Genomic DNA, 227,052 nt, shown 5'->3' on the forward strand with positions numbered 1-227,052 from the left:
TGACCCGGACCGCTGGACCGCCGATCTCGACACCGCGCGCGAACTGCTCGCCGTCACCCCCGCCGCGATCGGCCCGACCAAGGTCGGCGAACTGGTCCTCGATGCCCTGAGCCGACGCTACGGAGCCGGCGCACCGCCCGGCCGGCCCCCGCAGCCCATGCCCATGGCGGTCACCCCCACGCCGTCGGGCCCCATGCCCCGCACCGCACCCGGGACCATCTTCCCGGCGATCGCGGGCGGTGGGGACCCCGCCTTCACCCTGCTGACCGGCACGCTCGCCACCTCCCTGATCCGGGCCGGTGACGGTCGCATCGCAGGCGCCCGGCTGCGCCGCGTCCCGGACGGCACCGAGTCCGAACTCCGCGCCGACGCCGTGGTGGTGTGCGCCGACGCCCTGCGCACCCCGCAACTCCTGTTCGCCTCCGGAATCCGGCCGGGCGCCCTCGGCCGCCACCTCAACGAGCACGCCTTCGTCACCGCCCGGGCCCTCCTCGACCTCGACCGGTTCGGCCTCGCCCTCGACGACCTGCCCCTGCCGCGCCCCGGCGAGTTCAGCACCGACTCCCTCTGGCTGCCGCAGAACGGCCCCGCGCAGCCCTTCCACGGTCAGATCATGAACCGTACGTACCTCGACGAGGGCGGCCGCCCGCTCGCGCACTCCGTGGGACTGTCGCTGTACGTCCCCGTGGAGTCCCGTGCGGAGAACCGGCTCGTGTTCTCGACGGACGAGACCGACCTCGCCCACATGCCCCGCATCCGGGTCGAGTTCGCCTACTCCGACGCCGACCGCGCGCTGATCCGCCGGGCACAGGACGAAGTCCGGTCCCTCGCCGAGGAGTTCGGCCCCTTCGACCCGGCGACCGAGTCCGCGGTGCTGCCGCCCGGCTCGTCGCTGCATCTCACCGGCACCGTCAGGGCAGGCGTCACCGACGACGGCACCAGCGTGTGCGACCCGGACGGCAGGGTGTGGGGCTTCGACAACCTGTATCTGGCGGGCAACGGAGTCGTTCCCACAGCGATGGCCGCCAACGTCACCCTGACCGGCGCGGTCACCGCGGTACGGGCTGCCCGTGCCGTCGCCGCGCGTCACCAGAACCACCCGAGAGGAACAGAACAGTGATCGACATCGCGAAGGAATACCGCGTGGCCCTGCCCGCGTGGATCGACGACGAACTCGCCGACGCGCCCGCCGTGGTGCCCTCCCGCGAGGACCGGATGCGTCTTGTGCACCGCCTCGCCGACCGCAACTGGCGGGAGGGCAACGGCGGTCCGTTCGCCGCGCTCGTCGCCGAGCGCGACAGCGGCCGGATCGTCTCCGTCGGCGTCAACGTCGTCCTGTCCACCGGCGTCTCCAGCGCCCACGCCGAGGTCGTCGCGCTCGGCCTCGCCCAGACGGCGACCGGCAGCTGGGACCTCGGCGGCGAAGGCCTGCCGTCCCATGAACTGGTCGTCAACTGGCGTCCCTGCGTGCAGTGTTACGGCGCCACGATGTGGTCCGGGGTGCGCACCCTGGTGGTTGCGGGCCAGGGCCCGGAACTGGAGGAGATCACCACGTTCGACGAGGGCCCGCTCGGCGCCGACTGGGCCGAGCAGTTCGAGGCGCGCGGCATCGAGGTCGTAGGGGACGTCCTGCGGGACGAGGCGCTCGCGGTGTTCCGCGGGTACCGCAAGGCAGTCGACGAGTCGGACGGGGTCGTCGTCTACAACGCGCGCGGGGGAGCCGAGTGAATCCCCGCTTCGCGACGGACGTGATCACGTTCTTCCACCCGGGGTTCTGGGGCCTGGAGTCCGCCGACGCGGTGCGGGTGTGGGCAAAGGCGCACCCGGACCGGTTCTGGCAGCGGGTGATGGACACCCTGGCCGAGACCGAAGTCACCGGTATCGAGCTGACGTTCGCGCCGGGTGACATCGACTCGGCCGTGCGGGGCTTCGGCAGCGCGGCCTCCTTCCGGCGCGAACTGGCCGACCGCGGTCTCACCGTCGTCAGTGCCTTCGTCGCCGACAGCGACGCCCCCGACTGGCGCCACGGCGACAACCTCCCCGCGATCGTCGCCGACGCCGAGCGCCGCGCCGCCTTCCTCTCCGAGGCGGGCGCGGAACTCCTCGTCGCGGGACTGCCGATGCGCACGACGTACGGCACCCGCCCGCCGTTCTTCGTCGACGCCGCCTACATGGCCCGCATGGCCGACATCGCCCACGTGGTCGGTGAGGCGGTCTCCCGTCACGGGGTGAAGCTCGTCTTCCACACCGAATCGAACAGCACCCTGTGGTACGAGCGGGACATCGACCTGTTCATGGCCCTCACCGACCCCCGCTACGTCTGGCTGTGCCCCGACTCCTGCCACATCGCGCTCGGGGGCGGCGACCCGGTGGCGGTGGCGGGCCGCCACGCCCCGCGGATCGCCCTGGCCCACTGGAAGGACGCGGTCGAGCCGATCGCCACCCACCTCACCATCGACGACACGGTGTACGCCCGACAGCAGCCCTACATGGCGGAGTTGGGCGCCGGCATCGTCGACTGGGACGGCTGGGCCGAGGCGATGTCCCGCACCCCCGGCGCCCGCACGGTCCTCATCGAACTGGACGAGGCGGCGGACCCGGTCGCGGCCCTGCGGTCGGGAACGGCGGTGGCGAAGCGGGCCCTCGGGGGCGCGGACCGGCATCGTGGCGCCGTACCCGTCATCACATGATCGCGACCGCCTCCCGGCCCAGGGCCGGAACATCTCCCGTACTCATGACTTTCACATCAGCGCCACCGGACCCTTCCCTGAGGTTCGTTGCCCTTGGAAAACTCGCTGCGCGCACCTTCCGTCACGTTCCGGCCATCGATGCGCAGGATGAGAGGTCCCTCACACATGACCGATGTCAACCGGCGCAGATTCCTCCAGGTCGCGGGCGCCACCACGGCCTTCACGGCCCTGTCCGGCAGCATTCAGCGGGCCGCCGCGCTCCCGGCCAACCACCGCACGGGGACGATCGAGGACGTCGAGCACGTCGTCGTCCTGATGCAGGAGAACCGGTCCTTCGACCACTACTTCGGCTCGCTCAGAGGTGTCCGCGGCTTCGGTGACCCGCGCCCGGTGACGCTGGAGAACGGCAAGTCCGTCTGGCACCAGGCGGACGCGAACGGCAAGGAGATCCTGCCCTTCCGCCCCGACGCCGACGACCTGGGACTGCAGTTCATCCAGGACCTCCCGCACGGCTGGAACGACGGACATGCCGCCTTCAACAAGGGCAAGTACGACAGATGGGTTCCGAACAAGAGCTCCACGACCATGGCGTACCTGAACCGTGAGGACATCCCGTTCCACTACGCCCTGGCCGACTCCTTCACCATCTGCGACGCCTACCACTGCTCGTTCATCGGCTCGACCGACCCGAACCGCTACTACATGTGGACCGGGTACACGGGCAACGACGGCAAGGGCGGCGGCCCGGTCCTCGGCAATGACGAGGTCGGCTACAGCTGGACGACCTACCCCGAGCGCCTGGAGAAGGCCGGCGTCTCCTGGAAGATCTACCAGGACGTCGGCGACGGCCTCGACGCGAACGGCTCCTGGGGCTGGATCCAGGACGCCTACCGCGGCAACTACGGCGACAACTCGCTGCTCTACTTCAACCAGTACCGCAACGCCGAGCCCGGCGACCCGCTGTACGACAAGGCCCGCACCGGCACCGACTACACCAAGGGCGAGGGCTATTTCGACCAGCTCAAGGCCGACGTGAAGGCCGGGAAGCTGCCGCAGGTCTCCTGGATCGTCGCCCCCGAGGCCTTCACCGAGCACCCCAACTGGCCCGCGAACTACGGCGCCTGGTACATCGCCCAGGTCCTGGACGCGCTCACCTCCGACCCGAAGGTGTGGGCGAAGACAGCGCTGTTCATCACGTACGACGAGAACGACGGCTTCTTCGACCACGTGGTCCCGGCGTTCCCCGCGGGCTCCGCGGACCAGGGCAAGTCCACGGTCGACGCCTCGCTCGACCTGTTCAAGGGCGACGCCGGCCACCCGGCGGGCCCCTACGGCCTCGGCCAGCGCGTGCCCATGCTCGTCGTCTCGCCCTGGAGCAAGGGCGGTTACGTCTGCTCCGAGACGCTCGACCACACCTCGATCATCCGCTTCCTGGAGAGGCGCTTCGGCGTCCACGAGCCCAACATCTCGCCCTGGCGGCGCACCGTCTGCGGCGACCTGACCTCCGCCTTCGACTTCTCCCGCAAGGACACCAAGCCGGTCGCCCTGCCGGACACCGACGGCTACGAGCCGCCGGACCGCGAGCGTCACCCCGACTACGTGCCGGTCCCGCCCGCGGTCGGTGCCCTGCCGAAGCAGGAGCGCGGACTGCGCCCCGCCCGGCCCCTCAAGTACGCGCCGCACGTGGACGGTTCGGCCGACACCCGGGCCGGGAAGTTCACGCTCACCTTCGCCTCCGGCGCCAAGGCCGGCGCCGCCTTCCTGGTGACCTCCGGCAACCGCACCGACGGGCCCTGGAGTTACACCACCGAGGCCGGCAAGTCCGTCTCGGACACCTGGAACTCGGCGTACTCGAAGGGGTCGTACGACCTGACGGTCCACGGCCCGGGCGGCTTCCTGCGGTCCTTCAAGGGGTCGAACAGGACCGCAGGACCCGAGGTCACCGCCCGCCACCGCGGCGACGACGTCGAGCTGACCTTCACCAACAAGGGCTCCGGCACGGTCCGTCTGCACGTCGCGAACGGCTACGGTGGCCGGGCGAAGACCTTCACCGTGCGGGCCGGCACCACCGTCAAGCACACCTTCGGCCTCGCCGGGAGCCGTCGCTGGTACGACCTCACGGTCACGTCGGAAGCCGACGGGGCGTTTCTGCGACGGTTCGCCGGACATGTCGAGAACGGGCGTCCCGGGGTGAGCGACCCGGCCGTAATCACCAGGTAAAGCCGCTGGGGAGCCGCCGTCGAGGTGGCCGGAACGCGCGGGTCCCGGGGTAGTGTGCCCCGGTGACCACGCATTCGAACACACCTGCTGGCTGGTATCCCGATCCGCACGGCGCCCAGACGCTCCGTTACTGGGACGGGACGCAGTGGACCCAGCACACGGACAACCAGCAGCAGGCGGCGGCTCAGGCGCCCCAGATGCCGCAGCAGGCGGCCGGCCCCGACGCGCAGGTGCAGCGGCAGGTGCAGCAGCAGGCCGGTGTCACCGCGGGCGGTGCGGGCGGCGGCACCCTGTTCAGCGAGCCGGTCCTGGTGGTGAACCAGAAGGCCAAGCTGATCGAGGTGACCAACGAGTACAAGGTCATGGACCAGAACGGCAACCCGCTCGGCTCCGTCACCCAGGTCGGGCAGAGCACGCTGAAGAAGATCCTGCGTGTGGTCTCCAGCCTCGACCAGTACATGACCCACAAGCTGGAGATCCGCGACGCCCACGGGCAGCCGGTGCTGCTGCTGACCCGGCCGGCCAAGATCTTCAAGTCCCGGGTGATCGTGGAGCGTCCGGACGGCTCGCCGGTCGGCGAGATCGTCCAGCAGAACATGATCGGGAAGATCAACTTCGCGATGAACGTGAACGGCCAGCAGGTCGGGGCGATCAAGGCGGAGAACTGGCGGGCCTGGAACTTCGCGATCGTCGACCACACGGAGAAAGAGGTCGCCCGGATCACGAAGACGTGGGAGGGGCTCGCCAAGACGATGTTCACGACCGCGGACAACTACGTCCTGCAGATCCACTACCAGCTGCCCGAGCCGCTGTTGAGCCTGGTGGTCGCCACCGCGCTGACCGTGGACACGGCCCTCAAGCAGGATGCCCGCGGGTTCGGCTGAGCATCGGGCCGCGTTGCCGCGGACCGACGCGGCCCCGCGTCCCTAAAGAGGCGCTGTCAGGTGCCCCGGCTCCGAAGGACTCTGCTGAGAACTCCTCCGCAGGGTCTCGGCAGGCCGGGGCACCGTCACGTTCCGCAAGGACGGCTCCAGGGCCAGTACGGCCGCCACCGGGTGCTCCTCCACCACCACGGGTTCGGGCTTGGGGGCCCGGCTCAGCAGGACCACCCCCCAGGACGCCAGCCCCGCGCCCGCCAGGGCCAGCAGGACGCCCGCCGCGCCGCCCCGCAGGCCCTCGTGGAGAAGCGAGAGGCCGATCACCGCGGCGGCCAGCGGGTTGGCCAGGGTCACCACGGCGAGCGGGGCGCCCAGGCCGTCGCGGTACGCCGTCTGGGACAGCAGGAGGCCGCCCGCGGCGAAGGCCGCGACCAGCAGCGCGACCCCGATCACCTGGATGCTCAGAAGCGAGTCGGAGCGGTCCGTCGCCGCCACCGTCACCGTCTGGGTCAGCGCGGAGGCCACACCCGAGGCGAAGCCGGACGCCGTCGCGTGCCGCAGACCGGGGCGCGCTCCACGGCGGGCCAGCAGACCGATGAGGGTGGCCGTCGCGCCCGCCACCATCAGTGCCTCGGGCACGGTCAGGACCTGGTCGGGCGAGGACCCCGACGCCACGACGAGGATCGCCGCGAGACCGGCCAGCGTGTAGGTGGTGCCCCGCCACTCCGTCGCGCTGACCCGGCGCCCGGCGATCCGCGCGCCCAGCGGCACCGCGGCGACCAGGGTGAGGGCGCCGAGCGGCTGGACCAGGGTCAGGGGACCGTACTTGAGGGCCACGACGTGCAGCAGTGCGGCCGAGGCGTTGAGGCCGACGGACCCCCACCAGGCACCCGAGGTCAGCATCCCCAGCGCACCCGACCGGGGGTTGCGGGAGGCGAGGCGCTCCTGGGCGACGGCCGCGGCCGCGTAGGCGACGGACGAGAACAGGGACAGGGCGACGGCGAGCAGGGTGGCGTTCATCGGCCGGCTCCGACCAGGACGTTCTCCTTGGGCTCGGCCGGCGCGAGCTGCTCCTGCGCCCGGCCCGCCGTGGTCGCCGTCCGGTGCGGCAGGTGGATGACGGCGAGCGCGATGCCGAGCAGGGCCGACGCCACGATCGCGTCCATCCAGTAGTGGTTCGCCGTACCCACGATGACGACCAGGGTCACCAGCGGGTGCAGCAGCCACAGCCAGCGCCAGCGGGAGCGGGTGGCGACGATCAGGCCGATCGCCACCATCAGGGCCCAGCCGAAGTGCAGGGAGGGCATCGCGGCGAACTGGTTGGAGAGGGTGTCGGTCTGCGGCGGGCCGTAGACGGAGGGGCCGTAGACCTTGGCGGTGTCGACCAGGCCGGCCGCCGCGAGCATCCGCGGCGGGGCCAGCGGGAAGACGAGGTGCAGCACCAGGGCGGCGCCGGTCAGGGAGGCGAGGACGCGGCGGGCCCAGACGTAGTGCGCCGGGCGCTTCAGATAGAGCCAGACCAGGAAGGCGACCGTGGCCGGGAAGTGCACGGTCGCGTAGTAGGTGTTCGCGAGGTGCGCGAGGGTGTCGCCGTGCAGCAGCAGTGCCTGCACCGAGCCCTCACCGGGCAGGTGCAGGGTCCGTTCCCAGTTCCACACGTGGTCGGCGTTGCGAAAGGCCTCGGCGGTGTGGCCGCCGGCCAGTTGTCGGCCGAACTTGTAGACGAGGAAGAGTCCTACGACGAGGAGGAGCTCACGGACGAGCGGCGGCCGCGCTGTCGCGCCCGGCTCCGCTTCTGAAGGCTCGGTGCGGGCATTCATCCCCCGGCCCTTTCGCTGGTGGTGCAGGTGCTGAGACTGGACATGGGTATGACTCGCCCAGCTCCCGAAATTCATCGATACGGGATAGTACCGATACGGCAGTGTACCGAAACGAACCGGTACCGGTACACTGGCGTATCGATAGACATAGGACACACTGGAATCCGGGAATGAAACGCGCGGGCCCCCGCAACGGGCCGGCCGCCCAGGCAAGTGAGGAGAAGGGCAGATGACGTCGCAGGCCGCAGACGGACCGGAGACGGTCGCCGCCTCGCGCCGCTCCAAGATCACGCCCGAGCGTGAGCAGGAGTTCTTCGACGCCGTGCTCGAGCAGGTCCGCGAGTGCGGATACGACGCCGTCACCATGGAGGGCGTCGCCGCCAGCACACGGTGCAGCAAGTCCACCCTCTACCGGCAGTGGAAGACCAAGCCCCAGTTCGTGGTGGCCGCCCTGCGCTCCCGCCGCACGTCGAAGTTCGACGGGATCGACACCGGGTCGCTGGCCGAGGATCTGCGCGAGGTCGCACGGGCCGCGGGCCGGTGGTCGATGCACGACACCAAGCTCCTCCAGGCGCTCGGCCACGCCGTCACCCAGGACGAGGAACTCGCGCAGGCCCTGCGTGAGGCGCTGGTCGACCCGGAGATCGCCGAGCTGAGACACATTCTCCAGCGTGGCGCCGACCGGGGTGAGATCGCCACCGGACACCCGGCGCTGGAGTACGTACCGACCCAGTTGTTCGGCGTCATCCGCGCCCGCCCCGTCGTGGAGGGGCAGTACGCCGACCCGGACTACCTGGTCCGCTTCATGGAGGCCGCTGTCCTGCCGGCGCTCGGCCTGACCTGAGACCCGGGCCGCCGGCCACGGGACGACCGGACGGCGGCCTGGCCGCGCCGCACCGTGGGGACGGGGGCGGCGCGCATCCCGGCCGGGCGGGGCTCCTCTCTGGCGGAGGGGCGCCCCACCCGGCCGATCCATGTCCGGGATGCGGCCGTCAGACGCCCTGGCCGCTGCCGCCGCCCGTCGACACCTTGATCCCCTTGGTGATGTCGTCGATGACGGACTGGCCCTCATCGACGTCGACACCGAACCGCACCACGACGATCTGCCGAGGGTTCGCCGGGGAGGGGAAGGCCAGCGACTCCACATAGCCGTCGGAGCCCTTGCTGGTGACCGCCTTCCAGCGGACCAGATAGCCCTTCTGTCCGGCGACGGTCACCGCCTTGGAGGCGAGCACGTCGTGCGAGGTGATCGAGCCGTAGGTCTTGCCGCCGTAGGACTGCTCGGCGTTCGCCGAGATGTCCGCCTTGGCGATCTGCTCGGCCGTGCTGCCGGCGGTGCCCAGCGCCAGGGCGGGCGCCGAGTAGGCACCGCCCTTCGTGCACTTGTCGGAGGTGTCGCCGGGGCAGGCGTAGGAGTCGTTCGACGTGACGGACGCGCCGGCCGAGATCTCCTGGCCGTACCAGTCGTCCGGGATGGGCAGGCTGATCCCGGAGATCGAGTCGGGCACCGAACCGCTCTCGATCTTCGGCGCCTCGGAGCCCTCGGGGGAGGGCGACGCGCCTCCGGAGCCGCCTGATCCGCCTGATCCGCCGGAACCTCCGTTGCCGCCGAAGGGGCCGCCCTGGCCGTTCTGCCCGCCGGTCCCGCCGGGTCCGCCCTGGCCGCCAGGGCCCTGGGAGTCGGTGGTGCCGTTCCCGTTGCCGCTGTCGGCCAGCGCGTACACGCCCACGCCTATGCTCGTCAGGACCACGAGGGCCACCGCCACGGCTATGACCACGCGGCCGCGCCGCGATGTGGCCGGCGGCTGCGCGGGATACGGCGGGTAGGCCAGGTGGTGCTCCCCGGGGCTCACGACCTGTTCCGGGGGACCCCATGCGGCGGCCGATCCGGCGGGCCGGGTCTGTTCCGTCCACGCTCTGCCGTCCCACCAGCGCTCGGTGGCGGGACCGTCACTTGTCTGCCCGGGATCGCTGTACCACCCGGGGGGAGTCTCCTGCGTCATGCCCCCACCGTAAGAGGCCTCGGTGAAAGAGGGATGAGAGGGGCGTCGGCCGATTCCCGCGACTTCGACACACTCGGCGGCGAGGAGAGCCCGCAGGCCCGTGCGACGGCCCCGGGGGTGCGAGCCGCACCCGCTGTTTCCGCGCGGGCGCCGCTGGTTCCGGCCCGGCGTGATGGAGCCCGGTACGCGCGTGTGCTCGTCGCCTCGGTGCCCGCAGCCCAAGCGTGTCCACGGTGCGCGGTACGGCGCCCGGCGACGGCTCGCCGCCCGGCGTCCGCATCCGCACCGGATTGCGGCCCCGGCCGCGCCCTGGTGACGATGCCCGGCGCGGACCTCTCGCGGCCGAGAACTGACTGTCAGTCAAGTTTGTCCAAGGCTGGTCAGGGGCAGGGCGCGTCGACTGCCGTACCCGAGGTCACTCGTCAAGGCAGCAGCTGCCCCGACCGGCCTCCGCTTCCGCACCCGGACGGCTACGCTCGAGATCTGTACGTCGTTCAGGCGACTTGGGGAGGTAGCGGGATGACGGAGGTCCGGCCCATGGAGGCCGCCCCGGCCTCGCTGTGGGAGCGCGAGGAGGAAGTCGCCGCCGTCGAGGGGGCGATCGACTCCCTGTGCGCGGGCCGCTCGTCCTCGGGCAGTGTGCTGGTGATCCGCGGCGAGGCGGGCTTCGGCAAGACCGCCCTGCTGGCCGAGACCCGCCGCATCGCCGAGGCCCGCGGCTGCACGGTCTGGTCGGCCCGTGGCGGCGAGACCCTCAGGTCCGTCCCCTTCAACGTCGTACGGCAACTGCTCCAGCCCGCCCTCCTGTCGCTGATGCCCGAGGAGGCCCGCGAGTACCTCGGCGACTGGTACGACATCGCCGGCCCCGCCCTCGGCATCGCGGACCCCGGCGAGCGGCAGGCCGATCCGCAGGGTGTGTGCGACGGACTCGTCGCCGCGGTGCGCCGGCTGGCCCGCCGTGACTGGCCCCTCGTGCTGATGGTCGACGACGCCCACTGGGCCGACCAGGAGACCCTGCGCTGGCTCGTCGCCTTCGCCGAGCGCCTGGACGACCTGTCCGTCCTGGTCGTGGTGGCCCGCCGCCCCGGTGAGGCCACCGGCGAGCGCGCCCACCTCCTGGAGACGGTCGCCGCCGCCGCGGGCCGCCCCGCCACCCACCTGAGCGCCCTCACCCCGGAGGCCACGGCCGGCCTCACCCGCGCCACCCTGGGCGAGCACGCCGACGCCCCGTTCTGCCGCGAGGTGTGGGCCGTCACCGGCGGCAACCCCTACGAGACCGTCGAACTCCTCGCCAAGGTGCAGGACAGCGAGATGGAGCCGAGCGAGGGCTCGGCGTGCGAACTGCGCGAGCTGAACCGCTCGGCCCGAGGCGGCGGCCTCGTCGCCCGGCTGGAGGAACTCGGCATCGACGCCACCCGGTTCGCCTGGGCGGCCGCGATCCTCGGCAGCGACATCTCCGTCAGGCTGGTGGCCAAGCTCGCCACCCTCAAGCCCGAGGAGGCGGTGGTCTGCGCCAGCTTGCTGCGCAACGCCCGCATCCTCACCGACTCCGACCCGGCCGGCCCCCGGGCTCAGGAGGTGGAGCTGGAGTTCGTCCACCCGCTGATCGCCTCCGCCGTCTACAACTCCATCCCGGACGCGCTGCGCACCGCCATGCACGGCATCGCCGCCCAGGTCGTCACCGATTCCGGGCGCGGCGCCGCGGCCGCCTCCCGGCACCTCCTCCTGGTTCACCCGGACGGCGACGAGGAACTCGTCGAGCAGCTGCGCGAGGCCGCCCGTGACCATGTCGCGGTCGGCGCCCCCGACGCGGCCCGCCGCTGCCTGGAGCGCGCCCTGCTGGAGCCCCCGGCGCCCGAGGTCCACGCGCGCGTGCTCTTCGAACTCGGCTGCGCCACCCTCCTGACCGCCCCCGCCAAGACCATCGGCCACCTCCAGGCCGCGCTCGCCATGCCCGGCCTCGAAGGACCCGAGCGCGTCGACGCCGTCTTCCGCCTCTCCCAGGCCCTCCTGCACAACAACCAGCTGGAGGACGCCGTCCGCACCGTCGAGGAGGAGGCCGCCCGGCACGAGGAGGGCCCCGCCAGGCTCCGCCTCCAGGCCGTGCAGTACATGTGGGAGGGCCTGTACGCGAGCGAGGCCGGCGCACCGGGACGCTCCGAGCGCCTCGCCCGGCTCGCCCGCACCTGCACCGGCCGGGACAACTCCGAGCGGGCCCTGCTCATGCTGCGCGGCTTCGACGCGATGGCGCGGGGCGAGAGCGCCGAAGAGGTCGTCGAACTGTGCGACCGCTCGCTGGTGAACGGCCGACTGGCCCCCGGGCTCGGCTGGACCGACACCGAGTGGGGCCTCGAACTGCCCCTGATGCTGGCCAGCGCGTACGCCTACACCGACCGGCTCGACCGCGCCGAAGCCCTGTTCAGCGAGGCGCTGCGCACCTACGAGTCGGCCGGCTGGAGCGGCGGGCACCTCGCCCTGGCCCACGCCTATGTCGGCATCGGTCACCGTCGGCGCGGACGCCTCCGGGAGGCCGAGACCTCCCTGCGCGAGTCCCTGCGGATCGCCGAGCGGGTGGGGCGCGGGCTGCCGCTGCACTGGTCGGCGACCTGCAACCTCGTCGACACGCTGCTCGCGCGCGGGCATGTCGAGGAGGCGTGGGCGATCGCCGAGCAGTACGGGTTCGCGCCGCCGTACCCGTCCACGATCGTGCTGCCCGATCCCCGGTCCGTGCGGGGGCGGTTGCTGCTGGCGGTGGGCCGGACCAAGGACGGCATCAACGAACTGGACGCCGCGGAGAAGGCGGCGGCGGTCCGCGGGCACCACAATCCGGTTCTGGTGCCGTGGGCCTTCGACCTTGCCCGAGCGCTCGCCGTCGAGGATCCGGTCCGGGCGGCGCAGCTGGTCGGCGACGTCCGCCGGCATGCCGAGCGGCTCGGGACCGACACGGCCATCGGTGAGGCGTTGCGGTGCGCTGCCGCGTTGGAGACCGGGCAGCGGGCGGTTCGGCTCGCCGCGCAGGCGGTCGCCTATCTGGAGGCGTCGCCCTGCCAGTACGAGCATGCCGCGGCCCGGGTCGAGTACGGGATCGCGGCGCGGTCCGTGGCCGAGCTTAACCGGGGCTTGTCGCTCGCGAAGTCGTGCGGGGCGGACGGGCTGGTGGCCCAGGCCAGGGAGGTCCTGGAGACGGGGCGGGGGCTCCGGTGACACAGCGAGTGCGGCCGCTGCGCAGGCGTGTCGCGCGGTTCCGGTTCCCCTTCAGAGCGCGATCAGCTGGTCCGTGACGGTCAGCAGACGCTTCTGCACCACCTCGTCGTACGCCGCCTCGTGTGCCCGTGCCGGACTCGTCCCGTCGAAATAGCCGCCCGTGCCCAGATCCCGGGTGGCCAGAGCGAGTACGCCCGGGGCGCCGTCCGCGACCGTCGACCAGGGAGCCACTCCGCCCTCCCGGACCATCGCCGTGTCCATGAAGGTCGCCGGGTGCAGGACGTTGACCGAGACCCCCGTGCCGGCCAACTCCTCGGCCAGGGCGAAGGTGTGGGCCGCCAGGGCGAACTTGGCCCGGCAGTACGCGGCGAAGCCGGCGTAGCCGCGGGTGAACTCCGGGTCGTCGAAGGGGAGGGGCTCCTGGCCGACCGAACCCACGTTGACGATCCTGGACGGCGTGTTCGCCCGCAGGGTCGGCAGCAGTGCACGGGTCAGGACCACGGGTGCCAAGTAGTTGACCGCCAGGCGGAGTTCGTGGCCGTCGGTGCTCAGTTCGCGGCCCGCACCCGGTGAACCGGCGCCCACACCCGCGTTGTTGATCAGGACGTCGAGGTCGGGGCGGGCCTCGGCCACCCGCGCGCCCAGCTCGCGCACCTCGGCCAGGGAGGCCAGGTCGGCCACGAATCCCGCCGCCTCGCCCTCGGCACGCAGTTCCTCGACGAGTGCCTCGGTGCGGCCCCGGTCGCGGCCGTGCGCGAGGACGACGTGGCCGGAGCGGACCAGTTCGAAGGCGACATGGCGGCCGAGACCGGAGGTGGCGCCGGTGATCAGAATCGTGGACATGCCTCCACCGTAGGCGGACGGTGGAGGCATGTGCGTGGTGCTCTTGGAGGTACTACCGGCAGGGTCACCCTTCTCCGGCCGCGGGGTCCTCCTCCGCCAGCACCCGCTGGGCCGTCGCGAAGGCCGAGTTCGCCGCCGGGACCCCGCAGTACACGGCCGTCTGCAGCAGTACGGCACCGATCTCCTCCGGCGTGAGCCCGTTGCGCCGGGCCGCCCGCACATGCATGGCCAGCTCGTCGTAGTGGCCGTGCGCGACGAGCGCCGTCAGTGTGATCATGCTGCGCTCGCGGCGGCTGAGGGTCGGGTCGGTCCAGACCTCGCCCCATGCGTAGCGCGAGATGAAGTCCTGGAAGCGTGCGGTGAAGGGCGTCTGCCGGGCCTGAGCGCGGTCCACGTGCGTGTCACCGAGTACCTCGCGCCGCACCGCCATGCCCCGCCCGGCGCCGCCGTCGAGGTGGGCCCGCAGCGCGGTCAGGACAGCCTCCGGGCACTGCGCGGGCGCCAGATGCGAGGCCCCGGGGAGTTCGACGAGCGTGGCGCCCGGCACCGCGTCGGCGATCTCCCTCAGGTGTGCGGGCGGGGTCGCCGGGTCCTGTCGGCCCGCGACGAGCAGAGTGCGCGCGCCGATCTCGCCGAGGAGCTCGCGCAGGTCGAAGGCGGCCAGGGCGTCACAGCAGGCGGCGTACGCCTCCGGGTCGGCCTCGGCGTGGTCACGCAGGAGTTCCGGCGCGGTGAAGTCACCGGCGAACCAACGGGAGTTCGCGCTGTCCAGCAGCCACTCCAGCCCCTCTCGCCGGACCCGCTCGGCCCGTTCCTCCCATGGACCCCGACCGTTGAAGTGGGCGGAGGAACAGATCACGCCGAGCGACTCGACGCGCTCCGGGTGATGCACGGCCAGATGCAGACCGACTGCACCGCCCAGCGACACCCCGGCATACGCGAACCGCTCGATGCCGAGCGAGTCGGCCAGCGCCAGCACCAGGTCGGCGAGATGACCCACCGTGGCGCCGGGGCCGATCAGATCGGCCGCCGTACCGCCGTGCCCGGGCAGGTCCCAGCGGATCACCCGGTGGCTGATGGACAGCTCGGGCGCCACCTTGTCCCACAGGGCGTACGACGTCCCGAGCGACGGCCCGAGCAGCAGCGGGGGAGCGGTGGCGGAGCCCTCGGTACGGTGGTTGAGGAGTTTCTCGGTCAACGTCGCTCCAGAGCACGGTCGGTGAGGACTCCGGCGGAGCCCGTGTAGCGGGCGGGGTCGGTGAGCTCGTCGAGGTCGACATCCTTCAACTCGGGCTCCCGGGCGAGAAGTTCGGCCAGCGAAAGCCCCTCGCTGTACGTCCGCTTGGCGAGGTCCGTGAGCAGTGCCTTGGCGGGGGCCCGCCCCAGCAGGGATGCCAGCTCGGCGGACAGCCGCTCGGAGACGACCAACCCGTGGGTGAGATCGAGGTGTTCACGCATGGCCTCCGGGTGAACCCGTAGCCCCTCGGCCAGTTCGGCGGCATCCCGGGCGGCTCCGCCGGTCAGCCGCAGCAGGTCCCTGAGCGGTTCCCACTCCGCGTGCCAGGCACCGGCGGGCCGCTCGTCCTCGGCGGCCAGCGAGCCGTACAGCGTGGCCGCGAGCTGCGGCGCCCGCCGGGCGGCCGCCGCGATCAGCGTGGACCGCACGGGGTTCGCCTTGTGCGGCATGGCGGACGAGCCCCCGCCGCTGCTCTCCGACACCTCGGCGATCTCGGTGCGGCCGAGGACGAGCACGTCGGCGGCGATCTTTCCGAGCGCCCCGGCCGTGAAGGCCAGACATCCGGCGAGGTCGGCGATCGGCGTGCGCAGGGTGTGCCAGGGCAGGGGCGCGTCCCGCAGCCCGAGCTCAGCGGCGAACGCTGCCGTGAGAGCCACGGTGTCGTCGGCGCCGTACACCGTGAAGGCCGCAAGGGTCCCGGCGGCGCCGCCCAGTTGGACGGGGAGCGAGCCCCGTACGACGGCGACCCGGTCGCGTGCGTCCAGCACCAGCGAACGCCACCCGGCCGCCTTCAGGCCGAACGTCGTCGGTACGGCGTGCTGGGTGAGCGTCCGCCCCGGCATCGCGCTGTCACGGTGCTCGGCGGCGAGCCGGGCCAGGGACCGCTGGACGCGGTCGAGGTCCGACAGGAGCAGGTCGAGGGTGCGCGCGGCCACCAGCATCGTCGCGGTGTCCTGGATGTCCTGGCTGGTGGCACCCCGGTGGACGTAGGGGCCGTACTCCTCGCCGACCGCCTCGGTGAGGTCGGCGACCAGCGGGATGACGGGGTTGCCGCCGCCGCGTGCACGGCCGGCGAGGGACCGTACGTCGAAACGGCCCGCGTCGGCCGCCTCGGTCACCGCGGCGGCCGCCTCCGCCGGGGCCAGGCCCAGCGCGGCCTGCGCCCGGGTCAGTGCGGCCTCCGCGTCCAGCAGCGCCTGGAGGTAGGCGCCGTCCGAGGTCGCGGAGGCGGCGGGGGAGCCTGCCCACCCGGGGGCGAGCAGGCCGGTGTCGGGATCGGGGTCGAGGTCGGGAGAAGTCACTGGAACTCCAGGAAGACCGTTTCGCCTTCGCCCTGAAGGCGGATGTCGAAACGGTAGGTGCCATCGCCCTGCTGACGCGCGATCAGCGTGTCGCGTCGCTCCGCGGGCACCCGCGAGAGCAGCGGGTCGGCGGTGAGGGCCGGCTCGTCGCCCGGCAGGTAGATCCGCGTGTACAGATGCACCAGCAGACCGCGCGCGAAGACGCACACGCTGATGTACGGGGCGCTCTGCCCACGCGCGCCCGGGCGCAGGGTGCGTGCCGTCCAGTGACCGTTGGCGTCGGTCTGGATACGGCCCCAGCCGGTGAACTCCACGCCGTTGCGGCCCAGGTAGCCGCCGCTGGCGGGGTCGCGCCGGATCGAACCGTCGGCCTGCGGGACGTTGCCGTCCGCATCGGGGCCCCACAGCTCCACGAACGCGTCGGGAAGCGGGTTGCCCTCGCCGTCGGTGATGTACCCCTGGAGGACGATCGTGTCCGGGTGCCCGACAGGGGCGATGTCACCGCCGCCGGGGAACGGCAGGGCGTGACCGTAGAAGGGGCCCACCGTGTGCGACGGGGTCGGCAGCACGGTCTCGGGGCGGTTCGTGTCGATCTTCGTCATGGCTGGTCAGCGCCCCTCTTCGATCCAGGTGGCCTGCGGTCCGTCGAGCACGATGTCCCAGTGGTACCCCATCGAGAACTCCGGTACGGACAGACCGTGGTCGTACGTGGCGACGAGCCGTTGCCGGGCCGCGTCGTCCGTCACCGACTGGATGATCGGGTCGTACGGGAACAGCGGGTCGCTCGGGAAGTACATCTGCGTGACCAGTCGCTGGGTGAACGCCGTGCCGAACAGCGAGAAGTGGATGTGTGCCGGCCGCCAGGCGTTGACGTGCTGGCGCCAGGGGTAGGGACCCGGCTGGACGGTCGTGAAGCGGTAGAAGCCGGTGTCGTCGGTCAGTGTGCGGCCGACCCCCGTGAAGTTCGGGTCCAGCGGCGCGTCGTGCTGCTCGCGCTGGTGGGCGTAGCGCCCGGCCGAGTTCGCCTGCCAGATCTCGATCAGCTGTCCGCGGATCGGACGGCCTGCACGGTCGAGGAGACGGCCCTCGACGGTGATCCGCTCGCCGACCGGCTCCCCGGTGTGCTGCCGGGTGAGGTCGTTGTCGATCTCGGTGATGTCCCGCTCGCCGAAGGCGGGGGAGTGCAGCTCGACCAGCTCCGGGTCCTGGGACACGTCGATGGTGATCGGCGGCTGTTTCGGATGCCGCAGCACCGAGGAACGGTAGGGCGCGTAGTTGCGGCGGGGCTGGTGCTCCACGGGGGCACCAGCGGCGAGCCGCTTCTCGTAGGCGGCGTGCTCGGCGGCGATTTCCTGGTCGATGTCGTGCTGGCTAAGAGGCATAGGGACTTCCTGGGGGATTCTGACGTTCTCATCGAAGGCGAGGGGACGTATCGCGCCCTGTAGGGGCGCGGGGCTGTATCAATATGCGGCTCCGCCGCGTGGGCGCGACCAGCCACAATGGACCCGCAGCCGACAACGGAGCTCTATCGCTCAAGCACAAGGGCCAGCCCTTGACCAACACCGATGCACAGCGTCGCGACACCAACCCCGCTGCCCGCACGGGCCAGTTGATGAGCCACCGTCCCTGCGAGCCGCGCTCCCGACGCACCCAGCGGATGCCCGAGCGCGATCGCCCCGCCCTGCGGATTGAGGACCGCCGGATCGAACTCGGGCCACTCGGCAACACATCCCAGCACCTGCGCGGCGAACGCCTCGTTCAGCTCAAGCACTGACAGATCGTCAAACCCCTTGCCCGCCTTGGCGAGTGCGCGGTTGACGGCTTCCACGGGGGCGAGCCCGAAGTAGTGCGGGTCCAGCGCGTTGACGCCGGTCGCGGAGATCCGGGCCAGCGGCTCCCGGCCGGTCGCGGCGAGACCCTCGTCGTCCACCAGCAGCAGGGCGGCGGCACCGTCGTTCAGCGGCGACGCGTTGCCCGCGGTGACCGTGCCGCCGTCCTTACGGAACGACGGTTTGAGCTTCGCCATCGCCTCCAGGGACGCATCCGGGCGTACGCACTCGTCGGCACCGAACACGACCGGGTCGCCCTTGCGCTGCGGGAGGGAGACGGGGGCGAGCTCGGCGTCGAAGAGGCCGTCGGCCTGCGCCTTCGCCGCCTTGCGGTGGCTGTGCAGCGCGAACTCGTCCTGCTGCTCACGCGTGATCTTGTGCTTGTCCGCGATCAGTTCCGCGGACTCGCCCAGCGGGATCGTCCACTGCGGTTCCATCCTCGGGTTGACCATGCGCCAGCCCAGCGTGGTCGAGTACAGCTCGGTGTGGGCGGCGGGGAAGGGCTTGTCGGACTTGGGCAGCACGTACGGCGCCCGGGTCATCGACTCGACCCCGCCCGCCACGGCGACGGAGGCGTCCCCGACGGCGATGGCGCGGGCCGCCTGGATCACCGCCTCAAGACCCGACGCGCACAGCCGGTTGACGGTCACACCCGGCACGCTGGTGGGCAGTCCGGCCAGCAGCGCCGCCATGCGGCCGACGTTGCGGTTCTCCTCACCGGCGCCGTTGGCGTTGCCGAAGTAGACGTCCTCGATCCGGGAGGGGTCCAAGTCGGGGGTACGGGCGAGGAGTTCACGGATCGCGTGGGCGCCCAGGTCGTCCGGTCGCACCGACGCGAGAGTGCCGTTGTAGCGGCCGACCGGGGTGCGGACCGCGTCGACGATGTAGACGTTCTTCACTTCAGGCCCTCCGTGACGGTCAGCTTGGCGTCGGTCCTGGCGGTGATCTCCTCGACGGTGACACCGGGTGCCGTCTCGACGAGTTCCAGGCCGTCCTCCGTGACGTCCAGGACGCCGAGGTCGGTGATGATCCGGTTCACGCACGCCTTGCCGGTCAGCGGCAGCGCGCACTCGGTGCGGATCTTCGGTGAGCCGTCCTTGGCGGTGTGGGTCATCACCACGATGACCGTGCGGGCGCCGTGGACCAGGTCCATCGCCCCGCCGATCCCGGTGATCATCTTGCCGGGGACGGCCCAGTTGGCCAGGTCGCCGGTCTCGGACACCTGCATGGCGCCCAGCACGGCCACGTCGATGTGCCCGCCCCGGATCATCCCGAAGGACAGCGCCGAGTCGAAGAAGGACGCCCCCGGCAGCACGGTGACGGTCTCCTTGCCCGCGTTGATCAGATCCGCGTCGACCTGGTCCTCGGTGGGGTAGGGGCCGGTGCCGAGGATGCCGTTCTCGGACTCGAGGATCACCTCGACGTCCTCGGGGAGGTAGTTCGGGATCAGCGTCGGCAGGCCGATGCCGAGGTTGACGTACTGACCGTCCCGGAGCTCGCGCGCGGCCCGCGCGGCCATCTCTTCCCGCGTCCATGCCATCAGCTGTTCACCGTGCCCCGTGCCGGGGCCGCGGAGACCGTCCGCTGCTCGATCCGCTTGTCAGCGGCCTGTTCCGGAGTCAGTGCGATGACCCGCTGCACGAAGATCCCCGGCAGATGCACCGCGTCCGGATCGATCTCGCCGGGCTCCACCAGCTCCTCCACCTCGGCGATCGTGACCTTGCCGGCCATCGCCGCGAGCGGGTTGAAGTTCCGGCTGGACTTGTTGAACACCAGGTTGCCGTGCCGGTCGCCCCGCCAGGCCCGCACCAGCGCGAAGTCGGTGCGGATTCCGTGCTCCAGCACGTACTCCGTGCCGTCGAACTCCCGCACCTCCTTCGGCGGCGAGGCGAGCGTGACCCCGCCCTGGCCGTCGTAGCGCCAGGGCAGCCCGCCGTCGGCGACCTGGGTGCCCACCCCGGCCGGAGTGAAGAACGCGGGGATTCCGGCGCCGCCCGCCCGCAGCCGCTCGGCGAGCGTGCCCTGCGGGATCATCTCGACCTCCAGCTCACCGGCCAGGTACTGGCGGGCGAACTCCTTGTTGGCGCCGATGTAGGAGCCGGTCACGCGGGCGATCCGCCCGGCCGCGAGCAGGACCGCCAGACCGGAGTCCATCGCCCCGCAGTTGTTGGAGACCACCGACAGCGAGCCGGTGCCCTGCTCGTAGAGGGCCTGGATGAGCACGTTCGGCACACCGCTCAGCCCGAAACCGCCCACCGCGAGCGAAGCGCCCTCCGGCACATCGGCCACCGCCTCCCGGGCTGTGGCGACCACCTTGTCCATCCGTAAGCCCCATCTCTCCAACTACTCAGGGCACTGAGTATTTCAGCGAGGTCTCCCTCACGCTGTCACCGGAGCCGTCGGGCGTCAAGACCTCTGCGTACGGCCAGGCAGGCGAGGAGCTCGCGCTGCAGACAGAGCTCGGGTGGCCCCGGTATTGTTCAGTGCACCGACTAATTCGACCTCGGGAGCGCACATGGCGGCGGTGGACCTCACCACCCACCCCGGGCACCTCGCCCGGCGGTTCCAGCAGGCCCACTACCTGCTGTGGAACACGATGGTCTCCGAGGAGATCACCTCGCCGCAGTTCGCGGTCCTCAACGCGCTCGTCGCCGAGCCGGGACTCGACCAGCGCACGGTGGGCGAGCGGGTGGGGCTCGACCGGTCGACCATCGCCGAGGTCATCAGCCGGCTCGGCAGGCGCGGGCTGCTCGACAAGGTCCGCGACCCGCAGGACGGCCGCCGGTCCCTGCTGCGCCTGACCGGCGAGGGGGAGCGCACCCACCGCAAGCTGACCGTGCGCACGGCCCGGATGAACCAGGTCTTCCTGGCCCCGCTCTCCGCCGAGGAACAGAACCTGTTCTTCGAACTGATCCGCCGGGTCTCGGACGCGGCGGAGGGGCTCCGGAACCCGGCGGAGCCGGTCGCCGCACAGTCGTAGGGTCGGCCGCACAGTCGCAGGGTCTACGGCGCCTTCACGAACACGACCCAGACCTGGCCCTTCGCGAAGTTCACCGGGGAGCCGTCCTTCGTCGTGAACTCGGTGCCGTCCGCGGCCTTCGCCCGCTTCCACTTCACGTCGAAGGCTCGTCCATCCCGGAGCACCTTCGCCCTGCCCGACCCCACCGTCTCCGTGTACGGAGTGTTGTTGCCGAGGAAGTCGTGGAAGGCGGACCGGCGCACCTTCACGTACTGCACGACGACCGTCGCCGGTGCCAGCCGCTTCCCGTCGGTCGTCACGTCCGGTGAGCCGTCCATCGAGACCAGCCAGCGTTTCCGGCTCGCGGACCAGTCGAAGGTGAAGCGGGCGGCGGGGAAGCGGACCGTCTCCGCGGTGTCCTTCGTACCGCCGGCGGGCGCGGGGCCGTAGCGGAAGCCGGTGGTCAGCGCGTCCGCGCCCGGCGTGGCGGGCAGCAGGCGCTTCGGGCGCGCGTAGAGGTTGTGCGGGATGGGCTTGGCGGTGCCGCGGAAGTAGGCTCCGGATGCCTTCTCGGGGGTGCGGGCGTCCAGCGGCGCCTTGTTGATCAGCGGCATGAGCTTGCCCTGGGCGCCGGAGAAGGCGAGCGTCGGCTTCTGGAACTGACGCAGCAGCTCCAAGTCCGACTCGCGGGCGCTGCGCACCGGGCCGACGGCCTTCGGCAGCCGGGTCGCGAACACCGCCATGAGCCGGCTGAGCCCGCCCTCGACCTGCTCGGCGTAGACGATGTCCGCGGAGTCGAGGCCGGTCTGCGGGCGCGCCGCCCGCACGTTGTCGATCTTCACGGCGAGTGGGGAGGGATGCTGAGCCTCCTGGCTCGTTCCCGGCGTGCTCGCTTCCGGCGTGCTCGGTTCCGCCGTGTGCAACTGCCCGCGCCCGTCGTCGGCCGGCACGCGGGGCGTGTCCTGACCGGTACAGCCCGCCGCGAAGAGGCCCGTGGCCGCCAGTACCGCCGCCGCCGTACGGGCATGTCGTGCACGTGCCCCGTGTCTCATACCCACCATGTCCGCCAGCCGCCTGTCTCGTGCCTTCGATTGTGCGCTTATAAGTTCATTGCTGGCCATACCCGTCTGTTTCTGATTGGTCTCGTTGCCTGGCCCGAACGGCCCCGGATCGCGGTTCGGCGCTCGCCGCCCGGGTACTCGGGGCGCCGACCCCAGGACCGACACGGCGATGTGACGGAGGGAGTGCCGGGCGATGAAGGCAGTGACCTGGCAGGGCAAGCGGGACGTGCGCGTGGAGGAGGTGCCCGATCCACGGATCGAGGAACCGACGGACGCCGTCATCCGGATCACCTCCTCCGGACTGTGCGGCTCCGATCTGCATCTCTACGAGGTGCTCACACCGTTCATGACACCGGGCGACATCCTCGGCCACGAACCCATGGGCATCGTCGAGGAGGTCGGCGCCGCGGTGCCCGACCTCTCGGTGGGCGACCGGGTCGTCGTGCCGTTCCAGATCGCCTGCGGGAACTGCTGGATGTGCATCACCGGACTGCCGACCCAGTGCGAGACCACCCAGGTCACCAGTGAGGGCATGGGAGCCGCCCTGTTCGGCTACACCCGTCTCTACGGCGCCGTACCGGGTGCGCAGGCCGAGTATCTGCGTGTCCCGCAGGCGCAGTTCGGCCCCGTCAAGGTCCCGGAGGGGCCGCCCGACGACCGCTTCGTCTACCTCTCCGACGTCCTGCCCACCGCCTGGCAGGCCGTCTCCTACGCGGACGTGCCCGAGGGCGGCAGCGTGGCGGTACTCGGCCTCGGGCCCATCGGCGACATGGCCTGCCGGGTCGCCCAGGTGCGCGGCGCAGGCCGCGTCTTCGGCGTGGACCTGGTGACCGACCGCCTGCGCCGGGCCCGGGGCGTGGAGACGTTCGACATCAGGAGCTTCGACTCCGAGAAGGAACTGGTCCAGGCGATCCGCGACGAGACCGACGGGCGCGGCCCGGACGCCGTGATCGACGCCGTCGGCACCGAGGCCCACGGCAGCGCGGCCGCCCGCATGGTCCAGAACGCCTCCGCCCTGCTGCCCCGGAAGCTGAGCGGCCCGCTCGCGGAACGCTTCAGCGTCGACCGGCTCGCCGCCCTGCACACCGCCATCGAACTGGTCCGGCGCGGCGGCACCATCTCGCTCTCCGGCGTCTACGGCGGCATGGCCGACCCGCTGCCGATGCTCACCATGTTCGACAAGCAGATCCAGCTACGGATGGGCCAGGCCAACGTGCGCCGCTGGGTCGACGAGATCCTGCCGTACCTGACGGACGAGGACCCGCTCGGCGTCGACGGCTTCGCGACCCACCACGTGCCGCTGTCGGACGCCCCGCGCGCGTACGAGACGTTCCAGAAGAAGCAGGACGGCACGGTGAAGGTGCTGATGCGGCCGTAGGGCCCCTGCCCCGCCCCGGCCCCGACTCAGCCCAGGATCTCGTCGAGGTCGTAGCGCACCGGCTCCTCGAGCTGTGCGTACGTGCAGCTCTCCGGCGTCCGGTCGGGGCGCCAGCGGCGGAAGCGGGCGGTGTGGCGGAACCGGGCGCCGTTCTCCATGTGGTCGTACGCCACCTCCGCCACCCGCTCCGGTCTGAGCGGCACCCAGGACAGGTCCTTCTTGCCCGACCAGCGGCTCGGCGCCCCGGGCAGCCGGGCGCTCTCGTGCGCGGCCTCCTCCGTCCAGGCCGCCCAGGGATGCCCCGACGCGTCCTGCATCCGCAACGGCTCCAGCTCCTCGATCAGCTCGGCGCGCCGCTTCATCGGGAAGGCCGCGGACACCCCGACGTGCTGGAGCGTGCCCCGGTCGTCGTGGAGGCCGAGCAGCAGGGAGCCGACGACCGGGCCGCTCTTGTGGAGCCGGTAGCCGGCGACCACGACGTCCGCCGTGCGCTCGTGCTTGATCTTGAACATGGCGCGCTCGTCCTGGAGATAGGGCAGGGTGGGCGGCTTGGCGATGACACCGTCCAGGCCCGCGCCCTCGTATTGCTCGAACCACTGCCGGGCCACGTCGATGTCGGTCGTCGCCGGTGCCAGGTGCACCGGGGCCGTGACCCCGGACAGTGCCGTCGTGAGCAGCTGTCTGCGGTCGGTGAGGGGGACGTCCAGCAGCGACTCGTCCCGCAGGGCCAGCAGGTCAAAGGCGACGAAGGAGGAAGGCGTCCGTTCGGCCAGCGTCCGCACCCGTGAGGCCGCCGGGTGGATCCGCTCGGTCAGCGCGTCGAAGTCCAGCCGCCCGTTCCGTGCGATCACTATCTCCCCGTCCAGCACGCACCGCTCGGGCAACCGCGCCGCGAGTGCCTCCGCCAGTTCGGGAAAGTACCTGGTCAGCGTCTTGCCGGTACGGCTGCCCAGCTCGACTTCGGCTCCGTCCCTGAAGACGATGGCACGGAACCCGTCCCACTTCGCCTCGTAGTGCATGTCCGGCGGGATCTTCGCCACCGACTTGGCGAGCATGGGCTTCACGGGGGGCATCACCGGCAGATCCATGGTCCGATTCTGCATGCGCCCGCCCCGAAATGCCTGATATGTCAGCCTCGCCTACCGTGGCTCGCATGGGTGACGCGGTGGAACTGGAGGCAGGCGGCCGGACCGTACGGCTGTCCAGCCCGGACAAGATCTTCTTCCCTGAGCGCGGCTTCACCAAGCTGGACCTCGCCCGCTACTACCAGGCCGTCGCCCCCGGCATCCTGCGCGCCCTGCGCGAGCGCCCCACCACCCTGGAGCGCTACCCGGACGGCGTGACCGGCGAGAACTTCTTCCAGAAGCGGGCGCCCAAGAACATGCCCGACTGGATCCCGACCGCCCACATCACCTTCCCCAGCGGTCGTAGCGCCGACGAGATGTGCCCCACCGAGGAGGCCGCCGTCCTGTGGGCCGCCCAGTTCGGCACCCTCACCTTCCACCCGTGGCCGGTCCGCCGCGACGACGTCGACCGCCCCGACGAACTCCGCATCGACCTCGACCCGCAGCCCGGCACGGACTACGACGACGCCGTGCGGGCGGCCTTCGAACTCCGGGACGTGCTGCAGGAGTTCGGCGGCCTGCGCGGCTGGCCCAAGACGTCCGGCGGACGCGGCCTGCACGTCTTCGTCCCCATCGAACCGCGCTGGACCTTCACCCAGGTGCGACGGGCCGCGATCGCGGTCGGGCGCGAGATGGAACGCCGGATGCCGGACCGGGTGACCATCAAGTGGTGGAAGGAGGAACGGGGCGAGCGCATCTTCATCGACTACAACCAGACGGCCCGCGACCGGACCATCGCCTCCGCCTACTCGGTACGGCCCCGCCCGCACGCCCCGGTCTCCGCGCCCCTGCGCTGGGAGGAGGTCGGCGAGGCTCATCCCCAGGACTTCGACCTCGCGACCATGCCCGCGCGCTTCGCCGAACTCGGCGACGTGCACGCGGACATGGACGATCACGCGTTCTCCCTGGACGCCCTGCTGGAACTGGCCCGCCGTGACGAGCACGACCACGGGCTCGGTGATCTGCCGTACCCGCCCGAGTATCCGAAGATGCCGGGAGAACCCAAGCGGGTACAGCCGAGCAAGGCCAAGAAGCCCGGTCCTACAGCTCCTTGATCCTGATGTCCCGGTAGGAGACCACGTCCGTCGTGCTGTGCACCTGGAGCCCGACGTAGCCGGAGGCGAACCGCCTTCCGTCCGTGCCCGGGTCGTCCGAGCGGGGCGGGGTGAAGTCCTGGCCGCCGATGTTGTCGAACTCGTTGATCAGCACGCCGTTGCGGTAGACCGAGTAGTGCTGGTCGACCACACGGATCTCGTAGTCGTTCCACGTGCCCTTCTGGGTGACGCCGGCACCGGCGAGTCCCACCCGGTCGAAGCCGTAGACCGACCCGGTCTTGTACATGTCGCCGTCGGGCCGGTCGAGCACCTGCACCTCGTGGCCGTACTTGATGGCGACCCACTCCGGCCGGGACTCCTCCGGGTGGTCGTGGACCCACGGGAACCGCACGAACACACCGGAGTTGGCGTTCCCGGTGCCCGGGGCGTCGTCCCGCCACTGGAGCTTGAGCGAGAAGTCGCCGTACGTGCGCTCCGGGAACCAGAGCATGCCGAGGCCGTCCTTCGTGGTACCGGACGTGATGGACCCGTCGCCGTTCGGCGCGAACGAACCACCGCCCACCTGCTGCCACTTGGCGAGGGACGCGGCACTGCCGTCCAGGATCGTGCGGTAGCCCGCTGTCTGGCCGGGCCTGCCGATCCCGGACTCACGGGCCGCCGCGTCGATCGCGTCGTACTCGCGCTCGTCGACGACCCCTTCCTTGAAGAGCCTGTCCAGGACGGTCTTCACATGCTTGAGGAACAGGGCCTGGGACGTCCACTCCTTCTCGTCCTCGATCAACTCGTTGATCCGGCACCGGCTGTTGGTGATCCGGTTCGGTACCCCGGAGTCGACCGTGCCGACGATCACCGTCAACCGCTCGTCGAGCTCGGAGCAGTTGGGCGCCGGGACCTGACTGGAGACGACGGTGAAGGTCACCGTGCGCGCGGCCGAGGTGTTGCCCGCCTTGTCGGTCGCGCGGTACGCGAGGGTGTGCGTGCCCGCCCGGTCGACGACCACCGCGGCGGTGTACGCCAGATACGGTCCGGCGTCGATCGAGTACTCGACGCCCGCGACCCCCGAACCGCCCACGTCCGTGGCGCTGACGGTCACCTTGGCGTTCCCCACGTACGCCCCGTCGGAGTTCCGGGTGCCGTCCACGGTCACGCCGGTCACCGGCGGGGTGGTGTCCTGCGGTGCGGCCACGACGACCGTGAACCGGACGCTCTTCTCGGCGGCCGCGTTGCCCGCCTTGTCGGTCGCCCGGTAACGCACCGTGTGAGCGCCGACCTGATGCACCATCACCGGCATGGTGTACGGCTGCCAACTCCCGTCGTCCACCGCGTACTCGATGGTGTTGACCCCGGATCCGGTGTCGGAGGCCGACACGGTCACCGTCGCCATGTCGATGTACGTGCCGTCGGGGTTCTGCTCGCCGCTCACCGTCGCCGAGGTGTCCGGCGGGGCGGTGTCGTCGGAGGGCCGGGCGACGACCGTGAAGACCGCGCTCTTCTCCGCGGAGACGTTGCCCGCCTTGTCGACGGCCCGGTAACGGACCGTGTGGTCGCCGACCTGGTCGACGACGACCGGGGCGGTGTACGGCTGCCAGGCGCCCGCGTCCCCGATCGCGTACTCGATCCGGTCGACGCCGGAGCCGCCGGCCTCGTCGGTCGCGGTGACGGCCACGCTCGCCGAACCGACGTACTGGCCCTGCGCGTTCTGTGTGCCGGTCACCTGGGCCGCCGCCGAGGGCGCGGAGGTGTCCTGGCCGCTACCCTCGGTCACCACGAGGATGCCCTGCATCTGGCCGTGGCCCGGGATCGTGCAGTGGTAGAAGTAGCGGCCCGGGGCGAGCGTGACCTCGGCGGTGTGACGGCCTCCCATGTCGTCGTTCGGATTGGCGAGGATGTTGAGTTCGACGTCGTCGTTGAACTCGGGATCGCTGGTCACGAACGTCAACGTGTGCGGCATACCGGTCGTGTTGCCGGTGGCCGCGCTGTTCTCGAAGACGATCGTGGCCGTCCCCGCCACGGCTGTCGTGGGCGCCGACGTGTACTTGGTGATGTCGTCGCCGGCCGTCCAGGTGAGTGTCTGGGCGGCGGCTGCCGTTGTCTGCCGCGGCTGGGCCGTGGACGTCGACTGGAGTCCCAGCAGCATCAGCAGGGCTGCCAACAGGACGGTCAGAGGTCTTTGCCGACGCATCACTGTCCTCCTCGCACCAGTTGGCCGACGGCCGGTGTGGGCCCGCCGCCCTTGTAAGTGACCCGCCACAGCGCCGACTTGGAGTCGGCGGTGAAGAAGCCGCGCCCGTAGTCGAGGACGTACAGCGCGCCGTCCGGACCGAACTTCCAGTCCATGAGGTTCTTGATGCCGTCGTTGCCGATCGGCACGATCTTCTTCAACGACTCGGAGTGGACCGGCAGTCCGCCGTCGCCGTGGGTCTTCGGATCGGTGATCACCGCGTTGCGCGGCTGGTCGGCGTCGTAGAAGTCACCGACGAACCACTTGCCGTCCCAGTAGGCGGGCCACTTGGTCGTGCTCGCGCTCGCCGTGTCGTAGCGGTACACCGGCCCGTTCATCGCGGCCTGCCCGCCGCCCTTGAGCCACGGCAGCAGGTACTTGGCCTCCTCCGGCTTGTAGGACGGGATGCCGTTCGCGTCCCGCGGGTAGTCCGGGGCGCCGCCCTGCGGCGAGTACCAGATGTTGTTGCCGGTCACCGGCGGCAGGTTCACCAGACCGTCGTTGTTGGGCGACTCGTTCTTCGGGTGGTCGCAGTCGTACCAGCCGAGCGGCTGGTCGGGGTTGGGCAGATTGCGGTCGCGGTAGGGCTGCTTGTTGCCCATGCAGTACGGCCAGCCCCGGTTGCTCGCCCTGGTGATGACGGCGAACGTGTCGTACTTGGCCGGGCCCCAGGTCGTCGAGGGCTCGCTCGCGTCCGGACCGACCCAGCCGGCGTAGAGCGTGTCGGTCTTCTTGTCGACGAAGATGCGAGCCGGGTTCCGGACCCCCATCACATAGATCTCGCCGCGCGTCTTGCCGCCGCCCTCGTCGGTCTCCGTGCCGGTGAAGAGGTTCCCCGCGGGAAGCGTGTACGTCCCGTCGGCCTCCGGGTGGATGCGCAGGATCTTCCCGTTGAGGTTGTTGGTGTTGCCGGCGGTGCGGCGCGCGTCCGCGAAGGAGACGCCCTTGAAGTTGGGCTGCGGGTTGTTGCCGGAGTAACCCCCGCTGAAGCCACTGGAGTTGTTGTCACCGGTGGCGATATACAGGTTGCCTTTGGAGTCCCAGGACATCCCGCCGCCCGAGTGGCAGCAACTGTGCACCTGGACCGGCCATTTGAGCAGCACCCTCTCGCTGCTCAGGTCCAGCCTGTTCGTCGCGAGGTCGAGGGTGAAGCGGGACACCCGCCGTTCGGCGATCCGTGTGTCGCGGTTGAGCTGCGCGTGCGGGGTGTAGTGCATATACACCCAGCCGTTCTGCTCGAAGCGGGGATCGAGTTCGATGCCGAGCAGCCCCTCCTCGACCTTGACCAGCTCGTCGCCGCCGCCCTTGTTGCCGAAGACGGTCAACTCGCCCGCCAGGGTGACCTTCTTGGTCGCGGGGTCGTAGACGTGGATCTGACCCCTGCCCTTGCCGACGTCCGGGTTGTTCCAGTCGGTGACGACGGGCTGGGAGGAGTCGGCGCCGCCCCGGCCGATGTAGAGCACACGCCCGTCCGGTGCGGTGACCAGGCCGTGCGGCTCACCGATCTGGTCGTTCTGCCCTGCCTGGTTGGGCTGGGTGAGGCGTTCCGCCTTGTAGTTGCCGTTGATCGTCGCCTTGCAGTCGGCCTGCACGAGCCGTGAGGTCCACAGCAGCGCACCCCGCAGATGGGCCCGGAAGTCGGTTTCGTCGTACGACGACACCGTGCCGCCCATCCCGGTGTAGAAGGACCGCCCGCCGTCGTAGTCACGGCACCAACTCACCGGGTGGTCCCAGCCGTTGGCGCTCGCCCCCGGCTGGTAGGTCGACTCGCGCACCCGGGCGACGGTGTGCACGTCGCCGGAGGGGTTCTTCGTCCAGTTGAACCACTGGTCGGGACGCTTCCACTGCACCGGCAGATCCTTCGTCGCCGGATGCTGCCGGTCGCCCACCTCAACGGTGGCTCGCTGTACCGCCGTTGGGCTGGAGGCGGCCGGACGGGCGCCGACGAGTCCCGTGAACCAGTCGGAGTACGGCTCGGCGCGGGCCGCGTCATGGACGCCGACGAAACCGCCACCCGCCTCTATGTAGGCCTCCAGACCGGCCTCCTGGTCGGGGTCGAGGACGTCGCCGCCACCGGTCAGGAAGACGATCGCGTTGTAACCGCCCAGCGCCTGTTCGTCGGTGAAGACCCTGGCGTCGTCCGTGGCCTCGGTCGCGAACCGCTGGTTCGCCGGACCGGACAGCCCGATCCTCTCCACGGCGGCGATACCGGCGTTGACGACCGGCGACTCGTCCCCGCCCGCCGCGGAACCGTAGAAGACCAGCACCCGTACATCTGCGCCACCCGGTGGCGACTTGACGGACATCGTTGTCGGTGACTGTTCCGATGCGGGCATCGCTCCCGCGGCCGGTCCGGACATCAGTCCGGCGGCGAGGACCCCGGCGGTCACCGTGGCCACCCAGACCCGTCTTCTCGTCGTTCCTCCGCTTCTCGCGCTCAACCCTCGTAAGTGCATGGGCACCTCCTCGGTCACAGCAACAGCGCCAAGCAAGCTAGACGCCTTTGCGTCACTCGCCAATACCTATGACCGGGATCGCGCGAACTTTGTCCTCGGTGTGGATAAACGCTTGCGGGGCCGGTACCGTCTCACAGATTCATCACAGGTGCGTCTCCGCAAATTCCGTATCAGGGTGGGGAGTTCTGCATGGCCGCAATGGACAGACGCGGGTTCGACCGGCGGCGGGTACTGCTCGGCGGCGCGGCCGTCGCGACATCGTTGTCCATGGCGCCGGAGGCCCGGAGCGACACCGGCCCGGCGCGGGCCGCCCCGGGTGGCGGCGAGGTCAGGCACATCAAGCTGTACGCCGAGAAGCTCGCCGACGGGCAGATGGGCTACGGCTTCGAGAAGGGCAGGGCGACGATCCCCGGTCCGCTCATCGAACTCAACGAGGGCGACACGCTGCACATCGAGTTCGAGAACACCATGGACGTCCGGGCGAGCCTGCACGTCCACGGCCTGGACTACGAAGTCTCCAGCGACGGAACGACGTTGAACAAGAGCGACGTCGAGCCGGGTGGCACCCGCACCTACACCTGGCGCACCCATCTGCCGGGCCGCCGCAGCGACGGCACCTGGCGGGCGGGCAGCGCGGGCTACTGGCACTACCACGACCACGTGGTCGGCACGGAGCACGGGACGGGCGGCATCCGGAAGGGCCTGTACGGCCCGGTGATCGTCCGCCGCAAGGGCGACGTCCTGCCGGACGCGACCCACACGATCGTCTTCAACGACATGCTCATCAACAACCAACCGGCCCACTCGGGACCGAACTTCGAGGCCACGGTGGGCGACCGGGTCGAGTTCGTGATGATCACGCACGGCGAGTACTACCACACCTTCCACATGCACGGTCACCGCTGGGCGGACAACCGCACGGGCATGCTCACCGGGCCCGACGACCCGAGCCAGGTCGTCGACAACAAGATCGTGGGACCGGCGGACTCCTTCGGATTCCAGGTGATCGCGGGGGAGGGGGTCGGGGCGGGCGCGTGGATGTACCACTGCCATGTGCAGAGCCACTCCGACATGGGGATGGTGGGCCTGTTCCTGGTGAAGAAGACGGACGGGACGATCCCCGGCTACGAGCCCCACGAGCACGGAAAGCCGTTGGCCGGGCACGAGCACTGACGGATCATGAGCAGGTGACTCTTCTCCTCACACGCGGTGATCTGGAAGCCCTGCTGGAGCCGCAGCCCTGCATCGACGCACTGCGGGACGGCTTCCGGCACGCGGAGGCGGTACCCATCGCGGGACAACGGGTGCGCACGGACCTCCCGTTCCCCGGGACCGCCACCGCCCTGATCCCGGGCCTGCTGCCCGGAGTCCCGGCCTACACGGTGAAGGTCAACGCCAAGTTCCCCGGCGCCCGGCCCGCCCTGCGCGGGGTGATCTGCCTGCACAGCGGCACCGACGGGGAACTGCTCGCACTGCTGGACTCGGCGACCGTCACGGCATGGCGGACGGGTCTCGCGGCGGCGCTGGGCACCCATCTGCTCGCGCGTGCCGGTGCCGGCGAAGTCGTCGGCGTGATCGGGGCGGGCGCGCAGGCCGAGTTGATGGTGCGGGGGCTTGCCGTGCTACGGCCCCGCGGTGCCCTGGTCGTCCACGACACGTCCGCCGAGCGCGCAGCGGAGTTCGCCGCACGGCACGGCGGGGAAGTGCTGTCCTGCGCGCCGGAGGTCGCCGCCGTCGCCGACCTCGTCCTGTCGGCGACCTGGTCGAGGGAGCCGTTGCTGCACCTGAGGGACACCCGGGAGGGGCAGCACTTCACGAGCCTCGGTGCCGACGAACCGGGGAAGGCCGAACTGGCGGCCGATCTGCTGGAGGCGGCCGTGGTCGTGGTCGACGACCGCTCCCTCGCCCTGAGCATGGGCGCGCCGACCGCCGTGGCCACCCTGGGCGAGGTGGTTCGGGGTGCGCACCCAGGGCGGACGGGGGCGGGGGACCGTACCGTCTACGCGCCCGTCGGCCTGCCCTGGCAGGACCTCGCGCTCGCCTGGTCCGCGTACCGGCTTGCCGAGCGGGAAGGGGTCGGACGGCGGGTGGATCTGCTGGCCTGAGCCCACGGGGTCGCTCCCGCGGCGCAGATCCGGTCGGCCGCACGGGTCGTCACCGCAGCGGCTTGCGCAGGAGCAGCCCACCCACGGGTCGCCCGCCTCATGTGCTCGCAGGTGCTGACGCCGTCTCGCCTCCCATGCAAAGGGCCGCGAAGCACTGCCCAAGCCCGAAGGCACAGTCCGCCGGGACTCCAGGCCAAGAAGTCCGCCGCGCGGGGTCGTTTCTCCGAGGGCGAGAGCGCTCTCATCGCGCTGTGTGCCGGAGCTATCCTGATCCGCACCCCGCCGACGAGGAGCCCCGAAGTGACCGACACAGCGCCGCGTCCCACTCTGGAGGCCGTGGCCGCGCGTGCCGGTGTGTCCCGGGCCACCGTGTCCCGGGTGGTGAACGGCGGGGACGGGGTCAGGGAGCCGCTCGTCGAGCGGGTGCGCAGGGCCGTCGACGAGCTCGGTTACGTCCCCAACCAGGCCGCCCGCAGTCTCGTCACCCGGCGCCACGACGCCGTCGCCGTGGTCGTCGCCGAGCCGGAGACCAGGGTCTTCGCCGACCCCTTCTTCGCCCTGCAACTCCGTGGGATCAGCAAGGAGTTGACGGCTCACGACAACCAACTCGTGCTGCTGCTCACCGAGGGCCGGGACGACCACGCGCGCGTCGGACGCTACCTCGCCGGAGGACACGTCGACGGCGCGCTCGTCTTCTCCCTGCACCTCGACGACCTGCTGCCCGCGTTGATCCAACGGGCGGGTGTGCCCACGGTGTTCGGCGGACGGCCCGGCTGGAGCGACGGGTCGACGGACGTCGTGTACGTCGACAGCGACAACCGCGGCGGTGCCCGCGAGGCCGTACGCCACCTCGTCGGACTCGGGCGCACCCGCGTCGCCCACATCACCGGCGCCCTCGACCAGACCTCCGCGGTGGACCGGCTCGACGGCTACCGGGATGTCATGGGCGACACCGGCCCGGACCTCGTCGCGCAGGGTGACTTCACCCCGGGCGGCGGGGAGCACGCGATGCGGGAACTCCTCGACCGCCGCCCGGACCTGGACGCGGTGTTCGCCGCCAACGACCTCACGGCGTCCGGCGCCCTGCGGGTGCTGCGCGAGCGCGGGCGCCGGGTGCCCGAGGACGTGGCGGTGGTCGGCTTCGACGACATGCTGCCGGTCGCCGAGCAGACCGATCCGCCCCTGACGACAGTCCGGCAGGACATAGAGGAGATGGGCCGGTTGATGGCCCGTCTGCTGCTGCGGGGTCTCGACCCGAAGGACGGAGCGAGGGGCGGGGGAGCCGCGCCGGCCGGTGTCGTGCTGCCGACCACGTTGGTGCGGCGCGCCTCGGCGTGACCCCCGCGTCCCTCGTCCGCTCAGGTCTGCTGCGGTGCGCTCCTGATCACGGCGAAACGGGCGCCGTACGGGTCGGCCAGCTTGGCGACACGGCCGACGCCCGGCACGTCCGTGGCCGGCATCCGGACCACGCCGCCCAACTCCTGTGCCTTGGCGACGGCGGTGTCCGTGTCGGTGACCTCGAAGTACGGCAGCCAGTACGCCCCGGCCTCCGCCTCCAGCGGGTCGTCGGCCAGCGGGACGATACCGCCGAACATGGCGTCCTCGCTCTGCCCGCCCGGCAGCACGGTCGTGTAGGAGCCGCCGGGGAAGTCGACGCCGTAGGTCTCCATGCCCAGGGCCGCGCTGTAGAAGAAGGCGGCCATCGGCAGGTCGGCCGTGTACAACTCGATCCAGCACAGCGAGCCCGGTTCCTGGGTGACGTCGAGCCCCTTGGTGCGCCCGGGCTGCCAGATACCGAAGGACACCCCCGCCTTGTCGGCGAGGATCGCCATGCGGCCCGCGTCCAACACGTCCATGGGCTGCATCAGCACGGAGCCGTGCGCCTGCTCGGCCGCCTTCGCGGTGGCGTCCGCGTCCGTGGTCTGGAAGTACACGGTCCAGGACGGCGGGCCCTGGTCCGGTGTGGTCTGCATGCCGCCCGCGGCGGTCTTGCCGGCGAGCTGGAAGAAGCCGTAACCGCCGGCTTCGGGCGGGCCGGGCTGGAACTCCCAGCCGAACAGACCGCCGTAGAAGGAAGTGGCGCCGTCGATGTCGGGGGTGCCGATGTCGAGCCAGTTCGGAGCGCCGGGGACATAACGGGTGGTGAGCATTACTGCCCTCCTTTGAAGGGTCCCGTAGCCTGCACTGCCGAGTCTCGCACCGCCCACTGACAATCGCCGCCGGAATGCGGTTGCCGGCCGGTGCACGGTCGCGGTGACCGCAGGAGACCGGCTGCTGGTGTGTCAGGCGGCAGCGGGAGTGTCGTGGACGCCGGTCAGAGAGGGGAGCGCGAGCCATGACGGCGCCTGCCGTCCCCGTTGGGCGCGGACATCGCCCGGCAGACCGACTCCGCGCGCCGCCGTGCGTCCGCGCGCCGGGCGGAGGACCATCGAGGTGGCCGGCCGCTGTGAACGGCGGCGTTGATCCCGCGTTGATCGAACGTTTTTCGCTGCCCGGCACGATCTCGGCCATGCACACCGACACCATCACCCCGGCCCACCTGGCCTGGCAGACGCAGGCCCTGTGCGCGCAGACGGGGGCGGACTTCTTCTTTCCTGAGCCGGGCAGCTCGGTGCGGGAGGCGAAGCGTATCTGCGGCATGTGCGAGATGCGCCCGGCCTGCCTCGAGTACGCCCTGGCCAACGACGAACGCTTCGGCGTCTGGGGCGGGCTGTCGGAGAAGGAGCGGCTGGAACTCAGGCGGCCCGGAAACCGGTGAGCCACCGGCCGTCGAGTGCGGTTAGGATCCGGGAGCGCACCCGGGCGTAGCGCAGAGGCAGGCGCACCGCCTTGCTCAGGCGAGACACATCGGTTCGAATCCGGTCCCCGGGCTGCGTTCCGCGGGCCCTGTGGAGCAGAGGCAGACTCGCCGCCTTGTCAGGGCGGATACGCCGGTTCGAATCCGGCCGGGGCCCATGGCACAGGGGTCGGTAGCGCAGAGGCAGGCGCACCTTCGTGGCATGAAGGGAACGTCCGTTCGGATCCGGCCCGGTCTGCGGCAGGGCACGAACGGGGCGGGGACGCATGGGTGACGTGATCGGCGAGGACGAGCTCGCGGCCTTCCACCGTACGGTCGGCAGGCTGCGCGAGCTGCCCGTCGACGACCCCGTGCGACTGCGGGCCGAGCAGGTCGCCGCGTCCTTCGCCCGCGACGGACGGCTGCGACGGCGCAGGACGCGGGGCGCCGAGACCACCGCCGCCGACGCCGGGGTGATGGCGGCCACCGCGACCGGCTCCCACGACCGCCGTGAGGACGCGCCGCTGGTCGGGTCCGGCGACGCGGGCGTCTACCGCAAGCCGCGCAGTTGCTATGTCTGCAAGTCGCCCTATCGACAGGTCGATGCCTTCTACCACCGGCTCTGTCCGCGGTGCGCCGCCGACAACACGGCCCGCCGGGCGCTCTCCACCGACCTCGCGGGACGCCGTGCGCTGCTCACCGGCGGTCGGGTGAAGATCGGCTTCCAGCTGGCCCTCATGATGCTCCGGGACGGCGCGCAGCTACTGGTGACCAGCCGTTTCCCGCACGACACCGTGCGCCGGTTCGAAGCGGAGCCGGGCAGCGCGGAATGGCTCGACCGGCTGACCGTCGTCGCCGTCGACCTGCGCGACCCGCGCCAGGTGCTCGGCCTGTGCGAGGAGCTGCGCCGGGAGGGCGAACCGCTGGACATCCTCGTCAACAACGCGGCGCAGACGGTACGCCGGCCGCCCGAGTCGTACGCCCTGCTCGCCTCCGGTGAGCGGGACGTGCTGCCCGAGGGGGTGCGGGCGGCACCGGGCTTCACCCCGACGCGGATGCTGGAGAGCGGCGCCGCGTCGCTGCCGGTCGCACTGCGCGAGGCCGACGAGGCCGGGCTGCTGCCCGATCCGTCTCCGGAGAACTCCTGGTCGGCGCGGCTCGGCGCGCTCGACCCGGCCGAGGTCCTGGAGACCCAGCTCGTCAACGCGCTCGCCCCGGCGTTGCTCTGCGACCGTCTGCTGCCTCTGCTGCTGGCCTCCCCGCACCCGCGCAGGTACGTCGTCAACGTGACGGCCGTCGAGGGCCGTTTCGCCGTCCGGAACAAGACGGCCGGGCATCCGCACACCAACATGGCCAAGGCCGCCCTCAACATGCTCACCCGCACGAGCGCCGCCGAACTCGCCGAGCAGGGCGTGCACATGTGCGCCGTCGACACCGGCTGGATCACCGACGAGAACCCGGCACCGAAGAAGGAGCGCATGGCCCGCGCCGGGTTCCGCACACCGCTGGACATCGTGGACGGGGCGGCCCGGGTGTACGACCCGATCGTGCGCGGTGAGGCGGGCCACCCCGTGTCCGGGGTCTTCCTGAAGGACTACCGGGAGGCTGAGTGGTGAGCGGGGTCGACGCGGGAGCGGCGGGCGGCTTCGCGGGGATGCCGCATGCCGCATGCCGTGCCGCGGCCGGTCGGCCAACTCGCTCTGCCGCCAGGCTGGTTGTGGTCTGGGCCTTCTTGATCCACGCAGTAGGTTCCGGGTGCCGCGCCGGCCCGGGACCCCTTTTCGGTAGTGGTGGCCGGGGCGGGCGCCTGTGCCGGCCCGCTGTCTCGACGGCGACGGCCATCACTGGGGGCGGGGCCTGTCCGGTCGCCGGCCGGGCGCCCGGCTTCAACCCCTCCGACGGCCCCACCGCCCGCCCGTGGCGGATACGCGGGTGTCACCGGCGCATCGCCATGAACACCTCCGTCCAGAACCGCTGTTGCTGCTCCGAGGCGCCCGCCAGGTACGTGGCCCGCAGTTTCGCCGGCAGCAGGGCCACCAGGCGGGCCACGGCCGCGCGGTGCTTCCGGAGCTGGGACAGCTCCGCGTTGGCGAGGATCTGGTGGACGACGTCGCTGTCGTCACCGCCCTCCGAGGAGTGACCGGCGGCGCGGCGCAGCCGGGCCTCCCAGGCGCCGACGTCGCGCGCGAGCTCGCGCAGACCGGTGACCGGGCGGCCCCGGAAGCGGTCGAGCAGCCCGGTCAGCGGCACGGGCGCGTACTCGCCGTCACCGAGATAGACCGTGCCCATCTCCAGCGGCAGCCCGCGCCGGTGCAGCTTGATCAACCGCTCCAGCGTGCGCTTGGTGATCCAGGCGCGCCCGTCGTCGTCGATGTCGTGCTTCCACCACTCCAGGACCGTCTCGGCGTCCGAGCCGTACCGGGCCAGCAGCCACTCGTTGGCCGGTATGTCCTCGGGCTCCACCTGGAGCGAGGCGGTGAACCGGGTCGCCTGCGCGATGTTGTTCCGCGCCACCAGCATCTTGCGGCCGAGGTGGTACGGCGGGTTCTGCACCGCGATCTGCGCCCGCAGGTTCTCGATCCGGCGGCCGGCCAGCGACCACTCCTGGGTGATCTCCATGAGCTTGGCGAACGCGGCCTTGTCCCTGGGCCGGTTGTACTCGTCCCACACGATCGCCTTGGGCTCGGGCCCGGTGAACTTCTCGGCCAGCAGGTTGTCGAGGGTGCCGTCCGCCGACGGGATCGGCGCGCACAGGTCCTCGACGTTCGTCACCGGCAGCGAGAAGTACAGCGGCTCCCGGCCCAGCCCGTCCCGGACCGTCTCCCGCACCAGCTCCGTCTTGCCGCAGCCCGGCGGGCCCTGGAGCAGCACCGTCCAGCGTCCTCGCAGCGCGGCCCGCACCACCTGCCGTACCGGGTCGGGGATCGTCGCGGGGTTGGGCACGCCGAGCGACTCGGCGACACGGTCCAGGATCTCGGCCGTGCGGTTCTGCCCGGGCCTGCCGTCCGGCCCCGGCTCGGCCAGCCGCAGCCGCTCCCCGTCGACCAACGGCAGGCCCCAGCGCAGCGGGAACCCCTCCCGCGCATTCGCCAGGACGTGGTCCAGGGTGCGCGGGGACAGCAGCTCGCGCAGGGCGGGGGAGAGCGATGCCCACAGCGAGAACACCGGACGCAGGTCCCACGGGCGGTACTTGGCCGCCAGGTGCCGACGCCACGAGGTGTCGTTCGCCGTGATCCGCAGTGTCACCATGCGGTCCAGCAGCGCGAGGTCGCTGCGCCGGGCCGAGGTCTCCGCCAGCGACTCGTTGTCCGTGAGGAAGACGCCGACGCAGCCCAGGGCGCGCAGATCGTGCTCCCCGAGCGTCCAGTTGCAGGCGATCTGCATCAGCTGCGACTGGATCGTCGCGCCCGCCTGCAGGGAGTCGTCGATGAGCAGGACGAACGGCTGCCCCGGCTTCAGCTGGCTCATCACCAGCTGGCGCAGGACCAGTTCACCGGTGCCCGGGTCGCGCACCGGGGCGTTGACGAGCAGGTCGTCCGGCGTGAGGTTCGCCGCGGGGACGTACACCAGCGTCGCGTCCGGGTACGCCCGGCCGACGTGCGAGAAGAACGTCGCCGTCTTGCCGATGCCGTGCTCGCCGAAGATCTGCCCCGTCTGCCCCATGTCGATCATCGCGTCGATGAAGGACTCCAGGCGCGAGGTGGTCGACTGCTCTGTTTCCGTCGTCATTACCGTGATCCTGTGGTGACGCGATGGCAGTCCATCGCCGGGGTGTGCGTGTCCGGCCAGTCGTCGCCGCCCTGCGTGATCAGCCAGATCCATTTGTCCGGCTCGGCGGGTGTGATGGGTGGGGCGTATCCGTCGGTGAGCATCACGACGGCGTCCGGGGTGACGTCGAAGCGGCGCCCGGCGACCTCGGTGCGCCCCTCCACGTAGTCGGCGACCGCCTGGAAGCTCGTGCCGCCTCCGCCGTAGACCCGCTCGCCGGGCTTGAACGGCATCACCTCGGCGTCGAAGGAGAGCCAGTGCGCCTCGACCCCGTCGATTCGCCCCACGAGCCTGGTGAGCCACTCGACGACGTGGTCCGGCATGGAACCCGAGGTGTCGTACGCGACGACGAGCACCTTCTCCCGCACCGGACCGCGCCGCGAGAGCATCGGATCCCGGCCAAGGGCCGCGAGCAGCGCGCCCCGCTTCTTCGGGTACACCAGTCGCTCGCCGTCACTCAGTCGGGAGCCGAGCACGTCGACCAGCCAGCGCTGCCACCAGTCGACCGCACGCGTGCGCGTGGTCTCGCCGCGCAGCACGCCCGCGCCGAGGCTGCCCCAGATCCGTGCGGTCCGGGTGTCGCCGTCCTCGGTGCGGCCCATCAGGTCGAGGAGCTCCCGCTCCGCGCCCGTGTGCCCGCGCCGGGCCGCGAGCAGGGAGTTGAGCAGCGCCGAGGAGGCGACCGCGTCGATCGTCTCCTGGTCGGCCGGAACGCCGCCCTCGCGCAGGTGCACGCACATTCGCCGCTCGGGGCCGGGCGGGTCGTGCATGCGCTTCAGCTCGCCGTACACCCTCAGGTCCGTCTCGGTGAACGTCTCGTACGGCACCGGCTCCAGGCCGTGCTCCGTCAGGTCGCGGACGTAGGCGTCGTGGACCCGTCGAGGGTCGACACCGGTGGGGCGGCCGTCGAGCAGGGGCAGCTCCGGCCGGCCCAGCCGGACCAGCGCCACGTGGTTGATGGACACCTCGCAGGCCAGCGTGAACACCGGATCCGCGCGCTGCTCGGGATCGGCGAACAGGTGCCGCTGCACAAGATGCCGCGCCTCGTGGAACAGCACGAACTTCACCCCGTCCAGGCCGAGAGCGACGAAGAAGCCGGGGTTGTAGAGCAGCAGGCAGGTGCCGTCGCCGGAGGCCACCACCGCCGCCGTGTCGATCGCGGTCGTGGGGATCTGGTGACGGCACTTGGCGTACAGCCAGGACGCCACCGCCGACTCGGTCAGCCCGAAGTCCAGCAGCGCGGCCTCCTTCAACCGCCGCGCCTCCTCGACCACCGCCGAGTCCGCCGGACGGTACCGCTCCAGCGCCCTGCGGTCGGCCAGGTCGACCACCGGGACACGCCGCCCCCGCTCTCCGTACGCCATGCCGAGCCCCCCGTACCGAATCTCCCCCGTGCCTCATTGGTAGCAGCGGCCACTGACAACGGGCCAACGCATTACGCTCGGGGACCAAGGGCGGGGCCGTAGCGCAGAGGCAGGCGCACCGGTCTCCAAAACCAGAACACGCTGGTTCGAATCCAGCCGCCCCGCCCCCCTCCCGGCAGATCAGGCGATCGCGCCGGCCGTCATGATCAGCTCCGGCGCCGTTCCGTGGAACGTGTCGAGGAGCTGCGCCAGCACCGCCCAGGCGTCCTCGCGGCCGCCCAGGTGGTCGCGTACGAGGGGCCGCAGTGCGTTCTCGGCGTCTCGTACGCGCGCGGGGAACATCACATGGCCCAGGGACAGCACCTTCAGCACGTGAGCGGCGGGCCCGTGTCCGGTCGCGTACGCACCGGGGCCGGCCAGGACTCCCGCCTGGCGCAGGCGGTGGGTGAACTTGGGGTGGCTGCCGAACTGGGCGCGCAGTGCGGGCGGGCAGTCCGGGCGCACGGACAGGGCCCAGCGGGCGTAACCGGGCAACGGCCGCTCCCGGTCGGCTTCGGTGACCGTCCGCCAGTCGCGGTGTCCCAGCACCATGGACGCCGCGTCCCTGGCGGGAGCCATGGCGGTCGCGGCCCGCAGCGCCCCGACGAGCCCCTGAGCCACCATGCCCGGCGGCAGGGGCGGCTCGTTCGCGTGCTTGAGCAGGACGCGGTCCACGGGCAGGGTGTCCGTGCGGCCCGGACCGAACGGCACACCGCGCAGCACCGCCCGCCGCAACCCGGGGTCGGCGGAAGGGTGCCCGTACACGGCCGCGTTCAGCTTCGGGTCGTCCTCCTCCAGGATCCACACCAGCACGGAGGACGGGACCGGCGTCAGCTTCAGGACGGCGTGGGCGGTCCGGCGTTCGTCCGGGCCCCGCGACGGCGCTCCGATCCGCCGCCGTACCCGTGCGGCGTCGTCGGGGTCGGTCAGGCCCAGGAGGAAGCCGACCGCTCGCTGCGCCGTGCTGTTGTCATGCATGGCCGCATGATGACGCAGACGAGCGGCGGCTCGCACCGGATATCGGGTGGTCCGCCCGGCCGGCGTCAGGCTCCCGCGCGCGCCGCCATCCGCTCCTTGCGTGCCGCCAGCTTCGCGTCGAACTTCGACGCCTCCGCGTCCAGGCCGCTCATGTACAGGCCGAGTTCCTCCTGGGCCTTGAGACCCTCGGGGCCCAGGCCGGTGATCTCCATGACCTTCAGGAAGCGCAGGACGGGCTGGATGACGTCGTCGTGGTGGATGCGCATGTTGTAGATCTCGCCGATCGCCATCTGCGCGGCGGCCCGCTCGAAGCCGGGCATGCCGTGGCCGGGCATCCGGAAGTTCACGATCACGTCGCGCACCGCCTGCATCGTCAGGTCGGGCGCGAGCTCGAACGCCGCCTTCAGCAGGTTGCGGTAGAAGACCATGTGGAGGTTCTCGTCGGTCGCGATGCGGGCCAGCATGCGGTCGCAGACCGGGTCGCCGGACTGGTGGCCGGTGTTGCGGTGCGAGACGCGGGTCGCGAGCTCCTGGAAGGAGACGTAGGCCACCGAGTGCAGCATCGAGTGCCGGTTGTCCGACTCGAAGCCCTCGCCCATGTGGGCCATCCGGAACTGCTCCAGCTTGTCCGGGTCCACCGCGCGCGAGGCGAGCAGGTAGTCACGCATCACGATGCCGTGGCGGCCCTCCTCGGCCGTCCAGCGGTGCACCCAGGTGCCCCAGGCGCCGTCGCGGCCGAAGAGCGAGGCGATCTCGTGGTGGTAGCTGGGGAGGTTGTCCTCGGTGAGGAGGTTCACGACCAGGGCGATCCGGCCGATCTCGGTGACCTTGGACTGCCCCTTCTCCCAGGCCTCGCCGTCCTCGAAGAGGCCGGGGAAGTTACGGCCGTCGCTCCACGGCACGTACTCGTGCGGCATCCAGTCCTTGGTGACCTTCAGGTGCCGGTTGAGCTCCGTCTCGACCACTTCCTCCAGCGCGTGCAGCAGTCTGGCGTCGGTCCAGGCGGAGGACGGGCTGCTGAGGTGAGGGGAAGTGATCGTCACAGGTACTCCAGGGGGACGCGGCAGACATGTACGGGGCTCGGCGGCGAGCGGCGCCGGTAACTTACGGAATCGTAGGCTACGAAACCGTAGGTTACGCCACCGTAAGTTAAGAGACGTGTAAAGATCGCTGATCAGCGGTGTTCCGAGGGCATGACAAGACTCGCGGGAACCGCAGGTCGGGCTGTTGGGATGATGCACTCACCCGTTCAGGCGTACAGCTCCCGCAGTCGCACTGAGAGGCAAGTCACACACCCCTCGAGCTTCTCGAACTCGCTGATGTCCACCACGGCCGGCTCGAAACCGAGGTCGGTGAGCAGCTCCGCCGTCTTCGGGGCGCTCGCGGCCATGAGCAGCTTGGGTCCGCCGAGGAGGACGACGTGGGCGCCGGCCTCCTCCGGGACGGACAGGAAGCGCGGGAAGAGCGAGGGCCGGTCCACCTTGGGGATGTTCCCGATGACGGTCCCGTCGGGCAGCGCCGTGACCGCCGACTTCAGGTGCAGCACCTTGCTCACCGGTACGGCGACCACCCGGGCCCCGAGCGGCTCGAAGGCGGCCCGCAGCTGCTGGACGCCGGCCGCGTTGGTGCGCCCGCCCCGGCCGACGTAGATCGTGTCGCCGACCTTCAGCACGTCACCGCCGTCCAGGGTGCCGGGCTCCCAGATCCAGTTCACCGAGCAGCCGAGCCGTGCTACGGCCTCCTCGACGCCGACGGTCTCCTCGCGCCGGGACTCGGCGCCGGAGCGGGCGATCAGGGCGACGTTCTTGTACATGACCACGGTGTCCTCGACGAACACCGCGTCCGGGCAGTCGTCCTCCGGGTCCACCTCGACGGTCTCCCAGCCGTGCGTGCGCAGGGCCTCGACGTACGCCTCCCACTGTTCGAGCGCGAGATCGACGTCGACCTTCTCCCGCTCGACGTGCGTCACCAGTCCTTCGGCGAGGCGCGGACCTGGGCGGCGGACGAGGGCCTTCTTGCTGGGCACGAGGGGACTCCGTATCGGCGGGACGGGGGTGGCCCCCGTTGCGGGCGCCGGTCAGCCATCATGCAGCGCCGATCCGTGTCGACAAAACCCCCTGTCGTCATCCTTGCGTGAACGGCTCGACCGGATCGCCGCCCGGAGCGTGGCGCTGCTCCGGGTGGCGATCCGGTCCGGCGGCCGTCGTGGACGCTACGCCGGAGACTCCAGGTCCTCCGGAGTGACCTCCCGCAGCTCGCCGTCCAGCATCAGCCAGCGCGTGATGCCGATCGACTCCAGGAACGGCAGGTCGTGACTGGCCACGACCAGCGCGCCCTCGTACGACTCCAGAGCCGACGTGAGCTGCCGCACGCTCGCCATGTCGAGGTTGTTCGTCGGCTCGTCGAGCATGAGGAGCTGGGGTGCCGGCTCGGCCAGCATCAGCGCGGCCAGCGCCGCCCGGAAGCGTTCGCCGCCGGACAGCGTCGACGCATGCTGGTCGGCCCGGCCGCCCCGGAACAGGAAGCGGGCGAGACGGGCCCGGATCCGGTTGTTGGTGGCGCCCGGCGCGAACCGGGCCACGTTCTGCGCGACCGACAGCCCGTCGTCGAGGACGTCGAGCCGCTGGGGCAGGAAGCGGAGCGGAACGTGGGCGGTCGCCTCGCCCGACACCGGCTCCAGCTCCCCGGCGATCGTCCGCAGCAGCGTCGTCTTGCCCGCGCCGTTGCGCCCGATCAGCGCGACCCGCTCCGGGCCCCGCAGGTCGAGGCCGCCCACCACCCGTGCCCCGTACGCGAGTTCCAGATCCATGAGGGTCAGGACCGTACGGCCCGGCGGTACGGCCGTGTACGGCAGGTCGACGCGGATCTCGTCGTCGTCCCGTACCGCCTCCACCGCCTCGTCGAGCCGGTCCTTCGCCTCGGAGAGCCTCTCCTCGTGCATGATGCGGTGCTTGCCCGCGGACTCCTGCGCCGACCGCTTGCGCGCCCCCATGACGATCTTCGGCTCGCGCTTCTGCTCGAACATCTTCTGGCCGTACCGCTTGCGGCGGGCCAACTTGACCTGGGCATCGGACAGTTCGCGCTTCTGCTTGCGGAAGTCGGACTCGGCGACCCGCACCATCCGCTCCGCCGCGTCCTGTTCGACGGCCAGGGCCTCCTCGTAGGCGGAGAAGTTGCCGCCGTACCAGGTGACCTCGCCGGAGCGCAGGTCGGCGATCTGGTCGACCAGGTCGAGGAGTTCACGGTCGTGGCTGACCACGACCATGACCCCCGGCCAGGAGGCGACGGCCGTGTACAGACGCCGACGGGCGTACAGGTCGAGGTTGTTGGTGGGCTCGTCCAGGAGCAGGACGTCCGGGCGGCGCAGCAGCAGCGCGGCCAGCCGCAGCAGCACCGACTCACCGCCCGAGACCTCGCCGATCGTGCGGTCCAACCCGATGTGGCCGAGGCCGAGTTCGCCGAGGGTGGCGAGGGCCCGCTCCTCCACGTCCCAGTCGTCGCCGACCGTCTCGAAGTGCTCCTCGGCCACGTCACCCGCCTCGATGGCGTGCAGGGCGGCGCGCCGCGCGGCGATGCCGAGCGTCTCGTCGACCTTCAGCGAGGTGTCCAGGGTGACGTTCTGCGGGAGGTAGCCGACCTCGCCCGCGACCCGCACGGTGCCGTCGGCGGCGGTGAGCTCACCGGCGATGAGCTTCAACAGGGTTGATTTCCCAGAGCCGTTGATGCCGACGAGACCGGTCCGGCCGGGGCCGAACGCGATGTCGAGGTCCTCGAAGACGGACGTGCCGTCGGGCCAGGAGAAGGCGAGAGAGGTGCAGGTGACGGAAGCAGACATACGGTTCTCCGCGGTTGCTCGAAGCGAGAAGGGGCAAACGCGTATCGAGACACCTGCGACCGACGGGAGACCGGAGAACGACGGGGGCACGAAAAAGGCCCTGCTCGTCGGGGACGGCTCGAATGCCGAGGTCACACGCGGCGCACACACCTCAGGTGTGTGACACGGTGTCTCAGGACCTCAGACGAGCAACGTCCTTCTCCGATCGACGACAACAGAACCGTTCCACAACGTACGAGGCGGCCGCAGGGCTGTCAACGAGTTAACGCTCCCCAGGAGGTCCCGTGCCCGACGGCCCGCTCTCCCTGCCGGCCCGCCTCTACCTGCTGGCCCTGGACACCTCGAGGTCCGAGGCCACCGGGGCCGCCCAGACGCCCCAGCTGGTCCGGGCGGGTGCCCTCGCCGAGCTGGCCCGGCGCGGTCTGCTGCTCGACGAGGACGGCATCGTCACGCCGGTCGACATGGACGCGCACACCGGGGACGCCGTCCTGGACGGGCTTCTCGAACTGGTCCGCGAATCCCGGCCGCACGGGTGGCGGACCTGGGTGACGCTGCGGTCCCGGATCACCCTGGACGCCGTACGGGAACAGCTCACCGCGGAGGGATGTCTGCGAGCCCGGAAGAAGCGGGCCCTCGGGCTGTTCCCCACGGTGGAGTACGACATCGCTCGGCCGGCCGTGGTGGAGGCGCTGCAGGAGGAGGTGCGGCAGATCCTGCGGGGGCCGGTGCCGGCCGGGCAGCTGTCGGACCGGGACGCGGCCCTCGTCGCGCTCGCGGCCGCCGCCGAACTGCGCACTCTGCTGCCCCGCAAGGAGTATCACCAGGTGCGCATCGAGGAGCTGATCGAACGCGGCGGACAGTCGGCTCCGGCGCTGCGCAAGGTCCTTCACGAGGTCGGCGGGGCCCTGACCCCGACCTCGGTCACAGCGGGAGCCTGAGCGCGGCACACGCGTGTGGCGGATCCCTGTGCGGGACCCTCGCCCCGGTGCCGTCGATCCGGGGGCCGTCACCCCTCGTCGACGACGTCGAAGGACCGGCGGACGTCATGGCAGGACCCCGTGCCGCGGCCGCTGCCGAACTCGGCGGCCCACTGGGGGCCGGAATCGTGCGGAAATGCCTGCGGACGCCTCAGAGGGCGTCGCGCATCAGCTCCGCCAGGTCGTGGTCGAGGTCGAGCTGGAGATGCTCCAGGCCGGTCGGGACGAGGTCGTTCGTCGCCTCCAGGAACCGGCGCAGTTCGCCCGTGCGCACGTGCACGACGGCGGTGCCCTCGGGGGCGTGGAACTCGAGAACGGTGCGGTCGTAGCCGTAGGGCCGCACCCGGACGTCGCCGTGGCCCTCGGGCTCGTGCAGACCTGTGGTGAGGAGTTCGCGGCTGAAGGTCCAGCAGACCTCGACGCCCTCCAGGGTGGCCGGCGCGGGGAAGGTCATGCGGACGGCGAACGGATCGCAGCGGTCGTAGCGCAGGGTGGCGGGAATGTTCGGCATCCGCGGTGCCGCGGCGACGAGACGGGCCTCGACGGGCTGCTCGATGACGGTGGACAACGCCTTGCTCCCTTGTGACGGCGGGTGGGACTTCCCGGTGGGACGTGCACTGGAAGAGACGACGGAATGGGCCAATCCGTGTACACGAAAGTCGAGTGACCTGTGTCACCGTCTTCATGCACTCGTGTGATCCAGCGTTTCTCCCGTGCCCCGAGCGGCACGTGTGGCGACCTGTTCGCCACCCGGCGGGCGGCCGAGGGCATCTGGACGGCGCCGGGAGCGTGGACTAGCTTCGCCCGCCATGAGGCGCTTGGGGAATACGCGAGGCAAGGGAAGAACGGGCCTGATGAGCCGGAGGATCGCCGCGGGGGCCGCCTGTGCGGCGGCGCTGGCCGCCCTGACCGCCGTACCGGCCGCGGCACACGAGCCGGACAGCCGTACACCGCACTGGGAACTCAAGGACAGCGGCGCCCCCGCGGCGCGGTTCAGGGGGCTGTCGGCCGTCAGCCGGAACACCGCCTGGCTGGCCGGCACCCAGGGCACCGTGCTGCGCACCACGGACGGCGGGGCGAGCTGGCGAAACGTCTCGCCACCCGGTGCCGCCGAACTCCAGTTCCGGGACATCGAGGCCTTCGACGCGCGCCGAGCCGTCGTGCTGGCCATCGGGGAGGGCGAGGCGTCCCGGGTCTACCGCACCGAGGACGGCGGCGCGACCTGGACCGAGTCCTTCCGCAACACCGACGCCAAGGCCTTCTACGACTGCCTCACCTTCTTCGACCACCGCCACGGGCTGGCCATGAGCGACCCGGTGGACGGAAAGTTCCGCATCCTGTCGACCTCCGACGGCGGCCGCTCCTGGAAGGTGCTGCCGAACACCGGGATGCCGGCCGCGCTCGACGGCGAGGCGGGCTTCGCGGCGAGCGGGCAGTGCCTGGTCAGTTCCGGGCCCCGGGACGTCTGGCTGGCCACCGGCGGAGCCGCACGCGCGCGTGTACTGCACTCCGACGACCGGGGACTGACCTGGACGGCGTCCGACACGCCGATCCCGGCGGAGGACCCGGCCAAGGGCGTCTTCGCGCTCGCCTTCCGCGACCGCGCGCACGGTCTCGCGGTCGGCGGCGACTACCGCCCCGACCAGAGCTCCCCTCAGGCTGCCGCCCGTACCGGCGACGCAGGCGCGACCTGGCGGCCCGCCGCGACCCCGGTGAACGCCTACCGCTCCGGCGTGGCCTGGCTCCCGCACAGCCGCAGCGCGGCCCTCGCGGTCGGCCCCACCGGCACCGACCTCACCACGGACGGCGGCCGGACCTGGCGGACCGTGGACACCGGCTCCTACGACACCGTGGACTGCACGGTCGACGGCGGCTGCTGGGCCGCGGGGGAGAAGGGGCGGGTGGCCCGTCTGGAGAACTGAGTGGCGCGATCGGGGGTACCCGGCCGCCGACGGCGAAAGGAGTGATCCCCCATGCCAGCCGGTTCGAACTCCAAGCGTGAACGCCAGTACGAGCACATCAAGAAGAGCGCCCAGGACCGCGGCGAGAGCAGCGGACGGGCCGAGGAGATCGCGGCGCGGACCGTCAACAAGGAACGCGCCCGGTCCGGCGAGTCCAAGACCGCCAGCCGCACCTCGACCAAGGATATGTCCTCGGGCAAGAGGGGCGGACAGCGGTCCGGCAAGGGCTCCCAGGGCCCGACCTACGACCAGCTCTACGAGGAGGCCAAGCGCAAGGGCGTGAAGGGCCGTTCGGACATGAACAAGAGCCAGCTCCAGCGCGCCCTGGGCGGCAAGAGCTGACGCTCAGCCCGAGGTCTCCCGGTACGGCTTCAGCGCCGGGGCCGTCTTCGTCGCCTCGAACTCGGTGACGCGGTACGCGCACACCCCGGCCGTGACGAACGGGTCGCCCGCGGCGATCTCCTCGATGCGCGCACGGTCCTCCGCGACGGCGATGATCACCCCGCCGTCGCGGGGGTTCTTGCGCCCGGACGCCAGGAAGACGCCCCGCTCGTACTGCTCGTCCAGCCAGGCGACATGCGCCGGTATCACGGCGTCCACGGCATCGAGCGGGGCGGTGTAGGTCAGCTCCAGTACGAACATGATCGCGAGCCTACGCCGCCCGCCGTACGCTCGTCCCCACCATGACGACCGTAGACATCCCCGCGGGCTGGCCCGTGACCGAGGAGCAGGCCCGCGCGGTCCAGGACGAGTTGAGGGCGAGGACGGTCCTCGACGAGCCGGGTCCGCCGCCCGGCACCGGGCACGTCACCGGGGTCGACGTGGCCTACGACGACGAACGGGACGTCGTCGCGGCGGCGGCCGTCGTGCTGGACGCGTCGTCCCTGGACGTCGTCGCCGAGGCCACGGCTGTCGGGCGGATCTCCTTCCCGTACGTCCCCGGCCTGCTCGCCTTCCGTGAGATCCCCACGGTCCTCGCCGCCCTCGCCGCCCTGCCGTGCCCACCCGGCCTGGTCGTGTGCGACGGCTACGGCCTCGCCCACCCCCGCCGCTTCGGCCTCGCGAGCCACCTCGGCGTGCTCACCGGCCTGCCCACGATCGGCGTCGCCAAGAACCCGTTCACCTTCTCCTACGACGACCCCGGCGCCCGGCGCGGTGAGTGGACGCCGCTGCTCGCGGGCTCGGACGAGGTGGGCCGCGCCCTGCGCACGCGCGAGGCGGTGAAGCCGGTGTTCGTCTCCGTAGGCCACCGCGTGAGCCTCGACAACGCCTGCGCCCACACCCTCGCGCTCACCCCGGCCTACCGGCTGCCGGAGACGACCCGCGCGGCGGACGCCCTGTGCCGACGGGCGCTGCGGGAGGCGACGGCCTGACGGGAGCCGACGAGGTGCACTGAGTACGTCGTCTGAGTATCTGTACGGATGTGCGCGCCCCGGCGTGCTCGGCAGGCTGTCCCGCATGACGACGCACCGCATGACCCACCGTGCCGCCAAGCCCCTCGCCGACCCGAACCGGCCCGTCGAGCGCGCGGTGACCGCCGCGCTGGTCCTCGGCGTGCTCGCGGGGCTCGGCTGGATCGCAGGGATGATCTACACCGTGGCGGGCTGGTCCCTCTGAGCCGGGCTCACCGGCTCGCCGCGACCCGGAAGGTGATCCCCGCCCGCCGCAGCCGCTCGATCAGCGCGTCCCCCATCGCCACCGCCGTCGTGACCTGACCGGAGGTCTCCGGCAGCTGGTCGAAGGCCAGCGACAGAGCCGACTCGGCGAACATCTTCGCCGTCTCGCCGTAGCCCGGGTCGCCGCCCGTGACCTCGGTGAACACCCGTCGGCCGCCGCCCTCGCCGACGAAGCGCACGGAGAACCAGCTCTTGGCCCGCTTCTCGGGATCCGGGCCGTCACCCGGCTTGATCCGGTCGGACAACCAGCGCCGGGCGGGCGGCAGTTGGGCCGCCGCGAACAGCGCACCCACGGCAGCGATGCCGCCCACGGCCATGGGCAGCCGTCGTACGGCCGCGTAGTGGCGGTAGCGGAAGTCGGGGCCGTAGCGGTCCAGAGCCTTCGCGGAGCGCCGGACGATCTGCGCGTCGATGGTCGGCAGCGGCAGCGCCCAGGCGCCGACCTCCTGGGCGAACCGCGGGGTTCCGGTCGGCGCGGTGGCCCGTCGGCCCACCAGGCGCGGCTCGTGCCGTCCGCGGTCCCGGGCGGCGGCGATCATCTGCCGTCCGCGCGCGAACTGGTTCAGTGCCGAGGCGAACGTTCCGCCCGAGAGCGCGCCGTCCGCGGTCACGAACCCGTCGACGGTCAGCGGCACACCCTCCGGCAGCTGCCGGACCGTGAAGTACGCCCCCAGGTCGTGCGGGATCGAGTCGAACCCGCACGCGTGCACCAGCCGTGCACCCGTCTCACGCGCGCGTGCGTCGTGCCGGACGTACATCAGGTCCACGAACTCCGGCTCCCCGGAGAGATCGAGATAGTCCGTCCCGGTGTCCGCGCAGGCGGCGACGAGTTCCTCGCCGTACGTCAGGTAGGGGCCCACGGTGGTGGCCACCACACGCGCGTGCCCGGCGAGAGTCCGCAGTGAGTCCGGGTCCCTCACGTCGGCCGTGAGTACCTCCACGTTCGACCCCTCCGGCAGCCGTTCGCGCAGGGCCCGGAGCTTGGCCTCGCTGCGGCCGGCGATCGCCCAGCGCAGATCGTCCGGTCCGTGCGCGGCGAGGTACTCCGCGGTGAGGGTCCCGGCGAAACTCGTGGCCCCGAAGAGCACGACGTCGTAGAGACGCTCCGACTTTTTCATCCTGCTCATGACACTCCTGGGTCCCACAGCTCGCGCCGTTGTCGGTGGCCGAGGCTAGCGTGAGGAGTGCGGAGCCCGACGAGGAGCCCGGAGGTGGAACAGTGGCTGTGCCCGAAAGCGCACTGACGCAATGGGTGAAAGCATGCGAGTTCGCCCTCGGGTCGGCGGGTGCGGCGGAGTCCGGCGGGCGATGTCGGCCGATAAGCAGGCGATGATCGGCCGATAATTGGCTAAGCGCTTGCTCGTTCTAGGCTTGTGTCGACGGAAACGCGTTCATAGCATCGCCGGTGTTACATCAGTTGTGTCACGCCAATGGGGGCTCGATGACAACGGCAACGACGCCCGGGCACGGTCCGCTCACAGGGGTGCGCGTGGTCGAGCTGGCCGGCATCGGACCCGGCCCGTTCGCCGCCATGCTCCTCGCCGACCTGGGGGCCGACGTCGTCCAGGTGTCCCGCCCCGGCGGCACGGCCCTCGCGATCGACCCCGACCACGACATCACCAACCGCAACAAGCGCTCGGTCGTCGTCGACCTCAAGGCCCCCGACGGCCCCGCGCGCGTGCTCGACCTCGCCGCCCGCGCCGACATCCTGATCGAGGGCAACCGCCCCGGCGTCGCCGAGCGCCTCGGGATCGGCCCCGAGGAGTGCCACGCGCGCAACCCCGCCCTCGTCTACGGCCGGATGACCGGCTGGGGCCAGGACGGACCGCTTGCCGCGCGCGCCGGGCACGACATCGCGTACATCGCCGTCACCGGCGCCCTCGGCCTGATCGGCGAACCCGGCAGGCCCCCCACCGTCCCCGCCAACCTCCTCGGCGACTACGCGGGCGGCTCCCTCTACCTCGTCGTCGGAGTCCTCGCCGCCCTGCATCACGCGCGTGCGACCGGCGCCGGCCAGGTCGTCGACGCCGCCATCGTCGACGGGACCTCCCACCTCACCGCGATGCTCCACGGCATGACCGCCGCCGGCGGCTGGCAGGACCGGCGCGGCGCCAACCTCCTCGACGGCGGCTGCCCGTACTACGGGACCTACGAGACCGCCGACGGGAAGTACATGGCGGTGGGCGCGCTGGAGCCCCGGTTCTACGACCTGTTCCTGGACCTGCTCGGCCTGCCGGACTTCACCGACGCCCGCAAGGACTGGACGCGCTGGGGCGAACTGCGCGAGGCGGTCACGGCTCGTTTCAGGTCCCGTACCCGGGACGAGTGGACGGCCGTCTTCGAGGGCACCGACGCGTGCGTGGCGCCCGTCCTGTCGCTGCGCGAGGCCCCGCACCACCCGCACCTCGCCGCCCGCGGCACGTTCACCGACCACGGCGGCATCACCCAGCCCGCCCCCGCGCCCCGCTTCTCCGCGACCCCCACGGCCGTACGCACAGGGCCCGCCCGGCCCGGCGCCGACACCGCAGGCGTGGCACGCGACTGGGACGTCCCCGACCTCCTGAGAGGCCCCGAATGAAACGGCGGATCTTCGCGCCCGAGCACGACGCGTTCCGCGAGACCGTGCGCGCCTTCCTGGCCAGGGAGGTCCTGCCGTACTACGAGCAGTGGGAGAAGGACGGCATCGTCTCCCGCGAGGCCTGGCGCGCGGCCGGCAAGCAGGGCCTCCTCGGACTCGCCGTGCCCGAGGAGTTCGGGGGCGGCGGCACGACCGACTTCCGCTACGCCACCGTCCTGGCAGAGGAGTTCACGCGCGCGGGCGCTCCCGGACTCGCCCTGGGCCTGCACAACGACGTCATCGGCCCGTACCTCACCGGCCTCGCCACCGAGGAGCAGAAGCGCCGCTGGCTGCCCGGCTTCTGCGACGGCTCGCTCGTCACCGCCATCGCCATGACCGAGCCCGGCGCGGGCTCCGACCTCCAGGGCATCCGCACCCACGCCGAGGACCGGGGCGACCACTGGCTGCTGAACGGCTCCAAGACGTTCATCTCCAACGGGATCATCGCCGACCTGGTGATCGTCGTCGCGAAGACCACACCCGAGGGCGGCGCCCGCGGACTGTCGCTGCTGGTCGTCGAGCGCGGCATGGCGGGCTTCGAGCGCGGCCGCAACCTCGACAAGATCGGCCAGAAAGCCCAGGACACGGCTGAGTTGTTCTTCCACGACGTGCGCGTCCCCAAGGCGAACCTCCTCGGTGAGCGCGACGGCGCCTTCGGGCACCTGATGACCAACCTCGCCCAGGAGCGCCTGAGCATCGCCGTCTCGGCGATCGCCGCCGCCGAGCACCTCCTGGAGATCACCACCCAGTACGTCAAGGAGCGCGAGGCCTTCGGGCGGCCGCTCGCCACCAAGCAGCACATCCGGTTCGAGATCGCCGAGATGGCCACCGAGTGCGCCGTCACGCGGACGTTCATCGACCGCTGCGTCGAGGACCACTCGGACGGGGAACTGGACGCCGTCCACGCCTCCATGGCCAAGTGGTGGGCGACCGAGCTGCAGAAGCGGGTCGCCGACCGCTGCCTCCAACTGCACGGCGGGTACGGCTACATGAGCGAGTACCCGGTCGCGCGGGCCTTCACCGACGGCCGTATCCAGACCATCTACGGCGGCACGACCGAGATCATGAAAGAGATCATCGGCCGTTCCCTCCTGAGCTGACCCTCCCCGAAAGGCCTCCTCGTGAGCACCGAAGCGTACGTGTACGACGCGATCCGCACCCCGCGCGGCCGCGGCAAGGCGAACGGCGCCCTGCACGGCACCAAGCCCATCGACCTGGTCGTGGGACTCATCCACGAGATCCGCGCCCGCTTCCCGGACCTGGACCCGGCAGCGGTCGACGACATCGTGCTCGGTGTCGTCAGCCCCGTCGGCGACCAGGGCTCGGACATCGCCCGGATCGCCGCCGTGGCCGCCGGCCTGCCGGACACGGTCGCGGGTGTACAGGAGAACCGCTTCTGTGCCTCGGGCCTGGAGGCCGTCAACATGGCCGCCGCCAAGGTGCGTTCGGGCTGGGAGGACCTGGTCCTGGCGGGCGGCGTCGAGTCGATGTCCCGGGTGCCGATGGCCTCCGACGGCGGTGCCTGGTTCAACGACCCGATGACCAACCTGGCCGTCAACTTCGTGCCCCAGGGCATCGGCGCCGACCTGATCGCCACGATCGGGGGATTCTCCCGCCGGGACGTCGACGAGTACGCGGCCCTGTCGCAGGAGCGCGCGGCCACGGCCTGGAAGGAGGGCCGCTTCGACCGTTCCGTCGTCCCGGTGAAGGACCGCGCCGGTCTGACCGTCCTCGACCACGACGAGCACCTGCGGCCCGGCACCACCGCCGACTCCCTGGCCAGGCTCAAGCCGTCCTTCGCGGACATCGGGGAGCTCGGCGGCTTCGACGCCGTGGCTCTGCAGAAGTACCACTGGGTCGAGAAGATCGACCACGTCCACCACGCGGGCAACTCCTCCGGCATCGTGGACGGCGCCTCGCTGGTCGCGATCGGTTCGAAGGAGGTGGGCGAGCGCTACGGCCTCACCCCGCGCGCGCGGATCGTCTCCGCGGCCGTCTCCGGTTCCGAGCCGACCATCATGCTCACCGGTCCCGCCCCCGCCACCCGCAAGGCCCTCGCCAAGGCCGGGCTCAGCATCGACGACATCGACCTCGTCGAGATCAACGAGGCCTTCGCGGCGGTCGTCCTGCGCTTCGCGCGCGACATGGGCCTCTCGCTGGACAAGGTCAACGTCAACGGCGGCGCGATCGCGCTGGGCCACCCGCTCGGCGCCACCGGCGCCATGATCCTGGGCAGCCTGATCGACGAACTGGAGCGCCAGGACAAGCGGTACGGCCTCGCGACCCTCTGTGTCGGCGGCGGCATGGGCATCGCCACCATCGTCGAACGCATCTGACCCCTCCCACGGATACGACGGATCACACGGAGCACATCCACATGAGCACTCAGTCCACGACCATCCGCTGGGAACAGGACCGCACCGGCGTCGTCACCCTCGTCATCGACGACCCGAACCAGTCCGCCAACACCATGAACCAGGCGTTCCGCGACTCCCTCGCGGTCATCACCGACCGCCTGGAGGCCGAGAAGGACACCGTCCGCGGTGTCATCATCACCTCCGCCAAGAAGACCTTCTTCGCGGGCGGCGACCTCCGCGACCTCATCCGGGTCACGCCGGAGACAGCGCAGGACCTCTTCGACGGCGGCCTCGCCATCAAGCGCGACCTGCGCCGCATCGAGACCCTGGGCAAGCCGGTCGTCGCCGCGATCAACGGCGCGGCCCTGGGCGGCGGTTACGAGATCGCCCTGGCCTGCCACCACCGCATCGCCCTCGACGCGCCCGGCTCCAAGATCGGCTGCCCCGAGGTCACCCTCGGCCTGCTCCCCGGCGGCGGCGGAGTCGTCCGCACGGTCCGCCTCCTGGGCATCGCCGACGCCCTCCTGAAGGTCCTGCTCCAGGGCACCCAGTACGCCCCGCAGCGCGCCCTGCAGAACGGCCTGGTCGACGACGTGGTCACCACGCAGGACGAACTCCTCGCCAAGGCCCGCGCGTTCATCGACGCCAACCCCGAGTCCCGGCAGCCCTGGGACAAGCCGGGCTACCGCATCCCCGGCGGCACCCCCGCCAACCCGAAGTTCGCGGCGAACCTGCCCGCCTTCCCGGCCAGCCTCCGCAAGCAGACCAACGGCGCCCCCTACCCGGCCCCGCGCAGCATCCTGGCGGCCGCCGTCGAGGGCGCCCAGGTCGACTTCGAGACAGCACAGGTCATCGAGGCGCGCTACTTCGTGGAACTGGCCGCCGGTCAGACGTCCAAGAACATGATCCAGGCGTTCTTCTTCGACCTCCAAGCCGTGAACTCCGGCGCGAACCGCCCCAAGGGCGTCGAGCCCCGCCAGGTCCGCAAGGTGGCCGTACTCGGCGCCGGAATGATGGGCGCGGGCATCGCGTACTCGTGCGCCCGCGCGGGCATCGACGTCGTCCTCAAGGACGTGTCACCCCAGGCGGCGGCCAAGGGCAAGGCCTACTCCGAGAAGCTCTGCGCGAAGGCGGTCTCCCGGGGCCGTACGACCCAGGAGAAGGCCGACGCGCTCCTGGCCCGCATCACACCGACCGCGGACCCCCAGGACCTGACCGGCTGCGACGCGGTCATCGAGGCGGTCTTCGAGGACTCGGCGCTCAAGCACAAGGTCTTCCAGGAGATCCAGCACATCGTGGAGCCGGACGCGCTGCTGTGCTCCAACACCTCGACGCTGCCGATCACCGCGCTGGCCGAGGGCGTGGAGCGCCAGGTCGACTTCGTCGGCCTGCACTTCTTCTCACCGGTCGACAAGATGCCCCTGGTCGAGATCATCAAGGGCGAGCGCACGGGGGAGGAGGCGCTGGCCCGCGCCTTCGACCTGGTCCGGCAGATCAGGAAGACCCCGATCGTCGTCAACGACTCGCGCGGTTTCTTCACCTCCCGCGTCATCGGGCACTTCCTCAACGAGGGCGTCGCGATGGTCGGCGAGGGCATCGAGCCCGCGTCGGTCGAACAGGCGGCGGCGCAGGCGGGCTATCCGGCGAAGGTGCTGTCGTTGATGGACGAGCTGACGCTCACGCTTCCGCGCAAGATCCGCAAGGAGACCCGGCAGGCGGTGGAGGAGTCCGGCGGAACGTGGACGGCGCACCCCGCCGAGACGGTCATCGACCGCATGGTCGAGGAGTTCGGCCGCACCGGCCGCAGCGGGGGCGGCGGCTTCTACGACTACGGCGACGACGGCAGGCGCACATCCCTGTGGCCGGGCCTACGCGAGCACTTCACCCGCGAGGGCTCCGAGATCCCCTTCCAGGACATGCAGGAACGCATGCTGTTCGCCGAGGCCCTGGACACGGTCAAGCTCCTGGAGGAAGGAGTGCTGACCTCGGTCGCCGACGCCAACATCGGCTCCATCTTCGGCATCGGCTTCCCGGGCTGGACGGGCGGCGTCCTGCAGTACATCAACGGCTACGAGGGCGGCCCGCAGGGCTTCGTGACCCGCGCCCGCGAACTCGCCGAGCGGTACGGGGAGCGGTTCACGCCGCCGGCGCTGCTGGTGGAGAAGGCGGAGAAGGGGGAGCGGTTCGCGGACGCGTGACGGTGGGTGCCGGTTTGTTCGGCCTGTCTGGGGGTGCCCCCTCTGGGGGAGTTTGAGGACGAGGCCCTTCGGGCCGAAGGGGGTCTGGGGGCGCGGCCCCCAGGGACGGGACGGGAAGGGGCGGCGGGGGCGAGAAACCCTTCCCCGTCGCCCCATACCGCTGAGCGACACGCCCCTCTTGCCCCGCACCCCCGACTCCCCGACGCTGACCTGGAAGCCGGTCACCAGGTCACCCCACACGAGGAGCCCCCATGGGTCGCCGTCCCGCCCTCGCCGTCCTGGACATCCTCCGCGACGAGGGCGTGGACCGCGTCTTCGGCAACCCGGGCACCACCGAACTCCCCTTCCTCGCAGCCCTGTCGGAGACGACCGACGCCCCTGAGTACGTCCTCGGCGTCCACGAGGGATCCGTCGTGGCGATGGCCGACGGCTACGCCCGAGCCACCCGCCGCCCCGCCTTCGTCAGCCTCCACATCGCCGCGGGCCTCGCCAACGGCCTCATCGGCCTCCTCAACGCCCGCCGCTCCCGCACCCCCCTGGTCGTCACGGCGGGCCAGCAGGACCGCCGCCACCTCCAGCAGGACCCCATGCTCTCCGGCGACCTGATAGGCCTCGCCACCCCGGCCGTGAAGGCGACATACGACGTCCAGCACGCCCGGGACCTCCCCCTGGCCCTCCGCCGGGCCTTCGCGCTCGCCCAACGCCCGCCCGCGGGCCCGGTGTTCCTCTCCATCCCCTCCGACCTGCTCCAGGAGGACACGGAGCTGGAGATCCCGCCCCGCACCCCCGCGCCCCCGCTCGGCCCCGCCCCCGGCATCGAACACGCCGCGGTGCTCCTGGGATCGGCCACCCACCCGGCGATCGTCGCCGGCGACGGCGTGGCCCGCGAGGGCGCGCTGGGCGCGCTCGTCCGCACAGCCGAGACCTGTGGAGCCGTGGTCCACCACCAACCGATGGCGGACGCGCTCGACTTCCCCACCACGCACCCCCTGTACGCGGGCATGCTGCCGCCCCGCCACGACGCGGTCCGCGCCGCCCTCGCACCCCACGACACCGTCCTGATCGCCGGCGCGCACGCCTTCACCCCCCACCACTACACCCCGGGCCCCGCCCTGCCCGCCGGCCTCACCGTCCTCCAACTCGACTCCGACCCGGACGAGATAGGCCGCAACTTCCCCGCCGACACCGGCCTCGTCGGCGCCCTCGCCCCCTCCCTGAACCGCCTGGCGGACCTGCTCCGCGACCGCGTGCCCGAACACATCGCGAAGGCCCGCATCCTCCACGCCGGCGAACGCCACACCACCGAACGCGACCGCGCGGAGTCAGCGGCCCGCGCCACCTACTCCCCGGCACCCCTCGACCCCGGGGCCGCCGCCCACGCCGTGGCGAGCGGCCTCCCACCGGACGCGGTGGTCGTGGAGGAAGCCATCACCGTGGGTCTGCTGCTGCGTCGGCACATCCGGCTCGACCGCCCCGGCAGCTACACCCACACCGTCGGCGGCGGCCTCGGCTGGGGCATCGGCGCCGCCGTGGGCCGGTCCCTCGCCGAACCGGGCCGCCCCGTCGTGGCCGTCCTCGGTGACGGCTGCACGCTCTTCGGCCTCCAGGGACTGTGGAGCGCGGCCCGCCAGAACACCCCCGTGCTCTTCGTGGTGATGAACAACGGCGTCTACCGCACGGTCCAGGACACGTACACGGCGATGGGCGGCGAAGGCACCTGCCCCGGTACCGAACTGGGCTCCCTCGACTTCACCCTGGCCGCCCGCTTCTTCGGCGTCGACGCGGTCCGGGCCGCCGACGCCGACCATGTGCGCGACCTGGTGGCCGGTGCGGGCGAACTGACCGGCCCGCTGCTCGTCGACGTACCGATCAGGGCATAGGGCGTGTTGCGAAAGTCCCGTCTGCCGGGCGGCGTCTGGCCCGCACTCTCGCCGCACCGGACGAAAGCCCACGTACAACCAGTACGAGGGCTTCCGCCCGGCACGCCGAGAGCACGCACCAGACGCCGCCCGGCCCGCCCTCCGGGCGGACGACGGGACTTTCGCAACACGCCCTGGCGGACTCGCAGGGGCCCGCATCTTGTCACCTCGCCCCCCGGGCCCGACCATCGGTCCATGACGGACGCTCCGCCGCCGAAGTCGGTGCTCGCCCGCGGGACCGCGCTGCTGCGTGTCTGCGGCGAGTCCGGTACCGCGCTGTCCCTCGCCGAACTGGCCCTGCGCACCGGCCTGCCGAAACCCACCGCGCACCGCCTCGTCGGCGAGCTGGTCCGGCTCGGGCTGGTCGAGCGCACCGCGGAGGGCGGTTACCGCATCGGGCTGGAGCTGTTCGTGCTGGGCCAGTCGGCACCGTCCGTGCGTGAACTGCGGGACACAGCCCTGCCGTACCTGGGCGACCTGCACGAGGCGACCCACGAGAACGTCCACCTGGCCGTACCGGACGGCACCGACACCCTGTTCCTGGAGAAGATCACCGGCCGCCGCGCCACCCCGATCGTCTCCCGTTCCGGCGGCCGGCTGCCCGCCCACTGCACCGCCACCGGCAAGGTGTTCCTCGCTCTCGACCCCCGCCCGCCCGGCCGCGCGCTGCCCCGCCTGACCCCGCGCACCCTGGTCCTGCCCGGCCAGCTCGCCCGCGACCTCGCCCGCACCCGGGCCCGCGGCTATGGCGTCAACCTGGAGGAGGCCGAGATCGGCGTCTCCGCGGTCGCCGCCCCCGTCTACTCCCGGGGCCCCGGCTCCCGCCCGGTCGCCGCGATCTCCGTGACCGGCTCCACCCGACGGCTCGACATGGACCGTGTCGGGGCCAGGGTGTGCGCGGCGGCACGGGCACTGACCCGCGCCCTGTCGGCCTGAAAGAGTCAGCCCGGCCCGGTGGCACCCTGCTGCATCGCCACCGCCAACGCGTGCTCCGTCAACCGCTCCCCGTGCACCTCACCGGCCACCCGCCCGCGCACGAACACCAGCACCCGGTCGCACACCTCCGTCAGCTCCGCGAGATCCGTGGACGCCAGCAGTACGGCCGCCCCGCCCGCCGCCAACTCGCCGACGATCCGGTGCATTTCGGCTCGCACACCGATGTCGACACCGCGGGTCGGATCGTCCAGCACGACGATTTTCGGCTCCGTCGCCAGCCACTTGGCGAAGACGACCTTCTGCTGGTTGCCGCCGGACAGCCGGGCCGTCACGTCGTAGGGCCCACCGCGCAGTCGCAGACGATCCGTCAGTTCCACGGTCTGCCGCACGAGTTCGGACCGCGCAGGCATGAGCCCGCCCCGGCCGAGCGCCAGCCAGCTCACCGCCGTGGTGTTCTCCCACACCGTGCGGTCCGTCATCAGGCCGTACCGTTTGCGGTCGCTCGGGACGAAGGCCACGCCCGCCCGGACCGCGGCCCGCAGCGAGTGCGGTCGTCCGCGCCCGCAGATGTCCACCCGGCCGGCCGAGACCTCCGCGCGCCCGCACACCACCTCCAACGCCTCGAGATGGCCCGCCCCCTGCAGCCCCGCGACCCCGACCACCTCGCCCGCCCGCACAGTCAAGGTCACGTCGCTGAGCCGCCCCGGCAGGCTCACCCCGGACAGCACCACGGGCGGCGGGAGATCCGCCGGGGTCCGGGTCCGCCGCGCGGGCTGCTCGGGCCGTCCGCCCAGCATCGCCGTCACCAGGTCCGGCACGTCCACCTCCGCCCGCCGCACCCCGGACAGCGCCACCCGCCCGTCCCGCAGCACGGTCACGCGCTGTGCGACGCGCATGACCTCCTCCAGGAAGTGCGTGACGTACAGCACGGCGATGCCCCGGCCGGTCAGGGTACGCAGCACCTGTTCGAGGCGGCCGACGGCGGCGGCCGGGAGCGCCGAGGTCGGCTCGTCCAGGATCAGCAAGCGTGGCCGACGCAGCAGCGCCCGCGCGATCTCCGTCAACTGCTGGTCCGCCAAGGGGAGTTCGCCGAGTTCGGTGCCGAGGTCGACATCCAGGCCCAGCTCGTGGAGGACCGGCCGGGCGGCCCGGTCCATGGCACCCCGGTCGAGCAGACCGAGGCGGCGCGGCGGACGGTACGGGAAGAGGTTCTCCCGCACGGTGAGGTCGGGAAAAAGGCTCAACTCCTGTGACACAGTGGCGATCCGGGTGTCCCTGGCCGGCCGCACGGCCCCCTCGTCCGGGGCGAGCGAACCGGACAGGATCCGCACCAGCGTCGACTTGCCCGCCCCGTTCTCACCGACCAGGGCGTGCACCTCACCGCCGCGCAGCCTGATGTGGGCGCGGTCCAACGCCCGTACACCGCCGTAGGACTTGACCAGGCCCTGTGCCACCAGGGTGTCGCCGTACGTCATCTCAGCGCGCGTCCTTCAGCGGCTTCAGCTGGGCCTCCTGGTCACCGAGGAGCTTGTCGATGGTCGGCTTGTACCAGTCGTAGGCGGCCTTCGCGGACTTCTGCCGGGCGATGATCTCGCCGACATTGTTCGAGTCGACGACCCCGCCGGGGGAGAGGAACCACCCGTCGGGCAGCTTCCCGTCCTTCTCCCGTACCGCCTCGATCAGCATCGCGGTCGACAGATAGCCCTTGAGGAAGTGCTGCGGGTCGATGGTGACGAAGTTCGAGCCGTCCGCCACGGCGTCCAGGGTCTTGGGGTCGACGTCGAACCCGGCCGTCAGCCAGGTGCCCTTCTCCGCCTTCTTGATCTTGGCGAGGTTGTAGCTGTCGGCGTCACCGACGCCGAGGAACGCGAGCGCGTCGGGATGCGCGTTGACCTGTGCCGACCAACTGCTGTAGTTCTGCCCGGGATCGCTGTACGTCTGGAAGGGGCCGACGATCCTCACGTTCGGGGCCTCCTTGCGGAACGTGTCGGAGATGCCCTTCGCCCGGTTGTCCAGCACCGGTGTCCCCGGGTTCGGGACCCCGATGGCGACCTCGCCCTTCGGGTCGGCGCCGAGCCGCTTCAGCGCTTCCTTCGCCATCGACTCGCCCAACGCGTAGTTGTCGTTGCCGACGTAGAAGGTGACCTTGCTGCCGTCGGTGGGGGAGGTGTCCAGGGCGACGACCGGAATGCCCTTGTCGACGGCCTGCGCGGCGGGCCGGGTGAAGATCGGCGGGTCGAGGTTCTCCAGGACGATGCCGTCCTTGGCCCGGGTGGTCAGGTTCTGGAACAACTGCACCTCGGCGGGCCCGTCCGTGTTGGGCGGTCCCACGGCCTTGAAGTCGACGTCCCCGGCACGGCTCGCGGCGCTCTCCGCGCCGAGCACCATCTCGTGGGCGAAGTTGAGGGAGATGTTGGCGACTGCGATGCCCATGTCCAGCTGGTCGCCCTTGCCGGATCCGCCGCCCCCGCAGCCCGTGGCACCGAGCAGGAGCAGCGCGCCGAGCGCCGCGGACACCGTACGGAATCGGGGATGCATCACGGCCTCCAAGGCTCGGCTCACTTGCGGCGGCGTCCGGTCCGGCGCAACGCGCTGTCCGCCGCGACCGCGACGAGGATGACCCCGCCGGTCGCGAACGACGTCCAGTTGATGGGGACTTCGAAGAACACCAGCCCGGCGGCGACGACCGAGAGGATCATCGCCCCGGCCACCGCGCCGACCACCGAGCCCCGGCCGCCGGCCAGCGGGGTGCCGCCGATGATGCAGGCGGCGATGGCCTGGAGCTCGTAGCCCTGGCCCAGGGTCGGGTCGCCGGCGCCGTAGAAGGCGAGGGCGAGCGCGGCGGCGCAGGCCGTGGTCAGCCCTGACAGGGCGAGGGCCTGGATCCGGGTGCGGACCACCGGGATGCCGCTGAACGCGGCCGCGTCCGGGTTGGAGCCGATCGCCCGCACCCGGGCGCCGAAACGGGTGCGGGTGAGCACCACCGCCAGTACGACGACCACCACGAGCAGCACCCACAGGGCGAACGGCACCCCGCCGGAATCCCCGCCCGCGAACGTGAAGAACGAGTCGTCCAGCGGCAGGTCCGTGATCTGCTTCCCGTCGGCGAGCGCGAGCCCGACCCCCCGGAACAGCAGCAGCGTGCCCAGCGTCACGATGAACGAGGGCAGCGCGAGGACCGTCGTGACCAGCGCGTTGAACACACCGGCGGCGATGCCGGTGAGGAGCATCACCGGGACCGCGAGCCAGGGCGGCGTCCCGTCCCGTACCAGCAAGGCCCCGACGACCAGGCACATGGCGTAACTGCCGCCCACCGACAGGTCGACCTCGCGCATGGCGAGGGCGAAGACCATCCCGCACGCCATCAGGGAGATGTAGACCGAGTTGTGGGCCGTGGACAGCAGGTTGTCCGCGTCGAGGAAGTCCGGGTACGGGATGCCGATCCCGGCGACCAACAGGCCGAGCACCAGCAGCACACCGAGCTCGTCCCGCACCAGCCGGTGCGGCAGGGGACGCAACCGGCGCAGTGCGCCGCCCTGTTCGCGGGCGCGCTCGGCGTCGTCCACGGCACGCTCGGTCTCGGTCATCGGGCACGGCTCCCGTAACAGCGGCTGCTTGCTCGCCCCGCAGCGTCGATCTCCTGGCCGCGGGCGGCAACAGCGGCGTTCCAGGGAGTGGAATGCTCCCTTGCCGAGCGGATGACGTTTCATCAGACTCGGCGCATGCAGACGCGTACCGCCCTGGTGACCGGAGCCGCACAGGGCCTCGGGCAGGAGTTCGCCGTCGCGCTCGCCGGGCACGGCTACCGGGTCGCGGGGCTCGATCTGGAGCCGCAGCCGCGGACGGCCGAACAGATCCCGGACTACGTGGAGTTGGTCGGGGACGTCAGCGACCCGGACACCGTGCGGGAGGGGCTGGAGCGGATCATCGACCGATGCGGCGCACTGCACGTGGTGGTGAACAACGCCGGCGTCTACCCGGCAAAGCCCTTCGAGGAGACCACACTCGAGGACTGGCGCCGGGTCATGCGGGTCAACCTGGAGGGCCCCTTCCTGGTGACGCACTCGGCGCTGCCGTATCTGAAGGCCGCCGGGTGGGGCCGTATCGTCAACATCACCTCGGCGGCCGTCCTCACCGCACCGCCCACGATGGTCCCCTACGTCGCCTCGAAGATGGGCCTGATCGGCTTCACCCGCTCGCTCGCCGCGGCCGTCGCCCGCCACGGCATCACGGTCAACGCCATCGCGCCCAGCATGGTCCGCACGGCCACCGCCGAGCGCACGGTCGGCGCGGACGGCGGCTTCGAGTACGTCCGCTCCGGACAGGCCGTCGTAAGGACGCAGGTGCCGGCCGACCTGGTCTCGACCCTGCTGTACGTCGTCGACGAGGGCAGCGGCTTCCTGACCGGGCAGACCCTCAACGTGTCAGGAGGCTCCGCCTACCTCTGACGCCCACCCCCGCAGCTCCTCCTTCAGGGAACGCTGAAAGGCCGTCAACAGGGCCTGCACCACCAGGGGTTGCATGTGCGCGGACAGCGACCTCACGTCCTGGGCGTCGCGCCTGGCCACCTCGCCCCGGAAAAGCTGCGACAACTCGTGCGCGGCGGCCCGGGAGTGCTCGATGAGCACCTTCCGCGAAGCCAGGATCGCCTCCTGCGACAGCGGCACGTCGAGCAGCCCCACACCCAGCCGGAGCAGCCCCAGGTCGACCAGGCAGGCGTCGCCGTCCCGCCGCACCACGTCCATCGCGGCGAGCCGCTCCACGTCGTCGTCGCTCAGCGCCCGCCCCGCCCGCCGCCGCAGTTCCTCCCATGTCACCCGCTCCACGAGGTCAGGGGCCCAGGAGGCCACCACGGCCCGGTGGATCGCCAGGTCGTGGGCGCTCAATCCGGCCGGCAACTGCTGCACGTACCGCTCGATCGCGGCCAGCGTCATGCCCTGCTGCTGGAGTTCCTCGATCAGTGCCAGGCGCGCGAGGTGCTCACGGCCGTAGTGACCGACCCGGCGGGGACCGATCACCGGCGGCGGCAGCAGCCCCCGCGTGCCGTAGAAACGCACGGTGCGGACCGTGACACCCGCCCGCGCGGCCAGTTCGTCGACGGTGAGCGTCGGCCCCCCGGCGTCGCCCTCGACGTCGTCGGCGTCGTGATCGGCATCGCGGCCATCGGGGGAGGCGTCGGTCGTCATGTGCAGCAGTATCGCTGTCTCACCAACGCTGTGAAACCCACCCTCTGTGACGGCCGCCACCGTGTGGGAAGTGGCGTGCGGGGCAGGCGAGCCCTCGGCCCGCGCCCTCCGTCAGGAGGTACGGGCCGACGCACGTCCGGACACCCGAGCGAGACCCCCCGGGGCGCACCAGAGAGTGGATCATCCGTGAGCAAGGACGCCGTGCCATCGGTACAGGCCGCCTCCCGCACCGACGTGGCCCAGATGCCCGCCGACGCGGGCGACGCCGGCTACAGCAAGGACCTCAAGCCCCGCCACGTCAACATGATCGCCATCGGCGGGGCCATCGGCACCGGCCTCTTCCTGGGAGCCGGAGGACGCCTGCACACCGCGGGCCCGGCGCTCGCGCTCGCCTACCTGGTCTGCGGCATCTTCGCCTTCTTCGTCGTGAGGGCGCTGGGCGAACTGGTCCTCTACCGCCCCTCCTCGGGCTCCTTCGTGTCGTACGCGCGCGAGTTCCTCGGCGAGAAGGGCGCCTACGTCGCCGGCTGGATGTACTTCCTGAACTGGTCGACGACCGGCATCGCCGACATCACCGCGATCGCGCTCTACACGCACTACTGGAGCCTGTTCACGGACATCCCCCAGTGGACGCTGGCCCTGATCGCGCTGGCCGTCGTCCTGACCGTGAACCTGATCTCGGTGAAGATGTTCGGCGAGATGGAGTTCTGGTTCGCGATCATCAAGGTCGCCACACTCGTCGGCTTCATGCTGATCGGCATCTTCCTGCTGGCCACACAGCACGACGTGGGCGGCGGCACACCCGGCCCGAGCGTGATCACCGACAACGGCGGCCTCCTGCCGCACGGCGCGATGCCGGTCGTCCTCGTCATGCAGGGCGTGATCTTCGCGTACGCAGCGCTGGAGCTGGTCGGTGTCGCGGCGGGCGAGACCGCGGAACCGGAGAAGGTCGTCCCGCGCGCGGTGAACTCGATCATGTGGCGCGTCGGCCTGTTCTACGTCGGCTCGGTCGTCCTGCTGGCCCTGCTGCTCCCCGGCTCGGTGTACTCGGCCGACGAGAGCCCCTTCGTCACCGTCCTGTCGAAGATCGGCATCCCGGCGGCGGGCGACGTGATGAACCTGGTGGTCCTGACGGCGGCGATGTCGTCCCTGAACTCGGGCCTCTACTCCACGGGCCGCATCCTGCGCTCCATGGCGGCGGCCGGCTCGGCACCGAGGTTCACCGCACGCATGAACCGCAGCCAGGTCCCCTACGGCGGCATCCTGCTGACCTGCGCGGTCTGCGTCCTCGGCGTCGGCCTGAACTACCTCATGCCGAGCCAGGCCTTCGAGATCGTCCTGAACATCGCCTCTCTCGGGGTCATCAGCACCTGGGTGATCATCATGGTCTGCCACCTGGTCTTCGTCCGCCGTGCGCGGGAGGGCCTGGTGGCCCGCCCCTTCTTCCGCCTCCGCTTCAGTCCGGCCACGGAGATCACCACGATCGCCTTCCTCCTGGCCTGCCTCGGCATGATGTGGAACGACCCCGAGGTCGGCCGCAGGACCCTGCTCCTGATCCCGGTGATCGCCGTGCTCCTGGTCGCGGGCTGGTTCGGCGTCCGCCGCCAGGTCGACCGCACGGCGGACCGCGAGCTGACCGGCCTCACGGACTGAGCAGCGGCCGTTGTTGTCAGTGGTGACCTCTACGGTGGCGTCATGGGGGAGATCAAGTACATCCGAGGCGACGCGACCGTCCCGTCCGTGAAGGGCGTCAAGCTGATCGCGCACGTCTGCAACGACATCGGCGGGTGGGGGAAGGGCTTCGTCGTCGCCCTCTCGAGCCGCTGGCCCGAGCCGGAGGCCGCCTACCGTGCCTGGCACCGGGGGCGCGCCGCCGGCGACTTCGGACTGGGAGCGGTCCAGTTCGTGCAGGTCGAGCCCTATGTGTGGGTGGCCAACATGGTCGGGCAGCGGGGCATACGCAGGGGCAGCAAGGGAGTCCCGGTGCGCTACGAGGCGATCGACGTGGCGCTGGGGCGGCTGGCCGACAAGGCCGTGGAGCTCGGCGCCTCCGTGCACATGCCACGAATAGGGTGCGGGCTGGCCGGCGGAAAGTGGTCCCGTGTGGAGCCGCTGATCGTCGAGCGGCTCCTGAAGCGGGGCCTCTCGGTCACGGTCTACGACCACGGGGGCAGCGGGAGCTGACCCAGGACCTCGCCGTCCGGCCCGATTCTTGGATCCGGGGAGATCGGGTACCCGGCCGGTGTGAGAAAGGTGCTCCGCAGCGGCACGCTGGTATTCCTGGCCCTGATCGGACCGGCCCTCGCGGGCTGCGGCAGCGTCGGAGACCGCCGCTCGGACGCCGAATCCACCGCGGCCGTATTCGAGAGGCTGCTCCGTACCGACGATGCGAACGGCCTCTGCGCGGTCCTCGCGCCGGAAACCCGCGGCGAACTGGAGGATTCCGAGAAGGCGAACTGCGCGAAGGCGATCGCCGCACAGGACCTCCCCCTCGGTGGCGCCACCCACCGCGTGGACGTCTACGGCCGACAGGCCCGTGTCGTCCTGGACACGGACACCCTGTTCCTCTCCCTGTTCCCCGACGGCTGGAAGGTCGTCGCCGCGGGGTGCACGCCCCGCCCGGGCCGGCCGTACCAGTGCACGATCAAGGGAGGCTGAGGACATATGCGGACCATGTTCACGCTCTGCCTGGTCGTCGTCCTCAGCGGCCTCGTCTACATCACCGTCCTGGGGCTGATGCACCGATGAGCACACGCACCCGCGGCTTTCTGCGCGACAACGGTCTCGGCCTGGTCTTCGGCATCGGATTCCTGATGGCCCTCGCGGGCCAGGCGATCGCGGGCCAGGCGGACTTCAACAACCAGCTCGCCACCGAAGGACTCACCCAGGTCGGATTCGGCGAATACCTCATGTCGTCCGACTTCGCCGTCGACGTGTCGGAGAACTGGCAGTCGGAGTATCTGCAGTTCTTCCTCTACATCACCGCGACCGTCTGGCTCCTGCAGCGGGGCTCGCCCGAATCGAAGGAGATGCACAAAGCCGGAACCGAGTCCGACAGGGATCAGCGGGCGGGACGGTACGCCCGCCAGGACTCCCCACGATGGGCCGGTGCCGGTGGAGTGCGCCAGGCGCTCTACTCCCGCTCCCTCGGCCTGGTCATGGGCACCCTGTTCGCCTTCTCCTGGCTGGCTCAGTCGATCAGTGGTGTCGCCGCGTACAACGAGGAGCAGCTCCGCCAACTCCAGACCCCCGTGAGCTGGGGAAGCTATATCGGCTCCGCGGACTTCTGGAGCCGGACCCTGCAGAACTGGCAGTCCGAACTCCTCGCGGTTGCCTCCATGGCCATTCTCTCCGTCTACCTCAGACAGCGCGGCTCACCGGAGTCCAAGCCGGTGGGGGCGGCCCACACCTCGACGGGTGTCGAAGGATAGGACCGCCCTCAGCACTAATTGGCGTGCACGTCGTCCGTCGCTGCGATCTTCTTCCACGACTTCGGCTGTACGACAGCCCCCGCGGTCCCCACGGCCTCGGCGATTGACGCGCCCCGGGCCGCCGGCGCCCCCGGCTTCGACGGCTGGAACAACCAGGTGTCGAACAGCGCGGTCAGCGACTGCCCGGACACCTCCTCGGCGTACGCCCGGAAGTCGCCGACGGAGGCGTTGCCGTACGCGTACCTCTGCGGCCAGCCCTTCAGCACCGCGAAGAACGCCTTGTCACCGATCTCGTTCCGCAGTGCCTGGAGAGCCAGCGCACCCCGGTCGTAGACGGCGATGTCGAACTGGTTCTCGGGCCCGGGGTCACCCGGCTTCACGGTCCAGAACGCGTCGTCGGCCGGATGCGAGGCGTACACGTAGTCGGCGAGTTCCTGCGCCGTGCCCTCGCCCTCGTGCTCGGACCACAGCCACTGCGCGTACCGGGCGAAGCCCTCGTTGATCCAGATGTCCTTCCAGCCCCGCACGGACACGAGGTCGCCGTACCACTGGTGGGCCAGCTCGTGCACGACCACGGAGGTGTTCGACCCGTTCGCGAACTGTCGAGGACTGTAGAAGGGCCGCGTCTGCGTCTCCAGCGCGTACCCGGTGTTCGTGTTCGGCACATAGCCGCCGAGCGCGTCGAAGGGATACGGCCCGAACCAGCCGCTCAGCCAGTCGGCGATCTCCCCTGTCCGCTCGACGCTGGCCCGCGCCGCGCCGTAGTTGGCGCCGAGGTCCTTGCTGTATGCGTTGACGACCGGGATGCCGCCGTCGGTCGTCCCGGTCGTGATGTCGAACCGGCCGACGGCCAGTGTCGCCAGATACGTGGCCTGCGGCTTGTCGGAGCGCCAGTTCCAGCGGGTCCAGCCGAGCCGTGAACTCGTCGACTGGAGCGTGCCGTTGGAGATGGCTTGGCTGCCGTCCGGCACCAGGACCGACACGTCGTAGGTGGCCTTGTCGAGCGGATGGTCGTTGCTCGGGAACCACCACCACGCCGACTCGGGCTCGTTCGCCCCGACACCCCCGTCGGGAGTGCGGTGCCAGCTGGTGAAGCCGTACGCCTGCTTCGACGACGGCACCCCGCTGTACCGGACCACCACCGTGACCGGGGTGCCCTTCGCCAGCGGTGTCCTCGGCGTGATCTCCAGCTCATGCTCACCCGAGGTCGTGAACGACGCCTTCGCGTTGTTGACCCGCACCTCGCTCACGTCGAGGAGGAAGTCCAGATCGAAACGGGACAGATCCTGAGTGGTGCGCGCCAGGAGGGTCGCCGTGCCCTCCAGTTCGTCCGTCGCCGGCTGGTACTTCAGCCGCAGGTCGTAGTGGGAGACGTCGTAGCCGCCGTTGCCGTAGGCCGGGTAGTAGGGGTCGCCGATACCCGGAGCGCCCGGGGAGGAGCTCGCCGCCGACGCCGGGATCGCCAGCATGAGGGAAGCCGTCGCGAGTGCGCCCGGTGCGAAGAGTCTGCGGTGCACAAGAACTCCAAGTCGTGGGGGGACGAAGTCTGTTCGCAGCCTATTCACCACCTGTGAGCCGGCCGTGTCCACGGCCGCACCCGTCACACGATCGCCATTCGGCCGTCATGGACCCAAGAGGCCCTCTTTTGTGCGGGAGTTGACCGCAGTACCGTCCGGCGCATGTCGAAACGCACGCGCTTCACGATCTGGAGACCGCTCGCGACAGCCGCGGCGGCCACCGCCGCCCTGCTGGCGACCTTCCTCACGCCCGCGACCGCCCAGGCACAGGCCACTCCGCGCGAGAGCCAACCCGTCTACTCGTACGAGAACGCCGTCCGCGAGGCCGTCTGGGTGGACACCCGGCTCGACGGCGACGGTGACGGAAGGACCGACCGCGTCGCCGTCGACATCGTCCGGCCCCGCGAACCGGCGCAACAGGGCCGCAAGGTCCCGGTCATCATGGACGCCAGCCCGTACTACTCCTGCTGCGGACGCGGCAACGAGAGCCAGCTGAAGACGTACGACGCGAACGGCCACGTCGTCCAGATGCCGCTGTTCTACGACAACTACTTCGTGCCCCGCGGCTACGCCTTCGTCGGCGTCGACCTCGCCGGCACCAACCGCTCCGACGGCTGTGTGGACGTCGGCGGTCGCTCCGACATCCAGTCGGCCAAGGCAGTGGTCGACTGGCTGAATGGCCGGGCCACCGCCTACACGACCCGCACGGGCACCGGGAAGACCAGGGCCACCTGGACCAACGGCAGGACGGGCATGATCGGCAAGAGCTGGGACGGCACCATCGCCAACGGCGTCGCCGCGACCGGCGTCGAGGGCCTGAAGACCATCGTCCCCATCAGCGCCATCTCCGACTGGTACGACTACTACTTCTCCAAGGGCGCCCCGCTCTACGACTCCGGCCCGGACTGGCTCTCCGACTACGTCGACAGCCCAGACGCCCGCGCCAGGTGCGCCGCCGTCCAGCGGAAACTCGTCGACCAGGCGCCCCGCACCGGTGACCGGACCCCGCTGTGGACCGAGCGCGACTACGTCAAGGACGCACGCAAGGTCAGGGCCAGCGTCTTCGCGATCCACGGCATGCAGGACCTCAACGTCCGCCTCCAGCACCTCGGTCCGTGGTGGGACGCCCTCGCGAAGAACGGCGTCGAGCGCAAGATCTGGCTCTCCCAGACCGGGCACGTCGACCCCTTCGACTTCCGCCGCGCGGCCTGGGTCGACACCCTGCACCGCTGGTTCGACCACGAACTCCTCGGCTACGCCAACGGCATCGACCGCGAGCCCATGGCCGACATCGAGCGCCACCCCGACCAGTGGGTCACCTCGAAGTCCTGGCCCCCGCGCGGCACTTCGGCGGCCACTCTGCGTCCCGCGAAGGGCACTCAGCCGGGCGTCGGCACCCTCGGCCTGACCAGGGCCAAGGGCAACGAGACCTTCACCGACAACCCGGCACTGAGCGAGACCGACTGGGCCGCCCAGATCGACACCTCGACCCCCGACAAGGCGGGCTTCACCACCGGCACCCTCACCAGGGACCTCCGTCTGTCCGGTTCCTCCAAGGTCCAGGTGACGGCGACCCCGACCACCTCCACGGCCCACCTGTCCGCCGTCCTCGTGGACCTCGGCCCCGACACCATCCGCGACTACGCGGCGAGCGGGGAAGGGATCAGCACCCTGACCGACCGCACCTGCTGGGGTCTGAGCACCACCGGCGACAGCGCCTGCTTCAAGCAGACCCAGGCGAAGACCACCGCCGTCGACCACACCGTGGTCAGCCGCGGCTGGGCCGACCTCGGCAACTACGCCGACCCCGGCAAGGGCGTCCCGCTCACCCCCGGCAGGGCCTACACCATCACCCTCGACCTCGGCGCCACCGACCACGTCGTCCCGGCGGGCCACCGCCTCGCCCTGATCGTCGCGGGCACCGACAAGGACCTCATCGACCCGCCGTCCACCAGGCCGACGCTGACGATCGATCTGTCCCGTACGTCGGCCCTCGTCCCGCTGGTCGGCGGCGCGGCCGCCTTCGCGCACGCCACGAAGGGCGCCGGGACTGTCGTACCGGACAAGGCCACGGCACTCGACGGCGTCCGGGTACCGAGCACCGTCCACCGGGTCCCGGAGGGCGGATGACGATCCGAACCGTCATCGTGGGCGCGGCGGCCCTGGTCGCATCCCTGGTCGCCGCGCCGGCCCACGCGGCCGAGACCCCGCCCCGCACCGGGTTCGAAAGAACCGAGGGCGCCCGCTGGACGTCCGGGTCCGAGGAGCAGGACTTCCTCACCCAGGTCGACAGGAGCGACAGAGCCTCCCTCAGCCGCATCGGTACGACGAAACAGGGCCGCCCCCTCCATCTCGTCCAGGTGGGCGCCCGCCACGCCCCCACCAAGGTCCTCCTCGTCTGCAGCCAGCACGGCGACGAACCCTCCGGCCGCGAGGCCTGTCTCACCACGGTCCGCGACCTGGCGTACGCGAGGGACGCCCGCACCCGGCGCTTCCTCGACCGCACCACCGTGCTGGTCGTGCCCACCGCCAACCCCGACGGCCGGGCCGCCGACACCCGGGGCAACAGCGACGGCGTCGACGTCAACCGCGACCACCTCGCTCTGGCCACCGCCGAGGCCCGCGCCATGGCGAGGGTGATCCGCGACCGGCAACCGGACGTGATCTACGACCTGCACGAGTACACGGCCACCCCGCGCTACTACGACAAGGACCTCTTCGACCTCTGGCCCCGCAACCCCAACACCGACGCGGCCGTCCACGACGAGGCCGAGACCCTCTCACAGGCGTATGTACGCCCTGCCGCCCAGGAAGCCGGCTACTCGACCGGTACGTACGGCATCTGGACCGACCCGGTCACCGGCGATCCGATCAAGCAGGTCGCCGGCGACGGCCAGGAACGCATCCTGCGCAACATGTCCGGCGTCAAGCACGCGGTCGGCCTGCTGATCGAGAGCCGGGTCGAGCCCCTCGGGGACACGGACGAGGCGGGCAACAACCGGCGCCGGGTGAACTCCCAACTGGCTGCTCTGAAAGGCCTGTTCACCTTCACCGGCGCCCGTCGCGCGCAACTCGAGGAGGCCACCACCGAGGCCCGTCACCAGGCCGACACCGGACCCGTGTACGTCGGCGGTGCCGACAACGACCCGCCCGAACCCGCCGAGGTGATCCAGGACCCGCCCTGCGGCTACCGGCTCACCGACGCCCAGTACACGGAGGTGAAGGACGAACTCGCCCTGCACGGAGTGAGGACGAAGGGGACCTACGTCCCGCTGCGCCAGCCCCTGCGCGCCCTCGTCGCCCTGCTCCTCGACGCACGCGCTCCCTACCACCTCACCGCCGGGGAGCCCGACACCGGTTGTTGAATCGGTCGAGATCTGCGGCACGTGTGGTAGGTCCTGGGGAACTGGTGTGAAAACCGGCGTATCCACCGCCCCAGGGGAAGGTGCCGCAGATGACTGAAGACCTGCAGAAGAGAGGTGGCCGGGAGGATCCCGCGGGCGTTCTCGGCCACCAGACCGACCGGGTGGTGTTCGGAGTCACCGCCGCCATCACCCTGGCTTTCGTGATCTGGGGGTGGGCGGCGACGGACTCGTTGGAGGACGTCTCCACCACCATGCTGAACGGGCTCATCCACAACGGCGGCTGGGCCTTCATGCTGGCCGCCTCGTGTTTCGTGGTGTTCGCCCTGTGGCTCGCGATGAGCCGCTACGGCCGCATCCACCTGGGCGCCGAGGGCGAGGAGCCCGAGTTCAAGACCGTCTCCTGGGTCGCCATGATGTTCAGCGCGGGCATGGGAATCGGCCTGATGTTCTACGGCGTCAGCGAGCCGCTCTCGCACTACACGACCCCGCCTCCGGGCACGAATCCCGCCAACTCCGGTGACCGCATGGAGACGGCGATGGCGACCACCCTCTTCCACTGGACCCTGCACCCCTGGGCGATCTACGCGGTGGTCGGCCTCGGCATCGCCTACAGCACCTTCCGCAAGCGCCGGCGCCAGACCATCAGCGCCGTCTTCACCCCGCTCATCGGGGAGAGGCACGCGAACGGCACCGCGGGCCGGGTGATCGACATCCTCGCGATCATCGCCACCGTCTTCGGCTCCGCGGCCTCCCTGGGTCTCGGTGCCCTCCAGATCGGCTCCGGATTCCGGGAACTGGACTGGATGGACGACGTCAGCACCGGGCTGCTCGTCTCGATCATCGCCGTGCTGACCCTGGCCTTCGTGCTCTCGGCCGTCTCCGGCATCGAGCGGGGCATCCAGTGGCTGTCCAACACCAACATGGTGCTCGCCCTGATCCTCGCGGTCTTCGTGTTCATCGCGGGCCCCACGATCATCGTGCTGGACCTGTTGCCCACCTCGGTCTTCTCCTACCTCGGCGACCTGCCCCAGCTCGCCGGCCGGACCGAGGCCAGCGGCGGCAAGGGCGTCGCGGATTGGCTCGGCAGCTGGACGGTCTTCTACTGGGCCTGGTGGATCTCCTGGACGCCCTTCGTCGGCATGTTCATCGCCCGCATCAGCCGCGGCCGCACGATCCGGCAGTTCGTGGGCGGTGTCATCCTCGTGCCCAGCACGGTCAGCCTCGTCTGGTTCGCGATCTTCGGCGGTACGGCCATGAAGCTGAAGGAGGGCGGCGCGCTCGGCGGCGAGAACACCCCCGAGGGCCAACTCTTCGGCGTCCTCCAGGAGTTCCCCCTCGCCACCGCCAGCAGCCTGCTCGTGATGATCCTGGTCGGTATCTTCTTCGTCTCGGGAGCGGACGCCGCGTCCATCGTGATGGGCACGCTCTCCCAGCGGGGCGCCCTCGAACCAGGCCGTTTCGTCGTCGTGTTCTGGGGTGTGGTGACCGGAGCCGTCGCCGCCATCATGCTGCTCGTCGGCAGCGGCCAGGGCGACGCCCTCACCGGCCTGCAGAACCTCACGATCCTGGCTGCCGCGCCCTTCGTCCTCGTGATGATCGGCATGTGCGTCGCCCTCATGCGCGACCTGCGCAGGGACCCGCTCATCGTGCGCGGTGAGATGGGCTCCGAGGCCGTCGAACTCGCCGTGATCGAGGGCCACAAGAAGTACGACGGGGACTTCGAGATCAAGGTCGGCCCGGGCCCCGGCACGGACACTGAGGGCGACCCCCTGGGCCACGACCACGGCTGACCGGTGCGCACGGCCAGGACGAGGCGAGTCCGTCCGTCTCGTCCAGGGCCGCCGCGTCCCCTACCCATTCGACCGTGCGTACGCCGGTGGGCCAGGGGCGTGGCACCCATTCCTCGTGGAAGCCCGGAGACCGCGGCACCCGGCGCCGACGGAATGCCTCATGCCATGCTCAGACCGCCCCGAGGCGGGAATACTCACAGCATGTCTGGCGCATACGCGACCTTCGGCCTGGCACCGGCGATGCGTGCCGGTGGAGTCCTCGCCAACGGGGACTTCCAGGTACACCGGGACTTCGTGGACTTCATCGTCGACGGCCGCCCGCTCCTCTTCCAGCTCTCCGACCTCGACGCCGTGTCCCCACTCGCCTCCGACGTCCCACCCGCGATCTTCACCGCCCAGGTCCGCAGCCTCCTGGGCGAGACGGACGCCCCGCTTCCGGGCGGCCGTCACATCATCTACGGCTGCCCCGAGTGCGAGGACCTCGCCTGCGGTGCCGTCACCGCCGTCATCGAGCGGGAGGGCGACGACTTCGTCTGGCGGGAGTTCGCCTGGCAGACGGAGGAGGCCGTGGACCTCCAGCTCAACGGCTACCACGGCATCGGCCCCTTCCGCTTCCGGGGCGACGAGTACCGCGCGGCGCTCGACTCCCTGCTCCAGGGCGGCGGCGACCCGGAGGGAGGTCGCCGACGCGTCCTGCTCATCGGCGCCCGCGTCGCCGTCCTCGCCAAGCTGGCCGCCGCCCTGCGCACCATCGGCATCGGCGCCGACATCACCCACGGCGTGGCCGGCGTCCCCGCCGACGAACTGCGCGGCTACGGCGCCGTCGCCTTCGGCCGTGCGGTCACCGAGGAGGAACGTGCCGCCGTACGCCGCTCCTTCGAAGGCGCGGGCGTCGAGGTGACCTATGTCGTCGGCCTCGCCCCGATCATCCCGCTCCTCGTGGCCCAGATAGAGCACGCCCTGGACCGCAGCCCGGTCGAACAGCGCCGGATGACCCGCCTGGTCGCCGCCGACGGCGAGGCCGGCGTCGAGATCACCTCACCGTGCCGGGTCCGGCTGACGGCGTACCGCCTCGACCGGCTCTACCGCACCCACGCCCACGAGGTCTTCGACGGCCTGCTGGAGGCGGGCCGGCACCGGATCGCCCTGGACGCCAAGGCGGTGAAGGGGGAATCGTTCGTGGTGGCACGGACCTCGGGAAGTGTCCTGGTGGAGACGATGGCCCGCTGAAAACCGGAGCGCAGGTCATCCCGTACGGCGACTAGGATCGGCGGTCTGATGACTGCCACCCTTGTCGCCAAGAACCTCGCCGCCGGCCACGGCGACCGCTCCCTGTTCAGCGGGCTCGACCTCGTCGTCGCGCCCGGAGACGTGATCGGCCTGGTCGGGGCCAACGGCGCCGGCAAGTCCACGCTGCTCAGGATGCTCGCCGGGCTGCTCGCACCGGAGGAGGGCGAGCTCAGGCTCTCCCCGCCGACGGCGACCGTCGGCCACCTCCCGCAGGAGCCGGAGCGACGCCCGGGCGAGACCGTCCGCGAGTTCCTGGCCCGCCGCACCGGCGTCGCCGAGGCCCAGCGCACCATGGACGAGGCGACGCAGGGCCTGGTCGACGGGGCACCGGGAGCGGACGACGCGTACGCCACGAGCCTGGAGCGCTGGCTCGACCTCGGCGGCGCCGACCTCGACGAACGGGCCGAGGAGATCGCCGACTCGCTGGGCCTGGCCGTGGACCTCGACCAGCCGATGACCTCCCTCTCGGGCGGCCAGGCGGCCAGGGCGGGCCTCGCCTCCCTCCTCCTCTCCCGCTACGACGTCTTCCTCCTCGACGAGCCGACCAACGACCTGGACCTGGACGGCCTGGAGCGCCTGGAGCGGTTCGTGAAGGGCCTGCGCACCGGCACGGTCGTCGTCAGCCACGACCGCGAGTTCCTCACCCGCACCGTCACCAAGGTCCTCGAACTCGACCTCGCCCAGCGGCAGATCAACCTCTACGGCGGCGGCTACGAGGCCTATCTGGAGGAGCGGGAGGTGGCCCGCCGCCACGCCCGCGACGACTTCGAGGAGTACGCCGACAAACGGTCCGCGCTCCAGGACCGGGCGCAGATGCAGCGTTCGTGGATGGACAAGGGCGTCAAGAACGCCCGGCGCAAGGCGAACAACGACAACGACAAGATCGGCCGCAAGTTCCGCAGCGAGGCCAGCGAGAAGCAGGCCGCCAAGGCCCGCCAGACCCAGCGCATGATCGAACGCCTCGACGTCGTCGAGGAACCCCGCAAGGAGTGGGACCTGCGGATGGAGATCGCCTCGGCCCCGCGCTCCGGCGCGGTCGTCGCGACCCTGAGGGACGCCGAGGTACGTCAGGGCGAGTTCGTGCTCGGCCCGGTCTCCCTCCAGATCGACTGGGCGGACCGGGTGGCGGTCACGGGCGCCAACGGCGCGGGCAAGTCGACGCTGCTGGGCGCCCTGCTGGGCCGGGTGCCGCTGACCGCGGGACAGGCCTCCCTCGGTTCCGGCGTGCTGATCGGCGAGGTCGACCAGGCCCGCAAGCTCTTCCACGGCCCGGAGGCCCTGATGGACGCGTTCGGGGCGGCCGTCCCCGACACCGAGCCCGCCGAAGTCCGCACCCTGCTGGCCAAGTTCGGCCTGAAGGCGGACCACGTCCTGCGCCCGGCGGCGACACTGTCGCCGGGGGAGCGCACGAGGGCGGCCCTCGCTTTGTTGCAGGGCCGAGGAGTGAACCTCCTGGTCCTGGACGAGCCGACCAACCACCTCGATCTGCCTGCCATCGAGCAGCTCGAATCGGCCCTGAACGCCTACGAGGGCACGCTGCTACTGGTGACGCACGACCGCAGAATGCTGGACGCGGTCCACGTGACCCGGCGCCTGGAGCTCTCATCAGGCAAGGTGACAGAAACCCCCTAGGGGCGCGGGGAACTGCGCGACCAGCCACGAACCGGCCCGCAGCTCCCCACAACCGCTACCGCCCCTTCTTCTTGGAGTCGAGCAGCCCGGCCTTCCGCAGCGCGTCGGCCATCGCGTTGTTGGCCGGAGCAGGAGCCTGCCGCGGTTGCTGCTGCCGCTGCTGAGGAGCCCGCTGCTGAGAGGCCCGCCCGCCCCGCTGCTGCGGACGCCGCTCACCGCCGGAGGCCTGCGCCTCGTCATCGAGCCGCAGGGTCAACGAGATCCGCTTGCGCGGAATGTCGACGTCCAGCACCTTCACCTTGACGATGTCGCCGGGCTTCACCACGTCCCGAGGATCCTTGACGAACGTCTTGGACAGGGCGGACACATGCGCCAGCCCGTCCTGGTGGACGCCGATGTCGATGAACGCCCCGAACGCCGCCACGTTCGTCACGACCCCCTCCAGCACCATTCCGGAGGCCAGGTCGGAGATCTTCTCGACGCCCTCCTTGAACGTGGCCGTCCTGAAGGCCGGCCGAGGGTCACGCCCCGGCTTCTCCAGCTCCTTGAGGATGTCGCTCACCGTGGGCAGACCGAACGTCTCGTCCACGAAGTCCTGCGGCCGCAGCGAGCGCAGCACACCCGTGTTGCCGATGAGGGACGCCACTTCCTGCCCCACGGTCTTCACCATCCGCCGCACCACCGGGTACGCCTCGGGGTGCACGCTCGAGGAGTCCAGCGGGTCGGTGCCGCCGCGGATCCGCAGGAAGCCCGCGCACTGCTCGTAGGCCTTGGGACCCAGCCGGGCCACCTTCTTCAGCTCGGTGCGCGAGGTGAAAGGACCGTTGGCGTCGCGGTGCGACACGATGTTCTCGGCGAGCCCCGAGGTGATCCCGGAGACCCGGGAGAGCAGCGGAGCGGACGCGGTGTTCACGTCCACCCCCACGCCGTTGACACAGTCCTCCACCACCGCGTCCAGCGAACGCGACAGCTTCACCTCGGACAGGTCGTGCTGGTACTGGCCGACGCCGATCGACTTCGGGTCGATCTTCACCAGCTCGGCAAGCGGGTCCTGCAGCCGGCGTGCGATGGAGACCGCACCGCGCAGTGTCACGTCCATGTCGGGCAGTTCCTGCGAGGCGAACGCGGAGGCCGAGTACACGGAGGCGCCCGCCTCGGACACCATCACCTTGGTGAGATTCAACTCCGGGTGCTTGGCGATGAGTTCACCGGCGAGCTTGTCGGTCTCGCGGGACGCCGTGCCATTGCCGATCGAGACCAGCTCGACCGCGTGCTCCTTGGCCAGCCGGGCCAGCTTGGCGATCGCCTCGTCCCACCTGTTGGCCGGGACGTGCGGGTGGATGACGTCGGTGGCGACCACCTTGCCGGTCGCGTCGACCACGGCGACCTTCACGCCCGTGCGGAAGCCGGGGTCCAGGCCGAGCGTCGCGCGCGTGCCGGCCGGGGCGGCGAGCAGCAGGTCGCGGAGATTCGCCGCGAACACGTTGACCGCCTCGTCCTCGGCGGCCGTCCGCAGCCGCAGCCGCAGGTCGATGCCGAGGTGGACGAGGATCCGGGTCCGCCAGGCCCAACGAACCGTGTCCGTCAGCCACTTGTCGCCGGGCCGGCCGTGGTTGGCGATCCGGAACCTCCCGGCGACGATCCCCTCGTAGGACGAAGGGCCCTCCGTGGCCTCCTCCGGCTCCAGGACGAGGTCGAGGACGTCCTCCTTCTCGCCGCGCAGCATCGCCAGGATCCGGTGCGAGGGCAGGTCGGTGAAGGACTGGGAGAAGTCGAAGTAGTCGGCGAACTTGGCGCCCGCCTCCTCCTTGCCCTCGCGCACCTTCGCGGCCAGGCGTCCGCGCACCCACATGCGCTCGCGCAGCTCGCCGATCAGGTCGGCGTCCTCCGAGAACCGCTCGGTCAGGATCGCCCGCGCGCCGTCGAGGGCGGCCTGCGGATCGGCGACGCCCTTGTCCGCGTCGACGAACGCGGCGGCCGCGGCGAGGGGATCCACGCCCGGATCGCCCAGCAGGCCCTCGGCGAGCGGTTCGAGACCCGCCTCGCGCGCGATCTGGGCCTTCGTCCGTCGCTTCGGCTTGAACGGCAGGTAGATGTCCTCCAGGCGCGCCTTGGTCTCCGCGCCCCGGATCTGCGCCTCCAGTTCCCCGGTGAGCTTGCCCTGCTCACGCACCGAGTCGAGGATCGCCGACCGGCGCTCCTCCAACTCCCGCAGATAGCGAAGCCGCTCCTCGATCGTGCGCAGCTGCGCGTCGTCGAGCTCCTCGGTCGCTTCCTTGCGGTAGCGGGCGACGAAGGGAACCGTGGAACCGCCGTCGAGCAGTTCCACGGCAGCCTTCACCTGCCGCTCCCGTACGCCGAGTTCCTCGGCGATCCTGCCTTCGATGGACCCTACGTTGGTGGACCCGCTGGACCCGGGTGTCGTCACGATCCCGTACCGCCTTCTCACTGGGGTTGCGCGGCAATTGTGGCAGGCGGCACCGACAGTCGGGGATCAGGGCGCGGTCATCCGGCCGTGGCCGTCAGGCCCGGCGGCTCCTCGTGGAGCTGGACGCACCGCCGAAGAGCCGGGCCACCGCCCGGAACGGGAGCGTCACCACGGTGGCGACGGCGCCACCGATCTGGCGCAGTACGTCTGCGATCGCGCGGAACATGTTCATCCCCTTTCGTCTCCCGGCCACGACGACCGGGAACGGAACGGGTACCTCCATGTCGGCCGGGCAATCTTCGGTACGGGACTTCGGCCGCGTGGCCGCCGCGGGTCAGCCCTTGCCGATCAGGTCCGCGGGGAAGGCCCCCGCGGTCATCGCCGCCCGCGCGAACCCCAGTGCGAGTTCCGTCAGCCGTCGCACACTCGAGGCGCCCAGATGCTCGTACGGGGCCCGGTCCAGCCGGTCCGTCTCCGCCTCGGTCCGCTCCCGCAGGGCGACGCCCCGCTCCGTCAGCTCACCGTCGGCGTCCAGCAGACCGCGCTCCCGGAGCCGTCCGGCTGCCGCGTCCCACTCCTGCCGGGTCCAGCCGCGCGTGGTGAAGACCCACGTCGGTGTCATGCCCCGGCCCGTCGCGGTGTGGGTCACCAGGGCCTCCAGGCCGTCGAGCTCCGCGGACATCAAGGCGGCGAGATGCCCGTCGCCCCGGTGCTCACGCAGCAGCGTCGCGGCATGCCACAGCGCCAGGTGCGGCTCCTCGGGGACCGGCAGGTCGGCGTGCGCGGAGTACAGCGGACGCCCGCCGCGCGTGCAGGCCTCGGTGGCGCGGAGTGCGAGCCGTGCGGCCTCGGCCATGCCGTCGGACGCCACGGCCTCGTCCCCCAGCAGGCGGCGCAGAGTCGTGTCGACGGCCCGCAGACGTGCCGCCAGGACCTGTCCGGGCGCGGCGGTCCGCCACACCGCGGGCACATGCTCGGCCACCAGTTCGTACTTGTAGTTGTAGAACGCCGCCGCCACCGTCCCCGCGCCCACCGGCCCCAGTGCGGCCGACCGCACCGCGAAGTTGACGGCCCTTGGATGGGTGACGCCGATCGCGGCCAGCTCCCCGGCCAGGTCGGTCGAGAAGTAGTGCGCGGCGTGCAGGGAGTTGAGCGGCTGCTGACAGCGCCGGCCGGCGCGCGGTTCGAGGGTTTCAGTGGTCATGCACGGCAGGTTACCGACCGCTTGGTATCCACTCGGTGGGGAGTCACCGATGGCAGAAAAGGTGGGGAGCTCGTCATTGCCGCCATCGCGCCCTGCCTCGAGAATCGGACGTATGGCGCAGCGCACCGTTCTCTTCGTCCTCTTCGACGGCATGCAGAGCCTCGACGTCACCGGCCCGCTGGAGGTGTTCGCGGGCGCCGAGCAGCACACCCCGGGCACCTACCGCATCCGGACCGCCTCGCTGGACGGCGCTCCCGTCCGCACTTCCAGCGGTCTGACCGTCGTACCGGACGAGTCGCTCGCGAGGGCGGACGCCCCGCACACCCTTCTCGTGCCCGGCGGCCGCGGCACCCGGAGCCCGGACCCCCGCCTGACCGCCTGGCTGCGTGAGCACGGGCCGGCGGCCGAGCGCCTGGTCTCGGTGTGCACCGGCGCGATCCGGCTCGCCGAGGCGGGGCTGCTGGACGGCCGCCGCGTCACCACGCACTGGGCGTACAGCGACAAGCTCGCCCGCGACCACCCGGCCGTCGACGTGGACCCCGACCCGATCTACATCCGGGACGGACAGGTGTCGACGTCCGCCGGCGTCACCTCGGGCATCGACCTCGCCCTCGCCCTGGTCGAGGAGGACCTGGGCCGGGACACCGCCCTCTCCGTCGCCCGCCACCTCGTCGTCTTCCTGCGCAGGCCCGGCAACCAGGCCCAGTTCAGCGCCCAGCTCGCCGCCCAGACCGCGCAGCGCGAGCCGTTGCGCGAGGTCCAGCAGTGGATCACCGAGCACCCCGCCGACGACCTGAGCGTCGAGACCCTCGCCGCCCGGGCCCGTCTCTCGCCCCGCCACTTCGCCCGCGCCTTCCAGGCCGAGACCGGCATGACACCGGGCCGGTACGTGGACCGGGTGCGGCTGGAACACGCCCGCCGGCTCCTCGAGGACACCTCCGACGGGATCGAGGAGATCTCCCGCGCCGGCGGCTACGGCACCCCGGAAGCCATGCGCCGCGCCTTCGTCAGAACGCTCGGCGCGGCACCGGCCGAGTACCGGCGCCGGTTCCGCCCGGCGCCCGCCCACTCGGCGCCCGCCCGATGAAAGGACTCCCCGTGCAGATCGCCATCGTCCTCTTCGACGGTTTCACCGCCCTGGACGCGGTCGGGCCCTACGAGACCCTCGGCCGCCTCCCTGACTCCGAGGTCGTCCTCGTCGCCGAGGAGACCGGCCCCGTCCGCGCCGACAGCGGAAGCCTCGCTCTGATCGCTGACCGGACCCTGGCCGAGGTGCCGAACCCCGATGTCCTGGTCGTCCCCGGCGGCCCCGGACAGACCCCGCAGATGGAGAACAAGGCCCTCCTCGACTGGATCCGCGCCGCCGACGCCACCAGCACCTGGACGACGTCCGTGTGCACCGGCTCCCTGCTGCTCGCCGCCGCGGGCCTCCTCGAACGGCGCCGCGCTACCTCGCACTGGCTGGCGCTGGACGAGCTGCGGAAGTTCGGTGCCGAGCCCACGGGGGAGCGGGTGGTGACCGACGGCAAGTACGTCACCGCGGCCGGGGTCTCCTCCGGCATCGACATGGGGCTCGCGCTGATCGGCCGCATCGCCGGCGACTTCGTCGCCCAGGCCGTACAACTCGGCATCGAGTACGACCCGCAGCCGCCCTACGACGCCGGAGCCCCGCACAAGGCACCCGCGGACGTCGTCGACCTGCTCCGGTCGAGGAGCCGGTTCATCCTCGGCCGGGAACCGACCACGTGAACCGCGGCCGGCGGCGCTCCAGGAACGCGGCGACACCCTCCGCGGTGTCCCCGCTGCCCCGCGCCTGCCCGGCCCAGTGGGCGTCCCGGTCGGTGCGCCCGTCCGCGAACTCCTTCGCCGCGGCCTGCGTCAGCTGCGAGCGGGAGACCAGAATCCGGGTGAACTCCCCGACCCGCTCGGCGAGTTCACCGTCGGGCAGTACCTCGTCGACCAGGCCGGTACGCAGCGCCCGCCCCGCGTCGATCAACTCACCCGAGAACAGCAGGTACTTGGCGGCCGCCGGGCCGACCAGTGACACCAATCGCCGCGTGGAGGACGCCGCGTACACGATCCCGAGCTTCGCCGGTGTCACCCCGAACAGCGCGCCCTCCTCGGCGAACCGCAGATCGCAGGCCGCCGCGAGCTGCGATCCGCCGCCCACGCAGTGCCCCCGGATCGCTGCGAGCGTCGGCTTCGGAAACGCGGCCAGCGCGTCCTCGGCGTCCACCGCGAGCCGCTGCGCCTCCTCGGGCGCCTGACGCAACGTGGAGATGTCGGCGCCCGCACAGAACGTCCCGCCCGTGCCGGTCAGCACGAGCGCCCGTACGTCCGGATCGGCGGCCAGCTTGTCCAGGAGCGGCGGCAGCGCCCGCCACATCGCGGGCGTCATGGCATTGCGCTTGGCCGGATGGTGCACTACGACGGTGGCGACCGAGTCGGCGACGGTGTGCAGCAGCTGCGGCTCCGGGTACTCCATGCGTCGGATGCTAGCCGTACCCCCCGACCGTACGATCAAGAAGGGGGTCGCAGCGCGAGGAGGCCCCGCATGACAGTGAACAAGGCGGAGAACAACGAGACGGCCAGGCTGAGCCGCGACTTCGGCCGGCTCGCGGTGCTCGGCGTGATCCTGGTGGTCGCCGGACTCGTCGGGCTGATCTACACCGGGGTGGCCACGCTCACCTCGATGCTCCTGTTCGGCTGGCTCCTGCTGATCGGCGGCACGGTCGGACTGCTCCACGCGATCCAGGCCCGGGGCTCCAACTTCTTCTGGCTCGGTGTCGTGGTCGCCGCCCTGAACATCGCGGCCGGCGTCGTCGTCATCGGGCGCCCGGAGGCGGCGGCCGCGGCCCTGACCATGTTCGCCGCGCTGCTCTTCCTGACCGGCGGGGTGTTCCGGCTGGCCGGCAGCCTGGTGGTGCGCGGACCGCAGTTCGGCTGGACGCTGGTACAGGGCGCCTTCGGCCTGCTGCTCGGCATCCTGGTGCTGGCCTCCTGGCCGAGCAGCAGCAAGTACGTGATCGGCTGCTTCTTCTCGCTCGGTCTGCTCTTCGACGGCCTCGGCCTCGTCGCGACCGGCTTCGGGGGGCGCAAGATCGTCCATATCGTCTCCGAACAGCACGAGGCCGCCGCCAAACCGACGGAACCCGAATAGTTCGCAAAGTTGGTGCGAGACGGTCATTTGCGGTCTCGCACTTGATCGTGTCGTGCCGCAACGATCAGAAGTGCTCGATATCTGCTGACTTCTGTTCAGCGCCGCGGGTCGGAGTGACGCGCTGCCAACACTCGACGTGTGGTGACAATCGAGCGCAAGGATGGCGACCGGAGAATGGACGACCAGGGGCGCGGGTACGGTCCTCGCCCGCCGGGCGGCACGGAAGAACAACCTCCAGAACCAGACCCCCTCGGACCGGACTCCCTCGGATCCGACCCCCTCGATCCGAGTGTTCCGGAACCGGACCCGCTGCCGTACGAGGGCGTGTGGCGGTTCACCGCCCCCGCCGTCGACGCGTCGGTCCCGCAGGCGCGACACGCCGTACGGGACCTGCTGTACCGCCAAGGGGTGCCCGCCTCGGACGACCTCGTCCACGGACTCCTACTGATCGTGTCGGAGCTGGTCACGAACGCCGTCCGGCACGCGGCTCTGCTCTCGCCGATGCTCGCCGTTGAGGTGGCGGTGGGTCCGGAGTGGGTGCGGGTGTCCGTCGAGGACAACCACCCCTACCGTCCGACCGCCCTGGAAGCGGCGCACAGCGAGACCGGGGGGCGGGGGCTGCTGCTGGTGCGTGAGGTCACCCGGGAGGCCGGCGGGGCCTGCGACGTCGAGCACACCGCCGGCGGCGGCAAGGTGATCTGGGCCGCCCTGCCGCTCGGGGCCGTGCGGGTGTCCTGAGGGCCTGTGTCACCTCCCCGGCCGGGCGCACGTCGTCTGGCACGCACTCCCCAGAGGGGGGACCCCCATGACGACGTGCGCTGATCCGACCAGGGGTGTGACACAGGCTCTGAGGCTCGTCACCAGCCGGCGGACGGGCCCGTCAGCTCCCTGACCGCGGGACGGGCCGCGTCCAGCACGGTCATGAACCAGGACGAGAAGGTGTCCTTCGCATGCCGCTCCGCCAGCTCGGCCGGGGTCACGAAGGCGGTCGCGCCGACCTCCTCGGGGTCCGGGCCGAGCCGGTTCTGCACCATGCCGACGAACAGGTGGTTGTACTCCTGCTCGACCAGGCCCGAGTCCGGGTCCGGGTGGTTGTAGCGGACCGTGCCCGCCTCAGCGAGCAGCGTCGGGGAGACGCCCAGCTCCTCGTACGTGCGCCGGGCCGCCGCAGCGAACGGCGCCTCGCCCGGGTAGGGATGACCGCAGCAGGTGTTGGACCACACGCCGGGGGAGTGGTACTTGCCCAGCGCGCGCTGCTGAATCAGCAGCCGGCCCCGCTCGTCGAACAGGAACACCGAGAAGGCGCGGTGCAGTTGGCCCGGCGGCTGGTGGGCGGCGAGCTTCTCCGCGGTGCCGATCGTCACACCGTGCTCGTCGACCAGTTCCAGCAGGATCGCGTTCGCGGCGCCGTTCGACGGAGTGTGCGTCGTGGTGGCAGGTGTGGTCGGCATACCCATCCTTCACATCGGTCTTCGCGCCCCAAGTGTGCCGCACGAATCCGGCACTCCAGGCCAGTGATCGTGCCCGGCGCGGCGGGCGGGAACCGCTCGGGGCGGGGCTGTGGGGTGGAGGACGCAAAGGTGCACCGGATCGCTGCATTCCGCCAGAACGGGCGTTTCATGCACCGTACACGTGTGTCAGTGGCACAGCCGCGCCTCGTGCTCCGCGTGCCCGACGGGCTCCAGCTGGAAGGTGCAGTGCTCCACGTCGAAGTGGTCGCCGAGGCAGCCCTGCAGTTCGTGCAGCATCTTCTCGTGGCCGATCGCGTTCAGGACGTCGGAGCGCACCACCACGTGCGCGGACAGCACCGGCATGCCCGAGGTGATCGTCCAGGCGTGCAGGTCGTGGACGTCCTCCACCCCGTCCAGGGCGAGGATGTGGGTCCGCACCTCGGTCATGTCCACGTCCCTGGGTGCCGCCTCCAGCAGGACGTCAAGGGTCTCGCGCAGCAGCTTGAAGGTGCGCGGCACGATCATCAGGCCGATCACCAGCGAGGCGATCGGGTCGGCGGCCTGCCAGCCCGTGGTCAGGATGACCGTCGCCGAGATCAGGACCGCGACCGAGCCCAGTGCGTCCGCAGCGACCTCGAGGAAGGCCCCGCGCACGTTCAGGCTCTCCTTCTGACCGCGCATGAGCAGGGTCAGCGAGATCATGTTCGCGACCAGACCGATCGCGCCGAACACGATGGTCAGCCCGCCCTCGGTGGCGGCCGGCGTGACGAACCGCTGGATCGCCTCGTACAGGACGTAGCCGCCGACACCGAGCAGCAGCAGACAGTTCGCGAGGGCGGCCAGGATCTCGGCACGGGCGAACCCGAAGGTGCGGTTGCCGGTCGGCGGGCGGTTCGCGAAGTGGATCGCGAGCAGGGCCATGCCGAGACCGAGCGCATCCGTCGCCATGTGCGCAGCGTCGGCGACCAGGGCGAGGGAGTCCGCGACGATCCCGCCGATGATCTCGACCACCATGACGGTGAGCGTGATCGAGAGGGCCACCCGCAGCCTGCCGACGTACGCCGCGGTCGCCGTACCGCCGGCCGGGGCATGTGAGTGCGTGTGCCCGTGATCGTGCCCTGCCCCCATGGAAGCCGCCTCCTGTGGTCCGTCCGGGATCACAGTGAACTACGGGCGGGGGGTATCGGGCAACGCGGCACTGAACACCGTTGTCATGTGCCCTGACCTGGGGAAACGAAACGCAGGTCAGGGCACCCTCAGTTGTGGTGCAGCAGCCATCCCCGCCAGGCGGAGTCGATCATCTCGCGCACCCCGCGCCGCGCGCTCCAGCCGAGCACCTCGGCGGCCCGGGCGGCCGAGGCCACCGACACGGGCGCGTCCCCGGGACGCCTCGGCTCGACGACGGGCGGTCGTCGGTCCCCGGTCACCTCACCGATCACCGTGACCATCTCGCGCACGGAGACGCCCTCGCCGCGACCGATGTTGACCGTCAGGTCACCGCTCGGGCCGCCTTCGGACAGCCGCCGGGCCGCCGCGAGATGGGCCTCGGCCAGGTCGGCGACATGGATGTAGTCACGGATGCAGGTGCCGTCCGGCGTCGGATGGTCGTCGCCGAAGATCCGCGGGGCCTCGTCGCGGGTGAGCCGGTCGAAGACCATCGGGACGATGTTGAAGACCCCGGTGTCCGCGAGTTCCGGCGCGGCGGCCCCGGCGACGTTGAAATAGCGCAGACAGACGGTGGAGATCCCGTGCGCCTGCCCGGCCGCCCGCACCAGCCACTCCCCGGCGAGCTTCGTCTCGCCGTAGGGGTTCACCGGTGCGCACGGCGTCTCCTCCGTGATCAGTTCCACATCGGGGTTGCCGTAGACGGCCGCCGACGAGGAGAACAGGAAGCGGGTGACGCCGGCCTCCGCGACCGCCTCCAGGAGCGTCGCGAGACCACCGACGTTCTCCTGGTAGTAGCGGGTCGGCTGGGCCACCGACTCGGCGACCTGCTTGCGCGCCGCGAGATGCACCACACCGGTGACCGCGTGTTCGGCCAGCACCCGCTTCAGCAGGCCCCCGTCGAGAGAGGAGCCGCGGACCAGCGGCACGTCGGCGGGGAGCCGGCCGGGCACGCCCGCCGACAGGTCGTCCAGGACGAGCACCCGCTCCCCGGCACCCGTCATGGCCCGCGCCACATGCGCCCCTATGTACCCGGCACCGCCGGTGATCAGCCACGTCATGGTCGCCCACCCTATGCCGACGCTTCCAGGCCCCTCGCGATGTCCCGGATGTCCGCTCTGTGGGGCGCGGTTTGTGGGCGGGGGCCCGGATCACCGATGATGATCGCGGCAAAGGCCGGGGGAGGCGGTGTTGATCGGCCCGTTAACGGGCGGTGAACACGGCCTTATTGGCATCCGATAGCCTCTGCCGACATGCCGCCCGCCTGGTACCGCCAAGGGGCGCCCCCACCGTGCACATGACCGGCGCCCGCGCGCCGGCACCCAGGGAGTGAGTTCGGTTGTCGACCGCCATCCTCACCGGTCAGCCGGTCCCCGGATCGTCGATCGAGGGTGATCTGCGGGCCCTCGGCTTCGACGTGCAGGTCGCCGTGGACGCCGCCGACGCCGAGCGCATGGTCGCCGAGGCGCCCTGCGACCAGCGGGTCGCCCTCGTCGACGCCCGCTTCGTCGGCCACGTGCACGCGCTGCGCCTGGGTCTCACCGACCCGCGCTTCCCGCTGGCCGCGCTGCCCGGAGCCGTCACCGCGCAGCCCGACGGCCGCGTGACCCTCACCAGGGCGCTGGCCCGCGAGAACACCGCGGGCGGCGGTACGGCCGTGGCCGTGGACAGCGTTCCCGGCCGCGTCGTCACCGCGCTGGCCGACGACGGCGCCGACGTGTACCGCCCCGAGCTCGGCAGCCTGGTCGCCGCCGTCCCCGCCGACCCGCAGGCCCGCAACGAGGCACGGCAGGCCGTCGCGGACGTCGACGACGAGGCCGTACGCCTGAAGTCGGCCGTGAAGTCCCGCGACGGCTTCTTCACCACGCACTTCATCAGCCCCTACTCCCGCTACATCGCCCGCTGGTGCGCCCGCCGCGGCCTGACCCCGAACCAGGTCACCACCGCGTCCCTGCTCACCGCGCTGATCGCGGCGACCTGCGCGGCCACCGGCACCCGGGCCGGCTTCGTCGCCGCGGGCGTCCTGCTCATCGCGTCCTTCGTCCTGGACTGCGTGGACGGCCAGATCGCCCGCTACTCCCTGCAGTACTCCACGCTCGGCGCCTGGCTCGACGCCACCTTCGACCGGGCCAAGGAGTACGCCTACTACGCGGGCCTCGCCCTCGGAGCAGCCCGCGGCGGCGATGACGTCTGGGCCCTCGCCCTCGGCGCGATGGTCCTCCAGACCTGCCGGCACGTCGTCGACTTCTCCTTCAACGAGGCCAACCACGACGCCACCGCCAACACCAGCCCCACGGCGGCCCTTTCGGACAAGCTCGACAGCGTCGGCTGGACGGTGTGGGTGCGGCGGATGATCGTCCTGCCGATCGGCGAGCGCTGGGCGATGATCGCCGTGCTCACGGCCTTCACGACCCCGCGGATCACCTTCTACGCCCTTCTCGTCGGGTGCGCCTTCGCGGCGACGTACACCACGGCGGGCCGGGTGCTGCGGTCGCTGACCCGCAAGGCGCAGCGGACGGACCGCGCGGCGCAGGCGCTGGCGGACCTCGCCGACAACGGACCCCTGGCCTCACTCGTGGCGCGTGCCACACGCACCCGCCTTGGCGCACCGCTGCTGGTCGCACTGGCCGGTACCGCCGTGCTCGCCGTGGCCCTCTTCTCCGGTGTCACCTGGGCGCCCGTCGCCGGTGCCTTCGTCTATACGGTCGCCGCCGGTCAGGCCCTGTACCGCCCCCTCAAGGGCGCCCTCGACTGGCTCGTCCCCCCGCTCTTCCGCGCCGCCGAATACGGCACCGTCCTCATCCTCGCGGCGAAAGCGGACGTGAACGGAGCCCTTCCTGCGGCTTTCGGCCTGGTGGGGGCAGTCGCCTACCATCACTACGACACGGTGTACCGCATCCGCGGCAACGCCGGAGCGCCCCCGGCCTGGCTGGTGCGCGCCGTCGGGGGGCACGAAGGACGGACGCTGCTCGTCACCGTCCTGGCCGCCGCGCTCACCGCCTCGCAGTTCACGGTCGCGCTGACGGTCGTCGCCGTGGCCGTCGCCCTGCTGGTGCTCGTGGAGAGCATCCGCTTCTGGGTGTCCTCCGGGGCACCCGCCGTACACGATGAAGGAGAACCCGCATGATCGGCCTCGTGCTGGCGGCCGGCGCCGGACGCCGTCTGCGCCCCTACACCGACAGCCTGCCCAAGGCTCTGGTGCCGGTCGGCCCCGCGGGCATAGAGGGCGAGCCGACGGTTCTCGACCTCACCCTCGCCAACTTCGCCGAGATCGGTCTGACCGAGGTCGCGATCATCGTCGGCTACCGCAAGGAAGCCGTGTACGAGCGCAAGGCGGCACTGGAGGCCAAGTACGGCCTCACGCTCACCCTCATCGACAACGACAAGGCCGAGGAGTGGAACAACGCCTACTCCCTGTGGTGCGGCCGTGACGCCCTCAAGGACGGCGTGATCCTCGCCAACGGCGACACCGTGCACCCGGTCTCCGTCGAGCGGACGCTGCTCGCCGCGCGCGGTGAGGGCAGGCGGATCATCCTCGCCCTGGACACCGTGAAGTCGCTGGCCGACGAGGAGATGAAGGTCGTCGTCGACGCCGAGAAGGGCATGACGAAGATCACCAAGCTGATGGACCCGGCCGAGGCGACCGGCGAGTACATCGGCGTCACGCTCATCGAGGGCGCCGCCGCCCCCGAACTGGCCGACGCGCTGAAGACGGTCTGGGAGACCGACCCGCAGCAGTTCTACGAGCACGGCTACCAGGAGCTCGTGAACCGCGGCTTCCGGATCGACGTCGCGCCGATCGGTGACGTCAAGTGGGTGGAGATCGACAACCACGACGACCTCGCCCGTGGACGGGAGATCGCGTGCCAGTACTGACCAGGCTGATTCCCTCACCGGTGGTCGTGGACATCCGGCCGGGTGCCCTCGACGACCTGGCCTGTGTGCTCGCCGACGAGCGGATCTCGCAGTCCGGCAAGCTGGCCATCGCGGTCAGTGGCGGCTCGGGCGCCCGTCTGCGTGAGCGCCTCGCGCCGACCCTGCCCGGCGCCACCTGGTACGAGGTCGGCGGGGGCACCATCGATGACGCCGTCCAGCTGGCGAGCGACATAAAGGCCGGTCGCTTCGACGCGGTGGTCGGCCTCGGCGGCGGCAAGATCATCGACTGCGCCAAGTTCGCCGCCGCACGCGTCGGTCTCCCACTGGTCGCCGTGGCCACCAACCTCGCCCACGACGGCCTGTGTTCGCCGGTCGCCACGCTCGACAACGACGCGGGCCGCGGCTCGTACGGTGTGCCCAACCCGATCGCGGTGGTCATCGACCTGAACGTGATCCGTGAGGCCCCCGTGCGCTTCGTGCGCTCCGGCATCGGCGACGTGATCTCCAACATCTCCGCGGTCGCGGACTGGGAGCTCGCCAACCGGGTCAACGGCGAGAAGATCGACGGACTCGCCGCGGCGATGGCCCGTCAGGCCGGCGAGGCGGTGCTCCGGCACCCCGGTGGAGTCGGTGACGACGGCTTCCTCCAGGTCCTCGCCGAGGCACTGGTCCTCACCGGGATCGCCATGTCGGTGTCGGGCGACTCCCGCCCGTCCTCCGGCGCCTGCCACGAGATCAACCACGCCTTCGACCTGCTCTACCCCAAGCGCGCCGCCGCCCACGGCGAACAGTGCGGCCTGGGCGCGGCCTTCGCGATGTACCTGCGCGGAGCCCACGAGGAATCGGCCTACATGGCCGAGGTCCTGCGCCGGCACGGACTGCCGGTGCTGCCGGAGGAGATCGGCTTCACGCCCGCGGAGTTCGTCCGCGCCGTGGAGTTCGCTCCGGAGACCCGCCCCGGCCGTTACACGATCCTCGAACACCTCGACCTCAAGACCGACCAGATCAAGGACATCTACACCGACTATGTCAAGGCCATCGGTAGCTGAACTCCGTCCGGTCGTCCACCCCGCAGGGGTCAAGGACCGGCGCAGCGGTGAGCACTGGATGGGACGCCTCTACATGCGTGAGGTGTCCCTGCGGGTGGACCGCTACCTGGTGAACACCAGGGTCACGCCCAACCAGCTCACGTATCTGATGACCGTCTTCGGGGTCCTCGCGGCCCCGGCGCTCCTGGTGCCGGGGATCCCGGGAGCCGTCCTCGGCGTGGTGTGCGTCCAGATGTACCTGCTGCTGGACTGCGTCGACGGCGAGATCGCGCGCTGGAAGAAGCAGTACTCACTGAACGGCGTCTACCTCGACCGGGTCGGCGCCTACCTGACCGACGCCGCCGTGCTCGTCGGCTTCGGCCTGCGCGCCGCCGACCTGTTCGGCAGCGGTCGTATCGACTGGCTGTGGGCCTTCCTCGGTACCCTGGCCGCCCTCGGCGCGATCCTCATCAAGGCCGAGACCGACCTCGTGGGTGTCGCCCGTCACCAGACCGGCAAGCCCCCCGTGCAGGAGGCCGCCGCCGAGATGCGCTCCTCCGGCATGGCGCTGGCCCGCAAGGCCGCCGCGATGCTGAAGTTCCACCGGCTGATCCTCGGCATCGAGGCGTCCCTGGTGATCCTGGTCCTGGCGGTCGCCGACCAGATGCGCGACGACCTGTTCTTCTCCCGGCTCGGCGTCGCCGTCATGGCAGGCATCGCGCTTCTGCAGACCCTTCTGCACCTCGTCTCCATCCTTGCCTCCAGCAGGCTGAAGTGAGCACCGCCATGAAGGTCGGCGCGGTGATCATCACCATGGGCAACCGCCCCGAGGAACTGCGCGCCCTGCTCGACTCGGTCGCCAAGCAGGACGGCGACCCGGTCGAGGTGGTCGTCGTCGGCAACGGCTCGCCCGTCCCCGACGTCCCCGACGGCGTCCGGACGATCGAGCTGCCCGAGAACCTCGGCATCCCCGGCGGCCGCAACGTCGGCATCGAGGCCTTCGGCCCCAGCGGCCGCGACGTCGACGTGCTGCTCTTCCTCGACGACGACGGCCTCCTGCCGAACCACGACACCGCCGAACTGTGCCGCCAGGCCTTCGAGTCCGACGCGAAGCTCGGCATCGTCAGCTTCCGCATCGCCGACCCCGAGACCGGCATCACCCAGCGCCGTCACGTCCCACGGCTGCGCGCCGCCGACCCGATGCGCTCCTCCCGGGTCACCACCTTCCTCGGTGGCGCCAACGCCGTACGCACCCAGGTCTTCGCCGAAGTGGGCGGCCTCCCGGACGAGTTCTTCTACGCCCACGAGGAAACCGACCTGGCATGGCGGGCCCTCGACGCGGGCTGGATGATCGACTACCGGTCCGACATGGTGCTGTTCCACCCCACGACCGCGCCCTCGCGGCACGCGGTCTACCACCGCATGGTCGCCCGCAACCGCGTCTGGCTGGCCCGCCGCAACCTGCCCGCGCCGCTGATCCCGGTCTACCTCGGGGTCTGGCTGCTGCTCACCCTTGTCCGCCGCCCCTCGAGGCCCGCCCTCAAGGCCTGGTTCGGCGGTTTCCGGGAAGGTTGGAGCACACCGTGCGGCCCGCGCCGGCCCATGAAGTGGCGTACGGTGTGGCGGCTCACCCGGCTGGGCCGCCCCCCTGTCATCTGACAAGCTCGTCCCTGAGAGCACCAGGGCCGCACCACGGCCCCACCCCCGTGCCCTGCCTGCACAGGCCGCGCATCTCGAAGACGAAAGACACCCACCATTGAGTGAGACAACGCACGACGGCAAGGTCGCGACCAGCGTGTCCGCGTCGCCCGCCCAGGGCCTCACGACCGCGCAGCTCGCCGCGCGGCACGGACTGTCCGTGAGCGGCGCCCGGCCCTCGCTCGTCGCATACGTACGCCAGCTCTGGGACCGGCGTCACTTCATCCTCGCCTTCTCGCGGGCGAAGCTGACCGCCCAGTACAGCCAGGCCAAGCTCGGCCAGCTGTGGCAGGTGGCGACCCCGCTGCTGAACGCCGCCGTGTACTTCTTCATCTTCGGCGTCATCCTGAACGCCAGCCGGGGGATGTCGAAGGACGTGTACATCCCGTTCCTCGTCACGGGTGTCTTCGTGTTCACCTTCACGCAGAGCTCGGTCATGGCGGGCGTGCGCGCCATCTCCGGCAACCTCGGCCTGGTCCGCGCGCTGCACTTCCCGCGCGCCTCCCTGCCGATCTCCTTCGCGCTCCAGCAGCTCCAGCAGCTGCTGTTCTCGATGGTCGTGCTGTTCGCCGTGGCGATCGGCTTCGGCCACTACCCCGACCTGTCCTGGGCGCTGATCGTCCCGGTGCTGGCCCTGCAGTTCCTCTTCAACACCGGCCTGGCGCTGATCATGGCCCGCGCGGGTGCCAAGACCCCGGACCTGGCGCAGCTCATGCCGTTCGTGATGCGTACGTGGATGTACGCCTCCGGCGTGATGTTCTCGATCCCGATCATGCTGGCCGACAAGCCGCAGTGGGTCGCCACGGTCCTCCAGTGGAACCCCGCGGCCCTCTACATGGACCTGATGCGCTTCGCGCTCATCGACGAGTACGGCGCCGAGAACCTGCCCGACCACGTCTGGGCGGCCGCGGGCGGCTGGGCGGCGCTCTTCGCGCTGGGCGGCTTCGTGTACTTCTGGAAGGCTGAGGAGAGGTACGGCCGTGGCTGAGCAGATCACCGACGAGCAGATCCCCACGGTCATCGCGGACGAGCTGCACATCGTCTACCGCGTCAACGGCGCCAAGACCGGCAAGGGCAGTGCCACCTCGGCCCTGAGCCGCATCCTCAAGCGTGGTGAGGAGCGCGGCGTGCGCAAGGTGCACGCCGTCCGGGGTGTCTCCTTCGTGGCGTACAAGGGCGAGGCGATCGGCCTGATCGGCTCCAACGGTTCCGGCAAGTCGACGCTGCTGCGCGCCATCGCGGGCCTCCTGCCCGCCGAGCGAGGCTGTGTCTACACCCACGGCCAGCCCTCCCTCCTCGGGGTGAACGCGGCCCTGATGAACGACCTCACAGGCGAACGGAACGTCATCCTCGGCGGGCTCGCCATGGGCATGTCCCGGGAGCAGATCAAGGAGCGCTACCAGGAGATCGTCGACTTCTCCGGGATCAACGAGAAGGGCGACTTCATCACCCTCCCGATGCGGACGTACTCCTCCGGCATGGCGGCCCGACTGCGCTTCTCCATCGCCGCCGCCAAGGACCACGACGTCCTGATGATCGACGAGGCCCTCGCCACCGGCGACCGCTCCTTCCAGAAGCGTTCCGAGGAGCGCATCCGCGAACTGCGCAAGCACGCGGGCACGGTGTTTCTCGTCAGTCACAACAACAAGTCGATCCGCGACACCTGCGACCGGGTGCTGTGGCTGGAGCGCGGCGAGCTGCGCATGGACGGCCCGACCGACGAGGTCATCAAGGAGTACGAGAAGTTCACGGGCAAGTAGTCCACCCCGCCCCGGACGAAAAAGACCGCTCCGCTTCCCCGGGCCTCGCCGGAACTGCTCCGGCGGGGCCCCGCGTCTGCAAAGGAAACGTCAACTTCGGCCCCCCTTAGGAATCTTGGGGCCAATCGGTGTGTTGTTGTGATGTGCAGGACACCCCGACGATCCTTACCGCGTTGTACAACGTAAGCTGTACCGGTGCTCAATCGCGTCAAGTGGGGCGATATCGCGCGACACCCGCTACCCTGGCGCCGCGCGGACGGCTGGGCGGCGTGTCCGAAATCGTGCGTATTGGGTCGGCGGTGTAGAACGGGAGATGTGACGGCAATGGCGACCGAAGATCCCCAGCTCCACCCGGCTCATGCCGTCCCCGCCGCGGGAAGTGAGCGGTGACCGGAACCGACAGGGCCCGCGCCGGTGACCCGGAGCGCGGCACGCTCGACAAGGCCGCGGGGGAGAACTTCCCCGTGGCTCCGTTCTTCCTGCCCAAGGACTGGCGCACCGACCTCATGGCCGTCTACGGTTTCGCCCGCCTCGTCGACGACATCGGCGACGGCGACCTGGCCCCCGGCGGCGCCGACGCGGAGCTGCTCGGCGTGTCGCCCGGGGAGGCCGAGGACCGGCTGGTCCTCCTGGACGCCTTCGAGGCCGACCTGAACCTGGTCTTCTCCGGGACGCCCCGCCACCCCCTGCTGCGCCGCCTCCAGCCGACCGTCCGCCGCCGCGCCCTCACTCCCGAGCCCTTCCTCGGCCTGATCGCCGCCAACCGCCAGGACCAGCTCGTCGCGCGCTACGAGACCTACGACGACCTGCTCGCCTACTGCGAGCTGTCCGCCAACCCCGTCGGACGGCTCGTGCTCGCCGTCACCGGCACCTCGACCCCCGAGCGGATCCGGCTCTCCGACGCGATCTGCACGGCCCTCCAGGTCGTCGAACACCTCCAGGACGTCGCCGAGGACCTCGGCCGCGACCGGATCTATCTGCCCGCCGAGGACATGAAGCGCTTTCATGTCCAGGAGGCGGATCTCGCCACGAAAACCGCGGGCGCATCGGTGCGCGCACTGGTTGCATACGAAGCACAACGCGCCCGCCAACTCCTGAATGAAGGCGCCCCCCTGGTGGGTAGCGTCCACGGCAGGTTGAAGCTGCTGCTCGCAGGGTTCGTGGCGGGGGGAAGGGCGGCGATCCGTGCGATCGCCGCCGCCGAATACGACGTACTTCCCGGCCCGCCCAAGCCCGGCAAGCTCCAGCTGCTGCGCGAGGTGGGCGTCGCTCTGCGAGGAGAGGGGTGATCCGGACCGTGGACTCATCACCGCACGCGTCCGCACCGGTACTCGCCGCCTACAGCTACTGCGAGGCCGTCACCGGGCAGCAGGCCCGGAACTTCGCGTACGGCATCAGGCTGCTTCCGACGTCCAAGCGGCGCGCCATGTCCGCGCTCTACGCGTTCTCACGGCGCGTCGACGACATCGGCGACGGCACGCTGGCGGACGAGGTCAAGGCCGCGAGACTCGAGGACACCCGGGCGATGCTGACCCGGGTGCGCGAGGGTGTGGTCGACGAGGACGACACCGACCCGGTGGCCGTCGCCCTCGCCCACGCCGCCGAGACCTTCCCGATCCCGCTCGGCGGCCTGGACGAACTGATCGACGGCGTCCTCATGGACGTACGCGGCGAGACCTATGAGACCTGGGACGACCTGAAGGTGTACTGCCGCTGTGTGGCGGGCGCCATCGGGCGGCTCTCGCTCGGCGTGTTCGGTCCGGAACCCGGGGCGCGCGCCGCCGAACGCGCGCCGGAGTACGCCGACACGCTCGGGCTGGCGCTCCAGCTGACGAACATCCTGCGGGACGTCCGCGAGGACGCCGAGGGCGGGCGCGTCTATCTGCCCGCCGACGACCTCGCGAAGTTCGGCTGCTCGGCCGGCTTCAAGGGAGCACAGCCACCCGAGGGCGCCGACTTCGCGGGCCTCGTGCACTTCGAAGTGCGACGGGCCCGCGCTCTTTTCGCCGAGGGTTACCGACTGCTCCCCATGCTCGACCGGCGCAGCGGTGCCTGTGTCGCCGCCATGGCCGGCATCTACCGCCGACTGCTCGACCGCATCGAGCGCGACCCCGAGGCGGTGCTGCGCGGTCGGGTCTCGTTGCCCGGACGTGAGAAGGCGTACGTCGCCGTCCGTGGTCTGTCCGGCCTCGACGCACGGCATGTGACACGGCGGACCGTCAGGAGGCATGCCTGATGGACGGTGTGGACAATTCGGCCCAAGGTGATGCCACTGGAGAAAAGTGGCACGCAACCCTCCGCTCCGGGACGGCGTCCCTGACTGCAACGGTCGGCCGTGTACCGCTCGAACTCCGCGGCGGCCGCGCAGGGGAGGGTGTGCGATGACCGACGGGCATCAGTCCGCGCGGGACGCCGTGGTGGTCGGCGGGGGGCTCGCCGGCATCACCGCCGCGCTCGCGCTCGCCGACGCCGGAGTGCGCGTCACCCTGCTCGAAGGCAGGCCACGCCTGGGCGGACTCGCCTTCTCCTTCCAGCGCGGCGAACTGACCGTCGACAACGGACAGCACGTCTATCTGCGCTGCTGCACCGCCTATCGCTGGTTCCTCGACCGCATCGAGGGGACGGCGCTGGCGCCGCTACAGAATCGTCTCGACGTGCCCGTACTCGACGTGGCCCGGCCCGAGGGCCGACGGCTCGGCAGGCTGCGGCGCGACGCGCTGCCGGTGCCCCTGCATCTGGGGCGCAGCCTCGCGACCTATCCGCATCTCTCGCTCGCCGAGCGGGCCCGGGTGGGGCGTGCCGCGCTCGCTCTCAAGGGGCTCGACCTCGCCGATCCGAGCCTGGACGCACAGGACTTCGGCAGCTGGCTGACCGCACACGGTCAGTCGGCGCGTGCCGTCGAGGCCCTGTGGGACCTGGTCGGGGTCGCCACCCTCAACGCGGTCGCGGGCGACGCCTCGCTGGGGCTCGCCGCGATGGTGTTCAAGACCGGTCTGCTGTCCGACCCGGGCGCGGCCGACATCGGCTGGGCGCATGTCCCGCTGGGTGAACTGCACGACCGGCTCGCCCGCAAGGCGCTCGACTCCGCGGGCGTGCGTACCGAGGTCCGTACACGCGTCACCTCCATCTCTACTGACGAGAACGGCACTTGGAGCGTTCAGGTTCCCGGCGAGACGCTCCGCGCCGACGCCGTGGTCCTCGCCGTCGCCCCGAACGAGGCGGCTGACCTGCTGCCGGAGGGTGCGCTGGACGCTCGCGAAAATCTCCGGGAGATCGGCACCGCCCCGATCCTCAACGTCCATGTCGTCTACGACCGCAAGGTCCTCGACACACCGTTCTTCGCGGCCCTCGGCACCCCGGTGCAATGGGTCTTCGACCGCACCGACGCCTCCGGACTGCGCGAGGGCCAGTACCTCGCCCTGTCCCAGTCGGCCGCGCACGACGACATCGACAAGCCGGTGGCAGAGCTGCGCGAGCGCTATCTTCCCGAGCTGGAGCGGCTGCTGCCCCTCACGCGCGGCGCCGAGGTGCGGGACTTCTTCGTGACCCGGGAGCGCACGGCGACGTTCGCTCCATCCCCCGGCGTCGGACGGCTGCGGCCCGGCGCCCGTACCAAAGCCCCCGGCCTCTACCTGGCCGGCGCGTGGACCGCCACAGGGTGGCCCGCGACCATGGAAAGTGCGGTCCGCAGTGGCGTGAGTGCGGCGGACGCCGCGCTGGGCGCCCTGGGCCGGCCCCGCCCCGCCCGCCTCTTCGCGTTCGAGGAGGCCGCATGATGCTCGATCAGCACGGCGCGTCAGGCCCCCGCACCCCTGGTACCGCAACAAGAGGAGAGACTGTGCCCACTGTGCCCCCGGCCGAGACGGCCGCTCGGAGGTCCGCGGTGGACGTGACCGCGCTCCTCGAGCGCGGCCGGACCCTGGCCACCCCGGTGCTGAAGGCGGCCGTGGACCGCCTGGCATCCCCGATGGACACCGTTTCCGCCTATCACTTCGGCTGGATCGACGCGGCGGGCAACCCGGCCGACGGGGACGGCGGCAAGGCCGTGCGCCCCGCCCTCGCCGTCCTCTCGGCGGAGGTCACGGGTGCCGCGCCCGAGACCGGCATCCCCGGCGCCGTCGCCGTCGAACTGGTCCACAACTTCTCGCTCCTGCACGACGACCTCATGGACGGCGACGAGCAGCGCCGCCACCGCGACACCGTCTGGAAGGTGCACGGCCCGGCCCAGGCCATCCTGGTCGGCGACGCCCTGTTCGCGCTGGCCAACGAGGTCCTGCTGGAGCTCGGCACCGTCGAGGCCGGCCGCGCCACCCGCCGCCTGACCACCGCCACCCGCGCCCTCATCGACGGCCAGGCCCAGGACATCTCCTACGAGCACCGCGACCGCGTCAGCGTCGAGGAGTGCCTGGAGATGGAGGGCAACAAGACCGGCGCCCTGCTCGCCTGCGCCAGCTCCATCGGCGCGGTGCTCGGCGGCGCGGACGACCGCACCGCCGACACCCTGGAGAAGTACGGCTACCACCTCGGCCTCGCCTTCCAGGCCGTCGACGACCTGCTCGGCATCTGGGGCGACCCGGTCGCCACCGGCAAGCAGACCTGGAGCGACCTGCGCCAGCGCAAGAAGTCCCTGCCGGTCGTGGCCGCGCTCGCGGCGGGCGGTGCCGCCTCCGACCGGCTCGGTGAGATCCTCGCCGCCGACGCCAAGAGCAGCGACTTCGAGAACTTCTCCGAGGAGGAGTTCGCGGCCCGCGCCGCCCTCATCGAGGAGGCGGGCGGCCGTGAGTGGACGGCCGCGGAGGCACGCCGCCAGCACACCGTCGCCGTCGAGGCGCTCGACGCCATCGACATGCCCGACCGGGTGCGGGCGCAGTTCACGGCACTCGCCGACTTCGTCGTCGTACGAAAGAGATGATCATTATCGGTCGAATAGCCCTCGCGTAGTCGCCGGCCGGTGCTGCGAGGAAAGGAAAGGCACCGGCCGACGGCGGACCCACAGCAGAGCACCACATTGCACACTGCACGAAGGGGAAGCCATGACAGCGACGACCGACGGAAGCACCGGGGCCCTGCCGCCCCGTGTTGCCGCGGCCAGCGAAACCGACATCGCCACTCCCGTGGCGGCCGGGGTACAAGACGCCGCCGTACGCGCAGTTCAACGTGCCACCGAGCACCTGCTCGCAAGACAGGACGCCCAGGGCTGGTGGAAGGGCGACCTCGAGACCAACGTCACGATGGACGCCGAGGATCTCCTGCTCCGTCAGTTCCTGGGCATCCGCGACGAGTCCACCACGCGGGCCGCCGCCAGGTTCATCCGCGGCGAGCAGGGCGAGGACGGCACCTGGGCCTCCTTCTACGGCGGGCCCGGCGAACTCTCCACCACCATCGAGGCGTACGTCGCCCTCCGCCTGGACGGTGACGCGCCGGACGACCCGCACATGGCGAAGGCCTCCGCGTGGATCCGCGCGCAGGGCGGTATCGCCGCCGCCCGGGTGTTCACCCGGATCTGGCTCGCCCTGTTCGGCTGGTGGAAGTGGGAGGATCTGCCAGAACTCCCGCCGGAACTCATCTACTTCCCCAAGTGGGCCCCGCTCAACATCTACGACTTCGGGTGCTGGGCCCGCCAGACCATCGTCCCGCTGACGATCGTCTCCGCCAAGCGGCCGGTCCGGCCCGCGCCCTTCCCGCTCGACGAGCTGCACATCGACCCGGCCGATCCGAACCCCGCCAAGCCCCTCGCCCCGGTGGCGAGTTGGGACGGCGCCTTCCAGCGGCTCGACAAGGCGCTGCACCAGCTGCGCAAGGTCGCCCCGCGTCGACTGCGCCGGGCCGCGATGAACAGCGCGGCCCGCTGGATCATCGAGCGGCAGGAGAACGACGGCTGCTGGGGCGGCATCCAGCCGCCGGCCGTGTACTCGGTGATCGCGCTGCACCTGGTCGGCTACGACCTCGAACACCCGGTCATGCGGGCCGGGTTGGAGTCTTTGGACCGCTTCGCCATCTGGCGTGAGGACGGGTCCCGGATGATCGAGGCCTGCCAGTCGCCGGTGTGGGACACCTGCCTCGCCACCATCGCGCTCGCCGACGCGGGAGTGCCCGCCGATCACCCGCAGCTCGTCAAGGCGGCGGACTGGATGCTCGGCGAGGAGATCGTGCGGCCCGGTGACTGGGCGGAGAAGCGACCGCAACTGCAGCCGGGCGGCTGGGCGTTCGAGTTCCACAACGACAACTACCCCGACATCGACGACACCGCGGAGGTGGCCCTCGCCCTGCGCAGGGTCAGGCACCACGACCCCGAGCGGATCGAGAAGGCCATCGGGCGCGGGGTGCGCTGGAACCTCGGGATGCAGTCGAAGAACGGCGGGTGGGGCGCGTTCGACGTGGACAACACCAGCCCGTTCCCCAACCGGCTGCCGTTCTGCGACTTCGGCGAGGTCATCGACCCGCCGTCCGCCGACGTCACCGCGCATGTGGTGGAGATGCTGGCCGTCGAGGGGCTTTCGCACGACCCGCGCACCCGGCGGGGGATCGACTGGCTGCTCGCCGAACAGGAGCCGGACGGCTCGTGGTTCGGGCGCTGGGGCGTCAACTACGTCTACGGCACCGGCTCGGTGGTGCCCGCGCTGACGGCCGCCGGTCTGCCCGCCTCGCACCCGGCGATCCGGCGGGCCGTGGCGTGGCTGGAGAAGGTGCAGAACGAGGACGGCGGCTGGGGCGAGGACCTGCGCTCCTACAAGCACGCCAAGGAGTGGAGCGGCCGCGGTGCCTCGACGGCCTCGCAGACAGCTTGGGCGCTGATGGCGCTGCTGGCCGCGGGGGAGAGGGACTCCAAGGCCGTCGAGCGCGGCATCGAGTGGCTCGCGAGCACCCAGCGCGAGGACGGCTCCTGGGACGAGCCCTACTTCACCGGCACGGGCTTCCCCTGGGACTTCTCCATCAACTACCACCTCTACCGACAGGTCTTCCCGCTCACCGCACTCGGCCGTTACGTCCATGGAGAACCGTTCTCCCGGCCGGAGGCGGTCTGATGAGCACCCGGCCCGCCACCGCCCCGCTGCTGATCGCCTGCGCCCTCGGCATCGAGCACCTCGCCCTGCGCACGGGTGAGCGCGGCGGGGCCGGCGGGCCGGTCACCGTGCTCCGGACGGGCATGGGCCCCAAGGCGGCGGAACGGTCCGTCACCCGCCGTCTGGCCGATCCCCTGCTCGACGGGGCCGCCGTACTGGCCACCGGCTTCTGCGCGGGGCTCGCTCCCGGGATGCACCCCGGCGATCTGGTGGTCGCCGAGGAGACCCGACATCCGGACGGAACCGTTCCGTGTGTGGAGACCGACCTACTCGTCAAGGAGCTCGTACGGGCTGTACCGGGACGCACCGTGCATACCGGACCGCTCATCGGCTCCGATCACGTCGTCCGCGGTCACGAGCGGTCGGATCTGCTCGCGACCGGCGCGATCGCGGTCGACATGGAGTCCGCGGCCACGCTCCTGAGCGCCGTACGCGCGGGCGAGCGCCCCGTTGCGGCCGTCCGGGTGGTCGTGGACGCTCCACAGCATGAACTCGTCCGGATCGGCACGGTACGCGGTGGAATATCGGCCTTCCGCGTCCTTCGTTCCGTTCTTCCAGCTTTCTATGAATGGCACCGTTCCTTGCTGCTCCCCAGGAGGTGAGCCAGATGGCAATGCCGCTGCGTCAGTCCATCAAGGTCGCTACATACTTGGCCGAACAGAAGCTTCGCAAGCGGGAGAAGTTCCCGCTGATCGTGGAGCTGGAACCCCTGTTCGCGTGCAATCTCAAGTGCGAGGGCTGCGGCAAGATCCAGCATCCGGCCGGTGTCCTCAAGCAGCGCATGCCGGTGGCGCAGGCCGTCGGGGCGGTGCTGGAGTCCGGCGCCCCGATGGTGTCCATCGCCGGCGGTGAGCCGCTGATGCACCCTCAGATCGATGAGATCGTGCGGCAGTTGGTGGCGAAGAAGAAGTACGTCTTCCTCTGCACCAACGCCATGCTGCTGCGCAAGAAGATGGACAAGTTCACCCCGTCCCCCTATTTCGCCTTCGCGGTGCACATCGACGGGCTGCGTGAGCGGCACGACGAGTCCGTGGCGAAGGAGGGCGTCTTCGACGAGGCCGTGGGGGCGATCAAGGAGGCCAAGAAGCGCGGCTTCCGGGTCACCACCAACTCGACCTTCTTCAACACCGACACCCCGCAGACCATCATCGAGGTGCTCAACTTCCTCAACGACGACCTCAAGGTCGACGAGATGATGATCTCGCCCGCCTACGCCTACGAGAAGGCGCCCGACCAGGAGCACTTCCTTGGCGTGGAGCAGACCCGGGAGCTGTTCAAGAAGGCCTTCTCGGGCGGCAACCGCAAGAAGTGGCGGCTCAACCACTCCCCGCTCTTCCTGGACTTCCTGGAGGGCAAGGTCGACTTCCCGTGCACGGCCTGGGCGATCCCGAACTACTCCCTGTTCGGCTGGCAGCGCCCCTGCTACCTGATGAGCGACGGGTACGTGCCGACGTACCGCGAACTCATCGAGGAGACCGACTGGGACAAGTACGGCCGCGGCAAGGACCCGCGCTGCGCCAACTGCATGGCGCACTGCGGCTACGAACCGACCGCCGTCCTCGCCACCATGGGCTCCCTGAAGGAGTCCCTGCGGGCCATGCGCGAGACCGTCAGCGGAAACCGCGAGTAGCGCGATGACCGCCATCTCCTTGGGCGTCCCCGAGGTACCGGTCCGGCCGATCGCCGAGCGGCGTGTGTCGCGGCAGATCCAGGTCGGACCGGTGGCGGTCGGGGGCGGGGCCCCGGTGTCGGTGCAGTCGATGACGACGACCCGCACGTCCGACATCGGCGCCACCCTCCAGCAGATCGCCGAACTCACCGCGTCCGGCTGCCAGATCGTCCGCGTCGCCTGTCCCACCCAGGACGACGCGGACGCCCTCGCGACCATCGCTCGCAAGTCGCAGATCCCGGTGATCGCGGACATCCACTTCCAGCCGAAGTACGTGTTCGCGGCGATCGAGGCGGGCTGTGCGGCCGTACGCGTCAATCCCGGGAACATCAAGCAGTTCGACGACAAGGTCAAGGAGATCGCGCGGGCCGCGAAGGACCACGGCACGCCGATCCGGATCGGGGTCAACGCGGGGTCGCTGGACCGGCGGCTGCTCCAGAAGTACGGGAAGGCGACTCCGGAGGCGCTGGTCGAATCGGCGCTGTGGGAGGCGTCGTTGTTCGAGGAGCACGGCTTCCGGGACATCAAGATCTCCGTCAAGCACAACGACCCCGTGGTGATGGTGGCCGCCTACACGCTGCTCGCCGAGCAGTGCGACTACCCGCTGCACCTGGGGGTCACGGAGGCAGGGCCCGCCTTCCAGGGGACGATCAAGTCGGCGGTGGCCTTCGGGGCGCTGCTCAGCAGGGGGATCGGCGACACCATCCGGGTGTCCCTGTCCGCCCCGCCGGTCGAGGAGGTGAAGGTCGGCATCCAGATCCTTCAGTCCCTGAACCTGCGGCAACGGCGGCTGGAGATCGTGTCGTGTCCGTCCTGCGGGCGCGCACAGGTCGACGTCTACAAGCTGGCCGAAGAGGTCACGGCGGGTCTTGAGGGCATGGAAGTGCCCCTGCGGGTCGCGGTGATGGGGTGTGTGGTCAACGGTCCCGGCGAGGCACGGGAGGCGGACCTGGGTGTCGCCTCCGGCAACGGCAAGGGCCAGATCTTCGTCAAGGGCGAGGTCATCAAGACCGTCCCGGAATCGAAGATCGTGGAGACCCTCATCGAAGAGGCGATGAAGATCGCCGAACAGATGGAACAGGACGGCGTCGCGGCGGGGGAGCCGGCCGTCACCGTGAGTTGAACAGCACGGACCGAAGGGGGCCGAGCGTGACGATGCTGGAGAACATCCGGGGACCACGCGACCTGAAGGCGCTGTCCGAGTCGGATCTCGGTGAACTGGCCGAGGAAATCAGGGAGTTCCTGGTGCTTGCGGTCGCCAGGACCGGCGGACACCTCGGGCCCAACCTGGGGGTGGTGGAACTGTCCATCGCGCTCCACCGGGTCTTCGAGTCGCCGGTCGACCGCATCGTGTGGGACACCGGTCATCAGAGCTATGTGCACAAGATCCTGACGGGACGTCAGGACTTCTCCAAGCTGCGCTCCAAGGGCGGTCTGTCCGGCTACCCCTCGCGCGCGGAGTCCGAGCACGACATCGTCGAGAACAGCCACGCCTCCACCGCGCTCGGCTGGGCCGACGGGCTCGCCAAGGCCCGCCAGGTGCAGGGGGAGACGGGTCATGTCGTCGCGGTCATCGGCGACGGCGCGCTCACCGGCGGGATGGCCTGGGAGGCGCTGAACAACATCGCGGCCGCCAAGGACCGGCCGCTGATCATCGTCGTCAACGACAACGAGCGGTCGTACTCGCCGACCATCGGCGGCCTCGCCAACCACCTGGCCACCCTACGCACGACGGACGGTTACGAGAAGGTGCTGGCCTGGGGGAAGGAGGTACTCCTCAAGACCCCGCTGGTCGGCAACACCGTCTACGAGTCCCTGCACGGCGCGAAGAAGGGATTCAAGGACGCCTTCGCACCGCAGGGCATGTTCGAAGACCTGGGGCTGAAGTACGTCGGCCCGATCGACGGACACGACATCGGGGCCGTCGAGTCCGCGCTGAGGCGCGCGAAACGCTTCCACGGGCCGGTGCTCGTCCACTGTCTGACGGAGAAGGGCCGCGGCTACGAACCCGCCCTGGCTCACGAGGAGGACCACTTCCACACCGTCGGGGTGATGGACCCCCTCACCTGCGAGCCGCTCGCGCCCTCCAACGGGCCTTCCTGGACCTCGGTGTTCGGCGACGAGATCGCCGCGATCGGGGAGGAGCGCGAGGACGTCGTGGCGATCACGGCGGCCATGCTGCACCCGGTCGGACTCGGCAAGTTCGCCGCCCGGTTCCCGGACCGGGTGTGGGACGTCGGCATCGCCGAGCAGCACGCGGCCGTGTCGGCGGCGGGGCTCGCGACCGGCGGACTGCATCCCGTCGTCGCCGTCTACGCGACCTTCCTCAACCGGGCCTTCGACCAGCTGCTGATGGACGTCGCCCTGCATCGCTGCGGGGTCACGTTCGTGCTGGACCGGGCCGGGGTCACAGGGGTCGACGGGGCCTCCCACAACGGCATGTGGGACATGTCGATCCTCCAGGTCGTGCCGGGACTGCGGATCGCCGCGCCGCGGGACGCCGACCAACTGCGGGCGCAGCTGCGGGAGGCGGTCGCCGTGGACGACGCGCCGACGCTGGTGCGGTTCCCGAAGGAGTCGGTGGGTCCTTCGGTGCCGGCGATCGACCGGGTAGGGGGCCTGGACGTCCTGCACAGAGGTGACCGGCCCGAGGTGCTTCTGGTTGCCGTAGGCGTCATGGCCCCCGTCTGCCTCCAGGCCGCCGAACTGCTGGAGGCCCGCGGTATCAACTGCACGGTGGTGGACCCCCGTTGGGTCAAGCCCGTCGACCCCGCTCTGCCGGGTCTCGCCGCGGAACACCGGCTGGTGGCCGTCGTCGAGGACAACAGCCGGGCCGCCGGGGTGGGCGCCGCGGTCGCGCTCGCGCTGGGCGACGCCGATGTCGACGTGCCCGTACGGCGGTTCGGGATCCCGGAGCAGTTCCTCGCGCACGCCAAGCGGGGCGAGGTGCTCGCCGACATCGGGCTGACGCCGGTCGAGGTGGCGGGGCGGATCAGCGCGAGCCTGGCCGTGAAGGACCAGGCCGAAGTCAAGGAGCAGGCTGAATGACCACGGAGTTCGACCTCGGCAGACTCCTGGCCGAGCGCGGAGCCGAGCGCTACGAGCTGCACGGCAAGTACCTCAACCACCAGCTCCCGCGCATGCTGCACACCATCGGCTTCGACAAGGTCTATGAGCGCGCCGAGGGCGCCCACTTCTGGGACGCGGACGGCAACGACTACCTGGACATGCTCGCCGGGTTCGGGGTGATGGGCCTGGGCCGCCACCACCCCGTCGTCCGCAAGGCACTGCACGACGTCCTCGACGCCGGACTCGCCGACCTCACCCGCTTCGACTGCCAGCCGCTGCCCGGACTGCTCGCCGAGAAGCTCCTCGGGTACAGCCCGCACCTGGACCGGGTGTTCTTCGGCAACAGCGGCACGGAGGCCGTGGAGACCGCGCTGAAGTTCGCCCGGTATGTCACCGGCAAGCCCCGCGTCCTGTACTGCGACCACGCCTTCCACGGACTGACCACCGGGTCCCTGTCGGTCAACGGTGAGTCCGGCTTCCGCGACGGATTCGCGCCCCTGCTCCCCGACACCGCCGTCCCTCTCGGCGATCTCGACGCCCTGGCAAGGGAGTTGAAGAAGGGCGACGTGGCCGCCCTGGTCGTCGAGCCGATCCAGGGCAAGGGCGTGCTCGAGGCCCCGCCCGGCTATCTGCGGGCCGCGCAGGAATTGCTGCGCAGCCACAAGGCGCTGCTGATCGCCGACGAGGTGCAGACCGGGCTCGGCCGGACCGGGGACTTCTACGCGTACCAGCACGAGGACGGGGTCGAACCCGACCTGGTGTGCGTGGCCAAAGCGCTCTCCGGCGGCTACGTCCCGGTGGGCGCCACCCTCGGCAGGGACTGGATCTTCAAGAAGGTCTACTCCTCGATGGACCGGGTGCTGGTGCACTCGGCGAGCTTCGGATCCAACGCCCAGGCGATGGCGGCCGGGCTCGCCGTTCTGTCGGTCATGGAGAACGAGCAGATCGTCGCGAACGCCCGCGCCACCGGCGACCTGCTCAGGTCCCGGCTCGCGGCGCTGACCGACAAGTACGAACTGCTCGCCGACGTCCGCGGCCGGGGTCTGATGATCGGCATCGAGTTCGGCAGGCCCAGGTCGCTGAAGCTGCGCAGCCGCTGGACCATGCTCCAGGCCGCACGCAAGGGCCTGTTCGCGCAGATGGTCGTCGTTCCGCTGCTGCAGCGGCACCGGATTCTCACCCAGGTCTCCGGGGACCACCTGGAGGTCATCAAGCTCATCCCGCCACTCGTCGTCGGCGAGGCGGACGTGGACCGGTTCGTCGACGCCTTCACCGACGTCATGGACGACGCGCACAGCGGCAGCGGGCTGATGTGGGACTTCAGCAAGACGCTGGTGAAGCAGGCGGTGGCCAACCGGTAGAGGCTCACACGGAGGATTTTGCCTCTGGGGCAAGAAATTTGCCGCAGAGGCAAACCTCCGGCTCAATGGAGGCATGAGCTCCTCGGAAGCCTTCACGGAGCTGCCATCGGTGGCTCCTCAACTCCGTGCACTTCGCCGCCGCGCCTCCCTCACCCTGGAGGCCGCGGCAGGCGCCGCGGGCTTGTCGCCCGCGCACCTCTCCCGGCTCGAGACCGGGCAGCGTCAGCCTTCGCTGCCGATGCTGCTCGCGCTCGCCCGTATCTACGGTACGACGGTCTCGGAACTGCTCGGCGAGACGGTCGCCGACCGGGACGCCGTGCTGCGCGCCGCCGACATGGAACCGACCGCGGCGGGCGGCTGGACCTACGTCCAGGCGGGCGCGCCCGGCCGCGGCATGCAGGCCCTGCGGGTGCAGGTGCCGCACGGTTCCCAGGGCGACATCGTGCGGGTGCACCCGGGCGAGGAATGGCTCTACGTCCTCAAGGGGCGGCTCCGGCTGCGCCTCGGCGACACCACGCACCGGCTCGACCCGGGCGACAGCGCGCACTTCGACTCGCTGACCCCGCACCGCATCGCCGCCCAGGACCCCGAAGGCGTCGAGCTTCTGTTCGTCCACACCCTGTTGCAGAGCCCCACGGCCACGCTGTGCCTGGGCCCGAACCTTGGAGAGACGCCATGACCGACATGGAGGAGAAGTTCCCCCGCGCTCTGTGGGTGCGCCTGATCATCTACCTCGCGGTGGGTCACGTCTTCGCGGCCTTCATCTACTTCCTCTTCGCGGTGGGAGCAGGGCAGTAGTGGTGGCTGCGGCTTTGGGAAAGGCGCCGGCGACGGCCGCACGGCTCAGTCGAGGAGCCGCTCCCGCAGCCGCTCACGGATGTCCGGGGTGAGGCCGAGGCCCTCCTCCAGGTACGCGTCGACGCTGCCCCACGTCTCCTCGATGGTCTCGAAGGCCGCCGTCAGATACTCGACGCGCGCGTCGAAGAGGGGGCTGAGCAGCTCCATGACCTCGGGGGAGTAGGCCGTGGCCGCATCGGAGCCGCTGCGGCGCACCTTGTACCGACGGTGCTTGGCGTTGGACTCCAGATAGTCGGCGACGATGGCCTCGCGCTCCACGCCCACGGCGAGCAGGGTCACGGCTATCGACAGGCCCGCGCGGTCCTTGCCGGCCGCGCAGTGCATGAGAGCGGGAACGCTGTCCTCGGCGAGGGAGTGCAGCACCTGGGAGTGCTCCGCGGTGCGCTCCTTGATGATCTTGCGGTAGGCGGTGATCATCCGGTTCGCGCCCTTGCCGTCGCTCAGGATCTCGCGCAGCTGGTCGAGCTCGCCGTCGCGGACCATCTTCCAGAACTCGACGCCGTCGGCCGGGTCGCTCAGCGGCAGGTTCACATTGCGCACCCCCGCCAGCTCGACATCCATGCCCTCCAGCTTCTGGTCCGCCGCGTTGCGGAAGTCGAAGACCGTGCGCAGGCCGAGGGAGGACAGGAACGCGGCGTCGTCCTCTGTCGCGTGCGCCAGGTGCCCGCTGCGGAACAGCACTCCGTACCGCACCCGACGTCCGTCCACCGTCGGCATCCCGCCCACATCACGGAAGTTGCGGACACCGGCCAGTTCGGGTTCGGTCGACGGGATCTGCTGCGTCACGGGGTTCCTCCCAGCCGGTCACCGCCGGCGCTGCTCGTCGACGGGCACGCTCTCGACCATACGACATGTGTTCCTGGGGCAATCAGTTGTCCACAGCCCCGGCAATCAGTTGTCCACAGGCGTTGCAGCCGAGCTCACGGCCGATGATGATGTTGGTGCCTGAGCGCACCTGATGGCACCTGTTCGAATCTGTGAGGGGCACGATGCTGGAGATCGCCGAGAACGGCCGTACGTGGATTCTTTCCGGGCCGGCCAGCAGTTACGCCCTGCACCTCACCGCCGAGGGTGAGCTGCTGCATCTGCACTGGGGCCCGAGGATCACGCTCGCCGACGCCGACGCCGAGGCCCTCGCCGTTCGGCCGCTGCCGGAGTACTGGCCCTTCGAGTCGCCGCTGGACGGACGCGAGGAGTACCCGGTCGAAGGCGGCCCCCGTTTCACCCGCCCCGCCCTGTCCGTGCGCACGGACGAGCGACGCGGCACCGAGTGGAGCTTCGAGGCGTACGACACCGAGGGTGACGAACTGCGGCTGCGGTTCCGGGACGCCGGGCTGACCGTGACCCTGCACTACCGGATGCGCCACGACGTCCTGGAGCGCTGGGTGACCCTGGACAACCAGGGCCCGGCGCCGGTCGAGCTGCTGCGTGCCGACTCCGCCACCTGGACCCTGCCCGACCGCGAGGACGGCTGGCGGCTCTCCCAGCTGCACGGCCGCTGGGCCGCCGAGTCCCAGCTCACCCAGGCCCCCCTCACCTATGGCGACAAGGTCATCGGCAGCCGCCGCGGCCACACCGGGCACCAGCACCTGCCATGGGTGGCGCTCGACACCGACGCGACCGAGGAACGCGGCGAGGTCTACGGCTGCGCCCTCGGCTGGTCGGGGTCCTGGCGGATCGCGGTGGCCCAACTCCCCGACGCACGCGTGCAGATCACCGGCGGCGCCGGCTACGACGACTCGGGGCTGCTGAGCCTGGCGGCCGGGGAGTCCTTCACCACCCCCGTCTTCGCCGGCCTCTGGAGCGACGGCGGCTTCGGCGGCGCGAGCCGGGCCTGGCACGCCTACCAGCGGGCGTACGTCATCCCGGACGCGGACCAGGACCGGCCCGTGCTGTTCAACTCCTGGGAGGCCACGAACTTCGACATCTCCGAGGAGCAGCAGGAAGCCCTCGCCAGGCGGGCCGCGGCGATCGGCGTCGAACTGTTCGTGGTCGACGACGGCTGGTTCGGCGCCCGCACCAGTGACCGGGCGGGGCTCGGTGACTGGGCGCCCAACCCCGACCGGTTCCCCTCCGGCCTCAAGCCGCTCGGCGACCAGGTGCGTGCTCTCGGCATGCAGTTCGGTATCTGGGTCGAGCCGGAGATGGTCAACCCGGACAGCGAGCTGTACCGCGCCCATCCGGACTGGGTGCAGTTCCAGGCGGGACGGAAGCAGACGGAGTTCCGCAACCAGCTCGTACTGAACCTCGCGCGTGAGGACGTCCAGGAGTACCTGTGGGGGCAGCTCGACACGCTGCTCTCCTCGGCCCCGGTCGACTACGTGAAGTGGGACTTCAACCGCTGCTTCACCGACGCGGGCTGGCCCGGCGACGCGTACCCGCAGCGCCTGTGGGTCGACCATGTGCGCGGCTTCTACGCCCTGTTGGACCGGTTGCGGGAGGCCCACCCCGGCGTTGCCTTCGAGTCCTGCTCGGGTGGCGGCGGCCGGATCGACCTCGGGGTGATGAGCCGTACCGACCAGGTGTGGACCTCCGACAACACCGACCCGCTCGACCGGCTCGTCATCCAGCACGGCTTCAGCCAGATCCATCCCGCGCGCGTGATGGCCGCCTGGGTCACCGACAGCCCCAACACCCAGCTCAACGGCCGGGTGAGCTCCCTTCGGTTCCGGTTCGTGAGCGCGATGGCCGGGGTGCTCGGGGTCGGCGGGGATCTGGAGGAGTGGACCGAGGAGGAGCTCGCCGAGGCTCGCGAGTGGGTGGATCTCTACAAGGAGATCCGGCCCCTGGTGCAGCGCGGCGACCTCTACCGGCTGCGGCCTCCGCGGGGTGGCCTGAGTGCGGTGCAGTACGTCCTGGGGGACGAGACCGTCGTCCTCGCCTGCCTCCAGGCGCAGCACTACGGCGAGCCCGTTCCCGCATTGCGATTGCGCGGGCTCGACCCGGCAGCATCGTATGAATGCCCCGAAACGGGCGAAATTCACCGAGGGGCCGTATTGCTGCACCACGGACTTCGTACTCGTTTGCGGGGCGATCTCGATGCGACAGTTATCCGGCTCCGTCGCATCTAGGGCTTCTGTCCGAATTGATGGATTAATTCCAACTCCTTCCAGGGTGTGAGTGTCTGTGAATCCGTGGCGTGAGGAGCGTCATATCGGTGACGGTGTGTCGCGCGTCATGTTCACGTAATTCTCATGGTTTTCATGGGGATTTGGGCCGGGCGCCTGGCGTCCGATTCACGCAGGGTGACCGTTAATTCTCATAAGCGATCAACAGGAACGCATTCACAGGGAACCTCTCACTTGTCCCTTTGCGTCTTGCTCGCTTACGTTCGCCACCGATCCGGTCGGACGCCCAATCCTGCCGCCGAACGGATTCCGCACACACTCACCCGTACACGGCAGGAGCGGGGGACCCACAGGCAGTACGTCTGTTCCGGTCTCCGGAACAGGCTTGGGGTAAAGCCGCGTCTCGGCGCGGCCGGGCATCTCCAGCCCGCACCCGACAGCTCACCTCGCAGGCGCCGGAGAGGAATCCGCCATGCCCGCGAAGGGTAAGCACCGCCGTCCGAAGCCCCAGCGCTTCACCCGCTCGATCGCCGTCGCCGGAACCGGGGGTGCCGCGCTCGCCCTCCCGCTCATGGGGGCCACCGGCGCTCACGCCGCCACCTCGCAGTCGGTGTCGGAAAAGGCCGTCCAGTCGCTTCCGGTGACGCAGAAGGTCGCTGAGAAGACTGCCGAAAAGACGGCCGCGAAGAAGAAGGCCGCGACCGTGCGCACCTATTCGGTGCGGACCGGTGACTATCTCTCGAAGATCGCCGACGAGCAGAATGTCACCGGCGGCTGGAAGAAGCTCTACGCCGACAACCGCCAGGTCGTCGGCGACGACCCCTCGCTCATCCACCCCGGTCTGAAGCTCTCGATCGGCAAGAGGAGCGCGGCGAAGACCGAGTCCTCCGCCTCCGCTTCGGGCTCTTCGAAGGCCGAGCAGACCGAGTCGAAGTCGTCGTCGAACTCGACGGCCGTCACCCAGAGCTCCGACACCGCCGGCTCCAGCGGCTATGCCCTTCCGGTCAGCGGTGCCACCATCGGCACCGGCTACCGCGTGGCGGGCAGCATGTGGTCCAGCGGGTACCACACCGGCGTCGACTTCGTCGTCCCGACCGGCACCACGCTGAAGGCCGTGGCCGCGGGCACGGTCGTCTCCGCGGGCTGGGGCGGCGCCTACGGCAACCAGGTCGTCATCAAGCTGAACGACGGCTACTACGCGCAGTACGCCCACCTGTCCCAGCTCTCCGTCTCGGCCGGCCAGACCGTGACCGAGGGCCAGCAGATCGGCCTCTCCGGCGCGACCGGTAACGTCACCGGCCCGCACCTGCACTTCGAGATCCGCACCACGCCGGACTACGGCTCGGACGTGGACCCGGTCTCCTACCTCCGCTCGAAGGGCGTCGCCGTCGGCTGACGCTCCCCTGTGCCACCGAAGGCCGGACCCCGATCCCCGGGTCCGGCCTTCGGTGTTTCCTGCTGGTGTCCTTGCGCCTTCATGATCACTTCATTGCGGTCTTGTGGCAGACGTGCCTGGAGCGTCGACAGGCGGGGGAGGGTGGGGACACAGTGAACTCCGTAGCCGTGCAAGCGCTTTCTAAGGCCTTCGGAGGTCACAGTGTCCGGCGTCGACCGACGCACCGTCTTCAAGGGCGCCGCAGCCGCGGCCGCCCTCACCCAGTTCTCCTGGGCCGTGTCCCACGCCGCCGCAGCGGCGGACGGCGACGCCACCGACCTCCACTGGCTGGAGGGTTCGGCCCCCGACGTCCACGCCGGTGCCACCTGGGGCGTGCCCTGGGCCCGTGGCACCCACCGCCCGGAGCAGCCGTTCCGGCTCGCGACCTCCGGCGGCGACGAGGTGCCGGTCCAGAGCTGGGTCACCGGCTACTGGCCCGACGGCTCGGTGAAGTGGACCGCGCACGCGATAGCGCCCGACGCGCCGAAGGCCGACCGCTACGTACTGAGCGCGGGCAGTCCGGCTGCCCCCGCTCACCGGGTCGAGGTCGGCCGGAGAAGTGGCCGTATCGAGGTGTCGACCGGCGTGATCACCGCCGTCTTCGAGGCCAAGGGCTCCGACACCGTCGTACGCAGCATCAGGCGCGGTACGACCGAGATCGCGCGGGACGGGCGGCTGGTCGCCCTGCGGCAGGAGTCCGTGCGTGAGGGCGCGGACCTCGACGCTTTCGCGGGCCGGATCGAGAAGATCGCGGTCGAGCAGGAGGGGCCCGTCCGTGCCGTGATCCGGGTCGAGGGCCGGCACCGGGACGGCGGCCGGGCCTGGCTGCCCTTCGTGCTGCGGTTCGCGTTCTGTGCCGGTGCGGAATCCTTCCGCCTGGTGCACACCTTCGTCTGGGACGGCGAGCAGCGGCCCGGCTCCGACCAGGGGGACTTCCTGCGCGGGCTCGGTGTCCGCTTCACCGTGCCGCTGAGCGACCAGCCGTACGACCGCCATGTGCGGTTCGCCGACTCGGGCGGCGGCCTGTTCAGCGAGGCCGTCCAGGGCATCACCGGGCTGCGCCGCGACCCGGGCGCCGCGGTGCGGGCCGCGCAGATCGCGGGCGAGAGGCTGCCGGACACCGCCACCTGGGACACCCGGGTGTCGAGCCGGCTGGCGTACATCCCGCGGTGGGGCGACTACACGCTCACCCAGCCGACCGCAGACGGCTACCTCGTGCGCAAGCGGACGAAGGCCGGGTACGGCTGGATCACGGCCGCCGCCGGCCAGCGCGCCGGCGGCTTCGGATACGTCGGCGGCGCGAGCGGCGGACTCTCCTTCGGCCTCCGGGACTTCTGGCAGCGCCACCCCACCCAGCTCGACGTCCGCGGCGCGGCCTCCGACGCCGCCGAGGTCACCCTCTGGCTCTACTCGCCCGAGGCCCAGCCCCTCGACCTGCGCTTCTACCACGACGGCCTCGGTCAGGACACCTACGAGGAGCAGTCCGACGGCGGTCTGGAAATCACCTACGAGGACTACGAGCCCGGCTTCGGCACCCCGTACGGCATCGCCCGGACCAGTGAACTGACCTTCTGGGCCGTGGAGAAGACCCCGTCCGCCGCGGCTCTGGCGGCTCAGGCGAAGGCGGTGGCCGCTCCTCCGCTGCTGGCGGCCGCGCCCGGGCGGCTGCGCTCCGCGGGCGTGTTCGGCGACTGGGCGCCCGTGGACCGCTCCTCGAAGGCCCGCGCGGCGATCGAGGACCACCTCGACGACCTGTTCGCCTACTACCGTGATCAGCGCGAGGAGCGCCGCTGGTACGGCTTCCTCGACTACGGCGACGTCCAGCACACCTACGACAACGACCGGCACGTCTGGCGCTACGACATCGGCGGATTCGCCTGGGACAACTCCGAGTTGGGCACCGACCTCTGGCTCTGGTACCACTTCCTGCGCACCGGCTCCGCCGAGGCGTTCCGGTTCGCGGAGGCGATGACCCGGCACACCGGTGAGGTCGACGTCTACCACCTGGGCAAGTGGGCGGGCCTCGGCACCCGCCACGGCGTGCAGCACTGGGCGGACAGCGCCAAGCAGGTCCGCATCTCCACGGCCGCCAACCGCCGCTTCTTCTACTTCCTCACCGGCGACGAACGCACCGGCGACCTGCTGAGCGAACTCGTCGACGTGGAGCTGACGTTCCTGGAGGTCGACCCGCAACGCAAGGTCCGCACCGACGGATACGAGCCCGGCGACCGGCACGCCCTGTCGGTGGGCTTCGGCACCGACTGGGGCGGGGTGTCGGCGGCCTGGCTCACCGAATGGGAGCGGGGCGGCCCGGGCGCGGCAGAGGCGAAGGCGAAACTCGTCAACTCCCTGCGGACGATCGCCGCGCAGCCCAACGGCTTCTTCACGGGAACGGGTCTCCTCGACGCCGACACCGGCAAGTTCGCGGTGACGACCGACACCGCCGTCAACGTCTCCCATCTCAACGCCGTCTTCGGGCTCGTGGAGACCAACAGCGAGATCGTGTCGCTGCTGGGCGACGAGGAGCCCGAGTTCCGCGCTGCCTGGCTGAACTACGCGCAGTACTACAACGCCACCGACGCCCAGAAGAAGCAACTCACCGGCTCCACCTGGAAGTCGGCGCTGCCCGCCGCGCACTCGCGCATCACCGCGTACGCGGCTCAGCGCAAGAACGATCCGGCTCTCGCCACGCGCGCGTGGAACGAGTTCTTCACCGGCAACGACACCTATTTCCCGTCCAACGACTGGAACCCCGTCACAGTCAAGACCCCGGCGGTCCTGCGGACCACGAAGGAGATCCCCTGGATCTCCACCAACTCCTCCGCCCAGTGGGCCCTCGCCGCGATCCAGAACCTGGCCCTGATCGGAGACCGGATCCCGTCATGAGACGCACGCTCCTGACCGTGGCGACCCTGGCGGGGCTGCTCGTCGGCGCGGTGCCGCCCGCCGTCGCCTCCGGTGACGACAACGTCGTGCGTCCCGACGACGGCCGTATCGCCTACGAGGGTCACTGGGGCCGGACCGCCGAGGCGGCCGTCACCGTCAACTCCGGCTCCCGGCTGCGCTTCCGCTTCACCGGCACGGCCGTCCACGCGCTCTTCGACGTCACGTCGATCACCGTGCCCGCGCAGATCTACGTGTCGGTCGACGGCGGCCCCAAGGAGGTGTACGCCGTCGGCCGGCCCGACCTGGAGATCAGGGCGGCCGGCCGTGGGCCGCACGCCGTCGAGATCTCCGTCAAGGATGTCTTCTCGCGGGCGAACCGGTGGGTGCCGCCACTGGAGACCGGCGTGGTGCTGACCGGGATCCGTGGACATCTGCTGTCCCAACATCGTGCGCAGAAGCCTCAGTTGGCGTTCTACGGTGACTCGATCACCCAAGGCGTCATGGCCCTGTGCGACGTGAACACCTCCGACTGCGCGGACGGCACGGCCGCCTACCCCACCCTGGTCGCCGACGCCCTGCACGCCTCGCTCACCCAGGTCGGGTTCGGGCGGCAGGGCGTGATCCGGACCGGTAACGGGGGAGTGCCCGCGGCGACGGACGCCTACGGGTGGAACTACGCCGGTTCCAGGGCGGATTCGGACCGCCGGGCCGACGCGATCGTGCTGAACCAGGGCACCAACGACGCCGCGTTCGGCTCCGCCGAGTTCAAGGCCGCCTACCGTGCCCTTCTGACCCGGCTCCGGGCCGCCGCACCACACGCCCGCATCCTCGCCCTGCGCCCCTTCGACGGCACCCACGCCGTCGACATCGCGGCCGTCGTCGACGAACTCGCCGATCCGCGCATCGAGTTCGTCGACACGACGGGCTGGCTCGACGCGGCGCAGGGCGACTTCAACGGCACCGTCCACCCGAGCGCCCAGGGCCACCGCAAAGTGGCCGACCGACTGATCGACCTCATCGCGAAGAAGCCCGCGACCACCACCCCGGAAGGAACGACCTCCAGTGACGACCACGCGTAGAGCCTTCGGAGCCCTCGCAGCCGGCGCCGCCCTTGCCGCCCTGACCCCCGCGGCCACCGCGAGCGCCTCGCCCCGCCACCGCCGTCTCATCGCCCACGACGACTTCCGCCACGGCCTCGGCCAGTGGGCGGTCGAACTGGAGCAGGGCGGCACGGTCACCGCGAAGCGGGGGACGCTGGAGGTCGACGTGCCCGCGGGCGCGACCATCTGGTTCAGGAAGCGGCTCGAAGGCCCGTACGTCATCGAGTACACCGCCACCCCCGTCTCCGCGGGCGGGGTCAACGACCGGGTCTCCGACCTCAACAACTTCTGGAACGCCGTCGACGTCCGCTCACCGGACGACCTCTTCGCCACCCCCAGGGGCGGGGCGCTCGCCGAGTACGACTACCTGAAGACGTACTACTCCGGCTACGGGGCGAACTACAACACCACGACCCGGCTGCGCCGTTACGTCGGCGAGGCCGGGGTGCGGCCGCTGATCTACGACTACACCGAGCCGCTGCTCGTCGCCAACCGGCCGAACCGGGTGCGGATCGTCTCGGACGGTGGCGCGGTGCAGTGGTGGAACAACGGGCGGCTCGTCTTCGACTACACCGACCCGGAGCCGTACACGGCAGGGCACTTCGCGTTCCGGACCACCTGGAGCCATTTCCGGATCAGCGACTTCCGGGTGTGGCGGTCCCCTCATGAACATTCCTGATGAGTGACCTATTCCTGGTTTGGCGAACACTTTAGAAGTGGCTTATCTCACCGCCCGTCAAGTGCTTCTTACGGTCGCGTAGGTCACATTCGAAGGTGAATCATGAACTGCTGTGGCAGACGATTCGAAGGATGACAGCAGATCAGTGATCGGGTCGTACGTGGCGGTGGGGGACAGCTTCACCGAGGGCGTCGGCGACCCCGGCCCCGACGGGGCGTTCGTCGGCTGGGCCGACCGGTTCGCGGTACTTCTCGCGGACCGGCGGCCCGAGGGCGACTTCAGGTACAGCAATCTCGCCGTGCGCGGGAAGCTGCTCGACCAGATCGTCGAGGACCAGCTTCCGCAGGCCGTCGAACTGGCACCGGACCTGGTGTCGTTCTGCGCGGGCGGCAACGACATCATCCGGCCCGGTACCGATCCCGACGAGGTCGCCGAGCGCTTCGAGCGGGCGATCGCCCGGCTCACCGAGGCGTGCGGCACCGTCATGGTGACGACCGGCTTCGACACCCGCAACGTGCCCGTGCTCAAGCATCTGCGCGGCAAGATCGCCACGTACAACGGGCATGTGCGGGCTGTGGCGGACCGCTACGGCTGCCCGGTTCTCGACCTGTGGTCCCTGAAGACCGTCCAGGACCGGCGGGCCTGGGACGGCGACCGGCTCCACCTCTCTCCCGAGGGCCACACGCGTGTGGCGCTCCGTGCGGGGCAGGTGCTGGGGGTCGAGGTGCCGGCGGATCCGGACCAGGCGTGGCCGCCGTTGCCGCCGCGAGGGCCGCTGGATGTCCGCCGTGATGACGTGCACTGGGCGCGTGAGTACCTGGTGCCGTGGATCGGACGCCGGCTTCGGGGGGAGTCCTCCGGGGACCACGTGACGGCCAAGGGTGTGCTGTCGCCGGACGACATCAAGACCCGAATCGCTTCGGTGGCCTGAGCTGCCCGGGGACTGCGGCCGGGCGCGGCTACGGCGTCGGCGCCGCCTCCAGGCCCAGTTCCCGGGCCAGCGCCTCGTCCACCCACTTCTGGGCCCGGCTGCGGGGCACCGCGCCCGCGTAGGACGTCAGTTGGACCGCCAGCCCGTCCAGGAGAGCGGTGAGGCGCAGGGCCGTGGCCTCGGGGTCGGGGCAGTGGAACTCGCCCGCGGTGACGCCCTCGGCGATCACCTCCGCGAGCGCGGCCTTCCAGCGCCGGTCGAGGTTCCGGGTGACCTCCTGGAGCGCCGGTTCACGCAGCGCCACCGCCCAGCCCTCGATCCACAGGCGCCAGCCCTTGGCCTGGCCCGTCGGCGCGTACCAGCGAACGGCCGCCCTCAGCCGCCGCAGCGCGCTGGTACGCCGGCCCAGCAGCTTGCGCAGATGGGCCAGATCCTCCTCGGCGGCGTAGGTGAACGCGGCGGCGACCAGCTTCTCCTTGGTCGAGAAGTGATAGAGCACCAAGGCGTTGCTCACCCCGAGCGCCGAGGCCACGTCGGCGATCCTGACGGCCGCCACGCCCCGCGCCTCGATCTGCCCCATGGCGGCCCGCAGCAGTTCCTCGCGCCGCTCCGCCACCGTCAACCGCACTCTGGCCACGAGCTCACCCTAATCCGTCACCGTGGGTGGCACCGCCCGGCGGGGGCCAGGTCAGCGGTAGCGGCCGAACCGTTCCGCGATCACCGGCAGCCGGTCCGCGACCAGCGCGTGGGCCGCGGCGCGCGGTGAGGTGCCGTCCGCCTCCGCGCGGGCCAGCACCTGCTCGACGAGGGCACGCATGGAACGCCGTATGTGCGCGAAGGCCTCGTCCGCGTCCGCGCCGATGTCACCGAACAGGGTCCACCACCACCAGGCGTTCGTCCCGGAGTTGACGACCACGTCCGGCAGTACGGTGACCCCGCGCGCGGCCAGCAGCGTCTCCGCCGCGGGCAGGACCGGCATGTTGGCCGCCTCGACGATCCAACGGGCCCGGATCCGCGCCTGGTTGGCGGAGTCGATCGTGTACGAGACCGCCGCGGGGACCAGTACCTCCGCGTCGAGCGTCAGCCAGGCGTCGCCGGGCAGTTCGCGGTCGGCGGGACGCAGGACGGCGCGGTCCACCGTGCCGTAGGGATCCCTTGCGGCGAGCAGCGTCTCGACGTCTAGCCCCACCGGGTTGAAGACCGTGCCCTTGATGTCGGCGACGGCCACCACGGTGAGCCCCGCGCGGCTGAGGAAGCGGGCCGTGGCCCCGCCCATGGTGCCGAGACCCTGCACGGCCACGCGCGTGCCCGCGTACGGCACCGCGGCCCGGTCCAGAGCCGCGAGCAGGGACTCGGCCACCCCGCAGCCGCCCGCCAGTTCGTCCAGCCCGATGCCGTCCACGTCCACGGCGAACGCGTCCGCGAGCCGCTGCCGGGCCGCGGCCTCGTCGTCGAGCAGTGGGTAGACCGCCTGGATCGAGGAGACGAGACCGGCCTCCGCAACCGCCCGGTCCACCAGGTCCTGGCTGAGACCGAGGTCCTCGCCGGTCGTCCAGAAGCTCTCGACGTACGGCCGCACGGCGCGCAGGTAGCGCACGAGCACGCCGTACGCCTCCGGGGCCCGGGGGTCGCAGTCGATGCCGCCCTTCGCGCCGCCCAGCGGGACGTACCGGGCCGCCGGGTCGTAGTGCAGCGCCTCCTTCATGGTCATGCCGTGGGCGAGCCCGGTGACCTCCTCCAGGGTGCAGCCCGGGCGCATCCGCAGGCCGCCGCTGGCGACGCCCCGCACCAGCCGGTCGACGACCAGGAAGCCCTGGTGCCCGGAGACGTGGTCGGTCCAGGTGAGCGACAGCAAGGGGGTGGTCACGCGGACTCCGGGGGTGGACGGGCGGCTACTGAACGGGGAGTCAGTATTGGCATCGGAGTGCGCCCTGTCAACGTGATCCGCTCCGGCGGCGTCCTTACCGGTGTGGACCCGCGTGGATCCGTGTGACCGGACAGACCCCGGCATTGTCGGAGGGGCGGACCATAATGGATTCCTCAGCAATTCCATCTGGAGGTACCGTGACCGGTTTCCGTTCCCTGAGCTCCGGGCTCCGCGCGGTGCAGCCCGCGGCCTTCGGCGCGGATCCGAGCGGTGAGCGCATGGCGCGTATCCGCAGATCCCCCCACTTCAAAGACGGTGTCTTCCAGAACCCCGGCGGAACCTCCGTGCGGATCCGCCCCGACGGGTTGCGGGAGTTCGCCAAGGCCTTCTTCGATCGCGACAGCCGGTCCCGCCGGGCCCCGGAAGGCCGGATCCCGGTGCACGCCACCACGCTCGCCGACCTCTCCAGGCCGCCCGCCACCGGGCTGCGCCTGACCTGGATGGGACACGCCAGCGTGCTCGCCGAGATCGACGGGCGCCGGGTGCTGTTCGATCCGGTATGGGGTGAGAGGTGCTCCCCGTTCCCCTTCGCCGGGCCCCAGCGGCTGCACCCCGTGCCGCTGCCGCTGGCCGCGCTCGGGCCGGTCGACGCGGTCGTCATCTCCCACGATCACTACGACCATCTGGACATGCCCTCGATCAAGGAGCTGGCCGGGACGGACACCGTCTTCGTCGTGCCGCTCGGAGTGGGAGCCCATCTCGAGCACTGGGGCGTCCCCGCGGACAGGGTGCGTGAGCTGGACTGGCACGAGTCGACCCAGGTCGCCGGGCTCACGCTCACCGCCACGCCGGCCCGGCACTTCTGTGGCCGGGGCCTGCGGAACACCCAGCACACCCTGTGGGCGTCCTGGGTCGTCTCCAGCGGGGAGCACAGGGTGTATCACAGCGGTGACACCGGGTATTTCGACGGGTTCAAGGAGATCGGTGCAGCCTTCGGGCCCTTCGACGCCACGATGATCCAGCTCGGCGCCTACTCCGAGTTCTGGCCGGACATCCACATGACGCCCGAAGAGGCCCTTCAGTCTCACCTGGATCTTCAGGGCGGGGACGCGGCGCAGGGCGTGCTGTTGCCGATCCACTGGGGGACGTTCAACCTCGCGCAGCATCCCTGGGTCGAGCCCGCGGAGCAGACGATGTTGCTGTCCCACAAGGCCGGGGTCGCCATGGCCACGCCCCGGCCGGGGGAGCCGTTCGAGCCGGGGGCGGTGCCGGCGGCCGATCCCTGGTGGCGCGGCGTGGCGAAGGTGCCGGCGGGCGGATGGACCGCCCTGCCGACGGTCGCGGCGGAGCCGGAGTCCGTGGTCGAGCACTGAAGTTGTTCCTGGACGCGGGCCGGGCGGTGGGTGTTGATTCCCCCTGACCCGGCCCGCGTTGCATGACCGTCCGTCCAAGGCTGACACCGGAAGGGGGCGGCCGTCGCGGTCGCCCACCGCTCCCTGACCGCCGGCCAGTTGCGGAAGATCACCGATGTCCTCGCCTGCCCCTGCCCCTGCCCCTGACCCTGACCCGGACACCGAACAGCGCATGCGCGCCCGCCACGCGCACACCGCCAAGGCCCTGGATGTCCAGGTGGAGCCGGGTGGGGGTTTCTGGGGTTGGGCCGGGCGCCGCCCGCCCATCGCCGCTGTCGCTGTCTTGGGTGGTCGCTCGTGAGACAGCCCGATGTGCGGCGGTCCACCCAGGGCGATCATTTTTCACCAGCCGTTGCGAACAGCTGGGCACCTACTGACTTCGGCCCGTGTCGGGACCGGTGACGCGGTCTTTCCGGACTGGTACGCCGCGGATATGCGGTATCCGGACGGTGGCCGGCTGACCCCGGAGCAGCGCAGGCGCCGGGAAGCGGTACGGATGCGGGCCGTCGGCCTCTTCGAGGGGGGCGTGGAAGTCCCGTGCAGCGCCCGGGAGTTACGGGTGAGTGAGGTGAGTGAGAAGTGGGTCTACCAGGGGCGCCCTACCTGGGGTAGGGGCGGATGAGGCGCTGCGTTCCACAGGTCCTTGCGGCTACGACTGTCGGATCGGCGCCCATCGGCGGGCCGAGGTCGCGACTTGGTCGGATGACGGGCCGGCCGCGCATGGCTGGGTGGACGAGCAGGTGTGGACCGCGGCCGCGGCGGAACGGGGCGTTCACGGCGTGGCTCGGTGACTGAGGGGAACCGACACGCTCAGTGACGTTCAGGAAGGCTCGGGCCAACGCTCGGAGGGGCGGTCGTGGGCCTGCCGTAGGTGTGAAGGCGGTCGGCGCGGCGACGGGTACGTGCGGACGCCCTGGACCCTCGCCGCCTGTTCGTGACCGCTTCTGAGCAGGCCTGATCGGTATTCACTCCTTCGAGTGTGCCTGCTCGGTCGGCTTGTCGGTCTGTCGTGCGAGGCCTCATACCAGAGTGGGAAGCGCCGCGGAGGACTTTGTCAACTGCCCATCGCACATGATGCGTTGACGACTACTGTGAGTGTCCACCGGGCAACAGAGGGCCGAAGATTTCGGTTCTCCCGACCGGCACCGCAACGACGCATACCCATGCCCATGCCCAGGGCGTGAAGCCGCGACCCGGAGGAGGGAGTCGACGCGATGGGGTTTCCCCGCCCGACCGCGGCCGGGAACCCGAGGGCGCCGGTGACCGACGAACACACCGCGCCGGAGCCCGCCCGGCGCGGACGCAACCGACAGCCTGCGGGAGCCGGTGCCGGAGCACACCGGGCGGGGCGGGCCAGCCCGGGCCCCTTTGGCCATCAGGACCGACGGACCAGTACAAGGACACCGATGTCTCACCTCCGTGCACCGGCCGCACGCGCAGACCGCCGTGAGGGCGGACGGCACGGGCGGCCGGTCGCCCGCCCCGCCGCCTCGCTGCCCGAGACGCACATACGGCCGCAACTGCTGCGCCTGGCCGTGCTCCCGCCGATCGCGGTCGCCCTCAGCGGCTGCGCGGCCGTCCTGTTCACCGTCCGCTCCACCGGGGCACAGCCCGGCCTCATCCTGTGGGGTGTCCTGGCCGGCGCGGTCTCGGTGGCACTCGCGGGCATCCTGATCGCCGCCGTGGCGGCCGACCGCGCAGCGAAGACGGTGAGCGACCGCGTCGGCGCACTGCGCCGCAACAGCGCGCGCCGCGAGGTCGAACTGCGGGCCCTCGTCGAGGGGCTGCGCCGAGGAGAGGTCCCGCCGGGGCGCAACCCGCGCAGCGGTCCCTCCGACGACGCCGACGACTTCGAACTGCTCTCCGCCGACCTGGCCCGCGCCCACGACGGCGCAGTCACCGCCGTAGTCCAGGCCGCCCAGCTCTCCAGCCAGGCCGGCAGCGAACAGAAACTGGAGGTCTTCGTCAACCTCGCGCGGCGGCTTCAGTCGCTCGTGCACCGGGAGATCTCCATCCTCGACGAGCTGGAGAACGAGATCGAGGACCCCGACCTGCTCAAGGGGCTCTTCCACGTCGACCACCTCGCCACCCGGATCCGCCGCCACGCCGAGAACCTCGCCGTCCTCGGCGGTGCCGTCTCGCGGCGGCAGTGGAGCAACCCCGTCTCCATGACGGAGGTGCTGCGCTCCGCCATCGCCGAGGTCGAGCAGTACTCACGGGTCAAACTGGTGCCGCCGATCGACGGCACCCTGCGCGGACACGCCGTCGCCGACGTCATCCATCTGCTGGCCGAACTCGTCGAGAACGCCACGGTGTTCTCGGCGCCGCACACCCAGGTCCTGCTGCGCGCCAACCTCGTGACCTCGGGGCTCGCCGTCGAGGTCGAGGACCGCGGACTCGGCATGCCCGTCGGTGAACAGCACCGGATGAACACGCTGTTGACGGACCCGGATCAGGTCAACGTCGCCAGCCTGCTGGCGGACGGCCGCATCGGACTGTTCGTGGTCTCCCAGCTCGCCAAGCGGCACGGCATCCATGTCCGGCTCCAGACCAACATCTACGGCGGTGTGCAGGCGGTCCTCGTGGTGCCGCAGGCGTTGCTGGGATCGGCGCCCGGGGCGGTCGGAGCGCAGCCGCCCGAAGCTACGGGGACGGCCGTGTCCCCACCGGGTCCGGGCCTGCCGGGGCCCGGCCATGAGGCACGGCACCGGGGGGCGCCGGCGGAACCGCGTCCCGGGGCCGATCCGCAGCGGCGGGAGTCCCGGGGCGCGGGGTCGAACCTCAACGGCGCTGCGGCTCCGACGGCGCAGGGCGGTGGAGCGCTGCCGCAGGGTGACAGGGCCCCGGCGAACAGGCCGGGGACGGTGTCCAACGGCAGCGGCCCCGCACGGAGCGGGAGTGGCAGTTCGCCTGGCGGTGGTGGCCGGTCGCCGGTCGCCGGTGGGCGTGGGCCCGGTGGTGTCGGCGGGTCGGCGAACGGCGACGGGCCCGTGTCGGGTGGTGACGGGGCCCGGCTGGACGGTGGAGCGGTCGGGCCACGTGGTGGTGGGCGCGGGTCCGGCGGCAGTGATTCTCTGCCGAGCGGCAGCGGATCCTTCTCGCAAGGCGGTGCGAAGGCGACGGGTGGCGGTGAGGCCACGCCCGACGGCAGCGAGGCGCGTTCCGGGCGGCCCTTGCCGTTGCCCGTTCGCGGGGCCCGCGCGGAGCGGCCCAATCCCGCCGAGGCGGCGCCCGGGATCAGGCCCGCCGACCGGCGGCTGGTCGCGCAGCACGGGGCCAGGCCGCCCACTCCGCGTACCGGGACCGTGCGCGGCACCATGGGCAAGCCCCAACTGCCCCGCCGACGTGCCCAGGAGCACATCGCGCCCCAGTTGCGCGGTGGGCCCGCGCCGCGCCAGGACACCGACTACCTGGCAGGCCACGACCCGGGGCTGATGGCGGCCTTCCAGCGTGGCATCAGCCTCGCCGAGACACAGCAGCATCTGGAGCCGACCTCCGGCGAACCGGTCACGGCCGTGGCGCCGCCCTGGGGCGTGCCGCCCCTTACAGATGCCGACCACATGGGCCCCTCACCCATGGCGCCCGACTACATGGCGTCCGACTACACGGCGGCTGACTACATGGACCCGTCGCACGCGACGGCCGATTACATGGGGCCATCACCTACGGCGTCGGGCCACATGGAGTCCGCCCCCATGGACCTCACCGACCTGGGCTCCACCCAGATGAGGTCGTCCCACACCGGCCGTGGGACGTTCGGTGTGGAGCACACAGGTGCGACCGGCACGGATGCCGACCACACGGGAACGGGGACGGGAGCGGGGTTGGGCACGGGAGCCGGTTTGAGCACGGGCCGGACAGACACCGGCCCCCTCCCAATCGGCCCGCTGGAGTCCCGCCGAGCCCCCTCCCCGGAACCCTCCGCCTCCTTCGACTTCGACCTCGACGCCGGCCACACAGAGGCCGTACCCACGACCGAGTCGGCCGCTATAGATGCAACCCCCATGGAGCAGCCCCACATATCCGACGTGCACAGCCCCGATCTCGATCGCACCGCCCCCCGGCACGACGGGAGCGCACCCGCCGGATGACCACCCCCGTGTACAGCCCACCCCCCAGCGCTCCCGCAGACCTTCGTACCTCAAGGAGTCGATCCACCATGGCGAGCGAAGCGCCGACCGGCCATGTATCCGACCTCGACTGGCTGATGAGCGGCCTCGTGCAGCGCGTCCCGCACACCAGCAGCGCGGTCCTCCTGTCCTGCGACGGGCTCGTGAAGTCGGTCCACGGCCTCGATGCGGACAGCGCCGACCACATGGCGGCCCTGGCCGCCGGCCTCTACTCCCTCGGCCGCAGCGCGGGCGTCCGCTTCGGCGACGGCGGAGACGTACGCCAGGTCGTCGTCGAACTCGACTCGACGCTGCTGTTCGTGACCACCGCGGGATCCGGCACCTGTCTCGCCGTACTCGCAGGCCGCGAGGCCGACGCGGCGGTGCTCGGCTACGAGATGGCGATGCTCGTCAAGAGCGTCCGCCCCTACCTGGTGACCGCGCCCCGGCAGCACGCCGTCGAATCCCCGGCGATGAGGCCTTGAGCGTGGCGGCGGCCGGCGACGGGCCCTGGCTCGACGACGCGGCCGGACGGCTGGTGCGGCCCTTCACGGTCAGCAACGGCCGCACCCGGCCCACCATCGCGCTCGACCTCCTGTCGCACGTGATGGCCACCGGTGCCACCCCCCTCGGCTACCTCGGCCCCGAGCACGCGCAGGCCCTCGACCTGTGCCGCGCGCCCGTCTCGGTCGCCGAACTCGCCGCCCATCTGAAGCTGCCGGCGGTGGTCACCAAGGTGCTGCTGTCCGACCTGGTGGACTGCGGGGCGCTCACCACCAAGCCCCCCGAGTTCACCCACAACCCGACTGACCGGGCTCTTCTGGAGGCAGTGCTCGATGGACTACGACGACAACTCTGACCCGTTCCCCACCGCACTCAAGATCCTTGTGGCGGGCGGGTTCGGAGTCGGCAAGACGACCTTCGTGGGAGCGGTCAGCGAGATCGCCCCCCTCAGCACGGAGGAACTGCTCACCACGGTCAGCGCCGCGACCGACAGTCTCGACGGTATCGAGAACAAGGTCGAGACGACGGTGGCCATGGACTTCGGGCGCATCACCCTCGACCCGGAACACGTCCTGTACCTGTTCGGCACACCCGGACAGGAACGGTTCTGGTTCATGTGGGACGAGCTCTCCGAGGGCGCGCTCGGCGCGGTGATCCTCGCCGACACCCGCCGACTGGAGGACTGTTTCGCGGCGGTGGACTTCTTCGAGCAACGCGGCCTGGGGTTCATCGTCGCGATCAACGAGTTCGACGGGGGGTACCGCTACGACCCGGAGGAAGTACGTGCCGCGATCGACCTTCCACCGGAGATCCCCATCGTGCGTTGCGACGCCCGGATCTCCAGTTCCGGAGTGCAGACCCTGCTCACCCTCGTACGACATCTCATCGCCCACAGCCCGGCGCCCGCGCCGAGCCATGGCGCCCACATGTGACCCCCGCACACACCGCCACGGAGCCGCATATGACCAACGTCCACAGCGACGGAATCCGCCCATGAGCTACGACCCACCGCGCCCGGCCGGTCGTCTGCTGCTCACCCCGGAGGACAAGGAGGCCCCCGACCGGGCGCGACGGCTGCGTCTGCTGGGCCTGGGTGAACATCCGGAGCCCGCGCTGGACGCCTTCGCCGAGCGGCTTGCCGTACGGGCGGGGGCGCCGTACGCGATGGTCAACTTCATCGGTGAGAACCGCCAGTTCTTCGCCGGTCTGCGGATCCCCGCGGCGAGGCCTCCGGCCGACAGCGGCGAGCCCAAGCCGGAAGTGGGCCGGTACATGGAGCGCGACCATGGGTTCTGCCCCCATGTGGTGGTCCGTCGCAAGGCGCTGGCTCTGGAGGACGTCCGTGACTACCCACGGTTCGCGGGCAACCCCGTCGTCGACGAGTTCGGGATCCGTTCCTATCTGGGCGCACCGCTCATCGACTCCACGGGGATGGTGCTGGGCACCGTGTGCGTGGCGGACGTGGAGCCGCGTACCTGGGGAAAACCCGGCCTCGAGACCATCAAGTCGTCGGCCGCGGAACTCGTGGCCCGGCTGGAGCGGGGGGAGGCCGACGGGCTTCCGCTGTGAACGTCACGTTCGCCACGCGGCCCGCCTGCGGCTACGCGCACATGTATCTGCCGCTGGTCACGCCCGAGTGCATGGGCCGCCTGGCGCGCCCGCGCCCCTGCGCCGCATCCCGCCTCGGCCCGCTACGTCCGCGCGCCGCAGGCCCCCCGCGTCACACGCCTCCCCGCCAGACGTTGTCGAACGCGGCGCTCTCGATCGCCCGTCGCTGCCGTACCGCCTCCAGTTCCATCACCGCGTCGCCGACGGCGGCCAGCACGGTCGTGATCACCTCGCCGATGAGGTCCTCGCTGAACTCCGGGCCCTTGTCGTCGATGCCGGCGGCGGCGGCCAGGGCGGCGAGGACGGGCTCGCCCGACGTCCGGCGTTGTTCGGCGCTGCTGCGGGCGGGTGAGTCGACCGGCACCGTCCGCCCGGTCCGGAGCGGGAACCGGCGGCCGCGCTCGCGGGTGACCAGTCCGACCCTCTCGAGATCGTCGACGTAGGCGGCGAAGAGATCGCGGCCCCGGCGCCACAGCCAGTCCTCGACCGTCTCGTAGGGCTCCTGCCGGACGAGGGACGCGGCGGCCGCGTCCAGCAGCCGGTCTCCCGTGGCCCTCTGCGAGCCCGGCACGATGCGGTCGCCGTCCAGGGCGAGCGCATCGGCCCCGACGAGGTCGATCACCTCGGCCCCCGCGAGCGCGAGCGACAGATCGCCCTGCTCCAGGGCGCGGTCGGGCGGCACGTCCAGAGCGACGATCGCGAGGTCCCTCGAGGTGGTCATGTGCGGCTCCACGTCAGTCGGCCGAGTGCGGGGCGAGGGCGCCGGGAGCGGAGTACCCGGACCTGGCGTCCTCGGTCGATTCTCTCCGTGAACCATCCACGATGACCATGCGATGAGGGAATCCGATCCGGAGAACGACGGCCGCCGCGGCCGAGGCGAGCACCACGAGGGCGGCCAGGAGCAGCGCCGACCGGTAGCCGTCGTGAAGCAGCGGTGCGACGGCGGGCGGGCCGAGGATCTGGCCGACGGAGTACCCGGCGGTCAGTACCGCGACGGAACGCGGGAAGCGCAGTTGGGCGCCGGTGGCCAGGGCGAGGGTGCAGATGCCGAGGAAGGTGCCGCCGAACAGCACGGCGGAGGCCGACGCGGCAGCTGTGCCGCCGACCAGGGCGGGCAGGGCGATGCCCGCCGCCTGGATCAGCAGGGCCGCCACCAGCAGACCGGGGCGCGACCAGCGGTGCGCCAGTCTGGCCCACAACGCCGTCGACGGTACGGCGGCCAGTCCCACGAGCACCCACGCGGCGCCGCCGACCCGGCCGGGGGAGTTCTGACCGATCGCGGCGACCAGGAAGGTCCCGGCGACGATGTATCCGGCGCCCTCCAGCGTGTAGCCGACGAACAGCGCCCAGAACCAGCGCTGTGCGCGCTTTCCGACCTCTGGGTCAGGACCGGAGGTCGCCTCCTGCGGCCGTAGCGTCCACGCGCCGGCGGTGAGCACCGCGGCCAGCGCCGCCGACGCCCACCACGCGGCCCGCCAGTCGGCCGCCGTACGCAGAGCGAGGACCAGCAGACCTGACAGCGCGATCCCGGCGCCCACGCCCCCGAAGGCCCAACCGGCCAGATGCGGAGGGTGAGTTCGCAGATGCTGCAGGAGTGAACCGGCCGCCACGACGAAGACCAGGGCACTGGCCACGCCGGCCACCAGCCGCAGGACGGCCCACACCGTCGTGCTGTGGGTGAGGGGCATCCCCGCGAGGGTCGCGGTGAGCACGATCAGCGAACCGCGCAGGACGGTGCGCGAGCGGACCAGGGCCGGGACGAGGATGCCCGCGAGCGCTCCGAGGAGGTAGCCGACGTAGTTGGCGGTGGCCAGATCCGCCCCGGCGGCGGCGGACAGTCCGGCGTGGGTCTGCATCAGGGGCAGGATCGGGGTGTAGACGAAGCGGCCGACGCCCATACCCGCGGCGAGCGCGACGGCGGCCCGGGCCACGTGCATCCACGGCGACGCCGTGCTCATCGGGCGGGATCGTTGGGGTGCGACTGGAGCGGGGTGACCTTGAGGGTCATCCACGGGCGCAGCGGCAGCGTGCCGAGCACCTTCTCCTGGAGCTCCTCCTCGTCCGCGGCCCGCCACAGGCCGATGCTGCGCAGCTCGCCGACCGGGCGCCACAGACGGGCCAGGTGCCCCTCGGAGGCCAGCTCCGCGGCGCGGACGGATTCGGCTGCACGACGGCGGTCGACCTCGTCCTGTCCGGTGTCCTCGGGGACGGTGGTGGTGATCTCGACCAGGAACTCCCGCATGATGTCCTCCACTCGGACAGCGCATCCGCTGATGCCCTCATCCTGGACCTGTCATCAGCACCGATGCCACGACCGGCTGCCTCGCTGCTGATAGGCGCGGCCTCCCAGCCCACGTAGCATGGCGGACGTGGAGCTGCGCCAGCTGCGGTACTTCGTCGCGGTCGCCGAGGAGCTGAACTTCGGCCGGGCCGCCGATCGGCTGCTGATCGCGGGCCCCTCGCTCTCCCAGCAGATCAAGGCGCTCGAACGCGACCTGGGAGTGCGGCTGTTCGACCGTGACCGGCGCTCGGTCTCCCTCACCCCGGCCGGAGCCGCCCTGCTCCCGCACACCCGCGCGCTGCTGGAGCGCGCCGACGATCTGCGGCTGCGCGCGAGCCGGCTGTCGGGGTCGCAGGCGGTACGCGTCGGATACGTCAACTGGCTGCCACCGGACCTGACTTCGCGTACGGCGGCGGTGGCGCAGGTGCATGTCGACGCCTGGGTCGCGCCCTCGCACACCCAGGCCGCCCGGGTCGCCGACGGCAGCCTGGACCTGGCCGTGTGCTGGGTGCGGACCGAGGATCTGGAGCGGCTCGGACTGCGGGCCGAACTCATCGGCGCCGACCGGCTCTACGCCGTCGCCAAGGGCGTCGACACCGGTGACGTCCTGGCCCGCGACACCGACGTCCTGATCGACGACGACGTCACCGCCTGGGCATCCTGGAACGTGTACGCCGAGGAACTGGCGCGGATCACCGGATCCCGTGCCGTGCAGATCTCCGACGGCGGGGTCACCGGCCCCGCCTTCTTCGACCACGTCCGCCGCAGCCGCCGGCCGATCCTCAACTGCCCCAAGGGGCAGACCACTTCGCTTCCGCCCGACCTGGTCCGCCGCGAGGTCGTCGCCCCGACGATCCACTGGACGTGGTCCCTGGTCCTCCGTGAGAGCGAGAACCGTCCCGGGGTCCTGGCGGTCGTCGACGCCCTCCGCGACGGTGTGGGCGACCTGGGGATCCACGCCCCGGACGCCTGGCTGCCCGAGGACGACCCCTACGCCCGGTCGGACTGATCCCGCCCGACTGCGCCGCGCTCACCCGTCAGCACCCCACCGCATCCCGCTCGGGACATACCGACACCCCCGCCCGCCGCGTGTGAAGCCCAGCTATGGCGGCGCTTAAGAAATCCTCGATGGACCGCGGAGGGTGTCGTACGGCAGATTGCTGAGCGATTCCACCCCTCACCCGGCCGCGGGCTGTCTTCGGCATGCCCGCGGCCCGGGATCGCACCCACAGGAGCCGTCCGTGAAGGCGCTGGTCAAGGAGAAGGCGGAGCCCGGACTGTGGCTCACGGACGTCCCGGAGCCGGCCGTCGGACCCGGTGACGTACTGATCAGGGTGCTGCGTACCGGCATCTGCGGCACCGATCTGCACATCCGGTCGTGGGACGGCTGGGCGCGGCGGACGATCAGCACCCCGCTCGTCCTCGGGCACGAGTTCGTCGGCGAGGTCGTCGGGACCGGGCGCGATGTCACGGAGATCGGGATCGGCGACCGGGTCAGCGGCGAGGGGCACCTCGTCTGCGGAAAGTGCCGCAACTGTCTCGCCGGGCGACGGCACCTGTGCCGGGCCACGGTCGGGCTGGGCGTCGGCCGGGACGGGGCCTTCGCGGAGTACGTCGCGCTGCCCGCCGCCAATGTGTGGGTGCACCGGGTTCCCGTGGAACTCGACGTGGCCGCGATCTTCGACCCGTTCGGCAACGCCGTGCACACCGCGCTGTCCTTCCCGCTGGTCGGGGAGGACGTGCTGATCACCGGCGCGGGACCGATCGGCCTGATGGCGGCGGCCGTCGCACGCCACGCGGGTGCTCGCAACGTCGTGATCACCGACGTCAGCGAGGAGCGCCTGGAACTGGCCCGCAAGGTCGGTGTGAGTCTCGCGCTGAATGTGTCGGAGAATCAGGTCGCCGAGGGGCAACGGGAGTTGGGGCTGCGTGAAGGCTTCGACATCGGTCTGGAGATGTCCGGGCGGCCCGAGGCCATGCGCGACATGATCGCCAACATGACGCACGGCGGCCGCATCGCGATGCTCGGTCTGCCCTCCGAGGAGTTCCCCGTCGACTGGGCCCGGATCGTCACCTCGATGATCACCGTCAAGGGCATCTACGGCCGGGAGATGTTCGAGACCTGGTACGCCATGTCGGTCCTCCTGGAGGGCGGCCTCGACCTCGCCCCCGTGATCACGGGACGCTACGACCACCGCGACTTCGAGGCGGCGTTCGCCGACGCGGCGAGCGGCCGCGGCGGCAAGGTCATCCTCGACTGGACCAACTGACCAAGGGACTGACGATGTTCGACTCCGTGCGCGACGACCTGCGCGCCACCCTCGACGAGATCCGCGCCGCCGGCCTGCACAAGCCCGAGCGGGTGATCGACACCCCGCAGTCCAGGGCCGTGAACGTCTCCGCGGGCGGCCGCGCCGGCGAGGTCCTCAACTTCTGCGCCAACAACTACCTCGGCCTCGCCGACCACCCCGAGGTCATCGCCGCCGCACACCAGGCACTGGACCGCTGGGGCTACGGCATGGCCTCGGTCCGCTTCATCTGCGGCACCCAGGAGGTGCACAAGGAGCTGGAGTCGCGGCTCGCCACCTTTCTCGGCCAGGAGGACACGATCCTGTACTCCTCCTGCTTCGACGCCAACGGCGGTGTCTTCGAAACCCTGTTGGGCCCCGAGGACGCGGTGATCTCCGACGCCCTCAACCACGCGTCGATCATCGACGGCATCCGGCTGTCCAAGGCCCGCCGCTTCCGGTACGCCAACCGTGATCTGGCCGACCTGGAAAGGCAGTTGAAGGACGCTTCGGACGCCCGCCGACGTCTCGTCGTCACCGACGGCGTGTTCTCGATGGACGGCTATGTGGCCCCCCTCGCCGAGATCTGCGACCTGGCGGACCGCTACGACGCCATGGTCATGGTCGACGACTCCCATGCGGTCGGCTTCGTCGGCCCCGGCGGCCGGGGCACCCCCGAGCTGCACGGCGTCATGGACCGTGTCGACATCATCACCGGCACCCTCGGCAAGGCGCTCGGCGGTGCCTCCGGCGGTTACGTCGCGGCCCGCGCCGAGATCGTCGCGCTTCTGCGCCAGCGCTCACGGCCGTACCTCTTCTCGAACACGCTCGCCCCGGTGATCGCCGCGGCCTCCCTCAAGGTGCTCGACCTGCTGGAGTCGGCGGACGATCTGCGCATCCGGTTGCGGGAGAACACCGGCCTGTTCCGTCGCCGTATGGCCGAAGAGGGCTTCGACGTGCTGCCCGGCGATCACGCCATCGCGCCCGTCATGATCGGAGACGCCTCCGAGGCGGGCCGGCTAGCGGAGCTGCTGCTGGAGCGCGGGGTGTACGTGATCGGCTTCTCGTATCCGGTGGTGCCCCAGGGACAGGCCCGGATCCGCGTGCAGCTCTCGGCCGCGCACTCCACGGACGACGTGAACCGCGCGGTCGACGCCTTCGTGGCGGCGCGGGCGGAGATGAAGGGCTGACCGGACGGGCCGACCTGCCGGCGGGCTCGGACATATTGAGATAATCGGTCCCATGATCGAAGCGCGGCGGCTCCACATCCTTCGTGCGGTGGCCGACCACCGCACGGTCACGGCGGCGGCCGCCGCGCTGTACCTCACGCCCTCGGCGGTCTCCCAGCAGCTGACGGCGCTGGAGCAGGAGACGGGCCACCGCCTCGTCGAGCGCGGCGCGAAGGGCGTACGGCTGACGCCGGCCGGCGAGATCCTGCTCGGCCACACCAACGCGGTCCTCGCCCAGCTGGAGCGGGCGGAGGCCGAGCTCGCAGCCTATGGATCGGGCGAGGCCGGGACGGTCACCGTCGCGTCCTTCGCGACCGGGATCGCCCTGGTCGTGGCGCCCGCGGTGGCCCGCCTCGCCTCGACCGCGCCCGGCATCCACATCCGCGTCCAGGATGCCGAGGGCGACGCCAGCCTGCCCATGGTCCTCGACCGGCAGGTCGACGTGGCGGTCGCGGTCGAGTACCGGGGAGCTCCGCCCGCCGACGACCCCCGTCTGGCACACGTGCCCCTGTACGCCGAGCCCTTCGACGCGGTCGTACCGGTGAGCCACCGGCTGGCCGACGGTGGTGAGGTGCCGCTGGCAGAGCTCGCCAAGGACCCGTGGATCGGCCCCTACCCGGGCAATCCCTGCCATGACGTCGTGGTCCTGGCCTGCGAGAACGCCGGTTTCCAGCCACGTCTGGAGCATTCCTCGGACGACTTCCGCGCGGTGGTGGCACTGGCGTCGGCGGGCGCCGGGGTGGCGTTGGTGCCGCGATCGGCTCTACGGGGGATGGACCTCGCGGGAGTGGTCGTACGGCCGGTGGACGGTCCGGCGCCCACACGGCGGGTGTTCGCGGCGGTACGGCGGGGAGCGGAGGCGCATCCGCTGATCCGGCCCGTGCTGGAGGCGTTGGGCGAGGCGGCGGGGGCGTAAGCCGGTACGCATCATCCCCACCGCCGTATCTCGCATCTGGGATATCCTCCCGAATATGAAACACGATGTGGCCGACGACGCAATGGACACCGTCGACGCCCGACTGGCCGCCCGCCTCGCCGGGCTGCGGGTCGAACACGGCTGGTCCCTGTGGGAGTTGGCGGAACGCAGCGGGATCAGCAGGTCCACCCTCTCCCGTGCCGAGCGGGCCGAGATCAGCCCCACCGCCTCGCTGCTGAACCGGCTGTGCGGGGTGTACGGGCGGACCATGTCGCACCTGCTCAGCGAGGTCGAGGCCGAGCCGGCGCTGCTGGTGCGGGCCGCCGAGCAGACGGTGTGGGAGGACCGGGCCTCCGGTTTCGTACGGCGGTCCGTGTCGCCGCCGCACTCCGGACTGCGCGGCGAACTCGTCGAGGGACGCCTCGCACCCGGTGCCGACATCGCCTACGACCGCCCGCCCGTGCCCGGCCTCGAGCAGCACATCTGGGTGCTGGAGGGGGCGCTCGACGTCACCGCTCAGGACGTCCGTCACCAGCTCGACACCGGGGACTGTCTACGGCTGCGCGTGTGGGGGCCGACGCGGTTCCGGTGTCCGGGGCCCGACGCGGTGCGCTACGTGCTGGCGGTGGTGCTGCCATGATCGTCACCCGCGTGAACGAGTCCCAACTGGCCGCCTGCGCCGATGAGTTGGCCGACCTGCTGATCGACACCGTGGACGGCGGTGCCTCCATCGGATTCCTCGCGCCCCTGGACCGTGCCGCGGCCTGCGCATGGTGGCAGGAGCGCGTGCGCGCGGTGGCCGCGGGCCACCTCGGCGTCCTGGTGGCGTACGACGGCCGTCGCACGGTCGGCACGGTCGGCCTGGCCTTCCCCGACAAGCCCAACTCCCGCCACCGCGCGGAGCTGGTCAAGCTGATGGTGCACCATGACGCACGCGGCCGGGGTCTCGGGCGCCGGCTCCTCGGCGCCGCGGAAGAGGCCGCCGCAGCGGCCGGAGTCACCCTGCTCCACCTGGACACCGAGACCGACAGCCCCGCCGAGCGTCTTTACGGTTCGGCGGGCTGGACCCGGGCCGGTGTCATCCCCGACTACGCGGCCGATCCCGCCGGGGTGCTGCGGCCGACGACGCTGTACTACAAGCGGTTGGGTGCGGCCGTTCCCACCAGGTGAGTGTCAGTCCCGACGGATACGGTGCCTGTCATGCCGGACGCCGAAGACGTACGCCGTATCGCCCTGTCCCTGCCGGACACGACGGAGAAGATCGCCTGGAGCATGCCCACGTTCCGGGTCGCGGGCAAGATGTTCGCCACGCTGCCCGAGGACGAGACCTCCATCGCCGTGCGCTGTCCCAAGGAAGAGCGTGACGAGCTGGTGCTGGCCGAGCCGGGGAAGTTCTGGATCGCCGACCACGAGGCACAGTTCGCGTGGGTGCGCGCCCGCCTTGCCGCGGTCGAGGACGAGGAGGAGCTGCGGGACATCCTCGCCGACTCATGGCGCCAGGCGGCCCCGCCCCGGCTGCTCGACGCGTATCCGGGAGTGGGGCGGCCGGGCGGCGACTGACGGCCCGCGCGTCCCGCGCACGAGCGTGTGACCTCGACCAAACCTGAGGTTCGGCGGGAAAGGAGTGCGCGACCACCGACCCGAGTGCGGTATGGTTTCTTTGCGCGTTCGGTCTGGGGAAAACCCCAGGTCAGACAGGCACCGGGACGTGGCGCAGCTTGGTAGCGCACTTGACTGGGGGTCAAGGGGTCGCAGGTTCAAATCCTGTCGTCCCGACGGTGTTCATCAGCGGGTCTGCCGACATCGGCAGGCCCGCTGGTCGTGTTGGTGGGACACGTGACGGGAGTGGCCGTCCACGGTGCGGTGACAGTGGGCGTGACACCGTGACGGTCATGCGGCAAGCCCCGAACAGAACCGGTGTCTGCCTGGTACGGATAGAGAGCCAGGGGAACAGCACCCTCGTCAAAGTGCGGTGGAACCCGGATATTGAGCAGGTCTCCACCGAGCGTGTGGTCTCGTTCGAGGACATTGACTCGGCTGTTGATGCGATCCGGGATTTCCTCGCCGCGTTCGTCGGCGAGGGGGGAAGCCTGTGACATGCCGGTGACGGCCTGCCGCTACGGTCACGCCACCGGCTTCGTTTCAGAGGGGGCGCGATGCCATCCGACTTCGTTCAGATGCTCATTGCACAGGAGTCCCACGAACCTCTGCCGACACTTCACCTGTTCGGTGGGCTGTTCGTGACACTCGACGGACGCCGGGAGGACATCCCGGAGGGCAGCAAGCGGCTTCTGGTCTTCGTCGCCCTACGATCGGGACGCGTGGAGCGACGGCAAGCAGCGGGTGCGCTGTGGCCGATCGGCGATGATGCCCGTGCTGCCGGGAACCTACGATCCGCCCTGTGGCGCCTGAACAAAGTGGGCGTGGACCTGCTGCAGGTGGACAAGTATGGTCTGGCCCTGCGCGAGGACGTCCTGCTCGACGTCCGACTTGTCGCGGACTGGGCCTCCCGTTTGTTGACCGGCTCGGCGACCGCCGGTGATCTCAAGGCGACGCCCAGCACCATGGACGCGCTCGATCTGCTTCCTGGTTGGTACGAGGACTGGGTACTGATGGAGAGGGAACGCGTCCGGCAGCGCCTCTTGCATGCTCTCGAAGCGCAGAGCCGTCAGCTTGCCGAGGCGGGGTGCTTCGGCCAGGCAGTGGACGCCGCGATGCAAGCCGTAGGGGTCGACCCGCTCCGCGAAAGCGCGCAGCGTGCGCTGGTCGAGGCGCATCTTGCCGAGGGCAACTGGATGGAGGCGCGGCGGAGCCTGGAGCTCTACGCCGAGTTGCTGGACCGCGAGCTGGGGGTGTCGCCGGGTGTCGAGATCACCGCCCTGCTGCACGGGCGCACGCCGTCGCGGGGCCTGGCGGGCCGGCACGGTGCGGGCCAGAAGATGGCGGTACAGCGCCTGACCGCCATCTCGTGACCGTCCGGCGCCGTACCTCGATGCCGGGCGTCAGCCGATCCTCTCCCGGTGCCTGACGAGGACGATCGCGTCGCGGGTCAGTCCCGTCCGTACGGTCGCGTAGACGCCTCCGGCACCGCGGTTGTCGTCGCCGGGAGCATGCGGGAACAGATCGAGGAACATGGCGGCGCGCCCTGCGGTCAGGACTCGGTTCTCCGCCGACCCGGACAGCCCGATCGCGGTCACCGTGCCCCCGCCCGCCTTCCAACGTTCGACGTCCGACCGGTGCTCGGGCACCGCCCAGCCGCCGACCGGGTAACGGACGACATGGTGCTCCGCCACCTCCGACGCCGTGGGGTCGATGGATCCGTCGGTGAGACCGGCGATGAGGCGCTCCCCGTCATCCGGCGACGAGACCGCGTAGAGATGGAGGTCCACGCTCTCCGACCCGTCCGGGCAACAGTCGGCGTGCCGGCGGAAGGCCACCCAGGGACGCTCCGTGGTGAGCCCGTCGGCACCTTCCGCACCGTCGGGAACCAGGATGTCGACCGATACGGCGGTCTTGTCCTCGGAAGGCGTCAGGGGAATACGGCGCAGATGTTGGGCGTCCTCGACCGCGGAGAGCACAGCGTCCGCAGGGCATGAGCGGAAGTTCAGCAGCACAGCCCGCGGGAACATGGCGCCGGTCCATTCCTGTACCGAGGACTTCGCGCCCGTGCTGTGCGGCAGGAACCCCGCGGGCGGCAGTTCCAGGATGCCGAGGTCGTCGGTCAGCCCGGGGGGCCCCGCCGTGACGGTCGTGGCGGCGTCCGCCTCGGGCAGCAACTTCAGTACCGCGGCCAGGCTTTCTTGCGCCCCCTTGGAGACGATCAGCTTCTTGGCCTCCTCCACGTTGCGGCGCACTTCCCGGTTCAGGTCACCAGCGGTGGCGGCTGTGATGCGCCGCGCCATGGCCCCGGGCCACCCGGCCGCGAGCATGTCCTGGAACTGGAGGACCTGCGCGATGAAGACGTCCCACGGGCGCAGTCCGAGCTGTGTCTGGCGGAGCCGCCGGGGCGGCGGGTCGTCGCGTTCCCGCCGGAGGGTCCAGACGTCGAGCACCCACGCCCTGGAGGTACGCAGCAGCAGCCCGAGTGGCACGGAGTCGGGGTCTTCGGATGCCGGGAGGGCGAACCCGCTGCCCCAGTCGCCACGGAGGATGTCGCTACGGTCCGCCTGGTCGGTCGCGGCTATCCAGGGACCGCCCAGATCGCGTTCGTGGGCGAACCACTTCGAGGAGACACGTGACCTCAGTGTCCGGTCCGAGGTGTCCGAGGGGCCCGCCAGCGGGAGTTCGCCGACACGGATCACCGCTTCCTCGGCGACGTAGGGCTCGGTGTCGCCGATCGAGGCGCCGGCGCACAGATCTCCGTAGACGTTCTCCTTGCCGAAGCGAGTGTCCTTCCCCGTCACCGTGATCATCCGCAGGCTTCCGGCCCCGGCCTCCTGCCCGATCACCTCAGGGTCGGTCAGATCCACTTCGGCGGACGCCTGGAGAAGAAAGGGACGGCCTGTCGAGCCGATGGCCAGACCCGGGTCGACCACCAACTTGAGGCCGTTCGGCGAGAGCTTCGCGCTGTACCCGTGGACCACGCCGGGGCCTCCCGACTGGCCGAGTGCGTAGGCCAGGGAGCGGGTGTACTCCTGCATGCGCTCCAGATGCTCGGCCCGCAGGAAGAGCCCGTTGAAGGCGTTCAGCCGGGCAATGGTCATGATCGCGCCCTCCCCAACTTCCCCATGATCACGGCGTCGTGGCCGTCCGCAGCCGTGCCCGGTGGTCCGTCGTCGAGACCGGCCAACGGTACGAGGCCGGAGCCGAGGAGCGGAGTGGGTCCGGTGCCGTGCACGATGATCCGGACCACGTCGTGCCGGGGCGGGGCGTCCAGCACCACGGTGACGGTGTCCGCCCCGGTCCGATAGGCAACCTCTCTGACTTCCGCCCGGGCCCAGGCGCGTGCGCCGACGGAACTGACGGTCACCGCGCCGGCCCCGACCGAGCCGGCGTACAGCGTCTCGGTCACGGAGAACGTGAACCGCCTGTAATCGTCGGTCCACTGGAGGGATTCACCCACCACGCGAGGAGCCTTCGGCGCGATTCCCGCGTCGGCGGGGGGCCGCAGCGAGCCGACAAGCTCCTGAAGCAGACCCGTCGGCAGCAGGACGCGGCGTACGGTCTGGTCGACGACGCCGACTGTAGCCTCCTGCCCAGAGCCCCGGATCTCGACGGTGGCGAGCGTGACCGGCGCATCCGCGACGTCTACCGGGAACAGAGCCGGGCGGTCGTCCTCCTCCGTGGCAGGGGCCAGCTCTGTGACGTCCTGCGTGGCAAGTTCCCGGAAGGTGCGCAGCCGGTCGGCCGGATCGGTGTCGTGCTCGGACCTGTCGGGGGCGAACAACTGCCTCAGCCGCGGATACCGGAGGGCCTCGGGCTCGGGCACCGGCGGACGCAGTTCGAACCGCACCCGTTCGACGGTTCGTGAGTGGTCGAAGTGCTTGGGCGACGGGTCGCACGGGGAGGCGACCGCCGGAACGGGCAAGGCCTGGCACGTGTCGAACACGGCGACGAGGCGGTATGTCCCTGGCGCTGCCCCCGGAACGCCCTGCTCGCCGGCCTTTTGAGCATTGAGTAGATCCTTCACTACCAGACAGTCCGTGGCCCGGAGAGAGAGTTCCCGGCCCAGTCCGTCGACCGCCAGCCCCGGACCCACATGAAGTGCCCGCTGGTTGTCCCCCGTCAGCACCGGGAAGCCCCACACCACCCCTGACCCGTGCAGCCAGGAGGCGTGCAGCATCTGCTTGCCGCGCGGATTGCCCAGCAGCGTGCCGAAGTCGTCCTCGCCGAGCGTCATACCGTAGGCGACCCGAAGTGCGACGAAGGGGTTGACCGGCAAATCCTCGAAACGCGCGGACCGCTCCGCCCCGTACTCACGTGTAGCGCTCATGCGCTGTCTCCTTACTGGCCGGGGCCGTGGCGGGACGGCCGGGGAACGGCCTGGCGGCCTTGGCGTACTCTCGAGCCATCGCGTGGACGAGGTGTTCCTGGTGGATCGGCCCGTTGCTGGGGGCGGCGAGGAATGCCGCCGCGATGGCGGCGTTACGGATCCAGCCGCCCGGCACCGGGTAGAGCGCGGCGAGCCGGTTGAGGTTGACGTCGTCATCCAGGGTCGGTTCGGGCAGGTGCAGTTCCCACAGCAGGCGGCGCTGCAACTCGTCCGGCAGCGGGAAGTCGACGACGAAGTCCAGGCGGCGCAGGAAGGCCGCGTCGATGTTCTGCCGCAGGTTCGTGGCCAGCACCACCAGCCCGTCGAACCGGTCCATGCGCTGCAGCAGGTAGGAGGTCTCGAGGTTGGCGTAGCGGTCGTGCGAGTCGGTGATCCCCGTACGGGTGGCGAACAGAGCGTCCGCCTCATCCAGCATCAGTACTGCCTGAGTGCGTTCGGCGACGTCGAAGACGGCAGCCAGATTCTTCTCGGTCTCGCCCAGCCACTTCGACACCACTTGCGACACGTCGACGACCAGCAGGTCGGTGTCGACCGCGGTGGCGACGACCTCGGCGGCCAGTGATTTGCCGGTGCCGGGTGGACCGGTGAACATCAGCCGCACGCCCCGGTCGGCACGCGCCCCGTCGAGGAAGCCCCAGTCGTCCAGGACGAGCGAGGCATGCTTCAACCGGGCGACCGCGTCGCGCAGTTGCTCTCTCGACTCGTCCGGGAGCACGAGCCGGTCCCAGAGCAGCCCGGGGGTGACGAGCTGGACCCCGGGAGGCAGGGTGATACCAGCCCGGCCCCGGATGACGTCCGAGATCTCCCGGGGCTCGGAGACCGGCGCGGACAGCAGGCGCAGACTGCGTACGTCGGCGGCGACCTCCGCGATCAGGGAGGGATCCAGCGGATGGCGTGCCGTCAGCAGCCCTGCCTGCTCGGACAGGTCGGGCAGCGCTGCCTGCCACGCCCCCCGCTGACTGCCGGGGCTGACCGGCCCGAGCGGCACGCCGAGCACGGGACGGCGGCTGACCGGACGCACCGCGCCGGACGGCGCGCACACGATGACCGGACCGGGCAGGTCGGCGGTGTCGAGAGCGGGCACCGGCTGGCCGGCCTCGGGCGGTGCGGGCAGTACCAGCAGCGGCACGGCGGACCGGGCCGCCGCGTGCGCCGATACCAGGGCGATCGCGGCGCGGTCCGTGGCATCGACCCGGGCGCCGGTGAGCGTACGGCCCGCGGCACGGGCGAGGGCCGCGCACCGGCTCCCGGCGATCACGTCGTCGGCTGTCGACAGCAGCAGCGTACGGTCGTCGCCGGAGCGCAGTGCGAGGACCGCCCTCCTGACGGCGGGCAGCGCGAGCCAGTCCTCGAGTCCCGCCGGAACCTCGTCGACGGTGACCCGGCCGATGGCCGGGGGCCAGGCGTCATGGCCGTGCAGCGCGTCCCAGAGCCGTTCGGCCGGGACGAGACCGCGTTCGTAGAAGGTCCGTTCGTGGACGGTGCGCAGCAGGCCGTGCCGTACGGCCCGCCCCTCGGCCAGCAGACGGCGCAGGCCGGGACGGTCCTGAGCCGTGTCGCCGGCTCCTGTGCCGTCGCCGAGCAGTAGTGCGGCCAGCCCCACCGTGGGCCACGGCTCCGAGCGGGGGTGCAAGGACCGGAAGGTGCCGGCCAATCCCTCGTGTTCTTCAGGGAGTCCGGCCAGCAGCAGCAGATCCCGCTCGGCGGCGCAGAGCCCGAACTGCTCGACGAGGGCGTCCAGCGGGCCGCGGTCGCTTGTGCCTGGAGCGGCGCCGATGCTTGCCTCGGCCCACTCCCGCAGGAATCCGGCCGCTGCGGGCGCGCCCGACTCGGGGCTGCACGTGGTCTCCAGCAGCGCTGCGAGCCGCTGCGCCAACTCGGCGGCGTGCGCGGACAGCGCTCGGCTCACCCGCTCCTCAGACATAGACGAACCTCACCACCGTGCCGAGCCACGGCACCCAGCCCGGGTCGAGGTCGAGCCCGGCGCGCCGTACGCAGACATCGACCTCGTCGGCGGCCAGATGAGCCTCGGTCCAACCGGGCGCGAAATGGATGTGCCCGTCGCGCCGGGCGAGTGCGTTGACGATGTCGCGCGGATCGCTGTCGGGTCCGTCATCCGAAGTGACGGCCTTGCGGGGAAGGGAGGCGTACCCGCCCAGTGCCGTGGCGGTCACGGCCGCCCAGCCGACGGCGAGTTCGGTGATCCGGTCTCGCTCCTCGGGCGTGGCCGCCGGACCACGTTCCCAGGGTGCCCGCGCTTCGGGATCCGCGCCCGCGAACACCGCCACGGCAGGGTCCGTGCAGGCCGTCGGCAGCAGCGACAGCGCGATGCCCTGCAGTACCCAGGGCAGTGGCCGGGTGGCGAAGACGGGATCGTCCAGGACCGCTGCCGGGATCCCGGCAGCGGGCGCGGTCGCCAGGAGGAACAGGAGCCCTGCCCAGGGGGTAGGCCGTCCCGCCTCCGGATCCGCCTCCGGCCCGCTGCCCACCGGGGCCGTCACGGATGTCGTGGGCGCCGGCTCCGCCCGGGCCGGGGCCTCGGGGACGGGGCCTTCGGCCGAACGCTGCCGCTTTGGCCCGGGGCGTGGTCGTACGGCCGCGGTGGGGCCGGTCCTGCTGCCCGCCGTGGCAGGCAGGTCCATCGCCGGTGTCCCGGCGTCGCCCGGCGACCGCGGGCTCGGGGAGCCCAGGAGCATACGGGCGACCGCGCCGAGGATCTCCGCGGCGGCCCACCGGCGCAACACCGACGGGTCGGTCTCGGCGACGACGAGCAGGGCCCACGCCTCAACGGTGCTCAGGGCCGGGCGCAGGCCCGAGCTCCGGATGTGTCCGGCCAGCCGGGAATCGGCGAGCAGTGCATCGCCCAGCGCCGCCGCCTCGGCGGAAGTGGCAGTCGTCGTACGGCAGTTGGTCGGGGCCGGAGCGTCGAACGCGACCCGCACCGACTCGGCCGCGGTCTGCCAACCGACCGCTCCGAGGACCCGGTGGAGCGCGGGTAGGCCGACGCGCCCCGCCGCGGCCGTGACGAAGCCGGGCGCCTGCCCGGCACAGCGGCGCAGTACGGCGAGGATCGCCGCTCCAGGTGCGCGTTCCGGCGCCGGGTCGTCCGCGTGGATCAGGCCCATCCGGCGCCAGGCCCAGCCGCGTTCGGTGCGTCCGCAGGCGGTGGAGCACACCAGGTCGAGCACGGCGGCGCGCTCGTCCGCGTACCGCACGGCGTTCGGCGAACCCCGCTCCATCGCCCTGCGCAGCGCGGCCACCAGAGCGGCCGCCCAGGCCGCCTCCAGTGCGTAGTCCGGCCGGGCCGGATCGAGCCGTACCGGAACGTCGAGGCGGCGCAGACACCAGATGCCCGAGGGCAGCCCGGCGGCGCGTACCGCCTGCTCCAGCCGGTGATCGGCCACACCGCGCAGCAGCCGGTCGATCCGCCCGGCGTCCGGGGACCCGTCGTCCGGGCGCGCGGTGACGCTCAATCGGCGGACGGTCAGGTCGGTCGTCATCCGACACGCACCTCCCCGACGACGGAGGTCTTCTGGACCACGGCTCCCGTGGTGGGCACCCCCACGACACCGTCGCCTCCCACGGCGACCTGGCCGAGGACGGCCGGGCCCCATTGCGCGCCGGGGCCGACGACAGAGGTGAGGCCGATGTGCAGCTGTCGGCCCACTCGCATGCCGCAGCCCAGTTCGCAGATCTCGTAGGTGGTGTGGGCGGGTTTGTGGAGTTCGAGGATCGTACGGACAACGGCGAGTTGTTCGGCGGACAGGCCGGCGTGGATGAGGACGCTGAAGCGGTGCGCGGCGGTGCGGTAGCCGTCATCGCCAGGGCGTATGTCATCGCGGACCGTGGCGCTGAGCACCGCGTCGCCGAGCGTGCCGCTCGCCCGTAGCCGCCCGAGCACCGGAGCGGCTTCGTCGTCCGGTGAACGTCCCGCGACACCGCCCAGGACGACGCCGGGAACACCGCGCAGCCGCCACTGCTCGATGATCACCGGCTCATGTCCCAGGTAGATGCCCAGCAGTTCGGTGAGCGAGCCGAGCGTCCCCCGGCGACGGAACAGCCGGTACGCCGACGCGATGAGGCTTCGCCGGGCGTCCTCCGGCCAGCGCCGGTCCAGGGTCAGCCCGGCGAATCCGGCGAGCCAGGTCATCGCCTCCTGCGGGACCGCGGCCGGGTCGACCAGGAGTTCTCGCCGGGCGGCGCGCTCGTCCAGTTCGTGGAGCATGCCCTCGGCGGGGGCGAGGAACCGTTGCAGGAAGTCGGCGTCGCCGTCGTCGCGGGACCAGGTACGGGGCAGTTGGCGCAGGATCTGGTGGCCGGGCCGTTCCACGCGCAGAGCGCGGACGCGAGGTGTGGCGGCGACGGTCGCGGAGGTGAGTTCCAGGACGACCCAGAGATAGCGTCCCGGCTCGGCGAGTACGGCCGTCTCGTAGGTCTCGAAGCGGTCGTTGGCGGGGATCTGCGCCCACGGTGTCTCACGTCCGTCGGGACGCCGCAGCACCGGCCGCCCGCCCGGCGCGCGGGCCGCGCCCAGCAGCGCGGCCGAGGGCAGCGGAGGGGTCAGATCGGGCCGCCGGATGGTGCCGGAGCCGCGGTCGGCGGGTTGCCACGGCAGCGCGTCACCGGGAGGAGCGTCGTCGTCGCTGGTGAGGAAGCCGACATGGACGTCGGTGCGCGGCGGGATGCAGGCGTCCAGGAACAACCGTCCCCAGCGGGTGCGGTAGGTCCCGCTGTCGAGCCGGTACGTGATGACGCGCCCGGAGGTCCGATGGCGGGTCTCCGGCCCACCGACCCGGCCGATCCCTGCGGCGGTTGTGAAGGCGAACGTGCCGTCGGAGGCCGATGCGACAGCACCGCCGTCATAGCCGGCCGCGGCGACGGGCTCCAACTCCAGTCGGCTCGCGCCCTGTTGCTCCAGGCGCTGGAACGGCTGCGCGGCCGCGCGGTCCGATGTGCGCGCACAGGCAGGCGCAGACGCCCCTTCCGGCCCGGGCGCGGCGGCTACCCGTTCGGGCGCACGCGCCACGACCAGCAGGTCCTGCTCCGTCACGTCGAAGTCGGTGGCCCCGGGTACCTCGGCGACGACCTCGCCGGACACCGTCGCCACCAGGGCGTACGGCGTGCCGGCGCGCCGCCACAGCACGAGCGGAGTCCCGTCCGGCCGGGTCGCGATCCGCTCCGGCGCCAGCCGTTCCCGGCAGCGCGGCCGGGACAGCCGCGGGCCGGGCAGTGGGCTCCGACGGCCGTGGAACACGACGATCCCGGCCGGGTGGTGCAACAACACGTACGCGCGCTCGCCGACAGCGGCCGCGTCCACCGGCCGTGCGGAGCGGTGGGCACGGCCGCGTACGGAGACACGGCGCAGGATGCGGTCCGCCCAGATGTCGTAGACCGTGACGCGGGCCGCCCGGACCTCCGCCACGTACAACCGCTGCTCGGTGTCCACCGCAAGACCGCGCGGCCCGTCGAAGAGACCGGGGCAGCCGCCGAGTGTCTCCGTACGGTCGGCCCGGATCACCTCGATGCGGTCCTCGGCCGGCCGGGAGCGATAGGCGCGCCCCCAACGGTCGAAGGCCAGCCCGGCCGGTGGAGCGGCGGGGGAATCCGTGGTCGGCGCGTCGTCCCAGGTGAGCTGGATCCCTCCGCAGGGCATCAGCGCGGTGTCCTCGTGCCGGCAGCGGGCCCACTGGTCAGGGTCGGCCAGCAGGCTCATCGCACGGTCGCCGTCCATCAGCACACCTCGCGGGGCAGCGGTACGTGGACGGTGTCGGAGGGAGCGGAGGGTGGCCGGTAACCGGTGCCAGGCTCCAGCGGCTCTCCGACGACGACCGTGATGTCCGCCAGTTCGGGGACCTGCCAGCGCCGCAACTCCACCCGTGGGACCTCGCGCCAGGTGTCTTCGTCCCGCATGTCGTCCCGCACGCCGTTCCGCGTGGCGAGCCGCAGCCCGTCGCCCTCCAGGAACTCCACGCCCTCGACCTGCACCGCCACCGCTTCGAGTTCGGCCCCGCGGACCATTCGCCCCAGCGGCCAGCCGAGGCCGTCAGGACCGTACGGCGGTACGGGAGCCAGGAACTGACGGATGATCAACTCCACCCAGCGGCGCACGGCGTCGACCTGGTAGCCGTCCCGCACGGAGACGCCGACGGCGACCGACACCTTCACGTACTCGGGCGGAAGAACGTACAACTCGGTGGTGATCAGCTTGCGTTCGTCCAGATACCCGGCGACTCGGCGCAACAGGGCGTGGTCCGGCAGCGGTGCGCCGGGAGCACGGACGTCCTCGGTCGGAAACACCACGACACTGACGACCCCGGCCGCACTGTGCTCGGGCGTGTCGGGATGGAACAGCGGCAGGGTCTCCGCCCGCGCCACTCCCGGCAACCGCAGTGCCAACTCCCGGAAGTCGTCCGCGACGACGGCCCGGTCGCGCCGGTGCACCTCGCCCGGGATCCGGTCGAGCGCCGCGTCGAGGGACTCCGCGTCCCGGCCGCCGTACGCGGGCAGCGGGTTGGCGACGGTCACTCCGGCGATCCCGGTGACCGTGTTCACCGCCTTGGCGACGACATTGCCCGCCGCGCCTCCGCCGTAACGGTAGGAGCGCACCCGAATCCGCTGCCCGATCTGCGGCACACGACCCTGCTGCCCGCCGGGTCCGAACCGGACCAGCCCACCCGCGAGTTCGACGCTGAAGTGCCGGTCGTCGGCTGCGCCGCGGGTGAAGTCCTCGACCTCGTCCCAGCCCCGCCAACCCCCGTCCTCCTCGACCTCCAACCGTACGGTGCCGGCCAGCACGTTCGCCTGCGCGAGCCGGTACACCTGCCCGGCTTCCCCGGTGCCGGTGCCGAGCAGTTCGGCACCGGTGGTGGTGCGGGCCTGCACGGCTTCCACCACGTTCACGCCAACCCATCGCACCCGGTGGATGCCCTCCGAGGTCCCCGGCGTCCGGGTCGCCCGCAGCCAGCCAATCAGGCGATCGGCCTGCTCGGGGTCGTCCAGCTGTGGGGGAGAGGTCACGGCCGCCGTCGGCCGCGGGGCGGGGCGAGGCGGCAGTTGTGAGGGGAGGGTGAGCGCGACGACTCCGGTGCGGCTCAGGCCGGATGTGCTGTCGCGTACGACCTCCAGGGTCCGGAAGGGGACGGTTGTGGGGAGTTGGGGGTTCGTCGGCACGTGGGAGTTCCGGGGAGGTTGCCAGAGTTGCCACATGACGCCGGGACCGGCCTGATCGAGACTGGTCGACCGATAACGTTCGGCTTCCACCGCATCGAGATCGGCGAGGCTGAACGACCGGTCGACGGTCTCGTCCAACGCGACCCCGAGAAAGACGGTACGGCCGCGCAGTTGCTCCACGTCCGTGGTCGGGCGTGCCAGCAGGGCCACCCAAAGGGCGCGGTCGAGGGTTCCGTTCACGTCCAGTGGCTGGGCTCCGGGTGTGGCAGGGTCGGCCGGCAGCACGGTGGTGCTGTAGAACTCCACCTGGGTCGTGGCACCGCCGCTGGTCCTGGCCCGGCGCGCTGCCTCATCCCGCCGCGCGATCTCGTACGCGTCCCGCACGTCGGGCGCCGGCGCCTTCTCCTTGCCCGCTCCGAGCACCTCCAGCGGCCATGCGTACATCTCGTCCCCGGTCTCGAACGACACGGGTCCGGCCTTCAACTCCCGCCCGACGAACAGTTGCACCCCGCCTGGAGATTCCGTCTCGGCTGCCACCAGAATCTGCGCCGCCTGGGCCGGACGGGGCTGGACATCGAGCAGTCGAAGGAAGGCAACCTTGGTCGCATCGGGAATCTGGTTGAAGCGGTAGAGCAGCGACTCACCCAGGAACGCGAACAGGTCCAGCAGGACGATTCCGGGATCGCTCTCGTTGTGGTCCGTCCACTCGGACGTGTAGACGGGGATCCGCCGGATCAGCTCGGCCCGCAACTGTTCGTACGTCCGGTCGTCGAGGATCGGTCCGATCAACGTCATGGGTCACCCCGCCCTCAGCGCAGATAGAACGGATAGACCAGGTTGTCCTCGCGCCGGTCCACCAGCCGCACATACGAGATGTCGATCCACACCAGCGAAGGCTCCTCACCGGGCGTCACCGCAACGTTAGTGAGATCGACCCGGGGCTCCCACCGAGTTAAGGCGTCCTGGATGTCCCGCTCCATCGCGGCCCGCGTGGCGGTCGTGTTCGGCGCCATGATGTAGCGGCGGAGGCCACAGCCGAAGCCTGGGAGCATCACTCGCTCGCCGGGGTCGGTGTCGAGGATGGTGCCGATGGCTTGGCGGATGAGTTCTTCGCCGGTGGCGTACTCCAGCTTGCCGGTTGGGCTGGGGCGTAGGGGGAAGCGGGGGCCTTTGCCGAGCCATGCCTCGGTTGTCATACGTTGATGGTTGGTTGGTGCCGTCACTGGCCCGTCGCTGCCCGCGAACGCCCCGATGACGGGGTGTTAGGTCTCTCGCATCCACGACCGAGGATGAGCAGGCTGGAACTCCCGCTGCCGCTGCCGCTGGCCACCGGCACGGGTATCCTGGCCCTTCTTGTACGTGAACCGCGTCCCCCGGCCGAGGTCACGATCCCCACAGGCGTCTTCGGCGTGCTCGCCACCCTGGGCCTCTTCTGCTACGAGCTGCACGGGATCGAGAAGTGCCAGCACTTCATCACCCAAGGCGGAGAGCTCGAAAGGAGACTCTAGTTCGGGGTCTTTCATCGACCGTCCGGTCCGGATCCTCGGCTTTGTCGATGAGTTGCTCGCCGCATCCGCCATTTACCCAGCGAGCCTGGCGGGTTGGACCTTCATTGCCGACTCGTCGTGGAATGCCTTGGATGAGAGCCCCTACGTGGCCTCGGCTTCTACCCTCGTCGCGGGTTTCCTCGTGGCACGGGGAATGATGTGGCTCATGCGTGCCCGACGCAAGGCGAATCGATCGTGAGCGCGCATGTCCATGGATGGAATTGGGAACAAGGCAGTTGACGATGGCGTCCCTGAACTGAAGCGCCGGTGGGCTCACTTCACAAAAGACGTGGATCTTCGAAGAGCGCTGCACGGCCCTGGCCGCCTCATCGAAATCGCAGAGCCGCGCTTATCGAATGCGGCTCCGTGGATCCACGTTCAGGGCACCGTGTAAGGCTGCAGGGTCAGCTCGATGTCGAAGCCGGACAGCACCTCATCCTGCCGACTCAAGCCGTACCTGGCGAGTAGGGCGTCCTGGCGTGCGCGCTCCTTCAGTCCTTCGGCGAAGGTCCGCCTGATGCCGCGCTCGTCGCTATGGACGTAATCGTCGAGGAGTTTGCTGAGCTCCTGCCGTTTGCCGCCGATCACGGTCGCTCCTGTGATTTCACTGCCAGCCTGAATTATTGAGGTCTTGCCGTACTTAATGGAGTCAGTTTCCAGGATGAGCGCGTCAATATCTGCAGCCGGGTATTTCTTCTGGAGCCAGGCAAGCTGGCAGATGGTGTCGAAGTTCTCGATCTGTTTCATGGTGACTCGGGCCAGGCCTTGGTACGTGGCGCCGAGTCGTTTGGCCTGGTAAAGGGTGACGTAAGTGACAGTAGGCGTTCCCGTTTCGGTGAGCGCGGGACTTTCGTGGACAATTTTTCCGGGCAGGTTTCCCAGGAAGGCCTCTCTCATTTGGAAGGTGCGGGTTTTGGGATTGTAGGCGCGAATGAAGTAACCCTTGCGAACTTGTCCGGTGGCGGGGTCGGTGTATTCAACTTCGGTGCGCAGCACCTTCACTCTCCTGTCTTCGTCAGTTCGGGTGTTGTGCAGTTTCCAGTTGCTGGGCGGATGGTCCGTGTCGAGGCCGAGGAACACTCCCTTGGGTTCGTTGACCATTTTGAGCAGCGTTTCGACTGCGTTTTCCAGTTCTTTGGCGGTGCGGAAGGGCCTGATGCGCAGGAGTGCAGTTGCCGCTACGGGGTCGCGTCGAATCACCCGAACGAACTCGTCGATCTCACCTTTGGGCGTGCTGGCGAGAGTGTGTAAGGCGTCGTCGCTGAGGAGGCTGAGCGTGTAGATGGTTTCGGTGCTGAGGGCACCGGCGAGTTCGGAGCCGAGGGCGGCATTGATGCGGGTTTTGATGCTGAGCAAGTCACTGAAGGAGATGCCTATGAGGGCGGCGTTCAGGGCAATCATGGCGAGGATTCGGACGATTGCGTCGGATTGCTGCTCAGGTGACAAATTCGGGTCGTCGAGGATTTTGGTGATCGCGTCGACCGCCTCGACTGTCATGAGTACTCCGGCGGTGGCGCCTGTCACGGCGTTGGCCCACAGCAGAAAGCGGCCGGAGCGGGTGGTGAACATGACGGGCGCGCCGTGGCGGAGCGCCTTGAAGGCGGTGGCCCCACCGACGATGCTGGCGGCGAGCGAAGCGAGATCTAGAGCGACGCCGAGTGGGTTGATTTCGGCTTGTTTGAGCCGGTCGTAGAGGCTGGCTCCGGCGGAGACGGCGCCTGCTCCAGCGGCGCCGAGCAATAGGACAGGCACGACGACGGCGGCGCCGACTCCGGTGGCGGCGAGCAGGATGGCCAGACCTGTGAGCCCGAGGGATGCCCAGCCGAATCCTGCTGATACGACGCCAGCGACCGACTTTCCGGTGGTTTCATAGGTTTTGGTGATGCTGGGTGCGATGTCGATCCTGATGATGCCTTGCGGGTATGCGTTGCCGTCCCTGAAATCGGACAGGGCGTCTTCGGCGGTGCGGCCCGTGTATTCGCGGCGTGAGACGCCGGGGGTGAGGTCGACGAGCTTGGTGCGGTCCTGCTGCTGGCGGTCCTGCCCAAGGAAGATCGGGAGCTCCGTCTGTTCGCCGCTGGTCATGTTGAGGTAGACGGCGCGGGCGCCGATGGCGTTGTCGAGCATATTGAGGTGCCGTTTGGCCTCGGTGCTGTAGGCGTCCCATGCGACTAGGGCGCTCTGCTCCTGTTCGCGCAGGACTACTTGCAGGTATCTGGCCGTGGTGTTGAGAGGTTTGCCGGTGTCGTCGAACTCTTCGCACACGATTCGATAGACGTTGGGTGCAGCGATGAACCAGGGCGCGCTGGTGCCGCTGGATCCGAGGTCGTACGTTTCGCGGCCGTCGCGGACGATGCGTAGGAAGCCGTGGTAGTTGTGCCATCTGAGTGGGGTGCTGGGCTGGGCGTACCAGCGGTGACTCCTGGCGCCGGGGCTGGGAGTCACGGTGTAGACGGCGTAGCCGAGGAGGTCGCCGCCGCGTCGGGGGCGAGCCGGGTTGTCGGCAGAGGAAGTGATGTAAGGGATGCCGAGAGCACTCTGGTCTTTGATCCCGTATTGGGAAAGTTCCAGGTGGCGCAATTCGAGCCCTGCGGAATAGCGGACTGAGCTGGGCGTGGCCGGCAGTTTGGCGAAGGCTGTGTCAAGGAGGGACGCGGTTTCGGTTACCTCTTGGCGGTGGCGGATCGTCACGTAGCTGTGCTCGCCCAGCCGTAATACGGCCTCGATGCTGTAGCTCCCGGCCTTTATGAAGGTGAGGTGGGCAGTTCGGTCTTCTTGGGTATTGGTGACGAAGGTGTGCCCGTCGGGGTCAGTGATGATCCATTCTCTGGCGTAGATGACGCGACGGGGGAGGGTTTCGATCAGGGATTGAAGGCTGAATCGCATGGTCATCCCTTGGGGTGCCACCGCGATCATCGGTTGCGCGCGGACTCCGATGCCGTGCTCCCGTGCCCAGGTGTCGGCGGCTGTGCCCGTAGTGAACTGGTCCTGCGGCTCGTCAGCGTGTTGTACCCGAGTGGTAGTTCTGAGCGTGGGGGACGGTGGGTGGTGGCCGGTGAGGGTGGCGTGGGCGGCGGCTTCCGCTTCGGCTTCGAGTGCCTGCTCGGAGGTGGTTGTGGCACCGGTGGTGTTGCTCTGCTGCAGAACGTGGGTGATCTCGTGGGCGAGCAGAGCGTTGCCGTGGGCGCTGCCGGGGCGAAAGCGACCGGGTGCGAACGCGATGTGGTTGCCGATGCTGAGCGCTCCAGTTGCTTGGCCGACGACGTCGGTGTGGATGCGCACGTGCTTCAAGGCGGTACCGAAGGTGGGTTCGAGCTGGGCCAGCAGGTCGTTGGTTAGCGGGTGGCCTGGGCCAAGGTCAGCTAACGGCGCCGGGTTGATTGGCGTTGGCGCTGCCCGCCTAGGCGCCTCTCGCCTTTTTGCGTCGTCTGTGCGCATGTTCTTCACCGTCGTCAAGTGCGGTCACTCGAGCGTCCCGCTGCTTGGAAGCCCGGCCCTTTGCGGCAGAGGGGATCGCCCGGCTTTGGGAGCCTGGGGGGTGAAGGAAATGAGGGCAGGCTGCCCGGCTGTAGGGAGTCGACAAGCATTTTTGCAACCTGGCTGTCGCTGCCTAGCTCACGAATGTTAGAAACCAAAAGATCTGTGGACCCAGCAGGTCCAAGCACCTCATCCATCGAGTCTTTCTCGTTGGCACTCATCTGATTGATCGGATTGCCGGTAGCGAGGTAGTCGTTGACAACCTTGAGTGCCGCTCCGGCCGACGGCCAACAAAAGCGCAGCAGCAGCATCCACCACAGCTGGAAGATCAGCGTGACGATGGGCAGGAACAGAGTGAAGAGGAACATCGCGACGATAGTGAAGAGTTCCAGGGCGTAGGTACAGCGCTCGACCGCATCGCCGCCCGACGTCCCCGTGTCCGGTATTCCCTTTCCCTTGGTGAACTGGAGCTGTGAGCCGGGCGGTTGTATGAACTCGACCCCGCCCGGGCCCGCCGGTAGGTTGCCGGCGCGGGCGGCGAGGGTGCGGAAGTCCGGGGTTGTGATGGAGACACGGCGGTTCTGCGTGCCGGTTGGGTCGAAGAAGGAGGCCAGGCGGTAAGGGGCAGTCGGGGTGCTCCACCAGAAGCGGGGAGGGCAGTGTTCGTGGCCCGGGCGTGGGGGGAGCCGCGCGAAGCACTGCATGCGGTAGACGGACTGGTCGTCGAGCTTGGGGGCGCCGGTCGCGTCGGGGTGGGCTGACATCGTGGGCACGGCGCCGAACCAGAGGGAGCGGGTCTGGGCCGCGGCGCAGTCTTGAGGGCGCGGTGGGATCCGCCACATGGAGAACTCCTGCTCGTGGGGCAGGAGTTGCGGTGCGGCATCGGGCTGGGTGGGCACCTTTGTCCAGGTGCCTCGGCCATCCTCGCCCACGATCCAGGCCTCGGTCACCCATTCCGGATTCGCTGCCGCCAGCAGAACAGCCTGGTCCGGGGGGAGTTGCCGGCCCGCCGTCGTCCAGGTCACTTGGTCGATGTCTGCGACATCGGGCTGGTCCGGAGCTTCCTTCGCCTGCCCGCGCTGCTCGGAGTCGAGTTCCTTGATCAGTAGACGGGCCAGTTTGCGCAACGCAGTCAGGTTTCGTTTGCCTTGGACGACCATGACGTCCCGACGTACGACGAAGCCGACTTCGAGGCCTTCGGTGTCACCTGGCCGAGGCAGACCGGGTTCGTCACAGAAGAGTTCGGCGACCAGTGCGTAGAAGCGGTCGTGATGCGGTTGATAGAGCTTGCGCATCCCTGTCCGCACCATGCGATAAGGCGGGTATCCCTTGTGCAGCCGTGGATGTGAAGCCATGGAGACCGGATAAGACCACTCGTCCTCGGGACCGAAGGCCAATGAGACGCTCGGGTCGCGCATCAGGCGGTCGACGTAGTCGGTGGCCGCGTACTTCTGGATGGCGGGCATCGTGGCTGTGTCGTCGAACGGGTCTCTCTCAGCTCGTGCCAGGTCGTACCAGGGAGTGCGCAGGGCGTAGTCATGCGTCATGACGGCCTCACAGGATGTTGCCCGCACCGGGCGTGTAAGCCGGAGACATCACCATCGTCTCGGCGATCAGGGTTGTGCACTTGACGATGCCGCTGAACGTCGACACCGCGGCGTCCACCTTGACCATGGGCGCCGTTACGTTCATCGAGACGGTGCCGGTGATGTCGACGGAGGTTGAGGTGAGTGTGACTGTGCAGCCGGTCGCGTGGCGGATCGTCACCTCCTGGGTGGCGTTGTCCAGGACGACCTGATGGCCCGACTCCATCGTGATGCGGACCTTCGCGGCGCCCGCCGAGTCGTCGAATTCCAGGCGGCTGCCGCGCCGTGACCGCAGTACGCGCAGGTTGTTGGCTCGGGTGGCGGCCTCCGGGAGGGCCGTGCGGCCGTTCCAGGTGGCGCCGACGATGTAGGGGCGGCGGAGGTTGCCGGCCTCGAAGGCGACGACGACCTGGCTGCCGGTCTCGGGGAGGATCTGGAGGCCCTGGTTGTCGTCGGCGTAGGGGCTGCACAGGGTGGCCCAGGCGCGGACGTCGCGGTCGCCGTCCGTGCCCAGCCAGGGGAAGCGGACCTCGATGCGGCCGAGGCGGTCAGGGTCGACGAGTTGGGTGACGAGGGCGGGATAGACGCCGAAGTAGGACGGCGTGGAGCCGTCGGGCGGGGTGGGCAGTCCGGGCAGGGCCATCAGGCCACCTCGTTGAGGGTGGGGCGTTCCGCCTCGAAGCGTGTGCGGAAGCCGTGTGTGTGGTCGAAGGTGTGGGTGAGTCGCGTGACGTAGTAGCCGCCACCGTCGAAGGGAGCGCCGATGTGGCGGAGGTCCAGGCGGCTGCCGACGGTCATGTCGGGGGAGCCTCGGGTCACGCCCGTGACGGTGACGAAGCGGCGGCCGCGGCGCAGCATTTCGGCGCGGGCCCACGCGGCGGCCTCGGCGGAGGTGAGGGCGGCTTCACGTACGCGGTAGGAGGTGCTGGCGCCCAGGGCCCGTTCGACCAGGCGGGGGCCGGTGCGGCCGCCGGTGACCTCGGCGTCGAGGGCGTCGGGCCCGGCCTCCTCGTCGATGACGGCCTCGCGTTGGGCGTCGTAGCCCGTGACGACGACGGCGCTGCGCTGGTGGGCGAGGTCGGCGCAGGCACGTACTGAGAGGAGCTGGCTGCCGTGGACCAGGGTGAGTTCGGTGCCCTCGCGGCTTGCGCGGTCGCGGAAGTGGAGTTCGTCGCCGGTGCACCAGAGTTCGGCTCGCACGAGGCGGGCGCGCTCCCTCAGGAACGCCAAGTCGTTCTGGTTGAACTGCTGTACAACGTCGTAGCGGGGCCCGTCCGCCTCCGTGTCGCCCTTGAGATGGTGCGCTGCCGCGATCTCGGCGGCTATGTCGGCATCGGTGGCGTTGCGGTAGGTTCGCATCCGTCGGGTCATGCGCAGTCGCATCAGCGCGTCCTCGGCGTACACGACCACCAGGGGTGGCTCGCCGTCCCCGAAGACCGCCTCGATCGCCGAGAACGTGCCCTCGAACACGTACCGCTGCACGCCCTCCGGACCGATGCTGACGCGCACCCGTCGGCCGAAGTCGATGTGCGCGCCGTCGAGATGGAGCATCGCACCGGGCGGGCCGGGGGAGCCGCCGATCACCGCAAGGAGATGCGCCCGCATGGTGCGCAGGCCTCCCAAGCCCTCGCTGATCTCCAGCCGGATGCAGTCGCGGGCCAGGTCCCGGACCAACTCGTCGTCCACCGAGAAGACCGGTGACACCAGGGCGTATGTCGGTTCAGTCATCGAAGTCCACCGCGCAGACCCGCCCGGCCAGCCATTCGGCCCGGCAGCGGATCTCCTGCCAGCGTTCCTCCGCGGCCCATGGGTCGACCGATTCCGCTTCGTGGGGAGCGTCGCTGGTCCCGGTGGGTACGACCTCGGAGTGCAGCTCGTCGATGTGGACACTCATCCGGTCATCCCCCTCCCGGTGCTGCCGGTTTCCATCGCATCGTGCTCGGCCGGGCGTCACGGCGGCGTTGCTCACGGTCCGCTCGCGCGCGGGAGCCGGTGGCCGGCGGCAGTTGCTGCCACGGGGCCGGGCCCGATAACGCGTCGGGCGCGGCGGTCTCGTACGGCCGGGCACGGGCGGCGAGACTGCGACGGCCACCCTCAGCTATGTCGGCCAGCGTCGGTGGGTGGACCCGGGTGCGCAGGGGAATGGCCCGGCCGTAGGTCAGGGACCGCGGGTCCACGGCGTCGGCATCCACCGTGCTCACCGTCGCCTGCGCGGGCGCGGCGAACGCCGCCCGGGCGGCCGCCGAGGCCTGCCCGGTGGCCTCGGCGGTGACCGTACGGACGGCCCGGGCGATCCCGCCGGCCTGGGACAGTGCGAACCCGGCGGCCTCCAGAGCGCCGGGAGCCCCGGCCGGGGCGGGGCCGGAGGGCACCGGTGCGGCCAGTCCCAGGGCCTGCGCCAGCGCCTCGGTGACCGAGGATCCGACCCCCGCGGCGTAGCCCGCGGCGCGGCCGACGCCCGCGTCCGTGGTCAGCTCCGGTCCTACCTGTACCGGGGCGCCGGCCGGAAGCCCGAGCGGACTCTGCAACCCGTTCATCAGCGAGCGCCAGGCGGCCGGGTCGCCGCCGATGCGAGCGGCCAACTGCTGGGCACTCTCGCCGTCCTGGGCCGTCTCGACCTTCTCGGGTTTGGTGGTTCCACGGTGGCCGGGGGCCGTGCCGGTGTCGTCGGACACCTGTGACGGCTGCTGGTTGCCAGGGACGGACGCCGCCTTGTCGTCCCTGCCGCCGGGCCCGATGATGTTGCCCTCGTATGCGGGGTCCTGCTCTGTGACGCTGATGCTGAGCTTGGCCCGCAGAGGCGTGCCGTCGGGGGCGAAGTAGTCGAGTTCCTCGGTGATCTGAGTGACGATGCCGTCGAAGGCGAACTGCCCCCAGCTGAAGCGGAGTACTGGCGGCGCCTTCAGCCCCGTCGCTCCGGGCCTGGCGAAGTGGCGTACCGCGGCCGTCAACCGCCGTACATCGAAAGGCTGGTTCGTCCCGGCCCCGCTCCCGGCGTCCACCTCCTCGGCCGAGTCGTACTCCAGGTCGAAACTCAGGACGGCGGGCGTGACCGAGAAGTACTGCCGCGCCACCGTTTTGACGGTCTTCCCGCCGATGTCACGGGTGTTCTGGTACTGAAGCCGCAGTGAGGTGGGATTGAACTGCACTTCGACCGCGTCGCCGTCCGGCGTGTAACCCGGCGGATCCGAGCCTTTGGCGCCATGCGCCTTCTTCAGCTGCTGGATCGTGGCCGGCACCAGTTTGCTCATCAGGGCCCCATCCGAAGGCCTTCATGGACGATGTGCAGCTCCTCGATCGCGATCTCACCGGTCTTCGCGTTGAGGGTCGGGCCGGATACCTTCTGCGGCAGGCCGCGTTCGAAGCGCCAGGTGGCCCGAGGCTCCGCGGTGGCAGGATCCTTGACCGTGATGAACCCGTCATAGCGCGGGATCGGCAGGACGCCGGCGACCATTCCCTGCAGCCAGTCCCACATTTCGGTATTGGCGCTCCGACCCGCGGCCGTGGTGAACAGCCCGCGTTTGAGCGTGATCGGCTGAAGCCTGACCCGGCCGACCCGCCGAATGATCCCGTCGTTGCGGCCACCTTCGAGGTACTCCCGTACGTCGGCCTCAAGTTCCAGTCCCGAGCATTCCTGGAACGAGCCTTCGGCGAACCGCCGCGGGGCCGGGTCGGCGCCTGTGGAGGGGCTCCGGGTGAAGGTGACCTCGAACCGGAAGGTCTGAAGGATCCTGGTGTGCAACGGCTCAGGAGAGCTCATCGCCGTCCTCCTCCACGCGTACGCCACCCTCCCCGTCCCCGGAGACCCGCAGCACCAGGAACTCCAACGGCTCGGCCGGCGCCACCCCGACCTCGGCGACGAGCCGGCCGAGCGCGAGTGACTGGGGCGGGTTGACATCGTCGCCGACGCGCACGAAAAAGGCCTCCCGCTCGGTGGCACCGGTGAACGCGCCGCGCTCGTACAGGCCGCGCAGGAACATCTCGAGGGTGTGCCGCAACCGTTCACGCAGATCAGTTGTGTGAGGCTCGAACACGATCCACTGCGACTGCCGGTGGAGCGCGAGCCGGAGCATCGTCATGAGCCGCCGCACGCTGAGTTGCCGGTACTCCGGGTCTGACGACAGTGTGCTGGCCGAAGTGAGACGGAAGCCGTCGCGCTCCGCGCGGTAGACGTTGATTCCCTGCGCGAAGAGGGCCTCATGCTCGGCATCCCCGACCCTGACCGCGCCGAGCACCGCGCCGCGCGCCAGCTCGTTGGCGGGGCCCCACGGCAGTCCCAGCCGACGTTCCCGGGCCGCGATGATGCCGGCCGCGAAGGCCGACCCCGGGACCGGCACCCGTACCCCGGACACGTCCACGACGGCGAGCCAGGGGTGGTACGCAGCGGCGTAGGAGTTGTCGAACCCGGTCCGCCAGCGCGCAACCGCCCGTGTGTCCAGCCCGGGCGGCACATCCAGGAGCACGGTGAACCGGCGATGGTGTTCCGTCAGGGCGACCACCCGGAGCTGCCGCTCGGTGATCGCATCGAGGTCTTCGGGGTCACTGGCGTCCAGCAGCCGCATCTCCGGGCGCGGCCGTACATATGCGGCGGGAACCGGAGTGGCGCACGGACCGTGTGCGGTGTCCGCCCAAGGGTCCGGTTCGGGGCCCGGCACGGCCCAGGACCAGAACAGGTCGGGGACGGCGAGCAAACCGATCTCGGTCGTCCGGGCCAGCCGGTCCACGCCGTGGTGTTCGCGGTCGTTCAGCGGGTCGTCGTCGGGGGGATCGCCGGGGCGGCCGTCGAAGAAGACGTCGCCGGTCAGCTCGCCGTAACGGTCCCGGCCGTTCCGGATCCGGCGGGCAGCCACCGCGGGCAGGAGCGGGCCGGGCGGTGGCAACGGCGCCTCCGGCACCTCGGACGACACCAGCAAGGACTCCTCCTGAACGACCCTGCCGAGGAACCGCGGATGGTCGGGGTGCAGACCGAGCCCGCCGGTACGTTCCTGGCGCCGAAAGGCACGGTCGTCGTCCACGAGGAACACGGCGGTCACCACTTCCGCGTCGTCGACCTCGTCCGCTCCGCCCGGCAACGGCCGGTCCAGGGTCGCGGTCCAGCGCCTCCGGCCGCGTTGTGTCAGCCGTCGCTCCGTCTTCACCACCCACCGCAACTCCCCTGGCACCGGCAGACCGGGACCGCGCAGCCGCAGCAGTGTTCCTGGCGGAACCTCCGTCCCCTCCGGGAGCGGTAGGCCTCCCTCGTCCGGTTCCAGCAGCGGGTCGGTGGTGTCGGTCACCGGCCGGAAGCGCAGGGTCACTTCGTACTCCAGCCGCAGTGTGAGCCCGTTTCCCCACGTCCCCCAGTCACGGGCGGTGAAGCGCACCGGATCGCCCCGGCCGGTCTTCACGGTTTCCAGTTCATAGCGTGCCCGGCCGTCGTCAGGCGCGGTGCCACGTGGTCCGACGCGCAGGACGTACGCCCGCTCTCCGCCCTGTTCGAAGAAGGCCGAGACCGCGTACGGCAGCAGACCCGGGCCTTCGAAGCCGCCGAACCGGAACTGGTAGTCGCTCCAGCTCCGCACGAGCACCGGCTCATCGACCGGACCGCGCGGCGCGACTCCGGCGAATCCCGTTACGTCGAGCCGGACCGGCCGCAGCGACCGGTCGATCCGCTCCGCCACGCGGTAGATCCCGGGAGCGCCGAGTCGCAGTCCGGCGGTCACGGCGAGGTGAACACAATGCTCTCGGCGACGAGCTGGAGCTCCTCCATCGCGACCTCGCCGCCGCCCTTGCCCGCCAGGGTGGGTCCCACCCACTTCTTGGGCTGGGCGGCTTCCAGCTTCCAGCGGCAGACGGTGCCGGCGCGTGACTCGTCCTGCAGCGAGATGATCACCGTGCGGGGCTCGAACCGGCCCTCGCGGGTGGCCGCCAGCCACTCGAACAGCCGGGTGTCGCCGATCAGTCCGCGTTTGAGCGTCACATCGTCCGTCGTGTTGGTGTTGGCCACCTTGCGTACATGGTTGTCCCTGTCGTTGCCCCCGCGGTACTCGGAGTACTTCACCTCGTTGCCGAGTCCACTCACGTCGGAGAAGCCGCCGATGAGCGCAGCGTCGTCCCAGTTGTCGCCCAGTTTCACCAGGAAGTTGAACGCCCCGTACGGGCTTTCCTCGCGCAGTGCCATGGTCCGTCTCCGCTCCGTCCGGCTGCTGGGGTCAACTGCGTTGCGCGTCGGCGGTCCACTGGCCGATGCGGAAGATGACGAACTCGGCCGGGTAGGTCGGAGCCACCCCGATCTGGCAGATCATCCGCCCGTTGTCGAGATCGTTCTGGGACATGGTGGTCCGATCGCAGCGCACGAAGTACGCCTCCTCGGGCCGGGTGCCCATCAGCGCCCCGGTGCGCCAGACCACGAGGAGGAAGTCCTCGATGGACTGCCGGACGGAGGCCCACAGCCGCTCGTTGTTCGGCTCGAACACCGCCCACTGGGTCGCCCGTTCGATGGAGTGCTCCAGATAGATGAACAGGCGACGGACGTTGACGTACTTCCATTCCGGATCGGAACTCATGGTCCGGGCGCCCCACACACGGTTGCTGCGGCCCTCGAAGAACCGGAGCGCGTTGATGCCCTCGGGGTTGAGCAGTGACTGCTGGTCGTAGTTGACCTTGTGCTCGAACTCGGCGATGCCGAGCACCACTTCATTGGCCGGCGCTTTGTACACGCCTCGTTCGGTGTCGCTGCGCGCATAGATCCCCGCGATGAACCCGGACGGCGGCAGCGTCACGACGGGTGTCGGCGTGCCGGGTTCGGGCACGGCGTTCGGGTCGAGGATCTTGACCCATGGGTAGTAGAGGGCGCCGTATTTGGTGTCGAATCGGGCACGGAATTCACGTACTTCGGAAATCGAGCTTTCCTTCGGCGGGTCCACGATCGCGATCCTGTACCGCAACCTCTCGCAGTGCTCGATCAGCGCGTCCACGACCTGCTTGGATTCAGAGTCGGTTTCCCAGCGCACTGTGTCGGGCATGGCGACTACGGCGATGTCGTCGATTCCGGCGAGCGCCTGCAGACCGGTTGCCGCGATCGAGGCGTTCTCAGGGTCGGCTTCTTCCCCTCTGAAATCGTCCGGTCGCAGGGCCGTCTCGCCGTCGCTGCCCCCGGACAGGAATCCACTGCTCTCCGGGAGCAGCAACGCTTCCATGAGCCGCGCGGGCGTCGGTTGTCCGTTGACGTGGAGCCAGACGAGGGAGAACTCGTCGGCCGGGTCGACCAGACCGAGGACCTTGCTGATGGAACGGGCGCTGCGGGGGTCGGCTGCGAGGTCGTTGTAGACGTCCACCCGGCGCTGCCCCATCGACACCGTGACTGCGAGGCGGATGGGGAAGGCCGCCTGACCGGCGGGTAGTTCCAGCCCGCTGCCGCCTTCGAGCCTGAGCTCTCCGTCGGCGGGGTCCCGTACCACGACACGCAGGTTCCCCGGCAGCGGCGGTTGGTCGTCGGGCATCCGCACCGCTCGGTCGGCGTCGAGTGGCGCCAGTTCGACGAGGGTGCCTACCCGCACACCGGTGAGGCTCGGGACCGGTGGACTGCCCGAGGAGATCAAGGCGTTCTTGCCTCGCTGGAAGTCGGTGTCGACCTTGATCTCGCGTCCGGCCCGCCCCGGCCACCGGGCGCGCCACTGTGCCACCGGCGCGGTGCCCGTGCCCACGTCACGGCGGGCGAAGCATTCGTCGATCCGGTCGGCGTCGACACCGGTTCCGGCCCGGAACCACGGGAAGACGCGGGCGATGTACAGCCGGCGGCCACCGTTGGCGAAGAACGCCCGGACGGCCAGGGCAAGGTAGTTGGTGTCTCCGGACACTTCCTCAAGGCCACCGAACGCGCGCTCGAAGTCCGCGAAGCTGGTGAGGGGCGGAGGTGGGGCGAGGACGGGCCGAATGTCCTCGTCGCCGTCCGTGCCGGTGAAGGTCAGCGTGTGCGGTACCGGACCGTAGCGCGTCAGCCCGACCATCCCACAGGTACTCGTGGAGACGCCCTCGATCGTCTTGGAGCGGAAACTGGTCTCCTCGACGTACACGCCGGGGGTCAGATACTCGGGCATGCGCGGACCTCCTCGGTCGCGTTCAAGGGGTGAACAGGAAGGGCGTGGGCTCGGATCGCATTCCGCCGACCTGGATGCGGACCCGATGGTCGGCGGACGACTGCCGATATCCCGGAGGCGGAGTCTCGCCGCGCATCAGGGCGGTGTCGAGATCGACCACCTGCGGCGGTGGGACGTCGCCGGTTCGAGGCACGGGCTCGATGGGCAGCCCTGCCAGCCGGTCCTCGTCGCCCGACACCGGGGCGGGAATCGGCACGGGCACCGGCGCCGGGCCGAAGACGACGATCCGCAGGCGCACTTCCTTCCGCAGCGCCAGGTCGACATCGCCGAGTGTCGTCACGACCAGCAGGAACTCTCCGCGCTCGTCGCCGTGCGCCCGCCCCACGATGACGTCGTGGGGTGGCTGGTCCTCGATCCGTGCTTCAACACGGGCCCAGGGCAGGGGACCGGCGGCGTCGCGGACGCGTCCGCGCAGTCCCGTGACGCCCCGTGGCAGGACGTACGCGCTGCCCGGCAGCAGCCGGGGGCGCAGCAGCCGGGAGCGTACCGGGATGTGCCCGCCCGCGGCCTCCGCCGCCTCGACCTCGGCCAGTGTCCACAGCGGTACCGCCAGCCTCCGGGGTACGAACCGCCGCCGGGGATCGTCGATGCGCACGACGACCGGCGCCGGGGCCGGCGCCGGGGGAACGCCGTCGCGCAGGAGCACGACCGGGCGTCGCCGCAGCTCGTGCCGGAGCCGGTACCGTCCAATGCCGCTCGCCTCCAGTGGCAGGTCGATGCGCCGAAGCAGGGGGTCGAGCCCTTGCCCGCGGCGGCGTCGGCGCGGCTGATCCGGGACTTCCCGGCCCACCCGGACCGCCGTACCCACCGCGCGGCCGGTGACGGCGTCGACCGTCTCCACACCCAGCGCCAGCCGGTGCAGCAGCACGGTGTGAGTGACGAGCTCGCCGCCAGAGGTCATGGAGTCACCTTCTGCGCCATCTCCGCCAAGACCGTGGCGACCCGCTCGCCCTCGACCGCGGGGCGCCCTTCGATGAGGACGACACGGGCCACGTACGGCAGGCACAGCCGGAATTCGGCGGTCAGCGCCTGGAAGGCCTCGCTCATGGAGTCCAGGGCGAGTTCGTCGGGCACCACCTGGATCGAATCCCCGGGCCGCCACTGCCCGCTCGGATGGAGCAGTGGGCCGGTGAGGACGGGCTCGCTCTCCAGAACACGCACCGCGAGACCGAGATACTCCAATTCGAACTCGACGTTCCCGTCCCATGCGGAGACCAGGAGGTGCATGCGCAGCGGTAGCCGCGGCACCCCGTCGGCACCGGCGACCGCGGACCACCCGGCACGGGTCTCCCGGTCGACGGACAGCCGATAGCAGTACACGGACACCGCAGGAAACTGGATCGCCGCGCCAGGCGTGTCCACGGTGCCCAGATCGCCGGTGCCGACCAGCACGGCGCTGGGCCGGCGCAGTCCCGGCAGTTCCTCCTCGAAGCGCAGTTTGAGCAGCGCGACGATGCTGCGTCCCACGGCGGCGAGAGCCTGGTATCCGGCCATGCCGCAGATGCTCCGCCCGTCTCGTCACCGCAGCGTCGCCGACACCTGAACTCCCCTCCGGCGACGCTCAGGTGACGTGTCCTCACCGACACTTCGCCTGACCGGTCGAAGGAGGAGTGATGGCCACCACCTATCGGGAGCCGCGCAAGCCCGGCCTTCGCAGTGAAGACGCGCCGTCGAAACCGTGCGCGGACTGCGATCCGAGCGGGCTGGACACGCTCAAGTGCGATGCCGAAGGCATCAAGAAGCAGGCGGAGGTGACAACCGAAGCCGCGGCCAAGATTGCCGAACGCCGCACCAGGTACGACGTGGCGCGGGCCAAGTACACCCAGGCCCACGAGGGTGCGGCGAAGGTCGTGGAGGAGTCCGGAGTCCAGCTCAACCAGCTTCTGGAACGCCTGAAGTGCACGATCGACGACGATCGCGTCGTCGCGCGTCTGAGGCGGGCCCACCAGGCCGTGCAGACAAAGCTCGACGAGTGCGGTGGGGCCGCCGGCTGCTGCGCCGACGACGACTGCGACTTCGACACAGACGTCTCCGACGTGCCGCTCAGCGAACTCAACGCCCGGCGCGCCGATGCCGCCCGGCACACCGCGCAGGCCGAGAAGTGCTTCGACGATCTGATCGGCGAACCCGAGGAGCTCACCAAGCGGACCACCGCGATCAAGGAGGAGCTCGCGAAGATCAGCGAGGCGATGGGTAAGGGTGAACAGGGCCCCGCGCTCGTCCGGCTGTATGCCCGCCTCCTGGTCGTGAAGCAGTGGATCGACGATGTTTGGCGCGGTTTCGCGGGATCGAACGACTACGTGAACTGCCTGTGCAAGGCGCTCACTTGCTCACTCAAGGGCTGGCAGGCACTCGCGATCATCGAGGGAGCGATCGCCACGGCCGAGTGCCGGGAGAAGTCGGCGGAGGAGCGGTGCACGGAGCTTCGGCACAGCCTCGTGGAGGAACTGCTCGCCGAATACTCCAAGTTGCTGAAACACGCCACTAACGAGGCCGACGCCGAGGCCTGAAGGAGCTCCCGCCTCCGGTGGTGCAGGGCGGCTTCAGGGGGCGAGGGGCAGCGCCGAGGTCAGCCGGGCCGACGGCTCCACGCCGAGTTCCCGACGCAGGAGATCCCGGAACGACCGGAAGTGCCGGGCCGCTTCCGTCACGTTGTCCTCCGCGAGATGGGCACAGACGACGAGCCGGTGGGCGCTCTCCCGCAACGGCTCGACGCGCACGCTCTCCAGCGCTGCCTCCAGGGCGAGTGCGGGGCGGCCCTGCGTGATGAACTGCACCGCGAGAGCGTCCAGCGCGTGCAGCCTGAGCTGGCGCAGGCGTTCGCGTTCGAAGACGACCCAGTGCTCGTCCCAGCCCGGCAGCAGATCGCCGTCGAAGAGCAATTGGTGAGGAACTTGGTCGCCGTCCACCACGCGCCGGGCGGACTCGGCGAGGGCCTGAGCGTCGACGATCACCGAGTCCTCCAGGGACAGCGTGTCCCGGTCACTGCGTATGAGCGGCCCGCTGGAGCGGTGCAGCCTCCACAAGGTGGTGCGGAGGCTGCCATGGGCCCGCTCCTCGGTGGCGTCGGGCCACAGGGCGCCGGCCAGGACGGTTCGGGTGGCCCGCCGATGGAGTCCGAGATAGGCCAGGAGCCGCCGCCCACCCGCACAGACGTCGACCGCCGTGGCACCGCGTTCGAGCCGGAAGCGGCCGAGCAGACGAAGGTGGGGGGCGAGCCCCGCGGCGGTCATCGGCTGGTCCGACCTGGTTCAATCGGCCGACGCCGCGTCATGACCGTAAGGTCCGCGCTGCGGCGAGCACTCCCGCGGCGTATCCGTTGACACGGATGTGTGAGCCCTGCGACGGGGCGGGGGACAGGGCGATGGACGTGTCGCCGTCGGTGACGTCCTTCGAGGTGCGTGGACGGTCGTCGACGAAGATGTCGACGCGGTCGAGACCGGCGGTGCCCACGGTCAGGGTGCCGCTTCGCCGCTCGAGCGCCGCGTCCAGCCGGAAAGAAGGCAGGTCCGCGAGGAGCGCGCCCGCGCGGGCCAGCAGGTCGGTGTTGTCGTGCAGCAGGTCGTCGCGGGTGAGGTGGTGGCGTACGTCCGGGACGACGCCGAGGTCTTCCACCGGCGTGCCGGCCAGGGCACCCACCCGTACCGTGCGCCGGATCGCCACGCGCAGGTTCGCGCCGCCGGGCAGCGACCGGTACGGCGACTCGGGGTCGGGGCCAGGTACTTCGAGAAGGGCCTTGAGGAGCGCGTGGGTCCATACGTTGGCGCCGCCCGCACCGGTGTTGTCGTCGGTGCCGAGGATCGGTCCGACGGCATGGTCCTGGAACCCCGCGGCGAATATGTCCGTCGCCGAGTAGCAGCGCGCGTCGGTGACGAGCACGACGGGTCCCTGGTACTGCTGCCCGAGGGCGTTGGCCCCCGCCTCAGGGGTGATCGGGAACGTGGCGGAGAAGGTCGCCCCGGTTTCCAACGCCTGCTCCAGGGACGGGAACCACGGCCCCAGGTCGATCTGACGAGTCGGATTCTCGGCGTGTCGGCGGCAGATCCGCAGGTTGAGCGGAGTGCTGATGAACTGCACCGGCTCGGGCACGATCCGGCGCGGAGTGAGCGTCTGCAGCAGGAACTCGGAAGCGTGGATGTGGCCGCCGCCGTTGCCCCGTACGTCGAGGACGAGCCCCGCGCCTGGGATCAGGCCGAGCAGGCGGACGAACTCCGTCACGAAGGCGTCGGGATCAGTGGTGTTGAAGGTGAAGACGCGGATGTGCCCGAACGTCCCCGACGGTGTCTCGATCGTGCGGACCCGGAAGAAGCCCGGCAGCGTCGTCGCGATGTCCTGCCCGGCCGAGGGCCCGTCGGCGGACTCGGCGGTGGGCATCGGCGGATGGTCCGCTTCCTCCAGGGCGACCACTTCGGGCACGAACAGGAGCTTCGTCGCCCGGCTCATCTCGTCCCCGCCGAGGTCGAGGCCCTGCGCGGTGGCGGCCGTGCTGAGCCCGTCGGCATCGACGAACGGCGGCAGGTTGTCGGTCACCCGCCACGGCTCACGCAGTTCGTGGGCGGTTCCGTCCTGTCCGATGTAGCCGAGGGTGACCCAGTCCTCGTCGGGCGGCCGGTGCAGGGCGAGTGGACGGATGGTCAGGGACTGCAGTCCTCGGGAGTGCCGGGCCGCAGGGTTGCTTCCGGCGAAGCGGTCCGCGCACAGTTCCACCTCCCGGTCGAGGGGGATTCCGTTCCAGTGGACGGCCTCCGCGCCCGGACCGAAGCCGGGCGCGGCAAAGCCCCGCACCACACGGGTGACCAGGTACCTGAGGTCCGGTCCGGCGGTGTACTCCTCGATCTGGAAAGGCAGGTAGGCGACCCTTCCGGCGAACGGCTGAGGCAGGACGTAGTTGGTGTGCAGATCCCGTACGGAATGGAAGATCGCCGACAGCTCGGCGTGGAACCGCCACTCCGGATCCATCGTCGTGTCGGTCTGGCGGCCCAGTCGGATCAGCAGCAGCCGCAGCCGCTGGACCGGGTTCACGGCGTGCATCGCCGTCTTCAGCGGCAGATGCGCGTAGTTCTGCTCGATGAGGACGAGCGCCTGCTGTACCAGGGTCCGGCGCTCGTCGCGGGTCAGCACACCGGCGGTGCGCAGGAAGTCGGACAGCGTCGGTGCCTCGGCCAGCTGCTTGGTGAGCCACGCTGGAGATGGGCTGCTGTTGTCGGTGGACATGGTTCCTCGGCTCATGGGGCAGTCGGTTGGTGGGTCAGGGGTGTGTGGGACAGGTGGGTTCCGGGCATGTCATCCGGCTCGGACGCACAGGCGGCTCATGAGGACTTCGTCCTGCGGCGAGTCGATGACGACCAAGGCGAGGCCGGGTGCGGTGAGCACCAGGGTCTCGGGCATCTGCTGGGGGACTGCCATGGTGACGGCGGCGAGTTGCGCGCCCGCGGTGTCGAAGGCCGTCGCCGTGGCCGGCGTCTTGAAGTGGACGAGGGTCACCTCCACCTGGCTGACGGGCGCGGCGAAGGTGACGGTCGCCGACCGCACCAAGTGCAGGCCGGTGTGCCCGCCCCAGGTGCGGATCCACGAAGTGGGGACGGGCCCGTTGACGTCGCTGATCTCGATGGTCGCCGCACCCTCGACGCGCGGGTTGGCGCCGCTGCCCGCGACGGTGAAGCCGACACAGTCCGGCACAGGGGGGCACTCGCGGACGACAACACCCTCGACGGTGCCCGAGACGGCACCTTGCCCGCCGCCGCTCCCTGCGTCGAACCGGATCCGGTACACGCCGAAGACGCGGGCCCCGGCGAGTTCGGGGTCGCTGGTGCGCAGCACCCGGCCGCACAGCCGCCCCTCCAGAACACCGCGCTCGTCGCACTGCTGGGCCGGCCCGAAGACGGGATCGCGATGCGTGCCGACATTTGTCATTCCGGACAGTGCCCCGCGCAGGACGCCGGAAGGGACCTTCCAGTCGAACTGACCGGTATGCATGCCTCGCCGTTCGCCTGTGCCGCCGGCGAACACCGTCGTGAGGTCCCGGACGACGAACCTGCCGTCCAGCCGCGCTGCCGGCGGGGAGTCACAGGTGTGCGAAGTCAGCTCCAGGAGCAGGAGGTGCTCCGTTGTCAGCGAGACGCAGTCGAGGGTTCGGCACTCTTTGCGCTCGTCCGTCAGCAACCGCAGGTCGCCGCGCCCGTTCTTGGACAACTCGTCCAGGCACAGCACCACGCCGGACAGCTCCCCGGGCCCGCCCTTGCAGACGTCATAGGTGCCCATCTGTGTCCCCCTTCACATGATGTCGCTCGACGTCACCAGCTGAGCGTGTGAAGGGGGTCGACCGCATCGGGGAACTCCCTACGTTCCATGCCCATGTGAGGGATCGACAGGTGCAGCAGGAGGAGCGGAAGTCCCTTCTTGTGCGGCCCGCGAAGGAGCATTCTGGTGAGGCGGCGACAGGCAGTGTCGTTGTACGGGGGCACGGGGGCGTCATGGACGAGTCGATGGTGCGGGACTGCGAGGTCCCGGTCGGGCGTGAACGCGAGTGCGGGTTGCTGGACGGACTGCTGGAATCACTCCCCGTCCGTGGAGCGGCGCTTGTGGTGCGTGGCGATCCGGGGGTCGGCAAGACCACGATGCTCGACTACATTGCGCGGCGCGCGAACGCAAAGGTGATGAGAACGCGCGGCGTGGAATCTGAGGCGGTTCTTCCGTACACGGTCCTCGCCGACATGCTCATGCCCTTGCGGGCATACTTCGCGGAGCTTCCCGCGGCACAGTGCAGGGCGCTGGAGGGGTGCCTCGCGCTGGCCGAGTCAGCCGTCGTCAATCCGTACGCCGTCTGTGCCGGAACCCTGGGTGTGCTGACCGCGGCGGGTGAGGCGGAGCCGCTGGTGGTGCTCGTCGACGACCTTCACTGGGTCGACCCCTCGTCTCGGCGGGTGCTGTGTTTCGTCGCGCGACGCCTGGTCACCGAACGCGTGGCACTGGTGATGGCCGCGCGGGCAGAACAGCACGAGGACGGGGCCTGGGACGAGTTGCCCCAGGTCACGCTGTCGGCACTGGCCGAGGACGCGTGCCGCGAACTGCTGCGCCGGCGAGGGCTGGACGCGCCGGACACCGCGGTGAACCGGCTCATACGCCTGAGCATGGGGAATCCACTGGTGCTGGTGGAGTACGCGGAAACCCTGAGGCAGGCCCGAGCGAGTGGCAGCGACATCTGGGAACCGGAGTGGGAGACCCCGGGACCGATGGTGGAACGCGCGTGGTGGGGACGTATGAAGGCGCTGCCCCGGCAGACGCGTGACGCCTTGCTCTATGTAGCGGCGTGCCGTTCGCCGGAGTTCGCGCAACTCGAACGGGCCCTCGCCACCGAGGGTCTCTCGCTGAGCGCGCTGGAAGCGGCCGAGGAGGCCGGTCTGGTCCACGCCCGGGAGAACGCCTACGAACTCAGGCATCCGGTTCTGCGTCCCCTCGTACTCTCACACTGTTCGGTCGCCCGGCGGCTGCATGTGTACCGCGCGCTCGCCGAGCTCTCCTCCGGTGAGCTGCGTACCTGGTATCGCGCCGCCGCAGCGGCCGGACCGGACGAGACGGTGGCGGCGGCGCTGGCCGAGGAAGCGGCGCAGACGCGCCGGCGCGGGGCTCTCGGCACTTCGGCTCAGGCCTGGTACCGGGCTGCCGAACTGTCCCCCGAAGCGTCGAAGAAGGCGGTACGTCTGCTCAACGCCGCCCAGGACGCCTTCTTCGGCGGTGACACCGGCGACGCCGTGCAATGGTGCGAACAGGCACTGCACCGGAGCAGCCGACCCGAACTGACCGCGGACATCCAGCTGTTGCGCGGACAGGCACGCAGCTGGCTCGGCGAACCGGCCGGCGCACACCGGCTGCTGGTGTCGGCCGCCGCCGAGGTCACCCCGGTGGACCGCGCACGGGCCTGTGCCCTGTACGGCGCGGCGACCATGCCTGCAGCGATGGGCGGCAGGATCGACTGGGCGGTCGAATGCGCCGCCCGGTGCGGTGAGTTGGCCCAAGAACTCGGCACGGAAGCAGAGCTGCAGCTGGCTCGCGCGATACGAGGGAACGTCGCCGCACTGGCCGGGAACGTCAACGAGAGCCGTCGGCTGCTGTTCGACGCCATGAACGCTCTACCGGTCGACGGCCCGGTGGAGGAGAAGCAGTTGGCCGTGATCGTCGGAGAGGCCTTCTCCTGGGTGGACGAGGAGGAGGCGGCGCGCGAGGTACTGGACGCCGTGGTCGACCAGGCCCGGCGGCAGAGCGTTCCCTCCCTCCTGCCCTTCGCTCTGGTGGCACGATGCGAGGTGGAGTCCTGGAGCCATTGGGCGGCGGCCCGCGCCGACGGCTCCGAAGCCCTGCGCTGGGGGCAGGAGTTCGGCCACCGGGCGATGACCGGATATGCGCTGACGTCGCTTGCACGGCTGGAAGGGTTACGCGGCGACCGCGCCGGCTGCGAAGAACACATCGCCTACTACGAGGCGCACTGTGGGGAAGGTGTCTGCGGTCTTGAGCCCTTTGCTCAGGCGGCACTGGGATCGGCGGCACTGACCGTCGGCGACCTTGAGGCGAGTCTGAGCCGGTTGGAGCGCGCGTTCGCGCAGGCGCAGGAAATGGGGTTGGCCAATCCCAACCTGATGCCCTTTGTGGCCGATCTCGCCGAGGCGCACAGCCGAGCCGGCAGCAAGGAGCGGGCCTTCGAGGTCACCGACTGGCTGAGCGGGCGCGCCGAGTCCACCGGCCTGGCCTGGCCGGCCGCGGCCCATGCGCGATGTCGGGCGATGCTGGCCGACTCCGCGGACGAGGCGCAGGAGTGGCATGCCGCCGCGGAGCAGGCACACGCCAGGCGTGCCATGCCGTTCGAACTGGCCCGCACCCGGCTGGTGTGCGGGGAGACCTTCCGCCGCTTCCGCCGCTCGGCAGCCGCCCGCGCGTTGCTCCTGGATGCCCAGCGCACCTTCGCGGCGCTCGGCGCATCCCCCTGGGCCACCCGTGCCGCGGCGGAACTGGCCGCGGCCGGGCACCGGTCCGACCCGCTCAGCACACAGCCAGCCTGGACGGAGCTCCTGACGGCACAGGAGCTCCAGGTGGCCCGGGCCATCGCGGAAGGGCGCAGCAACATCGAGGCGGCCACGGCGCTGTTCTTGTCCCGCAAGACGGTAGAAGCGCATCTGACCAGGGTCTACCGCAAACTCGGCCTCCGATCACGCTCCGATCTGGCCCGGTGCCTGGCCCGGGCGGGGATGGTCGGTTGACCGCGTCGCGGTGACGGGCGCTCCACCGGTTTCCCGGAGAATCCAGGGAGTTCCCCGATGCCTTGGCGCGCCTCCCGGGCGGACGCTGGACCCGTGCGACATCCGTGCCACGTCAGACGAAGGTGAACGAGGGAGACGGGTCATGACCGACGGACACCCCGAGGAACAGCAGCGGCCTTCACCAACGCTGGAGCAGCTCCTGGCGGATTCGCATCACAAGGCGGGCGCACGGCTCGAGGAGTTCACGCGCTGGGCGTCGGCGATCCAACGCCGACGGAAGGAAGACCACGTCAGCGACACGGATCGGATCACGCGTTCTACCGCTCTGTGGACGCTCATGCAGTTGGACGGCGGCATCAAGGAGGCACTGGAATCCGGTGGAGTGAGTCATAAGGAGCTCGGGAGCGTTCTGTCGATCTCCGACGTGCAGCGCCCGAGCACCGTGAGATATCCGGAACTTCACGAGTTCTTCGCCCACGACGTGCGGGAATACCTGGCGACGCTCCCTGCCCAACGGTCTGTCGTCCAGCCGGCAGACTTGGCCCTCGCGATCGTGAACCGTGCGGCGAGCACAGATTCCCGCGGTCTGCTGCCCGGGCGTCTCAGGAATTTCAAGGTGAAATACGATGTGATCCTCCCGGCGCTCGAACGACTCCTACCGGGTGTCGAAGTCGAAGGCCCGGGCCACACCGGAAATCGGCCTGCGCTGTCCGAGACGATGCGCGCGATCGCGCAGGAGCTCTCCGGCACGGTCCGTACGTCGAACGGCACGCGCGAGATCACGGCGTTCGACATCGCCAGGGCCATCGGGCAGCGATACCCCGAGTATGCGGGCGGCTCACTGGCGGGCGCCGCGCTGGAGGTTCCGCAAGCGGCGGTACGTCGTACGTGGGGCGCCTGGAACGACGACGTCACGGCGCTGTACGACCGCGACGTCGTCGCCGACAGCAGGCACCAGGTGCTCGACGGTCGGCTCTTCCTGCTCGGACTCGGTCATCGTGACACCTCGCTGCGGACCGCACTCGAAAGGGAGGGCGTCTGGGGGCCGTTGGTGGTGGAGGTCGACGAGACGGTCGCACCGACGCAGAGCGAGTTGTGGTCGGTCTTCCAGGCCGTGCAGTTCGCGTACGGCTATCAGAGCGACCGGCCGAACGGAGAGGACCAACTCGGCGTGCAGGGCGAGGTGAACGCCGTGTGCGAGGTGATCACCGATCCCGAGGTCAAGCCGCCCCTTGCCGTAGGTCTCTTCGGTGAATGGGGCTCAGGCAAGAGCTTTTTCATGGAGAAGATGCGCGAGCGGGTCGCCAAGAGGAATCGGCTCCACATCGTGCAGATCCGGTTCAACGCCTGGCACTACGCGGACACGAGCCTGTGGGCGAGCCTCGCCATCGAGATATTCGAGCGTTTGGCAGATCCTGAACCTGTGCGTCCTGCCGACCGTGATCAGTGGCTGCGGACCCTTGGCGACCCCAACCGGGAGGCACGCCAGAAGCTGCTCTCGCAACTGGAGACCTACCGTGAGGCGAAAGCCGCCCTCGACGTTGAGCGGGCGCGTTTGCAGGCCGAGCGGGACGTCGTGGGCGCGCAGCTCGAGAAAGCGAATCAGAAGCGGCGTAAGGCGGTCGAGAAAATGCCGCTGACCGATATCGCCGGCGAGTTGGCGAAGGACGAGGGCGTGCGGGCGGCCATCGACGGGGTCGCCCGACAATTGGGCCTCGCCCCGGCGGCCGAGGAACTCATAGGGCTCGGCAGCGAGTTGCGCACGATGGCCGGCTACCTGCCCGCGGTATGGCGACTTGTCCAGAACAAGACGTGGGTCGTCGCGCTGATGGCCGCGTCTGTGGTGCTGGCACTGGCGACAGCCGCGCTGATCGTGGGGGGCGGGTGGGTTGGGCTGGGGTCACTGGTGACGGCGATCGGCTCGGTGGGCACGGCGGTGGTCACAGCGGTCACCTTCCTGCGCCCCGCTGTGCGCAAGGCGAACCGTGCGCTTGCGGCGGTCGAAAGGGCGATCGAAGCCGCCGCGGAAAAGGCGGCAGCGCTCCGGACCCAACGCAGCCGCGAGGAGCGAGAACTTGAACTCACGTTGGCGGAGACCGACCGTGAGATCGCCGAGGCGACCCAGGCGGTAGCCGCGCTGGATGAGAAGATCGCCTCGACCGTGTCCACCGCGGAGGCCCTTACGGTCGGGCGAAGGCTGTACGACTTTCTGGCCGACCGGGCGGCTGGCTACCAGAAGCATCAGGGAGTCGTCGGCATGCTGTATCGAGACTTCCGCTTTCTCGATGCCCAACTGCTGGCCTATCGGTCGAGCTCCGAGGTGACATCGTCCCTGCCCCGGGTCGACCGGGTGATCCTATACATCGACGACCTCGACCGATGTCCGCCGGCCAAGGTCCTCGAAGTACTCGAAGCCGTCCACCTTCTGCTCGCGCTCGAACTCTTCGTGGTCGTGGTCGGAGTCGATCCGCGCTGGCTGCAACGCAGCCTTCGCCATCAGTACCGGGACCTGGCGGCCGGCGCGGACGCGCAGACCGATCACTACCTCCGGGACATGCCCATCGAATACCTGGAGAAGATCTTCCAGATCCCGCTGACCCTTCCGGCCATGGAACCGGCCGCCTATGCGCGGCTGATCTCCAGTCTCGCGCCGTCGACAGGAGAAGACCGCCCCATCGAGACCACGCCCCCAACCGTCACGAACCGCACTGTGACGAGCGGGTCGTCCGGCGGAGACCGGGTACCGACCAGGGCGCCGCTCGACGTGCAGCCGGGGTCGTCCGCGTCCGGTGACGTCGGCCAGCCGGTCGACCTGACCCGGGCAGAGATCGAGTTCGCTCAGCAGCTCGGTGCCCTGGTCGCCAGCCCCCGGGCCGCCAAGCGCCTGATGAACACCTACCGACTGCTTCGCGCGACGCAACACGTGGGCACTCGTTCACGTTTCCTCGGTGGAGACGACCAACCCGGAGAGCACCAGGCCGTGTTGACTCTGCTCGCCGTTGCCGCCGGGTATCCGACCATGGTGGACCGTGTACTCGTCGCGCTTCAGGCTGACGCGACCAGGCTCGGAATCGGCCGTTGGCCGGACTTCGTTCGCGAGCTCAGGCCCGCGGGCGACCAACGCCCGGCCGGCCGACTCGTGCCGCCGGATCTCGCGAGTACGTCCCCGGATTCCGGCGACGGTCACGAACGGGCCGCCTGGACGAACCTGCAGAGCGCGCTGGAGTCCGTCCTCACGCCCAAGGGGCTCATGGATCTGGAGCCCTACAAACGGTGGGGCCGCATTGTGGCGCGGTTCAGTTTCACGCTCTGAAGGGGCGTCATGAGAACCGCGGTGCCTCTGTGGCAAGGAGACGATGCCAGCAGCTGCACATGAGGCTGACCGAGTGGCGGCTGACGCCTCCTAATCGCCGGACGGTGAGGTCAGCGGGATGCCGAGCGCCACCGGAGTGCCGAAGTTCGGGGTGCCGTCGGCGTTCCAGGTGAACTTCTGGGCCCTGGTGGTGCGGTTCATGTCGCAGCCGCCGCTCGTGGAGTTGTTGGCGTGGTAGACGATCCAGTCTTCGGTCCCGTCGGGCGACTTGAAGAAGCCGTTGTGGCCGGGCCCGTACACCCCGTTGGCGTTGGACCGCTGAAAGACCGGGTTCGCCGACTTGACCCAGGAGGAGGAGCTGAGCGGGTCACCGCCGTTGTAGGTGAGCATGCCCAGCTTGTAGTCGGGCGTGGAGCAGTGGCTCGCCGAGTACACGATGAACGTCTTGCCGTTGCGCTGGAGGACCTCCGCACCCTCGTTGACCGCGCCGCCCACGGTCTCCCAGCTGTACGTCGGGGTGGAGAGCACCCGGCGTGTACCGCTCGCGGTCCACGGGTTGGACAGGGGCCGGATGAACATGGGCTGCGAACCGTTGTAGAAGGTCCCCAACAGATAGAGCTGGCCGTTGAGTTGGAGGATTCCCGGGTCCAGCTCCCAGGTGTTGTCCTGGGTGGGGTCGAGCAGGTCGGCCTTGAAGGTGTAGGGGCCCATCGGGTCCAGTCCGGCGCTCTCCAGCACATGGATCCGCTGGGTGCCCAGGTCGTACGGCTCCCTCCCGGCCGTGTAGTAGAAGTACCAGCGTTTTCCGTTGGGGCCGTCGAGCAGGTGGAACTCCGGTGCCCACATCGTGCCTGCCCCGTTGGGCCGGGTCAGGTTGAAGATCACCTGGTCGGGGGCGGTCGCGAGCCCGGCGAGGGTGCTCGCCTTGCGCATGGTGACCGTCGAGTTCCAGGTCGTGGTGGCGAGGTAGTAGGAGCCGTCGTAGTACGTCAGCCAGGGGTCGGGGCCGTGCTGGGAGAGCGGGTTGGTGAAGGTGCCCGGTGTGGTGCCGCCGCCGGTGAAGGCGGGGAGCCGCCACACCCTGCCACTGCTTGTGGAGCACGGCAGTTGGACCAGGTTGGTGTTCGACGCCGACGAACCGCCGCTCGGCGCGACACACTTGCCCGAGCCGGCCGACACCAGGTTGAAGGTCCTGTCGGTACCGGCGACGGTCACGGGGACGAGTCGCCACTGCTGGTTGGTACCGCCGTGGCACGGCCACTGGATGACCGCCGCGTTGTCCGCCGTGGAGGCGCCGTAGACGTCGACGCACTGACCGGACTGGGTGGTGATCGTGTATGTGTCGCTCGTACCGGAGACGGGTGAGTAGGCGAGGTTCTGGTTGGCGCCCGACGAGCAGGTGAATGACCGGAGTTGAGCTCCGGCCGTCGTCGAACTGCCGGGCAGGTCGAGGCAGTTGCCGCCGTTCTGATTCACGGCCGTCGTGGTGAAGCTGACGGCGGCGGAGGCGGGCGGTGCGACGAGGAAGGCCGTCGCCAGGACGAGCAGGGCCAGGAGGAGTCTGGTTCTGGTCACGGGCCGTACACCTTTGCTTCGAGGAGGCCGACGGAGTTGGTGCCGTTGCTCGTGAGCAGCACCCGTAGCCGCGTGGTGTCAGTGGCGGTGAAGGTGACGCTGTTGTACTGGTTCCTGGCCAGGGGATAGCCGCTCGCCCCCGGCACGTCGACGTAGGCGCTGCCGTTCCAGTACTGGAGCTTCCAGGAGACGGGCATGTCGATGCCCTGGTCGTCGTCGAAGAAGTACACGTCGGCCTTGTTCAGGGTCTTCGCCGCCGGCCAGGTGAGCTCCGCCCACTGCTGGCCCGACTCCGGCCAGGTGCCCCAGCGGGGGTTGACGGTGTCGTTGGACGAGGGCGGATCGATGCCGTCGTTCACCGCCGCGACGCTCTCCCAGGCGGAGGTGTACGACGCCGAAGCCGTCGCCGACGCCGCCTGGTTGGCCGGTGGCTGGACGCCGCCCCGGTTGAACACCTTGACCTCGGTCAGGCCCGTCCTGGCGCCGGAGGCGTTGGTCGCCAGGATCCGTACACGCTGGGCGGTGACCGCCGGGAACCTCACCAGGTTGTAGTTGGCGCGCGGAACAGCCGGACTCTTCGTCTGGCTCGGGGCGTCCACCCATGAACTGCCGTTGTAGTACTGGATGGTGTACGCCGACGGAGCTCGATAGGTGGTCGAGGCAGGACGGCTGTCCTTGAAGTACAGGCGTACCTCGTTGAGGGTGCGGGCGGTGCCGAGGTTGAGCTCGTACCAGTCCTGGGCCGCCGATCCGCCGGCTCCCCAGAACGGCTCGTTGGTGGGGTAGCCGTCGACCGCGCCGGCCGTGCTGCTGCCGGAACCGGTGGAGGAGGCGGACACCGTCGCCCCGGCGGCGAGGTTGGTCAGGTCGGCGGTGAGGTCGACGCCGGCCTTGGCGAGCATGTCGGTCATCCGGGGGCTGTCCTGCACCACCTGGTTCGGCGCCTTGAGCCCGGCGACGGCGGTGTGGTGGGTGACCGTGCCGCTCGTGGTGACGTCACCGGTGGCCGGGTCCCAGGTGAGGGGTACCAGCGAGTTCACCGTGGCGACCCGGCTGCCGTTGACGTAGATCGAGTAGCCCTCGGGGATGCCGGGGTAGCGCGCCACGCCGTCGGCCGGGTCGTCCCAGACGACCGACAGGTCGGCGCCCCGGTAACGCAGGTTGTTGACCGTGAAGTGGTCCCAGCCGATGTCGATGGGGGAGAGCTCGACCTTGGCGTCGCTGCGCGGCCGGAGCCCCGCCACGTCCTCGATGACGGTCCAGTTGCTGCTGCCGAGGATGTTGTGGTGGATCCAGGAGCGGTAGTCGATGCCGCTGCCGTTCCAGTCGGCCCAGAACTCGTTGGCGTCCGGCCACTGGGTGTTGCCGCCGACGTACTGCGCCCAGGTGTTCCAGTAGAGGAGCTTCTTGTAGTCCGTCGCGTTCATCCAGGAGTTGGGGTAGTTGCGCAACACCGAGGAGTACAGGCGGAACTGGACCGTGGAGTTGATGGTCGAGAAGTTGTTGGAGCCCGGGTTCCCGGCGTCCGCGGCGGCCTTCTTGTCGACCTGGTTGGCCGTGTAGAAGGGGAAGACCGGGTACTGCGCCGGGTCGTCGAAGAGGCGCAACGCCTGTTTGTACGTCGCCGTGTTGGGGACGGCTCCGACCGAGAACGGGTAGTAGTTGTTGATCTCCTTCCAGGGCACCCACTCGTTCGTCGACTTCAACCGGTGCTCGAACAGCTGCCTGTTGGGGTTCCAGAGCACGTTGACGATGGCGTCCTTGATCTGCGTCGCCAGCGTGCGCATCTCGGTGGCCTTGGCCGTGTTGCCGGTCGCCTCGTAGGCCTGCGCGGCGGCCAGGGCGCCGCTGTACTGGTAGGCGGACTCGGCGCGGTCCATGTTCCCGGGCTTCCAGTGGAAGGAGACCGCGTCGGCGTCGTTGCCGGTCAGGGCGCCCCAGTCGTACTCGATGAGCTTGTTGTTGTCGTGGTCGTAGTACGCGAGTTGGCCCTTCACGTCGCCCTCGGCGTAGTGCGCGAGCTGGGCGGCGATGGCGGGCTGGCCGCCGTGGATCTGGTAGCTCTTCCACGCCGCCTCGGCGATGTACTGGGTGTAGCTGTTCGACCAGTTCTCCGGATCGCCCGGGTTGTCGAGGAACCGGCCGCCCTTCGAGGTCTGGCCGACGCTGAGCCAGTCGCCGTACGCATAGGCCGGGTTGCGCAGGTACTTGAGGTCGTCGATGTGCATCGGCTGGGTCAGCGCGATCGCGTTGTTGTAGCCGAGGACGCCCTCCGTGGAGGTCGGGAACTGGAAGGTCTGCCCCGGGATGTCGGCGTCCAGGTTGTTGAAGCGCATCAGCCACCAGCGGTAGTAGATGTTCTTCTTGATCGCCGGTTCCGGCACGTCGATATAGGGAACGTTCTGCGCCCACCACAGGTTGTAGGCCTTCACATGCGTGGCGAACGCGGTGGCCGCCGAGTAGCCCGCGTAGGCGTTGTACTCGCTGAGCGACTCCGGGATCTCGTCGGTGACGAAGCCCATCACCAGCTTGGCGGTGACCGTGGCCCCGGCCGCGACGGTCACCGACCGGTTCAGGCCGCCACTGGAGACCGCGAAGCCGTCGCCGGTCAGCCGGGGCCGGATCGTGGTGAGGTTGTTGTAGGCGTTGACCTGCCCGGTCAGCTCGCTGCCGGTGCCCGTGGTGGCGTAGGGCGAAGTCGCCCGCAGCTGCAGGGTCGTCGGGCCGCTGCCGTTGTTCTTGATCGACAGGTTCGTCACGGCGACGTTGTTGTCGGTGATGAACTTGGTCTGCTCGACCGAGACCGATCCGCTGGTGTGGACGCTCTTCCAGTGGCTGGGCGTCTGGCGGCGCTGGGAGACCTGCTCGGTGAAGGTGCCCGGGGTGATCGCGACCGTGTAGGCGTTGTTGTTGCTGATGCTCTCCCAGTACGCCACCTGGCCGCCGAAGCCGAGCACCGCGGGATTGTGGGTCTTCATGAACAGCGCGCGCCCACGGCTCATCAGCCACGGTCCGGCCGGGTCGTCGCCGGTACGCGCCAGCAGACGGTCCATCCAGAAGTCGGTTCCCGAGCTCTCCGCGTCATAGATGGCCCGCATCATGTCGCCCGTGGTCTGGGCGACGGGCGGGGCGGGGACCGCGGGCCCGCTGAAGGTGGGGAAGCCGATGGTCTGGGCGGCCCGGGCGGGGGTCACGACGCACACCGAACACAGGAGGAGCGCCAGAACCACGAGGAAGCGCTGCAGGACGGGGTCTGTTCGTCTTCGCATCGGATGCTCCCGGTTGCCGAAACGACCTTTGGCGGAAACGACCTAAAAGGTTTTCGCAACGTAGGAGCGAGCTGATGGAGTGTCAAGAGAGGTCGCTGAGAGCCATGTTGGGTGACCGTACGGTTCAGGACAGGGAAGCGGTCGAACCCCGGATCACCACTCGGCAGGGCAGTGTCTCGGTCCCCGCGCTCGGAGCACCGGCGATCGCGCCGAACAATGCCTGCGCGGCCGTGCGTCCGACCTGTTCCAGGTTCATGTCGACACTCGTCAGCTGCGGCCGGCACGCGGAGGTCAGGACCTGCCAGTTGTCGAAGCCCATGACCGCCACGTCCTCCGGCACCCGGTGCCCGCGCTCCCGCAGGATCTCGATGACCCCGCGCGCGATCTGGTCGCTGCCGCACAGCACCGCGTCCACGTCGGGGTGCCGCTCCAGCAGCATCGCGGTGGCCGCCCGCCCCCAGCCCTCCGTCCACTCCGCGAACCGCGGTTCCCCGACGAAGGCCAGCCCGGCCTCGGCGAGCGCCGCCCGGGCCCCGTCCGCTCGGTCCCGCGCCGCGAGATACCCCGGGTCGCCGGTGATGTGCGCGATCCTGGTGCGACCGCAGGCCAGCAGGTGCTCCACCGCGATCCGGCCCGCGTCCACGTTGTCGGGAACGATCGACAGATCCGCCGGATCGTCCGAGGGGGCGTAGGCGTACACGACGGGAACAGGCAGGTCACGGCCCAGGGACGGGCGCGGATCGGTCCGGCTGCCCACCACGATCAGACCGTCCACCCGGCGCCCCAGCAGGGCCCGCACATGATGCTGCTCGCGGATCGCGTCCCCCCGGGCGTCGCACAGGAACACCGCGACCTCGCCCGCCCCGAACGCGTCCTCCGCGCCCATCAGTATCGGGATGCTGAATCTGCCCTCCAGGTCACTGGTGAGCAGCCCGACGGTGCCGGTCCGCCCGGCGAGAAGACCGCGGGCCACCTGGTTGGGCCGGAACGACAGCCGCTCGGCCGCCTCGATCACCCGCTGCCGGGTCTCGGCGCGCACCTGGCTGCGGCCGTTGAGGGCCTTCGATGCGGTGGCCACGGAGACGCCCGCCAGCCTGGCCACGTCGGTGAGGGTGGCGGTGTGCGAACGGGAGGGGCCGGGGGCGGGTGTCATATGTGTCTCCTGTCTCGCATCGCGTGCGTAAACCGTACGCGAGAAGTTTCGGCAGCCCACCTGAACACCGTTTCCTGCACAGGGGATTGACGGGCAATCAGCTCGGTCCTAGCTTGACGCAAGCCTTTTCGGCTCGTTTCTTCCGGGTGCTCGTCACGAAGGGGGATCGTCATGGGGAGCCCGACCGGATCGTATGGACCCGTCCGTCGCCTCGTCACCGCCGCTGTTGCCCTGGTCGCCACCGTGGGGCTGGCCACGGCCTGCGGATCGGACGACGACGACCCGGGCGGCGGGGGAGGGGGCACGGCGGATGCCAACGGCGTCGACGACGGCACCACACTCACGATGTGGACCCGCGCGGCGACCCGCCCGCAGAGCGAGGCCCTGGTCAAGGCGTACAACGCGCACCACAAGAACAAGGTCGAGCTGACCGTCGTCCCCACCGACGACTACCAGGCCAAGGTCGGCGCGGCCGCCGGTGCCAAGGACCTCCCCGACCTCTTCGCCTCCGACGTGGTGTTCGTCCCCAACTACACCTCCAGCGGGCTGTTCGCCGACCTCACCGGCCGTATCGACGCCCTGCCCTTCGCCGACGACCTCGCCCAGTCGCACATCAAGGCGGGCACGTACGACGGCAAGAAGTACGTCGTGCCGCACACCCTCGACCTCTCGGTGCTCTTCTACAACAAGGACCTCTACCGCCAGGCCAAGCTCGACCCCGACAAGCCGCCCACCACGCTCGCCGAATGGGACCAACAGGCGCGGGCGGTCGACAAGTTGGGCGGGGGTGTCGACGGAACCTTCTTGGGCGGCAACTGCGGCGGCTGCGGTGTCTTCACCTGGTGGCCGTCCATCTGGGCCGCCGGCGACGACGTGATGAACAAGGACGGCACCGAGGCCACCCTCGCCTCCGCCACCGCCAAGAAGGTCTACGACACCTACCGAGGCTGGGTCCAGGACGACATCGTCGCCCCGGGCGCCCGCGACGAGACCGGCGTGACCTGGACCGGCGTCTTCCCCAAGGGCAAGGTCGGCGTGATGCCGATGCCGTCGACGACCCTGGGCCTGATGCCCAAGGACCTCGACCTCGGAGTCGCCCCCATCCCCGGACCCGACGGCGGCAGGTCCACCTTCGTCGGCGGCGACGCCATCGGCATCTCCGCCACCAGCGAGAAGACCGACCAGGCCTGGAACTTCCTCGCCTGGTCCGTGGGCGACCAGGCGCAGGTCGACGTGGTCGCCGCCCACAAGGACGTGGTCGCGCGCACCGACCTCGCGTCCAACAAGTACTCCAAGGCCGACCCGCGCCTGGTCGCCATCAACCAACTGGTGGCGGACGGCCGTACCCCCTACGCGCTCAAGTTCGGCCAGACCTTCAACGACCCCAACGGGCCCTGGCTGACCCTGATGCGCGACGCCGTCTTCGGCGACGCGGCGAAGGTCGACAAGGACAACGAGGCCGTCACCGCCTCACTGGGCGACTGACCGTGCCCCAGGGTCTACGGCTGAGGAGGGACATGCAGGTGAAGGCGCCGGACCGGGCCGCATCCGAACCCCCGGTCCGGACCGGACGCCGGCACCGCCGCCTGTGGCACTCCCGCACCCTCCAGGGCCTCGGATACGCCACCCCGACCGCCGTGTTCGTCGCCGTCCTCTTCGTCCTGCCCCTGCTCCTCGTCGGCCAGATGTCGCTGCACGACTGGCCGTTGCTCGCCGGCGACCGGGGCGGCAACGCCCCCGAGAACTTCACCGACGTCACCGACAGCACCCTGTTCTGGCCCGCCGTCCGCTTCACCCTCCTCTACACGGGGATCGTCACGGTCGTCCTCCTCGGCCTCGCCCTCCTGCTGGCGCTGCTGGTGCAGGAGTCCCGCCCCGGCACCGGGTTCTTCCGCACGGTCTACTTCCTGCCCGGCGCCCTGGGCCTCGCCTCCGCCTCCCTGCTGTTCTGGGGCATGTACAGCCCCACTACCGGCCCCTTCAGCCGCGCCCTGGAGAAACTCGGCCTCGTCGACGACCCGGTGTCCTTCCTCGGCACACCGAACTCCGCCCTGCTGTCGACGGTGTTCCTCGTCGTCTGGAAGTTCGCCGGCTTCTACATGCTCATCCTGCTCGTGGGCCTCCAGCGCATCCCGCACGAGCTGTACGAGGCCGCCCGCATGGACGGCGCGAGCCGCGGCCAGATCTTCCGCGCCATCACCCTGCCGCTGCTGCGGCCGTCCCTCGCCCTGTCCCTGCTGCTGTGCGTGACCGGATCGCTGCTGGCCTTCGACCAGTTCTTCGTCCTCACCAAGGGCGGCCCGGACAACAGCACGGTCACCGTGGTGCAGTTGATCTACCGAGAGGCGTTCCAGCGGCTCAACCTCGGTACGGCGGCGGCTCTTTCGATCATCGTGCTGGCCGCGCTGCTGCTCCTCAACGCCCTCCAGTTCCGCGGTCTGCGCCACGCCGACGAATCATGAGGAGTGACCTCGCCGTGCCCACCCGAGCCCTCGGCCGGACGCCGTACTACGTCGTCGCCTCAGGCCTGGCCGTGATCTTCCTCTTTCCGCTGCTGTGGAACACCTGGGCCTCCGTCAGCGCCCAGCCCGGCACCGCCCAGGAGTCCGGATACGGCCTCGGCAACTACCGCACCCTCCTCGACTACGACGCCGGCCTGTGGCGCTACCTCCTCAACTCGACCGTGGTCTCCGCCCTCACGGTCGCGCTGACCCTCGGTGTGTCCCTGCTCGGCGGCTACGCCTTCGCCCGCTTCAGCTTCCCCGGCAAGAACGCGCTGTTCCTGCTGACCCTGGCCATCCTCATGGTCCCGTACGCCACCCTCCTCATCCCCCTCTACGTCCTCCTCGGCCGGCTGCACCTGCAGAACTCCCTGATCGGGCTGGCCCTGGTCCTCGCCATGTTCCAACTCCCGTTCGCCACCTTCATGATGAGGATCTCCTTCGAGGCCGTCCCGCGCGAACTGGAGGAGTCGGCCCTCGTCGACGGCTGCGGCACGGCGGGCGCCCTGCGCCGGGTGCTGCTCCCGGCGGTGCGGCCGGGACTGATCACCGTGGGCCTCTTCGCCTTCCTCGCGGCCTGGAACGATTTCATCGCACCGCTGATCCTCATCTCCGACAGCGAGAAGGCGCCCCTGCCACTGGCGGTCGCGAACCTGCGGCAACAGAGCATGGGCGCTGTCGACTACGGCGCCACCGAGGCGGGCGTGGTGGTCCTCGCCGTGCCCTGTCTCCTCGTATTCCTGCTTCTGCAACGGCATTACGTGCGCGGTTTCATGTCGGGTGCCCTGAAGGGATGATGCGTTGAAGCCGAACCCGAAGTCGCAGAAGGCGCACACGGACCTTGTCCTACCGGTGGCGCCGAGCCACGGCCGCCTACGCCCTCTCGGCCTCGACGAGGTCAGGATCACCGGCGGCTTCTGGGGCCGGCGCCGGGAGGTCAACGCCACCGCCACCCTCGACCACTGCCGCGACTGGGTGGAACGCGTCGGATGGACAGCCAACTTCCGTTCCCCCGTGGCGGATCGACGGGGCCGGGAGTTCGCCGACTCCGACGTCTACAAGCTGCTCGAAGCGATGACCTGGGCGGGCGCCGACCTCGGCACGATCACCGAGGCGATCGCCTCCGCCCAGGAACCCGACGGCTACCTCAACACCGCCTTCGGCCGGCCCGGTCAGCAGCCCCGCTACAGCGACCTCGAATGGGGCCATGAGCTGTACTGCTACGGCCACTTGATCCAGGCGGGCGTGGCCCAGCTCCGTACCCGGGGCGAAGGGGAGCTGGCGAAAATCGCCCAGCGGGCGGCCGACCACGTGTGCGAGACCTTCGGGCCCGGCGGCATCGAGAGCGTCTGCGGACACCCCGAGATCGAGACGGCCCTCGTCGAACTGGCCAGGGCCACCGGCGAACAGCGCTACCTCGACCAGGCCGCGCTCTTCGTCGACCGCCGGGGCCAAGGCACCCTCGCCGACGGCGAGTTCGGGCGCGCCTACCACCAGGACGACATTCCCGTACGGCAGGCGACCGTCCTGCGCGGCCACGCCGTCCGCGCCCTCTACCTCGCGGCCGGTGCCGTCGACGTGGCCGTGGAGACGCACGACGACGAACTCCTCGCGGCGGTCGTACGGCAGTGGGAGACCACGGTCGCGCGACGCACCTACCTGACCGGCGGCATGGGTTCCCACCACCGAGACGAGTCCTTCGGCGACGACTTCGTCCTGCCGCCCGACCGCGCCTACTCGGAGACCTGCGCCGGCGTCGCCTCCGTGATGCTCAGCTGGCGCCTGCTCCTCGCCACCGGCGAACCGCGCTTCGCCGACCTCGCCGAACGGACCCTGTTCAACGTCGTCGCGACCTCACCGTCCGAGGACGGCCGGTCCTTCTTCTACGCCAACACCCTGCACCGCCGCCGACGCGGCACCGCCCCCGCGCCGGACGCCGTGAGCCCACGCGCCGAATCCAGCCTGCGCGCCCCCTGGTTCGCGGTGTCCTGCTGCCCGACGAACGTGGCCCGCACCCTGGCCCTGCTCCCCGCTTACCTGGCCTCCGTCGACGACCACGGCATCCAACTCCACCAGTACGCCGACGCGGAGATCGCCGTCGACGGCATCGCCCTGCGGGTCCGCACCGACTACCCGTCCGGCGGGACCGTGACCGTCCGGATCGCCCGTTCCCCGGACCACCCGTGGACCCTGTCGTTGCGCGTCCCGGCCTGGACGCAGGGCGCCACGGCCTGGCTGGTGGACACGGACGGGACCCGCCGCACGGCCCCTCCGGGCACGGCCACGCTCACCCGCGTCTTCCGCCCCGGTGACGAGATCCGGCTCGAACTGCCCGTCGCCCCCCGCTGGATCGCCCCGGACCCCCGTGTCGACGCGGTCCGCGGCACGCTCGCCGTCCAGCGCGGCCCGCTCGTGTACTGCGCCGAGTCCGTGGACCTGCCCGAAGGACGGGAGGTCGACGCCGTACGGGTGGACCCGACCGCCGAGCCGGTGGACGGACCGGACGACACGGTCGTAGTGCCGGGTGAACTGGCCGAACCGCACGACCGGCCATGGCCGTTCCCCCCACTGGACCGGAGCGAGGCGGCCGCCGCCGAGGAGCGGGGGATCATGGTCGTGCCGTACAACTCCTGGGCGAACCGGGGCCCTTCGACGATGCGTGTGTGGCTGCCGATGACCCACCCCTGACGACGGAGGCCGCCGTGCTGGCTTGGGTGGTGCATCCCTTCCTCCTCGACCAAGTCACCCTCGGCGACGGCGTGTTCCGCCACAAGCGCGACCTGATGCTCGCCTACGCCCGCTCCTTACCCGGCCGACCGCATCCTGGCCGTCTTCCGCGCCGACGCGGGCCTGACACGCGGGGTGGCGACGGGTTGACCTTCCTGGACGTGCTGTGAGGTCAGGCGCTGACACCGTCGCCGTCGAGGTCGGTGCACTGGCGCAGCACCCGCAGCTCATCGCCCCGGAACCCCACCTCGTACAGTTTCCCGCGCGCGTTCTCGAAGGGACGGTGAAGGATCATCATCAGCCGGCCGTCGAAGGCCCGGAACAGCATGCCGTGTCCGCTGTCGTCCCGGACCAGTGGTCGGCGCTGCTCCCAAGGGCCGGTCAGCGCACCGGACTTGGAGACGGCGTAGGTCTGCACATAGCCGCCGCTGACGGTGCCGTCCGCACCGGCCGTGTTCTTCTCGTACGTGGACCACAGCATGATCAGGGCGCCGTCAGGGGTGCGGTACAACTGCGGTCCGTCAGTGACGTAAGGCGCGAGCTGGTGCGGCACGCCTGCGGGGATCTGCTCACCGAGCCAGGACGCGTCCGAGCCCTTGAACAGATGGACCGGATCCCCGACGGTGCCGGTCAGATCCGGAGCCAGCCGCACGGCCTCGATCGTCCCGTCGACGGTCTGCAGCCACTCGTGCGCGTACACCATCCAGGGCTGCCCGTCCGGATCGACGTACAGCGTGCCGTCGAGGGTCATGAGGTGCGCGGGCGGGGTGGGGCCGGCGGGGTCGACGACCGTGAAGGGACCGAGGAGCGAGTCCGCGACGGCCGTCATGGTGCCGCGCGCGTGGTTGGGCAGCTGGAAGGGCGTGCCCCACCGCCCGGCCGACGGCACCGGCAGCGGCGTGCCCTCGTCGTGCAGGGTGGTGAAGAGGTAGTACCTGCCGCCCCACGCATGCACCTCCGGCGCCCACCCGCCGTCCCGCGCCCACAAGCTCTCCTGCTCAGCCACCCGGAACACCACGACGGGCCGCGACCAGTCCCGCAGGTCCCGACTGCGGTACACCATCGTCCCGACGCCCTCCACACCCGAGACGGACGGCTCGTTGGACGTGTACAGGTGGTAGGTCCGCGTCCCCTCGTCGGCGACGACGAACGGATCGTGCAACGGCATGTCGGGCAGGCGCAGGGGCTCGGTGTGGGGCACGGCTGAACGATACGTGGATGTTCGCGGTCTTCACTCCGTAAGGGGGTCTGGCTACGCTGAGTAAGTACCGGTGATGGTACGGCTGTTGAGGCTGGGGGGGTGGATGGTCGGGGTGGGCTCTGTTCGCGGTGAGACATTCGATCTGAAGGACCTGTTCGTCCAGGCCAGGAGACCGGGCCTACGAGGTTCCGGCAGGGGCCTCACTGTCGGTGCGTAACCTGCACGAACGCAGTGGACAGATCGCCGATCTCCTCGACGAGTTGCTCGACGAGGCCGACCGCTGTCCGCTGTTCGTCGACTGGCTGCTGTCCAAAGTGGTGATGGTCGGCATCCGTGCTCCCAGCCGCGACAGCGGGTTCCACATCTTCGAGTCGATGAACGACCGGGGTGCCCGCTTGACGCCGGTCGACCTCATCAAGAGCTACCTCTTGACCAGCGCCCGCAGGGACGAGGAGAAACTCAACGAGCACTGGCGGCACATGCTCGCCGAACTCACCAGTGTCCGCAGCGACATGGATGCTCCCCGTACCTTCCTCAAGGCGGCCCTGCCGGCCCGCTACGCACGCGTCGGCCCCGAAGCGCCCGCAGGCACCCGCGACACCACACCCGACGGCCGACGTCTGTCGTTGCGCGAGCTGCGCAACGAGGCCCAGCAGGACGGACGCCTGACCGGCGCGCGGGCCACCTGACCCGTGGCTGGGGCGGGCCCGGTCCCGGCCGCCGGGGCCTGCCGTGTCAACGCCACCAGGCCCCGCAGCGCCGGATGTCCGGACCCTCGCGCCAGGCGAGGAGGACCGGGACCTCAGGCGCGTCGACGAGAGGACGGAAGACCAGGGACGGGTGGGTGTGGTTGCTGGGGGTGGCCGTGGTGGAGATGCCCACGGCGCGGCCCGCCGCGATGGCCATGAGCCATTCGTCGGTGTTCGTCACTTCCAGGGTTGCGACGGCGAGCACGGGCGTGGTCCGAACGGGTGGCCGCAGAGATCGGGCCGACGGCCACAAGAACTAGAAACGCACCGTCAGTTCCACACTCACGTCATCCCCCGCCGCAAGCCCTTCCGGCCTCCGCACCGCCTGCTTGAGCGGCAGCAGATAGCCGCCGTCCCTCGGGAAGAGCGACGTCGTGAAGGTGACCTCGCCGATCCGGGCCTCGACCGGGATCACGCCCCAGCCGTACGTGGCCATCCGGGCCACCTCGCCGATGTCGGCGGACTCCTGCTCGGGCACCGGGACGAAGTAGTACGGCGCCGGGCCGCGCCATTCGATCACCCGGCCGGTGAAGGCGAGTTGCATGAGGCCCCGTCTCTCGAGAACGTCAGGACACGTCGTAGCGTGCCGCGATGTCCGTCAGATAACCCCGCAGCAGGATCTTCGCCTCCTCCAGCAGCGCCGCGTCCCCCTTGGTGTCCCGGCGGAAGGCCTCCTGGGCGAGTGCGTCGGCGGCGAGCATGGCGGCGTGGCAGACGCGGGCGAGGTTCTCGTCGTCCTCGGCGAGGTGCAGCGCGAGCAGGATTCGGCGGATCCCGTCCGCCATCCGGCGCTTGTGCTCACGGTCCGCGGCCCGGGTCCGCTCGGTCAGGCCGTTGCCGAACCACAGGGCGCGGAAGCCGTGTTCGGTGCGGTAGATCTCGGCGTACGCGTCGATGAGGACGCCGACCGGGTCCGTCCAGTGCTCGGCGGACGCGACCCGGACGAGCTCGTCCATCGCCGCTTCCAGCGTGGCGAAGTAGCCGGCCGCGAGCGCGTCGATGATGGCCCCGCGGTCGGGCAGGTACTGGTAGAGCGAGCCGACCGAGACCCGGGCCTCGGATGCGATCCGGGTCGTGGTGAGCGACTCGACGCCCTCCTCGACCAGGATGCGCTCGGCCGCGTCCAGGACCCGGGCCAACCGGGCCCTGCTGCGGGCCTGTTGGGGAGTGCGGCGCAGCGACGCGATCCATGCCGCCGAGTCGGCGTCCGGGGTGGGCTCACCCATTGTGACAACCTCCGAACGTGAACGTGACTTTGTTTCAGGTTTAGGTTAGCGTCGCGCGCATGACCGACTCAAGCCCGGCGTTGAGCGAGGAGCGGGCCGCCGTGGCGGACGCCTGCCGCCGTCTGGGAGCCGAGGGCCTGCTCATCGGTACCGCGGGCAATGTCAGCCTGCGGGTCGAGGACCGTGTGGCGATCACCGCGACCGGCGCGGTCCTCGCCGAGCTCACCCCGGACCAGGTGACCGTCGTCGACCTCGACGGCGAGATCGTCGCTGGCAGCCTGTTGCCGACCTCGGAACTCGACCTCCACCTGGGTGTCTACCGGCGTTACGGCACCACCGCCGTCGTGCACACCCATGCCCCGATGGCCACCGCGCTCTCCCTCGTCCTCGACGAACTGCCCTGCATCCACTACCAGTTGCTGGCCCTCGGAGGCACGGTCCGGGTCGCGCCGTACGCCACCTTCGGCACCCCGGACCTCGCCGAGTCGGTCCTCACCGCACTGGAGGGCCGGGGCGCGGCCCTGATGGCCAACCACGGGGCCGTCACCCACGCCCCGAGCCTGGACAAGGCGGTCGAGCACGCGCTGCTCCTGGAGTGGGCCTGCGGCGTGTACCAGCACGCGGCTGCCCTCGGGAAGCCGCGGGCCCTCGACGAACAGCAGCAGATCGCGGTGATCGAGGCAGCCCTCGCCCGCAACTACGGCACCACGCAATCCGCTCAGGAGGGGAATCGATGAACGTCGTCACCATGGGTGTGCACGTACTGGACGTGCTGGTCCGGCCGGTCGAGGAGATACCCGAGGGGCAGGGTGCGACCCTGGTCGAGGACATCCGCATGACCGCCGCCGGCACGGCCGCCGGCACCGCCCTCACCCTCGCCAAGCTGGGCGCCTCCGTCCGCACCGCCGGAGCGATAGGCACCGACCCGACCGGCGACCTGCTCACGCAGCTCCTCGACAAGGCGGGCATCGACACCGCGCTGCTGGTCCGCCGTATCGACACCTCGACCTCCGCGACGGTCCTGCCCATCCGCCCCAACGGCGACCGCCCCACGCTCCACCTGCTCGGCGCCAACATCACCTACGGCCTCGACGACGTGCCCTGGGACGCGGTCGCCGAGGCGACCCACCTGCATCTCGGGGGTCCCGAGCTGATCGGCGCCGAGGTCGCCGCGCGCATCCTGGCGCACGCCAAGGACCACGGCGTGGTCACCTCGGTGGACCTCCTCGCCCCCGGCGAACTCGGCACCTTCGACCAGATCGAACCGCTGCTGCCGTACGTCGACTTCCTGCTCCCCAACGAGGACCAGGTCCTCGGCTTCAGCGAGGAACAGGACCTGGTGACCGGCGCGAAGAAGTTCCTGGCCGGCGGAGTGGGCCTGGTCGCGGTCACCCGCGGCGGCGACGGCGCCCTCCTGATCAGCGCCGAGGGCACGGAGACGGTCCCCGCCTTCGACGTCGAGGTCGTCGACACCACCGGCTGCGGCGACGCCTTCTCGGCGGGCTTCCTGCGGGGCATCAGCCTGAACCGCACGCCGCGTGAGGCGGCCGTACTCGGCAGTGCCGCCGCGGCACTGGTGGCACAGGGGCTGGGCAGCGACCACGGCGAGTTCGACCTCGCGGAGGCCGACGAGTTCTCGATGACGCACAAGACCCGGGCCTGATCCACACCCATACCCTGCGACCTGTGCGGGGTGGGGAATGGGCCCATGATGCCCGGTGTTGCGGGAGCATCGAGTCGTCCCGCAGCACCGCGCCACAGGGAGTCGCCCCATGCCCCGCTCCGAAGCCCGCGTCGCCACCGACCGCCCGCACCGCTACGCGAAGCAGCTCGCCTCACACCTCGGCCGTCGGATTCAGACCAGCTGGGACGAGGCCAGCGGTGAGGGCAGCCTGCTCTTCCCGAACGGAGGCAGGGGCTCCCTCACCGCCACCGAGGGTGCGCTGCTGTTGACTCTGGAGACGGAGTCCGAGGACTTCGATCTCCTCGAGAGCGCCGTCGGCGGCCACCTGATCCGCTTCGGCGGCAAACTCGTCGTCGAGTGGACACGTGACACCGGCGAGCCCGGCACCACACAGCGCAAGGACACCGCCTGACGGGCGACCTCAGACGACGCAGCCCACGTGAGCCAGCGCCTGCTTGAGGAGCACCCCGTGACCGCCGGGCATCTCGCTCGCCACCGCCGGTGACAGGGCCTCCTGCGGGCTGAACCACACCAGGTCCAGGGCGTCCTGACGGGGCCGGCAGTCACCGGCCACCGGGACGACGTAGGCGAGGGACACCGCGTGCTGGCGCGGATCGTGGTAGGGCGTGACCCCGTGGGTCGGGAAGTACTCCGCCACCGTGAACGGCTGGAGCGAGGACGGGATCCGGGGCAGGGCCACGGCTCCCAGGTCCTTCTCCAGGTGGCGCAGCAGGGCGTCCCGGACCCGCTCGTGGTGCAGGACGCGGCCGGAGACCAGCGTCCGGCTGACCGTTCCGTCGGGGCCGATGCGCAGCAGCAGGCCGACGCTGGTGACTTCGCCGCTGTCGTCGACGCGCACGGGCACGGCCTCGACGTACAGGATGGGCATCTGGGCGCGCGCCTGCTCGAGGTCGTCGGCGCTCAGCCAGCCGGGCGTGGTTTCGGTCAAGTCAGACATTGCTAGATCATACTTTCCGGGGACGGCGGGCGCTTGGTCGCGCTCGCCTGGTGGGACGGGGCGGGGGCAGGAAGTCCGTAGAGGCGGCGGGCGTTGTCGCCGCTCGTCCAGGCCGCGACGCGTAACGCGTCGGGCAGGCTCAGCTCGTCGGCGTCCACCCGCTCCTGGAGCAGTCCGGCCAGTCCGTGCCGGAAGGACAGCGCGCCGAGCAGATGGAATTCGGCCACTCCGTACGCGTCGGAGCTGTACAGCAGCTTGCGGAACGGTGTGATCTCCAGCGCCTCCGCCAGGATCGCCCGGGACCGCGCGGGGCCGACATAGTGCAGGGTGAGACCGACGTCCAGGTACACCTGCTCGAACACCGAGGCCAGATAGGCGGCCTGCCGCTGATACGGCCAGCAGTGCAGCAGCAGGACCGGGATGGTGCCCGCGGTCAGGTGCAGCCAGTCCGTGAGGTGGGTCGGGTCCACGCGGTGCATCCGGATGTCGCTGTCGCCGAACCCGGTGTGCAACTGGAGCGGCAGGCCCAGGTCCACGGCGGTCCACAGCAGATGCCGCACCAGGACCGGATCGGCCAGTCGGCCACCATGAGTGAGCCAGCCGGCGGCAGCGCGGGTGACCTCACCGTCCGAGGGGCGTGCCGGGTCCAGGTCGAAGCCGGTCCGGTAGGCCGCCACGGACTTCACCGCGACCACACCCGGGCGCCCCACGGCCTCCAGACAGGAAGCGCGGAACACGTCCGCGTACGCGTCGGGCTCCACGCCCCGCGCCGCCACCGCCTCCGCGACACCCTCCAGCCGCACGATCTCGTACGCCGTCCCGCCCGCGGCCTCCGCCAGCTGCGCCGGAGTGGTGAGACGTTCCGCCGCGTACCCGGTGTCCACACAGAACACGTCCGTGCCCGCGGCGGTCAGGAAACGGCGGTTGACCTCCTGGGCGCCGAGCTCCGTCCGCCGGGCCAGGTAGTCCCCGGGCGGTGCGTGGCGCGGCAGATCCAGCAGGGGAGCGCAGTGGCGGCGGACGGCCACGCCGACGGGGCTGTCGAAGGGGGAGATCCCGGGCCAGACCGCGCCCTCGGTGATCAGCGACTCGAAGCCCGTCCGGTCGAGGCCGTCGGCGACCACCCCGTGGCAGTGGTGATCCACCAGCCGGGCGGCGTCGAGGGCCTCGTGGACGGCGTGCGCGCTCATGCTCAGTACTTCCAGCGGTACGCCGCCGCGATCTGCTCGTCGTCCAGTTCGGCCACGGAATCGACCTCTCCGAAGCGGACGGCGACCACGGCGTCGGCGAGGACCGGACCCAGCGCGGCGCGCAGCCGTTCGTCGGCGCGGAACGCCTTGACCGCCTGGGAGAGGGAGGTCGGCAGCCGGCGTACGCCCGCGGCGGCCGCCGCATCCGCCGCGAGCAGGGCGGGGTCCCCGGTGACCTCCTCGGGCAGTGGGGTGGACGAGGTCAGACCGTCGAGTCCGGCGGCGATCAGGCCGGTGAACGCGAGGTACGGATTGGCGGCCAGGTCGACCGGCTTCAGCTCCAGGTTCGCGGCCCGGTCGGTCAGGCCCGCCGTGCCGGTGATGATCCGCACGGCCGCCTCCCGGGTCTCACGGCCCCACACGGTGAACACCCCGGCCCACTGGGAGGGCTTGAGGCGCAGATAGCTGGCCGGACTCGGCGCGGTGAGGGCCGTGAGCGCGTGCAGGTGGGCGAGGACACCCGCGACGAACGACTCGGCCTCGGGCGTCATGCCGTAGCGGCCCTTGCCGGCGGAGTGCAGGTTCACGCCCTCGCGCCAGGCGGAGAGGTGCAGATGGCCGCCGTTGCCGACGCCCTCGGCGAAGACCGACGGGGCGAAGGAGACGACCAGGCCGTGCCGCTGGGCCACCGCACGGATCGTCTGCCGCACGAGCACGCTGACATCGGCCGCCGCGACCGGGTCCAGCGCGGCCGTCGAGATCTCGAACTGCCCGGCCGCGTACTCGGGATGGAGCTGTTCGACCTCGACGCCCTGCTCGGCGCAGGCCGCCAGCAGGTCGGCCGCGTAGTCGGAGAGCTCCACCTGCCGGGTCGCGCCGTACGCCGGTCCCGACACCGCCGGCACGAAATCGCCGTCGGCCGCCGGACCCCGGCCCACCGCCCACTCGATCTCGACGCCCGCCTCGAAGGTGATCCCGTGCCGCTCGGCGGCCTCGGTGACGATCCGCCTGAGGGCCGTGCGGGAGCAGCCCGGATGCGGCGCGCCCTCCTGGGTGATCCGGTCCACCGGCGCCCACGCCCAGCCGGGCTGCCCGGCAAGTGCCACGAGCCGGTCGAGATCGGGGTAGAGGCGCAGGTCTCCGTCGGGGGAGCCCAGGGTGTCGGTGGTGACGATGGAGTCGTTCGCCAGGAAGGTGTCGAACACCGGGGACATGCCCACGCCCCAGGCCGCGGCGGAGGGCAGTTTCGCCGTCGGGATCGTCTTCACCCGGCCGATGCCCGCCGTGTCCACGTAGGCCAGGACCACACCGTGCGCGCCCTTGTCGGCCAGCTCTTCGCTCAGCGCGGTGGCGCGCTCCACATCACCGGGACGGCCGCCGGGGACGGGGTCGGCAAGGGTGGTCATACGTCCTCCACGACGGGCTCGGCTGGTTCGGGTCCCGCGTCAGGGTTTCACGGCCACCGCGCCGAACTGCGGTACCACGACCGGGGAGTCGGACTCGGCGCGCCACTGCGAGCAGGAGACCAGGCCCGGTTCGAGGAGGTCGAGTCCCTCGAAGAACGTGGCGATGTCCTCACCGCTGCGAGCGGTGATCGGCGGAGTGGCGTTCTCGTTCCAGAACTTCATGGCCGGGATCTGGCCCTCGCCGCCGAGGTCGGCGTCGAACGTGGGGTGCGTCAGGGCGAGATGACTGCCCGCGGGCATCGCGGCCATGACCTCGCGCGCGATCCGCCGCGCCTCCTCGGTGTCGAGGACGAAGTTCAGGATGCCGAGCATCATCACGGCGACCGGCTTGGTGAAGTCCAGGGTTCGCGAGGCACGTTCGAGGATGGCGGCCGGGTCGTGGACGTCGGCGTCGATGTAGTCGGTGACGCCCGCGTGGGTGCTGGTCAGCAGGGTGCGGGCGTGGACCAGGACGATCGGGTCGTTGTCGACGTACACGATCCGCGAGTCGGGGGCGATGCGCTGGGCGATCTCGTGGGTGTTGTCCACCGTCGGCAGCCCGGTGCCGATGTCGAGGAACTGGCGGATGCCCTGCTCCTCGGCGAGGAAGCGCACCGAGCGGCCCAGGAACCAGCGGTCCGCGCGGGCGATCTCCCGGATGATCGGGAACATCCCGGCGACGTGATCGCCGACGCCTTGGTCGACCTCGTAGTTGTCCTTGCCGCCGATCCAGTAGTTCCACACGCGCGCGTTGTGCGCCACACCTGTGTTCAGCCTCGCCGACGCACCCGACGGGGTGTGGCTGTCGCTCACGACTGTGCTCCTTCTCGTGCGTTCGGCCGTTGCCGCCATTGTGCCGCCCGATGATCAGCTTGTCCCGGAAACGGGAGTGACTCAGCCCTCAGCCCTCGGGCCGCGCGTGCCCGTACTGCCAGGCCCAGGCCGCGATCTCCACGCGGTTCCGTGCCACGAGCTTGAGCTGGACGCTGGAGAGGTGGGTCTTGACCGTGGACAGGGACACATACAGTTCGGCGGCGATCTCGGCGTTCGTACGGCCGAGGGCGACCAGGCGGACCACGTCGAGCTCACGGTCGGTCAGCGGCTCGGTGACCGGCGCCGGACGGACCGCGACGACCGGTTCCGGCGCCGGGCCGGCCGTGACGTGCCGGAGCAGGCGCACGGTGACGGAGGGGGAGACCAGCGAGTCACCGGCCGCGGCCGCGCGGACCGCCTCCGCGAGGAGCGTGGGACCGGAGTCCTTCAGCAGGAATCCGCAGGCCCCGCCGCGCAGCGCGCCGTAGACGTACTCGTCGAGGTCGAAGGTGGTGACCACGACCACGCGCATCGGGTCGGCGACATCGGGCCCCGCCAGCATCCGGGTCGCCGCCAGCCCGTCCAGTTTCGGCATCCGGATGTCCAGCAGGCACACGTCGGGCCGCACCTCCCGGGCCAGCCGCACCGCCGCCTCCCCGTCCGCGGCCTCGGCGACCACGGTGATGTCGGGCTGGGCGTCGAGGAAGAAACGGAACCCGGTACGGACCATGTCCTGGTCGTCGGCGATCAGCACGCGGATGGGCGCGGCCGGCGGGGTGGGGCTCGTCATGGGTCGATCATGCCTCAGGTCAGGTCAGGTCAGGTCAGGTCAGGTGACGTGCGGTGCGGTGGGGTGGTGGGGGAGGAGTGGGTGCGGTGCCGCTGGGGCGGAGGGTTCGGGGTGTCGGGCGGGGGCTCGGGGTAGGCGGCCGCACCCCGAGACCGCTGTTCCCGGCGGGGAGCTGCTCTCGCCGTCACGGGGCGTGTACCGCCCCGCCCCACCACGCCGCTGCGGATTGCTGCTCGCGGGCGGAGGACAGCCCCGCCTCACCGCCTGCTCCGGCGACAAGCCGGCCCGCGACCTCGATCCCGCCGACCCTGACCTTGCGGCCTCGGTCTCGGCCCCGGCCCTGGTCTCGGCCCTGGCCCTGATCCCGGCCCCGGCCCCGGTCTCGGCCCCAGCCCCAGACCCGGCTCGTCGTGCCGTCTCCGACGGATGTCGGTCGCTCGTGGGTGGTGGTTCAGTCCGCGGTTCTCGCCGCGTCCTCGGTCACCCTCCGCAGCAGGGGCCGGCTGCCGCCGATCGCCGCGAACATGGCAAGGGCGCCGACGGCCACGCAGACCGCGAGTTCCAGTGCGCCGGTGACGTCGAGCGAGGCGCCGAAGGCCCTGTTGAGGCGGTAGGAGGCGTAGACGCCCAGGGCGGTGGTGCCGCCGGCCAGCACGACCAGGGGGATCACCGTCTCGCGGACCCGGGCCCGGTCCAGCACCCTCAGCGGGGTGCCGGCGAGGCGGAGGAGGCCGTAGATCCGGCGTCGGTCCAGGACGCCCGCGGCGGCGGTGAGACCGGCGGAGGTCGTGGCGACGAGGAAGCTGAGGGCCAGCGTCGCCGTGCTGACCTCGCCGAAGCGGCCGATGGCGGAGCGGTCGCCCGCCGTCGCGTAGTCCTGGGTGTACGGGAGGCGTCCCGGGTTCGCGGCGGTGAGCGCGGTGACGGCGGTGTCGAGCCGTGCCTGGCCGCCGCCGGTGACGTGGGCGATGACGCCCGGCGTGCCGTTGAGCAGCCCGTCCCAGTCGTCCTCGCCCACCGTGCGGACGGTCGCGCCGATGCCGGCGTCACGCAGGAGCGTACGGACCTCGGAGGCCCGCGCTCCCGCCACGGCCACCTGGTCCCGGTGCCCGGAACCGTCCGTGCCGATCATGCTCACCGCGAAGAACCCCGCCGCGAACCCGGCCAGCACCAGACCGCTGACCGTGCGCCAGGCGCCACGGGGGTCGTCGCTCAGGCGGCGGCCCGCCAGCAGGGTCGCCGGGCGGCGGGCGAAGCGGCTCACCAGCCGGCCGAGCCGGTCCACCACCCACGGCCCGAACAGCCAGAACGCCCCGTAGAACAGCAGGAGCAGAACGACCACCTGCCGGGTCGACACCTGCCCGCCGGTGGAGTTCCACACGTAGAGCAGGACCGCCACGAACAGCACGAACCGGATCCAACGGGTGCGCCGGGGATTCGCCTGCTGGGCGACCCCGAGCGGCGAGGTCGCGACCTGGCGCAGCATCGACACCGCGCTGACCGTGATGAGCCCGGTGACCGCGAGCACCACCGCCGCCAGCCACGGCAGTCCCACCCAGAGCTCGCCCGTGTACCAGCCGCCGATCCCGTACGGGACCTCGGCGAGCAGCGGAAGCAGCACCCCGTACAGCGCCGCGCCCGTCAGGGCACCGGCCGCGCCCAGCGCCGCGCTCTCCAGCGCGGTCATCCCGATGATCTGCCGCGGGGTCGCCCCGGCCAGCCGCAGCGCGGCCAGCTGCTGCTCGCGCCGGGCCGCGCCCAGCCGCCCGGAAGCCGCGGCGAGCACCACCACCGGCATCACCAGCAGGGCGACACCCAGCAGCGCGGTCGGCTGGTCGGTGTACGTGAACAGGCTCCGGTGGGTGCCGGAGAAACCGGTGATCTCGGCACGCGCGGCCTGGTCGAAGTCGTACACCGTGGACCCCACGGCCTTCTCGGACATCGCCGGATCGGTCGGCGCCCGTCCGACGACGACCACCAGTTCGTCCGGCGAGGCCAGACCGGCGGCGCCGATCGTGCCGTACGACGACACCTTCGGGAAGCGGTCGGCGAGCTGGTTCGCGGGCAGCCTGTGCAGCAGCGAGGCCAGGGCCGGGGAGACGTACACCGAGCCCTTGGCCGGGAAGGCCTTCAGGCCGGGCGGCGCTGGGGTTCCGGGGCGTCCGGCGAGCTGGGCGAGGGAGACCACGGTGACGGGCTCGTGACGTACGTAGGTCGTCGCGAGTGCCTGGACCGCGGTGCCGTGCTTCACGGGCTCGGGGGTGCGCCAGGCCGTGCGGTCGGCGCGGGCGCCGGAACCGAGGGCGGCGGCGAGCATTATCAGCAGGACGAACGCGCCGACGGCGGCCGCGCCGGCCGCGAGCAGCCGGCTCTGCAGTCCGCGGCGGCCGGAGGACCGGACGAGGTGCCAGGTCAGGGGGAGGACGGGGGAACGCATGACATCTCCTGCCGCTCAGGCGACCGTGTACTGGGTGTGGCCGCTGATGCGGCCGTCGCGGACCTGCAGGACGCGGTCGCAGTGGGCGGCGACGTCCGCGTCGTGGGTGACCATCACCAGGGCGGCGCCCGACTCGCGGGTGACGGAGGTCAGCAGTCGGACCACCTCCGTGCTGGTGTTCTGGTCGAGGGCGCCGGTCGGCTCGTCCGCGAAGACCACGTCGGGCTCGACGGCCAGGGCACGGGCGATCGCCACGCGTTGGGCCTGGCCACCGGAGAGCTGGCCGGGCCTGCGGTGCGCGAGGCCGTCGAGGCCCAGCGGCGCGAACCAGCGGCGGGCCCGCTCGACGGCCTGCTTGCGGGGTACGCCCTCCAGCATCAGCGGCAGGGCCACGTTCTCCTCGGCGGGCAGCTCCGGGAGCAGCTGGCCGGACTGGAAGACGAACCCGAAGCGTCTGCGGCGCAGCGCGCTCAGCCGGTTCTCGCCGAGCCGGTCGATGCGGTCGTTGCGCAGCAGCACCTCGCCGCCGTCCGGGCGGACGATCCCCGCGAGCGTGTGCAGAAGAGTGGACTTGCCGGAGCCTGAGGGACCCATGATCGCGAGCGAGTCGCGCTCGCGGACCTCGACGTCCACTCCGGCGAGCGCGGTGGTGGAGCCGTACTTCTTGACGAGGCCGTAACCGGCCAGGACGGTGTTCATGATGTGAGCGGGTCCTCTGCTAGCGGTCGAACTTCCAGGTGACGGACGTGGCCGAGGCCTTGACCACGGTGACGGGGATGTCGACGGAACCGCCGCCGCTCTTCTCGCCGGTGCAGGTGACGGTGGCGCCGGCGACGGCCTTCAGCCCGCTGGGGCAGGTCACGTCCGAGACCTTCACCCCGATCCAGGGCAGCGGGTGGTACTTGCTCTGGGTGCGGCCCTCGACGATGTTCGCGGCGAGCGCCTTGTGACCATCGACGGTCGCCGTGCTCCGCGCGTCCAGCGCGGTGGTCGACTCGGTGCCGGCCAGGAAGTGGGTGCCGAGCCCGAAGACGACGGCCGCGCCGGCCAGTCCGCCGACGGCGGTGACGAGGTACCTGCGTTGCATCACGTACTCCTGAGGACAGAGGGGAGGAGGTGCCTCCCCGGCGAAGTGGCTCCACCCTCGCCCGGTGGCCCGGGCGCCCGCCTCGGCCGAACGGCCACGGACTTCGGGCCCGGCGCGGCCGCGCCTCGACCGTTCGGCCGATCCCGTCGCCGTCACCCGCGCATACGGTGATCGGCATGAAGTCAGTCACCGCCCGGGGCTGCGTATCGGGCGCAGGCATCGGTGCCCTCGTCGCAGCTGCCGTCGTCGATCTCCTCGCCACGGGCGTCGACCGGGACATCGGCCTGCCGCAGACGGCCGTGCTGCTGATCGGCGCCGCCGCCGTCCTGTGGCCGGCCCACCGGCGCCCGCCCTGGCTCACCCCTCAACTGCGCACTGCCGTACCAGCCGTGGCATCGCTGCTGTGCACGCTCGACTCGGTGCTGCGCTCCAGTGCCCTGTTCGGACCGGGTGAGCCTGCGATCCTGCTGTGCCTGCTGTTCGTCGCCGTACGGCACTGTCCGCGCTCGTCAGTGGTGGCGTGTGCGTCGGCCGACGGGGCCGCCCTGCTCGCGCTGCCGGTGCGACTGTTCCTCGACGACGGCGAACTCATCCTGTCGTACATGGTGATCGGCCTCGTCCTGATCGGACTGACCGTGGCCTTCGCCGCGTATCTGCGCTCGCAGGACTACCGGCGGACCGTCGCGGTCAGCGAGACCCGGCGCTCGGAGCGCCTCGCCATCGCCGCCGACCTGCACGACTTCGTCGCCCACCATGTCACCGGCATCCTGGTGCAGACCCAGGTGGCCCGCATGATGGCGGAGTCCGACTCCGACGACCTCGATCCCGTCCTCGCCGACGTCGAGCGTGCCGCGACCGAGGCGCTCGCCTCGATGCGCCGCACGGTCGGCGTCCTGCGCGACACCGAGGACGCCGCCGACCGCCGCCCGGTGGGCGACCTCGCGGGCATCGCCGGGCTGGTCGACGGCTTCTCGAGCCCCGTCCAGAAGGCCACCCTGCACCGCGAACCCACCGTTTCCGACGACCTCCCGCACGAGGTCCAGGCGGCGGCCTTCCGCGTCGTGCAGGAGGCGCTGACCAACGTACGGCGGCACGCGGGCGACGCCACCCAGGTCACCGTCGGGCTGCGGTACCAGCAGGCCCGCCTGGAGGTGACCGTGTCCGACGACGGACGCGGCGGCAGCCAGTTGCCGGCGGCGGCCCACGGGGGCGGCTTCGGGCTGGTCGGTCTGAAGGAGCGGGTGACGGCGCTGGGCGGGGAACTGCACGCCGGGCCGCGGGACCGGTACGGATGGGAGGTGCGCGCGGTCTTTCCCGGGTGATGCGGGTGGTCTTCCGGGGGCGAGGGCCGCGATGTTCAATGGGGCTGCACACGAGAGGAGCCCGCCCGTGTCCCCTGCCCCCGTGCCGTCGGTCGGCGCGCGCATCCGGCAGGCCCGTCTGGAGCGCGGCCGGAGCCTGCGCGCCCTGGCCCGCGAGGTCGGTGTCTCCGCGAGCCTGGTCTCCCAGATCGAGACCGGGAAGAGCCAGCCGTCGGTGAGCACGCTGTACGCCATCACCACGGCTCTCGGCGTATCCGTCGAAACCCTCTTCGAGGTCCGGGAGACCGCCGTGGCGGCGAGTTCGGCCCCGGTCGTGCACGCGCTGGCGGCCTTCGCGGCCGACCCCGGCCGGCGCATCGGCCCCCTGGTCACCCCCGGTGAACGGGAGGTGCTGGAACTGGACTCCGGTGTCGTGTGGGAGCGGCTCGGGCACGTGCCCGGCACGGACGTCGACTTCCTGCTCGTCACCTACCGGCCCGGCGGTTCCTCCTCCGGCTCGGGCGGTCTGATGCGGCACCCCGGCACGGAGTACGGCTGTCTGACCTCCGGCGAGCTCGTGCTCACCCTCGGCTTCGACGAACAGGTCCTGCGCCCCGGCGACGCCGTCTGCTTCGAGTCCACGACCCCGCACCGCTACCGCAACGACGGCGACGAACCCGCCGTGGGTGTCTGGTTCGTCGCCGGCCAAGCCGGCCAAAGTGTTCAGTGACACTTGACACCCCTCGCGGTCGGTCGTTGACTCGATGGTGGGGGTGGTCGCGATGGCGATCCGCACGTACGGCCCCAATGCCGTCGACTGGGAAGAGCGCGTCGACCTGGACCGGCTGCGCCGACAGCGCCTGGCCCGGCTGCACGAGACGCTGAACCGCTCCGAGCTGGGCGCCGTGCTCAGCTTCGACTTCGCCAACATCCGCTACATGACCGCCACGCACATCGGCACCTGGGCGATGGACAAGCTGATCCGCTTCGCCCTGCTGGTCCGCGGCGGCGAGCCGATCGTCTGGGACTTCGGCTCCGCCGCCCGCCACCACCAGCTGTACAACCCCTGGCTCGACCACGGCGACGGCAAGGACGGCCCGCCCACCGGAGCCCGCGCCGGCATCTCCACGCTGCGCGGCGCCTTCCACCCGGACGCCGGGATCGCCGAGGACGTCGCCAAGAAGATCGCCACCGAACTCCGCGCCCACGGCCTGGCCGGTGAACCGCTCGGCATCGACGTCGCCGAGATGCCGGTCCTCGCCGCCCTGCGCGCCGAGGGCATCGACGTCGTCGACGGACAGCAGGTCTTCCTGGAGGCCCGTCGGATCAAGACCGGCGACGAGATCTCCCTGCTCGCCCAGGCCTGCGCGATGGTCGACGCGGCCTACGAGGAGCTCTACGGCTATCTGCGCCCCGGGGTCCGCGAGAACGAGTGCGTCGGACTCGTCAGCAAGGTCCTCTACGACCTCGGCAGCGAGTACGTCGAAGGCGTCAACGCCATCTCCGGGGAACGCTGTTCACCCCACCCGCACGTCTACAGCGACCGCCTGATCCGCCCCGGCGAACCCCGCCTTCTTCGACATCCTGCACAGCCACCTCGGCTACCGCACCTGCTACTACCGCACCTTCGCCGTCGGCAGCGCCTCCCGCGCCCAGCGCGACGCCTACGTGCGCTGCCGGGAGTACATGGACGAGGCGATATCCCTGGTCCGGCCGGGCGCCACCACCGCCGACATCGTCCAGGTGTGGCCGCGCGCCGAGGAGTTCGGCTTCGCCGACGAGACCGCCGCCTTCGCCCTCCAGTACGGCCACGGCGTGGGCCTGTCGATCTGGGAGAAGCCCATCTTCAGCCGCCTGGTCTCCCTCGACCACCCCGAAGTCCTCGAAGCGGGCATGGTGTTCGCCCTGGAGACCTACTGGCCCGCCGCCGACGGCTGGTCCGCCGCCCGCATCGAGGAGGAGCTGGTCGTCACCGCCGACGGCTGCGAGGTCATCACCAAGTTCCCCGCCGAGGAACTGCTGGTGGCGGGCCGCAAGTACTGGACGGTGGGCGGCGAGCTGAACACCCGCCGTGAGTCGCAGTCGCACCTGAACAACGGGAAGCACTGATGGAGCCGGCCGAACTCCTCACCCTGTACGGGCAGATGGCCCTCATCCGCCGTACCGAGAAGGCCGCCCACGACCTCTTCCTCCAGGGCCTCGTCAAGGGCACCACCCACCTCGCCGCCGGCCACGAGGCGATCGCCGTCGGCGCGAGCGCCGCCCTGCGCGACGACGACTACGTCTTCGCCACCTACCGCGGCCACCACCACGCGCTGGCCCGGGGCGCCACCCCCGAGGAGTGCCTCGCCGAACTCATGAGCAGGGCAACGGGATTGTGCAAGGCCAAGGGCGGCTCCATGCACCTCACCAAGGCCGACGCGCACATGCTCGGCTCCTACGCCATCGTCGGCGCCCACCTCCCGATGGCGGTCGGCGCCGCCTGGTCCGCCCGGCTGCGCGGCACCGGACAGCTCGCGGTCGCCTTCTTCGGCGACGGCGCCACCAACATCGGCGCCTTCCACGAGGCGCTCAACCTGGCCGCCGTAAGGAAACTGCCCGTGCTGTTCGTCTGCGAGAACAACCTCTACATGGAGTACACGCCGATCGCCGACGTGACCGCGGTGCCCCGGCCCGCCGCCGACCGGGCACCCGCGTACGGCATCCCCGGCGAGGTGGTCGACGGCAACGACGTCGTCGCCGTACAGGAGGCGGTGGCAGAGCTGGCGCGGCGGGCCCGGGCCGGAGACGGGCCCGCCGTACTGGAGGCCGCGACCTACCGCCACTTCGGGCACAGCCGGTCCGATCCGGCGACCTACCGCCCGGCCGAGGAGGTCGAACGCTGGCTCAAGCACGACCCGTTGGACATCGCGCGGGGCCGGCTGATCGAGGCCGGGGTGCCCGAGGAGAAGGTCACCGAGGCCGACGAGCGGGCCCGTGATGTCGTACGACGGGCCGTCGAGGCGGCGAAGAACGCGCCACCGCCCGATCCGCGCGAGGCGTTCACCGACGTATGGGCCGACGGAGGTGCCGCATGGCGGACGTGATCACGTATCGCGAGGCGGTCGCCGAGGGCATCGCGCGGGAGATGCGGCGGGACCCGGCCGTGGTGTGCCTGGGGGAGGACATCGGCGAGGCCGGCGGGGTGTTCAAGACGACCGCCGGGCTGTTCAAGGAGTTCGGACCCGAGCGGGTGTGGGACACGCCGATCTCCGAACAGGCCATCGTGGGCGCGGCGATGGGCGCCGCGATGACCGGGATTCGGCCCGTCGCGGAGATCATGTTCTCCGACTTTTTGGCCTGTTGTTGGGACTACCTCGCCAACGAGATACCCAAAGTGCGTTACATGACGGGTGGTCAGGTCACCGTGCCCCTCGTCGTTCGCACCGCCAACGGCGGCGGGCTCGGTTTCGGCGCCCAGCACTCCCAGGCCACGGAGAACTGGGCGCTGACCGTGCCCGGGCTGAAGATCGCGGCACCCGCCACTCCCGCCGACGTGACCGGGATGATGGCGGCGGCGATCCGCAGCGACGACCCGGTCGTCTTCTTCGAGCACAAGGCACTGCTGGCCACCAAGGGCCCGCCCCCGCCGCCGGACCACGTGGTCGAGCTGGGGCGGGCGGCCGTCGTCCGCGAGGGCGCCGACGTGACGCTGGTGGCGCTGGCGTCGATGGTGCCGGTCGCCCTGAAGGCCGCCGCACTGCTCGCCGCGGACGGCATCGACGTCGAGGTCGTCGACCTGCGCTGTCTCGTCCCCCTGGACATGGCCACCGTCCTCGCCTCGCTCGGCCGGACATCCCGGCTGGTCGTCGTCGAGGAGAACCCGTACCAGGGCGGCTGGGGCGCCACCGTCGTCTCGGTCGTCGCCGACGAGGGGTTCGGGCTGCTGGACGCGCCGGTGCGGCGGGTGGCGGGGGAGTGCGTGCCGCTGCCCTTCGCCGACGCGCTGGAGGAACAGGTCATTCCCACCGTCGACAAGGTCGTGGCGGCCGTCAGGAGTCTGGCCGCGTACTGAACACCCCTGAGGAGGAAACGCGATGACCCGTCGGACACTCCTTCGTGCCGGACACGTGCTCTCGATGGACCCCGACGTGGGGGATCTGCCGAGCGGGGACGTCCTCATCGAGGACGGGAGGATCGCGGCGGTGGACCGCGAGATCAGCGCGGACGCCGAAGTCCTCGACATGACGGGCCGGATCGTCGTCCCCGGCTTCGTCGACACCCACCGCCACACCTGGGAGGCCTCGATCCGCAATGTGGCGCCCGACGCCACCCTCGACGACTACTTCGTCGACATCCTCGACACCTTCGCCCCCCTCTACACCCCCGAGGACGTGTACGCGGCCAACCTCGCGGGCGCCCTGGAATGTCTCAACGCGGGCATCACCACGCTCGTCGACTGGTCCCACATCAACAACACGCCCGAGCACCCGGACGCGGCGATCCGGGCCCTCACGGAGAGCGGTATCCGCGCCCAGTACGCGTACGGCAGCGCCAACACCTCCCTCGCCGACTACTGGTTCGAGAGCAAGATCGCGATCCCGGGCGACGACGTACGCCGGATCCGCGCCGAGCACTTCGCCTCCGACGACGGCCTGCTCACCCTGGCGCTGGCCACCCGCGGCCCCGGCTTCTGCGTCAACGACGTCGTCACCTCCGAATGGGCGCTGGCCCGCGAACTCGACATCCCGATCACCGTGCACGTGGCGATGGGACGGCTCGCCGGCCGCTTCGGCATGGTCAAGCAGCTGAACGACCTCGGCCTGCTCGGCCCCGACACCACCTACATCCACTGCTGCTACCTCAGCGAGGAGGAGTGGCGCCTCGTCGCCGACAGCGGCGGTACGGTCTCCATCGCACCGCAGGTCGAGACGCAGATGGGGCACGGCTGGCCGCCGGTGATGAAGGCCATCGAGCACGGACTGCGGCCGTCCCTGAGCATCGACGTCGTCACCACCGTCCCCGGCGACATGTTCACCCAGATCCGCGCGGCCTTCGGCGCCGAGCGCGCCCGCGTCAACGCGGTCAGCTGGCAGGCCGACACCCCGGTCCCCGAAATGATGTTGACGGCACGTCAGATGCTGGAGATCGCCACCCGCAACGGCGCCCATGTCGCAGGCCTGGAGGACCGCACCGGCTCGCTCACCCCGGGCAAGCGCGCCGACATCGTCGCCATCGACGCAACGGCCCTGAACGTGGCCCCCGTTCACGACGCCGCCGCAGCGGTCGCACTGAGCGCCGACGTCTCCAACGTGGAGACCGTCATCGTCGACGGGGTCGTACGCAAGCGCGACGGCAGGCTCACGGCGGACGTGGCACGCGCCCTGCGGCTCGTCGAGGAGTCCCGCGACCGGCTGCTGGCCGCGAAGGAGGCCCGGGCGTGACGCTGCACCTGGTGCGCCGTGCCACCGACCTCCCGGAGCCGTCGTACGACGAACACGGCTACCGGCGACGGGAGTTGGTCGGCGAGGACGACGGCAGCTCGCACACCGGTTTCGGGGTGTGCGAGCTGCGCCCCGACGGAGGTGTCGCGGCCCATGTGCACTCGTACGAGGAGAGCTTCCACATCCTGGACGGCACGGTGGTTCTCGACGTGCCCGAGGGCGCGTACCTGCTGGAGGAGGGCGACTACGGACTCCTCCAGACCGGGGTCCCGCACGCCTGGCGCGGCGCCGGGGACACCGCCGCCCGCTGGGCGGACATGCTCGCCCCGGTGCCGCGGGCCCGGTACGGGCACGACACCCAGCCGGTCGCTCCGTGGCCGCGGCGTGCCCCTGCCCGTATCGACGTCCGCGACCCGCGGACGCGGTCCTTCGGTCACTTCGAACCCGCGCAGATGGACCCCGGCAAACAGTCCCAGGACCTGCTCGCGGTGTCGGCGAGCATGCGGACCGCGCTGCTCGTCTACAGCGGGATCACCGTGAAGATGATGGTCGACGGCGACCTCGGCGCGGTCGCCTCGACGATGTTCATGGTGCAGTACGCGCCCGACGGCATCGCAGGCACCCACGACCACCCTTTCGAGGAGACCTATCTGTTCCTCGAAGGGGAGGCGGACGCGGTGTTCGACGGCACGCGGTACCGGCTCGGCCCGGGCGACTGCGCCTGGGCGGGCGCCGGTTGTGTGCACGGCTTCGCCAACGCCGGCGAGGGACCGCTGCGTTGGCTGGAGACGCAGGCGCCGCAGCCGCCGGTGCGGCACTCCTACCGGTTCACCCGGGACTGGGAATACCTGAGGGAGGCGTCCCGATGAGCAGTGTCGTGGTGATCGGTGGAACCGCGGGCATCGGGCGGGAGTTCGCCCGGGTGCGCGCCGACCGGGGTGACGAGGTGGTGATCACCGGACGGGACGCCCACCGCGCCGACACCGCGGCCAAGGAGATCGGCGCCCGGGGACTCGCCCTCGATCTCGCCCGGCCGAAGGACATCGCCGACGCGCTGAGCAGCGTGGGGCGCGTCGACCACCTCGTGATCGCGGGCGTCTCCCGCGACGAGAACCGGGTGAGCGACTACGACATCGACGCGGCCCTCCACCTCGTCACGCTCAAACTCGTCGGCTACACCGAGGTCGTGCACACGCTGCGGTCCCGGCTGCACGAGGACAGCGCCGTCGTGCTGTTCGGTGGCCAGGCCAAGGAGCGCCCCTATCCCGGGGCGACGACCGTGGCGACCGTCAACGCCGGTGTGACCGGGCTGGTCCACACCCTCGCCGTCGAGCTCGCTCCCGTTCGCGTCAATGCGATCCACCCCGGCGTCGTGGGCGACAGCCCCTACTGGCGGGCCAAGCCGGAGGAGGTCCTGGCAGGGCCGCGGGCCAGGACGCCGACCGGACGGCTCGCGACCATGGCCGACGTGGTGGACGCCGTGGACTTCCTGCTGCGCAACGGCTCGGTCAACGCGGTGGGGTTGAGCGTGGACGGGGGTTGGCTGCTGGGGTGAGGGCTACCGCTTGATGCCGACGGCCCCGTACAGCGACACGAGGTCGCCGTCCTCCCGCTCGTCCGGACGCCACCGCGACAGGGACACGATGCCCGGCTCCAGCACCTCGAGTCCCCTGAAGAGACGGCTCACTTCGTCGTGCGAGCGGGCCACGAGGGTCACCCCGCTCGCCGTGTACGCCGCGATGCCCGAGTTCACCTTCTCCGGATCGAAGTCCGCCGTCATCGCCGACAGCACCAGACAACTGCCCGGCGCGAGCGCGCCGACCAGCTTGTCCACCAGCTCCTGGGCGCCGTCCTCGTCGGAGACGAAGTGCAGCAGCGCGATCAGCGACAGCGCGACGGGCTCCTCGAAGTCGAGGACGGCCGAGGCCCCTTGGAGGATCCGCTCCGGCTCGCGGGCGTCCGCCTGGAGGTAGTGTGTCGCCCCCTCCGGGGTGCCGTGCAGCAGGGCGGCCGAGTGAGCGAGGACGATCGGGTCGTTGTCGACGTACACCACCCGCGCGTCCGGTACGGCGGACTGGGCGACCTGGTGGAGGTTGGGCTCGGTGGGGATGCCGGAACCGATGTCGAGGAACTGGCGGATTCCCGCCTCCCGTACGGCGACCCGGGTGGCCCGCTCCATGAACCGGCGGTTGGCGCGCGCCTGCCGGGGAGCGTCCCCCTGGGCGGTGATCCGCTGCCCGAGTTCCTCGTCTACCGGGTAGTTGTCCTTCCCGCCGAGGAACCAGTCGTACACCCGGGCCGGATGCGGCCTGCTCGTGTCGATCCGCCTGCCGGCCGGCTCGGTCCCGGTCACACAAGGCTCCTCTGATCGCTTTCGACACTGTGTGCGAGCAGTGTGCCACGGTCACCCGGCACGGAAGGCTGTCTTCGGTCACCTCGCCGACAACGGCCGCGGACCTCGGCACGCCACAGCACCGGCAGCCGGTACAGCGGCTGCCGGTGCTGTTCGCCTACGTGTCCACCACGGTCACGGCCTGAGCGGATCGTGCCCGACGGTCATCAGCCGGTGCCGACGGTGGGTCCTGTCCGCCTCGGGTTCGTTCTCCACGTCGGCCTCCGCGGCGACGGTGTCCACGACGTCGAACATCACCTCGATGTCGTCGACGGTCAGATCCGTCCGCCGCTTCTGGAGGATCGCCAGGACATGCTGTCCCAGGGGCTCACCCGCGTGCTCCGGCAGCGGTTCCGCGGACTCGTCGGCGTCGCTCACCCGCAGCCAGGCGGCGAGTTCCTGCGAGGTCATGTTCACCGCACGGTGGAAGTCCTCCCACAGCGCGTCGAGTTCGAGGGCGTCGGTCATCGGGGTCCCTTCCGTGCGTGCGTCCGGCGGCCGCGCCGTCAGTCGTCCTTCGGCCAGTTCTCCGCGTCGAACATCCAGCGCTGCTTCTCCAGTTCCGCGGTGATGCCGATCAGCAGGTCCTGGGAGACCGGGTCGGCCTTCTCGGTCGCCTCGATGCGCTCGCGCAGTCGCCCGATGGCCGCCGTCAGGCACTCGACCATGACCTCGACGACATCGGTGTCCCGCACCCAGCCGTTCTTCGGGCTGGGCAGGGTGAAGGCGGAGGCGATCGTCTCGGGCCGGCCGTCGGGCGGCAGGCCGAGCGCTGCGGCGCGCTCCGCGACCGTGTCGGAGAAGTCGCGGGCGGCCGTGACCACCTCGTCGAGCTGGAGATGGATGGAACGGAAACGCGGCCCCACCAGGTTCCAGTGGGCCTGCTTCCCGATGAGGGAGAGCCCGACGAGGTCCACCAGGGTGCTCTGCAACGCGTCCCCGGTGACCTGACGGGCGTCGTCGGGAAGGGTGCTCTTCATGACAGTCATACGGTGCTTCTCCTTCCGGCGTCGGCCGTGGACGCCCGGGTGCGGTCCCCGGCCGTCCGGAGCAGCGCGTCGCGTTCCTCCTCGCAGGTCCCGCCCCACACACCCGCGGCCTGTTTGCTGCTGAGGGCGTAGGACAGACACTGGACCGTCACCGGACAGCGGGCACAGACGCGTTTCGCGGCCGCCGCGTCCCGCAGTGCCGGTCCCTGTGTGCCCACGGGAAAGAACAGCTCGGGGTCCTCTCCCACGCAGGCAGCTCGACGCAACCACTCCATGGAGGCGCGGGTGCCCCGGGCGAACCCCCGCAAACGGCGTCGTCTCAGCGCCTGAGCACACCGTCGATGAAGTCCGTCACATCCGCGAAGACGGCCGCCCTGTTCGTCTCGTTGAACACCTCGTGCCGGGCACCGGCGTAGATCCGCTCGGTGAGCCTCTCGCCCCTGATCTCCTCGACTCCCACCCGGCTGCCGGCGAGCGGAACGAGCCGGTCGTCGTCACCGTGCAGCCACAGCAGCGGGAGCGGGCCCACGTCACCGCCCCGGGACACGGCCTTCAGGGTGCGGGCGAACGACTCCACCGTCGGCCGCTTCATCGGCCCGTGCCAGACCAGGGGGTCCGCCAGGTACGCCGCGCCCACCTCCGGGTCGCGGGACAGCGAGGCCGGGCTGATGGGCGTGGCGGGGATCTCGTCCAGGGCGAGCAGCGCGCCCGGCAGCTCCCAGGCGCCGATCACCGGCCCCGACAGCACGAGAGCGGCGAGCTCGGGGCCGTACCGCTGGGCGAAGCGGGCGGCGATCAGACCGCCCATGGAGTGCCCGACCATGACGAGGGGGACGCCGGGGTGAACGCCCCTGGCCAGGTCGGCCACCGCGTGCACATCCGTGACGACGTCCTCGAAGTCCTCGATCAGGACCCGCTCACCGGCGGACCTCCCGTGCCCGATGTGATCGGGTCCGAAGACGGCCGCGCCGTGCGCCACGAGCATGTCGGCGAGCTCCTCGTACCGGCCGACGTGCTCGCCGTAGCCGTGCACCACGAGAGCCGCGTACCGCGGCCGGTCGTGCGGCCACTCGCGCACGGCGAGGTGGCCGTGGGCGGCGGTGAGGGAGTGCTCGCGGGAGTCGGTCATGGTTCCTCCGGCTGCGTCGTGATCCGAAACTGGCAGAGATCGTCAAGGCCGTCGGCCTTCCTTCGTGCCGTCGGCCGAAGCAACAGGACCACAAAGCGAGACGGCACTTACACCACCTGGTTACCTGCGCCTAGCATCGGTCTCCGCATGAACACGATGACCCTCTGGCACATCTCCGGCTGGCAGTTCGCCGCACTCGCGGCCGCCGCCCTGCTCGTCGGCTTCTCCAAGACGGCCGTGAGCGGGGCCAACACGGTCAGTCTCGCGATCTTCGCCGCCGTGCTGCCCGCCCGCGCCTCCACCGGCGCCCTGCTGCCCCTCCTGATCGCCGGGGACGTGCTCGCGGTACTCACCTACCGGCGGCACGCCCACTGGCCCACGCTGTGGAAACTGTTCCCCGCGGTCGCCGTCGGCGTGGTCGCCGGCACGCTGTTCCTGGAGTGGGCGGACGACGGGATCGTCCGCACGTCGATCGGCGCGATCCTGCTGCTGATGGCCGGGGTGACGGTGTGGCGCCGCCGCACGGCCGACGCGGAGGTGGAGCCCGACACGGTCAGCACTCGGACCGGCCGTGTCAAGGCCCGTTCCTACGGCGTCCTCGGCGGCTTCACCACGATGGTCGCCAACGCCGGCGGCCCGGTGATGTCGATGTACCTGCTGTCGGCGGGCTTCCGCAAGCTCGGCTTCCTCGGCACCTCGGCGTTCTTCTTCCTGATCGTCAACGTCTCCAAGGTGCCCTTCAGCGTCGGCCTCGGCCTCATCGACGGCCACTCGCTGCTGCTCGACCTCGCCCTCGTGGCGTTCGTCGTACCCGGCGCGTTCCTGGGCAAGTGGGCTGTGGGCCGGATCAACCAGCGGCTCTTCGAGCGACTGGTGATCGCGGCGACGGTGGTGGGCGGCGTACAACTGCTGCTCGGCTGACCCCGGCCGGGACCGTCTTCGCGGGGGCCCCGGCAAGCACGCCGGGCACCCACCAGGCTGCTCCCCGCCCCTGACCTCGTACGCTACCCGCCATGTCCCCGCACGTCCTGATCCTCGGTGGCACCACCGAGGCCCGTGAACTGGCCGCCGTGCTCACGGCCCGGCCGGGAGTCCGCGTGACCACCTCCCTCGCGGGGAGGGTGACCCGGCCGGGGGCGATCGCGGGGGACGTACGGATCGGGGGCTTCGGCGGGGCACCGGGACTGGCCGAGTGGCTGCGCCACGAACACGTCGACGCCCTGGTCGACGCCACCCACCCTTTCGCCCGCACGATCACCGCCCATGCGGCTCACGCGGCGCGGTCGACCGGCGTGCCCTCGGTGGTGCTGCGCCGCCCGGGTTGGCGGCCCGGACCGGGGGACCGCTGGCATCCCGTCGGCTCACTCGACGAGGCCGCGGATTTGCTGCCGAGCCTCGGCCGGCGGGTGTTCCTGACCACGGGCCGCATGGACCTCGCCGCCTTCGCCCACCTCACCGGCCCGCACTTCCTCGTACGGTCGGTGGAGCCGCCCGAGCCGCCGATGCCCCCGCACACCGAAGTGCTCCTGGCCCGCGGCCCGTTCACCGTGGCCGACGAGTCGGCGCTCCTCCGGGCCCACCGCATCGACGTACTGGTGACCAAGGACAGCGGGGGAGCGGCCACGTCCGCCAAACTCACGGCCGCCCGCGAACTGGCCCTGCCCGTGGTGGTCGTACGCCGACCGCCCCTCCCGGAAGGGGTGACCGCGCTGCCCGACGTGGCGGCGGTCGTGGAGTGGCTGGGCCTGGACTCGCCGTGACACGGCCCGTCACGACGTCGTGCTGCCGGCCAACTCCTTCGCCCGCTGCGGCAGTCCGCTGTTGAGGTCCTCCACCAGGAGCCGCTTCGCGATCGTGTCCACCGCGGCCCGCAGATCCGTGCCCGAGGGGCGGCCGAGGTCGCGCTGGACGCGTTCCTCCAGCCAGGAGCCCCACGCCTCACCGATGACCCGCGCCTCGCGGGCACCTGCCTCGGTGTGCGAGAGGAGCGTGCCGTCGCGGGTCAGATAGCCCTCCTCGACCATCCGGTCGAAGACCGGCAGCAGCACCTCGGGAGGCAGATGGCGGCGCGCGGCGATCATGCCGAGACTGGCGTGGCCGACCATCCGCGTGTGCAGTTCCACCTGCATCACCGCCCAGGCCCCGGCGACATCGAGCCGGGTGTCCGAGCTCGTCATGATCCGGCGCACGGTGCTCAGGTCCGTACTGCCGATGATCTTCCCCACGGCGGTCTCCAGCACGCGCTGCGAGTCCGCTCCGGACGGCGACGCGAACCCCTCGCCCATGTCGGTCGAACCGGCCCTCGCGCTGTCGCGCAGCTGGACCTGCTTGAGGAACAGGGCGACGACGAAGCCCAGGGCGGCCACCGGCACGGTCCACAGGAACACGGTCTGGATCGTGTCGGCGTACGCGTCGATGATCGGCGCGGCGACGGCCGGCGGAAGCCGGTGCAGGCCGTCCGGGCTGGTCGCCGCACTGGTGACGGTGGCCGCGTCCGATCCGCCGCCCACCTGCACCGCGGTAGCGATGCCGTCCTTGAGATGGGAGGTGAGGGAGTTGGTGTAGATCGTGCCGAAGACCGCGGTGCCGAAGGAACTGCCCAGCGTGCGGAAGAAGGTGACGCCCGAGGTCGCGGTGCCGAGGTCGGCGTACTCGACGGTGTTCTGCACGGCGATGGTCAGGACCTGCATGCACAGGCCGATGCCGGCGCCGAGCACGAACATGTACAGCGACTCCAGCCAGGCCCCGGTGGACGGCCCCATCAGGGACATCAGGAACAGCCCGACCCCCATCACGAGGGAGCCCGCGATCGGGAAGAGCCGGTAGTGGCCGGTCTTGCTGACGACGTTGCCGCTCACGACGGACGCGATGAGCAGGCCGATCACCATGGGCAGGGTCCGCACGCCGGAGACCGTGGCCGAGTCGCCGTCGACGTACTGCAGATAGGTCGGCAGATACGTCATCGCGCCCAGCATCGCGAAGCCCACGATGAAGCTGAGGATCGAGCAGACCGTGAACACCGGGTTCGCGAACAGCCGCATCGGCAGCATCGGTTCGGCCGCCCGGGTCTCCACCCAGCAGAACAGCCCCAGCGCGACCGTGCCGCCGACGAACAGGCCGATGATGACGCCGGAACCCCACGCGTACTCGTTGCCTCCCCAACTCGTCGCCAGGATCAGGGAGCTGGCGCCCACCGCGACGAACGCGATGCCCAGGTAGTCGATCACCGGGCGCACGGCCGACTTCACCACGGGGATGGTGCGGGCGGCCGCGAAGACCACGACGACCGCGATCGGGACGTTGACGTAGAACGCCCAGCGCCAGGTCAGATGGTCGGTGAACAGCCCGCCCAGCAGCGGTCCGATGACCGTGGCCACCCCGAACACGGCACCGATGGCACCCTGGTACTTGCCGCGCTCGCGCAGCGGGATGACATCGGCGATCAGTGCCATCGCCGTCACCATCAGGCCGCCCGCCCCGACGCCCTGCATCGCGCGCCAGACGATCAGCAGCGACATGTTGGACGCGAGCCCGCACAGGAACGAGCCCGTGATGAACACGATCGCCGAGACCTGGAAGACCACCTTGCGGCCGAACAGGTCACCGAACTTGCCGACCAGCACGGTCGAGACGGTCTCCGCGAGCAGATACGACGTCACGACCCACGACATGTGCTCGGCGCCGCCGAGATCCGACACGATCGTCGGCAGCGCGGTGCCCACGATGGTCTGGTCGAGCGCGGCGAGCAGCATCCCCAGCATGATCGTCACGAAGACGACGTTGCGGCGCCGCGCGTCCAGCACCGGCGGCTGGGAGGCGGTGGACGGCGCGGTTCCCGCGGATTCCTCGGCGACTGTCACAAGGGCACGATCACACCGCTGGGCCATCCGTGCATGCCGGGCGGTCCGCCCGGGTGGCTACCCCCGGCGCGGGTGTCGGCGCAGCAGGTACGTGTCCATGATCCAGCCCTTGCGCTCCCGGGCCTCGGCCCGCAGCCGCTCGATCCGCGGCGCGGCCTCCGCGATCGGCCCGGAGGCGAGGATCTCGTCCGGGGTGCCTAGGTAGGCGCCCCAGTAGATGTCGATGTCCTGGTCGGCGTACGCCCGGAAGGCCTGGTGGGCGTCGAGCATCACGACCACGTCGTCCACGCCCTCCGGGAACCCCTCGGCCAGACGCCGGCCGGTGGTGATCTGCACGGGCCGGGCGACCCGGTTCAGGCCGGTGCGGTGCCGCGCGACGAGCGCCGACACACTGCTGATGCCCGGCACGACGTCGTACGCGAAGGACACCGAGCCCCGCTCCAGGATCTCCTCCAGGATGCCGAGCGTGCTGTCGTACAGTGCCGGATCCCCCCACACCAGGAACGCGCCGCTCTCCTCCTCGCCCAGCTCCTCGGCGATCAGCCGCTCGTAGATGTCGGCGCGGGCGCTGCGCCAGTCCCCGACGGCGGGGGAGTAAGCGGCGCCGCCCGCACCGCGGTCCCGCTCCGGGTCCCGCGCCTCGACCACGCGGTACGACCCCTCGGGTATGTGCGCGTCCAGCATGTCCCGGCGCAACTGCGTCAGGTCGCTCTTCACCTCGCCCTTGTCCAGGACGAAGAACACGTCCGTGCTCCGCAGCGCCCTGACCGCCTGGAGGGTCAGCTGCTCGGGGTCGCCCGCGCCGATACCGATCACATGAATCTTCCGCACACCCCGAGTCTGCCGCACACCACTGACAGCGCGTGCACCGCGTCCTCCGGTGCGGTTCGCGAGGACGGGGCGCCCGCGCCCAGAGCTATCCGCGCAGCCGGGGCGCCCGCTCCGCCGCGTCGATGCTCGCGCCGGTCTCCTCCACGCAGCCGGCGAGCCGCCGGGCCCAGACGGCCAGCCCCGCGAGATCCATCCCGTACGGCCGCCCCCGCCCGGCCTCCGACGTCGTCCACTCGTCCAGGGCCCCGGCACCCCGCCGCAGCAGCCTCGCCCCGCCCGTGACGTTCCCCCGGGCCGCGTGCGTCAGCCCCACCGCGAGCTGGGCCAGCCCACGCCACAGGGCGCGCTCCTCGTCCGGCCCCGACTTCCAGGCGTCCTCGAAGACCTCGTGCGCGTGGAACGGGCGCCCGGCGTCCAGCAGTTCCTGGGCTTCGGCCACCGTCTCCGGTGGAGTGCGCACCACGCCCTCCGGCTGCCGGGCCACGCCGTCGGCGCCGTACGGCAGGGGCCGCCCGAGCCCGTCCCGCGGCCGGGCGTTGCGCGCCCGCCCCTCGCTGTCCCGGTCCCGAGCGTCCGCCTGCCGTCCTGAGGAAGTACTGGCCATACGTCGATTGTCCCGCGCCCCGCGCCCGCTTCGGCCCGGCCCCCGACGTGGGGTAAAGTTCCGTAAGCGCGTCCGCGGTCCATCGCGGGGCAGCGCACCGGGACGTGGCGCAGCTTGGTAGCGCACTTGACTGGGGGTCAAGGGGTCGCAGGTTCAAATCCTGTCGTCCCGACGGTGCGAAGGGTCTTCGCGGGCGGAAGCCTGCGGGGGCCCTTTTTGCGCGCTACACGTGTGTCCGGTGTCCGGCTGCGGGTGTCCCGCAGGGCGGCAACCTCAGCGGCGCCGACGGCGACCTACAGGCGACCTTCGGATGACGGACGACCTGAGGATCCCCCCATGACCGATACCGAACGAAACGTCCCCTCCGGCTTACGGCGGCGCAGCGTGCTGCTCGGCGCGGCGGCCGGCGCGGGCGCGCTCGCCCTGGGCGCGGGCCCCCTGGCGACCCCGGCGCAGGCCGCGTCCTTCGTCAGGGGCGCCGACGTCAGCTGGCTGCCGCAGATGGAGGCACAGGGCTACTACTGGAACAACAGCGCCGGAGTGCGACAGGACCCGTTCACCGTCCTCAAGGGCTACGGCATCACCGCGATCAGCCTGCGGACCTGGGTCAATCCCTCCAGCGATCCTGCCAACGGGCACTGCTCCATCGAGGAGACGGCGCAGCTGGCGAAACGGGCCAAGGACGCCGGTATGCAGGTTCTCCTCGGATTCCACTTCGGCGACACCTGGAACTCGGTCGGCGTGCAGAACCCACCGGCGGCCTGGGCGAACATGACCTACAGCCAGATGCTCGACGCCATGAACACCTACGTCTATCACTCGTGCAACGTCATCAAGTACTACGGCGTCACACCGGCCTGGGTGAAGATCGGCAACGAGACCAACTCCGGTATCTGCAAGCCGGTCGGCAGTGTCAGCCGCCCCGCACAGATGACGGGCCTGCTGAACGCCGCCTACGACATGTCCAAGCAGGTCTTCCCCGCCACCCCGGTGCTGGTGCACCTGGCGCAGCCGCAGAACCTGGCGAGCATCCAGACGTTCCTCGACGCCTACCGGGTCAACGGCGGGAAGTGGGACATCACCGGCCTGTCCTCCTACGCGCAGGGCGGCAACGTGCCCGGCGTGCTGGCCAACATGCAGACCATCCAGTCGAGTTACGGCAAGCCCGTCATGCAGGTCGAGTACGGCGGCCCGGTCGGCAAGCCCGCCCAGGTGCGGGACTCGCTGCGGGCGTTCGTCACCGGGCTGCAGGGATTCGGCGGCCTCGGCACCTTCTTCTGGGAGCCGGAGGGCTATCCGTCGTTCAACGGCTACAACAGCTCGGCCTGGGACGAGAGCACACACCGGCCCACGGCGGCCCTGGACGGATTCCTCGGCGCATGACACGGAGGCAACGATGAGTTCTGCCCAGCTCGCCGGGCGGGCCCTGCTGATCACGGCGGTCGCCCTGAGCCCCTTCGCGATCCCCACCGATTCGGCAGCCGCGACCGCGTACTACGTCGCCCCGGGCGGCAGTGACAGCGCCGCCGGGACCCAGGCGGCTCCCTGGGCGACGATCGCCCATGCACAGGCAGCCGTCCAGCCCGGTGACACGGTGTACCTGCGGGGCGGCACCTACCGCTACACCCGCGCGAACAGCACGTGCACGAGCCAGACGGCCAGGGTCGACGCCATCACCCTGAACAGGAGCGGCAGTTCGGGAAGCCCGATCCGCTACTGGGCCTACCCGGGGGAGAAACCGGTCTTCGACTTCTCCGGGATGACGGACGACTGCCGGATCAAGGGCTTCGACGTCACAGGGAGCTGGATCCACCTCAAGGGCCTGGAGGTCACCGGGGTCCGCCAGAACAACAACCTCAACCACGAGTCCTGGGGCATCTGGGTCTCGGGCAGCAACAACACCTTCGAGCAGATCGACACCCACCACCACATGGGCCCCGGCCTGTTCATCCAGAACGGAGGCGGCAACCTCGTCCTCAACAGCGACGCGCACGACAACTACGACACCAACTCCTCCAACGGGGCAGGGGAGAACGCCGACGGGTTCGGCGCGCACATCTCGGCGGGCAGTCCCGGCAACGTGTTCCGGGGCTGCCGCGCGTGGTGGAACGCTGACGACGGGTTCGACCTCATCTACGCCTACTCGTCCGTGACGATCGAGAACTCCTGGGCGTGGCGCAACGGGTACAAGCCGGGAACGACCACGGCGGCCGGCAACGGAACCGGCTTCAAGGCGGGCGGCTACGGCGGCGACTACGACGCGGGCGCCGTCAAACACACCGTGCGCACGTCGGTCGCCTTCCTCAACAGGGCGTCGGGCTTCTACGCCAACCACCATCCGGTCGCCAACGACTACTTCAACAACACCGGTTACGGCAATCACCCCGACTTCAACATGCTGGGGATCGACGCGAGCGGTGCCGATGTCGGCCGGGGCACACTGCGCAACAACCTCGCCTACACCGGCACGTTGACGTCGAACATGACCGGCACGAGCGCCGCGAACAACTCGTGGAACCTGGGCGTCGCGCTGTCGGACGCGCAGTTCCAGAGCGTGTCGACCTCCGGCTGGGACGCTCCCCGCCAAGCCGACGGGAGCCTGCCCGTACTACCCGGTCTCCGTCCCGCGGCGAACAGCACCCTGATCGACAAGGGCGTCGGTGTCGGATTGCCGTACCAGGGACAGGCGCCGGACCTCGGCGCCTTCGAGATCTCGTGAGGTGAGCGCGGACGGCGGGCGGCGGGCAGCGGTGTCGGTCAGGGCTGTCCGCCCGTGCCGAAGTTGCTGCCCGTCACCTCGCCGTCCTGCGTGAGTGCCGCCGCGACGCAGCGGACGACCCGCAGCCCCTCGGACCACTGGGTGGCGGACGGCGGAATGATGTCCACGCTCCACCCGGCGGCGGCCTTCGCACCGGCGGCGTTCATGGACCGCTCCCTGACCTGCTGCGAGCACAGCGCTTTGACGTCGGGATGCCTGATCAGGTCCCGTGCGTTGTTCGTCATTCCGTCCGCGGGCAGCGGGGCGACGGCGAACGTCTCCCACACGTGGCTGGTGTGGCAGTCCGCGGCGCTGACGGTGACGCTGCCCGAGATGTCGGTGATGCCGCTCCAGCACTCGGGCGTGACGACACACCGCCCGCGGACGCCCTCGACCTCGGCGGCGGGGCAGTTCTGCGTGGTCGTCGCCACCCCGCCGAAGGCGGCCTGCTCGCCGGAGACGGCCCGGCCGGAGCCGCCGGACGGGGACGCGGTCGTCGGGGTCGACGGCGAGGTGTCCGGTTGCCGGTTCTCGTGGACGACCACCGAGACGGACACCGTCACCGAGACCGCGACCGCCGCGAGCCCGGCGACCACCCATGGCCGCCGCCCCTTCGCCTCGCCCACGGTGGGCGCCCCGGGCGGCACCGGCGGCACGGTGTCGTGAGCGGTCCGCGGATACGGCGACGCGGGCGTGTCCCGGTGCGCGGGGACCGTGCTCACCGTCGGGCCGCCGTCCAGGTCCACCGCGGCCAGGGCGTCGCGCAACACCGCGGCGTCCCGCATGCGCTGTGCCGGATCCGCCGCCAGGGCGTGCCGCAGCACCTCGTTCAGCGGCTGCGGCACCCCGGGCAGATCGGGGTAGGGCCAGGTGTGCCGCACGATCAGTTCGGCGAGGCTGAGCTGGCTGCCGTCCCGGGGGTAGTGGGGCGGGTGGCCCAGGAGGAGCGCGTAGACCGTCGCGGCGAGCGAGTACACATCGCCGGCCGGTGAGGGCTCGGCCAGGTGGAACGCCTCGGGCGGCGCGTAGGCGGGGGTGAGCGCCTCCCGGGTGACCGACAGTTCGCGGTCGGGCCGGGGCATGGCCGCCAGCCCGAAGTCGGCCAGGGCGACACCGCCGTACCGGTTGACCAGGATGTTGCCGGGCTTGATGTCCCGGTGCAGTACACCGGCGGCGTGGGCCGCGGCTACCGCGTCGGCTATGCCCACGCCGACGTCCCGTGCCTCCTTGAGGGGCAGCGGGCCGTGCCGGTGGAGGCGGTCGCCCAGGGAGCCGCCCGGGCACAACTCCAGCACCATGTACGGGCGGTTGTCGGCGAGCACCCCGGCGTCGTACACCGGGACCACGTGCGGGTGGCCGGACAGCTGTCCCGCCGCGGTCACCTCGCGCAGGAACCGCTGCCGGTCACGGGGTGAGCCCAGCACCCTGCTGTCGACCTTGAGCGCCACCTCCCGGCCCACGGCGAGCTGCCGTGCCCGGTAGACGGTGGCGAAACCGCCCTGGCCCAGGGCTTCCTGGATCGTGTACCCCGACAGTTCCACGTCGTCGAACCGCATCGTGCCGTCAGCCCCCAGCGCAGACCACCCGCGGCAGAACATCCGCCCGGGGACGGCGCAGACTCTAGCCGAGGGCTCCGACAACGGTGCGAACTGCCCGTCGGGGCCGCACTGTCCGAGCCTGTGTCCGGTGTGTTGCAGGGTCGTGAAACGGCGCGGAGGAACCTTGACCCGCCCTCGGCCCGATGCCCAAGCTCGACACGATCCACCGCCGTTCCGAAGGGGTCCCCCCATGACCACCACCGCCCCCACCCCCGTGGACCTCGCCGTCGAGAAGGTCGGCGGCCGCATCGGCGCCGTGATCTCCGGCGTCCGCCTGGGCGGCGACCTGGACCCGGCCACCGTGGCCGCGATCCGCGCCGCGGTCCTGGCCCACAAGGTCGTCTTCTTCCGCGACCAGGAGCACCTCGACGCCGACTCGCACGAGGCCTTCGGCCGGCTGCTCGGTGAGCCCGTCGCCCACCCCACCGTGCCCTCCGTCGACGGCAAGTACGCCTTCGCCGTCGACAACGACCACGGCGGCCGCGCCAACCAGTGGCACAGCGACGTCACCTTCGTGCCCGCCTTCCCGGCCTTCTCCGTCCTGCGCGCGGAGGTTGTCCCGCCGTACGGCGGCAACACCCTGTGGGCCAACACCGCCACCGCCTACGCCGCACTGCCCGAACCGCTGAAGGTGCTCGCCGAGAACCTGCGCGCGGTGCACACCAACGACTACGACTACGCGGCCGCCCGCCCCGACGCGCCGACGGAGGAGCTGCTGCAGCACCGCACGGTCTTCACCTCCACCAAGTTCAGGACCGAACACCCCGTGGTGCGGGTCCACCCGGAGACCGGCGAACGGGTCCTGCTGCTCGGCGCCTTCGTACAGCGACTCGCCGGACTGCGCAGCGACGACTCGCGCGCCCTCGTCAACGTCTTCCAGTCGCACATCGAACGTCCGGAGAACACCGTGCGCTGGCAGTGGCGCTCCGGTGACGTGGCCCTCTGGGACAACCGGGCCACCCAGCACTACGGCGTCGACGACTCCGACACCCACGAGCGCACCCTGCGCCGGGTCACCGTAGACGGCGATGTGCCGCTCGGAGTGGACGGGCGCCCGTCCACGCTGCTGGAGCCGCAGGCGGTGCCGGAGCCGTCGTACGGGATCGCGTCCGGGGCGTCCACGGACGGGGAGGGCGCGCGGGACTGACGGGAGTCCGGGGCTCAGCCGGTGCGTGGGGCCGGTTCGGGGCGGTGGATGCCGCGGGGCCGGTAGCGGAGTTCGTCGGCGCGGCCCACCAGGTCGGCGAGGTACCAGACGATGGCCAGCCACATCTCCGTGCCCTGGAGCCCGGGCTCGGGTCCCGGGCCGTCGGTGCCCGGGCCGAAGCCGAAGCCCCGGCCGTCCTGCCAGCGGGGCAGGACGGCGGCCAGCTGCCGTTCGGCCCAGTCGCGGATCTCGGCGGAGCGGTAGCCGTCCGTGCCCCGGCCGAGCTGTCGCGTGCTCAGCCACAGGGGATGGGCGACGTCGAGCACGTTGCAGGCCGTCTCCCGTCCCGGCCCGAAGTGCCGCGCGTCCCGCGCATGGTCGAGCACCGCGTCCACGACCCGCTCCGGATACGGCACCGGAAGCCCGGACTGGGCGAACGACCCGCGCGTCAGCCGGTAGTAGCCGTTGACCACCTGGAGCCTGCCCGCCTCCACCGAGGGGCTGCCCCACATCCCGGTCCACGGGTCGGCCCGGGTCAGCAGCCACCCGAACAGCGCCTCCCGCGTCGCGTCGCCGGTATGCCCCTGCCGCAGGTTCCAATGGGCCGCCGTGGCCCAGGAGTCGACCCATGCCCCGGCACCCCACGCACCCGTGTCCCACGGCAACGCGTGCAGCCGCGCGACGAGTTGACGTGCCGTCATGTCCCGTACCCCCGCCACCGGATGGGGGAGACCGCCGCCCAGCAGATCGAGGGCGTAGCCGACGCACAGCACGTGGTAGAGCGCCGCACCCCCACCGATGAAACCGTCGGCGTCCGCACCGGGCGACGGCTCGCCGAACTCCGGCACGAGACCGCTCTTCGGATCCTGGAGACCGCTCAGCCGCTCGACGTGCTCGGCGGCGGACAACTGCCCCGGCACGGACCCCAGCAGCAGCTCGGCGATCTCCACGGCGTCGCAGTGCGCCCGCACGGTGGGCGCGGCGCCGGGCCGGTCGACGTACCGCTCGCCGTCCCAGCAACGCTCGAGCAGCTCGGCGGCCTGGCCACGGGCGGTGTCGGCGAAGGCGGCCAGGGCGCTGGGCGCGGGGCCGGTCACAGGGCCGGCCGCGGACGTACGGCGGCCCTCCGTGCCCGCTGCGCCCTCGGAGACCGCCTTCCCGGCCTCCCGCCGGTCCCGCAGCACCCGCGCCGGATTGCCCGCCGCCACCGACCACGCGGGCAGGTCCCTCGTGACCACGGCACCCGCCCCGACCACACAGTGATCACCGATGCTCACCCCGTCCACCACGACCACGTGCGAGCCGATCCACACGTCGTCACCGACCCGGATGCCCCGGCTGGTGAGCGGCTGCCGGTAAACAGGCCGGTCGGGAGCCATGGTGTGGTTGAAGCCGAGCAGCGAGGTATGGGCGCCGACGCGTACCCCGTCGCCCAGCACGACGTTCCCCCGCACCGTGGTGAACGGGTTGAGCGTGCAGTGCGAGCCGGTGCTCAACTCCCCGGTGACGTAGGCGTGCGCGGCGATGTACGAGTCGGTGCCGAGCCGCAGCCGGTCGGGGAACACCGCCGCGGACTCGGCGACGTAGCACCGCTCACCGATCTCGGTGTCGCCGCATATGTCCTGCTGCGTCTCCTGCTGCGCGGCGCGCTGCTCCTCGGTGGCCTCGTCGGCGAAGAGCCAGGGGCAGTGGTCGAAGTGTCGGACGGACGGCTGTCGGCGATGGTTCATACCCGCACGTTAGGCACCCCTGGGCCCGCCGGGGAAGAGGTGTTCCGCACGACGGGGCCGGGTCCGAAATGGTAGAAGCGATCATGACCAACTCGCTCCTCTCCCGTCTCTCACCCCGCCCGGCCGGTGCCCGATGACCGACGGCATCGACACCCCCGACAGCCGCGGCCGCACCGGGCTCGACCGCACCGGCCTGGACCTGACCGGCAACCCGCGCGTCAAGGTCCGGGAGGTGAGACTGCTGTCCAGCCACTGGTACGTCGAGCGGGCGACGACCTTCGACCTCCAGCGTGCCGACGGCAGCTGGAGCACCCAGCAGCGCGAGACCCACGACCGCGGCAACGGCGCCACCATGCTCCTGTACGACACGGACCGCGAGACCGTGCTGCTCACCCGCCAGTTCCGCTACCCGGTGTACGTCAACGGACACCCCGACGGCCTGCTGATCGAGACCCCGGGCGGCCTGCTCGACGACGATGACGAGCACCCCGAGATCGCCGTACGGCGTGAGGTCGTCGAGGAGACCGGGCACACCATCGGCGAGGTCCGGCACGTCTTCGACGTCTACATGAGCCCCGGCTCGGTCACCGAACGCGTCAGTTTCTACGCCGCCGAGTACGCCCCCTCGACCCGCACCCACGAGGGCGGCGGCCTCGACGAGGAGGGCGAGGACATCGAGATCCTCGAACTGCCCTTCCGCAGGGCCCTGGAGATGATCCGAACCGGGGAGATCGCCGACGCCAAGACCATCATGCTGCTCCAATGGGCGGCGCTGGAGGGCCCGTTCGCCAAGTGAGCGCGCGGGGCCTTGACTTGAAGTGCGCTGCAAGATGAAGACTCCCGGGTGTGCCCGAAGACGGGTGCACACGGGAGGAACCATCATGAAGTACCGCACCATCGGCACCGATCCGGCCACCCGCCGCGAGGTCAGCGTCCTCGCCCTCGGCGCGATGCTGTTCGGCTCACGGACCGACGAGAAGACCGCCTACGCCGTCCTCGACCGCTATGTCGAGGCAGGCGGCACCTTCATCGACACGTCCGACAACTACGCCTTCTGGGAGGACGGCGGCCAGGGCGGCCAGAGCGAGGAACTGCTCGGCCGGTGGCGGCGCAGCCGCGGCATCGGCGACGAGATCGTCATCGCCACGAAACTGGGAGCCCGCCCCCTGGCTCCCGGCACGAGCTACGTCGACAACGCGGAGGGACTGTCGGCGAAGGTGATCCGCGAGGCCGCGGAACGCAGCCGCGAACGCCTCGGCGTGGCCAGGCTGGACCTGCTCTACGCGCACATCGAGGACCACAAGGTCCCGCTCCGGGAAACGGTCGAGGGCTTCGCCGACCTGGTGGCCGAGGGCACCGTGGGCCTGCTGGGCGCCAGCAACCACGCTGTGTGGCGGGTCGAACGGGCCCGTGCGCTGGCCGCCGCGGCCGGGCTCCCCGGCTACGAGATCCTCCAGTACGCGCACAGCCATCTGCGGCCCCGCACCGACGTCCCCGAAGCCCTGTTCCCCGACGGCAGCCTCGGCCACGCGGGCCCCGACCTGCTGAGCTATCTGCGGGCCGAGCCCGGCCTGACCCTCGTCGCCTACTCACCGCTGCTGAAGGGTGCCTACACCCACCGGGACCGGCTGCCCCCGGACTTCGACCACCCGGGCACCCCGCCCCGTCTGAAGGTCCTGGGCGAGGTGGCGAAGGAGACCGGCGCGACCGTCAACCAGGTCGTACTGGCCTGGCAGATCGGCTCCGGCCTCCCGATCGTCCCCCTCGTCGGAATGTCGTCCCTGGCCCAGCTGGACGAGAACCTGGCCGCCGTCGACCTGGAACTGACGGGGGAGCAGCGGGCCCGGCTGGACGCGGCCCACTGAGCCCGCCGTCCGTCAGGGCCTGACCAGCAGCTGGAAGTCGAACGCGT

General features: G+C 70.7%; 199 protein-coding genes, 5 tRNA genes, 1 pseudogene and 1 riboswitch (2 of these 206 only partly in view). Of the genes and pseudogenes, 114 read left to right on the top strand and 91 right to left on the bottom strand.

The annotated features are described in order from the left end of the window. The 5 genes from ACFYRX_RS21195 to ACFYRX_RS21215 all read left to right on the top strand — a co-directional run. Positions 1–1,120: the 3' portion of a GMC oxidoreductase gene (locus ACFYRX_RS21195; protein ID WP_389101777.1), read on the top strand. 419 nt of this gene lie to the left of the window's left edge; 1,120 of the gene's 1,539 nt are visible here — the last part of the coding sequence; the start codon falls outside the window, past its left edge; its stop codon occupies positions 1,118–1,120. Then, positions 1,117–1,728 (top strand): nucleoside deaminase, encoded by a 612-nt coding sequence (locus tag ACFYRX_RS21200; RefSeq protein WP_389101780.1) that lies wholly within the window; start codon positions 1,117–1,119, stop codon positions 1,726–1,728. Before ACFYRX_RS21195 ends, ACFYRX_RS21200 begins: the two co-directional genes overlap by 4 nt. Further along, positions 1,725–2,690: a sugar phosphate isomerase/epimerase family protein gene (locus ACFYRX_RS21205; RefSeq protein ID WP_389101783.1), complete on the top strand. Its 966-nt coding sequence runs from the start codon at positions 1,725–1,727 to the stop codon at positions 2,688–2,690. Before ACFYRX_RS21200 ends, ACFYRX_RS21205 begins: the two co-directional genes overlap by 4 nt. Positions 2,691–2,855: 165 nt before the next feature. Continuing rightward, entirely contained in the window at positions 2,856–4,910 is a 2,055-nt protein-coding gene (locus ACFYRX_RS21210) for a phosphocholine-specific phospholipase C (protein ID WP_389101785.1), read from the top strand. Positions 4,911–4,972: 62 nt separating this feature from the next. Continuing rightward, positions 4,973–5,794, top strand: a complete 822-nt coding sequence (locus tag ACFYRX_RS21215; protein ID WP_389101788.1) for a phospholipid scramblase-related protein — start codon at positions 4,973–4,975, stop codon at positions 5,792–5,794. Between the two features lie 42 nt (positions 5,795–5,836). On the opposite strand, the gene ACFYRX_RS21220 is transcribed toward ACFYRX_RS21215, so the two are convergent. Together ACFYRX_RS21220 and ACFYRX_RS21225 are read right to left on the bottom strand one after the other, a co-directional pair. Further along, positions 5,837–6,808 (bottom strand): hypothetical protein, encoded by a 972-nt coding sequence (locus ACFYRX_RS21220; protein ID WP_389101791.1) that lies wholly within the window; start codon positions 6,806–6,808, stop codon positions 5,837–5,839. After that, positions 6,805–7,608, bottom strand: coding sequence for a phosphatase PAP2 family protein (locus ACFYRX_RS21225; RefSeq protein WP_389101793.1), 804 nt, complete (start codon positions 7,606–7,608; stop codon positions 6,805–6,807). Before ACFYRX_RS21225 ends, ACFYRX_RS21220 begins: the two co-directional genes overlap by 4 nt. A 229-nt stretch (positions 7,609–7,837) precedes the next feature. Here ACFYRX_RS21225 and ACFYRX_RS21230 point away from each other — a divergent pair, with 229 nt between their 5' ends. Continuing rightward, positions 7,838–8,452 (top strand): TetR/AcrR family transcriptional regulator C-terminal ligand-binding domain-containing protein, encoded by a 615-nt coding sequence (locus tag ACFYRX_RS21230; RefSeq protein WP_389101795.1) that lies wholly within the window; start codon positions 7,838–7,840, stop codon positions 8,450–8,452. A 148-nt stretch (positions 8,453–8,600) separates the two neighbouring features. Here ACFYRX_RS21230 and ACFYRX_RS21235 read toward each other — a convergent pair whose 3' ends face one another. Then, positions 8,601–9,611, bottom strand: a complete 1,011-nt coding sequence (locus ACFYRX_RS21235) for a DUF2510 domain-containing protein (RefSeq protein WP_389101798.1) — start codon at positions 9,609–9,611, stop codon at positions 8,601–8,603. 519 nt (positions 9,612–10,130) lie between these two features. On the opposite strand from ACFYRX_RS21235, the gene ACFYRX_RS21240 reads away from it, so the two are divergent. After that, positions 10,131–12,815, top strand: coding sequence for an ATP-binding protein (locus ACFYRX_RS21240; protein ID WP_389101801.1), 2,685 nt, complete (start codon positions 10,131–10,133; stop codon positions 12,813–12,815). A gap of 51 nt (positions 12,816–12,866) precedes the next feature. Here the strand turns inward: ACFYRX_RS21240 and ACFYRX_RS21245 are convergent, their stop codons facing one another. From ACFYRX_RS21245 to ACFYRX_RS21280, 8 genes are all read right to left on the bottom strand, one after another. Continuing rightward, positions 12,867–13,658 (bottom strand): SDR family NAD(P)-dependent oxidoreductase, encoded by a 792-nt coding sequence (locus ACFYRX_RS21245; RefSeq protein WP_389101803.1) that lies wholly within the window; start codon positions 13,656–13,658, stop codon positions 12,867–12,869. A gap of 64 nt (positions 13,659–13,722) precedes the next feature. Further along, positions 13,723–14,856: a 3-oxoadipate enol-lactonase gene (gene pcaD / locus ACFYRX_RS21250; RefSeq protein WP_389101806.1), complete on the bottom strand. Its 1,134-nt coding sequence runs from the start codon at positions 14,854–14,856 to the stop codon at positions 13,723–13,725. Beyond that, on the bottom strand, positions 14,853–16,196 hold the full coding sequence (gene pcaB / locus ACFYRX_RS21255; protein ID WP_389101808.1) for a 3-carboxy-cis,cis-muconate cycloisomerase: 1,344 nt from the start codon (positions 16,194–16,196) through the stop codon (positions 14,853–14,855). The genes pcaD and pcaB overlap by 4 nt, the downstream gene beginning before the upstream one ends. Further along, positions 16,193–16,798 carry a protocatechuate 3,4-dioxygenase subunit alpha gene (gene pcaG / locus ACFYRX_RS21260; protein ID WP_389101810.1) on the bottom strand — a complete coding sequence of 202 codons (606 nt, stop codon included), beginning with the start codon at positions 16,796–16,798 and terminating at the stop codon, positions 16,193–16,195. The genes pcaB and pcaG overlap by 4 nt, the downstream gene beginning before the upstream one ends. Before the next feature lie 6 nt (positions 16,799–16,804). After that, on the bottom strand, positions 16,805–17,578 hold the full coding sequence (pcaH, locus tag ACFYRX_RS21265; protein ID WP_389101813.1) for a protocatechuate 3,4-dioxygenase subunit beta: 774 nt from the start codon (positions 17,576–17,578) through the stop codon (positions 16,805–16,807). A 143-nt stretch (positions 17,579–17,721) separates the two neighbouring features. After that, the gene (locus tag ACFYRX_RS21270; protein WP_389101816.1) at positions 17,722–18,924 is read right to left on the bottom strand and encodes a thiolase family protein; all 1,203 of its coding nucleotides are present in this window, start codon (positions 18,922–18,924) and stop codon (positions 17,722–17,724) included. Next, positions 18,921–19,565: a CoA transferase subunit B gene (locus tag ACFYRX_RS21275; protein ID WP_389101817.1), complete on the bottom strand. Its 645-nt coding sequence runs from the start codon at positions 19,563–19,565 to the stop codon at positions 18,921–18,923. Before ACFYRX_RS21275 ends, ACFYRX_RS21270 begins: the two co-directional genes overlap by 4 nt. After that, positions 19,565–20,347 (bottom strand): CoA transferase subunit A, encoded by a 783-nt coding sequence (locus tag ACFYRX_RS21280; protein ID WP_389101818.1) that lies wholly within the window; start codon positions 20,345–20,347, stop codon positions 19,565–19,567. Before ACFYRX_RS21280 ends, ACFYRX_RS21275 begins: the two co-directional genes overlap by 1 nt. A gap of 193 nt (positions 20,348–20,540) precedes the next feature. On the opposite strand from ACFYRX_RS21280, the gene ACFYRX_RS21285 reads away from it, so the two are divergent. Next, on the top strand, positions 20,541–21,005 hold the full coding sequence (locus tag ACFYRX_RS21285; protein ID WP_389101820.1) for a MarR family winged helix-turn-helix transcriptional regulator: 465 nt from the start codon (positions 20,541–20,543) through the stop codon (positions 21,003–21,005). Between the two features lie 23 nt (positions 21,006–21,028). Here the strand turns inward: ACFYRX_RS21285 and ACFYRX_RS21290 are convergent, their stop codons facing one another. Then, complete coding sequence (locus ACFYRX_RS21290) at positions 21,029–22,036, bottom strand: DUF3048 domain-containing protein (protein WP_389101822.1); 1,008 nt, start codon at positions 22,034–22,036, stop codon at positions 21,029–21,031. Positions 22,037–22,238: 202 nt separating this feature from the next. Between ACFYRX_RS21290 and ACFYRX_RS21295 the strand changes: the two genes are divergently transcribed. Next, entirely contained in the window at positions 22,239–23,423 is a 1,185-nt protein-coding gene (locus tag ACFYRX_RS21295; RefSeq protein WP_389101824.1) for a zinc-dependent alcohol dehydrogenase, read from the top strand. Between the two features lie 26 nt (positions 23,424–23,449). On the opposite strand, the gene ACFYRX_RS21300 is transcribed toward ACFYRX_RS21295, so the two are convergent. Beyond that, the gene (locus tag ACFYRX_RS21300; RefSeq protein WP_389101827.1) at positions 23,450–24,511 is read right to left on the bottom strand and encodes an ATP-dependent DNA ligase; all 1,062 of its coding nucleotides are present in this window, start codon (positions 24,509–24,511) and stop codon (positions 23,450–23,452) included. Positions 24,512–24,576: 65 nt separating this feature from the next. On the opposite strand from ACFYRX_RS21300, the gene ligD reads away from it, so the two are divergent. Then, positions 24,577–25,602 carry a non-homologous end-joining DNA ligase gene (gene ligD / locus ACFYRX_RS21305; RefSeq protein WP_389101830.1) on the top strand — a complete coding sequence of 342 codons (1,026 nt, stop codon included), beginning with the start codon at positions 24,577–24,579 and terminating at the stop codon, positions 25,600–25,602. Here ligD and ACFYRX_RS21310 read toward each other — a convergent pair. After that, the gene (locus ACFYRX_RS21310) at positions 25,589–27,784 is read right to left on the bottom strand and encodes an OmpL47-type beta-barrel domain-containing protein (protein WP_389101833.1); all 2,196 of its coding nucleotides are present in this window, start codon (positions 27,782–27,784) and stop codon (positions 25,589–25,591) included. The two genes, ligD and ACFYRX_RS21310, sit on opposite strands and share 14 nt — an antisense overlap. Then, complete coding sequence (locus ACFYRX_RS21315) at positions 27,784–30,279, bottom strand: ThuA domain-containing protein (RefSeq protein WP_389101836.1); 2,496 nt, start codon at positions 30,277–30,279, stop codon at positions 27,784–27,786. Before ACFYRX_RS21315 ends, ACFYRX_RS21310 begins: the two co-directional genes overlap by 1 nt. A 198-nt stretch (positions 30,280–30,477) precedes the next feature. Here ACFYRX_RS21315 and ACFYRX_RS21320 point away from each other — a divergent pair, with 198 nt between their 5' ends. The 3 genes from ACFYRX_RS21320 (at position 30,478) to ACFYRX_RS21330 (ending at position 33,722) form a co-directional block, all read left to right on the top strand. After that, positions 30,478–31,452: a multicopper oxidase domain-containing protein gene (locus ACFYRX_RS21320; protein ID WP_389102714.1), complete on the top strand. Its 975-nt coding sequence runs from the start codon at positions 30,478–30,480 to the stop codon at positions 31,450–31,452. Between the two features lie 14 nt (positions 31,453–31,466). Next, positions 31,467–32,384: an ornithine cyclodeaminase family protein gene (locus tag ACFYRX_RS21325; RefSeq protein ID WP_389101838.1), complete on the top strand. Its 918-nt coding sequence runs from the start codon at positions 31,467–31,469 to the stop codon at positions 32,382–32,384. Positions 32,385–32,684: 300 nt separating this feature from the next. Beyond that, positions 32,685–33,722: a LacI family DNA-binding transcriptional regulator gene (locus ACFYRX_RS21330; protein ID WP_389101841.1), complete on the top strand. Its 1,038-nt coding sequence runs from the start codon at positions 32,685–32,687 to the stop codon at positions 33,720–33,722. A gap of 20 nt (positions 33,723–33,742) precedes the next feature. Here the strand turns inward: ACFYRX_RS21330 and ACFYRX_RS21335 are convergent, their stop codons facing one another. Beyond that, a complete protein-coding gene (locus ACFYRX_RS21335; protein WP_389101846.1) occupies positions 33,743–34,534 on the bottom strand; it encodes a VOC family protein in 792 nt (263 codons plus the stop codon). 359 nt (positions 34,535–34,893) lie between these two features. Here ACFYRX_RS21335 and ACFYRX_RS21340 point away from each other — a divergent pair, with 359 nt between their 5' ends. The 4 genes from ACFYRX_RS21340 to ACFYRX_RS21355 all read left to right on the top strand — a co-directional run bounded on the left by ACFYRX_RS21340 (position 34,894) and on the right by ACFYRX_RS21355 (position 36,776). After that, on the top strand, positions 34,894–35,142 hold the full coding sequence (locus ACFYRX_RS21340) for a WhiB family transcriptional regulator (protein WP_389102717.1): 249 nt from the start codon (positions 34,894–34,896) through the stop codon (positions 35,140–35,142). 39 nt (positions 35,143–35,181) lie between these two features. Next, positions 35,182–35,255: transfer RNA gene (locus ACFYRX_RS21345), tRNA-Ser, on the top strand. Positions 35,256–35,266: 11 nt separating this feature from the next. Further along, positions 35,267–35,338: transfer RNA gene (locus tag ACFYRX_RS21350), tRNA-Asp, on the top strand. 109 nt (positions 35,339–35,447) lie between these two features. Beyond that, positions 35,448–36,776, top strand: coding sequence for an SDR family oxidoreductase (locus ACFYRX_RS21355; RefSeq protein WP_389101849.1), 1,329 nt, complete (start codon positions 35,448–35,450; stop codon positions 36,774–36,776). Positions 36,777–37,095: 319 nt separating this feature from the next. Here the strand turns inward: ACFYRX_RS21355 and ACFYRX_RS21360 are convergent, their stop codons facing one another. Both ACFYRX_RS21360 and ACFYRX_RS21365 read right to left on the bottom strand, forming a co-directional pair. Further along, positions 37,096–38,889 carry an AAA family ATPase gene (locus ACFYRX_RS21360; RefSeq protein WP_389101851.1) on the bottom strand — a complete coding sequence of 598 codons (1,794 nt, stop codon included), beginning with the start codon at positions 38,887–38,889 and terminating at the stop codon, positions 37,096–37,098. Further along, complete coding sequence (locus tag ACFYRX_RS21365) at positions 38,889–40,292, bottom strand: hypothetical protein (RefSeq protein WP_389101854.1); 1,404 nt, start codon at positions 40,290–40,292, stop codon at positions 38,889–38,891. Before ACFYRX_RS21365 ends, ACFYRX_RS21360 begins: the two co-directional genes overlap by 1 nt. A 90-nt stretch (positions 40,293–40,382) precedes the next feature. On the opposite strand from ACFYRX_RS21365, the gene ACFYRX_RS21370 reads away from it, so the two are divergent. Then, positions 40,383–40,458, top strand: a tRNA-Trp gene (locus ACFYRX_RS21370). 14 nt (positions 40,459–40,472) lie between these two features. On the opposite strand, the gene ACFYRX_RS21375 is transcribed toward ACFYRX_RS21370, so the two are convergent. The 4 genes from ACFYRX_RS21375 to ACFYRX_RS21390 form a co-directional block, all read right to left on the bottom strand. Then, complete coding sequence (locus ACFYRX_RS21375) at positions 40,473–41,309, bottom strand: hypothetical protein (RefSeq protein ID WP_389101857.1); 837 nt, start codon at positions 41,307–41,309, stop codon at positions 40,473–40,475. A 65-nt stretch (positions 41,310–41,374) separates the two neighbouring features. Further along, entirely contained in the window at positions 41,375–42,352 is a 978-nt protein-coding gene (locus ACFYRX_RS21380) for an acyl-ACP desaturase (protein ID WP_389101859.1), read from the bottom strand. 206 nt (positions 42,353–42,558) lie between these two features. Continuing rightward, positions 42,559–43,335, bottom strand: a complete 777-nt coding sequence (ddaH, locus tag ACFYRX_RS21385; RefSeq protein WP_389101862.1) for a dimethylargininase — start codon at positions 43,333–43,335, stop codon at positions 42,559–42,561. Positions 43,336–43,521: 186 nt separating this feature from the next. Further along, the gene (locus tag ACFYRX_RS21390) at positions 43,522–45,144 is read right to left on the bottom strand and encodes an ABC-F family ATP-binding cassette domain-containing protein (protein WP_389101865.1); all 1,623 of its coding nucleotides are present in this window, start codon (positions 45,142–45,144) and stop codon (positions 43,522–43,524) included. 284 nt (positions 45,145–45,428) lie between these two features. Between ACFYRX_RS21390 and ACFYRX_RS21395 the strand changes: the two genes are divergently transcribed. Further along, positions 45,429–46,082: a GPP34 family phosphoprotein gene (locus ACFYRX_RS21395; protein WP_389101868.1), complete on the top strand. Its 654-nt coding sequence runs from the start codon at positions 45,429–45,431 to the stop codon at positions 46,080–46,082. A gap of 190 nt (positions 46,083–46,272) precedes the next feature. On the opposite strand, the gene ACFYRX_RS21400 is transcribed toward ACFYRX_RS21395, so the two are convergent. Continuing rightward, a complete protein-coding gene (locus tag ACFYRX_RS21400) occupies positions 46,273–46,689 on the bottom strand; it encodes an SsgA family sporulation/cell division regulator (RefSeq protein ID WP_389101870.1) in 417 nt (138 codons plus the stop codon). A 286-nt stretch (positions 46,690–46,975) separates the two neighbouring features. Here ACFYRX_RS21400 and ACFYRX_RS21405 point away from each other — a divergent pair, with 286 nt between their 5' ends. Beyond that, the gene (locus tag ACFYRX_RS21405) at positions 46,976–48,043 is read left to right on the top strand and encodes a WD40/YVTN/BNR-like repeat-containing protein (RefSeq protein ID WP_389101873.1); all 1,068 of its coding nucleotides are present in this window, start codon (positions 46,976–46,978) and stop codon (positions 48,041–48,043) included. 51 nt (positions 48,044–48,094) lie between these two features. Then, positions 48,095–48,424: a plasmid stabilization protein gene (locus ACFYRX_RS21410; protein WP_389101875.1), complete on the top strand. Its 330-nt coding sequence runs from the start codon at positions 48,095–48,097 to the stop codon at positions 48,422–48,424. Positions 48,425–48,427: 3 nt separating this feature from the next. Here ACFYRX_RS21410 and ACFYRX_RS21415 read toward each other — a convergent pair whose 3' ends face one another. Then, positions 48,428–48,724: a YciI family protein gene (locus tag ACFYRX_RS21415; protein WP_389101877.1), complete on the bottom strand. Its 297-nt coding sequence runs from the start codon at positions 48,722–48,724 to the stop codon at positions 48,428–48,430. Between the two features lie 41 nt (positions 48,725–48,765). Here ACFYRX_RS21415 and ACFYRX_RS21420 point away from each other — a divergent pair, with 41 nt between their 5' ends. Next, positions 48,766–49,455, top strand: coding sequence for an endonuclease V (locus ACFYRX_RS21420; protein ID WP_389101879.1), 690 nt, complete (start codon positions 48,766–48,768; stop codon positions 49,453–49,455). A gap of 85 nt (positions 49,456–49,540) precedes the next feature. Further along, positions 49,541–49,699 (top strand): morphogenic membrane protein MmpA, encoded by a 159-nt coding sequence (gene mmpA / locus ACFYRX_RS21425; RefSeq protein WP_389101881.1) that lies wholly within the window; start codon positions 49,541–49,543, stop codon positions 49,697–49,699. A gap of 7 nt (positions 49,700–49,706) precedes the next feature. On the opposite strand, the gene ACFYRX_RS21430 is transcribed toward mmpA, so the two are convergent. Next, a complete protein-coding gene (locus ACFYRX_RS21430) occupies positions 49,707–50,885 on the bottom strand; it encodes a saccharopine dehydrogenase family protein (protein ID WP_389101883.1) in 1,179 nt (392 codons plus the stop codon). 314 nt (positions 50,886–51,199) lie between these two features. On the opposite strand from ACFYRX_RS21430, the gene ACFYRX_RS21435 reads away from it, so the two are divergent. The 6 genes from ACFYRX_RS21435 (at position 51,200) to ACFYRX_RS21460 (ending at position 59,785) form a co-directional block, all read left to right on the top strand. Further along, positions 51,200–52,336: a CaiB/BaiF CoA transferase family protein gene (locus tag ACFYRX_RS21435; RefSeq protein ID WP_389101885.1), complete on the top strand. Its 1,137-nt coding sequence runs from the start codon at positions 51,200–51,202 to the stop codon at positions 52,334–52,336. Beyond that, entirely contained in the window at positions 52,333–53,475 is a 1,143-nt protein-coding gene (locus ACFYRX_RS21440; RefSeq protein ID WP_389101888.1) for an acyl-CoA dehydrogenase family protein, read from the top strand. The genes ACFYRX_RS21435 and ACFYRX_RS21440 overlap by 4 nt, the downstream gene beginning before the upstream one ends. Before the next feature lie 21 nt (positions 53,476–53,496). Continuing rightward, the gene (locus tag ACFYRX_RS21445) at positions 53,497–54,711 is read left to right on the top strand and encodes an acetyl-CoA C-acetyltransferase (RefSeq protein WP_389101891.1); all 1,215 of its coding nucleotides are present in this window, start codon (positions 53,497–53,499) and stop codon (positions 54,709–54,711) included. A gap of 41 nt (positions 54,712–54,752) precedes the next feature. After that, complete coding sequence (locus ACFYRX_RS21450; protein ID WP_389101894.1) at positions 54,753–56,930, top strand: 3-hydroxyacyl-CoA dehydrogenase NAD-binding domain-containing protein; 2,178 nt, start codon at positions 54,753–54,755, stop codon at positions 56,928–56,930. Between the two features lie 251 nt (positions 56,931–57,181). Further along, positions 57,182–58,810, top strand: a complete 1,629-nt coding sequence (locus ACFYRX_RS21455; protein ID WP_389101896.1) for a thiamine pyrophosphate-binding protein — start codon at positions 57,182–57,184, stop codon at positions 58,808–58,810. 234 nt (positions 58,811–59,044) lie between these two features. Next, positions 59,045–59,785 (top strand): IclR family transcriptional regulator, encoded by a 741-nt coding sequence (locus ACFYRX_RS21460; protein WP_389101899.1) that lies wholly within the window; start codon positions 59,045–59,047, stop codon positions 59,783–59,785. Between the two features lie 5 nt (positions 59,786–59,790). Here the strand turns inward: ACFYRX_RS21460 and ACFYRX_RS21465 are convergent, their stop codons facing one another. The 3 genes from ACFYRX_RS21465 to ACFYRX_RS21475 are packed head-to-tail and all read right to left on the bottom strand — an operon-like array spanning position 59,791 to position 63,372. Continuing rightward, positions 59,791–61,260 (bottom strand): sugar ABC transporter ATP-binding protein, encoded by a 1,470-nt coding sequence (locus tag ACFYRX_RS21465; RefSeq protein WP_389101901.1) that lies wholly within the window; start codon positions 61,258–61,260, stop codon positions 59,791–59,793. Between the two features lies 1 nt (position 61,261). Continuing rightward, positions 61,262–62,323, bottom strand: a complete 1,062-nt coding sequence (locus ACFYRX_RS21470; RefSeq protein WP_389101904.1) for a sugar ABC transporter substrate-binding protein — start codon at positions 62,321–62,323, stop codon at positions 61,262–61,264. 20 nt (positions 62,324–62,343) lie between these two features. Continuing rightward, complete coding sequence (locus tag ACFYRX_RS21475; RefSeq protein WP_389101906.1) at positions 62,344–63,372, bottom strand: ABC transporter permease; 1,029 nt, start codon at positions 63,370–63,372, stop codon at positions 62,344–62,346. A 135-nt stretch (positions 63,373–63,507) separates the two neighbouring features. Here ACFYRX_RS21475 and ACFYRX_RS21480 point away from each other — a divergent pair, with 135 nt between their 5' ends. After that, a complete protein-coding gene (locus ACFYRX_RS21480; RefSeq protein ID WP_389101909.1) occupies positions 63,508–64,233 on the top strand; it encodes an SDR family NAD(P)-dependent oxidoreductase in 726 nt (241 codons plus the stop codon). Here ACFYRX_RS21480 and ACFYRX_RS21485 read toward each other — a convergent pair. Continuing rightward, a complete protein-coding gene (locus ACFYRX_RS21485; protein WP_389101912.1) occupies positions 64,210–64,971 on the bottom strand; it encodes a MerR family transcriptional regulator in 762 nt (253 codons plus the stop codon). The two genes, ACFYRX_RS21480 and ACFYRX_RS21485, sit on opposite strands and share 24 nt — an antisense overlap. A gap of 186 nt (positions 64,972–65,157) precedes the next feature. Between ACFYRX_RS21485 and ACFYRX_RS21490 the strand changes: the two genes are divergently transcribed. From ACFYRX_RS21490 to ACFYRX_RS21505, 4 genes are all read left to right on the top strand, one after another. Further along, positions 65,158–66,624, top strand: coding sequence for an amino acid permease (locus tag ACFYRX_RS21490; protein ID WP_389101914.1), 1,467 nt, complete (start codon positions 65,158–65,160; stop codon positions 66,622–66,624). Between the two features lie 42 nt (positions 66,625–66,666). After that, positions 66,667–67,155: a macro domain-containing protein gene (locus ACFYRX_RS21495; RefSeq protein ID WP_389101917.1), complete on the top strand. Its 489-nt coding sequence runs from the start codon at positions 66,667–66,669 to the stop codon at positions 67,153–67,155. A 60-nt stretch (positions 67,156–67,215) separates the two neighbouring features. After that, positions 67,216–67,629: a hypothetical protein gene (locus tag ACFYRX_RS21500; RefSeq protein WP_389101920.1), complete on the top strand. Its 414-nt coding sequence runs from the start codon at positions 67,216–67,218 to the stop codon at positions 67,627–67,629. An 86-nt stretch (positions 67,630–67,715) separates the two neighbouring features. Beyond that, a complete protein-coding gene (locus ACFYRX_RS21505) occupies positions 67,716–68,402 on the top strand; it encodes a DUF6766 family protein (RefSeq protein ID WP_389101923.1) in 687 nt (228 codons plus the stop codon). A gap of 14 nt (positions 68,403–68,416) precedes the next feature. Here ACFYRX_RS21505 and ACFYRX_RS21510 read toward each other — a convergent pair whose 3' ends face one another. After that, positions 68,417–69,919: a M1 family metallopeptidase gene (locus ACFYRX_RS21510; protein WP_389101925.1), complete on the bottom strand. Its 1,503-nt coding sequence runs from the start codon at positions 69,917–69,919 to the stop codon at positions 68,417–68,419. A 162-nt stretch (positions 69,920–70,081) separates the two neighbouring features. Between ACFYRX_RS21510 and ACFYRX_RS21515 the strand changes: the two genes are divergently transcribed. From ACFYRX_RS21515 to ACFYRX_RS21535, 5 genes are all read left to right on the top strand, one after another. Then, positions 70,082–72,049 (top strand): Xaa-Pro dipeptidyl-peptidase, encoded by a 1,968-nt coding sequence (locus ACFYRX_RS21515; RefSeq protein ID WP_389101927.1) that lies wholly within the window; start codon positions 70,082–70,084, stop codon positions 72,047–72,049. Then, the gene (locus ACFYRX_RS21520) at positions 72,046–73,284 is read left to right on the top strand and encodes a M14 family metallocarboxypeptidase (protein WP_389101929.1); all 1,239 of its coding nucleotides are present in this window, start codon (positions 72,046–72,048) and stop codon (positions 73,282–73,284) included. Before ACFYRX_RS21515 ends, ACFYRX_RS21520 begins: the two co-directional genes overlap by 4 nt. An 89-nt stretch (positions 73,285–73,373) precedes the next feature. Continuing rightward, positions 73,374–75,074: a BCCT family transporter gene (locus ACFYRX_RS21525; protein ID WP_389101931.1), complete on the top strand. Its 1,701-nt coding sequence runs from the start codon at positions 73,374–73,376 to the stop codon at positions 75,072–75,074. A 201-nt stretch (positions 75,075–75,275) separates the two neighbouring features. Then, the gene (locus ACFYRX_RS21530) at positions 75,276–76,304 is read left to right on the top strand and encodes an oxidoreductase (RefSeq protein WP_389101933.1); all 1,029 of its coding nucleotides are present in this window, start codon (positions 75,276–75,278) and stop codon (positions 76,302–76,304) included. A gap of 48 nt (positions 76,305–76,352) precedes the next feature. Next, positions 76,353–77,996 (top strand): ABC-F family ATP-binding cassette domain-containing protein, encoded by a 1,644-nt coding sequence (locus tag ACFYRX_RS21535; RefSeq protein ID WP_389101936.1) that lies wholly within the window; start codon positions 76,353–76,355, stop codon positions 77,994–77,996. A 55-nt stretch (positions 77,997–78,051) separates the two neighbouring features. Here ACFYRX_RS21535 and ACFYRX_RS21540 read toward each other — a convergent pair whose 3' ends face one another. From ACFYRX_RS21540 to ACFYRX_RS21550, 3 genes are all read right to left on the bottom strand, one after another. Beyond that, positions 78,052–80,424, bottom strand: coding sequence for a Tex family protein (locus ACFYRX_RS21540; protein WP_389101938.1), 2,373 nt, complete (start codon positions 80,422–80,424; stop codon positions 78,052–78,054). A gap of 94 nt (positions 80,425–80,518) precedes the next feature. Then, positions 80,519–80,650: an LPFR motif small protein gene (locus tag ACFYRX_RS21545; protein ID WP_310432816.1), complete on the bottom strand. Its 132-nt coding sequence runs from the start codon at positions 80,648–80,650 to the stop codon at positions 80,519–80,521. Between the two features lie 108 nt (positions 80,651–80,758). After that, positions 80,759–81,628, bottom strand: a complete 870-nt coding sequence (locus ACFYRX_RS21550) for a hypothetical protein (protein ID WP_389101940.1) — start codon at positions 81,626–81,628, stop codon at positions 80,759–80,761. Between the two features lie 112 nt (positions 81,629–81,740). Between ACFYRX_RS21550 and ACFYRX_RS21555 the strand changes: the two genes are divergently transcribed. Then, positions 81,741–82,715: a GlxA family transcriptional regulator gene (locus ACFYRX_RS21555; RefSeq protein WP_389101943.1), complete on the top strand. Its 975-nt coding sequence runs from the start codon at positions 81,741–81,743 to the stop codon at positions 82,713–82,715. 11 nt (positions 82,716–82,726) lie between these two features. Further along, positions 82,727–83,377, top strand: a complete 651-nt coding sequence (locus ACFYRX_RS21560; RefSeq protein WP_389101946.1) for a DJ-1/PfpI family protein — start codon at positions 82,727–82,729, stop codon at positions 83,375–83,377. Here the strand turns inward: ACFYRX_RS21560 and ACFYRX_RS21565 are convergent. Further along, positions 83,349–84,113, bottom strand: a complete 765-nt coding sequence (locus tag ACFYRX_RS21565) for an enoyl-CoA hydratase/isomerase family protein (RefSeq protein ID WP_389101948.1) — start codon at positions 84,111–84,113, stop codon at positions 83,349–83,351. The two genes, ACFYRX_RS21560 and ACFYRX_RS21565, sit on opposite strands and share 29 nt — an antisense overlap. Before the next feature lie 69 nt (positions 84,114–84,182). Between ACFYRX_RS21565 and ACFYRX_RS21570 the strand changes: the two genes are divergently transcribed. Next, a complete protein-coding gene (locus tag ACFYRX_RS21570; RefSeq protein WP_389101950.1) occupies positions 84,183–84,788 on the top strand; it encodes an HdeD family acid-resistance protein in 606 nt (201 codons plus the stop codon). Positions 84,789–84,962: 174 nt separating this feature from the next. Further along, the gene (locus ACFYRX_RS21575) at positions 84,963–85,526 is read left to right on the top strand and encodes an ATP-binding protein (RefSeq protein WP_389101952.1); all 564 of its coding nucleotides are present in this window, start codon (positions 84,963–84,965) and stop codon (positions 85,524–85,526) included. A 119-nt stretch (positions 85,527–85,645) separates the two neighbouring features. Here the strand turns inward: ACFYRX_RS21575 and idi are convergent, their stop codons facing one another. The 3 genes from idi to galE all read right to left on the bottom strand — a co-directional run bounded on the left by idi (position 85,646) and on the right by galE (position 88,464). Then, the gene (gene idi, locus ACFYRX_RS21580) at positions 85,646–86,239 is read right to left on the bottom strand and encodes an isopentenyl-diphosphate Delta-isomerase (RefSeq protein WP_389101954.1); all 594 of its coding nucleotides are present in this window, start codon (positions 86,237–86,239) and stop codon (positions 85,646–85,648) included. A 186-nt stretch (positions 86,240–86,425) separates the two neighbouring features. Further along, the gene (locus tag ACFYRX_RS21585; protein ID WP_389101957.1) at positions 86,426–87,367 is read right to left on the bottom strand and encodes a cation diffusion facilitator family transporter; all 942 of its coding nucleotides are present in this window, start codon (positions 87,365–87,367) and stop codon (positions 86,426–86,428) included. Positions 87,368–87,495: 128 nt separating this feature from the next. Further along, positions 87,496–88,464 (bottom strand): UDP-glucose 4-epimerase GalE, encoded by a 969-nt coding sequence (gene galE / locus ACFYRX_RS21590; protein ID WP_389101959.1) that lies wholly within the window; start codon positions 88,462–88,464, stop codon positions 87,496–87,498. Positions 88,465–88,742: 278 nt separating this feature from the next. On the opposite strand from galE, the gene ACFYRX_RS21595 reads away from it, so the two are divergent. The 20 genes from ACFYRX_RS21595 to ACFYRX_RS21690 all read left to right on the top strand — a co-directional run bounded on the left by ACFYRX_RS21595 (position 88,743) and on the right by ACFYRX_RS21690 (position 109,726). Continuing rightward, on the top strand, positions 88,743–90,530 hold the full coding sequence (locus tag ACFYRX_RS21595; protein WP_389101962.1) for a DUF5941 domain-containing protein: 1,788 nt from the start codon (positions 88,743–88,745) through the stop codon (positions 90,528–90,530). Next, positions 90,527–91,279, top strand: coding sequence for a sugar phosphate nucleotidyltransferase (locus tag ACFYRX_RS21600; RefSeq protein WP_389101965.1), 753 nt, complete (start codon positions 90,527–90,529; stop codon positions 91,277–91,279). Before ACFYRX_RS21595 ends, ACFYRX_RS21600 begins: the two co-directional genes overlap by 4 nt. Then, entirely contained in the window at positions 91,267–92,328 is a 1,062-nt protein-coding gene (locus ACFYRX_RS21605; RefSeq protein ID WP_389101968.1) for an iron-containing alcohol dehydrogenase family protein, read from the top strand. The genes ACFYRX_RS21600 and ACFYRX_RS21605 overlap by 13 nt, the downstream gene beginning before the upstream one ends. Continuing rightward, a complete protein-coding gene (locus ACFYRX_RS21610) occupies positions 92,306–93,085 on the top strand; it encodes a CDP-alcohol phosphatidyltransferase family protein (RefSeq protein WP_389101970.1) in 780 nt (259 codons plus the stop codon). Before ACFYRX_RS21605 ends, ACFYRX_RS21610 begins: the two co-directional genes overlap by 23 nt. Before the next feature lie 8 nt (positions 93,086–93,093). Continuing rightward, positions 93,094–93,966, top strand: coding sequence for a glycosyltransferase family 2 protein (locus tag ACFYRX_RS21615; protein ID WP_389102720.1), 873 nt, complete (start codon positions 93,094–93,096; stop codon positions 93,964–93,966). 97 nt (positions 93,967–94,063) lie between these two features. After that, the gene (locus ACFYRX_RS21620) at positions 94,064–94,993 is read left to right on the top strand and encodes an ABC transporter permease (protein WP_389101972.1); all 930 of its coding nucleotides are present in this window, start codon (positions 94,064–94,066) and stop codon (positions 94,991–94,993) included. Next, positions 94,986–95,765, top strand: coding sequence for an ABC transporter ATP-binding protein (locus ACFYRX_RS21625; RefSeq protein ID WP_389101975.1), 780 nt, complete (start codon positions 94,986–94,988; stop codon positions 95,763–95,765). The genes ACFYRX_RS21620 and ACFYRX_RS21625 overlap by 8 nt, the downstream gene beginning before the upstream one ends. A 386-nt stretch (positions 95,766–96,151) precedes the next feature. Continuing rightward, positions 96,152–97,054 carry a squalene synthase HpnC gene (gene hpnC / locus ACFYRX_RS21630; protein ID WP_389101977.1) on the top strand — a complete coding sequence of 301 codons (903 nt, stop codon included), beginning with the start codon at positions 96,152–96,154 and terminating at the stop codon, positions 97,052–97,054. Continuing rightward, positions 97,051–98,001 carry a presqualene diphosphate synthase HpnD gene (hpnD, locus tag ACFYRX_RS21635; RefSeq protein WP_389101980.1) on the top strand — a complete coding sequence of 317 codons (951 nt, stop codon included), beginning with the start codon at positions 97,051–97,053 and terminating at the stop codon, positions 97,999–98,001. The genes hpnC and hpnD overlap by 4 nt, the downstream gene beginning before the upstream one ends. Continuing rightward, positions 98,001–98,150, top strand: a complete 150-nt coding sequence (locus ACFYRX_RS21640) for a DUF6380 family protein (RefSeq protein WP_389101982.1) — start codon at positions 98,001–98,003, stop codon at positions 98,148–98,150. Before hpnD ends, ACFYRX_RS21640 begins: the two co-directional genes overlap by 1 nt. Next, positions 98,147–99,541 carry a hydroxysqualene dehydroxylase HpnE gene (hpnE, locus tag ACFYRX_RS21645; RefSeq protein ID WP_389101985.1) on the top strand — a complete coding sequence of 465 codons (1,395 nt, stop codon included), beginning with the start codon at positions 98,147–98,149 and terminating at the stop codon, positions 99,539–99,541. The genes ACFYRX_RS21640 and hpnE overlap by 4 nt, the downstream gene beginning before the upstream one ends. A gap of 71 nt (positions 99,542–99,612) precedes the next feature. Continuing rightward, positions 99,613–100,677 carry a polyprenyl synthetase family protein gene (locus ACFYRX_RS21650; protein ID WP_389102723.1) on the top strand — a complete coding sequence of 355 codons (1,065 nt, stop codon included), beginning with the start codon at positions 99,613–99,615 and terminating at the stop codon, positions 100,675–100,677. Positions 100,678–100,798: 121 nt separating this feature from the next. Continuing rightward, positions 100,799–102,790 (top strand): squalene--hopene cyclase, encoded by a 1,992-nt coding sequence (shc, locus tag ACFYRX_RS21655; protein ID WP_389101988.1) that lies wholly within the window; start codon positions 100,799–100,801, stop codon positions 102,788–102,790. Then, on the top strand, positions 102,790–103,431 hold the full coding sequence (locus tag ACFYRX_RS21660) for a 1-hydroxy-2-methyl-2-butenyl 4-diphosphate reductase (protein WP_389101991.1): 642 nt from the start codon (positions 102,790–102,792) through the stop codon (positions 103,429–103,431). The genes shc and ACFYRX_RS21660 overlap by 1 nt, the downstream gene beginning before the upstream one ends. Positions 103,432–103,436: 5 nt before the next feature. After that, on the top strand, positions 103,437–104,459 hold the full coding sequence (hpnH, locus tag ACFYRX_RS21665; protein ID WP_389101993.1) for an adenosyl-hopene transferase HpnH: 1,023 nt from the start codon (positions 103,437–103,439) through the stop codon (positions 104,457–104,459). 4 nt (positions 104,460–104,463) lie between these two features. Then, positions 104,464–105,621, top strand: a complete 1,158-nt coding sequence (gene ispG / locus ACFYRX_RS21670) for a flavodoxin-dependent (E)-4-hydroxy-3-methylbut-2-enyl-diphosphate synthase (protein ID WP_389101996.1) — start codon at positions 104,464–104,466, stop codon at positions 105,619–105,621. Between the two features lie 26 nt (positions 105,622–105,647). Then, complete coding sequence (gene dxs, locus ACFYRX_RS21675) at positions 105,648–107,546, top strand: 1-deoxy-D-xylulose-5-phosphate synthase (RefSeq protein WP_389101999.1); 1,899 nt, start codon at positions 105,648–105,650, stop codon at positions 107,544–107,546. Next, entirely contained in the window at positions 107,543–108,928 is a 1,386-nt protein-coding gene (locus ACFYRX_RS21680) for an aspartate aminotransferase family protein (protein ID WP_389102002.1), read from the top strand. Before dxs ends, ACFYRX_RS21680 begins: the two co-directional genes overlap by 4 nt. A 73-nt stretch (positions 108,929–109,001) precedes the next feature. Then, positions 109,002–109,607 (top strand): helix-turn-helix domain-containing protein, encoded by a 606-nt coding sequence (locus tag ACFYRX_RS21685; protein ID WP_389102004.1) that lies wholly within the window; start codon positions 109,002–109,004, stop codon positions 109,605–109,607. Beyond that, positions 109,604–109,726 (top strand): DUF6126 family protein, encoded by a 123-nt coding sequence (locus ACFYRX_RS21690; RefSeq protein ID WP_389102007.1) that lies wholly within the window; start codon positions 109,604–109,606, stop codon positions 109,724–109,726. The genes ACFYRX_RS21685 and ACFYRX_RS21690 overlap by 4 nt, the downstream gene beginning before the upstream one ends. 45 nt (positions 109,727–109,771) lie before the next feature. On the opposite strand, the gene ACFYRX_RS21695 is transcribed toward ACFYRX_RS21690, so the two are convergent. Then, positions 109,772–110,572 (bottom strand): tyrosine-protein phosphatase, encoded by an 801-nt coding sequence (locus tag ACFYRX_RS21695; RefSeq protein WP_389102010.1) that lies wholly within the window; start codon positions 110,570–110,572, stop codon positions 109,772–109,774. A 203-nt stretch (positions 110,573–110,775) separates the two neighbouring features. Here ACFYRX_RS21695 and ACFYRX_RS21700 point away from each other — a divergent pair, with 203 nt between their 5' ends. The 6 genes from ACFYRX_RS21700 (at position 110,776) to ACFYRX_RS21725 (ending at position 119,885) form a co-directional block, all read left to right on the top strand. Then, positions 110,776–112,857, top strand: a complete 2,082-nt coding sequence (locus ACFYRX_RS21700; RefSeq protein ID WP_389102013.1) for an alpha-galactosidase — start codon at positions 110,776–110,778, stop codon at positions 112,855–112,857. Positions 112,858–113,160: 303 nt separating this feature from the next. Next, positions 113,161–113,322, top strand: a riboswitch (cyclic di-AMP (ydaO/yuaA leader). Between the two features lie 4 nt (positions 113,323–113,326). After that, entirely contained in the window at positions 113,327–114,250 is a 924-nt protein-coding gene (locus ACFYRX_RS21705) for a peptidoglycan DD-metalloendopeptidase family protein (RefSeq protein WP_389102016.1), read from the top strand. Between the two features lie 201 nt (positions 114,251–114,451). Beyond that, a complete protein-coding gene (locus ACFYRX_RS21710) occupies positions 114,452–117,175 on the top strand; it encodes a Tat pathway signal sequence domain protein (RefSeq protein ID WP_389102018.1) in 2,724 nt (907 codons plus the stop codon). Further along, positions 117,172–118,254 carry a GDSL-type esterase/lipase family protein gene (locus ACFYRX_RS21715; RefSeq protein WP_389102021.1) on the top strand — a complete coding sequence of 361 codons (1,083 nt, stop codon included), beginning with the start codon at positions 117,172–117,174 and terminating at the stop codon, positions 118,252–118,254. The genes ACFYRX_RS21710 and ACFYRX_RS21715 overlap by 4 nt, the downstream gene beginning before the upstream one ends. Then, positions 118,238–118,954: a DUF6250 domain-containing protein gene (locus tag ACFYRX_RS21720; protein ID WP_389102023.1), complete on the top strand. Its 717-nt coding sequence runs from the start codon at positions 118,238–118,240 to the stop codon at positions 118,952–118,954. The genes ACFYRX_RS21715 and ACFYRX_RS21720 overlap by 17 nt, the downstream gene beginning before the upstream one ends. Before the next feature lie 145 nt (positions 118,955–119,099). Beyond that, positions 119,100–119,885 (top strand): SGNH/GDSL hydrolase family protein, encoded by a 786-nt coding sequence (locus ACFYRX_RS21725; RefSeq protein ID WP_389102025.1) that lies wholly within the window; start codon positions 119,100–119,102, stop codon positions 119,883–119,885. A gap of 28 nt (positions 119,886–119,913) precedes the next feature. On the opposite strand, the gene ACFYRX_RS21730 is transcribed toward ACFYRX_RS21725, so the two are convergent. Beyond that, on the bottom strand, positions 119,914–120,522 hold the full coding sequence (locus ACFYRX_RS21730) for a TetR/AcrR family transcriptional regulator (RefSeq protein WP_389102028.1): 609 nt from the start codon (positions 120,520–120,522) through the stop codon (positions 119,914–119,916). A 51-nt stretch (positions 120,523–120,573) separates the two neighbouring features. Further along, positions 120,574–121,752 carry a Glu/Leu/Phe/Val dehydrogenase dimerization domain-containing protein gene (locus ACFYRX_RS21735; RefSeq protein WP_389102030.1) on the bottom strand — a complete coding sequence of 393 codons (1,179 nt, stop codon included), beginning with the start codon at positions 121,750–121,752 and terminating at the stop codon, positions 120,574–120,576. 197 nt (positions 121,753–121,949) lie between these two features. Here ACFYRX_RS21735 and ACFYRX_RS21740 point away from each other — a divergent pair, with 197 nt between their 5' ends. The 6 genes from ACFYRX_RS21740 to ACFYRX_RS21765 all read left to right on the top strand — a co-directional run bounded on the left by ACFYRX_RS21740 (position 121,950) and on the right by ACFYRX_RS21765 (position 129,346). Beyond that, a complete protein-coding gene (locus ACFYRX_RS21740; protein WP_389102032.1) occupies positions 121,950–123,125 on the top strand; it encodes an MBL fold metallo-hydrolase in 1,176 nt (391 codons plus the stop codon). A 1,445-nt stretch (positions 123,126–124,570) separates the two neighbouring features. Continuing rightward, positions 124,571–127,255: an ATP-binding protein gene (locus tag ACFYRX_RS21745; RefSeq protein ID WP_389102035.1), complete on the top strand. Its 2,685-nt coding sequence runs from the start codon at positions 124,571–124,573 to the stop codon at positions 127,253–127,255. 68 nt (positions 127,256–127,323) lie between these two features. Then, positions 127,324–127,758 carry a roadblock/LC7 domain-containing protein gene (locus ACFYRX_RS21750; RefSeq protein ID WP_328642166.1) on the top strand — a complete coding sequence of 145 codons (435 nt, stop codon included), beginning with the start codon at positions 127,324–127,326 and terminating at the stop codon, positions 127,756–127,758. 2 nt (positions 127,759–127,760) lie between these two features. Then, complete coding sequence (locus ACFYRX_RS21755; RefSeq protein ID WP_389102038.1) at positions 127,761–128,132, top strand: DUF742 domain-containing protein; 372 nt, start codon at positions 127,761–127,763, stop codon at positions 128,130–128,132. Beyond that, positions 128,110–128,709, top strand: a complete 600-nt coding sequence (locus ACFYRX_RS21760; RefSeq protein ID WP_123994032.1) for an ATP/GTP-binding protein — start codon at positions 128,110–128,112, stop codon at positions 128,707–128,709. Before ACFYRX_RS21755 ends, ACFYRX_RS21760 begins: the two co-directional genes overlap by 23 nt. 61 nt (positions 128,710–128,770) lie before the next feature. Then, entirely contained in the window at positions 128,771–129,346 is a 576-nt protein-coding gene (locus tag ACFYRX_RS21765; protein WP_389102041.1) for a GAF domain-containing protein, read from the top strand. A 151-nt stretch (positions 129,347–129,497) separates the two neighbouring features. Here the strand turns inward: ACFYRX_RS21765 and ACFYRX_RS21770 are convergent, their stop codons facing one another. From ACFYRX_RS21770 to ACFYRX_RS21780, 3 genes are read right to left on the bottom strand one after another with little or no spacing between them, the layout of a single operon-like run. Then, positions 129,498–130,106: a GPP34 family phosphoprotein gene (locus tag ACFYRX_RS21770; RefSeq protein WP_389102043.1), complete on the bottom strand. Its 609-nt coding sequence runs from the start codon at positions 130,104–130,106 to the stop codon at positions 129,498–129,500. Between the two features lie 13 nt (positions 130,107–130,119). Then, positions 130,120–131,343, bottom strand: a complete 1,224-nt coding sequence (locus ACFYRX_RS21775) for a YbfB/YjiJ family MFS transporter (protein WP_389102046.1) — start codon at positions 131,341–131,343, stop codon at positions 130,120–130,122. Next, a complete protein-coding gene (locus ACFYRX_RS21780; protein ID WP_389102049.1) occupies positions 131,340–131,627 on the bottom strand; it encodes a muconolactone Delta-isomerase family protein in 288 nt (95 codons plus the stop codon). Before ACFYRX_RS21780 ends, ACFYRX_RS21775 begins: the two co-directional genes overlap by 4 nt. 118 nt (positions 131,628–131,745) lie before the next feature. On the opposite strand from ACFYRX_RS21780, the gene ACFYRX_RS21785 reads away from it, so the two are divergent. The 10 genes from ACFYRX_RS21785 to ACFYRX_RS21830 all read left to right on the top strand — a co-directional run bounded on the left by ACFYRX_RS21785 (position 131,746) and on the right by ACFYRX_RS21830 (position 139,071). Further along, a complete protein-coding gene (locus ACFYRX_RS21785) occupies positions 131,746–132,675 on the top strand; it encodes a LysR family transcriptional regulator (RefSeq protein WP_389102052.1) in 930 nt (309 codons plus the stop codon). A gap of 232 nt (positions 132,676–132,907) precedes the next feature. After that, positions 132,908–133,936 carry an L-threonine 3-dehydrogenase gene (gene tdh / locus ACFYRX_RS21790; RefSeq protein WP_389102055.1) on the top strand — a complete coding sequence of 343 codons (1,029 nt, stop codon included), beginning with the start codon at positions 132,908–132,910 and terminating at the stop codon, positions 133,934–133,936. Between the two features lie 14 nt (positions 133,937–133,950). Further along, entirely contained in the window at positions 133,951–135,144 is a 1,194-nt protein-coding gene (locus ACFYRX_RS21795) for a glycine C-acetyltransferase (RefSeq protein ID WP_389102058.1), read from the top strand. A 52-nt stretch (positions 135,145–135,196) separates the two neighbouring features. Further along, positions 135,197–136,099: a LysR substrate-binding domain-containing protein gene (locus tag ACFYRX_RS21800; protein WP_389102060.1), complete on the top strand. Its 903-nt coding sequence runs from the start codon at positions 135,197–135,199 to the stop codon at positions 136,097–136,099. Positions 136,100–136,154: 55 nt separating this feature from the next. Beyond that, a complete protein-coding gene (locus tag ACFYRX_RS21805; RefSeq protein WP_389102063.1) occupies positions 136,155–136,739 on the top strand; it encodes a helix-turn-helix domain-containing protein in 585 nt (194 codons plus the stop codon). Beyond that, positions 136,736–137,269: a GNAT family N-acetyltransferase gene (locus ACFYRX_RS21810; protein WP_389102065.1), complete on the top strand. Its 534-nt coding sequence runs from the start codon at positions 136,736–136,738 to the stop codon at positions 137,267–137,269. The genes ACFYRX_RS21805 and ACFYRX_RS21810 overlap by 4 nt, the downstream gene beginning before the upstream one ends. Positions 137,270–137,299: 30 nt before the next feature. Beyond that, entirely contained in the window at positions 137,300–137,659 is a 360-nt protein-coding gene (locus ACFYRX_RS21815; RefSeq protein ID WP_389102067.1) for an MmcQ/YjbR family DNA-binding protein, read from the top strand. 142 nt (positions 137,660–137,801) lie between these two features. After that, a tRNA-Pro gene (locus tag ACFYRX_RS21820) sits at positions 137,802–137,875 on the top strand. Positions 137,876–137,991: 116 nt separating this feature from the next. Beyond that, positions 137,992–138,195 carry a hypothetical protein gene (locus ACFYRX_RS21825; protein ID WP_389102070.1) on the top strand — a complete coding sequence of 68 codons (204 nt, stop codon included), beginning with the start codon at positions 137,992–137,994 and terminating at the stop codon, positions 138,193–138,195. 60 nt (positions 138,196–138,255) lie between these two features. Continuing rightward, complete coding sequence (locus ACFYRX_RS21830; RefSeq protein ID WP_389102073.1) at positions 138,256–139,071, top strand: BTAD domain-containing putative transcriptional regulator; 816 nt, start codon at positions 138,256–138,258, stop codon at positions 139,069–139,071. A 30-nt stretch (positions 139,072–139,101) separates the two neighbouring features. Here ACFYRX_RS21830 and ACFYRX_RS21835 read toward each other — a convergent pair whose 3' ends face one another. Genes ACFYRX_RS21835 through ACFYRX_RS21865 form a run of 7 tightly spaced genes read right to left on the bottom strand, consistent with a single transcriptional unit; the run spans position 139,102 to position 150,457 of the window. Beyond that, positions 139,102–140,802 (bottom strand): hypothetical protein, encoded by a 1,701-nt coding sequence (locus ACFYRX_RS21835; RefSeq protein WP_389102075.1) that lies wholly within the window; start codon positions 140,800–140,802, stop codon positions 139,102–139,104. Further along, on the bottom strand, positions 140,799–142,031 hold the full coding sequence (locus ACFYRX_RS21840; RefSeq protein ID WP_389102077.1) for a hypothetical protein: 1,233 nt from the start codon (positions 142,029–142,031) through the stop codon (positions 140,799–140,801). The genes ACFYRX_RS21835 and ACFYRX_RS21840 overlap by 4 nt, the downstream gene beginning before the upstream one ends. Further along, positions 142,015–144,015 carry an ATP-binding protein gene (locus tag ACFYRX_RS21845; protein WP_389102079.1) on the bottom strand — a complete coding sequence of 667 codons (2,001 nt, stop codon included), beginning with the start codon at positions 144,013–144,015 and terminating at the stop codon, positions 142,015–142,017. Before ACFYRX_RS21845 ends, ACFYRX_RS21840 begins: the two co-directional genes overlap by 17 nt. Further along, positions 144,008–145,591, bottom strand: coding sequence for a hypothetical protein (locus tag ACFYRX_RS21850; RefSeq protein ID WP_389102082.1), 1,584 nt, complete (start codon positions 145,589–145,591; stop codon positions 144,008–144,010). Before ACFYRX_RS21850 ends, ACFYRX_RS21845 begins: the two co-directional genes overlap by 8 nt. After that, entirely contained in the window at positions 145,588–147,822 is a 2,235-nt protein-coding gene (locus tag ACFYRX_RS21855) for a phage tail protein (protein ID WP_389102084.1), read from the bottom strand. Before ACFYRX_RS21855 ends, ACFYRX_RS21850 begins: the two co-directional genes overlap by 4 nt. Beyond that, complete coding sequence (locus ACFYRX_RS21860) at positions 147,822–150,056, bottom strand: putative baseplate assembly protein (protein WP_389102087.1); 2,235 nt, start codon at positions 150,054–150,056, stop codon at positions 147,822–147,824. The genes ACFYRX_RS21855 and ACFYRX_RS21860 overlap by 1 nt, the downstream gene beginning before the upstream one ends. Before the next feature lie 14 nt (positions 150,057–150,070). Beyond that, positions 150,071–150,457: a GPW/gp25 family protein gene (locus ACFYRX_RS21865; protein ID WP_389102090.1), complete on the bottom strand. Its 387-nt coding sequence runs from the start codon at positions 150,455–150,457 to the stop codon at positions 150,071–150,073. 93 nt (positions 150,458–150,550) lie between these two features. Between ACFYRX_RS21865 and ACFYRX_RS21870 the strand changes: the two genes are divergently transcribed. Continuing rightward, complete coding sequence (locus ACFYRX_RS21870) at positions 150,551–150,769, top strand: hypothetical protein (RefSeq protein ID WP_389102093.1); 219 nt, start codon at positions 150,551–150,553, stop codon at positions 150,767–150,769. Between the two features lie 417 nt (positions 150,770–151,186). Here the strand turns inward: ACFYRX_RS21870 and ACFYRX_RS21875 are convergent, their stop codons facing one another. The 12 genes from ACFYRX_RS21875 to ACFYRX_RS21930 are packed head-to-tail and all read right to left on the bottom strand — an operon-like array spanning position 151,187 to position 165,503. Further along, on the bottom strand, positions 151,187–154,246 hold the full coding sequence (locus ACFYRX_RS21875; RefSeq protein WP_389102095.1) for a DUF4157 domain-containing protein: 3,060 nt from the start codon (positions 154,244–154,246) through the stop codon (positions 151,187–151,189). Positions 154,247–154,260: 14 nt separating this feature from the next. Further along, positions 154,261–155,832: a hypothetical protein gene (locus ACFYRX_RS21880; protein WP_389102098.1), complete on the bottom strand. Its 1,572-nt coding sequence runs from the start codon at positions 155,830–155,832 to the stop codon at positions 154,261–154,263. 7 nt (positions 155,833–155,839) lie between these two features. Then, entirely contained in the window at positions 155,840–156,514 is a 675-nt protein-coding gene (locus tag ACFYRX_RS21885) for a phage baseplate assembly protein V (RefSeq protein ID WP_389102101.1), read from the bottom strand. Further along, positions 156,514–157,599: a phage late control D family protein gene (locus tag ACFYRX_RS21890; RefSeq protein WP_389102104.1), complete on the bottom strand. Its 1,086-nt coding sequence runs from the start codon at positions 157,597–157,599 to the stop codon at positions 156,514–156,516. Before ACFYRX_RS21890 ends, ACFYRX_RS21885 begins: the two co-directional genes overlap by 1 nt. Next, positions 157,592–157,765, bottom strand: a complete 174-nt coding sequence (locus ACFYRX_RS21895) for a hypothetical protein (protein ID WP_389102106.1) — start codon at positions 157,763–157,765, stop codon at positions 157,592–157,594. Before ACFYRX_RS21895 ends, ACFYRX_RS21890 begins: the two co-directional genes overlap by 8 nt. Positions 157,766–157,769: 4 nt before the next feature. Then, entirely contained in the window at positions 157,770–159,122 is a 1,353-nt protein-coding gene (locus ACFYRX_RS21900; protein ID WP_389102108.1) for a hypothetical protein, read from the bottom strand. Then, positions 159,122–159,631: a phage tail protein gene (locus ACFYRX_RS21905; RefSeq protein WP_389102111.1), complete on the bottom strand. Its 510-nt coding sequence runs from the start codon at positions 159,629–159,631 to the stop codon at positions 159,122–159,124. Before ACFYRX_RS21905 ends, ACFYRX_RS21900 begins: the two co-directional genes overlap by 1 nt. Beyond that, positions 159,618–161,573, bottom strand: a complete 1,956-nt coding sequence (locus ACFYRX_RS21910; RefSeq protein WP_389102113.1) for a phage tail sheath family protein — start codon at positions 161,571–161,573, stop codon at positions 159,618–159,620. Before ACFYRX_RS21910 ends, ACFYRX_RS21905 begins: the two co-directional genes overlap by 14 nt. Further along, complete coding sequence (locus ACFYRX_RS21915) at positions 161,570–162,031, bottom strand: phage tail protein (protein ID WP_389102116.1); 462 nt, start codon at positions 162,029–162,031, stop codon at positions 161,570–161,572. The genes ACFYRX_RS21910 and ACFYRX_RS21915 overlap by 4 nt, the downstream gene beginning before the upstream one ends. 31 nt (positions 162,032–162,062) lie before the next feature. Continuing rightward, positions 162,063–163,949: a phage tail sheath family protein gene (locus ACFYRX_RS21920; protein ID WP_389102118.1), complete on the bottom strand. Its 1,887-nt coding sequence runs from the start codon at positions 163,947–163,949 to the stop codon at positions 162,063–162,065. Positions 163,950–163,971: 22 nt separating this feature from the next. Next, positions 163,972–164,910, bottom strand: a complete 939-nt coding sequence (locus ACFYRX_RS21925; RefSeq protein ID WP_389102119.1) for a hypothetical protein — start codon at positions 164,908–164,910, stop codon at positions 163,972–163,974. Then, the gene (locus tag ACFYRX_RS21930; protein ID WP_389102122.1) at positions 164,907–165,503 is read right to left on the bottom strand and encodes a DUF4255 domain-containing protein; all 597 of its coding nucleotides are present in this window, start codon (positions 165,501–165,503) and stop codon (positions 164,907–164,909) included. Before ACFYRX_RS21930 ends, ACFYRX_RS21925 begins: the two co-directional genes overlap by 4 nt. A gap of 119 nt (positions 165,504–165,622) precedes the next feature. On the opposite strand from ACFYRX_RS21930, the gene ACFYRX_RS21935 reads away from it, so the two are divergent. Further along, entirely contained in the window at positions 165,623–166,519 is an 897-nt protein-coding gene (locus tag ACFYRX_RS21935) for a hypothetical protein (protein ID WP_389102125.1), read from the top strand. Positions 166,520–166,552: 33 nt separating this feature from the next. On the opposite strand, the gene ACFYRX_RS21940 is transcribed toward ACFYRX_RS21935, so the two are convergent. The 3 genes from ACFYRX_RS21940 to ACFYRX_RS21950 form a co-directional block, all read right to left on the bottom strand. Further along, positions 166,553–167,242 (bottom strand): BTAD domain-containing putative transcriptional regulator, encoded by a 690-nt coding sequence (locus ACFYRX_RS21940; protein ID WP_389102127.1) that lies wholly within the window; start codon positions 167,240–167,242, stop codon positions 166,553–166,555. Between the two features lie 37 nt (positions 167,243–167,279). Next, on the bottom strand, positions 167,280–169,223 hold the full coding sequence (locus tag ACFYRX_RS21945; protein WP_389102129.1) for a S41 family peptidase: 1,944 nt from the start codon (positions 169,221–169,223) through the stop codon (positions 167,280–167,282). 69 nt (positions 169,224–169,292) lie between these two features. Further along, positions 169,293–170,270, bottom strand: a complete 978-nt coding sequence (locus tag ACFYRX_RS21950) for a hypothetical protein (protein ID WP_389102132.1) — start codon at positions 170,268–170,270, stop codon at positions 169,293–169,295. Positions 170,271–170,482: 212 nt separating this feature from the next. Here ACFYRX_RS21950 and ACFYRX_RS21955 point away from each other — a divergent pair, with 212 nt between their 5' ends. After that, on the top strand, positions 170,483–173,260 hold the full coding sequence (locus ACFYRX_RS21955) for an AAA family ATPase (protein WP_389102134.1): 2,778 nt from the start codon (positions 170,483–170,485) through the stop codon (positions 173,258–173,260). 142 nt (positions 173,261–173,402) lie between these two features. Further along, positions 173,403–176,573, top strand: coding sequence for a P-loop NTPase fold protein (locus ACFYRX_RS21960; protein ID WP_389102137.1), 3,171 nt, complete (start codon positions 173,403–173,405; stop codon positions 176,571–176,573). A 90-nt stretch (positions 176,574–176,663) separates the two neighbouring features. On the opposite strand, the gene ACFYRX_RS21965 is transcribed toward ACFYRX_RS21960, so the two are convergent. The 3 genes from ACFYRX_RS21965 to ACFYRX_RS21975 form a co-directional block, all read right to left on the bottom strand. Further along, positions 176,664–178,148 carry a family 43 glycosylhydrolase gene (locus tag ACFYRX_RS21965; RefSeq protein WP_389102139.1) on the bottom strand — a complete coding sequence of 495 codons (1,485 nt, stop codon included), beginning with the start codon at positions 178,146–178,148 and terminating at the stop codon, positions 176,664–176,666. Then, entirely contained in the window at positions 178,145–181,417 is a 3,273-nt protein-coding gene (locus tag ACFYRX_RS21970) for a discoidin domain-containing protein (RefSeq protein WP_389102142.1), read from the bottom strand. The genes ACFYRX_RS21965 and ACFYRX_RS21970 overlap by 4 nt, the downstream gene beginning before the upstream one ends. Positions 181,418–181,541: 124 nt before the next feature. Beyond that, positions 181,542–182,570: a LacI family DNA-binding transcriptional regulator gene (locus tag ACFYRX_RS21975; RefSeq protein ID WP_389102145.1), complete on the bottom strand. Its 1,029-nt coding sequence runs from the start codon at positions 182,568–182,570 to the stop codon at positions 181,542–181,544. A 171-nt stretch (positions 182,571–182,741) separates the two neighbouring features. On the opposite strand from ACFYRX_RS21975, the gene ACFYRX_RS21980 reads away from it, so the two are divergent. The 5 genes from ACFYRX_RS21980 to ACFYRX_RS22000 are packed head-to-tail and all read left to right on the top strand — an operon-like array spanning position 182,742 to position 187,968. Next, complete coding sequence (locus ACFYRX_RS21980) at positions 182,742–184,055, top strand: ABC transporter substrate-binding protein (RefSeq protein ID WP_389102147.1); 1,314 nt, start codon at positions 182,742–182,744, stop codon at positions 184,053–184,055. A gap of 32 nt (positions 184,056–184,087) precedes the next feature. After that, positions 184,088–185,032: a carbohydrate ABC transporter permease gene (locus tag ACFYRX_RS21985; RefSeq protein ID WP_389102150.1), complete on the top strand. Its 945-nt coding sequence runs from the start codon at positions 184,088–184,090 to the stop codon at positions 185,030–185,032. A gap of 14 nt (positions 185,033–185,046) precedes the next feature. Beyond that, positions 185,047–185,868, top strand: a complete 822-nt coding sequence (locus ACFYRX_RS21990) for a carbohydrate ABC transporter permease (protein ID WP_389102153.1) — start codon at positions 185,047–185,049, stop codon at positions 185,866–185,868. A gap of 4 nt (positions 185,869–185,872) precedes the next feature. Beyond that, on the top strand, positions 185,873–187,759 hold the full coding sequence (locus tag ACFYRX_RS21995; RefSeq protein WP_389102155.1) for a glycoside hydrolase family 127 protein: 1,887 nt from the start codon (positions 185,873–185,875) through the stop codon (positions 187,757–187,759). Beyond that, the gene (locus tag ACFYRX_RS22000; RefSeq protein WP_389102158.1) at positions 187,735–187,968 is read left to right on the top strand and encodes a hypothetical protein; all 234 of its coding nucleotides are present in this window, start codon (positions 187,735–187,737) and stop codon (positions 187,966–187,968) included. Before ACFYRX_RS21995 ends, ACFYRX_RS22000 begins: the two co-directional genes overlap by 25 nt. Before the next feature lie 2 nt (positions 187,969–187,970). Here the strand turns inward: ACFYRX_RS22000 and ACFYRX_RS22005 are convergent, their stop codons facing one another. Further along, complete coding sequence (locus ACFYRX_RS22005; protein ID WP_389102726.1) at positions 187,971–188,966, bottom strand: glycoside hydrolase family 43 protein; 996 nt, start codon at positions 188,964–188,966, stop codon at positions 187,971–187,973. Between the two features lie 242 nt (positions 188,967–189,208). Here ACFYRX_RS22005 and ACFYRX_RS22010 point away from each other — a divergent pair, with 242 nt between their 5' ends. Continuing rightward, positions 189,209–189,688 (top strand): DUF262 domain-containing protein, encoded by a 480-nt coding sequence (locus tag ACFYRX_RS22010; protein ID WP_389102160.1) that lies wholly within the window; start codon positions 189,209–189,211, stop codon positions 189,686–189,688. Between the two features lie 46 nt (positions 189,689–189,734). On the opposite strand, the gene ACFYRX_RS22015 is transcribed toward ACFYRX_RS22010, so the two are convergent. Genes ACFYRX_RS22015 through ACFYRX_RS22025 form a run of 3 tightly spaced genes read right to left on the bottom strand, consistent with a single transcriptional unit; the run spans position 189,735 to position 190,974 of the window. Next, positions 189,735–189,953 (bottom strand): hypothetical protein, encoded by a 219-nt coding sequence (locus ACFYRX_RS22015; protein WP_389102162.1) that lies wholly within the window; start codon positions 189,951–189,953, stop codon positions 189,735–189,737. Between the two features lie 51 nt (positions 189,954–190,004). Continuing rightward, positions 190,005–190,292, bottom strand: a complete 288-nt coding sequence (locus ACFYRX_RS22020; protein ID WP_389102164.1) for a DUF1905 domain-containing protein — start codon at positions 190,290–190,292, stop codon at positions 190,005–190,007. A 22-nt stretch (positions 190,293–190,314) separates the two neighbouring features. Then, entirely contained in the window at positions 190,315–190,974 is a 660-nt protein-coding gene (locus tag ACFYRX_RS22025) for a TetR family transcriptional regulator (protein WP_389102166.1), read from the bottom strand. Between the two features lie 59 nt (positions 190,975–191,033). On the opposite strand from ACFYRX_RS22025, the gene ACFYRX_RS22030 reads away from it, so the two are divergent. The 3 genes from ACFYRX_RS22030 to ACFYRX_RS22040 all read left to right on the top strand — a co-directional run bounded on the left by ACFYRX_RS22030 (position 191,034) and on the right by ACFYRX_RS22040 (position 193,070). Next, the gene (locus ACFYRX_RS22030; protein ID WP_389102169.1) at positions 191,034–191,711 is read left to right on the top strand and encodes a class II aldolase/adducin family protein; all 678 of its coding nucleotides are present in this window, start codon (positions 191,034–191,036) and stop codon (positions 191,709–191,711) included. Next, a complete protein-coding gene (locus ACFYRX_RS22035) occupies positions 191,708–192,637 on the top strand; it encodes a carbohydrate kinase family protein (RefSeq protein WP_389102172.1) in 930 nt (309 codons plus the stop codon). Before ACFYRX_RS22030 ends, ACFYRX_RS22035 begins: the two co-directional genes overlap by 4 nt. A 109-nt stretch (positions 192,638–192,746) precedes the next feature. Continuing rightward, positions 192,747–193,070: a DUF2218 domain-containing protein gene (locus ACFYRX_RS22040; RefSeq protein WP_389102175.1), complete on the top strand. Its 324-nt coding sequence runs from the start codon at positions 192,747–192,749 to the stop codon at positions 193,068–193,070. Positions 193,071–193,079: 9 nt separating this feature from the next. Here ACFYRX_RS22040 and ACFYRX_RS22045 read toward each other — a convergent pair whose 3' ends face one another. The 8 genes from ACFYRX_RS22045 to ACFYRX_RS22080 form a co-directional block, all read right to left on the bottom strand. Beyond that, on the bottom strand, positions 193,080–193,616 hold the full coding sequence (locus ACFYRX_RS22045) for an NUDIX hydrolase family protein (RefSeq protein ID WP_389102177.1): 537 nt from the start codon (positions 193,614–193,616) through the stop codon (positions 193,080–193,082). 2 nt (positions 193,617–193,618) lie between these two features. Then, on the bottom strand, positions 193,619–194,806 hold the full coding sequence (locus tag ACFYRX_RS22050) for an amidohydrolase family protein (protein WP_389102180.1): 1,188 nt from the start codon (positions 194,804–194,806) through the stop codon (positions 193,619–193,621). Between the two features lie 2 nt (positions 194,807–194,808). Then, the gene (locus tag ACFYRX_RS22055; protein ID WP_389102183.1) at positions 194,809–196,212 is read right to left on the bottom strand and encodes a glutamine synthetase family protein; all 1,404 of its coding nucleotides are present in this window, start codon (positions 196,210–196,212) and stop codon (positions 194,809–194,811) included. Positions 196,213–196,251: 39 nt separating this feature from the next. After that, positions 196,252–197,064, bottom strand: a complete 813-nt coding sequence (locus tag ACFYRX_RS22060) for an SAM-dependent methyltransferase (RefSeq protein ID WP_389102186.1) — start codon at positions 197,062–197,064, stop codon at positions 196,252–196,254. 88 nt (positions 197,065–197,152) lie between these two features. After that, on the bottom strand, positions 197,153–197,854 hold the full coding sequence (locus ACFYRX_RS22065; protein WP_389102188.1) for a response regulator: 702 nt from the start codon (positions 197,852–197,854) through the stop codon (positions 197,153–197,155). Between the two features lie 451 nt (positions 197,855–198,305). After that, complete coding sequence (locus tag ACFYRX_RS22070) at positions 198,306–200,291, bottom strand: FtsX-like permease family protein (protein ID WP_389102189.1); 1,986 nt, start codon at positions 200,289–200,291, stop codon at positions 198,306–198,308. A gap of 15 nt (positions 200,292–200,306) precedes the next feature. Further along, the gene (locus tag ACFYRX_RS22075; RefSeq protein ID WP_389102192.1) at positions 200,307–200,990 is read right to left on the bottom strand and encodes an ABC transporter ATP-binding protein; all 684 of its coding nucleotides are present in this window, start codon (positions 200,988–200,990) and stop codon (positions 200,307–200,309) included. 19 nt (positions 200,991–201,009) lie between these two features. Beyond that, positions 201,010–201,378, bottom strand: coding sequence for a DUF4333 domain-containing protein (locus ACFYRX_RS22080; RefSeq protein ID WP_389102195.1), 369 nt, complete (start codon positions 201,376–201,378; stop codon positions 201,010–201,012). A 176-nt stretch (positions 201,379–201,554) separates the two neighbouring features. Between ACFYRX_RS22080 and ACFYRX_RS22085 the strand changes: the two genes are divergently transcribed. The 8 genes and pseudogenes from ACFYRX_RS22085 (at position 201,555) to ACFYRX_RS22120 (ending at position 209,657) form a co-directional block, all read left to right on the top strand. Beyond that, on the top strand, positions 201,555–202,700 hold the full coding sequence (locus ACFYRX_RS22085) for a sensor histidine kinase (protein WP_389102198.1): 1,146 nt from the start codon (positions 201,555–201,557) through the stop codon (positions 202,698–202,700). A 67-nt stretch (positions 202,701–202,767) separates the two neighbouring features. After that, positions 202,768–203,409: a helix-turn-helix domain-containing protein gene (locus tag ACFYRX_RS22090; protein WP_389102201.1), complete on the top strand. Its 642-nt coding sequence runs from the start codon at positions 202,768–202,770 to the stop codon at positions 203,407–203,409. 52 nt (positions 203,410–203,461) lie between these two features. Further along, positions 203,462–204,788 (top strand): annotated as a pseudogene (locus ACFYRX_RS22095) (M24 family metallopeptidase). Beyond that, positions 204,788–205,765, top strand: a complete 978-nt coding sequence (locus ACFYRX_RS22100) for a thiamine pyrophosphate-dependent dehydrogenase E1 component subunit alpha (RefSeq protein WP_389102204.1) — start codon at positions 204,788–204,790, stop codon at positions 205,763–205,765. The pseudogene ACFYRX_RS22095 and the gene ACFYRX_RS22100 overlap by 1 nt, the downstream one beginning before the upstream one ends. Beyond that, on the top strand, positions 205,753–206,733 hold the full coding sequence (locus ACFYRX_RS22105) for an alpha-ketoacid dehydrogenase subunit beta (RefSeq protein WP_389102206.1): 981 nt from the start codon (positions 205,753–205,755) through the stop codon (positions 206,731–206,733). Before ACFYRX_RS22100 ends, ACFYRX_RS22105 begins: the two co-directional genes overlap by 13 nt. Positions 206,734–206,755: 22 nt before the next feature. Continuing rightward, positions 206,756–208,102 carry an amidohydrolase family protein gene (locus ACFYRX_RS22110; protein WP_389102209.1) on the top strand — a complete coding sequence of 449 codons (1,347 nt, stop codon included), beginning with the start codon at positions 206,756–206,758 and terminating at the stop codon, positions 208,100–208,102. Then, entirely contained in the window at positions 208,099–208,971 is an 873-nt protein-coding gene (locus ACFYRX_RS22115; RefSeq protein WP_389102212.1) for a cupin domain-containing protein, read from the top strand. Before ACFYRX_RS22110 ends, ACFYRX_RS22115 begins: the two co-directional genes overlap by 4 nt. Next, the gene (locus tag ACFYRX_RS22120) at positions 208,968–209,657 is read left to right on the top strand and encodes an SDR family NAD(P)-dependent oxidoreductase (RefSeq protein WP_389102215.1); all 690 of its coding nucleotides are present in this window, start codon (positions 208,968–208,970) and stop codon (positions 209,655–209,657) included. The genes ACFYRX_RS22115 and ACFYRX_RS22120 overlap by 4 nt, the downstream gene beginning before the upstream one ends. 3 nt (positions 209,658–209,660) lie before the next feature. Here the strand turns inward: ACFYRX_RS22120 and ACFYRX_RS22125 are convergent, their stop codons facing one another. From ACFYRX_RS22125 to ACFYRX_RS22145, 5 genes are all read right to left on the bottom strand, one after another. Beyond that, positions 209,661–210,455 carry an SAM-dependent methyltransferase gene (locus ACFYRX_RS22125; RefSeq protein WP_389102218.1) on the bottom strand — a complete coding sequence of 265 codons (795 nt, stop codon included), beginning with the start codon at positions 210,453–210,455 and terminating at the stop codon, positions 209,661–209,663. A 174-nt stretch (positions 210,456–210,629) separates the two neighbouring features. Next, positions 210,630–210,962: a DUF3140 domain-containing protein gene (locus ACFYRX_RS22130; RefSeq protein ID WP_389102220.1), complete on the bottom strand. Its 333-nt coding sequence runs from the start codon at positions 210,960–210,962 to the stop codon at positions 210,630–210,632. A gap of 38 nt (positions 210,963–211,000) precedes the next feature. Continuing rightward, positions 211,001–211,483 carry a Dps family protein gene (locus ACFYRX_RS22135; protein ID WP_389102222.1) on the bottom strand — a complete coding sequence of 161 codons (483 nt, stop codon included), beginning with the start codon at positions 211,481–211,483 and terminating at the stop codon, positions 211,001–211,003. Next, positions 211,480–211,758, bottom strand: coding sequence for a WhiB family transcriptional regulator (locus ACFYRX_RS22140; protein ID WP_389102223.1), 279 nt, complete (start codon positions 211,756–211,758; stop codon positions 211,480–211,482). The genes ACFYRX_RS22135 and ACFYRX_RS22140 overlap by 4 nt, the downstream gene beginning before the upstream one ends. A 44-nt stretch (positions 211,759–211,802) precedes the next feature. Next, positions 211,803–212,612 carry an alpha/beta hydrolase gene (locus ACFYRX_RS22145; protein ID WP_389102224.1) on the bottom strand — a complete coding sequence of 270 codons (810 nt, stop codon included), beginning with the start codon at positions 212,610–212,612 and terminating at the stop codon, positions 211,803–211,805. Positions 212,613–212,759: 147 nt separating this feature from the next. Between ACFYRX_RS22145 and ACFYRX_RS22150 the strand changes: the two genes are divergently transcribed. Further along, on the top strand, positions 212,760–213,533 hold the full coding sequence (locus tag ACFYRX_RS22150; RefSeq protein ID WP_389102226.1) for a sulfite exporter TauE/SafE family protein: 774 nt from the start codon (positions 212,760–212,762) through the stop codon (positions 213,531–213,533). 92 nt (positions 213,534–213,625) lie between these two features. Further along, the gene (locus ACFYRX_RS22155; protein ID WP_389102229.1) at positions 213,626–214,372 is read left to right on the top strand and encodes a cobalt-precorrin-6A reductase; all 747 of its coding nucleotides are present in this window, start codon (positions 213,626–213,628) and stop codon (positions 214,370–214,372) included. Positions 214,373–214,381: 9 nt separating this feature from the next. Here ACFYRX_RS22155 and ACFYRX_RS22160 read toward each other — a convergent pair whose 3' ends face one another. From ACFYRX_RS22160 to ACFYRX_RS22170, 3 genes are all read right to left on the bottom strand, one after another. Continuing rightward, complete coding sequence (locus ACFYRX_RS22160) at positions 214,382–216,472, bottom strand: MDR family MFS transporter (protein ID WP_389102230.1); 2,091 nt, start codon at positions 216,470–216,472, stop codon at positions 214,382–214,384. Between the two features lie 57 nt (positions 216,473–216,529). Beyond that, positions 216,530–217,303 (bottom strand): precorrin-6A synthase (deacetylating), encoded by a 774-nt coding sequence (cobF, locus tag ACFYRX_RS22165; protein ID WP_389102233.1) that lies wholly within the window; start codon positions 217,301–217,303, stop codon positions 216,530–216,532. Between the two features lie 85 nt (positions 217,304–217,388). Continuing rightward, positions 217,389–217,907 (bottom strand): DUF309 domain-containing protein, encoded by a 519-nt coding sequence (locus ACFYRX_RS22170; protein WP_389102235.1) that lies wholly within the window; start codon positions 217,905–217,907, stop codon positions 217,389–217,391. Between the two features lie 98 nt (positions 217,908–218,005). On the opposite strand from ACFYRX_RS22170, the gene ACFYRX_RS22175 reads away from it, so the two are divergent. From ACFYRX_RS22175 to ACFYRX_RS22185, 3 genes are all read left to right on the top strand, one after another. Then, positions 218,006–218,079: transfer RNA gene (locus ACFYRX_RS22175), tRNA-Pro, on the top strand. Positions 218,080–218,243: 164 nt separating this feature from the next. Continuing rightward, on the top strand, positions 218,244–219,290 hold the full coding sequence (locus ACFYRX_RS22180) for a glycosyl hydrolase 53 family protein (protein ID WP_389102238.1): 1,047 nt from the start codon (positions 218,244–218,246) through the stop codon (positions 219,288–219,290). Between the two features lie 13 nt (positions 219,291–219,303). Next, entirely contained in the window at positions 219,304–220,626 is a 1,323-nt protein-coding gene (locus ACFYRX_RS22185) for a right-handed parallel beta-helix repeat-containing protein (RefSeq protein WP_389102241.1), read from the top strand. A 38-nt stretch (positions 220,627–220,664) separates the two neighbouring features. On the opposite strand, the gene ACFYRX_RS22190 is transcribed toward ACFYRX_RS22185, so the two are convergent. Then, positions 220,665–222,221: a serine/threonine-protein kinase gene (locus tag ACFYRX_RS22190; RefSeq protein WP_389102244.1), complete on the bottom strand. Its 1,557-nt coding sequence runs from the start codon at positions 222,219–222,221 to the stop codon at positions 220,665–220,667. A gap of 232 nt (positions 222,222–222,453) precedes the next feature. Between ACFYRX_RS22190 and ACFYRX_RS22195 the strand changes: the two genes are divergently transcribed. Then, a complete protein-coding gene (locus tag ACFYRX_RS22195; protein ID WP_389102247.1) occupies positions 222,454–223,410 on the top strand; it encodes a TauD/TfdA dioxygenase family protein in 957 nt (318 codons plus the stop codon). Positions 223,411–223,424: 14 nt separating this feature from the next. On the opposite strand, the gene ACFYRX_RS22200 is transcribed toward ACFYRX_RS22195, so the two are convergent. Beyond that, positions 223,425–225,140 carry an acyltransferase gene (locus ACFYRX_RS22200; RefSeq protein WP_389102248.1) on the bottom strand — a complete coding sequence of 572 codons (1,716 nt, stop codon included), beginning with the start codon at positions 225,138–225,140 and terminating at the stop codon, positions 223,425–223,427. 133 nt (positions 225,141–225,273) lie between these two features. On the opposite strand from ACFYRX_RS22200, the gene ACFYRX_RS22205 reads away from it, so the two are divergent. Beyond that, entirely contained in the window at positions 225,274–225,936 is a 663-nt protein-coding gene (locus ACFYRX_RS22205) for an NUDIX domain-containing protein (RefSeq protein ID WP_389102251.1), read from the top strand. An 85-nt stretch (positions 225,937–226,021) separates the two neighbouring features. Next, positions 226,022–227,005, top strand: a complete 984-nt coding sequence (locus ACFYRX_RS22210) for an aldo/keto reductase (protein ID WP_389102254.1) — start codon at positions 226,022–226,024, stop codon at positions 227,003–227,005. Between the two features lie 12 nt (positions 227,006–227,017). On the opposite strand, the gene ACFYRX_RS22215 is transcribed toward ACFYRX_RS22210, so the two are convergent. After that, positions 227,018–227,052: the 3' end of a GntR family transcriptional regulator gene (locus ACFYRX_RS22215; RefSeq protein WP_389102257.1), read on the bottom strand. The gene runs 751 nt beyond the window's last position; 35 of the gene's 786 nt are visible here — the last part of the coding sequence; the start codon falls outside the window, past its right edge; its stop codon occupies positions 227,018–227,020.

It is taken from the genome of Streptomyces sp. NPDC005374 (assembly GCF_042872225.1).
GTDB lineage: Bacteria > Actinomycetota > Actinomycetes > Streptomycetales > Streptomycetaceae > Streptomyces.

Bases quoted from the DNA above. Each gene is read 5' to 3' on its own strand.
- ACFYRX_RS21825 (WP_389102070.1), top strand. From the start codon at position 137,992: ATGCGGCAAGCCCCGAACAGAACCGGTGTCTGCCTGGTACGGATAGAG.
- ACFYRX_RS21975 (WP_389102145.1), bottom strand. From the start codon at position 182,570: ATGACACCCGCCCCCGGCCCCTCCCGTTCGCACACCGCCACCCTCACC.
- idi (WP_389101954.1), bottom strand. From the start codon at position 86,239: ATGCCGACCACACCTGCCACCACGACGCACACTCCGTCGAACGGCGCC.
- ACFYRX_RS22100 (WP_389102204.1), top strand. From the start codon at position 204,788: ATGGAGCCGGCCGAACTCCTCACCCTGTACGGGCAGATGGCCCTCATC.
- ACFYRX_RS22190 (WP_389102244.1), bottom strand. From the start codon at position 222,221: ATGCGGTTCGACGACGTGGAACTGTCGGGGTACACGATCCAGGAAGCC.
- pcaG (WP_389101810.1), bottom strand. From the start codon at position 16,798: ATGACGAAGATCGACACGAACCGCCCCGAGACCGTGCTGCCGACCCCG.
- ACFYRX_RS21835 (WP_389102075.1), bottom strand. From the start codon at position 140,802: ATGACCATTGCCCGGCTGAACGCCTTCAACGGGCTCTTCCTGCGGGCC.
- ACFYRX_RS21795 (WP_389102058.1), top strand. From the start codon at position 133,951: ATGTTCGACTCCGTGCGCGACGACCTGCGCGCCACCCTCGACGAGATC.
- ACFYRX_RS21230 (WP_389101795.1), top strand. From the start codon at position 7,838: ATGACGTCGCAGGCCGCAGACGGACCGGAGACGGTCGCCGCCTCGCGC.
- ACFYRX_RS21360 (WP_389101851.1), bottom strand. From the start codon at position 38,889: ATGACGACGGAAACAGAGCAGTCGACCACCTCGCGCCTGGAGTCCTTC.
- ACFYRX_RS21480 (WP_389101909.1), top strand. From the start codon at position 63,508: ATGCAGACGCGTACCGCCCTGGTGACCGGAGCCGCACAGGGCCTCGGG.
- ACFYRX_RS21770 (WP_389102043.1), bottom strand. From the start codon at position 130,106: ATGACCACCTCGAGGGACCTCGCGATCGTCGCTCTGGACGTGCCGCCC.
- ACFYRX_RS21845 (WP_389102079.1), bottom strand. From the start codon at position 144,015: ATGTCTGAGGAGCGGGTGAGCCGAGCGCTGTCCGCGCACGCCGCCGAG.
- ACFYRX_RS21320 (WP_389102714.1), top strand. From the start codon at position 30,478: ATGGACAGACGCGGGTTCGACCGGCGGCGGGTACTGCTCGGCGGCGCG.
- ACFYRX_RS22135 (WP_389102222.1), bottom strand. From the start codon at position 211,483: ATGACTGTCATGAAGAGCACCCTTCCCGACGACGCCCGTCAGGTCACC.
- ACFYRX_RS21235 (WP_389101798.1), bottom strand. From the start codon at position 9,611: ATGACGCAGGAGACTCCCCCCGGGTGGTACAGCGATCCCGGGCAGACA.
- ACFYRX_RS22025 (WP_389102166.1), bottom strand. From the start codon at position 190,974: ATGGGTGAGCCCACCCCGGACGCCGACTCGGCGGCATGGATCGCGTCG.
- ACFYRX_RS21225 (WP_389101793.1), bottom strand. From the start codon at position 7,608: ATGAATGCCCGCACCGAGCCTTCAGAAGCGGAGCCGGGCGCGACAGCG.
- ACFYRX_RS22110 (WP_389102209.1), top strand. From the start codon at position 206,756: ATGACCCGTCGGACACTCCTTCGTGCCGGACACGTGCTCTCGATGGAC.
- ACFYRX_RS21520 (WP_389101929.1), top strand. From the start codon at position 72,046: ATGACGATCCGAACCGTCATCGTGGGCGCGGCGGCCCTGGTCGCATCC.
- ACFYRX_RS21780 (WP_389102049.1), bottom strand. From the start codon at position 131,627: ATGCGGGAGTTCCTGGTCGAGATCACCACCACCGTCCCCGAGGACACC.
- ACFYRX_RS21900 (WP_389102108.1), bottom strand. From the start codon at position 159,122: ATGAGCAAACTGGTGCCGGCCACGATCCAGCAGCTGAAGAAGGCGCAT.
- ACFYRX_RS21775 (WP_389102046.1), bottom strand. From the start codon at position 131,343: ATGAGCACGGCGTCGCCGTGGATGCACGTGGCCCGGGCCGCCGTCGCG.
- ACFYRX_RS21210 (WP_389101785.1), top strand. From the start codon at position 2,856: ATGACCGATGTCAACCGGCGCAGATTCCTCCAGGTCGCGGGCGCCACC.
- ACFYRX_RS21505 (WP_389101923.1), top strand. From the start codon at position 67,716: ATGAGCACACGCACCCGCGGCTTTCTGCGCGACAACGGTCTCGGCCTG.
- ACFYRX_RS21610 (WP_389101970.1), top strand. From the start codon at position 92,306: ATGTCAAGGCCATCGGTAGCTGAACTCCGTCCGGTCGTCCACCCCGCA.
- hpnE (WP_389101985.1), top strand. From the start codon at position 98,147: ATGACCGACGGGCATCAGTCCGCGCGGGACGCCGTGGTGGTCGGCGGG.
- ACFYRX_RS21555 (WP_389101943.1), top strand. From the start codon at position 81,741: ATGGCGCAGCGCACCGTTCTCTTCGTCCTCTTCGACGGCATGCAGAGC.
- ACFYRX_RS21340 (WP_389102717.1), top strand. From the start codon at position 34,894: ATGCACACCGACACCATCACCCCGGCCCACCTGGCCTGGCAGACGCAG.
- ACFYRX_RS21745 (WP_389102035.1), top strand. From the start codon at position 124,571: ATGTCTCACCTCCGTGCACCGGCCGCACGCGCAGACCGCCGTGAGGGC.
- ACFYRX_RS22195 (WP_389102247.1), top strand. From the start codon at position 222,454: ATGACCACCACCGCCCCCACCCCCGTGGACCTCGCCGTCGAGAAGGTC.
- ACFYRX_RS21885 (WP_389102101.1), bottom strand. From the start codon at position 156,514: ATGGCCCTGCCCGGACTGCCCACCCCGCCCGACGGCTCCACGCCGTCC.
- ACFYRX_RS22185 (WP_389102241.1), top strand. From the start codon at position 219,304: ATGAGTTCTGCCCAGCTCGCCGGGCGGGCCCTGCTGATCACGGCGGTC.
- ACFYRX_RS22030 (WP_389102169.1), top strand. From the start codon at position 191,034: ATGACCGACTCAAGCCCGGCGTTGAGCGAGGAGCGGGCCGCCGTGGCG.
- ACFYRX_RS21515 (WP_389101927.1), top strand. From the start codon at position 70,082: ATGTCGAAACGCACGCGCTTCACGATCTGGAGACCGCTCGCGACAGCC.
- ACFYRX_RS21685 (WP_389102004.1), top strand. From the start codon at position 109,002: ATGAGCTCCTCGGAAGCCTTCACGGAGCTGCCATCGGTGGCTCCTCAA.
- ACFYRX_RS21715 (WP_389102021.1), top strand. From the start codon at position 117,172: ATGAGACGCACGCTCCTGACCGTGGCGACCCTGGCGGGGCTGCTCGTC.
- ACFYRX_RS21855 (WP_389102084.1), bottom strand. From the start codon at position 147,822: ATGGACGGCGACCGTGCGATGAGCCTGCTGGCCGACCCTGACCAGTGG.
- ACFYRX_RS21290 (WP_389101822.1), bottom strand. From the start codon at position 22,036: ATGAGACACGGGGCACGTGCACGACATGCCCGTACGGCGGCGGCGGTA.
- ACFYRX_RS22200 (WP_389102248.1), bottom strand. From the start codon at position 225,140: ATGAACCATCGCCGACAGCCGTCCGTCCGACACTTCGACCACTGCCCC.
- mmpA (WP_389101881.1), top strand. From the start codon at position 49,541: ATGACGACGCACCGCATGACCCACCGTGCCGCCAAGCCCCTCGCCGAC.
- ACFYRX_RS21955 (WP_389102134.1), top strand. From the start codon at position 170,483: ATGGACGAGTCGATGGTGCGGGACTGCGAGGTCCCGGTCGGGCGTGAA.
- ACFYRX_RS22020 (WP_389102164.1), bottom strand. From the start codon at position 190,292: ATGCAACTCGCCTTCACCGGCCGGGTGATCGAATGGCGCGGCCCGGCG.
- ACFYRX_RS21220 (WP_389101791.1), bottom strand. From the start codon at position 6,808: ATGAACGCCACCCTGCTCGCCGTCGCCCTGTCCCTGTTCTCGTCCGTC.
- ACFYRX_RS21935 (WP_389102125.1), top strand. From the start codon at position 165,623: ATGGCCACCACCTATCGGGAGCCGCGCAAGCCCGGCCTTCGCAGTGAA.
- ACFYRX_RS21460 (WP_389101899.1), top strand. From the start codon at position 59,045: ATGACGGACGCTCCGCCGCCGAAGTCGGTGCTCGCCCGCGGGACCGCG.
- ACFYRX_RS21680 (WP_389102002.1), top strand. From the start codon at position 107,543: ATGACCACGGAGTTCGACCTCGGCAGACTCCTGGCCGAGCGCGGAGCC.
- ACFYRX_RS21640 (WP_389101982.1), top strand. From the start codon at position 98,001: ATGGACGGTGTGGACAATTCGGCCCAAGGTGATGCCACTGGAGAAAAG.
- ACFYRX_RS22035 (WP_389102172.1), top strand. From the start codon at position 191,708: ATGAACGTCGTCACCATGGGTGTGCACGTACTGGACGTGCTGGTCCGG.
- ACFYRX_RS22050 (WP_389102180.1), bottom strand. From the start codon at position 194,806: ATGAGCGCGCACGCCGTCCACGAGGCCCTCGACGCCGCCCGGCTGGTG.
- ACFYRX_RS22205 (WP_389102251.1), top strand. From the start codon at position 225,274: ATGACCGACGGCATCGACACCCCCGACAGCCGCGGCCGCACCGGGCTC.
- ACFYRX_RS21335 (WP_389101846.1), bottom strand. From the start codon at position 34,534: ATGCTCACCACCCGTTATGTCCCCGGCGCTCCGAACTGGCTCGACATC.
- ACFYRX_RS21805 (WP_389102063.1), top strand. From the start codon at position 136,155: ATGAAACACGATGTGGCCGACGACGCAATGGACACCGTCGACGCCCGA.
- ACFYRX_RS21545 (WP_310432816.1), bottom strand. From the start codon at position 80,650: ATGTTCCGCGCGATCGCAGACGTACTGCGCCAGATCGGTGGCGCCGTC.
- ACFYRX_RS21430 (WP_389101883.1), bottom strand. From the start codon at position 50,885: ATGAGCAGGATGAAAAAGTCGGAGCGTCTCTACGACGTCGTGCTCTTC.
- ACFYRX_RS22130 (WP_389102220.1), bottom strand. From the start codon at position 210,962: ATGACCGACGCCCTCGAACTCGACGCGCTGTGGGAGGACTTCCACCGT.
- ACFYRX_RS21565 (WP_389101948.1), bottom strand. From the start codon at position 84,113: ATGGAGTACCCGGAGCCGCAGCTGCTGCACACCGTCGCCGACTCGGTC.
- ACFYRX_RS21275 (WP_389101817.1), bottom strand. From the start codon at position 19,565: ATGGCATGGACGCGGGAAGAGATGGCCGCGCGGGCCGCGCGCGAGCTC.
- ACFYRX_RS21570 (WP_389101950.1), top strand. From the start codon at position 84,183: ATGACAGTGAACAAGGCGGAGAACAACGAGACGGCCAGGCTGAGCCGC.
- ACFYRX_RS21315 (WP_389101836.1), bottom strand. From the start codon at position 30,279: ATGCACTTACGAGGGTTGAGCGCGAGAAGCGGAGGAACGACGAGAAGA.
- ACFYRX_RS21435 (WP_389101885.1), top strand. From the start codon at position 51,200: ATGACAACGGCAACGACGCCCGGGCACGGTCCGCTCACAGGGGTGCGC.
- ACFYRX_RS21390 (WP_389101865.1), bottom strand. From the start codon at position 45,144: ATGTCTGCTTCCGTCACCTGCACCTCTCTCGCCTTCTCCTGGCCCGAC.
- ACFYRX_RS22070 (WP_389102189.1), bottom strand. From the start codon at position 200,291: ATGCGTTCCCCCGTCCTCCCCCTGACCTGGCACCTCGTCCGGTCCTCC.
- ACFYRX_RS21690 (WP_389102007.1), top strand. From the start codon at position 109,604: ATGACCGACATGGAGGAGAAGTTCCCCCGCGCTCTGTGGGTGCGCCTG.
- ACFYRX_RS21420 (WP_389101879.1), top strand. From the start codon at position 48,766: ATGACGACCGTAGACATCCCCGCGGGCTGGCCCGTGACCGAGGAGCAG.
- ACFYRX_RS21840 (WP_389102077.1), bottom strand. From the start codon at position 142,031: ATGAGCGCTACACGTGAGTACGGGGCGGAGCGGTCCGCGCGTTTCGAG.
- ACFYRX_RS21920 (WP_389102118.1), bottom strand. From the start codon at position 163,949: ATGCCCGAGTATCTGACCCCCGGCGTGTACGTCGAGGAGACCAGTTTC.
- ACFYRX_RS21960 (WP_389102137.1), top strand. From the start codon at position 173,403: ATGACCGACGGACACCCCGAGGAACAGCAGCGGCCTTCACCAACGCTG.
- ACFYRX_RS22045 (WP_389102177.1), bottom strand. From the start codon at position 193,616: ATGTCTGACTTGACCGAAACCACGCCCGGCTGGCTGAGCGCCGACGAC.
- ACFYRX_RS21485 (WP_389101912.1), bottom strand. From the start codon at position 64,971: ATGACGACCGACGCCTCCCCCGATGGCCGCGATGCCGATCACGACGCC.
- pcaH (WP_389101813.1), bottom strand. From the start codon at position 17,578: ATGCCTCTTAGCCAGCACGACATCGACCAGGAAATCGCCGCCGAGCAC.
- ACFYRX_RS21575 (WP_389101952.1), top strand. From the start codon at position 84,963: ATGGACGACCAGGGGCGCGGGTACGGTCCTCGCCCGCCGGGCGGCACG.
- ACFYRX_RS21245 (WP_389101803.1), bottom strand. From the start codon at position 13,658: ATGTCCACGATTCTGATCACCGGCGCCACCTCCGGTCTCGGCCGCCAT.
- ACFYRX_RS22210 (WP_389102254.1), top strand. From the start codon at position 226,022: ATGAAGTACCGCACCATCGGCACCGATCCGGCCACCCGCCGCGAGGTC.
- ACFYRX_RS21300 (WP_389101827.1), bottom strand. From the start codon at position 24,511: ATGGATCTGCCGGTGATGCCCCCCGTGAAGCCCATGCTCGCCAAGTCG.
- ACFYRX_RS21905 (WP_389102111.1), bottom strand. From the start codon at position 159,631: ATGAGCTCTCCTGAGCCGTTGCACACCAGGATCCTTCAGACCTTCCGG.
- ACFYRX_RS21860 (WP_389102087.1), bottom strand. From the start codon at position 150,056: ATGACGTTGATCGGACCGATCCTCGACGACCGGACGTACGAACAGTTG.
- ACFYRX_RS21310 (WP_389101833.1), bottom strand. From the start codon at position 27,784: ATGCGTCGGCAAAGACCTCTGACCGTCCTGTTGGCAGCCCTGCTGATG.
- ACFYRX_RS21535 (WP_389101936.1), top strand. From the start codon at position 76,353: ATGACTGCCACCCTTGTCGCCAAGAACCTCGCCGCCGGCCACGGCGAC.
- ACFYRX_RS21810 (WP_389102065.1), top strand. From the start codon at position 136,736: ATGATCGTCACCCGCGTGAACGAGTCCCAACTGGCCGCCTGCGCCGAT.
- ACFYRX_RS22150 (WP_389102226.1), top strand. From the start codon at position 212,760: ATGAACACGATGACCCTCTGGCACATCTCCGGCTGGCAGTTCGCCGCA.
- ACFYRX_RS22105 (WP_389102206.1), top strand. From the start codon at position 205,753: ATGGCGGACGTGATCACGTATCGCGAGGCGGTCGCCGAGGGCATCGCG.
- ACFYRX_RS21280 (WP_389101818.1), bottom strand. From the start codon at position 20,347: ATGGACAAGGTGGTCGCCACAGCCCGGGAGGCGGTGGCCGATGTGCCG.
- galE (WP_389101959.1), bottom strand. From the start codon at position 88,464: ATGACGTGGCTGATCACCGGCGGTGCCGGGTACATAGGGGCGCATGTG.
- ACFYRX_RS21525 (WP_389101931.1), top strand. From the start codon at position 73,374: ATGACTGAAGACCTGCAGAAGAGAGGTGGCCGGGAGGATCCCGCGGGC.
- ACFYRX_RS22155 (WP_389102229.1), top strand. From the start codon at position 213,626: ATGTCCCCGCACGTCCTGATCCTCGGTGGCACCACCGAGGCCCGTGAA.
- ACFYRX_RS21760 (WP_123994032.1), top strand. From the start codon at position 128,110: ATGGACTACGACGACAACTCTGACCCGTTCCCCACCGCACTCAAGATC.
- ACFYRX_RS21765 (WP_389102041.1), top strand. From the start codon at position 128,771: ATGAGCTACGACCCACCGCGCCCGGCCGGTCGTCTGCTGCTCACCCCG.
- ACFYRX_RS22145 (WP_389102224.1), bottom strand. From the start codon at position 212,612: ATGACCGACTCCCGCGAGCACTCCCTCACCGCCGCCCACGGCCACCTC.
- ACFYRX_RS21985 (WP_389102150.1), top strand. From the start codon at position 184,088: ATGCAGGTGAAGGCGCCGGACCGGGCCGCATCCGAACCCCCGGTCCGG.
- ACFYRX_RS22065 (WP_389102188.1), bottom strand. From the start codon at position 197,854: ATGACGAGCCCCACCCCGCCGGCCGCGCCCATCCGCGTGCTGATCGCC.
- ACFYRX_RS21865 (WP_389102090.1), bottom strand. From the start codon at position 150,457: ATGACAACCGAGGCATGGCTCGGCAAAGGCCCCCGCTTCCCCCTACGC.
- ACFYRX_RS21600 (WP_389101965.1), top strand. From the start codon at position 90,527: ATGATCGGCCTCGTGCTGGCGGCCGGCGCCGGACGCCGTCTGCGCCCC.
- ACFYRX_RS22005 (WP_389102726.1), bottom strand. From the start codon at position 188,966: ATGCCGTTGCACGATCCGTTCGTCGTCGCCGACGAGGGGACGCGGACC.
- ACFYRX_RS21950 (WP_389102132.1), bottom strand. From the start codon at position 170,270: ATGGGCACCTATGACGTCTGCAAGGGCGGGCCCGGGGAGCTGTCCGGC.
- ACFYRX_RS21980 (WP_389102147.1), top strand. From the start codon at position 182,742: ATGGGGAGCCCGACCGGATCGTATGGACCCGTCCGTCGCCTCGTCACC.
- ACFYRX_RS21450 (WP_389101894.1), top strand. From the start codon at position 54,753: ATGAGCACTCAGTCCACGACCATCCGCTGGGAACAGGACCGCACCGGC.
- ACFYRX_RS21930 (WP_389102122.1), bottom strand. From the start codon at position 165,503: ATGGCCGGATACCAGGCTCTCGCCGCCGTGGGACGCAGCATCGTCGCG.
- ACFYRX_RS21870 (WP_389102093.1), top strand. From the start codon at position 150,551: ATGAGCAGGCTGGAACTCCCGCTGCCGCTGCCGCTGGCCACCGGCACG.
- ACFYRX_RS21750 (WP_328642166.1), top strand. From the start codon at position 127,324: ATGGCGAGCGAAGCGCCGACCGGCCATGTATCCGACCTCGACTGGCTG.
- ACFYRX_RS21945 (WP_389102129.1), bottom strand. From the start codon at position 169,223: ATGTCCACCGACAACAGCAGCCCATCTCCAGCGTGGCTCACCAAGCAG.
- ACFYRX_RS21875 (WP_389102095.1), bottom strand. From the start codon at position 154,246: ATGCGCACAGACGACGCAAAAAGGCGAGAGGCGCCTAGGCGGGCAGCG.
- ACFYRX_RS21495 (WP_389101917.1), top strand. From the start codon at position 66,667: ATGGGGGAGATCAAGTACATCCGAGGCGACGCGACCGTCCCGTCCGTG.
- ACFYRX_RS21785 (WP_389102052.1), top strand. From the start codon at position 131,746: ATGGCGGACGTGGAGCTGCGCCAGCTGCGGTACTTCGTCGCGGTCGCC.
- ACFYRX_RS21615 (WP_389102720.1), top strand. From the start codon at position 93,094: ATGAAGGTCGGCGCGGTGATCATCACCATGGGCAACCGCCCCGAGGAA.
- ACFYRX_RS22170 (WP_389102235.1), bottom strand. From the start codon at position 217,907: ATGGCCAGTACTTCCTCAGGACGGCAGGCGGACGCTCGGGACCGGGAC.
- ACFYRX_RS21465 (WP_389101901.1), bottom strand. From the start codon at position 61,260: ATGACGTACGGCGACACCCTGGTGGCACAGGGCCTGGTCAAGTCCTAC.
- ACFYRX_RS21365 (WP_389101854.1), bottom strand. From the start codon at position 40,292: ATGGCGTACGGAGAGCGGGGGCGGCGTGTCCCGGTGGTCGACCTGGCC.
- ACFYRX_RS21970 (WP_389102142.1), bottom strand. From the start codon at position 181,417: ATGCGAAGACGAACAGACCCCGTCCTGCAGCGCTTCCTCGTGGTTCTG.
- ACFYRX_RS21415 (WP_389101877.1), bottom strand. From the start codon at position 48,724: ATGTTCGTACTGGAGCTGACCTACACCGCCCCGCTCGATGCCGTGGAC.
- ACFYRX_RS21440 (WP_389101888.1), top strand. From the start codon at position 52,333: ATGAAACGGCGGATCTTCGCGCCCGAGCACGACGCGTTCCGCGAGACC.
- ACFYRX_RS21705 (WP_389102016.1), top strand. From the start codon at position 113,327: ATGCCCGCGAAGGGTAAGCACCGCCGTCCGAAGCCCCAGCGCTTCACC.
- ACFYRX_RS21355 (WP_389101849.1), top strand. From the start codon at position 35,448: ATGGGTGACGTGATCGGCGAGGACGAGCTCGCGGCCTTCCACCGTACG.
- ACFYRX_RS22085 (WP_389102198.1), top strand. From the start codon at position 201,555: ATGAAGTCAGTCACCGCCCGGGGCTGCGTATCGGGCGCAGGCATCGGT.
- ACFYRX_RS21800 (WP_389102060.1), top strand. From the start codon at position 135,197: ATGATCGAAGCGCGGCGGCTCCACATCCTTCGTGCGGTGGCCGACCAC.
- ACFYRX_RS21550 (WP_389101940.1), bottom strand. From the start codon at position 81,628: ATGACCACTGAAACCCTCGAACCGCGCGCCGGCCGGCGCTGTCAGCAG.
- ACFYRX_RS21850 (WP_389102082.1), bottom strand. From the start codon at position 145,591: ATGACGACCGACCTGACCGTCCGCCGATTGAGCGTCACCGCGCGCCCG.
- ACFYRX_RS21405 (WP_389101873.1), top strand. From the start codon at position 46,976: ATGAGCCGGAGGATCGCCGCGGGGGCCGCCTGTGCGGCGGCGCTGGCC.
- ACFYRX_RS22040 (WP_389102175.1), top strand. From the start codon at position 192,747: ATGCCCCGCTCCGAAGCCCGCGTCGCCACCGACCGCCCGCACCGCTAC.
- ACFYRX_RS21700 (WP_389102013.1), top strand. From the start codon at position 110,776: ATGCTGGAGATCGCCGAGAACGGCCGTACGTGGATTCTTTCCGGGCCG.
- ligD (WP_389101830.1), top strand. From the start codon at position 24,577: ATGGGTGACGCGGTGGAACTGGAGGCAGGCGGCCGGACCGTACGGCTG.
- ACFYRX_RS21940 (WP_389102127.1), bottom strand. From the start codon at position 167,242: ATGACCGCCGCGGGGCTCGCCCCCCACCTTCGTCTGCTCGGCCGCTTC.
- ACFYRX_RS21410 (WP_389101875.1), top strand. From the start codon at position 48,095: ATGCCAGCCGGTTCGAACTCCAAGCGTGAACGCCAGTACGAGCACATC.
- ACFYRX_RS21475 (WP_389101906.1), bottom strand. From the start codon at position 63,372: ATGACCGAGACCGAGCGTGCCGTGGACGACGCCGAGCGCGCCCGCGAA.
- shc (WP_389101988.1), top strand. From the start codon at position 100,799: ATGACAGCGACGACCGACGGAAGCACCGGGGCCCTGCCGCCCCGTGTT.
- hpnH (WP_389101993.1), top strand. From the start codon at position 103,437: ATGGCAATGCCGCTGCGTCAGTCCATCAAGGTCGCTACATACTTGGCC.
- ispG (WP_389101996.1), top strand. From the start codon at position 104,464: ATGACCGCCATCTCCTTGGGCGTCCCCGAGGTACCGGTCCGGCCGATC.
- ACFYRX_RS21890 (WP_389102104.1), bottom strand. From the start codon at position 157,599: ATGACTGAACCGACATACGCCCTGGTGTCACCGGTCTTCTCGGTGGAC.
- ACFYRX_RS21530 (WP_389101933.1), top strand. From the start codon at position 75,276: ATGTCTGGCGCATACGCGACCTTCGGCCTGGCACCGGCGATGCGTGCC.
- ACFYRX_RS21830 (WP_389102073.1), top strand. From the start codon at position 138,256: ATGCCATCCGACTTCGTTCAGATGCTCATTGCACAGGAGTCCCACGAA.
- ACFYRX_RS21585 (WP_389101957.1), bottom strand. From the start codon at position 87,367: ATGGGGGCAGGGCACGATCACGGGCACACGCACTCACATGCCCCGGCC.
- ACFYRX_RS21285 (WP_389101820.1), top strand. From the start codon at position 20,541: ATGGCGGCGGTGGACCTCACCACCCACCCCGGGCACCTCGCCCGGCGG.
- ACFYRX_RS21375 (WP_389101857.1), bottom strand. From the start codon at position 41,309: ATGCATGACAACAGCACGGCGCAGCGAGCGGTCGGCTTCCTCCTGGGC.
- ACFYRX_RS21470 (WP_389101904.1), bottom strand. From the start codon at position 62,323: ATGCATCCCCGATTCCGTACGGTGTCCGCGGCGCTCGGCGCGCTGCTC.
- ACFYRX_RS21455 (WP_389101896.1), top strand. From the start codon at position 57,182: ATGGGTCGCCGTCCCGCCCTCGCCGTCCTGGACATCCTCCGCGACGAG.
- ACFYRX_RS22075 (WP_389102192.1), bottom strand. From the start codon at position 200,990: ATGAACACCGTCCTGGCCGGTTACGGCCTCGTCAAGAAGTACGGCTCC.
- ACFYRX_RS21915 (WP_389102116.1), bottom strand. From the start codon at position 162,031: ATGGCACTGCGCGAGGAAAGCCCGTACGGGGCGTTCAACTTCCTGGTG.
- ACFYRX_RS21240 (WP_389101801.1), top strand. From the start codon at position 10,131: ATGACGGAGGTCCGGCCCATGGAGGCCGCCCCGGCCTCGCTGTGGGAG.
- ACFYRX_RS21880 (WP_389102098.1), bottom strand. From the start codon at position 155,832: ATGACGCATGACTACGCCCTGCGCACTCCCTGGTACGACCTGGCACGA.
- ACFYRX_RS22140 (WP_389102223.1), bottom strand. From the start codon at position 211,758: ATGGAGTGGTTGCGTCGAGCTGCCTGCGTGGGAGAGGACCCCGAGCTG.
- ACFYRX_RS22055 (WP_389102183.1), bottom strand. From the start codon at position 196,212: ATGACCACCCTTGCCGACCCCGTCCCCGGCGGCCGTCCCGGTGATGTG.
- ACFYRX_RS21895 (WP_389102106.1), bottom strand. From the start codon at position 157,765: ATGAGTGTCCACATCGACGAGCTGCACTCCGAGGTCGTACCCACCGGG.
- ACFYRX_RS21295 (WP_389101824.1), top strand. From the start codon at position 22,239: ATGAAGGCAGTGACCTGGCAGGGCAAGCGGGACGTGCGCGTGGAGGAG.
- ACFYRX_RS22120 (WP_389102215.1), top strand. From the start codon at position 208,968: ATGAGCAGTGTCGTGGTGATCGGTGGAACCGCGGGCATCGGGCGGGAG.
- ACFYRX_RS21660 (WP_389101991.1), top strand. From the start codon at position 102,790: ATGAGCACCCGGCCCGCCACCGCCCCGCTGCTGATCGCCTGCGCCCTC.
- ACFYRX_RS22180 (WP_389102238.1), top strand. From the start codon at position 218,244: ATGACCGATACCGAACGAAACGTCCCCTCCGGCTTACGGCGGCGCAGC.
- ACFYRX_RS21925 (WP_389102119.1), bottom strand. From the start codon at position 164,910: ATGACCTCTGGCGGCGAGCTCGTCACTCACACCGTGCTGCTGCACCGG.
- ACFYRX_RS22080 (WP_389102195.1), bottom strand. From the start codon at position 201,378: ATGCAACGCAGGTACCTCGTCACCGCCGTCGGCGGACTGGCCGGCGCG.
- ACFYRX_RS21815 (WP_389102067.1), top strand. From the start codon at position 137,300: ATGCCGGACGCCGAAGACGTACGCCGTATCGCCCTGTCCCTGCCGGAC.